Annotated in this window: 208 protein-coding genes and 2 riboswitches (2 of these 210 only partly in view); of the genes, 27 read left to right on the top strand and 181 right to left on the bottom strand. The window is 55.9% G+C overall.

What is annotated here, in order from left to right; all coding sequences use genetic code 11:
- From PTZ19_RS08145 to ftsE, 5 genes are all read right to left on the bottom strand, one after another.
- Window positions 1–396, bottom strand: the start of a protein-coding gene (locus PTZ19_RS08145; RefSeq protein ID WP_276353644.1) for a PDZ domain-containing protein. It extends 1098 nt beyond the left edge of the window; the window shows 396 of its 1494 coding nt (coding positions 1–396); it begins with the start codon at window positions 394–396; its stop codon lies beyond the left edge, outside the window.
- A gap of 143 nt (window positions 397–539) precedes the next feature.
- The gene (locus PTZ19_RS08140) at window positions 540–2012 is read right to left on the bottom strand and encodes a S41 family peptidase (RefSeq protein ID WP_276353643.1); all 1473 of its coding nucleotides are present in this window, start codon (window positions 2010–2012) and stop codon (window positions 540–542) included.
- Window positions 2013–2207: 195 nt separating this feature from the next.
- Window positions 2208–3392, bottom strand: a complete 1185-nt coding sequence (locus tag PTZ19_RS08135) for a murein hydrolase activator EnvC family protein (protein WP_276353642.1) — start codon at window positions 3390–3392, stop codon at window positions 2208–2210.
- A 33-nt stretch (window positions 3393–3425) separates the two neighbouring features.
- Window positions 3426–4343 carry a permease-like cell division protein FtsX gene (ftsX, locus tag PTZ19_RS08130; RefSeq protein ID WP_276353641.1) on the bottom strand — a complete coding sequence of 306 codons (918 nt, stop codon included), beginning with the start codon at window positions 4341–4343 and terminating at the stop codon, window positions 3426–3428.
- Window positions 4333–5019, bottom strand: coding sequence for a cell division ATP-binding protein FtsE (ftsE, locus tag PTZ19_RS08125; protein WP_276353640.1), 687 nt, complete (start codon window positions 5017–5019; stop codon window positions 4333–4335). The genes ftsX and ftsE overlap by 11 nt, the downstream gene beginning before the upstream one ends.
- 246 nt (window positions 5020–5265) lie before the next feature.
- On the opposite strand from ftsE, the gene PTZ19_RS08120 reads away from it, so the two are divergent.
- Window positions 5266–6729 (top strand): VanW family protein, encoded by a 1464-nt coding sequence (locus PTZ19_RS08120; RefSeq protein ID WP_276353639.1) that lies wholly within the window; start codon window positions 5266–5268, stop codon window positions 6727–6729.
- 492 nt (window positions 6730–7221) lie between these two features.
- Here the strand turns inward: PTZ19_RS08120 and PTZ19_RS08115 are convergent, their stop codons facing one another.
- The 11 genes from PTZ19_RS08115 to hpf form a co-directional block, all read right to left on the bottom strand.
- Complete coding sequence (locus tag PTZ19_RS08115) at window positions 7222–7887, bottom strand: PDDEXK family nuclease (protein WP_276353638.1); 666 nt, start codon at window positions 7885–7887, stop codon at window positions 7222–7224.
- 290 nt (window positions 7888–8177) lie between these two features.
- Entirely contained in the window at window positions 8178–9593 is a 1416-nt protein-coding gene (argH, locus tag PTZ19_RS08110; protein WP_276353637.1) for an argininosuccinate lyase, read from the bottom strand.
- Between the two features lie 19 nt (window positions 9594–9612).
- The gene (locus tag PTZ19_RS08105) at window positions 9613–10851 is read right to left on the bottom strand and encodes an argininosuccinate synthase (RefSeq protein WP_276353635.1); all 1239 of its coding nucleotides are present in this window, start codon (window positions 10849–10851) and stop codon (window positions 9613–9615) included.
- Window positions 10852–10896: 45 nt separating this feature from the next.
- Window positions 10897–11856 carry an ornithine carbamoyltransferase gene (gene argF, locus PTZ19_RS08100; RefSeq protein WP_276353634.1) on the bottom strand — a complete coding sequence of 320 codons (960 nt, stop codon included), beginning with the start codon at window positions 11854–11856 and terminating at the stop codon, window positions 10897–10899.
- Between the two features lie 17 nt (window positions 11857–11873).
- Window positions 11874–13061, bottom strand: coding sequence for an acetylornithine transaminase (locus PTZ19_RS08095; protein ID WP_276353633.1), 1188 nt, complete (start codon window positions 13059–13061; stop codon window positions 11874–11876).
- Between the two features lie 74 nt (window positions 13062–13135).
- Window positions 13136–13921 carry an acetylglutamate kinase gene (gene argB / locus PTZ19_RS08090; protein WP_276353632.1) on the bottom strand — a complete coding sequence of 262 codons (786 nt, stop codon included), beginning with the start codon at window positions 13919–13921 and terminating at the stop codon, window positions 13136–13138.
- 14 nt (window positions 13922–13935) lie between these two features.
- Window positions 13936–15171, bottom strand: a complete 1236-nt coding sequence (gene argJ / locus PTZ19_RS08085) for a bifunctional glutamate N-acetyltransferase/amino-acid acetyltransferase ArgJ (protein ID WP_276353631.1) — start codon at window positions 15169–15171, stop codon at window positions 13936–13938.
- A 34-nt stretch (window positions 15172–15205) separates the two neighbouring features.
- The gene (argC, locus tag PTZ19_RS08080; RefSeq protein ID WP_276353630.1) at window positions 15206–16258 is read right to left on the bottom strand and encodes an N-acetyl-gamma-glutamyl-phosphate reductase; all 1053 of its coding nucleotides are present in this window, start codon (window positions 16256–16258) and stop codon (window positions 15206–15208) included.
- A 235-nt stretch (window positions 16259–16493) separates the two neighbouring features.
- A protein-coding gene (prfB, locus tag PTZ19_RS08075; RefSeq protein WP_276353629.1) for a peptide chain release factor 2 occupies window positions 16494–17625 on the bottom strand; the annotation gives its coding sequence in 2 pieces (ribosomal slippage) (window positions 16494–17546 and window positions 17548–17625; 1131 coding nt in all).
- Between the two features lie 93 nt (window positions 17626–17718).
- The gene (gene secA, locus PTZ19_RS08070) at window positions 17719–20235 is read right to left on the bottom strand and encodes a preprotein translocase subunit SecA (RefSeq protein WP_276353628.1); all 2517 of its coding nucleotides are present in this window, start codon (window positions 20233–20235) and stop codon (window positions 17719–17721) included.
- Window positions 20236–20411: 176 nt separating this feature from the next.
- Window positions 20412–20975: a ribosome hibernation-promoting factor, HPF/YfiA family gene (gene hpf / locus PTZ19_RS08065; RefSeq protein WP_276353627.1), complete on the bottom strand. Its 564-nt coding sequence runs from the start codon at window positions 20973–20975 to the stop codon at window positions 20412–20414.
- 155 nt (window positions 20976–21130) lie between these two features.
- Here hpf and PTZ19_RS08060 point away from each other — a divergent pair, with 155 nt between their 5' ends.
- Window positions 21131–23320, top strand: a complete 2190-nt coding sequence (locus tag PTZ19_RS08060; RefSeq protein ID WP_276353626.1) for a glycosyltransferase — start codon at window positions 21131–21133, stop codon at window positions 23318–23320.
- Window positions 23321–23401: 81 nt separating this feature from the next.
- Here the strand turns inward: PTZ19_RS08060 and PTZ19_RS08055 are convergent, their stop codons facing one another.
- From PTZ19_RS08055 to PTZ19_RS07800, 52 genes are all read right to left on the bottom strand, one after another.
- Entirely contained in the window at window positions 23402–23599 is a 198-nt protein-coding gene (locus PTZ19_RS08055; protein ID WP_276353624.1) for a cold shock domain-containing protein, read from the bottom strand.
- A gap of 114 nt (window positions 23600–23713) precedes the next feature.
- A complete protein-coding gene (gene pseC / locus PTZ19_RS08050; protein WP_276353623.1) occupies window positions 23714–24886 on the bottom strand; it encodes a UDP-4-amino-4,6-dideoxy-N-acetyl-beta-L-altrosamine transaminase in 1173 nt (390 codons plus the stop codon).
- A 19-nt stretch (window positions 24887–24905) separates the two neighbouring features.
- Complete coding sequence (locus tag PTZ19_RS08045; protein ID WP_276353622.1) at window positions 24906–25853, bottom strand: dTDP-glucose 4,6-dehydratase; 948 nt, start codon at window positions 25851–25853, stop codon at window positions 24906–24908.
- 51 nt (window positions 25854–25904) lie between these two features.
- Window positions 25905–26957 (bottom strand): pseudaminic acid synthase, encoded by a 1053-nt coding sequence (gene pseI / locus PTZ19_RS08040; RefSeq protein WP_276353621.1) that lies wholly within the window; start codon window positions 26955–26957, stop codon window positions 25905–25907.
- A 12-nt stretch (window positions 26958–26969) separates the two neighbouring features.
- A complete protein-coding gene (locus tag PTZ19_RS08035) occupies window positions 26970–27638 on the bottom strand; it encodes an HAD family hydrolase (RefSeq protein ID WP_276353620.1) in 669 nt (222 codons plus the stop codon).
- On the bottom strand, window positions 27629–29542 hold the full coding sequence (locus tag PTZ19_RS08030) for an NAD-dependent epimerase/dehydratase family protein (RefSeq protein WP_276353619.1): 1914 nt from the start codon (window positions 29540–29542) through the stop codon (window positions 27629–27631). The genes PTZ19_RS08035 and PTZ19_RS08030 overlap by 10 nt, the downstream gene beginning before the upstream one ends.
- Entirely contained in the window at window positions 29529–30101 is a 573-nt protein-coding gene (locus tag PTZ19_RS08025) for a GNAT family N-acetyltransferase (protein WP_276353618.1), read from the bottom strand. Before PTZ19_RS08025 ends, PTZ19_RS08030 begins: the two co-directional genes overlap by 14 nt.
- A 19-nt stretch (window positions 30102–30120) precedes the next feature.
- A complete protein-coding gene (locus PTZ19_RS08020; protein ID WP_276353617.1) occupies window positions 30121–30846 on the bottom strand; it encodes a glycosyltransferase family protein in 726 nt (241 codons plus the stop codon).
- A gap of 27 nt (window positions 30847–30873) precedes the next feature.
- Window positions 30874–32028 carry a UDP-galactopyranose mutase gene (gene glf, locus PTZ19_RS08015; RefSeq protein WP_276353616.1) on the bottom strand — a complete coding sequence of 385 codons (1155 nt, stop codon included), beginning with the start codon at window positions 32026–32028 and terminating at the stop codon, window positions 30874–30876.
- Window positions 32029–32037: 9 nt separating this feature from the next.
- Window positions 32038–32532 (bottom strand): glycosyltransferase family 9 protein, encoded by a 495-nt coding sequence (locus tag PTZ19_RS08010; protein ID WP_276353615.1) that lies wholly within the window; start codon window positions 32530–32532, stop codon window positions 32038–32040.
- A 19-nt stretch (window positions 32533–32551) separates the two neighbouring features.
- Window positions 32552–33451 carry a glycosyltransferase family 2 protein gene (locus tag PTZ19_RS08005; protein WP_276353614.1) on the bottom strand — a complete coding sequence of 300 codons (900 nt, stop codon included), beginning with the start codon at window positions 33449–33451 and terminating at the stop codon, window positions 32552–32554.
- Window positions 33452–33473: 22 nt separating this feature from the next.
- The gene (locus PTZ19_RS08000; protein ID WP_276353613.1) at window positions 33474–34841 is read right to left on the bottom strand and encodes a glycosyltransferase family 2 protein; all 1368 of its coding nucleotides are present in this window, start codon (window positions 34839–34841) and stop codon (window positions 33474–33476) included.
- On the bottom strand, window positions 34838–36487 hold the full coding sequence (locus tag PTZ19_RS07995) for a glycosyltransferase (protein WP_276353612.1): 1650 nt from the start codon (window positions 36485–36487) through the stop codon (window positions 34838–34840). The genes PTZ19_RS08000 and PTZ19_RS07995 overlap by 4 nt, the downstream gene beginning before the upstream one ends.
- Before the next feature lie 200 nt (window positions 36488–36687).
- Window positions 36688–37719 (bottom strand): methyltransferase domain-containing protein, encoded by a 1032-nt coding sequence (locus PTZ19_RS07990; protein ID WP_276353611.1) that lies wholly within the window; start codon window positions 37717–37719, stop codon window positions 36688–36690.
- A gap of 179 nt (window positions 37720–37898) precedes the next feature.
- Window positions 37899–39575 (bottom strand): glycosyltransferase, encoded by a 1677-nt coding sequence (locus PTZ19_RS07985; RefSeq protein ID WP_276353610.1) that lies wholly within the window; start codon window positions 39573–39575, stop codon window positions 37899–37901.
- 7 nt (window positions 39576–39582) lie between these two features.
- Window positions 39583–40860, bottom strand: a complete 1278-nt coding sequence (locus tag PTZ19_RS07980) for a glycosyltransferase (protein WP_276353609.1) — start codon at window positions 40858–40860, stop codon at window positions 39583–39585.
- A 17-nt stretch (window positions 40861–40877) separates the two neighbouring features.
- A complete protein-coding gene (locus PTZ19_RS07975) occupies window positions 40878–41480 on the bottom strand; it encodes an SIS domain-containing protein (RefSeq protein ID WP_276353608.1) in 603 nt (200 codons plus the stop codon).
- Complete coding sequence (locus tag PTZ19_RS07970; RefSeq protein ID WP_276353606.1) at window positions 41477–42010, bottom strand: D-glycero-alpha-D-manno-heptose-1,7-bisphosphate 7-phosphatase; 534 nt, start codon at window positions 42008–42010, stop codon at window positions 41477–41479. Before PTZ19_RS07970 ends, PTZ19_RS07975 begins: the two co-directional genes overlap by 4 nt.
- A gap of 13 nt (window positions 42011–42023) precedes the next feature.
- Window positions 42024–42995, bottom strand: a complete 972-nt coding sequence (locus tag PTZ19_RS07965) for a GHMP family kinase ATP-binding protein (protein WP_276353604.1) — start codon at window positions 42993–42995, stop codon at window positions 42024–42026.
- A 32-nt stretch (window positions 42996–43027) separates the two neighbouring features.
- Complete coding sequence (locus PTZ19_RS07960; protein ID WP_276353602.1) at window positions 43028–44170, bottom strand: class I SAM-dependent methyltransferase; 1143 nt, start codon at window positions 44168–44170, stop codon at window positions 43028–43030.
- Window positions 44167–44874, bottom strand: coding sequence for a nucleotidyltransferase family protein (locus PTZ19_RS07955; RefSeq protein ID WP_276353601.1), 708 nt, complete (start codon window positions 44872–44874; stop codon window positions 44167–44169). The genes PTZ19_RS07960 and PTZ19_RS07955 overlap by 4 nt, the downstream gene beginning before the upstream one ends.
- Window positions 44871–45797 (bottom strand): NAD-dependent epimerase/dehydratase family protein, encoded by a 927-nt coding sequence (locus PTZ19_RS07950; RefSeq protein ID WP_276353600.1) that lies wholly within the window; start codon window positions 45795–45797, stop codon window positions 44871–44873. Before PTZ19_RS07950 ends, PTZ19_RS07955 begins: the two co-directional genes overlap by 4 nt.
- A gap of 53 nt (window positions 45798–45850) precedes the next feature.
- The gene (locus PTZ19_RS07945; protein ID WP_276353599.1) at window positions 45851–47200 is read right to left on the bottom strand and encodes an MBL fold metallo-hydrolase; all 1350 of its coding nucleotides are present in this window, start codon (window positions 47198–47200) and stop codon (window positions 45851–45853) included.
- Window positions 47201–47237: 37 nt separating this feature from the next.
- Complete coding sequence (locus PTZ19_RS07940) at window positions 47238–48242, bottom strand: UDP-N-acetylglucosamine 4,6-dehydratase family protein (RefSeq protein WP_276353598.1); 1005 nt, start codon at window positions 48240–48242, stop codon at window positions 47238–47240.
- Between the two features lie 31 nt (window positions 48243–48273).
- Window positions 48274–50127 (bottom strand): motility associated factor glycosyltransferase family protein, encoded by a 1854-nt coding sequence (locus PTZ19_RS07935; RefSeq protein ID WP_276353597.1) that lies wholly within the window; start codon window positions 50125–50127, stop codon window positions 48274–48276.
- Window positions 50124–50729 (bottom strand): hypothetical protein, encoded by a 606-nt coding sequence (locus tag PTZ19_RS07930; protein ID WP_276353596.1) that lies wholly within the window; start codon window positions 50727–50729, stop codon window positions 50124–50126. Before PTZ19_RS07930 ends, PTZ19_RS07935 begins: the two co-directional genes overlap by 4 nt.
- Window positions 50730–50873: 144 nt before the next feature.
- On the bottom strand, window positions 50874–51689 hold the full coding sequence (locus tag PTZ19_RS07925; RefSeq protein WP_276353595.1) for a flagellin N-terminal helical domain-containing protein: 816 nt from the start codon (window positions 51687–51689) through the stop codon (window positions 50874–50876).
- 125 nt (window positions 51690–51814) lie between these two features.
- A complete protein-coding gene (locus PTZ19_RS07920; RefSeq protein ID WP_276353594.1) occupies window positions 51815–52240 on the bottom strand; it encodes a hypothetical protein in 426 nt (141 codons plus the stop codon).
- The gene (gene fliS / locus PTZ19_RS07915) at window positions 52227–52619 is read right to left on the bottom strand and encodes a flagellar export chaperone FliS (protein WP_422614978.1); all 393 of its coding nucleotides are present in this window, start codon (window positions 52617–52619) and stop codon (window positions 52227–52229) included. The genes PTZ19_RS07920 and fliS overlap by 14 nt, the downstream gene beginning before the upstream one ends.
- A 51-nt stretch (window positions 52620–52670) precedes the next feature.
- The gene (gene fliD, locus PTZ19_RS07910) at window positions 52671–54101 is read right to left on the bottom strand and encodes a flagellar filament capping protein FliD (protein ID WP_276353592.1); all 1431 of its coding nucleotides are present in this window, start codon (window positions 54099–54101) and stop codon (window positions 52671–52673) included.
- A gap of 34 nt (window positions 54102–54135) precedes the next feature.
- Entirely contained in the window at window positions 54136–54522 is a 387-nt protein-coding gene (locus PTZ19_RS07905; RefSeq protein ID WP_276353591.1) for a flagellar protein FlaG, read from the bottom strand.
- Window positions 54523–54529: 7 nt separating this feature from the next.
- A complete protein-coding gene (gene csrA / locus PTZ19_RS07900; protein ID WP_276353590.1) occupies window positions 54530–54790 on the bottom strand; it encodes a carbon storage regulator CsrA in 261 nt (86 codons plus the stop codon).
- Window positions 54790–55230 (bottom strand): flagellar assembly protein FliW, encoded by a 441-nt coding sequence (fliW, locus tag PTZ19_RS07895; RefSeq protein ID WP_276353589.1) that lies wholly within the window; start codon window positions 55228–55230, stop codon window positions 54790–54792. The genes csrA and fliW overlap by 1 nt, the downstream gene beginning before the upstream one ends.
- 18 nt (window positions 55231–55248) lie before the next feature.
- Window positions 55249–55695 (bottom strand): DUF6470 family protein, encoded by a 447-nt coding sequence (locus PTZ19_RS07890; RefSeq protein WP_276353587.1) that lies wholly within the window; start codon window positions 55693–55695, stop codon window positions 55249–55251.
- Between the two features lie 32 nt (window positions 55696–55727).
- On the bottom strand, window positions 55728–56621 hold the full coding sequence (gene flgL / locus PTZ19_RS07885; protein ID WP_276353586.1) for a flagellar hook-associated protein FlgL: 894 nt from the start codon (window positions 56619–56621) through the stop codon (window positions 55728–55730).
- Window positions 56622–56637: 16 nt separating this feature from the next.
- Window positions 56638–58200 (bottom strand): flagellar hook-associated protein FlgK, encoded by a 1563-nt coding sequence (gene flgK / locus PTZ19_RS07880; RefSeq protein ID WP_276353584.1) that lies wholly within the window; start codon window positions 58198–58200, stop codon window positions 56638–56640.
- A 54-nt stretch (window positions 58201–58254) separates the two neighbouring features.
- Window positions 58255–58761, bottom strand: a complete 507-nt coding sequence (locus PTZ19_RS07875; RefSeq protein WP_276353583.1) for a flagellar protein FlgN — start codon at window positions 58759–58761, stop codon at window positions 58255–58257.
- A 21-nt stretch (window positions 58762–58782) separates the two neighbouring features.
- Window positions 58783–59046, bottom strand: coding sequence for a flagellar biosynthesis anti-sigma factor FlgM (gene flgM / locus PTZ19_RS07870; RefSeq protein WP_276353582.1), 264 nt, complete (start codon window positions 59044–59046; stop codon window positions 58783–58785).
- Between the two features lie 85 nt (window positions 59047–59131).
- A complete protein-coding gene (locus PTZ19_RS07865; protein WP_276353580.1) occupies window positions 59132–59542 on the bottom strand; it encodes a TIGR03826 family flagellar region protein in 411 nt (136 codons plus the stop codon).
- Between the two features lie 95 nt (window positions 59543–59637).
- Window positions 59638–60447: a ComF family protein gene (locus tag PTZ19_RS07860; RefSeq protein WP_276353579.1), complete on the bottom strand. Its 810-nt coding sequence runs from the start codon at window positions 60445–60447 to the stop codon at window positions 59638–59640.
- Between the two features lie 19 nt (window positions 60448–60466).
- Window positions 60467–61738, bottom strand: coding sequence for a helicase-related protein (locus tag PTZ19_RS07855; RefSeq protein WP_276353705.1), 1272 nt, complete (start codon window positions 61736–61738; stop codon window positions 60467–60469).
- Window positions 61739–62660: 922 nt separating this feature from the next.
- Window positions 62661–63101 carry a hypothetical protein gene (locus PTZ19_RS07850; RefSeq protein ID WP_276353578.1) on the bottom strand — a complete coding sequence of 147 codons (441 nt, stop codon included), beginning with the start codon at window positions 63099–63101 and terminating at the stop codon, window positions 62661–62663.
- Window positions 63102–63322: 221 nt separating this feature from the next.
- Window positions 63323–65062, bottom strand: coding sequence for a hypothetical protein (locus PTZ19_RS07845; protein ID WP_276353577.1), 1740 nt, complete (start codon window positions 65060–65062; stop codon window positions 63323–63325).
- Between the two features lie 59 nt (window positions 65063–65121).
- A complete protein-coding gene (locus tag PTZ19_RS07840) occupies window positions 65122–66318 on the bottom strand; it encodes an efflux RND transporter periplasmic adaptor subunit (protein ID WP_276353575.1) in 1197 nt (398 codons plus the stop codon).
- Window positions 66319–66381: 63 nt separating this feature from the next.
- A complete protein-coding gene (locus PTZ19_RS07835) occupies window positions 66382–69492 on the bottom strand; it encodes an efflux RND transporter permease subunit (RefSeq protein WP_276353574.1) in 3111 nt (1036 codons plus the stop codon).
- Window positions 69493–69771: 279 nt separating this feature from the next.
- The gene (locus tag PTZ19_RS07830) at window positions 69772–70494 is read right to left on the bottom strand and encodes a response regulator (protein ID WP_276353573.1); all 723 of its coding nucleotides are present in this window, start codon (window positions 70492–70494) and stop codon (window positions 69772–69774) included.
- Window positions 70484–71662, bottom strand: a complete 1179-nt coding sequence (locus PTZ19_RS07825) for a sensor histidine kinase (RefSeq protein WP_276353572.1) — start codon at window positions 71660–71662, stop codon at window positions 70484–70486. The genes PTZ19_RS07830 and PTZ19_RS07825 overlap by 11 nt, the downstream gene beginning before the upstream one ends.
- Window positions 71663–71745: 83 nt before the next feature.
- Entirely contained in the window at window positions 71746–74493 is a 2748-nt protein-coding gene (locus PTZ19_RS07820; RefSeq protein WP_276353571.1) for a stalk domain-containing protein, read from the bottom strand.
- 172 nt (window positions 74494–74665) lie between these two features.
- Window positions 74666–75031: an MmcQ/YjbR family DNA-binding protein gene (locus PTZ19_RS07815; protein ID WP_339329311.1), complete on the bottom strand. Its 366-nt coding sequence runs from the start codon at window positions 75029–75031 to the stop codon at window positions 74666–74668.
- A 19-nt stretch (window positions 75032–75050) separates the two neighbouring features.
- On the bottom strand, window positions 75051–75908 hold the full coding sequence (locus PTZ19_RS07810) for a hypothetical protein (RefSeq protein WP_276353570.1): 858 nt from the start codon (window positions 75906–75908) through the stop codon (window positions 75051–75053).
- 113 nt (window positions 75909–76021) lie between these two features.
- Window positions 76022–77224, bottom strand: coding sequence for a methionine adenosyltransferase (gene metK / locus PTZ19_RS07805; RefSeq protein ID WP_276353569.1), 1203 nt, complete (start codon window positions 77222–77224; stop codon window positions 76022–76024).
- 129 nt (window positions 77225–77353) lie between these two features.
- Window positions 77354–77629 carry an alpha/beta-type small acid-soluble spore protein gene (locus PTZ19_RS07800; RefSeq protein ID WP_276353568.1) on the bottom strand — a complete coding sequence of 92 codons (276 nt, stop codon included), beginning with the start codon at window positions 77627–77629 and terminating at the stop codon, window positions 77354–77356.
- A 300-nt stretch (window positions 77630–77929) separates the two neighbouring features.
- Here PTZ19_RS07800 and PTZ19_RS07795 point away from each other — a divergent pair, with 300 nt between their 5' ends.
- Window positions 77930–79345, top strand: coding sequence for an MBOAT family O-acyltransferase (locus PTZ19_RS07795; protein WP_276353567.1), 1416 nt, complete (start codon window positions 77930–77932; stop codon window positions 79343–79345).
- The gene (locus PTZ19_RS07790) at window positions 79320–80333 is read left to right on the top strand and encodes a hypothetical protein (protein WP_276353565.1); all 1014 of its coding nucleotides are present in this window, start codon (window positions 79320–79322) and stop codon (window positions 80331–80333) included. The genes PTZ19_RS07795 and PTZ19_RS07790 overlap by 26 nt, the downstream gene beginning before the upstream one ends.
- A 66-nt stretch (window positions 80334–80399) precedes the next feature.
- Here the strand turns inward: PTZ19_RS07790 and PTZ19_RS07785 are convergent, their stop codons facing one another.
- The 40 genes from PTZ19_RS07785 to spoIID all read right to left on the bottom strand — a co-directional run bounded on the left by PTZ19_RS07785 (window position 80400) and on the right by spoIID (window position 130845).
- Window positions 80400–80900 (bottom strand): hypothetical protein, encoded by a 501-nt coding sequence (locus PTZ19_RS07785; RefSeq protein ID WP_276353564.1) that lies wholly within the window; start codon window positions 80898–80900, stop codon window positions 80400–80402.
- Between the two features lie 93 nt (window positions 80901–80993).
- Window positions 80994–82379 (bottom strand): sugar phosphate nucleotidyltransferase, encoded by a 1386-nt coding sequence (locus tag PTZ19_RS07780; RefSeq protein WP_276353563.1) that lies wholly within the window; start codon window positions 82377–82379, stop codon window positions 80994–80996.
- An 89-nt stretch (window positions 82380–82468) separates the two neighbouring features.
- Complete coding sequence (locus tag PTZ19_RS07775) at window positions 82469–83548, bottom strand: glycosyltransferase (RefSeq protein WP_276353562.1); 1080 nt, start codon at window positions 83546–83548, stop codon at window positions 82469–82471.
- Complete coding sequence (locus PTZ19_RS07770) at window positions 83538–84467, bottom strand: GDP-L-fucose synthase family protein (protein ID WP_276353703.1); 930 nt, start codon at window positions 84465–84467, stop codon at window positions 83538–83540. Before PTZ19_RS07770 ends, PTZ19_RS07775 begins: the two co-directional genes overlap by 11 nt.
- The gene (locus tag PTZ19_RS07765) at window positions 84463–85632 is read right to left on the bottom strand and encodes a DegT/DnrJ/EryC1/StrS family aminotransferase (RefSeq protein WP_276353560.1); all 1170 of its coding nucleotides are present in this window, start codon (window positions 85630–85632) and stop codon (window positions 84463–84465) included. The genes PTZ19_RS07770 and PTZ19_RS07765 overlap by 5 nt, the downstream gene beginning before the upstream one ends.
- Window positions 85633–85648: 16 nt before the next feature.
- Window positions 85649–86731: a GDP-mannose 4,6-dehydratase gene (gene gmd / locus PTZ19_RS07760; protein ID WP_276353559.1), complete on the bottom strand. Its 1083-nt coding sequence runs from the start codon at window positions 86729–86731 to the stop codon at window positions 85649–85651.
- Between the two features lie 18 nt (window positions 86732–86749).
- On the bottom strand, window positions 86750–87592 hold the full coding sequence (locus PTZ19_RS07755; protein WP_276353558.1) for an alpha-1,2-fucosyltransferase: 843 nt from the start codon (window positions 87590–87592) through the stop codon (window positions 86750–86752).
- A gap of 10 nt (window positions 87593–87602) precedes the next feature.
- Window positions 87603–88634 (bottom strand): glycosyltransferase family 10 domain-containing protein, encoded by a 1032-nt coding sequence (locus tag PTZ19_RS07750; protein ID WP_276353557.1) that lies wholly within the window; start codon window positions 88632–88634, stop codon window positions 87603–87605.
- 26 nt (window positions 88635–88660) lie between these two features.
- Window positions 88661–89323, bottom strand: coding sequence for an FkbM family methyltransferase (locus PTZ19_RS07745; RefSeq protein ID WP_276353556.1), 663 nt, complete (start codon window positions 89321–89323; stop codon window positions 88661–88663).
- Between the two features lie 31 nt (window positions 89324–89354).
- Window positions 89355–90860 carry an oligosaccharide flippase family protein gene (locus tag PTZ19_RS07740; RefSeq protein WP_276353555.1) on the bottom strand — a complete coding sequence of 502 codons (1506 nt, stop codon included), beginning with the start codon at window positions 90858–90860 and terminating at the stop codon, window positions 89355–89357.
- 25 nt (window positions 90861–90885) lie between these two features.
- Entirely contained in the window at window positions 90886–91833 is a 948-nt protein-coding gene (locus tag PTZ19_RS07735; protein ID WP_276353554.1) for a glycosyltransferase, read from the bottom strand.
- A 25-nt stretch (window positions 91834–91858) separates the two neighbouring features.
- A complete protein-coding gene (locus tag PTZ19_RS07730) occupies window positions 91859–92920 on the bottom strand; it encodes an EpsG family protein (protein WP_276353553.1) in 1062 nt (353 codons plus the stop codon).
- A complete protein-coding gene (locus tag PTZ19_RS07725; RefSeq protein ID WP_276353552.1) occupies window positions 92917–93762 on the bottom strand; it encodes a glycosyltransferase family A protein in 846 nt (281 codons plus the stop codon). Before PTZ19_RS07725 ends, PTZ19_RS07730 begins: the two co-directional genes overlap by 4 nt.
- A 15-nt stretch (window positions 93763–93777) precedes the next feature.
- Entirely contained in the window at window positions 93778–94614 is an 837-nt protein-coding gene (locus tag PTZ19_RS07720; RefSeq protein ID WP_276353551.1) for a LicD family protein, read from the bottom strand.
- Between the two features lie 40 nt (window positions 94615–94654).
- On the bottom strand, window positions 94655–95488 hold the full coding sequence (locus PTZ19_RS07715; protein ID WP_276353550.1) for a hypothetical protein: 834 nt from the start codon (window positions 95486–95488) through the stop codon (window positions 94655–94657).
- On the bottom strand, window positions 95475–95927 hold the full coding sequence (locus PTZ19_RS07710; protein WP_276353549.1) for an FAD synthase family protein: 453 nt from the start codon (window positions 95925–95927) through the stop codon (window positions 95475–95477). The genes PTZ19_RS07715 and PTZ19_RS07710 overlap by 14 nt, the downstream gene beginning before the upstream one ends.
- Complete coding sequence (locus tag PTZ19_RS07705; RefSeq protein WP_276353548.1) at window positions 95920–96789, bottom strand: glycosyltransferase; 870 nt, start codon at window positions 96787–96789, stop codon at window positions 95920–95922. Before PTZ19_RS07705 ends, PTZ19_RS07710 begins: the two co-directional genes overlap by 8 nt.
- A gap of 33 nt (window positions 96790–96822) precedes the next feature.
- Window positions 96823–97518 (bottom strand): sugar transferase, encoded by a 696-nt coding sequence (locus PTZ19_RS07700; protein ID WP_276353547.1) that lies wholly within the window; start codon window positions 97516–97518, stop codon window positions 96823–96825.
- Complete coding sequence (locus PTZ19_RS07695; protein WP_422614984.1) at window positions 97515–98600, bottom strand: DegT/DnrJ/EryC1/StrS family aminotransferase; 1086 nt, start codon at window positions 98598–98600, stop codon at window positions 97515–97517. Before PTZ19_RS07695 ends, PTZ19_RS07700 begins: the two co-directional genes overlap by 4 nt.
- A gap of 62 nt (window positions 98601–98662) precedes the next feature.
- Complete coding sequence (locus PTZ19_RS07690) at window positions 98663–101032, bottom strand: O-antigen ligase family protein (protein WP_276353545.1); 2370 nt, start codon at window positions 101030–101032, stop codon at window positions 98663–98665.
- A gap of 14 nt (window positions 101033–101046) precedes the next feature.
- On the bottom strand, window positions 101047–102972 hold the full coding sequence (locus PTZ19_RS07685; RefSeq protein WP_276353544.1) for a polysaccharide biosynthesis protein: 1926 nt from the start codon (window positions 102970–102972) through the stop codon (window positions 101047–101049).
- Window positions 102965–103990, bottom strand: coding sequence for a Wzz/FepE/Etk N-terminal domain-containing protein (locus tag PTZ19_RS07680; RefSeq protein ID WP_276353543.1), 1026 nt, complete (start codon window positions 103988–103990; stop codon window positions 102965–102967). Before PTZ19_RS07680 ends, PTZ19_RS07685 begins: the two co-directional genes overlap by 8 nt.
- Window positions 103991–104175: 185 nt before the next feature.
- Window positions 104176–106314, bottom strand: a complete 2139-nt coding sequence (locus tag PTZ19_RS07675; RefSeq protein ID WP_276353542.1) for a hypothetical protein — start codon at window positions 106312–106314, stop codon at window positions 104176–104178.
- Between the two features lie 167 nt (window positions 106315–106481).
- Window positions 106482–109679 carry an S-layer homology domain-containing protein gene (locus tag PTZ19_RS07670; protein ID WP_276353541.1) on the bottom strand — a complete coding sequence of 1066 codons (3198 nt, stop codon included), beginning with the start codon at window positions 109677–109679 and terminating at the stop codon, window positions 106482–106484.
- Between the two features lie 453 nt (window positions 109680–110132).
- Window positions 110133–113804 (bottom strand): S-layer homology domain-containing protein, encoded by a 3672-nt coding sequence (locus PTZ19_RS07665; protein ID WP_276353540.1) that lies wholly within the window; start codon window positions 113802–113804, stop codon window positions 110133–110135.
- A gap of 233 nt (window positions 113805–114037) precedes the next feature.
- Complete coding sequence (locus PTZ19_RS07660) at window positions 114038–115168, bottom strand: MraY family glycosyltransferase (protein ID WP_276353701.1); 1131 nt, start codon at window positions 115166–115168, stop codon at window positions 114038–114040.
- A 157-nt stretch (window positions 115169–115325) separates the two neighbouring features.
- Window positions 115326–116072, bottom strand: coding sequence for a WecB/TagA/CpsF family glycosyltransferase (locus PTZ19_RS07655; RefSeq protein ID WP_276353699.1), 747 nt, complete (start codon window positions 116070–116072; stop codon window positions 115326–115328).
- A 46-nt stretch (window positions 116073–116118) separates the two neighbouring features.
- Window positions 116119–117324 (bottom strand): polysaccharide pyruvyl transferase CsaB, encoded by a 1206-nt coding sequence (gene csaB, locus PTZ19_RS07650; RefSeq protein WP_276353539.1) that lies wholly within the window; start codon window positions 117322–117324, stop codon window positions 116119–116121.
- Window positions 117324–119303 carry a DUF5693 family protein gene (locus PTZ19_RS07645; protein ID WP_422614983.1) on the bottom strand — a complete coding sequence of 660 codons (1980 nt, stop codon included), beginning with the start codon at window positions 119301–119303 and terminating at the stop codon, window positions 117324–117326. The genes csaB and PTZ19_RS07645 overlap by 1 nt, the downstream gene beginning before the upstream one ends.
- A 1318-nt stretch (window positions 119304–120621) precedes the next feature.
- Complete coding sequence (locus PTZ19_RS07640; protein ID WP_276353537.1) at window positions 120622–122325, bottom strand: phospho-sugar mutase; 1704 nt, start codon at window positions 122323–122325, stop codon at window positions 120622–120624.
- 75 nt (window positions 122326–122400) lie between these two features.
- Window positions 122401–122838 carry a 3-hydroxyacyl-ACP dehydratase FabZ gene (gene fabZ, locus PTZ19_RS07635; RefSeq protein WP_276353536.1) on the bottom strand — a complete coding sequence of 146 codons (438 nt, stop codon included), beginning with the start codon at window positions 122836–122838 and terminating at the stop codon, window positions 122401–122403.
- Window positions 122839–123003: 165 nt separating this feature from the next.
- Complete coding sequence (locus PTZ19_RS07630) at window positions 123004–123555, bottom strand: CDP-alcohol phosphatidyltransferase family protein (protein WP_276353535.1); 552 nt, start codon at window positions 123553–123555, stop codon at window positions 123004–123006.
- Window positions 123556–123634: 79 nt separating this feature from the next.
- Window positions 123635–123865: a DNA-directed RNA polymerase subunit beta gene (locus PTZ19_RS07625; protein ID WP_276353534.1), complete on the bottom strand. Its 231-nt coding sequence runs from the start codon at window positions 123863–123865 to the stop codon at window positions 123635–123637.
- A 142-nt stretch (window positions 123866–124007) separates the two neighbouring features.
- Window positions 124008–124823 carry a flagellar hook-basal body protein gene (locus PTZ19_RS07620; protein ID WP_276353532.1) on the bottom strand — a complete coding sequence of 272 codons (816 nt, stop codon included), beginning with the start codon at window positions 124821–124823 and terminating at the stop codon, window positions 124008–124010.
- Window positions 124824–124873: 50 nt separating this feature from the next.
- Window positions 124874–125740, bottom strand: a complete 867-nt coding sequence (locus tag PTZ19_RS07615) for a flagellar hook-basal body protein (protein ID WP_276353530.1) — start codon at window positions 125738–125740, stop codon at window positions 124874–124876.
- Window positions 125741–125767: 27 nt separating this feature from the next.
- Entirely contained in the window at window positions 125768–126766 is a 999-nt protein-coding gene (gene mreB / locus PTZ19_RS07610; RefSeq protein ID WP_276353528.1) for a rod shape-determining protein MreB, read from the bottom strand.
- Window positions 126767–126896: 130 nt separating this feature from the next.
- Entirely contained in the window at window positions 126897–127184 is a 288-nt protein-coding gene (gene spoIIID / locus PTZ19_RS07605; protein WP_276353526.1) for a sporulation transcriptional regulator SpoIIID, read from the bottom strand.
- A 179-nt stretch (window positions 127185–127363) separates the two neighbouring features.
- Window positions 127364–128503, bottom strand: coding sequence for an HD-GYP domain-containing protein (locus PTZ19_RS07600; RefSeq protein WP_276353524.1), 1140 nt, complete (start codon window positions 128501–128503; stop codon window positions 127364–127366).
- Window positions 128504–128713: 210 nt separating this feature from the next.
- Window positions 128714–129451, bottom strand: a complete 738-nt coding sequence (locus PTZ19_RS07595) for a M23 family metallopeptidase (RefSeq protein ID WP_276353523.1) — start codon at window positions 129449–129451, stop codon at window positions 128714–128716.
- Between the two features lie 77 nt (window positions 129452–129528).
- Entirely contained in the window at window positions 129529–130845 is a 1317-nt protein-coding gene (gene spoIID / locus PTZ19_RS07590) for a stage II sporulation protein D (protein WP_276353521.1), read from the bottom strand.
- 1018 nt (window positions 130846–131863) lie between these two features.
- Between spoIID and PTZ19_RS07585 the strand changes: the two genes are divergently transcribed.
- Window positions 131864–132562, top strand: coding sequence for a helix-turn-helix domain-containing protein (locus PTZ19_RS07585; RefSeq protein ID WP_276353519.1), 699 nt, complete (start codon window positions 131864–131866; stop codon window positions 132560–132562).
- 646 nt (window positions 132563–133208) lie between these two features.
- Here PTZ19_RS07585 and murA read toward each other — a convergent pair.
- Together murA and PTZ19_RS07575 are read right to left on the bottom strand one after the other, a co-directional pair.
- On the bottom strand, window positions 133209–134600 hold the full coding sequence (gene murA / locus PTZ19_RS07580) for a UDP-N-acetylglucosamine 1-carboxyvinyltransferase (protein ID WP_276353518.1): 1392 nt from the start codon (window positions 134598–134600) through the stop codon (window positions 133209–133211).
- A gap of 329 nt (window positions 134601–134929) precedes the next feature.
- Entirely contained in the window at window positions 134930–135184 is a 255-nt protein-coding gene (locus tag PTZ19_RS07575; RefSeq protein WP_276353517.1) for a DUF1146 domain-containing protein, read from the bottom strand.
- Between the two features lie 445 nt (window positions 135185–135629).
- Between PTZ19_RS07575 and PTZ19_RS07570 the strand changes: the two genes are divergently transcribed.
- The gene (locus tag PTZ19_RS07570) at window positions 135630–135884 is read left to right on the top strand and encodes a hypothetical protein (protein ID WP_276353515.1); all 255 of its coding nucleotides are present in this window, start codon (window positions 135630–135632) and stop codon (window positions 135882–135884) included.
- Window positions 135885–136011: 127 nt separating this feature from the next.
- Here PTZ19_RS07570 and PTZ19_RS07565 read toward each other — a convergent pair whose 3' ends face one another.
- The 14 genes from PTZ19_RS07565 to PTZ19_RS07500 form a co-directional block, all read right to left on the bottom strand.
- Window positions 136012–137550 (bottom strand): NADH-quinone oxidoreductase subunit N, encoded by a 1539-nt coding sequence (locus PTZ19_RS07565; RefSeq protein ID WP_276353513.1) that lies wholly within the window; start codon window positions 137548–137550, stop codon window positions 136012–136014.
- 3 nt (window positions 137551–137553) lie between these two features.
- Entirely contained in the window at window positions 137554–139170 is a 1617-nt protein-coding gene (locus tag PTZ19_RS07560; RefSeq protein ID WP_276353511.1) for a complex I subunit 4 family protein, read from the bottom strand.
- Window positions 139171–141036, bottom strand: coding sequence for an NADH-quinone oxidoreductase subunit L (nuoL, locus tag PTZ19_RS07555; protein WP_276353510.1), 1866 nt, complete (start codon window positions 141034–141036; stop codon window positions 139171–139173).
- Window positions 141037–141039: 3 nt separating this feature from the next.
- Window positions 141040–141348, bottom strand: a complete 309-nt coding sequence (gene nuoK, locus PTZ19_RS07550) for an NADH-quinone oxidoreductase subunit NuoK (protein ID WP_276353508.1) — start codon at window positions 141346–141348, stop codon at window positions 141040–141042.
- A complete protein-coding gene (locus tag PTZ19_RS07545; RefSeq protein ID WP_276353507.1) occupies window positions 141345–141866 on the bottom strand; it encodes an NADH-quinone oxidoreductase subunit J in 522 nt (173 codons plus the stop codon). Before PTZ19_RS07545 ends, nuoK begins: the two co-directional genes overlap by 4 nt.
- Window positions 141863–142318 (bottom strand): NADH-quinone oxidoreductase subunit NuoI, encoded by a 456-nt coding sequence (gene nuoI, locus PTZ19_RS07540; RefSeq protein ID WP_276353505.1) that lies wholly within the window; start codon window positions 142316–142318, stop codon window positions 141863–141865. Before nuoI ends, PTZ19_RS07545 begins: the two co-directional genes overlap by 4 nt.
- A gap of 4 nt (window positions 142319–142322) precedes the next feature.
- A complete protein-coding gene (gene nuoH, locus PTZ19_RS07535) occupies window positions 142323–143345 on the bottom strand; it encodes an NADH-quinone oxidoreductase subunit NuoH (protein WP_276353503.1) in 1023 nt (340 codons plus the stop codon).
- Window positions 143345–144445, bottom strand: a complete 1101-nt coding sequence (locus PTZ19_RS07530; protein WP_276353500.1) for an NADH-quinone oxidoreductase subunit D — start codon at window positions 144443–144445, stop codon at window positions 143345–143347. Before PTZ19_RS07530 ends, nuoH begins: the two co-directional genes overlap by 1 nt.
- A gap of 7 nt (window positions 144446–144452) precedes the next feature.
- A complete protein-coding gene (locus PTZ19_RS07525) occupies window positions 144453–145331 on the bottom strand; it encodes an NADH-quinone oxidoreductase subunit C (RefSeq protein WP_276353498.1) in 879 nt (292 codons plus the stop codon).
- Window positions 145328–145846, bottom strand: coding sequence for a NuoB/complex I 20 kDa subunit family protein (locus tag PTZ19_RS07520; protein WP_276353495.1), 519 nt, complete (start codon window positions 145844–145846; stop codon window positions 145328–145330). The genes PTZ19_RS07525 and PTZ19_RS07520 overlap by 4 nt, the downstream gene beginning before the upstream one ends.
- The gene (locus tag PTZ19_RS07515; protein WP_276353494.1) at window positions 145831–146202 is read right to left on the bottom strand and encodes an NADH-quinone oxidoreductase subunit A; all 372 of its coding nucleotides are present in this window, start codon (window positions 146200–146202) and stop codon (window positions 145831–145833) included. Before PTZ19_RS07515 ends, PTZ19_RS07520 begins: the two co-directional genes overlap by 16 nt.
- A 602-nt stretch (window positions 146203–146804) precedes the next feature.
- Window positions 146805–147281 carry a Dps family protein gene (locus PTZ19_RS07510; RefSeq protein WP_276353492.1) on the bottom strand — a complete coding sequence of 159 codons (477 nt, stop codon included), beginning with the start codon at window positions 147279–147281 and terminating at the stop codon, window positions 146805–146807.
- Between the two features lie 85 nt (window positions 147282–147366).
- Entirely contained in the window at window positions 147367–148356 is a 990-nt protein-coding gene (locus PTZ19_RS07505) for a YpdA family putative bacillithiol disulfide reductase (protein WP_276353696.1), read from the bottom strand.
- A gap of 137 nt (window positions 148357–148493) precedes the next feature.
- Window positions 148494–149336 carry a helix-turn-helix transcriptional regulator gene (locus PTZ19_RS07500; protein ID WP_276353491.1) on the bottom strand — a complete coding sequence of 281 codons (843 nt, stop codon included), beginning with the start codon at window positions 149334–149336 and terminating at the stop codon, window positions 148494–148496.
- A 156-nt stretch (window positions 149337–149492) separates the two neighbouring features.
- On the opposite strand from PTZ19_RS07500, the gene fabF reads away from it, so the two are divergent.
- A complete protein-coding gene (gene fabF / locus PTZ19_RS07495) occupies window positions 149493–150731 on the top strand; it encodes a beta-ketoacyl-ACP synthase II (protein ID WP_276353489.1) in 1239 nt (412 codons plus the stop codon).
- Between the two features lie 351 nt (window positions 150732–151082).
- On the opposite strand, the gene PTZ19_RS07490 is transcribed toward fabF, so the two are convergent.
- From PTZ19_RS07490 to upp, 12 genes are all read right to left on the bottom strand, one after another.
- Complete coding sequence (locus PTZ19_RS07490) at window positions 151083–151484, bottom strand: F0F1 ATP synthase subunit epsilon (RefSeq protein ID WP_276353487.1); 402 nt, start codon at window positions 151482–151484, stop codon at window positions 151083–151085.
- Window positions 151485–151511: 27 nt separating this feature from the next.
- Window positions 151512–152930 (bottom strand): F0F1 ATP synthase subunit beta, encoded by a 1419-nt coding sequence (atpD, locus tag PTZ19_RS07485; protein ID WP_276353485.1) that lies wholly within the window; start codon window positions 152928–152930, stop codon window positions 151512–151514.
- 42 nt (window positions 152931–152972) lie between these two features.
- Window positions 152973–153845, bottom strand: a complete 873-nt coding sequence (gene atpG / locus PTZ19_RS07480) for an ATP synthase F1 subunit gamma (protein ID WP_276353483.1) — start codon at window positions 153843–153845, stop codon at window positions 152973–152975.
- A gap of 68 nt (window positions 153846–153913) precedes the next feature.
- Window positions 153914–155428 (bottom strand): F0F1 ATP synthase subunit alpha, encoded by a 1515-nt coding sequence (gene atpA, locus PTZ19_RS07475; RefSeq protein ID WP_276353480.1) that lies wholly within the window; start codon window positions 155426–155428, stop codon window positions 153914–153916.
- A 74-nt stretch (window positions 155429–155502) separates the two neighbouring features.
- The gene (locus PTZ19_RS07470) at window positions 155503–156048 is read right to left on the bottom strand and encodes a F0F1 ATP synthase subunit delta (RefSeq protein WP_276353479.1); all 546 of its coding nucleotides are present in this window, start codon (window positions 156046–156048) and stop codon (window positions 155503–155505) included.
- The gene (gene atpF / locus PTZ19_RS07465; protein WP_276353476.1) at window positions 156045–156530 is read right to left on the bottom strand and encodes a F0F1 ATP synthase subunit B; all 486 of its coding nucleotides are present in this window, start codon (window positions 156528–156530) and stop codon (window positions 156045–156047) included. The genes PTZ19_RS07470 and atpF overlap by 4 nt, the downstream gene beginning before the upstream one ends.
- A 105-nt stretch (window positions 156531–156635) precedes the next feature.
- Window positions 156636–156860: a F0F1 ATP synthase subunit C gene (gene atpE / locus PTZ19_RS07460; protein WP_276353474.1), complete on the bottom strand. Its 225-nt coding sequence runs from the start codon at window positions 156858–156860 to the stop codon at window positions 156636–156638.
- 47 nt (window positions 156861–156907) lie between these two features.
- Window positions 156908–157672: a F0F1 ATP synthase subunit A gene (gene atpB / locus PTZ19_RS07455; RefSeq protein ID WP_276353472.1), complete on the bottom strand. Its 765-nt coding sequence runs from the start codon at window positions 157670–157672 to the stop codon at window positions 156908–156910.
- A gap of 1 nt (window position 157673) precedes the next feature.
- On the bottom strand, window positions 157674–158087 hold the full coding sequence (locus tag PTZ19_RS07450; protein ID WP_276353471.1) for an ATP synthase subunit I: 414 nt from the start codon (window positions 158085–158087) through the stop codon (window positions 157674–157676).
- Window positions 158087–158335, bottom strand: coding sequence for an AtpZ/AtpI family protein (locus PTZ19_RS07445; protein WP_276353470.1), 249 nt, complete (start codon window positions 158333–158335; stop codon window positions 158087–158089). The genes PTZ19_RS07450 and PTZ19_RS07445 overlap by 1 nt, the downstream gene beginning before the upstream one ends.
- Before the next feature lie 290 nt (window positions 158336–158625).
- On the bottom strand, window positions 158626–159765 hold the full coding sequence (gene wecB / locus PTZ19_RS07440) for a non-hydrolyzing UDP-N-acetylglucosamine 2-epimerase (RefSeq protein ID WP_276353468.1): 1140 nt from the start codon (window positions 159763–159765) through the stop codon (window positions 158626–158628).
- 47 nt (window positions 159766–159812) lie between these two features.
- Window positions 159813–160442 carry a uracil phosphoribosyltransferase gene (gene upp, locus PTZ19_RS07435; protein WP_276353466.1) on the bottom strand — a complete coding sequence of 210 codons (630 nt, stop codon included), beginning with the start codon at window positions 160440–160442 and terminating at the stop codon, window positions 159813–159815.
- A gap of 340 nt (window positions 160443–160782) precedes the next feature.
- On the opposite strand from upp, the gene PTZ19_RS07430 reads away from it, so the two are divergent.
- Window positions 160783–161808 (top strand): NADH:flavin oxidoreductase/NADH oxidase, encoded by a 1026-nt coding sequence (locus PTZ19_RS07430; protein ID WP_276353465.1) that lies wholly within the window; start codon window positions 160783–160785, stop codon window positions 161806–161808.
- Window positions 161809–162638: 830 nt separating this feature from the next.
- On the opposite strand, the gene PTZ19_RS07425 is transcribed toward PTZ19_RS07430, so the two are convergent.
- The 9 genes from PTZ19_RS07425 to prfA all read right to left on the bottom strand — a co-directional run bounded on the left by PTZ19_RS07425 (window position 162639) and on the right by prfA (window position 171022).
- Window positions 162639–163886, bottom strand: coding sequence for a serine hydroxymethyltransferase (locus tag PTZ19_RS07425; protein ID WP_276353464.1), 1248 nt, complete (start codon window positions 163884–163886; stop codon window positions 162639–162641).
- A 69-nt stretch (window positions 163887–163955) separates the two neighbouring features.
- A complete protein-coding gene (locus PTZ19_RS07420; RefSeq protein ID WP_276353463.1) occupies window positions 163956–164540 on the bottom strand; it encodes a TIGR01440 family protein in 585 nt (194 codons plus the stop codon).
- 43 nt (window positions 164541–164583) lie between these two features.
- Window positions 164584–165042: a ribose 5-phosphate isomerase B gene (rpiB, locus tag PTZ19_RS07415; protein ID WP_276353461.1), complete on the bottom strand. Its 459-nt coding sequence runs from the start codon at window positions 165040–165042 to the stop codon at window positions 164584–164586.
- Window positions 165043–165212: 170 nt separating this feature from the next.
- Window positions 165213–165295, bottom strand: a riboswitch (ZMP/ZTP riboswitch).
- Between the two features lie 43 nt (window positions 165296–165338).
- Window positions 165339–165932, bottom strand: coding sequence for a low molecular weight protein arginine phosphatase (locus PTZ19_RS07410; RefSeq protein ID WP_276353458.1), 594 nt, complete (start codon window positions 165930–165932; stop codon window positions 165339–165341).
- A 45-nt stretch (window positions 165933–165977) separates the two neighbouring features.
- The gene (locus PTZ19_RS07405; RefSeq protein WP_276353457.1) at window positions 165978–166538 is read right to left on the bottom strand and encodes a manganese efflux pump MntP; all 561 of its coding nucleotides are present in this window, start codon (window positions 166536–166538) and stop codon (window positions 165978–165980) included.
- A gap of 195 nt (window positions 166539–166733) precedes the next feature.
- A complete protein-coding gene (locus PTZ19_RS07400; protein ID WP_276353456.1) occupies window positions 166734–167834 on the bottom strand; it encodes an L-threonylcarbamoyladenylate synthase in 1101 nt (366 codons plus the stop codon).
- A gap of 94 nt (window positions 167835–167928) precedes the next feature.
- Window positions 167929–168723, bottom strand: coding sequence for a stage II sporulation protein R (locus tag PTZ19_RS07395; RefSeq protein ID WP_276353455.1), 795 nt, complete (start codon window positions 168721–168723; stop codon window positions 167929–167931).
- A gap of 203 nt (window positions 168724–168926) precedes the next feature.
- Window positions 168927–169877, bottom strand: a complete 951-nt coding sequence (prmC, locus tag PTZ19_RS07390; RefSeq protein WP_276353454.1) for a peptide chain release factor N(5)-glutamine methyltransferase — start codon at window positions 169875–169877, stop codon at window positions 168927–168929.
- 71 nt (window positions 169878–169948) lie between these two features.
- Entirely contained in the window at window positions 169949–171022 is a 1074-nt protein-coding gene (gene prfA, locus PTZ19_RS07385) for a peptide chain release factor 1 (RefSeq protein ID WP_276353453.1), read from the bottom strand.
- Window positions 171023–171309: 287 nt separating this feature from the next.
- On the opposite strand from prfA, the gene PTZ19_RS07380 reads away from it, so the two are divergent.
- Window positions 171310–172053, top strand: a complete 744-nt coding sequence (locus PTZ19_RS07380) for a hypothetical protein (RefSeq protein WP_276353452.1) — start codon at window positions 171310–171312, stop codon at window positions 172051–172053.
- Between the two features lie 86 nt (window positions 172054–172139).
- On the opposite strand, the gene PTZ19_RS07375 is transcribed toward PTZ19_RS07380, so the two are convergent.
- The 3 genes from PTZ19_RS07375 to PTZ19_RS07365 all read right to left on the bottom strand — a co-directional run bounded on the left by PTZ19_RS07375 (window position 172140) and on the right by PTZ19_RS07365 (window position 175598).
- Window positions 172140–172970: a hypothetical protein gene (locus PTZ19_RS07375; protein ID WP_276353451.1), complete on the bottom strand. Its 831-nt coding sequence runs from the start codon at window positions 172968–172970 to the stop codon at window positions 172140–172142.
- A 510-nt stretch (window positions 172971–173480) separates the two neighbouring features.
- Window positions 173481–174581: a redox-regulated ATPase YchF gene (gene ychF / locus PTZ19_RS07370; protein WP_276353450.1), complete on the bottom strand. Its 1101-nt coding sequence runs from the start codon at window positions 174579–174581 to the stop codon at window positions 173481–173483.
- A 78-nt stretch (window positions 174582–174659) separates the two neighbouring features.
- The gene (locus tag PTZ19_RS07365; RefSeq protein WP_276353449.1) at window positions 174660–175598 is read right to left on the bottom strand and encodes a DUF6612 family protein; all 939 of its coding nucleotides are present in this window, start codon (window positions 175596–175598) and stop codon (window positions 174660–174662) included.
- A gap of 80 nt (window positions 175599–175678) precedes the next feature.
- On the opposite strand from PTZ19_RS07365, the gene PTZ19_RS07360 reads away from it, so the two are divergent.
- On the top strand, window positions 175679–175822 hold the full coding sequence (locus PTZ19_RS07360) for a hypothetical protein (protein ID WP_276353448.1): 144 nt from the start codon (window positions 175679–175681) through the stop codon (window positions 175820–175822).
- A 151-nt stretch (window positions 175823–175973) separates the two neighbouring features.
- On the opposite strand, the gene PTZ19_RS07355 is transcribed toward PTZ19_RS07360, so the two are convergent.
- The 4 genes from PTZ19_RS07355 to PTZ19_RS07340 all read right to left on the bottom strand — a co-directional run bounded on the left by PTZ19_RS07355 (window position 175974) and on the right by PTZ19_RS07340 (window position 179567).
- Complete coding sequence (locus PTZ19_RS07355; protein ID WP_276353447.1) at window positions 175974–177308, bottom strand: molybdopterin-dependent oxidoreductase; 1335 nt, start codon at window positions 177306–177308, stop codon at window positions 175974–175976.
- 22 nt (window positions 177309–177330) lie between these two features.
- On the bottom strand, window positions 177331–178386 hold the full coding sequence (locus tag PTZ19_RS07350) for a HAMP domain-containing sensor histidine kinase (RefSeq protein ID WP_276353446.1): 1056 nt from the start codon (window positions 178384–178386) through the stop codon (window positions 177331–177333).
- Window positions 178383–179099, bottom strand: coding sequence for a response regulator transcription factor (locus PTZ19_RS07345; protein WP_276353444.1), 717 nt, complete (start codon window positions 179097–179099; stop codon window positions 178383–178385). The genes PTZ19_RS07350 and PTZ19_RS07345 overlap by 4 nt, the downstream gene beginning before the upstream one ends.
- A 63-nt stretch (window positions 179100–179162) precedes the next feature.
- A complete protein-coding gene (locus PTZ19_RS07340; RefSeq protein WP_276353443.1) occupies window positions 179163–179567 on the bottom strand; it encodes a hypothetical protein in 405 nt (134 codons plus the stop codon).
- 239 nt (window positions 179568–179806) lie between these two features.
- On the opposite strand from PTZ19_RS07340, the gene PTZ19_RS07335 reads away from it, so the two are divergent.
- Window positions 179807–180514, top strand: a complete 708-nt coding sequence (locus tag PTZ19_RS07335) for a hypothetical protein (protein WP_276353442.1) — start codon at window positions 179807–179809, stop codon at window positions 180512–180514.
- Window positions 180515–180686: 172 nt separating this feature from the next.
- Window positions 180687–181355 carry a potassium channel family protein gene (locus tag PTZ19_RS07330; RefSeq protein WP_276353441.1) on the top strand — a complete coding sequence of 223 codons (669 nt, stop codon included), beginning with the start codon at window positions 180687–180689 and terminating at the stop codon, window positions 181353–181355.
- Between the two features lie 529 nt (window positions 181356–181884).
- Here the strand turns inward: PTZ19_RS07330 and PTZ19_RS07325 are convergent.
- From PTZ19_RS07325 to PTZ19_RS07310, 4 genes are all read right to left on the bottom strand, one after another.
- Window positions 181885–182091, bottom strand: coding sequence for a hypothetical protein (locus PTZ19_RS07325; protein WP_276353440.1), 207 nt, complete (start codon window positions 182089–182091; stop codon window positions 181885–181887).
- Window positions 182092–182133: 42 nt separating this feature from the next.
- Entirely contained in the window at window positions 182134–182937 is an 804-nt protein-coding gene (locus PTZ19_RS07320) for a GAF domain-containing protein (RefSeq protein ID WP_276353439.1), read from the bottom strand.
- A 156-nt stretch (window positions 182938–183093) separates the two neighbouring features.
- Window positions 183094–184290 carry an S-layer homology domain-containing protein gene (locus PTZ19_RS07315; RefSeq protein WP_276353694.1) on the bottom strand — a complete coding sequence of 399 codons (1197 nt, stop codon included), beginning with the start codon at window positions 184288–184290 and terminating at the stop codon, window positions 183094–183096.
- A 503-nt stretch (window positions 184291–184793) separates the two neighbouring features.
- Entirely contained in the window at window positions 184794–191282 is a 6489-nt protein-coding gene (locus tag PTZ19_RS07310) for an Ig-like domain-containing protein (RefSeq protein ID WP_276353692.1), read from the bottom strand.
- A 164-nt stretch (window positions 191283–191446) separates the two neighbouring features.
- Here PTZ19_RS07310 and PTZ19_RS07305 point away from each other — a divergent pair, with 164 nt between their 5' ends.
- Window positions 191447–192562: a response regulator gene (locus PTZ19_RS07305; protein ID WP_276353691.1), complete on the top strand. Its 1116-nt coding sequence runs from the start codon at window positions 191447–191449 to the stop codon at window positions 192560–192562.
- Window positions 192563–192587: 25 nt separating this feature from the next.
- Here PTZ19_RS07305 and PTZ19_RS07300 read toward each other — a convergent pair whose 3' ends face one another.
- The 4 genes from PTZ19_RS07300 to PTZ19_RS07285 form a co-directional block, all read right to left on the bottom strand.
- A complete protein-coding gene (locus PTZ19_RS07300) occupies window positions 192588–195662 on the bottom strand; it encodes a hybrid sensor histidine kinase/response regulator (protein WP_276353438.1) in 3075 nt (1024 codons plus the stop codon).
- 146 nt (window positions 195663–195808) lie between these two features.
- Window positions 195809–196120, bottom strand: coding sequence for a thioredoxin (trxA, locus tag PTZ19_RS07295; RefSeq protein WP_276353437.1), 312 nt, complete (start codon window positions 196118–196120; stop codon window positions 195809–195811).
- Between the two features lie 89 nt (window positions 196121–196209).
- The gene (locus tag PTZ19_RS07290; RefSeq protein ID WP_276353435.1) at window positions 196210–196635 is read right to left on the bottom strand and encodes an RrF2 family transcriptional regulator; all 426 of its coding nucleotides are present in this window, start codon (window positions 196633–196635) and stop codon (window positions 196210–196212) included.
- A gap of 97 nt (window positions 196636–196732) precedes the next feature.
- On the bottom strand, window positions 196733–197560 hold the full coding sequence (locus tag PTZ19_RS07285; protein WP_276353433.1) for an aldo/keto reductase: 828 nt from the start codon (window positions 197558–197560) through the stop codon (window positions 196733–196735).
- Between the two features lie 137 nt (window positions 197561–197697).
- On the opposite strand from PTZ19_RS07285, the gene PTZ19_RS07280 reads away from it, so the two are divergent.
- Entirely contained in the window at window positions 197698–198345 is a 648-nt protein-coding gene (locus PTZ19_RS07280) for a DsbA family oxidoreductase (RefSeq protein ID WP_276353431.1), read from the top strand.
- Between the two features lie 81 nt (window positions 198346–198426).
- On the opposite strand, the gene PTZ19_RS07275 is transcribed toward PTZ19_RS07280, so the two are convergent.
- The 4 genes from PTZ19_RS07275 to PTZ19_RS07260 all read right to left on the bottom strand — a co-directional run bounded on the left by PTZ19_RS07275 (window position 198427) and on the right by PTZ19_RS07260 (window position 200360).
- Window positions 198427–198555, bottom strand: a complete 129-nt coding sequence (locus PTZ19_RS07275) for a hypothetical protein (RefSeq protein ID WP_276353430.1) — start codon at window positions 198553–198555, stop codon at window positions 198427–198429.
- Entirely contained in the window at window positions 198552–198782 is a 231-nt protein-coding gene (locus PTZ19_RS07270; RefSeq protein ID WP_276353429.1) for a sporulation protein Cse60, read from the bottom strand. Before PTZ19_RS07270 ends, PTZ19_RS07275 begins: the two co-directional genes overlap by 4 nt.
- A 13-nt stretch (window positions 198783–198795) precedes the next feature.
- Window positions 198796–199227, bottom strand: coding sequence for a GreA/GreB family elongation factor (locus PTZ19_RS07265; protein WP_276353428.1), 432 nt, complete (start codon window positions 199225–199227; stop codon window positions 198796–198798).
- A gap of 227 nt (window positions 199228–199454) precedes the next feature.
- Window positions 199455–200360 carry a LysR family transcriptional regulator gene (locus PTZ19_RS07260; RefSeq protein ID WP_276353426.1) on the bottom strand — a complete coding sequence of 302 codons (906 nt, stop codon included), beginning with the start codon at window positions 200358–200360 and terminating at the stop codon, window positions 199455–199457.
- Window positions 200361–200515: 155 nt separating this feature from the next.
- Between PTZ19_RS07260 and PTZ19_RS07255 the strand changes: the two genes are divergently transcribed.
- On the top strand, window positions 200516–201571 hold the full coding sequence (locus PTZ19_RS07255) for a YeiH family protein (protein WP_276353424.1): 1056 nt from the start codon (window positions 200516–200518) through the stop codon (window positions 201569–201571).
- A gap of 19 nt (window positions 201572–201590) precedes the next feature.
- Here PTZ19_RS07255 and PTZ19_RS07250 read toward each other — a convergent pair whose 3' ends face one another.
- The 4 genes from PTZ19_RS07250 to PTZ19_RS07235 form a co-directional block, all read right to left on the bottom strand.
- On the bottom strand, window positions 201591–203024 hold the full coding sequence (locus PTZ19_RS07250) for an NAD(P)/FAD-dependent oxidoreductase (protein ID WP_276353422.1): 1434 nt from the start codon (window positions 203022–203024) through the stop codon (window positions 201591–201593).
- 74 nt (window positions 203025–203098) lie between these two features.
- Window positions 203099–203197: riboswitch (purine riboswitch) on the bottom strand.
- Window positions 203198–203341: 144 nt separating this feature from the next.
- A complete protein-coding gene (locus tag PTZ19_RS07245; RefSeq protein ID WP_276353421.1) occupies window positions 203342–204208 on the bottom strand; it encodes a transglutaminase family protein in 867 nt (288 codons plus the stop codon).
- The gene (locus tag PTZ19_RS07240; RefSeq protein ID WP_276353420.1) at window positions 204205–205161 is read right to left on the bottom strand and encodes an alpha-E domain-containing protein; all 957 of its coding nucleotides are present in this window, start codon (window positions 205159–205161) and stop codon (window positions 204205–204207) included. Before PTZ19_RS07240 ends, PTZ19_RS07245 begins: the two co-directional genes overlap by 4 nt.
- 32 nt (window positions 205162–205193) lie before the next feature.
- Window positions 205194–206666: a circularly permuted type 2 ATP-grasp protein gene (locus PTZ19_RS07235; RefSeq protein WP_276353419.1), complete on the bottom strand. Its 1473-nt coding sequence runs from the start codon at window positions 206664–206666 to the stop codon at window positions 205194–205196.
- A 343-nt stretch (window positions 206667–207009) separates the two neighbouring features.
- On the opposite strand from PTZ19_RS07235, the gene PTZ19_RS07230 reads away from it, so the two are divergent.
- The 5 genes from PTZ19_RS07230 to PTZ19_RS07210 all read left to right on the top strand — a co-directional run bounded on the left by PTZ19_RS07230 (window position 207010) and on the right by PTZ19_RS07210 (window position 212053).
- On the top strand, window positions 207010–207900 hold the full coding sequence (locus PTZ19_RS07230) for a cation diffusion facilitator family transporter (protein ID WP_422614977.1): 891 nt from the start codon (window positions 207010–207012) through the stop codon (window positions 207898–207900).
- A 100-nt stretch (window positions 207901–208000) separates the two neighbouring features.
- On the top strand, window positions 208001–208243 hold the full coding sequence (locus PTZ19_RS07225) for a hypothetical protein (protein ID WP_276353417.1): 243 nt from the start codon (window positions 208001–208003) through the stop codon (window positions 208241–208243).
- Between the two features lie 17 nt (window positions 208244–208260).
- On the top strand, window positions 208261–209388 hold the full coding sequence (locus PTZ19_RS07220; protein ID WP_276353416.1) for a GerAB/ArcD/ProY family transporter: 1128 nt from the start codon (window positions 208261–208263) through the stop codon (window positions 209386–209388).
- Complete coding sequence (locus PTZ19_RS07215) at window positions 209385–210905, top strand: spore germination protein (RefSeq protein ID WP_276353415.1); 1521 nt, start codon at window positions 209385–209387, stop codon at window positions 210903–210905. The genes PTZ19_RS07220 and PTZ19_RS07215 overlap by 4 nt, the downstream gene beginning before the upstream one ends.
- Window positions 210902–212053: a Ger(x)C family spore germination protein gene (locus PTZ19_RS07210; RefSeq protein WP_276353414.1), complete on the top strand. Its 1152-nt coding sequence runs from the start codon at window positions 210902–210904 to the stop codon at window positions 212051–212053. Before PTZ19_RS07215 ends, PTZ19_RS07210 begins: the two co-directional genes overlap by 4 nt.
- A 39-nt stretch (window positions 212054–212092) precedes the next feature.
- On the opposite strand, the gene cyoD is transcribed toward PTZ19_RS07210, so the two are convergent.
- The 7 genes from cyoD to PTZ19_RS07175 all read right to left on the bottom strand — a co-directional run bounded on the left by cyoD (window position 212093) and on the right by PTZ19_RS07175 (window position 217869).
- Entirely contained in the window at window positions 212093–212428 is a 336-nt protein-coding gene (gene cyoD / locus PTZ19_RS07205) for a cytochrome o ubiquinol oxidase subunit IV (protein ID WP_276353413.1), read from the bottom strand.
- A 1-nt stretch (window position 212429) separates the two neighbouring features.
- Window positions 212430–213062, bottom strand: a complete 633-nt coding sequence (cyoC, locus tag PTZ19_RS07200; RefSeq protein WP_276353412.1) for a cytochrome o ubiquinol oxidase subunit III — start codon at window positions 213060–213062, stop codon at window positions 212430–212432.
- Window positions 213062–215029, bottom strand: a complete 1968-nt coding sequence (locus PTZ19_RS07195) for a cbb3-type cytochrome c oxidase subunit I (protein WP_276353411.1) — start codon at window positions 215027–215029, stop codon at window positions 213062–213064. Before PTZ19_RS07195 ends, cyoC begins: the two co-directional genes overlap by 1 nt.
- 34 nt (window positions 215030–215063) lie before the next feature.
- Complete coding sequence (cyoA, locus tag PTZ19_RS07190) at window positions 215064–216035, bottom strand: ubiquinol oxidase subunit II (RefSeq protein WP_422614976.1); 972 nt, start codon at window positions 216033–216035, stop codon at window positions 215064–215066.
- Between the two features lie 238 nt (window positions 216036–216273).
- A complete protein-coding gene (ymzB, locus tag PTZ19_RS07185) occupies window positions 216274–216621 on the bottom strand; it encodes a protein YmzB (protein ID WP_276353409.1) in 348 nt (115 codons plus the stop codon).
- Between the two features lie 58 nt (window positions 216622–216679).
- Window positions 216680–216847 carry a hypothetical protein gene (locus tag PTZ19_RS07180; protein ID WP_276353408.1) on the bottom strand — a complete coding sequence of 56 codons (168 nt, stop codon included), beginning with the start codon at window positions 216845–216847 and terminating at the stop codon, window positions 216680–216682.
- Between the two features lie 791 nt (window positions 216848–217638).
- The gene (locus tag PTZ19_RS07175) at window positions 217639–217869 is read right to left on the bottom strand and encodes a hypothetical protein (RefSeq protein WP_276353406.1); all 231 of its coding nucleotides are present in this window, start codon (window positions 217867–217869) and stop codon (window positions 217639–217641) included.
- 228 nt (window positions 217870–218097) lie between these two features.
- Between PTZ19_RS07175 and PTZ19_RS07170 the strand changes: the two genes are divergently transcribed.
- Both PTZ19_RS07170 and PTZ19_RS07165 read left to right on the top strand, forming a co-directional pair.
- Window positions 218098–219018: a DUF4097 family beta strand repeat-containing protein gene (locus PTZ19_RS07170; protein WP_276353404.1), complete on the top strand. Its 921-nt coding sequence runs from the start codon at window positions 218098–218100 to the stop codon at window positions 219016–219018.
- A gap of 102 nt (window positions 219019–219120) precedes the next feature.
- Window positions 219121–219768, top strand: a complete 648-nt coding sequence (locus PTZ19_RS07165; RefSeq protein ID WP_276353403.1) for a hypothetical protein — start codon at window positions 219121–219123, stop codon at window positions 219766–219768.
- A 54-nt stretch (window positions 219769–219822) separates the two neighbouring features.
- Here PTZ19_RS07165 and PTZ19_RS07160 read toward each other — a convergent pair whose 3' ends face one another.
- The gene (locus tag PTZ19_RS07160; protein ID WP_276353402.1) at window positions 219823–220479 is read right to left on the bottom strand and encodes a DJ-1/PfpI family protein; all 657 of its coding nucleotides are present in this window, start codon (window positions 220477–220479) and stop codon (window positions 219823–219825) included.
- Between the two features lie 134 nt (window positions 220480–220613).
- The gene (locus PTZ19_RS07155; RefSeq protein WP_276353400.1) at window positions 220614–221489 is read right to left on the bottom strand and encodes an SDR family oxidoreductase; all 876 of its coding nucleotides are present in this window, start codon (window positions 221487–221489) and stop codon (window positions 220614–220616) included.
- Between the two features lie 138 nt (window positions 221490–221627).
- Between PTZ19_RS07155 and PTZ19_RS07150 the strand changes: the two genes are divergently transcribed.
- A complete protein-coding gene (locus PTZ19_RS07150; RefSeq protein ID WP_276353398.1) occupies window positions 221628–222593 on the top strand; it encodes a helix-turn-helix transcriptional regulator in 966 nt (321 codons plus the stop codon).
- Window positions 222594–222789: 196 nt separating this feature from the next.
- Here the strand turns inward: PTZ19_RS07150 and PTZ19_RS07145 are convergent, their stop codons facing one another.
- Entirely contained in the window at window positions 222790–223452 is a 663-nt protein-coding gene (locus PTZ19_RS07145; RefSeq protein ID WP_276353396.1) for a Dph6-related ATP pyrophosphatase, read from the bottom strand.
- An 83-nt stretch (window positions 223453–223535) separates the two neighbouring features.
- Here PTZ19_RS07145 and PTZ19_RS07140 point away from each other — a divergent pair, with 83 nt between their 5' ends.
- The 3 genes from PTZ19_RS07140 (at window position 223536) to PTZ19_RS07130 (ending at window position 225512) form a co-directional block, all read left to right on the top strand.
- Complete coding sequence (locus PTZ19_RS07140; protein WP_276353394.1) at window positions 223536–223931, top strand: VOC family protein; 396 nt, start codon at window positions 223536–223538, stop codon at window positions 223929–223931.
- A 263-nt stretch (window positions 223932–224194) separates the two neighbouring features.
- Window positions 224195–224533, top strand: a complete 339-nt coding sequence (locus PTZ19_RS07135; protein ID WP_276353393.1) for a L,D-transpeptidase — start codon at window positions 224195–224197, stop codon at window positions 224531–224533.
- Window positions 224534–224582: 49 nt separating this feature from the next.
- Window positions 224583–225512: a ketopantoate reductase family protein gene (locus tag PTZ19_RS07130; RefSeq protein WP_276353392.1), complete on the top strand. Its 930-nt coding sequence runs from the start codon at window positions 224583–224585 to the stop codon at window positions 225510–225512.
- Window positions 225513–226408: 896 nt separating this feature from the next.
- On the opposite strand, the gene PTZ19_RS07125 is transcribed toward PTZ19_RS07130, so the two are convergent.
- On the bottom strand, window positions 226409–227215 hold the full coding sequence (locus tag PTZ19_RS07125) for a TPM domain-containing protein (RefSeq protein ID WP_276353390.1): 807 nt from the start codon (window positions 227213–227215) through the stop codon (window positions 226409–226411).
- Window position 227216: 1 nt separating this feature from the next.
- Window positions 227217–227780: a LemA family protein gene (locus PTZ19_RS07120; protein WP_276353387.1), complete on the bottom strand. Its 564-nt coding sequence runs from the start codon at window positions 227778–227780 to the stop codon at window positions 227217–227219.
- 182 nt (window positions 227781–227962) lie between these two features.
- Between PTZ19_RS07120 and PTZ19_RS07115 the strand changes: the two genes are divergently transcribed.
- On the top strand, window positions 227963–229978 hold the full coding sequence (locus tag PTZ19_RS07115) for a dihydroorotate dehydrogenase (protein WP_276353386.1): 2016 nt from the start codon (window positions 227963–227965) through the stop codon (window positions 229976–229978).
- On the opposite strand, the gene PTZ19_RS07110 is transcribed toward PTZ19_RS07115, so the two are convergent.
- A protein-coding gene (locus PTZ19_RS07110) for a DUF3900 domain-containing protein (protein ID WP_276353385.1) crosses the window boundary here: on the bottom strand, window positions 229906–230686 show its 3' portion. Its footprint extends 428 nt past the window's final position; the window shows 781 of its 1209 coding nt (coding positions 429–1209); its start codon lies off the right edge, out of view; the stop codon is at window positions 229906–229908. The two genes, PTZ19_RS07115 and PTZ19_RS07110, sit on opposite strands and share 73 nt — an antisense overlap.

The raw sequence follows: 230686 nt of genomic DNA, 5'->3' as shown, positions 1-230686 counted from the left end.
CCCGTCCAGGCCGTCGGGGACGGGCACCGCGTTCAGCACCGCTTGCAGAACGCCCAACAAGCCGGCTGCATATGCCAAGCAAATAAACCGAAAACGGAACAGGACAAGCAGCACCATCGCCGCCCATACGCATAGCAGCGTCTCCGGCGTCAAAGCCGATCCGGCGCCGAAGCCGGCGATCGACAGGCCGATCCCGGCCAACATGCCCGCTCCCAAGCGCATTAGCGCGACGGACAGCGAGCCCCGCATCCGGACGTGGAACAGCTTCCGCTGGAGCTTGACCGTTTGGGCCTCGTGCCACCAGACCAGCAATAACGCGATATAGAAGTAGGGCAAGGACAGCATTTGCACCACCGCTTGTCCCGCCTCGCGCAACCCGCTCAGCAACGCTTCCATTCCGCTCTCTTCCTTCCCCGAAAAAAAAGGAGTTGACGCCGGCACCTTCGGATCCGCCGCCATAGGACGCGGGCGTCTCCGCCGTGCCAGTCCAACCTCCTAAAGTATTCGACGGCGGGACCGCGAATTCCTCCCGCCGCTTCTTATTCGCGTTTTCCAATCGATTCCCGCGCTTTCTCCAAGGCCGCTTGCAGCTGCGTGTCGTTTTCCGGCTTCTGCAACTCGGAGTAAAGCGCCTCTTCCAGCCCGTCCGCGGTCTTCTCGTCCAACTGTCCCGTTACGGGAAGCCGCTCGCGGGATTGGAACGTCTTGAGCGCCCGCTCGGTGGCGTCGCTGAAGTAACCGTCCTTGCGGTCGGCCGGAACCCCGACGCCTTCCAGGATCAGCTGCAGGTTTTTCACGTCTTCGCCCGTGTCGTCCCGCTTCAGCACCCGATCCCGCGGCAGCTTGTAGGCCAGCCAATATTCCGGCTGCACGACCGTCATATCCGGCGTTAAGCCTTTGTGGTGGATCCAGGTGCCGTCGGGCAGCAGCCATTTGTACGCCGTGAGCTTCACCAGGCTGCCATCCCCCAGCTCGTCGTTGTTGTTGATCTGCACGGTCCCTTTGCCGAAGGTGGTCTCCCCGACCAGCACCGCGCCCGCGGATTGCTTGAGCGCGCCGGCCAAAATCTCCGCGGAGCTGGCGCTGCTCTTGTTCATCAGGACGAAGATGGGGTACGGTTTTCCTTCCTCGGAACCATTCGAGGTTTCCGCTTTCCTGCGCCCGTCGCGATATTCGTACTGCACGATCGTCTTCCCTTGCGGGATGAGCAGGCTGGCGATTTTCTGAACGGAGTTCGTCATGCCCCCGGGATTGTTCCGCACGTCGACGATGAGCGCTTTTAATCCCTTCGCTTCCATGGCTTTCAGCTCATTCGCCGTTTCCGCCGGCGTGTTCGCCGTGAATTGGGTAATGGTCAGCCTTCCGATGCCTGCGGAATCCAGCTCGGATTTCACCGTCTCCACGGGGATCCGGTCCCTCACCAGCTCCAGCTCCAAAGGCGCTTTGGCGCCGGCCCGCAGCACCTTCAGCTTGGCTTTCGTACCCTTCGGCCCGCGGATTTTGGCCACGGCCTCGCTAAGCGTCAAACCCTGCAGGCTTTCACCGTTCACCATGAGGATCACGTCATGCGGCTGCAAACCCGCCCGTTCCGCCGGCGAACCCCTTAGCGGAGCGTCGACGACGATCAGGTCGTTCTCCTTTTTCAAATCGGCCCCGATGCCCGTGAAGGCGCCTTCCGTCGTGTCCGTGAATTTCGCGGCTTCTTCGCTGGACAGGTAGACCGAGTACGGATCCCCAAGCGCCTCGACCATGCCTTCAAGGGCGCCGTCGATCAGCTGCTTCCGTTCGATCGGGAGCAAGTATTGGCCGCCGATCAAGTCCAGCGTTTTATTCAGCTTATCCAGCTCATCCTGCCGGAGACCGTTGCCCGGTTCATCGCCGTCCACGGACAGCACGGGGACATTCTCGTCCGGCAGCAGCAGACCGGTCTGGACCGCGCCCCACACCGCCGCTCCGGCGGCGACGGCCGTAAGCACCATGAGGGACGCTACGGTTCTACCCCGTAACCACACGACCTTCACTTCCTTCTGACCAAACTCTTCCTAGCGTATGACAGGACGGTCCGGGTTATCCGGGCAAGGGGCCGTCCGCGGCCGCCGCTTCCGGCATCCGTCGCCCCGCTCATGCGAAAACCGCCGCCGGCTCCCGAACCACGCTGGATCGCGTCGTTGCGGGGGAGTCGAACGGCGGTCGTCCTGTCCTCTTCGTTATTTGGATTTCAAGTAAGGAGCCGGATTGACGGGCTCGGAGTTCTTCCGCACCTCGAAGTGCAGGTGGGGTCCGGTCGCTTGGCCGGTGGAGCCGACGAGGGCGATTTTCTGGCCCTTTTTGACGGTATCGCCTTTATTGACGAGAATGCCGCCGTTTTTGATGTGGCCGTACAGCGTCCACAACCCGCCGCCGTGGTCGATGATGATGCAGTTGCCGTAGCCGCTCCACCATTGGGCGACGATGACCACGCCGGCTTCCGCCGCGTAGATCGGCGTGCCCTGCGCGACGGCCATGTCCATCCCGGTGTGCAGCTTCTTCACGCCGGTGATGGGGTGGATCCGGTAGCCGAACGGAGAGCTGAGCCGGTAGCTCGCTTTCAGCGGCATGCCGAGCGCTCCGCCTTTATAGGGATTTTGGATTTTGTTTTTCTCGGCTTGGAGCTTGGACATCTTCTTCGCCAGCTCCATCAATTCCTTCTCGGACTCCTCGCTGATTTCCTCCGAGTCCTCGATCTGCTGGCTCAGCTTGGCGACCATCGCTTCTTTCTGGCTTTCTTTGGTCTCCAAATCCGCCTTCTGGTTGGCCACTTGCTCATACAGCGTTTTAACCTCTTCTAGTTCCTGAGTTACCTGCGCTTGTTTCTGTTCGACCAGCGCCCTCGCGGCCTTCTGGTCTTCCAGCAGTTCCTTCGTCGAAGTGGTGATCGACTGGAACTGATCGAACCGGCTGATGAAATCCGTAAAGTTGGTCGCGCTGAGGAGGACGTCCAGGTAGGAAACGGCCCCGTTCGTATACATCAGGCGGACCCGGTTATCCAGCTTGCCGCTCGTCGACTGTTCCCGCTGAATCGCATCCTCGAGCTCCAGGCCGGTCTGCCGCAGCTTCTCCTCGGTCTGCTCGACCTGGTCCTGGGTTTGGGCCAGCTTCGTGCCGACTTGGTCGATCTGCTTAACAAGCGCGTCGATTTCTTCTTTGGTCGCTTGCTTCTGACTCTTGAAGGATTCGGCGTTCTTCTCCGCCTGTTTCTTGAGCTCGGCCTTTTGGTTCATTTCCTGTTGCAGCTGTTTGATTTGCTTGTTGATTTTGTCCAGCTGGCTCGAAGCCGCGTTGCCGCCCATCGGCTGCACGATCATGGCGGCGCCCAGGGCGACCGCGAGAACCAGGATGATTTTGCGTTTCAACGGGATCCTCCTTCCGACGGTTGCCGAATGATTTTATACCTTCAAATATTTGCGTACCGAAATCGTGCTTCCCCATATGCCCAGGATCGTCCCCAGGATCAACACCGTTCCGGCCACGTACCAGCCGACTTCGTTCACCGAGGCGAGCTGGATCATGTACAAGCCGATGTCCTGTTCCGTGGTCGTGATCAGCTCCGAGTAGCCGAACAGCAGTACCGCCGACGTCACGCCGGAGCCGATGAGCCCGATCAGCGCCCCTTCGATGAAGAACGGCCAGCGGATGAAGCTGTTGGTGGCTCCGACCATTTTCATGATCGAAATTTCCCGCCTTCTGGCCACGATCGTCGTCTTAATGGTCGTGGAGATGAGGAACATCGCCATGACGGCCAGGAGCAGCACGATGAACAAGCCGATATTGCGCACCGCGTTGGTGATCTTGAACAGCTTCTCGACCGTGCCGGCGCCGTATTTGACGGCCATGATCGGCTTGTCCGGGTCGGTGTCGTTGATCGCCTGGATTTGCTTCGCGGCGTAGGAGATCGTCTGGGGCTCGTACACTTCGATGTCGAAAGCGTCCGGCAGCGGGTTCGTTTCGTTGTCGTAGCCTTCGAGCGCGGCTTTCCCTTCTTCACCCATGCTGTCGCGGAGCCGCTTGAGTCCTTCTTCCTTGGAGACGAAGGTTACGCTTTTAAGCTCCTGAATCCGGCGGATCGTTCGGCTGACCTCTTCGATCTTCGGCCGGCCGAGGTCCAGCTTCAGGTACACCCGGATCTGCACCTGGTTGTCGAGCTGATCCGCCAGCTTGTTCACGTTGAATGCCAGAAGCATGAAAACGCCCAAAATAAACAGCGAGATCGCGATGGACCCGATCGAAGCAAAGCTCATCCAGCCGTTGCGCGCCACGTTTTTGCCGCCTTCCCGCAAATGGCGGGCAACGGTGCTAAATCTCATAGCCGTATTCCCCTCTCTGCTGGTCGCGCACGATGCTGCCCTTTTCGATGGCGATGACGCGCTTGCGCATCGTGTTCACGATTTCCTTGTTGTGGGTGGCCATGACGATGGTGGTGCCGCGGAAATTGATTTCTTCGAGCAGCTTCATGATCCCCCAGGACGTCTCGGGATCGAGGTTGCCGGTGGGCTCGTCCGCCACGATGACCGCCGGGCTGTTCACGATCGCGCGGGCGATGGCGACGCGCTGCTGCTCGCCTCCCGAGAGCTGGGCCGGCAGGCTGTTCGCCTTGTGCTTCAGGCCGACGAGTTCAAGCACCTCCATCGTGCGGCGCTTGATGGTGCGCCGGGGCGCTTCGATGACCTCCATGGCGAAGGCCACGTTCTCGTATGCGGTGAGCTTCGGAAGCAGCCGATAATCCTGGAAAATAACGCCGATGTTGCGCCGAACGTACGGGATTTTGCGCTGTTTCAGCTTGCCGATATTGAAACCGTTCACGGAGATTTGCCCTTTGCTGGGCACCTCCTCGCGGTAAATAAGCTTCATGAAGGTCGATTTGCCGGCGCCGGAAGGGCCGACGACGTAGACGAATTCGTTGCGGTCGATGACGACGTTGATGCCTTGCAGGGCGACCGTACCGTCGGGATATGTCTTCCAGATGTCATGCATCTCGATCACTCGAATATCACTTCCTGTTCGGATTTCCGACTTTAGCTACTTCGACATCATGCCGTAAAATCCTTTATTTGTCGACCTTTTTGACGTTTTTTCCGGCATTTTCCGCGCCCCGGAACCGTTGGTGCGAGCAGGATCCGGTAAATGTTTAAAAATTTCTCATTCTCGCGGAAAGCGAATCGGAGGAAGGAAAATATATATAAAAAGAGCTGGCGGGTTGCGCAGCGCACGAGAAACGGAGGGGACGGGATGCGAAAAGGCTGGCTGTTCGGCGCGGCGGTCCTGCTGCTGGTGACGGCGGGCGGAGGCACCGCGGCCGCAGCGTACGCATACGGAGGGGAAGACCGTCTTCCCGCCGGTTTCGCGGTGGGCGGGCTATCGTTGGAAGGCCGGACGGCGTCTGAGGCCCTGGCGCTTGTGCGCGGACGCTTGGCCGTCATGGAAAATGCCGAGGTCGAAGCCGTTAGGCCGGGGACGGCGGCGGACGGGTCGGGAGCGGGACGCGGCGGCGGCAAGCTGCCGGTGCTGACGATGAAGGATTTGGGACTGCAGGTGCAGGCCGATGAGGGAATCCAGGCGTTGGAGGAATTTCGAGACCGCGGCTGGTGGGAGAAACTGAGGGGCCGCGTGTTCGGGATGAAAGGCGGATCGTACGCTTTTACGGCGGCATGGGACGAAGCCGTGCTGGAACGCGAGGTCCGGGAGAAATGGGGCTCGGCTGTTTCCGTGGAACCCAAGGACGCGGCAAGAGCAATCACGGAAGATGACCGGGTGGTCTATACGGCGGAAGCGATGGGAGCGAAAGTGGATGTTCCCGCTCTGATCTCGAAGGTTCGTGAGCTGAAGCCCGGCTCGCTGGCGGACCCCGATGCCGGGAAGCGGCGCAGCTTGAAACTGCCCGTGGCCAAGGTCGTTCCGCGCGTGACCGTCGCTTCCTTGAAGGCGGAAGGCATCGAGCGGAAAATCGCCGAGTTCACGACGTCGTTCGAAACGAGCGGGGCCGGGCGTTCCCACAACGTTACGGCCGCGGCGATGGCGCTGAACGAAACGCTGCTGATGCCGGACGAGGTGTTCGAATACGGGAAAATCGTGCGGAAAGCGGATCGGGAGTACGGTTACCAAGAAGCCCCGGTCATCGTGCAAGGCAAGCTGACGCCGGGCATCGGGGGCGGGATCTGCCAGGTGTCGAGCACGCTGTACAACGCGATCCTGCAGGCAGGACTCGAAGTGGTGGAGCGCCGCAACCATTCGCTCATCGTCCACTACCTGCCGCCGGGGCTCGACGCCACGTTCGCCGACGGTTTCGTCAATTTCCGGTTCCGCAATTCGACCGGCAAGCAGTTGCTGATCCGCACCGTCGTGCACGACAAGCACGTGACGGTAAAGCTGTTCGGGACAATGGACGAGTCGGTATCGTACCGGTTGGAGACGAAAACGCAGCAAGTGGTGCCGCCGAAGGTGAAGTATGTCGGCAACGAATCGGTCGCGCCGGGCGAGGATAAGGTGCTGCAGCAGGGCGAGCCGGGCTATGTCGTGGACACGTACCGCATCAAGCTGGTGAACGGCCGGGAGGTTTCTCGCGAGCGCCTTCCCCGCTCCACCTACCGGGCGCAGGAGGAGCTCATCGCGGTCAACCCCGCCGATCCGCGGCTGAAGCCGCTGGACACGACCCCGCCGCCTTCGGGGCGGGAAGGTCCCGTGGAGCCGATGTGAGATTCGGGCTGATTCCTTCCGAGCTGCCGAGATATCGTGTGGCAGCCTTCATGTAGGCGCGAACCCGCTGAGACGACGTGGAGCTGGGCGCCGATCCGCGGCAGTGTCGGCGTGACACCACGCTGCCAAAATAGGCAGCGATGGGCTCGTGTCGCTCAGCTCGTCGGCTCAGCCCACTTGGTCGGGATGGTCTGAGGAGACAATGTGAACTCCGACCGACTACAAATTAAATGCCAAAATACATCTAATTTCTTATCCGACACCCATCTTCGACGATCTAAAGACCAAAATACAATTATTTTTCCAGAACCCCGTCCAATCTTCCATAAGACCGCTGAATTAATTGTATTTTGGTTGTTATTCCCCCAAATTCACACAATGCAATGCTTTCTTAACTGTATTTCAGCCTTTCGTTCACAAGGTCCTGAGCTGGAAGATTGGTTCGTGCAACATGCCTTGGATGTCAAACGAATTCCGGTTCGAAACGCATCATTAGTCGACGATGCCTCTGACCAGGCGGTAACGAAGCACCCTTTGCGCTCCGTCCGGTTTTACCGGGGCCAGCCAGCCTTGTAAGCACAAAGACTGGAGATACCGGACCGCGGTTCTCGTATTGATTTTCAGATGCCGAGTCACATCCAAAGGCCGGATTTCCCCGGATAACGTGAAGGAAAGCCGGATAATCTCTTGCTCGAACACCTTTGCGCGATCGGCGGGGCCGGCGTTCGACTCGAACCGGCTCAACACCAGTCGCAGCATGTTGGCGCAAAGTTCAGGTCTTTCCTTCACGTCGTCATAGGCGAACGATATCACGGTATAACCCAGCCCGGTAAGAAACGTTTCTCGGTTGCATTCATTGCAATGTCCCTGGCGGTCTTTCTCCCTTACGTGTGAGCCGAAGTCTTTGATCTCGATCAGCAACCGCAGATAGTAACCGAGGATATAAGCGAAATCCGCAAAATAGGGTCTCCCGCGCCAATCCAGCACTTCGTACTCAGGGTGCAGGTTGTTAAAATTTCCTTTCAGCCGCCACCAAACATTTCTTGCAAATAATTGATCACTATGGCCATGCCCGCGCTCCAATCGTCCCCGCCGCTCCCCTTTTCTTTTTTTCAAATGTTCGTAAATCCAGTTCTCGTGTGCTTGTTCGAAATTCATGTTTGTTCCTCCTTATGGATATGGGATTTCTACGGAAACCCGACGCAGAGTACAGTCATGTGTGAAGTTGGCGGGCGGTGCTGCGTTCGGCGTTTTGTTCATTCCGTTATGGCGGGGTCTAGTTGATGTTTGGATGAGTGTCGGATGAGTGTCAAATAAGTGTCGGGTGCGGTGTTGGTGCGGTGTTGGTGCGTGAAGCCACTAAACGCAAAAAACGTCCCGGATCCATCTCATGGGATGGATCGGGACGTTCTTCGTCACCGTTCATCATCGGTTCGCACGCTGCCGATTTACCGGCTTTTCGCCTCGTACTCGGCGACCCAGCCGGCCGTCGCGGCCAGATCGGCCTCGGCCCGCCCGATGGCGGCGGCGACTTGCGCGGTCGCGGTGCCGCCGTAAACGCTGCGGGCGTTCACGACGTTCTCCGGCTGCAGCACTTGATAGATCGTTTCGTCGAACAGCGGCGAGAACTGCTTGAACTCGTCCAGCGTCAGGTCCAGCAGGAACTTGCCGTTCTGGATGCAGTACAGCACCGTTTTCCCGATAACCTCGTGCGCTTGGCGGAACGGAAGGCCCTTCGCGGCGAGGAAATCGGCGATGTCCGTCGCGTTCGAGAAGTCCTGGTCGACGGCGCGGCGCATTTTGTCCGTGCGGACCTTCATCGTCTCGATCATCGGCGCGAACAACCGCAAAGCGCCCTGCAGCGTCTTCACCGTGTCGAACATGCCTTCCTTGTCTTCCTGCATGTCCTTGTTGTAGGCGAGCGGCAGCGACTTGAGCACGGTCAGCAGGCCGACCAGGTTGCCGTACACGCGCCCCGTCTTGCCGCGGACAAGCTCCGGCACGTCGGGATTCTTCTTTTGCGGCATAATGCTCGAGCCGGTGCAGAACGCGTCATCCAGCTCGACGAACTGGAACTCCGTGCTCGACCACAGGATCAACTCTTCGCTCAGCCGCGACAGGTGCGCCATGATCAGCGAGGCGTTCGCCAGGAACTCCACGATGAAGTCGCGGTCGCTGACGGCGTCCAGCGAATTTTCGTACACGCGACCGAAGTTCAGCTGCTTCGCGGTGAACAGGCGGTCGATCGCGAACGTCGTGCCGGCCAGCGCCCCCGCGCCGAGCGGCAGGATATCCACCCGCTTGTAGCTGTCTTGCAGGCGCTCCATGTCGCGTCCGAACATGGACACGTAAGCCATCAGGTGATGCGCGAACAGGATCGGCTGCGCCCGCTGCAGGTGCGTGTACCCCGGCAGGATCGTGTCCATGTTCGCCTTCGCCTGCGCGATCAGCGCTTCCTGCAGCTTCCGCAGCAGCTCGACGAACTCGACGACCCGCTTGCGCAGGTACAAGTGCATGTCGGTCGCCACTTGGTCGTTCCGGCTGCGTCCGGTATGCAGCTTGCCCCCGACGGGCCCGATCTCCTCGATGAGCGCCTTCTCGACGCTCATGTGGATGTCCTCGTCGCCGACGAGGAATTCGTGTTCGCCGCGGCGGATGCGCTGCTGCACCTTGAGCAGCCCGTCCTTGATCTTCTCGACGTCCTCCGCGGGGAGAATGCCGCATTGCCCCAGCATCGTCACGTGCGCCAGGCTGCCCTGGATGTCCTCCTCGGCGAGCTCCTTGTCGAACGTGATCGATGCCGTATATTCCTCTACCAGCTGGTTCGTCTGCTTCGTGAACCGGCCGCCCCACAGCTTGCTCATTTGAACGCCCCTGCCTTCCTTAAACGCCCGATGCGCCGTTTACGCCGGAAGATACCTTAAGACGCAGCGCGTTCAGGCGGATGAAGCCGGTGGCGTCCCCTTGGTCGTAAGCTTGCGTCGGGTCCGCTTCCATCGTGGCGATGTTCGGGTTGTACAAGCTGACCGGGCTTTTGACGCCGGCAGCCATGATGTTGCCCTTGTACAGCTTCAGGCGGACCGTGCCGGTCACGTTCTTCTGGCTCTCGGTCACGAGCGCCTGAATGGCCAGGCGTTCCGGAGCGAACCAGAAGCCGTTGTAAACGAGCGAGCTGTATTTGGAAATGAGCGAGTCGCGCAGGTGCATGACTTCGCGGTCCATCGTGATCGATTCCATTTTGCGGTGGGCGGTGAACAGGATCGTGCCGCCCGGGGTTTCGTACACGCCGCGGCTCTTCATGCCGACGAAACGGTTCTCCACCATGTCGACGCGGCCGATGCCGTGTTTGCCGCCGAGCTCGTTCAGCTTTTCCATGACGGCCAGCGGAGAAAGCTTCTCTCCGTTAATCGCCACGCAGTTGCCGGCTTCGAAATCGAGCTCCACGTATTCGGCTTGATCCGGCGCTTTCTCCGGCGAGACGGACAGCACGTACATGTCCTGCACGTCCTCCGCGCTGGAGTCGAACCACGGATCCTCGAGCATTCCGCTTTCGAAACTGATGTGCAGCAGGTTGCGGTCCATCGAATACGGCTTCGAGGCGGATGCTTGAACCGGGATGCCGTGCTTCTCGGCGTAGGCGATCATTTCGGCGCGGCCAGGGAATGCCTCGCGGAATGCCTCGTTGCGCCACGGCGCGATGACCTTGATGTCCGGCGCGAGCGCGGCGGCGGTCAGCTCGAAACGCACCTGGTCGTTGCCTTTGCCGGTAGCGCCGTGCGCGATGGCGGTCGCGCCTTCCGCGCGGGCGATCTCGACCATCCGCTTGGCGATCAGCGGACGCGCGATGCTGGTGCCGAGCAAATACTGCCCTTCATACAGGGCACCGGCTTGGAACATCGGGAAAATGAAGTCTTTGGCGAATTCGGCGCGCAGGTCGTCGATGTACACTTTGGAGGCGCCGGTCTTTTTCGCTTTCTCTTCCAGCCCGTCGAGTTCTTCCTTCTGCCCGATGTCGGCGGTGAACGTGATGATTTCGGCATCGTAGGTCTCTTTCAGCCACGTCAGGATAACGGACGTGTCGAGACCGCCGGAGTATGCCAGGACGATTTTTTCTTTGGCCATGACGGTGGTTCCCCCTGCTTCCTCAAAAATGGTTGGACATTGGCCCTACATGATGGCGGCCATGATCGCTTTCTGCGCGTGGAGTCGGTTTTCGGCTTCGTCGAAAATGACGGAGTGCGGCCCGTCGATAACCCCTTCCGATACCTCTTCCCCGCGGTGGGCGGGCAGGCAGTGCATGAACAGATAATCGGATTTCGCGTACTTCGCGAGAGCCTCGTTGACCTGATAGTTGGCGAACGCCTTTTCGCGTTGTTTCTGTTCCTCTTCGAATCCCATGCTCGCCCATACGTCCGTATAGACGATGTCCGCATTCTCGATGGCCTCGCGCGGATCGCGGAGAATGTCGATGCGGGAGCCGGTTTCCGAGGCGATTTCCTTCGTCAGCTTGACGATTTCGGGATCCGGATCGTAGCCTTCCGGAGACGCGCTCGCAAAATGCATCCCCAGCTTGCCCGCCCCGATCATGAGCGAGTGCGCCATGTTGTTGCCGTCGCCGATGTAGGCGACCTTCAGGCCTTCCAGCCGGCCCTTCTTCTCCAGCGCCGTCTGGTAATCGGCCATCACCTGGCAGGGATGCGACTGGTCGGAAAGCGCGTTGATGACCGGGATCGTAGAGTTCCGCGCCAGCTCCACCACGTTGCGGTGGCCGAACGTCCGAATGATCATGCCGTCCAGATAGCGGGACATGACTTGGGCGGTGTCGCGGATCGGTTCGCCGCGGCCCATCTGGATGTCGTTCTTGCTCAGGAACAGCGCATGGCCGCCCAATTGGAACATGCCGACCTCAAACGAAACCCGGGTGCGCGTCGACGACTTTTCGAAAATCATGCCGAGGGTTTTGCCTTTCAACGGCTGGTAAACTTCCCCTGCTTTCTGCTTGCGTTTCAATTCGATCGCCAGATCCAGCAAATAGCGGATCTCTTCCGGCGTGTAATCCAGCAATTCGAGGAAATCTCGGCCCTTCAGCTGGGCCGCCAATTCTTCCTTGTTCGCGGCAATCGCCATGGCGAACCCTCCCCTTTTTATGCTTGCTTCGCGGCGGCGCGCTCGGTCAGCACCGCGCCGATCAGGCCCACCGCCTCGTCGATCTCCTCATGGGTAACGAGCAGGTTCGGCAGCAAACGGATGACGTTCGGTCCGGCCGGTACGACGAGCAAGCCGCGGCGATGCAGCTCGGCGATCGCTTCGGCCGCCGGCTCGTCGCAAACGATGCCGACGAGCAGCCCTTTACCGCGGATGCCGACGATGCCCGGCACACCGTTCAAAGCAGCCTGAAGCCGGCTCATGAGGTACTCTGCGGCTTCTGCCGCCTTTTCCGGCACCCGGTCTTTCAGCATCGTTTCGACCGTGGCGATGACGGCCGACATCGCGATCGGCGTGCCGCCGAACGTCGTCGCATGCGAGCCTGGCGTGAAGGCCTCCGCATAAGGCAGTTTCGCCAGCATGGCCCCGACGGGGAAGCCGCTGCCGAGCCCTTTGGCGAGCGTGAACACGTCCGGCTCGACGTCGTAATGCTGGTACGCGAACAGCTTGCCGGTCCGGCCCATGCCGGTCTGCACTTCGTCGAGGATCAGCAGCAGGCCGTGCTTGTCGCACAATTGGCGTACCTGGCGCAGGAATTCCGGATCGACCGGGATGACGCCGCCCTCGGCCTGCACGAGCTCGAGCATGATCGCGGCGGTCCGTTCGTTAATCGCCGCTTCCAGTGCCGGCACGTCGTGCAGCGGGACGTGGACGAAGCCTTCCGGCAGCGGCAGGAAGCCTTCCCTCACCTTGTCCTGGCCGGTCGCCGTCAGCGTCGCGAGCGTGCGGCCGTGGAACGACTGGGTGAACGTGATCACTTCGTAGCGGTATTCCTCGCGCACTTTCTGGTGGTAACGGCGGGCCAGCTTGATGGCGGCCTCGTTGGCGTCCGCGCCGCTGTTGCAGAAGAACACTTTGTCAGCACAGCTGTTGTCGACAAGCAGTCGTGCCGCTTTTTCCTGATTCGGGTTCGAAAACAGGTTGGACATGTGCCACAGCTCATCCAGCTGCTTCACCAGCGCTTGTTTGACCGCTTCCGGCGCATGGCCGAGGTTGGTGACCGCCAGACCGGTCATGAAATCGAGGTATTGCTTGCCTTGGTCGTCCCAGAGGCGGCTGCCCTTCCCTTTCACCAACGTAATGGGGAAACGGGCATAGGTGGGGAACAACGCGCTTTCGCTCATCATCGTTCACGCTCCTTGTTTCCATAGGATCGGCGGAAACGAAGTCCGCCATTGATTTCCGGCGTGCACCAGCCTGCTTACTCCCGAACGATCCGCGTGCCGAGGCCGCCCTCGCGCACCGCCCGGCTGAGCACGCGCTCCGCCGCGCCGTCTACGATCAGCACCTCCCGCACGTTGCCGTGCAGGCAGTTCATGGCGGCCCGCACCTTCGGGATCATGCCGCCGTAAATTTCCCCGCTCGCGATCATCTCTTCGATCTGCGCGAACGTAACCTGCGGAAGCACGACCTTCTCGCCGTCCACCGTCCGCAGGATGCCCGGCACGTCGGTCACGACGATCATCGTGCCTGCGCCCAGATGCGAGGCCACCGCGCCCGCCGCCGTATCCGCGTTGATGTTGTACCGCTGACCGGCAGCGTCGATGCCGATCGGCGCGATGACGGGCATATAGCCGAGCGCCATGACGCCTTCGACGAGCCCTGCGTTCACGCCGGTTACGTCGCCGACCAGCCCGACCTCCGCGTGATTGGCGACCGGCTGGGCTTCGATCAGCCTGCCGTCCGTACCGGACAAGCCGACCGCCTTCGCCCCGTTCTGCTGCAGCCGCCGCACGATCTCCTTGTTGATCCGTCCGGCAAGCACCATTTCCACGACGTCCAGCGTCGCTTCGTCCGTCACCCGCAGCCCGTTCACGAACCGGCTCTCGATGCCCAGTTTGCCGAGCGTCTCGTTGATGGCCGGTCCGCCGCCGTGCACGATGACCGGGCGAACGCCGCTCTCCTGCAGGTCCCGCAAATCCCCGAAAAAAGCGTCGGGAAGCGCCGCAAGCGTGCTCCCCCCGCATTTCATCACGAAAGTTTTCATATCCGGAAGTCCCCTTACGTCCGATAAGCGGCGTTGATCCGCACGTAATCGTAGGTGAGGTCGCAGCCCCAGGCGACCGCGCGCCCTTCGCCCATGTGGAGGTCGACGCGGATGACGACGGTATCGCCTTTCAAATATTCCAGCGCAACATCCTCGTCGAAAGGAATCGGCCGGGACTGCTCCAGCACGAGAATGTCCCCGAGGCGGATGTCGACCGTCGACACGTTCACCGGCTGACCGGCGCGGCCGACGGCGGCGATGATCCGTCCCCAGTTGGCGTCCGCTCCGAACGCCGCCGATTTCACGAGGCTCGAGCCGATGATCGTCTTGGCGATCGCGCGGGCCGCGTCGTCGCTCACCGCTCCCGTTACGAGCGTCTCGATCAGCTTGGTGGCGCCTTCGCCGTCGCGGGCGATCGCCTTCGCCAGCTCGGCGCACACATGGCGGAAACCGTCGGCGAACGCCGGGAAATCCGGGTGCTCGCGCGTCAGCTGTCCGTGGCCCGCCAGCCCGCTCGCCATCGCGACCAGCATGTCGTTCGTGCTCGTGTCGCCGTCGACCGTAATCATGTTGAAGGTCACGTCGGTGACTTCGCGCAGCAGCCCGTGCAGCAATTCCGGACTGATCGCCGCGTCGGTCGTCACGAAGCCGAGCATCGTGGCCATGTTCGGATGGATCATGCCGGAGCCTTTGGCCGCGCCCGCGATCGTGACCGTTCGGCCCTCGACGGTGAGCCGCACGCAGGACGTTTTCTTCACCAGGTCGGTCGTCAGGATCGCCTGGCAGAAATCGTCGCTCCCCGCCTCGTCGCTTCGGAGCCGTCCCGGCAGTTGATCAATGCCCGCGCGCACGCGGTCCATTTTCAGCAGCTCTCCGATGACGCCCGTGGACGCGACCGCGACGTGATGGTGCGGCACGCCTAGTCGGTCGGCCAGCCGGGAGCGCATTTCCAGCGCGTCGAGCTCGCCTTGACGGCCCGTGCAGGCGTTGGCGTTGCCGCTGTTGACGATGACGGCGCGCAATGTCCCCCGCGAGACGGCCAAGCTTTCCTTGGTGACCGCCAGCGGGGCCGCCTGGAACAAATTCGTCGTATACACGGCCGCCGCAGCCGCCTCGGTCTCGCACCAAATGACGCCCAAGTCGTGCCGGTCCGTTTTTTTCAATCCGCAATGCAAGCCGCCGGCCTTAAAGCCTTGGGGCAGCGTGACGCCCCCGTCCGGGACGATATCGTACAAGGATGGTTTGCCCATTTCGGATGTCAGGTCTCCTCAAAATTCGAAATAGTTACGGATAAGCCGGCGTAAAGCGCAACCCCAGCGTCTCGTCCCAGCCCATCATGAGGTTCAGGTTCTGGATCGCCTGGCCGGCCGCGCCTTTGACGAGGTTGTCGGTGACGGAAACGATCGTGATCCGCTTCGTGCGCCGGTCCGCCGAGAACCCGATGTCGCAATAGTTCGAGCCCCATACTTCCTTCGTCGCCGGCCATTGGCCCGCCGGGCGAACCCGAACGAACGGCCGGCCTTCGTAAAACTTGCGGTACAGTTCCGCGAAATCGGCATCCGAGCGTGGCTCCGTCATCGTCGCGTACGTCGTGCACATGATGCCCCGGGTCATCGGGACCATGTGCGGCGTAAACGTGAGGGTCACCGGACGGCCCGCGGCCCGCGACAGCGTCTGCTCGATCTCCGGCGTGTGCTGGTGTTTGTTGATTTTATAAGCTTTGAAGTTCTCGTTGATCTCGGAAAAATGGTTGCCCAGGCTTAAGCCCCGGCCCGCGCCGGACACGCCGGATTTGGCGTCGATGATGATGCTGTCCGGATCGATCCAGCCCGCCTGAACGGCCGGGTAAAGTCCGAGAGACGCGGTCGTGGCGTAGCAGCCCGGATTGGAAATAAAATCGCGGCCTGCGACTTCGTCACCGAACACCTCGCACAAACCATATACGGCCCGGTCGACGTCCGCTTGCGGCGCCGGCTCGTGTTTGTACCATTCCCGGTACGCTTCGCCGTTCTTCAGTCGGAAATCACCGGACAGGTCGATTACTTTCAGTCCGGCGGCCAGGAAATCCGGCGCCAGCTTCATGCTGACTCCGTGCGGCGTCGCGAGGAACACGACATCGGCTTTGGCGCGAATCTGTTCCGGATCGACATCGTCCAGGAGGTCGGTGCGGATTTCGGTCAAATGGGGAAAACCTTCGGCGATCGGAGCCCCGGCTTGCGAGGACGAAATCACCGAGGTGACGGTTACGTTCGGATGCGATTGTAAAAGTCGAATGAGTTCCACGCCGCCGTAGCCGGTCGAGCCGACGATAGCCGCGCGTATAGGGGATTGGTTCATCCCGGATCCCTCCCATGCAAACCTAACTTTGCATAAAAAACGTCTCAAAAGCCTGGCATCACGCTCGCCAAGCCCTTCTCATTGTAACGGATTGCCAAGCGGATGGAAAGCATGAATCCGGTGCGCCGTTCCCACTTGAAGAATATGCATCATTATACATCCCATGTTGTATTTATGCAATGAAAATACAAAAAAAGCTCCTACGCGGGAAGCGTAGGAACTTCTGTGGCGGCGGTTATTGCGTTTGCTGCGCGTCCTGCTGGCGGATCTGGCTGCGCAAGTATCCGTCGATGAACGCGTCGAGGTCGCCGTCCATCACGGCCCCGACGTTGCCGGTCTCCACCTGCGTCCGGTGGTCCTTCACCATGCTGTACGGATGGAAAACGTACGAGCGGATCTGGCTGCCCCAAGCGATATCCCGCTGCTCGCCGCGGATGGCGGCCAGCTCTTCCTGCTGCTTCTGGATCTCCAGCTCGTAGAGCTTGGATTGCAGCATTTTCATGGCGCGGTCGCGGTTCTGGATCTGGGAGCGTTCCGTCTGGCACGCCACGACGATGCCCGTCGGAATATGCGTGAGCCGCACGGCGGAATCCGTCTTGTTGATGTGCTGGCCGCCGGCGCCGCTGGAACGGTACGTGTCGACTTTCAGATCCTCCGGCCGGATTTCGATTTTCACGTCGTCCGGGATTTCCGGCACCACGTCGCAGGAGACGAACGAGGTGTGGCGGCGCCCGGAGGCGTCGAACGGCGAGATCCGCACGAGCCGGTGCACGCCTTTCTCCGCTTTCAGGTAACCGTAGGCGTTGAAGCCTTTGACCATGATCGTCACGCTTTTGATGCCCGCTTCGTCGCCCGGCAGGTAGTCGAGCAGTTCGACCTTGAAGCCGCGTTTCTCCGCCCAGCGGGTGTACATCCGGTACAGCATCGATGCCCAGTCCTGCGACTCGGTGCCGCCGGCGCCGGGGTGCAGCTCGAGAATGGCGTTGGCTTTGTCGTAAGGCTCGCTCAGCAGAAGCTGAAGCTCGAACGAATCGAGTTTGGCCTTGAGCGACGCCACGTTCTCCGCCCATTCCGCCGCCAGCGCGTCGTCGTCTTCCATTTCGAGGATTTCCATCATGTCTTCGAGATCGCGGCATTCGGACTCCAGCTTCTGAAACTGGTCGACCACCGATTTGACCGCGTTCATTTCGGTAATGATGCCCTGCGCTTTCTCGTTATCGTCCCAAAAGTCGGGCGCGCTCATTTTGACTTCGTAGTTCTCGATCTGTTCTTGCTTGAGATCTAAGTCAAAGAGACCCCCTGAGTTGCTGTAGTCGCTTCGCGCTTTCGCGAAGGTCTTGCTTGTACGAAACGTCCAATTCGGACATGGCGTGAACACCTCTCGTTAAATGTTGCGTGATTGCGGATGCGGCGCTGCGAGGACGATTAGGGTCGGGGGGACGATCGTCCCGCCCGGCCGGTTACTCGTTCGCGCCGTGGCAATGCTTGTATTTCTTGCCGCTGCCGCAGGGGCAGGGATCGTTCCGGCCGATTTCCTGCGCGGCTTGGCGCTTCACCGGTTTTTTCGGCGCTTCCTCGGCTTTCGTGTCGACCGCCTGGCCTTCGGCCACCGCCTCGCGCTTCAGGTTGCTTTCGACATGCGCCTTCATGATATACAGCGTCACTTCGTCCTCGATGCGCTCGATCATGCCGAGGAACATGTTGTGGCCCTCGAACTGATACTCGCGAAGCGGATCGTTGCCGCCGTAAGCGCGCAGGTGGATCCCCTGGCGAAGCTGGTCCATCGCGTCGATGTGGTCCATCCATTTGCTGTCGACGGCGCGGAGCACGACGACTTTCTCGAACTCCCGCATCATTTCCGGCGTGATTTGCTCCTCGCGCTCGTCGTACAGCTTCAGGATGCGCTCCATGAGCATTTCGACCATTTCGTCCTTTTCCTTGCCCCACAGATCGTCTTTGTTCAGCCGGTCTTCGGGCAGGAAGTTCGCATGCGCGTAGGATACGATGCCGTCGAAATCCCATTCCTCCGGCACGGCTTCGTCCGGGCAATGGCTCTCGACCGCGCGCGTGACGGTCGAACGGATCATGCCGACCACGATTTCGCGGATATTCTCGGAGAACAGGATTTCGCGGCGGTCTCCGTAAATTTTCTCCCGCTGGAGGTTAATGACGTCGTCGTATTGCAGGACCACGCGCCGGGCGTCGAAGTTGCTGCCCTCGACCCGCTTCTGCGCGGATTCGATGGCGCGCGTGATCAGGCGGCTCTCGATCGGGGAATCCTCGTCGAAGCCGAGACGCTCCATCATGCCCATGATGTTGTCGGCGCCGAAACGGCGCATCAGTTCGTCCTGCATCGACAGGTAGAACTGGGACGAGCCGGGGTCGCCCTGGCGTCCCGCGCGTCCGCGCAGCTGGTTGTCGATCCGGCGGGATTCGTGCCGTTCCGTACCTATGATATGAAGGCCGCCGAGTTCGGGTACGCCTTCCCCGAGGATAATGTCCGTGCCGCGGCCGGCCATGTTGGTCGCGATCGTCACTTGACCGCGCTGCCCGGCTTTCGAAATGATCTCGGCTTCGACGGCGTGGTATTTCGCGTTGAGCACTTGATGGGGGACGCCCTTCTTCTTCAGCATCTCCGAAATGAGCTCGGAATTCTCGATGGAAACCGTGCCGACAAGCACCGGCTGCCCGGTGGAATGCCGTTTGACGATTTCTTCGACGACGGATTTGTACTTGCCGTTCTCCGATTTATAGACGACGTCGGGCATGTCGTTGCGGATCATCGGACGGTTCGTCGGCACCTGCACGACTTCCAGGCCGTAAATCCGCTTGAATTCCTCTTCCTCCGTCTTGGCCGTACCGGTCATGCCGGCCAGCTTGCGGTACATCCGGAAGTAGTTCTGGAACGTGATCGTCGCCAACGTCATGCTTTCCCGCTGAACCTCGAGACCTTCCTTCGCCTCGATCGCCTGGTGAAGCCCGTCGCTGTAACGGCGGCCTGCCATGAGGCGGCCGGTGAACTCGTCGACGATGATGACTTCGTCTTCCTGCACGACGTAGTCCACGTCCCGCTTCATGATATAGCGCGCCCGAAGGGCTTGCTGGACATGGTGGTTCAGCAGCACGTGCTCATGCGAGTACAGGTTGTCGATGTTGAACGCGCGCTCCGTTTTCGAAACCCCTTGCTCCGTCAGCATGATCTGCTTCATTTTGATATCGATCGTGAAGTCTTCCGTCTCGGTGAGACGGCTCACGAAACGGTCGGCCGCGTAATACATCTCGGTCGATTTCTGAGCCTGGCCGCTGATGATCAGCGGCGTGCGCGCCTCGTCGATCAGGATGGAGTCGACTTCGTCGATGATGGCATAATAAAGCGGCCGCTGGACCATCTGCTCCTTGTAGAGCACCATGTTGTCCCGCAGATAGTCGAAGCCGTATTCGTTGTTGGTGCCGTATGTGATATCGCAGGCGTAAGCCTGCTGTTTCTCTTCATGCGAAAGCCCATGCAGATTGCAGCCGACGGTCAGGCCCAGGAACGCGTAGATCTGGCCCATCTCCTGGCTGTCGCGCTGCGCCAGGTAATCGTTGACCGTGACGACGTGCACGCCTTTGCCGGCCAGGGCGTTCAAGTAAACCGGCAGCGTGCCGACCAGCGTCTTGCCTTCGCCGGTGCGCATCTCCGCGATTTTGCCTTGGTGCAGCACCATGCCGCCGATCAGCTGAACGTCGTAATGGCGTTTGTTCAGCACGCGCTTGGACGCCTCGCGCACGACCGCGAACGCCTCCGGCAGCAAATCGTCCAGCTCTTCGCCGTTCTCCAGGCGCGAACGGAACTCCTCCGTCTTGCCGCGAAGCTGCTCATCGCTGAGGGCTTGCACTTCGGGTTCAAGCGCGTTGATCTCCTCGACCGTGCGGGTCAGGCGCTTGATCTCGCGTTCGTTGGCGTCGCCGAACATCTTCTTGACGATTCCGAGCATTGGGAACCCCTCTCTCCTGCATGTGTGGCAGTATCTTTACATTTTATCAGTTTGCGGGGGGGCGGGCAAGGAAGGGGGGCGTGGTAAGACCCTCCTGCGGCCCCATCATATAACTAAGAGCCCCGGCTCTTGAAGTACGCCGGGGCTTCGTCTTCTCTATTCTATGGATATGAATCTCATTCCGCCGTTTCGATCAACCCGTAACGTCCGTCGTTGCGGCGATAGACGACGTTGACTTCCTTTGTGTCCGAGTTGGAAAATACGTAGAAGTTATGGCCGACCATGTTCATTTGCAAGATCGCTTCCTCGACGTCCATCGGCTTCATCGCGAAACGTTTGGTCCTCACCAGTTCCCATTGTTCCTCGTCCTGATGAATTGCGACCGCGGCTCCGTTCTTGCCGGCTCCCGCTTCCTCCTTGAACAGTCTGCCCGTCTCCATCTGGCGGAATTTGCGGTTCAACTTGGTTTTGTGCTTGCGGATTTGCCGCTCCAGTTTGTCCACTACGTCGTCAATGGAAGCGTACATGTCGTCGCTCTTCTCTTCGGCGCGAAGCAGCACGCCCGGAAGAGGGATGGTGACCTCGATGGCATGTTGACCTTTGGTAACCGACAAGGTTACCTGCACATCGGATTCAGGAGTTGCTTCAAAATACCGTTCCAGCCGCCCGAGCTTCTTCGCGACGTAGTCCCGAAGAGCTTCCGTAACTTCCATGCGCTGACCACGAATGTTGTATTTCATAGGCAAACCTCCTTTGTGTACCTCCATGATATCACAGCGAAGGGAGCGGATTCAAAACATTCCGATAATGTTTTTGAATTTTTAGATAATTTTAAAATTCGACAAACCTAGCTATAATCAAATTGCGTTCATTACACGGTCGAGGTGCTGCTTTCATGAGAAAAATATTGGCATGCTTCGTGCAAGGAATCGAATCGGATCCCCGTTTCCAAGGGTTTATTCAATCGCTAGAAGCGCAAGGCTACGAACCCGCCGTGTTCTTCGATACCCTCGCCAACGGGATCCGGCCGGAAGATACCTTGCATCTGCTGGAGTATGCCTTGGCGGATTCGTTAGGCGACGCTTCGCTTGTTTTCGTATCCAATATTCCTCGTTTTTATTGGCTTACCTATCGTCTGTACCATCAGACTTACGACGGGTTCGTCTATTATTCCGATGAGGAATCCGCGCAACGGCATTGGGAAACCGACGACCCGGTTTATTCCGCATTGACGGCATCTCCACCTCAAGTTACCGAAGCGCTGGATAAACCTTCCTACTATGTGCCCATCGATGGTTCGGAGACATTGCCTTTCGACCATATACATACTTGGGTGCGATTCGATCCCCAGCACGCACCGTCCGAATGGAAGCATACCCCGTCTGCGTTCAGGAAAATCTATCATGTTCATCGCGAATTTCATGTTTTCGAACCGGCAGACGGTCCGGCAGCCATCATCGATCTTATGTCCGGCGTTCATCCGGCAACGCCATTCTATGACAGCATTGTATACCGGTACCCGGACAAAATGCCCGAACAAGTCACGAAAGCGTTGCAAGAGATCAACGGATTCCCGCAAAATTTCGCCAACCGGTACGCCAACTACTCGGAGCTCTTCGAACTTTATGCGAAAATGCTGGCGGAAGCCTCGTTTTATGCCAAGAAATTCGCCCGTGCGGCTATGGAAGACATGTTGGAGTTCAGCCGCCCGTCCACGGCTCGTTATTTCTTATTGTCTTTTCTATTAAACGTCTTTCCGGATGTCCGTTATCATCAAAAGCTTCTTGAATCGGCGCTGGAGGATGGCGCGATTTCGCGGAGCGCGAAGTTTTTTCTGCTCTGGCAAAGCAGTAGGATCAGTTTCTTGAACGGCAACGTAACCAGTCGGGATACCGACTACCTTCAACGCAAGCTTTATCGTCAAATCTACCGGGATTTCAGACAGGAATTGCTGCCCGGGGAGAACTTCATCCCCCGGGAGGATAGAAATCCGGACGTGGTATTCGTCATGACGGGCCAGTTCCTGTCATTAAACCACGCTCCGACCAAGACCGCTTTGGACCGCTGCTACCACCTGATCGCTTCCTTGCACAAAAAAGTGGTGCTGATCAACACCAAAGAACTTTTGTCTCTCCGTGAAATCGTGCCCTTCTACAATATTACGGTCGGCAATGTGATCAAAGAGTACGAGCAAAAGTCCTCCGTCTCGTTTAAAAACATTGAAGTCCCGTATTATCAACCCTCAACTGTCATGCCGGATCCGGCCGAGATGGTAGGCCTGCTGGAATCCGTACGGAAAGCGAAGCCTTACTTCATCCTCAGCATCGGCGGAGCGAATCTCACGGCCGATCTGTGCAGCAACTTGGTTCCCGTGATCAATCTCTCGGTTCCTTATAACTCCCTGTCCATCACCGAATCCCCGTTCCATGTGTTGGGGCGCCGAGCAACGGATTCCGACATCCGACTGCTTAAGGACTTCGGGTTCAAACCGGAAAACTTGATCGAGAGCGTATTCACGTTCGATTTCAAGAAACAGGAAAACACCTACACCCGGGAACAATTCGGTTTGCCCGCCGACAAAAAATTGCTTCTCATCGTCGGGTACCGCTTGGATCAAGAAGCGTCCGAAGATTTCCTGAAGGCTTTACTCGAAACGACGGACCGCGGCACCCATCTGGTCTTCCTGGGAGGATTCGATCTAGCGGCATGGAATAGCCGGGTTCCAGGCTTAGCCGAACATTCCGCCAATCTCGGTTTCCAAGAGGACGTTCTGGCGATCCTCGACCTCTGCGACATCTACTGCAACCCTAAGCGCGGAGGCGGAGGAACCTCCGTCGTGGAAGCCATGTTCAAAGGCCTCCCTGCCGTCACTCTGCCGGTCGGCGATGTCTCGACCTCCGTTCCGGACGAATTCCGCGTGGATTCCTTCGATCAGATGAGGGATCGCATTATCCAATACGTTACGGATTCCCAACATTATGATCAGATGTCTAGCCTCGCGCGAGAAACGGCTGAAGCGCTCATGAATACCCGGGAAGAACTAAGACGCATCATCGAAAAGGCAGAGCAAAGTCCGGATTTTTAAAATGCACGAACACGAACAAAAACCTCGGAGGTTCTCCGAGGTTTTGAAGTCATATTCGTTAATTCCTAGTTCGTCCAAGTCTTATACTTTAACAACGTTTGCTGCTTGCGGACCGCGTGCGCCTTGCACGATGTCGAATTCTACGGTTTGGCCTTCGTCGAGGGCTTTATAGCCGTCCATTTGGATCGCGGAAAAGTGAACGAACACGTCGCCGCCTTGTTCCGTTTCGATGAAGCCGTAACCTTTCTCTGCGTTAAACCATTTCACTTTACCTTGCATCCGTTAAACATTCCCTTCACTGTTCAGATACTTTCGGATTAGGCATTTTGGCCCGTCCTAACCCGAATATATCATCAGGGAATGTTTGGTGTCAACGATTTTTTGAAAGCGGTGTCAATGCCCTTTCGCAACGTCTGAGACCGCTTGAATGACGTCTTCCACATCCTCGTCGGTCATCGCCGGGAAAAGCGGAAGCGTGAGCGCCGCCCGATAATAGGCTTCCGCGTTCGGGCATAAGCCGGGGGTGAATCCCAACCGCTTGTAATAGGGCTGGAGATAAACCGGAATGTAATGTACGTTCACGCCGATCATCCGCTCTCTCAGCCGTTCGAAAGCGCGGTCCCTGCCCCCTTCGATCACGTTTCCGTCCCAGAGCAATACATACAAGTGCCAACTGGAGGAAGCATCCGGGTTTTGATGAGGCGTTCGAAGACCGGGAATGGCCGAAAATGCCGCGTTATAGCGCGACACGATCTCCCTGCGCCGTTGGATAAACCGAGGGAGTTTGTGCATCTGCGATGCCCCGAGGGCGGCCTGCAGATCGGTCATGCGGTAGTTGTACCCGAGCGATTGCATCTCGTAATACCAAGGGCCGTCGTTACGCTCCAATCGGTCCGGATTCCTCGTCATGCCGTGGCTGCGGAATTCGACTAGGGCGTCCCGAAAATCTTCCCGGTCGGTCACGATGACGCCGCCTTCCCCCGTCGTGACGTGTTTGACCGGATGGAAGCTGAACATCGTCATGTCCGCCCATGTACCGACCTTGCGTCCGGCATATTCGGCGCCCAGGGAATGGGCAGCGTCCTGGATGAAGACGAGCCCCCGGTCGTTCGCCAGCTTGGAGAATTTGTCGGCTTCCACGGGCTGACCGGAAAAGTCGACCGCGATGATCGCCTTGGTGCGAGAAGTGATTTTCTTAGCCGTCTCGTCGGGGTCTAAGTTATACGTGTCCGGCCGGATGTCGGCGAAGACGGGCGTTCCGCCGCAATACAGCACGCAGTTGCTGCTGGCCAGAAACGTGATCGGCGTCGTGATGACTTCGTCGCCCGGACCGATCCCCGCCGCGTGGCAGGCGCCATGGAGCGCTGCCGTTCCGTTGCTGAAAGCCACGGCGTATTTGGCGCCCACGTAATCGGCCACCGATCGCTCAAACTGCTCGATGGCAGGCCCCTGGGTAATCCAGTCGCTTCTTAATACCTCCACGACAGCTTGAATGTCCGACTCGTCGATGGACTGCCTGCCATAAGGAAGGACGGTCTCTCTGCGTTTGCGGGGATTCTCCAACATCTCTTCCCTCTTCCCTTCCTTAAATCAAGTCGGTCGACCGGATCCATTCCTCCGTCCGGCGGATTCCTTCCTCCAAGGAAACCTCCGGCTTCCATCCGAGCATGCGGTCCGCTTTGGCCGAATTGCACAGCAGCTTCTGGATCTCGCTCTGCGGATGGATGTGCTCGACGTGAACGATGCGGCTCTCGTCGCCGACGATGAGCTTGGCCAAGTCGTTAACGGATATATCCCGGCCAAGGCCGGCATTGACGATCTCCCCGTTGACGGCATCGGAGTACCCGGCTTCCACGACGAATCTCGCGCAATCCTCGACGTACAGCAAATCGCGCGTTTGCGTGCCGTCACCGTAAATGTTGAGCGTTTTGCCGGCCAGCTTGTTTTTCAGGAAGATCGCGACGACGCCGCCCTCTCCCCCCGTCTTCTGGAACGGCCCATATGTATTAAAGGGACGGATGACAACCGTAGGCAGTCCGTATGCGTGATAGTAGGACAGCACCATGTTCTCGGCCCCGATTTTGGCGCCCGCGTAAGGCGAAGCGGGTTTGGTCGGATGGAGCTCCGTAATGCCGGTTTCGTCCGCACACCGGTCATAGACCATGCAGGTGCTCATAAAGACGACCTTGACGTTATATTTGCGGCATTGCTCGAGGACATAAAAGGTACCCACGGTGTCGTTGTTGAACGTAGTGCGGGGATCGTCGATCGAATCCTGCACATTGATCGAAGCGCCCAAGTGGTAACAGATATCGAAGCGGTTCTCCGAAAACAGCCGGGAAAGAAGCGGTTCGTCCAAAATCGAGCCTTGGATAAACGCGGCGAGTCCGCCGTGATCGCGAAACTCCGCGAGGTTCGCTTCGCGGCCGTTGGACAGATCGTCCAGGATCCAGACGCGATGGCCGTCCGCAAGCAGACGTTTGGCCACCCATCGGCCGATAAAACCGGCGCCGCCGGTGAGAAGGATGTTCATGATCGTTTCGTGACCTCCCAAATGAATCGCGATACCCGAAATCCGGATCTTTTATAAAAGCAGCTCCCAAGTCACGGCCGTTCCTTTCGCCACGTCCCGTTTCACCCGCTTGCCCAGCAACAGGTCGTAATATTTCGGAGACAATCCGAATCCGGGGCGAATGGCCCGCAAGTTCGCGGGCGTAAAGCTGTCGCCAGCCTTCATGTCCTCCGCGATGTAGAGGGAGCGCCTATGCTTGAGAGACGCGCCTTCGTTCTGGAGCGGACCGTATTGCACTTCTCCCAGCGCCAACCGGGTGCGCTCGGTCTCTACGACGAGCGAAGCCATTTCCTCCGGTTCCATGGAAAAAACGGAATCTACGCCGCCGTCGCTTCTCCGCAGCGTAAAATGCTTTTCGATTACCGTTGCGCCCAGCGCGACCGAGGCGACGGAAGCCCCGATGCCGAAAGTATGGTCGGATAAACCGACCTCACAGCCGAACAGCTGCCGCATGTGCGGCAGCGTCATAAGGTTCGAGTCTTCGGGCGTCGCCGGATAAGAACTCGTGCATTTGAGCAATACGAGGTCCTCGCATCCCGCCTCGCGGGCCGTACGGACCATTTCGTCCAGTTCCGCCACCGTAGCCATCCCGGTAGAAACGATCAGCGGTTTCCCCGTTGCGGCCGCCTTGCGGATCAACGGCAGATCGACGTTCTCGAAAGACGCGATTTTATAGGCCGGTACGTCCAGCGTCTCCAGGAAATCGACCGCGGTTTCGTCGAACGGGGTGCTGAACCCCAAAATGCCCAACTCCCTGCAGCGGCGGAAGATCGGTTCGTGCCACTCCCAAGGCGTATAAGCCTGCAGGTATAAATCGTATAAGGAGCTGCCTTCCCAGTGGTTGCTGGGGTCGTCGATGAAAAAATCGCCCTCGTGAATGTCGAGCGTCATCGTTTGAGCCGTGTAGGTTTGGATTTTCAGGGCGTCTACGCCGGCGCGGGCGGCCGCCTCGACGATTTCGAGCGCCCTATCCAGCGATTGGTTATGATTGCCGGACATTTCCGCTATGATAAACGGACGCGCGGACCTCCCGATGGTTCGATTCCCGATCCGTATTTCAGGCATGTCGTGCCCTCCCTATTCGAAGATGATGTCTTTCAGTTCCGCTAGATCCCGGATTTGGCGGTCGGCCTCATGGGTTTCCCGCATCCGAAGCTTCGCGTAAGCGCCCCGGAGAATGCGAACGGTCCGGAACCCCAGCGGTTTGATGCCCACGAAATCCTTATTCGGATTGTCGCCGATATAGATGACGTCTTCCGGATTCGCCCTCTCCAATTCGCAAATCTTCAAAAAACAATAGGGGGAAGGCTTCTCGTTGCGGACCCCGAATCTGCGGGTGATGAAGCAGCGGCGGATCCGGGGGTCATCCAGGAGCCCAAGCGCTTGCAGTTTTCTTCGTTGAACCAGCTTATTTCCATCCGTCACGATATAGATGGGAAAAGCCGCAAGCTGCTCCAAACATTTCACCGCATCCGCAGCCAGGGCGATGGCGGGTTCATGGGATCGGTAAACCGCCAAACATTCCTTCGTCAGCTGTACGCTGAGACGGTTATGCAAGGCGAGCATCCGGTCGAACACCCGGCCGCGCCCTTCGGCATCCAAGATCTCGATCATTTCGGCATAACTTTCCTCGGGATGGATGCCAAACCTGCGGTGCAAGTAGGCCGCGACGGCCCGAAACCCGCTGCGCACGAACGTGATCTCTTCATACAAGGTGTCATCCAGGTCGAATACGATTACAGGCATTCGATTCGGTCCTCGGCATAGCGGATCAATCGTTTCTCTTGCAATGATCGCGCAAAAGGATACGGCTCCAACCGGACGCCCTTTGTTTCGAGGAAAAACCAATACAGGCTGTCCAATCCGGCTTCCATGCTGAGCCGGGAAGCTCCCCCAATCCGGCTGTTGCACTCTACCACATGAAAGCGGCCGGCTTCGTCCTCGATCACTTGGAGTACGGCGTGTCCGTAGATCCCGAGCGATTCCGCCATTTCCGCGCAAAGCCGCTCCAACTCGGGAAGGCGGACCGTCGTCGTGACTTGCGATTCGCCGCCGACTACAGTGTCCCTGGTTCTGGTAACGACACCCTTGGTATGGCCGGAAAGATCCCGGTACAGATCGATGCTGTACTCCCGTCCGTGGACGTAAGGTTGGTAGATCGGATGAGACAATCGGGCCGCATGTTCGGAGGCCTCGTCCGGCGTTAACCGAAGGCCGACGCCGGCCGATCCGGCGCCGTAACGCTCTTTGACCACCCAAAGACCCGCGGATTCCGACTCCATAACCTCCGACGCAGGAATCGCGGGAAATCCTGCGGCATTCATTTTCCGATAGAATTCCAACTTGTCCAGACAGCTTTTCACGGTCGGCAGCGGCGACACCATAACGCCGATCCCATGGCTCTCCAACGTCGTCTTATGTTCGGCGAAGAAAGCCAACTCACCGTCACGGGTCGGGATGATCGCCGTAATGCCCCGCTCACGGCAATAATCGAGCAAATCCTCGACGGACAGTTCCGTGATCCGCGGCATTTCCCAAAATTCGTCGACGAAATAACGGCCGATGCAATCAGGATCCAGATCGGCGCCGTACAATTTCGAATCGGGCCCCATTTTATTCAAGCCGCGGCGTACCATCTTCAGCAATGGAATTTTTTTCGAAATGCTGGTCACGAGAACATGGATCGGCTTAACGGATTCATGTTGCTCGTCCCGGTCCATTCGCCCCCGCTCGAAGGCGATCATTTTCGGGATCGCGTCTTCGAGCCGATGCTCGGGCAGCCAATTCGTCCATTCCCTGAACCGGGTCATGTCGGCTTGGGATGCTTCGAAGGGAATCGGCAAATCGGAATCGACCGTTCGAAGATCGGGGAAATGCTGACGCAGCACTTCAATCACTTCTGATACCCTTCGCGACCGCCCGCTTCCCAAATTCACGATTCCGGTCGCCGGGCTTTCGGCCAGCCGGATCAGGCCTTCCGCCACGTCCTCCGCGTAAACGTAGTCGAATATCCCTTCCTTTTTATAGACGGTTAACGTTTCCCCATTCAACAGCATCCGAATCCATCGGGATATGACATCACGGGAATGCTTGCCATAGCTGCGGAAAATCCGGGGGCATACCGTCGTAAACCTTCCCTCGTTGAAATGGTTCAGAAAATCGAGTTCCACTTCATGAACGAGCTTGGCCGCCCCGCACAGATTCCGGGGACTGATCGTGTCCGACTCTTGAAGACTGACCGGTCGGTCCGCCGGCTGATCGAACGTATATTGTTTCTGGTCGTAAATGAGATAACTCGAGGCGAAAACGACTCTTCGCAATGTGGGGCTGTCCTTTAAGCAAGTCATCAAATGATGGCTTAACCGCAAATTATGGCTGAAGTTCTCCTCCCAAAATTCGTACGTCTCCGTCGAACGCTCGAAGGTTGCGGCAAGGTGGAAAAAGTATTCCGGTTCATACCATTCGAGTTCCTCTTTCGTGATCTCGTTCAGGTCCCCTTGCCGATACACGATGCGGTCGTCCCAATCGACAGGTCTCGGCTTCAGATCCCCCACGATCACGTTCGCTCCTGCACGGAGCAGCTTCTCCACCAAGGCCGTCCCGATCACGCCGGCCCCTCCGCTGACGAAAACCTTTTTATTTTCGAGCATCTTCATACTCCTTTAAGTACCCGTGAATCAGGGAGTCTACGAAGCGGCCCTGAATCCGGACATGCTGCCGCATTCTTCCTTCCAGCCGGAATCCTTCGGATTCCAATATCCCGATATGTCCGGGCCGGATATCAAATGTTTCGGTAAACAAACGGTTGAATTGAAGCCCTTGGAACGATAAATCCTTCATCAAACGAAGAAAAGCGGCAAAATCTTCCTTATAGAGGAATTCGTCCGTCGTACGGGACGTTTCCACAAGGAATGAAATTTCCGCTCTTCGGGAATCCCAATCGACGTTGGTCAGCCCGCCATAACCGATGCAACGGTTCCCGGACAAATAGCTGAACAGGATGATCCGGGGCTGCTCCGCCTCGAAGGATGCCGTGACGGTTTCCCGGTAATAACGTTCCTGCCCTTCTTCCGTCAGCTCCCGATTTTGCCGGAGCACGTCCATCTGCTCGTTGCGCCATTGCCGGATCGACTGGATGTCCTGGTGCCGCAGGGGAACGATCGTATAACCTTCATACTTCCAAGATTGCTTCGAAAGACAGCGATACATGAGGATGCCTCCTGACGGGTTACTGGACAGGCTTTTGCTGGATGTGCGCGTTGATCCGAGCGACTTCGGGATGATCCAGCAAATAGGAGACCACTCGCTTGGAGGAGACTTCTATATCCCCAGAGAAGCGGGAGGCGACTCTCTTCAGCATTTGATAGTCCTCGGGGGTGTCTAACGTAATGCGCAAATGCGGATGCCGCATCTCTATCGGAACGGAATAGGTCACGGAGCGAAAGCGTTCCGGAAATTCGTAGGCATAATAGGTAACGTGCTCCCGGTGTCTGGATTCGCGTCCGTTGGCGTACATATACGATAAAGCCGAAAAAGAAACGATTTCGCTCCAAAGTCCCCGAGGCAATTCTCCGTCCGCGATCACGACGTCGCAAGGGCTTCGTTCCATCGTATCAATGATCCCGCTGATGATCTCGTGATCGATAAAAGGGCAATCGCTGGTTACGCGGATCACGTAATCCGGTTCATAGGCTCTGGCGCAATCGTAGTAGCGGGCTAACACGTCGTCCTCGGATCCGCGGTAACAAGTAACCCCGCGATGTCCGCACCAATCCGCGATCGGGTTATCCTGCTCCAGCGTCGAAGTCGCGACGATCACGTCGGCAATCCGAGGATCCTTGCGGCAACGGGAAACGTCGTAGTCAAGCACGACCGTATCTCCCAGCGGAAACAGCACTTTGCCGGGCAGCCTCGTAGAACCCATTCTTGCTTGGATGATCAGGACGATTTTCATTTGATGCCGCCAACTTTCCCAGAAAATCTAGGACAACTGCTCGAACACCTTGAGCGCTTTGGCAACGCAGGCATCCATGTCGTAATACTTGTATTCGGCCAATCTTCCCAGCAGGACCAGTCGTTCGAACGCTTTGGCCTTATCCCGGTACTTCTCGTACAACGATTGATTGTGCGGTTGCGGGATCGGATAGTAAGGAATGTTTTGCCCCGCTTGGTTTTTCTCGTAGGCTTGCGGGAATTCCCTAACGATCGTCGTGTAGGAATGCTTCTGCCCCGTCAAATGTTTGAACTCCGTAATGCGCGTAAAATCGTACTCATTCGGATAGTTGACGGTGCCCGTATTTTGGAAACGTTCTTGATCGAGCGTCTGAAAGTCGAACCGAAGGGAACGGTAGGGCAGCTCTCCGTACTCGTAATCGAACAGCTCGTCGATTTTGCCCGTAAAAATTAATTTGCCTGCATAGGGAGAACCGAACAGCTTGAATTCGTTACGGCTCCAATCCGTCTGGAGCACTTCCCGATAATCGGTATTGAGCAACAGCTTGATGTTGGGGTGATCCAGCATCCGCTCGAACATTGCCGTATAACCTTGTTTCGGGATTCCTTGAAAAGCGTCCTGAAAATACCGGTCGTCTTTGGAGATATAAACCGGCACCCGTCCGGTCACCGTTGGATCCAGATCCTCCGGCTTCATTCCCCACTGCTTGGTCGTATAATGGAGGAAAATTTTCTCGTATACGAAGTCCGCCAGCCATCTCAAGTCTTCATCGTCGGTTTCCCGCAGCTTTAAAATCGGGACCTTGACGTTATATCCAAACGTCAGAACGAGTTTCTGCTCCAGCTTGTCCGCCAATTCGGCGGGAAGGAGAGCCCGAAGCGTATTCAAATTGAACGGGATCGGGACCTGTCGGCCGTCAATGCTTCCCAGGACATGATGATGATAGAGATGCCAGTCCGTGAACTCCGAGAGATAATCCCAAACATATTTGACCCGCGTATGGAAAATATGAGGACCGTACTGGTGGATCATCAGCCCCTTATCATCGTAACGGTCGTAGGCGTTGCCCGCGATATGGCCTCTTTTTTCGACGATCAATACTTTCCGGTTCCGAACGCGAGCCAGCCTTTCCGCCAGCACCGCTCCCGAGAAACCCGCTCCCACGATCACGTAATCGAACATGCGGCAACCTCACTTGTTTTTTGATAGGCGCTTTAATCCGAAGGGCAGAAACAGAACGGCGAAGATTCCGAGCAACAAAGAGAGAATCGAAGAAACCGCTTGAAAGAGCAAGTGCCGTACGCCCATCCAAATAATCCGCGAAGCCGAAACCTCCCATATATCCGATACCATGTTGCACACGAACCGCCGTTTGGACGGAATAGTCAATGAAAACAGCAGCACGTTGAAAAAGCCCGTACCGCTGAGATTGGTCACCGGAATCACGACGGCATCGAACTGCTCGCGCTTCATATCGGCCGCCCTTCGCCGATAATGGAACCCTTCCTTAAAGGGATAGGCGAGCACCCGATGGATCGCTCTGTATTTTTCGGCTTGCCGAACTCCGTGCGCATGCGTCAAAAGCGCGATACGTGCGCCAGGGAAAGCCTCCTGCAATTTCGGCAAATTCTGGTCCAATTGCTGAAAGCTGACCGAACGGATGATCAGGATTTGAGGTTCGCTCACAGTTGTCGTTCCCCTTCGTTTATCGGTAAAAAGTGAAATTCACGTTCCAAGGTACCCGCAATTGCTCGGCGATGGTCCGTTCCACCGGTTTCCTTTTCCCCTTTAATCGCCCTCTGTCGCGGAAAGCCGACCACATGGCCTTCAAGTACACGGTCGTTCTCTGCTCCATCGAATAGTATAAACAGGAGTAGATTAATTGTATCGTGATTCTCAAGGCCATATCGGCCGGGTAATTCTTCCAAGCGGTCCAGAACGCGTTGCGGGTGTAGTAGAAAGGAGCGCGCCAAGATGTCCGGTTCTTGGGAGAATACTTGTGATAAGCCACGACGTCCGGGAAGGACTGGATTTTATATCCGGCATCCCATATCCGAAAAGCGGAGTCCAATTCGTTGTTATAAAGGAAAAATTCTTCCGGGTAACCGCCGATCTGCCGAAGCACGGAAGTTCTGACGCCGGCTCCGGCTCCGTTGAATGACATGAAATAATCGTTCGCTGCAGGCGCGTTAGTAACAGTATCGGTCGTTTCGGCCTCTTTTTTGATATCGTCGTAGCTGTAAAAATTTCTCACGTCAAAGGCAACTACGCCAAGTCTTTCATCCGCTTCGAACTTGTCGACCATTCTCCGGATCGCATTCGGTGCCGGGAACGAGTCGTCGTCGATGATAACGGTATATTCGCCCCTGGCATTCGCGAATCCGATATTGTACGCTTCGATCCCCATGTTTTTATACATGCGGATCAGCCGAACTCCCGGAAATTCCGACTGGATCATCTCTACCGTCCCGTCGGTCGAACCATTATCGACAACGATCGTCTCGATATGGGGATAATGCTGTTCCCGAATTCGGTTCAAACTCTCCCGCACGTCTTCGATTCGATTCCAGCACAACATCACGATAGAGACCAATGGCGCTGACAAGAGAGTTCCTCCAATCCGGTAATCATCCGTTCCGTTCCGACGACAGCGCTTGATGCAATTCCAGCAGTTTGGTCCGCATGACGGGGTAATGAATGTTTTTATACAATTCGTACACGGTATCGTAGCTCTGCAGTTTGATCCGGTCGGCTTTCGAACTTACGATATTCATGTAGGGGTCTATGTACATCACGTCGGCTTCCAAACGGGAACGCTCTTCCACGATATGCTCGCAAGTTTGGCAAACGATTTGCGCGGCATCCGGCTTCCATCCCCGGGCTTCCACGATTTCGACATCCTCGAACTGCCTCTTTAACGATTCGGCATCATGGAATTTCCCAACGAGTTGAACGGATAGATCCGGCCGATACGACTTGATCCTCTCGATAACCGTCCGAACCAGTTCCAGCTTGGGGCTGTCGATGATGGCTGCGCTTTTCGCGTTGCATATGTACGTGCGTATGGGATCCTCTGAGGATTCTTTTTGAAAAATCCGATTGTCCGAAGCTTTGCCCCGAATATGGTGCAAGGCGTCTTCAACGGCCAGCAGGATGCTGCGCGCGCTGCTATGTTGGCCTTTGTAATCGGAAAAGAACAAGCTGCGGAACCATTCTTCGAAAATGGCGCCTACGAAATGGTCCATTCTTTCGGTTTCGCAATACTTGGCGAAAAAATGCAGCCGATTTCGCCAAACGTAGTAGTTGGCGAAGGTATCGGTCCGTACCGCTACTCCGCGTTTGTGCCAAACTTTCGAATCCGCGAACGCGACGACGCGATACCCCTCTCTTTTCACCCGATGGCACAGATCGATATCGTCCCAATAGATGAAATAACGCTCGTCCATTCCCCCGATCCGTTGGAGAATCGAACTTCGAATCATCATCGAGCATGCCGGAACATAGTCGCACTCGACAGACTCGGGGATATCCCCGCGATCCTGGTGTCCTTTGAAATTCAGCTTCATATGGTAGACGTTCCAATCGATCATGGAACCCATCTCCTGGATCGTATCCGGGTGGTCCATGTCATAGATGAGAGATCCGGCGATTCCGATGTCCGGATTTCCAACCAATTCGGTTCGAAGCTTCTCCAGTGCCATCGCGTCGATACGGACATCGTTATCGAGCAGGTGGATATACGTGTATTTCCTTTCGAGCGCGTACCGGATGCCGGTGTTAAATCCGCCTGCCCCGCCTAGGTTCCGTTCATTTTCGATGACGTGCACGTGTGACCCGAATCGTTCCTTCACGGCTTCGGCCGACCCATCGGTGGAAGCATTGTCCACGACGATCAGATCAAAATCGCGATAGGTCGAGGCCAATACGGATTCAATACAGTTTAAAACGTAGTCTTTTTTGTTCCAGTTGCAGATGACGACCGCGGTTTCTTTCATTTTCCCGGCTCCCTTCCGTCCCCGTTCTGCGGCTCATAGCTGTAGAGGCCTATGATCGGCATGAGTAAATTCATTTTCCGCAATTGTTCCAGGATGTCTGCTTCCCAATCGGAGACGATAAAAATGGCTTCAAAATCAATACCTGCACTCGTCTGAAGCAGATCGGGGCTTATAATTCGTACCCCGTCCAAAACCTGACCGTGCTTTTTTGCATCGTTATCGAGAAACGCAGCGGGCCGGAACCCGTTGTATCGGATATGCTCCGCAACCTTTCGGCCAAGAGCGCCAGAACCAAAGATCGCGATCCTCTCAACGCCTATTGAACGAAACAAGCGATAAATGCCAATTAATTGATACGGAATAAAGGGATTTCTTAGATATCCGCGATCATGCGAACCCAATAATCGGATGTGATCAGGATTCACGAGCGGTTTCTTGTCAGATGGCATCAATGATTCGTAAATGCCGTAGATCTCTCTAGCAAGAGAATCTACGGTGCCCAGCTTAGGGATGTTTCTCTTCCATCGTTGTAAGATTGCTGGCTCATTCGTAAGCTGAACGAGTATCTCTTTCAACTCACGGCTGTTTCCTGCTTCGAATAGCGCCCCGAAATCATCTTGAATATATTCGGGTATTCCGCCGATCAATGAACCAATGACCGGAATACCGTGACGCAGGGCTTCTTGAACGACCAAGGGGCTGTTGTCCGGGCATACGGATGGAAGCACCACGACATCCAACGAAGAAAAAATCGCAGTTAAATCTTCGGAATTATAGGCGCCATGAAAAAAAATATTGGAAGCATCGAGAGCTCGCAATGAGGATTGATACAAAGTATCGAGAGTCCCGTAAATATGCAGCTGAGCTTTGGTATCATCCAGATCGCGGAAAGCATCCATGAGAACGTGCACGCCTTTATGCGGAGATACCGCCCCAATATACCCGACTTTCAAGGGCATGCTCGAAATTCGCTGCTCCACGTGAACTTCCGGATCATCCAATGCTGGATAAATCAGGCTGATTTTTTCTTCTGGAATGCCCTCGCGCATCATCAATCTCCGCATATAATCGGAAACTGCAATGATTTTGTCCACTTTTTTCATTAGAACAATATGCATGTATTGATAACGGAACATAGAGTCCCTCAGAATATCTTGCCGATCATTTCCTTCCATACTGAAACAAGCGTGGCAAGCCGAACCTTCATTCGGACCATCACACAGAGTAAGATCCCGCCTCAATAGGAAGGAACGGGGACAAATAAACCAATGGTCATGTAACGTCAGTACGGTCGGAATCCGTCTGTCATGCGCTATACCAATCAGCGACGCGCCAACTTTGGTAAGATCGTGAAAATGAACAAGGTCCGGTTGGACCTCGTCAAGGAACCTGCGGAAATCAGCCTCGGCATTCGGATTTACGCAATCTTCTAGGAGAGTGTGCTCAAGTTCGGAACGATGGGAAAAAGAAAAATGTCTTACCTTTTTTCGATCCGATATCCCCTTGGGCAAGTTACTGTGGCTTCCGACAATCAAATGATCGATTTCGAGCATTGGATCTATTCGGGATAACCCTTGAGACAGCGCATGAACATAGCCCTGCACACCTCCACCGGGGATGGGATATACTTGGGCAACACTTTTCAAGTTTTAGCTCACCATCCCTTCTACCTCTCTACAGCAGAGATATCATGATTATGGCTGCGGTAGACTTTTAACTACAGAATCTCTGATCCATCTCGAAACGATTACGAGGTTTGATCGAAAAATGATGAGGAGTTTTGTTGTAAATATGTTAGTGCTTGTATGGCATTATTTATTTGTAATACAATAGTAAATTAATCAAACTATTTCTTTCTAATTAGTACAGTAATCCACTTGTGGATGTCTAATTCTTTATTCGGCGAATAAGAATTTGGGGGAAGTATTCTCACATCAGCAATATCTTGAAAAAATCGAGTCACATTCGTTTGTGAATCTTTATTCCAAATAATAAATTCGTCACCTTCTTGAGAGAAATTCCATTGGTGCAAACCATCATAAGATTCTATTTCGCCGACGTTAATTATATGTGTCAATAAGATATAACTACTTGGCTTTACAACGTTAATCATTTCATTAATCCCTAGTATAGGGTCATAACAATGATCTAGTGCATTTCTCATAAAAACAAGATCAAATCTGTTTCTTTCAAACAACTGTGTAAGATTTTCAACTTCACAAGTTTGGGTTTGAATCGGAGCATTTACATCAAAATCTTTTAACATTTGTTGATAGAAATTACCTAGAGGGTCAACGGCATTTATTACTAATTCATATTGGTGATGCTTTTTCCCAAGTATAGTTAAAGGCCCAGCACCTACATCTAATATTTCTACTTGAACGCCAGGTTCGACATTGATATATTTGGTTAACTCTTCTTGAAGTAATCGGTCAGGTTGCAACCGACTGTTGTAATCGTCTTGATATTCCCCACCTTTTGCCGCTAAAGAACACGCCCAATGTACTAACTCATGTTCTATACTTGTTATCCATTTATGCATAAATCGGTCTATTGACGTTTCAGTATCAAAATCTTTTTTAGCTTTACTTTTATATTTCATATATTCAACATATGATCTTGCAGCTTCAGTGTCCACTTGTTTGGAGATGCTAAAAAAGATAATTCTTTTGTTGGAGAGCATATTCATCTCATCCAATAATTTATCAATAAATATTTTTTTGAATTCAACGTATACTGTATTTATACCTTCGGGAATCATTTTGATATCAATGGAAAAATCCTCGTCAGGTGTGTGACAAAAAACGCCACCACAAAACCCTTCTTGACCTTTATAACTTTTTAATGCTGTTCTACTGCATAAAGTTACAAATTTCATCTCATCACGCTCCATAAGTTGTCTAAAGTCCGGCAGTCCGATATTTCTCGGAATACCATGCTAATTCGAGGACCCAAATAATCCAATTCAAATTCGGGTCCGAGAAAGTCATTAACAGATCCTTGCATTAGGTGCTGACTGTCGATGCGGCTTCTTTTAAACGAGCCTCCAAAGTCAAGCTATGAGACAATAAGCCCCTTTTGAAAACGCGACATTGACTCTTCGTCAACAGCGATTAAACATTGTGCTTTTGAATACGCGTATTTTTCAATCTCGGCCATATGCTGATATAGATACGAGTTAACCTCACATTGGTGTTGTAAGCGAACCTCTTTTGCCAGATCTCCGTGTTTGGTCAATACCAATGGGATTTTCAACCACCTGCAAATCCGATTAAACGCAGCATAAGCTACTACATCATGAACGTTTATAACATCCGGTCTACTTAGAAAAACATTTTTAAGTAATAGGTAGCCTAAGATCAACTTTCGTACATAAGTATCAATGATTTCTTTATGTATTCCGAGTACGTTGGGCAAAACCCTTAAAATATATTTTCCAAGGTCACATTTGGTATTGAAATGTAAATTTGCTGGTTGTCGTATCTCCACGTTGAATCCATTGTTACTTAACAGTTTGCTTTGTATTTCAACGTATTTATTTAATCCACCGATCCAGTTAAGATCGAACGAAGAACAGAGCCAAATTTTTGAACCTCTATTAATTTTTAAATCAGAATAAACATCAAGATATTTTTTGCCCATTGCTGCTGGTGAATGCTTGTCTTTAAAACAGATATATCCGTTTTCAGCAATTTTCATATACAGTTCCGGATCACGAATGAGCCGCCAAATTGCGCTACATATCTGTTCGGCGGATTGCGAATCAACAAGCAAACCGTTATGCTCATCGAGAATAATATTAGGTATACCTCCGACTCTAGTAGCAACGATAGGCCGTCTGGCAGCAAATACTTCAATTATTGATATTGGCATTGCCTCATTTAAAGATGGCAATACAAAAATATCGCACTCTTGAAGATACTTTCTTATATCTTGCTGCATTCCCTCAAATCGTACGAATTGTGAAATCTCTAGTTTACCAGCGTATTCTTGCAACTTTGGTAATTCCGGTCCTCCCCCAATTAAGATTAGTTCAACATCGGGTGTCTCCTTTACGATTAACGACAATGCCTCCAATAAATAGACATGCCCCTTGATTGGATCAAGTCTTGCAATACAACCGACTCGGATTCGATTGCACTGGCTAGGAACCTTTAAAGAGGGCTCCTTAGAAAATTCAATATCCGTCGTTCCTCCTATTACATGGGTATTGCTCGTTACCCGATAGAGTTTGCCGGCATTCCTTTTCAAACGAAAAAAGTCTCTTATAAACCAAAAATTAATTAAAGCCATCATTGGTAAAAGTGTAACCATTAAAACTAATAGTCGTAATCTTTCCTGAAAAAGGAATTGTGAAACTTTTTTTCGAAGGATTACTCCCAATTCGTTTATTAAAATAACTTCTTCAGCGTGAATTGCTGCTGCAACCTTTAAAAGATTGCGATAGGATTGCCAACCCTTCACCGTGTATGGAAAGACAACAGTATGATAGTTTCGGGAACGCAGTTCTTCTATCGTTGCCGCTGGTATCTTATGTACTTCTAAGAATCCGTTGTATGAAACAATATACCGTTTCCGAAAAGAAAACCTTGGGTAGTCTACATTGCCGAAAAAGTCCACAACGGACATCTTCATCTGTGAAATGTAATCTAACGCTTTCTCGCAAATTGGGGATTGAGCCGTTCGAAAAAATAATACTCGATTCTCATTGAATACATTTTCTAATATCTCCAAAAGCCTCTCACCCTTCTTTTGCTTTTGAGATCACCCATTCTGGACTTGAAGTTTCTCCGGGAGACAACAACATTTTTTTCATAAAGTCGGTTCCCTCAATAAAACCTTCCGATATGAGCTGCTCGGAAATATCATTTCTGAACATGGAACATATAATAATAAAGGGTGATTGTATGGAATGCACAACGTTTGGTCCAACCACCGGTTTTCCATTTACCACGGAATTCCATTTTCGATGATCATTATCAATAAAACCGCTAACCTCAACTCGCTCTTCTTCTATTAAGCGAAACACTTCTAAACCTTCTCCACCTGTTCCCCATAAAAATATAGGTCTAGAAGCGGATATCTCTTTGATTGTTTTCATCACTTGAATATTGGTTGCGATAATCCGCCTAAATGGCATAATTAATTGATTAAAGGTTTCTTTCGGAATGATTCTTAACGCCTCATTACGTTCCATCAGAATGTCTACCCATTCTATTTGTTGCTCGTCCTTCTCGGTAAAAACAGCATCGGGATGATAATAGCATTGATAAATCCCGTTGCAGACCAACCGATGAAGTTTGCTAGTTTCGTTATTTAAGGCAATACCTAGAGTCCTTAATTGTACTTGTCTTGTATAATCTGTAAAATTCGAAACCCTTTCTTGATTGATAATTGTCCCTTGTTCATCGTGCATTCTATAACGCAGGTACGGTTCCCCTAGATTAGCCATCCTAAGATGTTTTGATGACCTTACCCACAGCTCATAATCTTCGGCTTCAATTAATTGATTGGAATATAAGAGGTTGTTCGCTAAAAAAAGTTCTCTCCTAAACATCACGCTAGGATGTGCGAAACAATTATAAAAAAACAGGTGGGAGACTATCTCGTTATGTTCAAGAGGGTATCTAACAATTCCAGTCGTACGGCCTATCACTTCAATCCATGATCCAACTAGCCCAATTTCGGAATTACAATCTAAGAAGTGGACCTGCTTTTCTAAGCGTTCAGGCAAACAAATATCGTCCGCATCCATTCTCGCAACATACATTCCTCTTGCAAGATTTAACCCTTTGTTCAGTGTATAAACAATCCGGCGATTCTGATCGTTTCTCTCATAGCGTATTCTGACATCCTCGTAAGCGAGAACGATATCTCTGGAATGGTCCGTCGATCCATCGTCAATAATAATCAGTTCGAAATCGGTAAACGTTTGGGAAAGAATGCTGTCAATCGCTTCTTTTAAAAACTTCTCTCCGTTAAAAACAGGCATGATGACTGAAACGACAGGATTATCCACGATAAATCCTCCAGAAATTAAACTCTTAACTGAACCTCTTCATCTGATATCCATTTTCCGGTTGTTGCAAATCTTTCTGCAATTCTAAGAATCTTTAAAGAAATTGCGTGACATAATATAGAATGGCAATCTTCAATTACCTGCATGTTATCGCTGTAAGTTACAACCGATACGTCAACAACGCTCTTAGCTAGGCCCCCCTCAAACCCGGAAAGGCATGCAGTTTTCGCTCCAATGGATTTTGCATATTCAAATGCATTTAATACGTTTTTGGAGTTACCACTCCCTGATATTCCTAAGACAAAATCCTTGTCCGTTATAAATGGGATCAATTGCTGGACAAATACATTGGAATATGAGGTGTCATTCGCCCATGCAGTGATAATGGGCATATTATCCGTTAGAGCAAGAATTTTGAATCTTGGCGTTCCCTCTACAATTGTCAATTTACTTACATCGCATGCCAGATGAGAGGCCGTAGCCGCACTCCCTCCATTGCCTATAACGAAGACAGTGTGACCATATTTCCATGTATTAACAAGACCGTAAACCAATTTATCCGTTTGTGTAGTATCAATCGTTTTTAATGCCTTGTATACTTCATCAAAGTAATATTTCAACACGACCCCGCCCTTTTCAGAATATAGTTTGCAGCCTCCATTAAATTTCTGGCTTTATGGTAACATTTACGATTCAACATTTGCTCAGCATCATTGATTAAGATCCCGTACATTCCAGCAGCATTCGCAGCCTGCATATCCGTAATGGAATCACCAATAAAGTAACTATTACTTAGAGACAAGCCATTCTCTTCAGCAGCAGTGAAAAGCATCCCCGGGTTAGGTTTGCGGCATCGGCACCTTGTCTCGATTGTATGTGGACAAAAGTAAACTTTTTTGATTTTGGCTCCATTTTTGGCCAATTCTCGTATCATCAAAGTATGTATGTATTCCAAATCATCCTGCTTTAAAATACCCTTTCCAACACAGGCTTGATTGGTTGCTACATAAATTCCCCACCCTTGATCAGATAGCAACTTAATCGCGTCAATTGAGCCTGGCAACCACTCGAATTCTTTCCAGGTGGTTACATATCCGCCATCGATTTTTTTGTTTATCACACCATCTCGGTCAAGAAATATTGAAGGCATTATTCCGCTCCGTCTATTCAATATTAAATACTATCCTTGACCCGTATTTCTCAAAATTAAACTGCATTTCCTGAAGTGGTATAGTTTCCCGTAACTTCTCCTGAGATTCAATGGGAACATATAATAGGAGAAAGCCTCCTCCACCTGCACCCGCTATTTTACCTCCTACAGCCCCTGCTTCACACGCTCTTTCATAATATTTCTCGACCTCAGAAGTCGTAATTCCGTTGGCTAATTTCTTCTTAAGTTCCCAACCGTTACGCAGATATTCACCTAACCGCTGAATATTTCCCTCATTAAATTCCCGCATTAACATTGCGCATTGATCTCGCATCGCAAGCAGGTGAACCGTGTTCTGAATTGACTTGTCTTTCTGTTCGCTCAATATGGTAGAGGACGATCTTGTAATTCCCGTATAAAAAAGCAACAGGCAATTCTGTAGTTTTTCTTTATCCGCGTCACCCATCCGAATAAGTTGCGTCTCGGTTTTTCCGTTGGTGTGAAACTGAAAGTAGCGGATACCGCCGTAAGCAGCTATGAATTGATCCTGTTTACCAATTGGTTTTCCTAATATATCTATCTCAATATGACACGCCTGCTCTGCGAGTTCATGCACACCTACCGAAAGTCCCTGAAAAGTATAAAAAGCATTCAATAGTCCTACGGTTAAAGAACTCGATGAACCTAACCCGGTTCCTTCCGACGGTATATCAGCCAATGTCACGATTTCTACGCCGTGGGTAATCCCCGTAAGTCTTAAAGCTTCCCTCACCAAATCGTGTTCGATTTCATCAACGGAGTCTACTATCTCGGTTCTTGTATATGCAACCCTTATTTTACGGTCAAATCGTTTTTTGATGATTACATAAATGTATTTATCAATAGCTGTACTGACAACTGCCCCCCCATGCTTCCCGTAAAAAGCCTCAAGGTCTGTACCACCACCGACAAAACTAATGCGCAAAGGTGTCTTGCTTATGATCATAGAAACACTCCTAGATTGAAAAAATTAGCAAACTATTGGCCAGGGATATATCCTCTTAAATAACGTATCTTTTGGTTAAATCTTATTCCTGGCCAGTTAATCGATTCTATATCGCCCCAAAAGGAATTATTGATCCCGTTAGGCGTAACGATCGGGAGCGGCAGCAAGTCATGCTGGTTTAAAATGTGCAGATCTCCATAGTCTCCTCTTAATGGAGGAATTGGTGTTAGTCGTTTTTTTACGATGGCACAAACATTATAGTTATAACGCGCAAAACTTCCGGTTTTTACATCGAATCCATTCAATAACAAGACATAAATCAGTTGTCCCACATTCCACCCTACCGAAACGTGCCCTGAACATACGATTTGTTCCGGAGGAGGTACAAATAAGAATAGGACACCGTCATCTTTTAAAACCCGACGCACTTCTTGCAATGCCAATCCAACGTTCGGGCAATGCTCCAGGATATGGCTCATGATAACGGCATCGAATGACGCTTCTCCAAAAGGCATGCTTTCAACCGAACATTCCACTACGTCGATCCCAAATTCCGTTTTGAAATTATCAACTTCAACTTGATAAGAATCTATATGAATCCCAGTCCCGGTAACCTTTTTTCCTTTGTTTGCAAGCCACTTTGCGAGTTGCCCTCTTCCCATACCTATGTCTAAGAAATTGTTCAAAGAGTTCAATTCAAAATCAGAAATTAAATCGATTACATCCGTTAAACGTTGGTCAAGGACCTCATCCGTCCCTCCCATTTCTGCATGTATGTCTTGAGGTCGGATATAACGACTTTCTTTTTGTATTGCGGGAGTTATTTTCTCTTTCAACTCTTCTTTTTGTGCATGATAATCGTAAATCCGATCGAAGAAAGCTTCTTCGCCAAAAAAATCTGAATTTTCAATTAGACCCATCGATATTAATTGACCGGAAATGTCTGAATAAAATGAACTGCCCACAATAATAATTTTATTCTTAATATTATTTTCAACGATAGAGTCGGGGCTACTAACTATCTGGCCGAAGAACTCTGAACCCCACTTTGCAGAGTTATTATCGATATATCCGGAAATCTTACCATCTAGAAACAAAATAATGCCGGTTATTTTTTTGGCTAAGAAACCGGTCCCAAAGATTACGATTTCTTTACCGCCGAATATCTCATTCATATTTTTCCTCCCTCGTACGGCCATTTCTCTATCGCTTCCTGGTAGGATTGCGTCGTTCCAATATCCATAAAAAAACCGGTATGAATATACCCAAATATCTTACCTATTAATTTAGGCATTAAGTGAAATCCAATATCGGAAGGCACTTCGGATTGTACCCACTCCCAAACCCTGTGGTTAAAAATGTAAACCCCCGCATTAGCTAGGTCACTTTTCGGAAATGCAGGTTTTTCTTCAAATTGTGAGACGATTTGTCGGTCATCTAATTTCACGATTCCGCACCTCGAGGGATCAGAGGCATGAAATAACGCCATCGATCCTACTATCTCGGGATGTTGAAAATGATCCTTCATGAAAGCTGTAAGATTCAGATCGGTCAAGTTATCCGCATAAATAACCAAAAAGTGATCTGACCCTTTTAAAAACTCCCTATTGGCATACAAGGTACCCTGACTTCCCAAAAGTTTCGGCTCATGCACCAATGAAATTTTGATATTCCCCTTATACTCTCTGACAAAGGAAATCACAACTTCGGGCAGGTAATGCAAATTGATCAGCGCATCTGTAACCCCATGATTTTCCAAGTGATTCAACCACCAATTTAGTAACGGTATCCCCTTAATTGGAACCATACACTTGGGTATACGATTTGTAACCGGCCTCAACCGGGTGCCTAATCCTGCAGCCATCAGAACAGCTTTCACTTCATTTGCTCCTTAATCCAATGCATTGTCAGTTCTATCCCCTCTTGAATTGAAATTTTTGGAGACCACTCAAGATCCTCATTCGCTCGATTGGCATCAAGACAAATATTTTGAATCTCGCCGATACGCCGCTCACCGAAAATTGGTTGTCTGTTCTGTTTCAGTATGTATGAAATAATCTTATGTAATTGAAGGACTGATGTTCCGATTCCAGAACCGATATTATAAATTCCAAGTGCTTTTTGAAACATTGCTTTCATATTTGCTTCCACAATATCACTGATGTATACGTAATCTCTCGTTTGTTGCCCATCGCCAAAAATGACAGGCTGTTCGCCCATAAGCATCTTGGATCCAAAGATGGCAATTACGCCTGCTTCACCATGTGGATTTTGTCTAGGACCATAAACGTTGGGATATCGTAATACGGCATACTGTAAATTGTAGTTGAGTGAGTAGAGATATAGGTAATGTTCAACCGTATGCTTAGAGATCCCATATTGGGATAGCGGATTAATAGGGTGATCTTCTCTCACTGGCAAATATAAGGGTTCGCCGTACACTGCCCCTCCAGTTGAAATATAAACAAACTTTTGAATCGTATATTGTACAGATAAGAGTATTAAATTAATGGATCCGAGAATATTAATCTCCGCATCCAACCTTGGTTCTCTTGTAGAAACTCTTACATCCATTTGTGCTGCATGATGATTAACGATGTCTGGGCGAAATTCAGCAAAAACTTCTTTAAGAAAACTAAAATCCCGAATGTCCCCTTTGAAAAACATTGCATCGGAATTTAAATTTTTCATTGAACCCGTAGACAAGTTGTCCACGACTGCCACTTCATGGCCTTCCGTGACTAAACGGTCTACAATATTGGAGGCAATAAACCCAGCTCCGCCAGTTACGAGTATCTTCATAAACAACCTCCTATACAAAAAAATAATTAATAGTGAGTAGCAACTCTATACGTTCAACTCAAATGCAAATAATACAAACAAACGAACAACGCGCGATCATATTCGTCCGGATCCCTTTCATATCGCAAATGAGAGCCGATTTCCGCGTTGTTGATATGAGCCTTCCGTTCCAATATCCTTCGAAGCAACCGTGGATCAATATGTACTTTTAAAAATGGAGATTGTATCTCTTCCAAGCCTACCGTTTCGACTCCTAGTTGATTCAGAGGAATTCGAAACATTTTTTCGCTTTCACCAGCCGAAATATAGACATTCCAGTTATGCAACCACGGTTGAATATCCCTTTTCTTCAGACGATCAATCATTGCCGCTTGTGCGGATCGGAGCATGTCCAATAATTCATTCTCAGATGGCACAGGGTCTTCTTCATACGAAAACCGTTTCAAGCTAAGCACTTCTCGAATGTATTTTTCCTTTTCGACGAGATTAATTGGGGTATATGGTGCAGAAGATATCTCCGCCTCTACGTCGAAACTCTCGCCGGAATTCAGCAAAACCATTCGGCTGAACAATCCCCGGCTTCGCAGCTTGGGCAAGAGGAGGGCATCCAATTCTTCCAACTCCGGAACGCCGCGGTATGCGTTCAGTTCCGCAAGTTTGCCCCCAAGGGTATACTGTCCTGCGAAAGGGAGAAAGTATTTCGGTTTTAGGTGATCCGCGTAATTCACGCATTGTTCTAAAAACTGATTTTTCTTGTTCTCGGCTCTTCGTAAATATTCCGTTTCGTCCTGGTACACATAGCATTGCGGATACGGTCCCGCTCCTGCATATCCGGTGAGCAGCATGTCGACCGTATTATACTTTTGAACAATGTAATCGCACGCGGAAAGGGTGACGGGATATGCGCAGTCGTTGGCGTTGACAACCGTTTTTCCGCCGGCATGGAAGACCGCGAGGGTATCGACAAGCGAAGTCGACCTATGCGTTTGAAGCGTACATCCGAATGATTTGCCGCATATGGAAGGATCGCAGAAATCCGCCCCCAGGATCTCCATTTGGAAATCTTCCGAAAGCCGGAATGTTTCCCCCGCGTTTATCTCCACAACGTGCTCAAAGCCGCATTCCTTTATGATCGACCTAACGAACTTTTCGTTAAAGCTGGCTATCAATACCGGAATATGCTTGGGTAATCGCTTTAACGTTGCCGTGTCCAGATGGTCCGGATGGATGTGCGAAATATAGATGTAATCGACATCCCGAAAATCTTCCGCTTGAAACTTTAACGGAGGATAGTGATACCAGCTGCCATAATAGATTCCATCCGTAAGCCAGGGGTCGCATAGAACCTTCGTGTTATCGTGTTCTACAACCACGCATGCGCTCTTGATGTACCTGACAATCAAATGGACTCCCCCGTTCGCGATAACCGGTATCGATTAGTTATTGAATTAGGTTTTCCGTGAGCAGCCAGTCTCTTAATACTTCTTTGCCAATCGCCTCTTGGTATTCGGAACTCTCATCATAATGACGACCGAATTTGTCCCAATCGGCTTTTTTATTATAGATCGAGCCCAAAATATACATCTCATCGGTCTCAATGGCATCGACTTTTTCCTCGTCGCTCATCAATTCCTCGTAACGTTTCTCGCCAGGGCGAATGCCGATCGTCTCGATTTTGATGGATTCTTGAATTCCGTACCGCTTCTTGGTTTCCTCAATGACGATTTCCGCCAAGTCCGTAATACGAACGATCGGCATTTTCAGAACGAAAACTTCTCCTCCCTGCGCAAGTTCATTTGCCTTCAGGATCAAGTCTATGGCTTGTCCGGGCGTCATCATATATCGGACCATGGATGGATCGGTGATCGTAATCCGCTTTCCACTGCGAATTTGCCGAATGAACAGCGGAATGACCGAACCCCTCGAGCCCATGACGTTCCCGAACCGAACGGAAGATAGGATGGTCCGTGAAGGACCCTTCTGATGTTCAGCCGCGGAAATCAGCCTTTCCCCCATCAGCTTGGTTGCTCCATATGTATTCGTTGGGGAAATCGCCTTGTCCGTGCTGGTAAAAAGCACTTTCTGCACAGTATTCTGTATCGCTGCCTGAATCACGTTCTGAGTCCCTATGACGTTCGTCTGAACGGCTTCGAAAGGATTATACTCGCAGAATGGGACGTGCTTCATCGCAGCCAAATGGAAGACGTAGTCGATATCCTCCATCGCCCTGGAGAGACGTTGCAAATCCCGGACGTCGCCGATCAAGTATCGCATCTGTTTGGCGTTCTCCGCCAAATCCAAGCTCATTTCGTATTGTTTAAATTCATCGCGGGAGTAGACCCGAATGACTTTCGGACGATCTCGAAGCAACCGATTGACGAGGTGTCTCCCGATGGTCCCTGTTGCTCCGGTTACTAGGATTTTTTTATCCGTGTAAAAACCCAAGTTGGCACCTCTCTTTCACCGCAAGTCCGCTCTAGGTATGACTTCCTTCTTTGCCTTCGATCTTGGCGAGCATGCTTTTCGAATGAACTTGCAGCACGGGAAGCAACTTGTCCATTCCCTGCACCAAAGGCTGTACGCAATAGAGCAACAGTTCTTTCTTTTTCGAGAAATCGGTTGTCGCAAACATCTGCGGCCAATGTCGTTCCGCATGGTTCTTCTCCCCGAGCAGGAAGTAAGAGAGCACGCGTTCGAAAAGCTCGCTATCCACGATCTCCTTCCAGTTTCGCTCAAATCTTTCAAGCCACTCTTTGGGTGATCCAGTCGATTGGTCCGCCGCTCGTTTGAGCCGATCGATGCTTTCTTCCATTTCTTCCAGCGCGTTTTGCATGTTTCTTGTACGCTGAATCAACTTGGTTTTCGCCTCAGGCGGATACAGCGACAATCGCTGTTGCATCGCCCTTTTGACGTCGTCCCGCGTGAACCGTCGGTCTTGATTCGACTCCAGCACTTGATCAAGACTTCGAAGCTCGGTCTGTTCGATAACCGCACCGACCGGAGAAGCATTATAGAAGGAGATCCACGGAAATGCTTTGATCAACCGCTCTACGTCTTCTTTCAAGTTCAACATCGAAAGATTGGTGCGGTTCATCCCGCCCGACACATTCGGCGTTTCCAAATCCGCGGCCGAAACGTTCTTCTTCTGCTCATCCATGCTGATATGTCCAACCCCGGACGAGTACGATTTCCCTTGCGGGTAAGAAAAGTCCTGGCCGATAAAGGTGATCTCCGTGCATCCCATATGCGCCGCAAGCTGCACGGCCGTCCCGGTAACCGTCGCAGTCGATAGCAAAACTCCGTTCTCTTGCCGCAATTCCATCAAATAGTGAGACAGCACATCCATCGTAAAATAACCGTGCATCAAATATGGATCATTCTCGTCCTGAACGACCTCATGTTTCACTGTCGTAATATACAAAAGCGGGCAATCCTTCAGGTCGAGATGTTCGAACGCTATTCGATTCGGTTCGCCCGGATCCATCGTCACGACCAAGTGCGGCTGAATGCCTAGATGTTGGAGCCCCGCCGCCGCCGTGCCAGCCGCGATAATCAGCACATGATCTTGAAGCGCGCGAAGCCGCTCTGCTTCAAGTTCGAGTGAAGGTCCCGATCCCGCAATGACGACAGGGACCCCCTGAAAGGCTCCTTTAAGCGGGTAAAACGTTGGAGTCTTTAAATTTTTCGGTAAATTCCGGAACACATTTTCTATCCAAACCTGCTGATGGTGGGCGATCGTACCCACATCGCTTGCGTATGTACGCGCCATTTCGGGCACTAGCGACTCCCATTGCTTTAATTCTTCCAAATCGTTTCTCGTGACATGGGGAGTCGCCGCGATGGCCAGCCTTCCCGTTGCAAACTTGTATATCTCCAATAACAATTCGGTTTTCACGCTTTCCTCGCTGCCAACGGCAAACATGCTGACCTGCTTGCTGCGCAGCAACGGCCGAATATCGACCGTATGAACAGCAGCCAGAAGCATCTCTAAGTCCGGTTCATACAGAAATATCCTTTTGTCCGGATATGCGGAAATCAGCGCGAGCGCATGATAGCCCAATCCAACCCCGAGCAGAAGAACGTCGCCGGCCCCCTCGAGCGTACCGCTTTGCGACTCCGCCCAGCGCCGGCATTCCAATTCCGGATCGTATTTGCTGTACAAAGAACGAACGTTCCCGTCCTCGTCTACGATCCCCAGATTCTGTTGCCCGCTTCGAGATTGCTGGGATACGTACTTTTGCTTGTTCATCTCTCGATTGCGGATCAACCGATAAATCTCCGGATACTGATCACGCAAGAAAAGCAAGTTGTCCGCGACGGAAATCTTCATGCGTTCCCTCCGGCATTCAACGCCGCACGAAGCGGCTGCAGCAATTCGGGCCATTCATATTTCAATTGGTCTCCTGCCGCCGTATACTCTTTCTGCTCAAGCGCTTCGTTCAATTCCGCGACGCGGCGTTTGGCGTCGTCCTCGAAGCGCGTCAAAGCGTCTAATATTGGCGACGGTCGCTCCTGCCGTTCGAGATGATGACGCAGAGCATTAGCCGCCCCCATAAACCAGTGAATTCCATCAACCAACTGGGTGAAATACGACCAATCGTCGCTTGTCATCTGTCCGTAAAACAGTTCGGATATGGAATCAAGCGCGTTCAGTAGCTTCGGCAAATACGCCGTCATGTCGGATTGGATCTCTTGAATCAACCCTTTTTCCTCGACCGATACGATGACGATCTCCTTAATACGCTCGTTTTCTGCTTGCTTCGCAACGAAATCCTCGAAACCTTCCCGGATCACCATTCCGTCCATATGAATCTCTTGCATGATTTGACCTTGATCATAAAGCGCCTTAATGGTCTGATGAATGATCTCGACCAGTTCCTCTGTCGTGCCTTTGTTCCACTCAATGTCACCTGCTGCCGAACGAATCCGCATGGTATTCTACACCCTATTCCGTTATTCGACATTATCAGCTTTCATTCTATCATTTACCTTCCTATAATATCGGCATTTCTGGACATTTTCTAAATAGAAAAAACCCTCCGACGCAAGTCGGAGGGTTCTTCCAATTTAAAACAATTAGCCCAGCAGACGCAGTACGTTCTGCGGTACGGAGTTCGCTTGCGCCAGCATGGCCGTTCCGGCTTGCACCAGAATTTGCGTGCGCGTGAATTCCGTCATTTCTTTCGCCATGTCGGCATTGCGGATCCGGGACTCGGAAGCCGACAGGTTCTCGGCGTTTACGCCGACGTTGTTGATCGTGTGCTCAAGACGGTTCTGAACGGCACCGAATTCTGCGCGGCGTTGGGAAACGACGCTGATTGCGGATTGGATCGCCGCAATCGCGGTTTGAGCAGCGGAAGCGGAGCTTACGCTGATCGAGCCGACGCCAAGAGTCGCTGCTTTCGTGCCGCTGCCGAGCGATACGGAGATCGTCGTGTTCGCTTCGAAGCCGACTTGGAAGGAAACGCTGCTTTGCGAACCGTTCAGCAGGGAAATGCCGTTGAACTTGAGGCTGGAAGCGATGTTGTTGATCTCGTTGACCAACTGGGTAACTTCGAGACCGATTTTGGTGCGGTCTGCGGAAGCCATCGTGCCGTTGGCCGCTTGGTTCGCCAGCACGTTCAGACGCTGCAGCATGGAATGTACTTCCGTCAACGCGCCTTCCGCCGTCTGAATCAGGGAAATGCCGTCTTGCGCATTGCGGATCGCTTGGTTGTATCCGCCGATTTGATAGCGCATTTTTTCGGAGATCGCCAAGCCGGCCGCGTCGTCAGCAGCGCGGTTGATGCGGTAACCGGAAGACAGCTTCTCCATCGTTTTGCTCATCGAGCTGTTGTTGATACCCAAGTTGCGATGAGCATTCAATGCACTTACGTTCGTGTTGATGTACATCAAGATCATCCTCCATGATTGGAAATATCGGCCACGTCCATGCGGCCTACAAATTATTTATCGGCGGGCCTAAAGACTTAGTTTATACTTCGAACCGTCAAAGAGGAAAAATTTTCTCGAAAACTTTATTTCTTCTCGTCGAAATACAGAGAGATTTCATCATCCCTGGCATACCCGCTGTAAGCATGGAATACTTTGCGATGGTTGCGGGTCGAGCCGATTTCCTTCCCCGTGGAAATCATCATCAATTCGATTTTCCGCGCCGCTTCGAAAGTCAGCACTCTGGCGGATTCGGCCGTCGAACGGATATGCTGCTGAAACAAATCCCTAATGCGATCCCCGCCGAGCTCATCTTCGAGCTGCGATTGCAGGCGCTCCAACTCGGCTTGAACGGACATCTTCTCCTCGCTTAACCCATGCAAACGGGTCCACAAATCCTCCGCACCGCTCTCATCCTTGAGCAGCATCAGCTGTGCCATGCTGATCTCCGTCAACCGCTCATATCCTTGACGCCAAGTCTGGATATGAACGGACGTTTCAAACGGCGCCATGGCTGATTTCCTTTCCGATTTGTTCCCACGCTCCGCGAAGCTGCCGGAGAATCGACTCCGATTCATCGAGCAAATCCGCTTTCTTCTGAATGTTGGCCTGCACGAGTTGTTTAATCATATAAAAATACAGCTCTTTTAAATTTTGCGCGATCACGCCGCCCTGTTCTTCGTTCAAGCACGCCAGCAATTCGAAAAGGATGTCCTGGGTCTTCTGAATATAGCGATGCGCTTCCTGTCTTTGATTGCCGTTCAAAGCGATTCTGGCCCGGTTCAGATTGGATAACGCCCCGTCGTACAGCATGAGAATGAGCCGATGCGGAGACGCGGTTTCGTATTTGTTTTTCTGGTAGGCCTGATAACCTGGTTGCTGTAAATTCACGGGCATCCCCATCTCCTTGTCGAACATCTCGTATGCGGATCGGATCTATCCCTACGATACTCCTAACGAGGAGATCTGGCCGGATAACCACGACTGCTGGTTGTGCAGTTGCGAAAGCGCCGTTTCCATGGCGGAAAACTGCGCCTCCAATTGCTTTTGCTTCATCTGAAGACGCTGGTCCATGTTCTCCATCTGATCGGTAATCTCTTTAAGATCCGCGTCATACCCGGTGATTTTGGAGCTCAAATAGCCCGTGTTGGTGCGTGTCCAGTTATACGTGGAGTTATAAAACCGAACGGCGATCCCATCGTCGCTGTTTCCCGAACCGTCAAAAGCGAATAACTGATAAACGGAATCGGGATCCTTGTTGAATGCCGTGACAAACTTGTTTTTGTCGAAGCTGAGCTTGCCCGTCATTTCACTGCCGCTTGTGACCCCTTTATCGATCTCCAAGCCGATATCGAACAGAAACTTGTAAGCGCCCGATCCGCCTACTACATTATTAACCAGGTCGGTTAATTCGGATTGCAGCGAACGGAGCGTGGAATCGCCCTGCATCGTTGCGCCTTTGGCCGTATTCGTCCGCACCGTGGAGACGACATCGTTGTAGGCATCTACGAACGTTTGGATTTTCGCCGCGATTTTATCGGTATCTTTCGCGACCGAAACCGTGGTTGACGCGCCGCCTTCTTTTAGAAGACTAAAGGTCATCCCCGATACGACGTTTTCCAATTCGTTGTCGCCATGCGTAATGTCGATTCCGTTAATTTTTACGATTGCATTTTGGGCAGCCTGAACCGTATTCATGCTGCTGTCCGCCTTCTGAATTCCGATCGCTTGCAACAGGGCGGGCGATCCGTTAATATACGTGTGTTTGTCGGGCGTTCCTGGCATGGTACCGAATTCGATATCCGAGTCTTCGCCAAAATTATTGGATGTCAATACCAACGTCAGCTTGCCGGGTTTCGTCTCGATCACGCTGGCGGATACGCCCGTCTTCGCATTATTGATTTCATTAGCCAAATTGTTGAGAACATCCTTGTTGGTGCTTCCCGACAACGTAATCGGGTGAGCGTCGGCGCTGCCATTCCCGTAAAGGGTTATCGTTCCCGATAAAGAAGAATCCAACGCGGCCGCATCGAATTCCTTTGAGCTGACCACGTGTTTCTTGGCCAATTGGGTGACGGAGACGTTGTAGCTTCCCGTAGGCGCACTATCCGTCGAGGTTACGCTGACAACGGAACTGTCCGCAACTTTCGCGGAAGTGACATTATATGATGTGCTGTACATCAAATCCGAAGCCGCGCTCCTTAAGGTTACCAACTTCGTGTTGATGCTGCGGATCAGACTCTGTTCTTTGGTCAGATCGTCTTTCTTGGTCGATAATTTGTCATAGGGGATGCGCTCGAGTTTCATCAGCGCTTCAATCATCGAACTGGTATCCAAGCCGGATGCCAAGCCGGTAAGACTAATTCCGCTCATATCCGATTTCTCCTCCTCTCTGCATCATCTGCCGTTACAGCTTTTTGTCGATGAACATCCCGATCAGTTCCTTCATGCGAACGGAAAGATCGATCAGAAACTCCGGCGGCAGACTGGCGACGACTTTCTGCGTCTCCGTATCGACGACCTCGACATAAGTCGTCTTTGCCTCGTCGTTGTACTTGAATTTCAACATTTTTCCGTACGAAACCAGAGAATCGTTGATCTTCTTCAGCTGTTCGTCCAGCTTCTTTTTGTCTTCGGGCGTGAGCTCGCCGAAATTCGCCTCCTTTGGACCCGCAACTGGAGCGACCTCAGCCGCCCACTCTCCTTCGGCTCTGGATTCCGACCTCATCGTCTGCATTCTGTTGTTCATTCCGTAGCTCGCGATTTCCGTTCTTTGCGCTCCTCCGACGTTCATTGCGCAATCACTCCTTGTCCGTGTTCGCTTTAGAATGTTTGAAACTTTTGAGCAGATCGAGCATGCCCGCGTTCATTCCCGCTTCGGCTTGACCCGCCTGCAAGTTCTCCTGCATCAAACCGTCATAAAGCTCTTTGCGCAATATCTGGATGTTTCGGGGAGCGGTGAAGCCGAGCTTAACGGTTTCCCCTTCAACGGCGAGCACTTGAACTTCTATCGTATCACCTAGCTTGACGGTTTCCCCGACTTTCCGTTTCAAAACCAACATCAGGAGCCCTCCTCTTTGCCGGCCAACGGAAAGCGAATGGGAAAGTCGCTCTGGTGGATGACGAATTGGCAACCTTTGCACTGCTCCGGCGCAATGAGGATTGGGGCTCTCAAATTGACGTAGAACTGATTCTCGACAATGTTCACGATCAAAAAGGCCACCACGTCCTCGGCTTTGCTTATGCCGAGCAGCTCGATCGTATCGTCGTCAATTTCAAAGCCGTAATCCCGGACCGTTTTCTCCGCGGGGATCAGGATAAAGCTTAGTTGTTCGCGAAGCGCGTGCAAAATATAAAACGGGGTATCCTCCATCTCGATCAGCGCATAGTTCGAGATTTCCTGCCAACCGACGATCCCTTTCTCGAAATGGATGATTTGGTTTTCCGCCACATGCAGTTCTCCATAGCGATCGCTTCGGATCACGGTCTCCTGTTCCGTCAAGGTTCGTCGGATACCTCCTCATCTGGTTCCCGGCAGCGGCCGGGTTTGAACATCGATTTCCGGAGCATGGATTCGCACGTCGATTCGGACCGGGGACTTCGGCGCGACATCGATCACGACATCGCGCTGGCTTTTCCTCATATAATCCTCATACGCTTGCTTACCGAATATTCCGGGGTCCTTGCGGCGGATGTCCGCGGTTTGGTCGCCGTGGCGAACATTCGCCGACAGATCCTGAACGAATCCGGATTGTATGCGTCCTTCAATCTCGCTCTTGAAAGCAGAAGGCTTCTTCAATCCGAGATCGTCCCACACTTGGGACCAATCCGTTTTGATTTCCGCCTCCCGATACCGGATAGTCATTGTAGCGGGAATATGCTTGGCCGACACTTCCGCAGGTGGGGTGACCGTCTGGACAGGACGAACCGGTTCATGAGATGACGCCGTTCCAACCGATATGCCCAACGCCATCCTCCCCCTTCGCCCTTTCCGAAAATTTAACGCATGTAATCGATCAACGAAATTTGACTGATTCTAGCCCCGGTCGAAAGTGCTGCCTGAAGCACGTTTTCCTGAATCTTGAGGTTCATGATGGCATCCGCCATGTCGACGTCCGCCACTTTACCCCGCAGTTCCTTCAGCGTCCCCTGCTCGTCCAGGATCCGGTTCTCCATTAATTCGAACCGGTTCGTGCGGGCTCCGATCTCTGCCCAGGCCTTGGTGATCCTATCGGCTCCGATGTCGAACCGGTCCATGTCGTTCAACAGCTTCTCCTGATCGTTTGCTTCCAGATCCGCGATCGCATCGTCCAGTATTTTGAACGTGTTGTCCGGATCTCCCGCGGCCCCGAAAATTTCCTCGCCCGTCAAACTGACGGGAACGGATACGGAAGGACTTACGTTCAGGTAAAAAACCCCCGTGTCTGTCTTGGCATTGGCGGCGTCAGTCGAAGAAGGATAGGGCCGCTGATCCATCTTTTGTCCATTGAACAAATAGTTCCCGTTGTAGCTGCTGTTGCCGATCAGCACCAGTTGTTCCTTCAGCTGCTTCATTTCCGCCGCGATGGCTTTTCTCGCATCCTCAGGCACGGTGCCGGTAGACGCTTGCTGCGTAATGACCTTCGCCCGTTTCAACACGTCGTTCGCCTGCTGCATCAATTCGTCCATCGTGCTGAGAATCCCGTTGCCCGTGCGGGAGTTCTCCAGGAACTCGTCGCTCCGGCTAAGCTCCGTGTCGTATCTCATCACGTATCCGACCCCGACGGGATCGTCGCTGGGCTTTTGAATCCGCTGCCCGGTCGCCAGCTTATTCTGCCAGTCTTGGATGTTCGTGTTCATGTTCCGAAGGTTTCCCAACAACTGGGTCGTCTTCATCATGCTCGTTACGCGCACGCTAATCCCCCCTTCCTTATCTTCCGACGGTTCCCATTCCGTTGATGATTCGGTCCAGCATCTCGTCTACGACGGTCATGTTGCGGGCCGCCGCGTTGTAGGCGTGTTGGAATTTGATCATGTCGGCCATTTCCTCGTCGAGCGAAACTCCGCTGACGGACTGGCGGCGGATATTGACGGAATCGACGAGCTGCTGTTGGTTGTTCAAATTCCGCTGCGCATTGGCCGAACGATCGCCGAGCTCGCTCGTGACGGCCCGGAAATAATCGTCCGTCGTACCGGAGGATAAGTTGGTCATTCCAGATGGATATGTAAACACGTTGTCTCTTAGCCTTGCCAAAGCGATCGCGATATCGCTGTTTCCTTTAATGGTCTGGTTCGTCGTGCCCACGGTCTCGTATTTTCCGGAAGCCGCGATCAGGTTGGTATCGTTCTGGATGTCCGGATTTACGCGGATATTCATGATGTCGAAGGTGGACGACCCGTCGGAAGTCACGAAAAACGGCACGCCGGTCTGCATCGGATCCGTCAGCGTGTATCCCAGTGCATGAAGGCCGTTGAAGCCGTTCACTTTGATAATGGCCTCGCTGGCGATCCTCGATCCGGCGGGAATGGTCGAGCCGGCCGGGATCAAAGTCCCGTTTTCCAGCGTTACGTCGTTCTCCGCCGTAATCGCCGAGGACGTCACATATCCGTTCGACAACGTGACTTTCGCTTCCCCGGTGACGAGCGTGCTGACCATGGCGTTCATCTGGTTCTGAACGTGGGCGACTTCATCCTTGGACGCCTGATAGCCGTGAAGCTGCCCGGCCGTCGCGTTCTCGGCGGCATCCGCCGTCAATTCCGTCGCGGTGCCGTTGCTCACGACCTGCACCCCCGCGGAAGTCACGGAGTAGCCACCATCCGGTGTTTCCGTCACCTGCACGTCGACGATAGTGGACAGCTTGTCCACCAGAAGATCCCTTTGGTCACGGTAATCGTTCGCGTTGTCCCCGGTCGCTTCAACGTGACGGATGAAATCGTTTAACTGGGCGATGCCTTGGATGAGGACGTTGGCTTCGCCAACCTTAGCCGTGATGTTGTTATCGATATCCGAACCGAGGTCCTGCAGCGTCTTTCCGATATGCTGAAGCGTATCCGTGAAGTTTACCGCCGCGCCGACCACGTTGATTCTCGCGCTTAGCAGCCTCGGATCGCGGTTTAGCACTTCCAATGAATCCCAAAATTTATTCATGACCGAACTCAGGCCCGTTTCCGAAGGTTCGTTAATGATTCCTTCGATCGAACTTAGCGTACTGCTTATAATATCGTAAGAGGCCAGAGATTGGTTTTCCCTGCGGTATTGCAGGTCCAGGTAGCTGTCCCGAATCCGCGTAATCGAGTCGTACTGCACTCCGGTTCCGATTTGCCCCGGGGCCGTGCTCTTCGTCATGCCGGGCGCTTCGATCGGACGGGTGGCGGTCACGTTGACGCGCTGTCTCGAGTAACCTTCCGTAGCCGCGTTGGCGATATTATGCCCGAGCGTCTGCATCGCGACCGACTGGGTCAATATCGCCCGCTTGCTCGTTTCCAAACCCATGAAAGTGGATCTCATCGGAGTGCAGCCTACCTTTCCTGATGTGAAACCTTCGTCTCACGCCTTAGTATCGAATAATCTCTTTCTGTGAGCGGAAGAGGCCGTTTGTTGGGCTGGCGCCTGATAGAGCATGTCGTCTTCCGGTCCCGTGGTCAGCAGGTCGAGCGAAAGGCTGACGAAATCGAGCCCTTGTTTGACCAGCAGTTGATTCGTCTCGTTCAGCGACTGCAGCTTCTTCGCCTCAGCCGCGATCGCATCGCGAAGCTCCATTAACTGCTGCTTGTCCGCCGATTTCATGATCATCTTCAGCGTGTCATCCAGCGTCAATCCCGGATCGGGCTTCAGGCCCAATTCCTGCTGAAGGGCCGCCATCGCTTGCACCCTTTCCTTCTCCATATCGCCCAGGCGTTTCAGCGCTTTCGATTCTCTGGCCACCGTCTGGGTCAGCTCGTTCAGCCGATTATGCACGATGTGCTCTTTTTTCTGCTCCCCGAGTTCGACCAACTCGACATACAGCGAATGGATCTGCCGGAGGTTCTCCGTCAACTGTCCGAATGCCGTCATACCCATCCTCCGATCCGATCATTAACGTACAAAAGGAAGCAGCTTCTCCGCGAGCAACGAATCCGGCACCCGGTACGTTCCCGCGCTCACCTGTTCTTTCAACTGCTCGATTCGCTCCGAACGGTCGGTTTCGTCGCCTTTGCCGGCCTTCAGCAATTCCATGGCTTCCGCGGAGAAAGCCACCTCGTCCTTCCTGCGCTTGCTTTCCGCGCCGGAAGCACGATGTTCAGTGGACTGTGTATAGGTCCGGTAAGCGCCGATCCGCTGCGTATCGTTGATTTTCATCTCTCAATCACCCCGACAAAATAAAAAAGCCGATAATCACTAAAGCTATTATCGGCGGAATGCTATGAAATGTTTAGTTCGCGGATCAGTGGCGGTCGCGAATCTGGAAAGCTTTGCTTGCCTTCGAATCTTGCAGGATGTTCTGGCGGGCGAGGTTGGCTTGCGACTGCAGATTCCTCACGTCCCTCTGCAGCTTGGCCCGGCAGGAGTCGCACATCGTGCCTTCCCGGATCGGCAGCCCGCACACTTCGCACGGAACGGACAGATTCGGCAGGTTGGCCGTCGAGACTCGGCCTTCCCGTATAAACTTGGTGATCTGTTTGACGGAAACTTCCGTCGCTTCCGAGACTTCATGTATATTGGCGCCTTTATGCTCTTTCAGAAAAGCGGCGACCCTCTCGTACTCTTTCTCGATCTCCACGACGCAGCTGTTGCAAACTTCCCGGATTCCCTTGGCGAACAATTTATTACAGCGCGGGCAATACGTTAAATTCATGAGGCTTCCTCCCCTCATTCCTTCCGACACGTTTCGATACAACTATAACCCTATCATACTAAACTCCGGCTGAAAATGCATCTATTTATTTCCATTTACGAACGAGCCCATGCGAGACCGTAGACTTCCACGCGGCGATCCTGGGCGTTCGCGGGTTGGCTTGCAACCGCCAAACGTATCGATCGGGCGCATTCCTGCAGCGTGCTGCCAGTCGTGTACACGTCGTCCACCAGTAAGATGCGGCATGTTTCGTCGGGCTGTGAGGAGGTTAGCATCGAAAAAGCGGCGGGATTCGGCGAAAAGTTGCCTCTCATGTCTTCCAGGCGACCGCGGCGGGATTTGAGGCTTTGTTTTTCGGTATGTCGGTTTCTCTTGAGTAGCGGCCGATACGGCAGGCTGTACCACCCCGCTAGAGTCCTGGCCATCCGCTCGGCCTGGTTGAATCCCCTTTCCGCCAGTCTTTCGGCGGCAAGCGGAACGGCCGTAACGGCAACGAAAGATGCAGCATCGGTACCCGTCCTCAGTTCCGTGAGAATCCGCTCATAGCCGAACGCTGCCATGGCGGCCATGACGGCTTCCAGCTTCTCGCTGCCCCTGTATTTGTACATGGCAAGCCAATCCTTCATCGCCGCGTCGTATCGGACGGCTCCCCGGCTGAAGGAAAGCGCCCGTTCCGCTCTTCTCGGGCAATCCGGGCACGCGATCGAACGCCCGCAAACCCTGCACACCGGTTTACGGATCCAAGGGATGGTTTCGGCGCAGGCGGTGCATAGCTGACGAAGCACGGACGCGGCTTCAGGGTGCCGAACCGGACAGGCAGCGGTTTTACCCCCGGCACTCCGTTTGCCGCAGACCGGGCAAGGACCGTTCGACGGCTCCAGCCATCGGTTCCAGGAAAATCGCACAGACGATCATCCCCTCTTCTTATTGATTTCCTTGAAGCAAATACCCCTTCCGTGCGGCGAAGGCATTCATCTCCCGGATTTGCCGGCAAGCCTCCCGTTGGGACCTGGTCCATACGGGAGAAGCAAAATAGACGCGTCCGTCCGGGTCGTCGGCTGATCTCCCTGCCCGCCCGGCCATCTGCACCAGGGAGGAGGAGTCAAACAACGGCTTGTCTGCATCCAGCACGAACACGTCGCTTTTCGGAACGGTGACTCCCCTCTCCAAGATGGTGGTCGTGACCAGCAAGCGAATCGTCCTGGCGCGGAAGGCTTCTACCTTCCTGCTTCGGTCGGGATCGCGCGATGAGGTGCCCGCAATGTCCCCGGGTTCGAGACCGAGGGTCGAAGCCTGCTGACGCAGGCAATCGACAAGCGGATCCGTCTGACGGACGTAGGGGACGAAGAGAAAGATTTGGGCTTCCCGTGCCGCGGAAAGGCGGATCGCGGACGCTAGGCGGGGAGGGATCCGGCCGCGGCTTCCTGCCCAACGGGATACGGGCGGAATGTTCATCCTGACGGGCACGGGCAATGGTCTTCGATGGTGGCGCACCGCCACCCTCGCATGCGGCAGTTCGCCCCGACGGGCCTCGCGTTGCAGATCATTCGGAGGAGTCGCGCTGAGCAGCACGGTCACGCCGCCGCGTGCCCGGGCCTGGGCGGCGGTATAATGAAGCGTCGGGTCGTTATGGTAAGGGAATGCATCTACCTCGTCGATTACGACTAAATCGAAAGCTTCTCGGTATCGGATCAGCTGATGCGCGGTAGCCAACGTCAAGGTCCCCGTCTCAAATCGGTCCTCGCTGCCCCCGTACAGCACGACCCGGCTGACTTGGGGGAAAGCCTTTGCCAATCGCGGTGCCAGCTCCAGCACGACATCCCGGCGGGGTGAGGCAACCGCGGCGCGGCCACCAGCATCCAGCACGGCCTCCAACAGCGGGAACATCATTTCCGTTTTGCCCGCTCCCGTGACCGCCCACAGGAGGAATGTGTCTGAGTTTTCTTTCTTGGCGCCGTTTGGCAGGAAAGGGTGGAAGGAACGAACCTGCCGGATTACGGATGTCAGCGGTGAACGCGCGTGATCTTCTGGTTCGAATCGGCGTTCCCGCAAAAACGCCAGCGCCGTTCCGGCTGCCTCGGTCTGGGCGGGGCTGAGCCCCCAACGAGAAAGGTCCTGCCTACGCGCAACCGCTAGAGGAACGACTTCAGAGGGCCGGCCGACCACGGCCAGTCCGCATTCCCGGCTACGTCCCATCGTCAGACACGCCTCGCAATAAGCGCAATCCTCACGACCGCAAGAAGCGCAAGGCGTTCGCCGAAGCCCGCCTTCGCCGCTGCCGCAGCGCAGGCATCGGAGCCTAAACTCGGCGCTGGCTCGTCTACGGCCAGAATTTCGCGGCTCCACTTCCGGCACGACTCCTGTTGTCAGTTTCAGCCCGCCGAGCAATAAAGCCAATTGCAACAAGGCGAGCAGTCTCTCCTTGGTCTCGGCAGGCCATGCCGCCTCAACCTCTGCTTGCAGGAACAGGCGTCCCCGCAGCTTTTCCGCGATGTCCCTCGCTTCTCTACCGGCACGGCGGCCCTGCTCCACACTCGCCAGATGGATTCCCTTCTCGATTCCCGGCAGTTCCAGATGAAGCTTTTCGTCCAGCCACCCGCCATCCCCAACCCCTGTTGCAAACCCACTCGTCTGTTCCGAAGCCCGGCGGATCGCGGCGGCTATTGCAGTCCGGGTATCTGCCTTCCCTAACCCCACTCCAACATCACGGTTCAGCGCTTCGCATGCCGTAGCAGCGATCCCGAGCGGCACCGCGTACTTTAACCATGTCAGATCCCTGGGATCATGTAGTTCATCTACCTTCGGCTGATCCCCCCATCCTTCCGACGCCCCACTTCGAAAGCTGCTGTCCGACCAGAACCGTTGATCCAGCTCATGGCAGACCGTAAATAATGCTCGCCATCCAGCCGCAGTACGTACGGCGTAGATCCTCGCTTTCATCCGCGACCCCACTCTCCGCTTCCGCCGAAAATAAAAAGCACACCCGCCTGTCGTCCCTTAGACGACATCGCGAGTGTGCTTCACCCGTCGCTTCCTGATCCTAATAATCTTGTCTGTTTTATTGTATTCCAATTCCGATTTGCCGGCAATCCCTCCCTGTCCCCGATCTCCATCCCGTTCACAACGGCAACCGCGATACATCCTCCCGCTTCTTTAGATCGATCCACACGACCTGCCTGCCGGGATCTCCGCTTGCTGCGTTTGCCGTTTTACAATGCCACTCCGCTCTTTCCCGAGGATCCGAACCGGCAGCCGCATCCGAAGTGCCTTCACTGCGAATCAAGGCGATTCCGTCCTCTTCCCTTGAGAACTTTTCCAAAATGGGACCGGTTTCATCGGTAGAATCCTCAAGCACTACGGTGATGCCGATATCCGTGCCGGTACGCCGGGAATGCCTCCGCAGCGCCCGCAAATACCACTCGATCTGCAGCTGATGATTCCCTGCGACCAACACGTAGTGCCGACTTCCCGAGCCGCCGCTGCGGCCTCCGAGCACTCCATGCGCCACTGCCGCTGCCGCCGCATAAATACCGACGATCCAAAGCAAATCCGGAAACACGGCAGCCACCTCCTGTCCGTACGATCGCGCGCCGCGCGCTCCTTCGCTTGCGTTTGCACAACCAAACCGCGACCTTAGCGGGCTCCCTTGGTTGTGCGTTGCATCGTTGCGTACGCCATTATATGCCGGCCTCGAATCGGGCGTTACGGTATTTGTCGGACTTGCGGTAAAAGATAGAGGCCGGCGGACATTCGATCCGCCGGCCTCTAGGAAACGGTCTTCTAAGATTGATGGAATGTCTTCAGCAACCTCGTTGCTTCGCCATTCGGTGTATCGATGACTTCATAAACGTTGATTGAAAGCGGATATTCTTGCTGCTCCGTACGGATGTTGGAGAATTTTACAATTTGAGTTCCGCTGACCAAACGACCAACACCTGTTAACGGCACCGTTTCGGAACCGATCATTTTACCCTGAGTGTCTACCAATTCGAACTTCAATCTAGAAAATCCGGCGTCCACCACGACATCGTCCGATTGAGTGATCTCTAAATTGAGTTTGAGCTTGTAGGAATAAGAAGTGACCGGAATCGTGTCAGCATAGGCATTCAGCCACCAATATTTCATCTCAACCTTGAACGGATACAGGTCCCACACGTCCGAATCCTTGTCTCCGATCTGCGCTTGAACGCCCACGGCCGCGATCGGCGAAGGGTACGGCGAGTCCGCCGTGCCGCCCTCGAGCAGGCGCAGCGCGAAACGCTGATCATCCTCTTCCGTCTTCGGCACGTTGAACGCGTAGCTCACGACGTGGCTGAGTCCGGGCATCAGGCTCTGCGTCGCGACGTTCTGCCGGACGCCGGCATACGTGTACCCGTCCCCGTCGACGAGCTCCGCCCCGAACGCGGGAAGCGGCGCGGGCTCCTTGCCCGTGTTCCGCAGCTTGAACTTGGCGATAGCCGTCTTGTATCCGTCGCCTTGGTTCTCGTGCATATGGAGCTCGACCAAGGACACTTCGACGTCCTTGTCGACCAATTCGTTCAGAGCATCCAGCGCGATCGGCGAGCCGAACGCATACGCAGACAGCCCGGCAAGCGAAGAACCGCTCTGCGGCAATCCGATGCGGACGTGTCCCACGTGTTCCACGATCGAACCGCCCCCCGCCGTCGCGAAACGCTCGGGCGTCGTGACGACGAAACCGGTCAGGGCGACGCTCGCCGCTGTCGGAATCGCGAACCGGATGTTGCGGCTCTCTCCCGGACTGAGCGACGTCACTTTGTTGTCGGCTTTCTCTCCGGCATACAGCTTCGCGCCGTCGGACCCGCTGACCGCGAAATCGGGCACATACGCTTTCTGTTTCCCTGCGTTCGCGGCTTTCACGGTAACGACCGTAACGATGCCGCCTTGCGCCGTTGTCTGCTTCTGCACGCTGGCCGGCGTATAGGTTACGTCCGTCGAGAATAGATCCAGCTTGAACGGTTGTCCCCACTTGATGGCGCCCGTCGAGGCGCTGTCGGGGGCCGTGCTTTGCCACACCTTGCCGCTCAAATTCATGGACAGCATCGGGGTTTCCTTGCGCGGATACACGTACTCGTCTACGTTCACCCAGGTCAGCTTCGTCAGTTCCAGGCGATCCGTCCGTTCCACGTTCAAGATATAGCCCAGCTCAGCCTTTCCTTTGGCCTGGATCGAACGGGGGTTGGACGCGCTGGGCGTCAGCGTGTACGTGACGCCGTCGGCGGTCGTCACCCTCAGTTCGTAATCCGGCACCCGCGTCACTTTGGCGCCGTCGTTGCGAAGCCAAACGACGACTCCGATGGTCGAGTCGTCCGCGCTTCGCTCGACGAACGCGCTTTTCAGTTCGGCGGACACGCTGCCCGCCAGCTTCATCGGCTTAGCCAAGCCCTGGCCTTGACCCGCCTGAACGGCCGGCGTCGCCGCCAACACCGAGACGCTAGGCGACACCGCCAAGGCTGCGGTCAACAAGACAGCGGCCGCCGTCGATCTCCAATTCGTATGCATATCGTACCTCCGAGTATCGATCTATAATGGCTGGTTCCCAAAACGTTAGCGCCTTAGCTTTACTTCGCGACCTGCACCTTTTCCCCGTCCGCGAGTTGGTTCTGGCCGGATACGATCAGCTTCTCCCCGGCCTTAACGCCGGACAGGATCTCTTGGTTCAACTCGTTAAGCCGGCCCAGTTCGACTTTGCGTTTCTCCGCCTTGTCGCCGTTCAGCACGTACACGAAATTTTCCGAGCCTTCCCGGACGATGCTGAGCGTCGGCACGGCGACGACCTGTTCCTCCGCCTCTTCCGTCAGCCGTACTTGTACCTTCATGCCTGGCTTCAGCGACATGTCCGCATTGCCCACGGACAAGTTCAATTCATACGCGTTCGTCTGCGAGTCGATCACATTGGCGAGATAAGTGATTTTCCCGGTGTACATCTTCTCGCTGCCCGGCACATAGAACCGCAGTTCTTTCTTGCCCCGTACGAGTTCGGCCGATTGCGCCGAGAGCAGGGCCTTGATCTTGATCGGATCGATCTGCTGGATCTGGCCGATGCCGAACCCCGGACTGACCGTCATGCCGGCCTGAACGTTCATCTCGGTCAGGACGCCGTCGATCGGCGCCTTGATTTGATGGTTGGCCAGCGACCGTTCGGACAGTTCGACGGAGAGCTCCGAGGACTTCACTTGCATTTCCAGTCCGGTTACGGACGATTCCTTGAGCAGGTCCAACTCGGTTTTGGCATTGTCATAGGCGTTCTGCGCCTGGTCCAACTCCGTCTTGCCGACCAGCCCCTGATCGTAATCGTTCTTCGTTTTGTTCAAGTTCTTGGTCGCTTGGGAGAGTGCCTGCTCCACTTTCTTGACGTTCAGCTCCCATTGCTTGCGGCCCGAGTCGAGCGACTGCTGCGCGCTCTCGAGGGAAAGCCGCGCTTGTTCCTGTTGAAGCAGCGCATCCGTATCGTCCAGCGACACGAGCACGTCGCCCTTGGCGACCTTGGAGCCGCGCTCCTTCAGCACCTCCCGGACGTCCGCGCTGGCTTTGGAGACGACGTTCACCTGCGCCGACGCCAACACGTCGGCGACTTGTTCCCGCGGCTCGGAAATTTGCACTTTGCCGATATCCGCCACTTTCACCGTCTTCACGGCGGCCGCCGCGGTACTCGTAGGCTCCGCGCCCTGGCCCGCCTGGGCCGAGCAGCCGGCGACAAGCGCGACGCTGACCACCAGGGCCGCCGCGCCCCCCCACGTTCGAGTCTTCTTCTTCATTTCTCCTAGCTCCTTTGCGAAAGATAGGTGAGAGTTTGCCAAACAAACTCCCGATTATCGGATTTATCCTGCGATCGGCTGGGCTTCCGCTTCAACGGCTTCATTCTTCTTCCTGCGGAACAAACGTCCCATCCTCGATTTGAATTTATAGATCGATTCGTAGATGATCGGCACGACGACCAGCGTCAGCAGCGTCGAGGTGATCAGACCGCCGATGACGACGACGGCCAAACCTTTGGAGATCAGGGTGCCTTCCGACATCCCCAGAGCCAGCGGCATAAGCGCGAAAATCGTTGCGCCCGCCGTCATGATGATCGGGCGAAGCCGGTTCACGCCGGCTTCCACGAGCGCATCCCGTACGGAGAGCCCTTCTTCCCGAAGCTGCTGCACCCGGTCGATCAGCACGATCGCGTTGGTTACGACGATCCCGATCAGCATGAGGAACCCGATCAAAGACGTGACGTTGACGGATTCTCCGGTCACCAGCAGGCCAATGAGCCCGCCGATGACGGCCAGCGGCAGCGAGAACAGAATGGCGAACGGCGCGCTGGCGTTGCCGAATGCGAGCACCATGATCAAGTATACGATGAAGATGGATGCCGCCATCGCCGCGAACATCTGGCTGAACCCGCTCTGAATGTCGTCGGACACGCCGGCTACATCGCGGCTTACGCCGCTTGGCAGCTCCAATTGGTCCAGCGCGGCGGATACTTTGGCGCTGACCCCGCCTTTGTCCCGGCTTTCGATCTTCGCGGATACATTCACGACCTGCTGCTGCTTCTCGCGGGCGATCGATACCGGCGATTCGATATGGCGCACGTCCGCGATGTCGGCCAGCCGAATCGTCAGCCCCGCCGGCGTCTGAAGAGGAATATTCTCCAGCGCGGCGAGAGAATCCTTGTCGGCCGGATCCATTTCGATCGTCGTCTTGTACATCACGTTGTCGAACTTGAGGTCGCCGAGGTCTTGCTTGCCGATCCATTCGGCGACCGACCCCAGCACTTGGCCCGTGCTCATGGCGTATTGCCGTGCTTTGACCTGGTCGACGAGCACCTCGACCTCCATCTTCGATTCGCCCAGCGAATCTTTGATGTCGCTCAGTTCGGGGAATTTCTTCATCGCTTCCTGGACGGTGGCTGCGGCTTGCTTCAGCAGCAGCAGATCGTCGCCTCTCAGCGAGTAAGTGAAGTCCACTCCCGAGCCCCCCTCTCCGCCGAACGAAATGAGCGATCCGTTCGCCTTCGATTTCTGGGGCAACAAATACAGGATTTTATCCTGGTATTCCTTTAGCACCGCTTTGGCGTCCGACTCTTCGTTCACCTCGGTGAACAAGGTCGAGCGGTATGGCACGGCATCTTCGGAAAATTCATAGGCCACGAGGGACTCCACGTAGGTGAATTGGGGATTCCCTTTCGCGTCCTTGGCTTCCATGAGCATGGTCTCGATTTCTTTCATCTTGGCGTTCATGGCTTCCTTGGAGGTTTCCTTCGGCATCTCGATCTGATAATACAACTGCTTGTCGGCTTCGCTCGCCGGCAGGAACTCCATCGCGAGATGAGGCACGATCAATACGATGGACAGGATAAAAAGAATTCCGGCGAGCAGCAACGTCTTGATTCGATGGTTGAGGGATGCGGTTAAGATCTTCTTATAACGGGCGGCGAATTTGCCGATGTGGTTCTCGTCGTGCTGCGGGATTTTGCGGCTCCGCATCACGAGCAGTTTCGCCAGCATCGGAATGACGGTCAGCGCGACCAACAGCGACGCCATGAGCGCGCAGACAAGGGTCAGGGCGAACGGCCGGAACACCTCGCCGACCGTGCCGCTGACGAAAGCGATCGGAGCGAACACGCCGACGGTCGTCAACGTGGACGACGTAATGGCTGCCGCGACTTGCTTGGTCGCCAGTACGATGACCGACTCTTTGCGTTCCTGCGCTTTGGCAAGCTGAGTGTAGATGTTCTCGATGACGACGATACTGTCGTCCACGACGCGGCCGACCGCGATCGCCATGCCGCCTAGCGTCATGATGTTAAGCGAAATGCCGAGCGGCGCCATGAAGAGCAGCGTCATCAAAATGGACAGCGGGATGGAAATCAGCACGATCACCGTCATGCGCACGTTGCGCAGGAACAGCAGGATCATGAGGGAGGCGAGCAACGCGCCCATGCCGCCTTCCTTCACCATGCCGTTGACCGATTGCTTGATACCGTCGGCGTCGGCGTAGATGTCGTGGAAAGCGACGCCGGGCATCGTTTTCTCCCAGTCTTTCAGCATCTTCCTCACGGCGCCGCCGAATTCGACCGCGTTGGCGTCGCTCGTCTTGTATAGATGGATCCCGATCGCGGATTTCCCGTCCAACCGGGCGTAAAACGGCGATTCGCTGATCGACTCGACCTTGGCGATCTGCCGGAGTTCGATGGACTCCCCGCGCGGCGTGCCGATGAGCATGCGGTCGAGATTATAGACCGCGTTCATCTCCCCCGTCACCCGAACCATTTCCGTATTGCCGTTAAAATCGACCGATCCGGCCGGGCTGGAGGTCAGGTTCGATTGGATGGCCGCGACGACCTGGGACGGTGACAACCCGAAATTCACGAGCGCTCCAGCGTCCAGACGGATTTTGAGCGTCGCTTCCTGGTTGCCGATCGAATCGATGTGATCGATGCCGTTTACGGAATTGAGCCCGGGCTCGATGACATCCTTATAAAGCTTGTCGAGCTCGGTCTGGTTCATGCCGTCTTTGCCGTACACCGCCGTGTAATAGACCGGCTGCGAGGCAAACCCGAACGTCATGGCGCGCGGTTTCTCCGCGCTGCTCGGCAGCTTGACGTTCGCGATCAAGCTTTCGATGTCCTGCTTGGCTTTCTCCGGGTCCTTACCCTGGTTCAGCTCCACGATGATCGTGGAGAAGTTGTCGCTCGACGTGGAGGTCAGGTTTTTGAGCCCTTTCAGGTTGGCCAAGGATTTCTCCAGCGGCTTGGTGACCTGGTCCAAGACGTCCTGCGGAGGCGCCTTGTACGTGGTACTGACCATGACGACCGGAAACGAAATGTCCGGCATGCTCTCTACTTTCAGCGTCCCCGCCGAGTAGAGGCCCCCGAAGAATAGCAGCACCATCAGGATGAATACGGCCGCCACGTTCTTCATCGAGAAATGCGTGAGCTTGATCATGAAACGTTCCTCTCTCCTCTATGACTTTCCACTCCTAACCACTCGGTTCCCATTCTAATAGAAAAATCATCCAAGGTAAAACCACCCGGCGGCGGAATCCGCCCTGGACCAAAGTCGGGGGAACCGCGAAGGCACTAGCACAATTTAACATTCCAATGTGAACGGAAAATGAACATTATGCCCAGATCAAACAAAAAACGGCTCCTTTGCACGACTGCCGCTAAGCAGAATGCAAAGGAACCGTATCCCTCTCGGATGATTCCGTTATGTATCGGAATATTACAGCGTCACCCAGCCGTATTTGATCGAATTGATGACGGCCTGCGTGCGGTCGTCGACCTCCATCTTCTGGAGGATGCTGCTGACGTGGTTTTTGACCGTTTTCTCGCTAATGAAGAGATTTTCGCCGATCGTCTTGTTGCTCTTGCCCTCCGCCATCAGGCGAAGCACCTCGGCTTCCCTGCGGGTAAGCGGATTGTTGCCGCGCGGCACGAACTTGGTCACGGTCTCGCGGCTCGCCGCGGCGCCCGAAGTGGCGCCGATCTCGTCCAGATAGGTCATCCGGCGCAGCTGGTTGATCAGCTTGCCCGTCACCTTCGGATGGATATAGGCATGTCCCTCGGCGACGGTCCGGATCGCGTTGATGAGCGATTCCGCCTCCATGTCCTTAAGCAGATAGCCCGACGCGCCTTTGCGCAGGGTTTCGAAGACATAGCTCTCGTCATCGTGGATGGACAGGATAATCACTTTGATATCCGGGAAAATGTCCCGAAGGCGCTCGGTCGCCACCACTCCGTTCTCGGTCGGCATGTTGATGTCGAGCAGCACGACGTCGGGTTTGATCCGGTTGCAAAATTCCAGCACCTGGATGCCGTCCCCGCACTCCCCGATCACCTCGAGATCCGACTCCATGTTCAGGATCCGTTTCAGGCCTTCCCGGAACAGCTGGTGATCGTCGGCCAGCAGCACCTTGATTTTGCGATCGGCCGTCTTACTTTCCATGTTCGCCTATCTCCTTTCCCGGCTCCGCGCCTAGGGGAACCAGTATTTTGATTTTGGTCCCTTCTCCTACCGACGATTCGATATCGATCTTGCCTTGCAGCAATTCCACGCGTTCCCTCATCCCGACCAGGCCGAACTGCGAGTGGACCTTCGCTTTCGATTCGACCTGTTCCACCGAGAAGCCGATCCCGTTGTCCGCGATCATGAGCTGTACGGCATCTTCCTGAAAAATCATTTCCAGCGATACGAACGTCGGCTCGGCATGCTTGAGCGCGTTGTTGAACGCCTCCTGGACCAGGCGGAACATGGCCGGCTCCATCGCGGGGGGCAGCCGCTTCTCCTTGCCAGACGTCTCGAACACCGCGCGGATGCGGGTTTTCTCTTCGAAATCCTGCACGAATTTGCGAAGCGTCGGCACCAGCCCGAGGTCGTCGAGCGCCATCGGCCTGAGGTTGAAAATGACTTTGCGGATCTCTTCCAGCCCCAGCCGAACCTGCGTCTTGAGATCGCCGAGCTCGCTGCGGATCATTTGGAGATCATGCGTTTCCAGCATCCGCTCCGCGATTTCCGTACGCAAAATCAAGTTGGCGAGCGACTGGGCGGGCCCGTCGTGGATTTCGCGGGCGATCCGTTTGCGTTCTTCTTCCTGCGCCAGAATGATCTTCAGCCCGATCATCTGGCGGTTCTTGGCGGATTCGAGAATCCGCGTCACTTGGTTCAAGTCGCCCGAGAGGTAGTCGAGCACGACGTTCATCTGCAGCCCGATCGTTTCGGCGCGTTCGATGGAAAGCTCCACGGCTTTGACGCGGCCTTGCAATTCGTCCCGCCTCGACCGCAGGTAGTTTTCCTTCTCGCGGCTGACCATCAGGTCCAGCTGAATCTGGGTGGCTTTCTCGTACGCGGATTTGATATCCGTCTCGGAGTAGCGGACAAAATCCCGGCTCACTTCCGTCAAGCGAATGCGGGCCAGCCGATACTCCCGCTCCAGCTTGTCCACCTTCTCGATCGCCTGGGTCGCCTCGGCGAGCACCTTCTCCAATTCCTTGTGGAGAGTAGTCAGTTCCCGTCTGGCCGCCTCGGCGATTTCGAACACTTGGACCTTGCTGTCTTCCATGACGGAAATGGCGTTCTGGATGACTTTGTCGATCTGCTCCACTCGATAATCCACGCTCTCGACCCCTCTGGCAGCCTCTATTCATCATAACATATTTCTACTATTCGTCGAGCCGCCGAGCGGCGCTGGAAAAAAGATTAGTGAATTGTAATGGTCTTCGTTTTGTTCTCCCAATCGACCTTCTGGCCGAGCTGCTCGGAGACGACGCGGACCGGCACGTACGTGCTGTTGTTCTTCAAAATGGGCGCGGCGAGCACCTTCTGGCGCACCCCGTTCACCGTCACCTCGGAACGGCCGACCCACAGCTCCAGCATCGTGTCCCCGCGAAGCACGGTCACCCGCTTCTCTTTGTTGTCCCAGAAGATTTCCGCCCCCAGCGTCTCGGTCACGAAGCGCAGCGGCAAATAGTTGACATTGTCGATCATGAACGGAGCGGCCGGCAGCTTGGCCGATTTGCCGTTGATCGTCGCGGTCGATTTGCCGACCTTCATCACGATCGTGGGTTTCGCCGCGGCGAAAGGCTTAGGCGGATATTGCAGCTTGAGGTTGTCGAACGCGACCTCGCCCTGCAGCGCCCGCTCGTCCTGATCCTGTTCCAGGTTCACGACGTAAAGCTTGGTGAGCTTGCCCGGCCCTTTGAACCCGGCTCCGGCCAAGTCGACGCGGATCGTCTTCCATCCGGCCCAATCGATCTGGCGCGCCAGGTCGACCAGCACCTGCTTGCCCGCCGAGTCCTTGAACTCGGCCCGCAGGTAGTTCATGCTGGAATCGCCCAGCACGTCCAGCGTCATCGCGCTCGGACTGCCGTCGATCGGTACGCCTCCGCCCGCCTCGTTCAGGTTCGCGTAGGCGAACCGGCTTCCGGTGCCGTTCGTGAAGTCGTAGGTGAGATCCAGCACCTGCGAGTTTTCATGCCCCGGGACGTCGCCCAGCATGCTCACCGTGCCCGCCGTCTCGGCCGGCAAACCGCTGAAGGTGATCGCGTACGACGGTTTTTCGAACGTCTCCAGCGTCTTTTCCGTTCCGGGCGCCAGGATGGCCGCCGTGCCGAAGCCGTCGTACCGCGCGATCGCGAAGCCCGCCTTCGCCCCGTCCTCGACGGTCTCGACCGTCAGCTTCCCGTCTTTCGCGGATGCCGTGAAACCTTTGAATTCCCATTGGATGGAGGAAGCCGGCACCGTGAGCTCCCGGCCGTCCTTGAGCCGGGCTTTGACCGGAACCGAGATGACGGAGCCCGGCGCAAGCAGCGTCGTGCTCGGATCGATCGTCAGCCGTTCGATCTGATCCTGGCCGACGACTTCTACGTCCATCGTATCGGACGCGATGCCCGCTTTGACCGTGAGGGTCGCCTTGCCGGGCTTCTGGGCCGTCAGTTTCCCGTCCTGGAACGTTCCGACCGAATTGTTGATGCTCCATTCGGGGGTAAATCCGGTAGGATCGATCGGGTTGTAGTAGGTGTCGTACCCTTTGATCGCGTACGAGGCTTCCTGTCCGACGAACAGGGTCGCGGGCCCGCTGGCCGTGATGCCCTTGATGTCGCCTTTGGGCGCGTTCGTGTAGACCCCGATGCCGTTCGAGATGAGACGCTGGGTCGTGCCATAGAAGGTGGGATGGGCCAGCGTGACGGACGTTTCCCCGAGCGGCCGCGCCACCATCGTCGTCGACCCGCCGCCGTCCAGGTTCACCGCTTTCCAGACGCCCAGCTTGACCAGCATCTCCTGCAGCGTCTTCAGCGTCACTCCTTGATGGCCGCCGGTCTCCTCGACCGTGATCAAGTACGCCGTGCTGCCGTCTTTGGAATAACCGACGGCCGTCCGGGCTCGGGCGGCGGACCCGCTCACCCCGCTGATGCTGCGGGAGAAGGCGGCGGCTTTGCCTTGATCCAGCAAAATCGTATGCCCGCCGATCAACATCTGGAACGATGCGGGATCGTAGGATTGGCCGGTCGTCAGCGATTTCAGGCTGTATTGGGCGGACACCGGGGTGCCGACGGGCAGGTTGTCGGTGATGAACTTGGCCGCCGTGCCATGGCCTCTTAACACGTAGCCGTTCGCCGGCACGGGGGTGACGATCTCCTTGTCGACGGAAATTTCCTGCACGACCCCGTCCACGACGAGCGCTTCGGTCGGCTTGGTGCCGGTACCCGCCGGGCGTTCGGACGCCGTCCACGCGTTCGTGTAGATATAAAGCGCGTTGACGTGGCTGTTCGCTTTGTCGGGATCGGCGTAAAACAGCGATTTGTTGATGCCCGCGAGCGGGAACGTGAGACCCGTGCCGGTCGTTACGGCGCCTTCGAACGAGAAGTTGTCGATGACCGGCTTGCGATCCTTCGTGACGGCGAACGCGTACATGCCGTCCAATTTGGACGTGCTGACCAGGAGCTGGCCGGATACGATCTCCGCCCCGATCGGCGCGCCGTCCCCGGACGTGTTGAAGACGTCCCCGTTGATGCCGGCGACGGCTTGCGTTTCCTTGGCCATGGCGGAAACGGATTGGCGGGCCGTTACGCTTCCGTTTTTGCCGATCATCGTGTTGAGCGTTACGTAGGGGTTATTCAAGTCGACTTGGATGACGTGCATGATTTCGGTCGATTTGGAGGCGTTCGAAGGAACCCATGAGTAGGTCACGTGTTTGACTCCGGCCGTGACCATCGTTTCGCTGTTTTTCACCAGTTTGTACGTCACGGCCGCGGCGGCATGAGCCGACGGAACCAGAAGCTGGGGAGCTTGCATAGGGATGGAGAACACGAGCATCCCGGCGATAAGCGGAAGGACGACTTTGGGGGCGATTCCGTTGCGGGTGCGTGGGGACGATACGGCATGGGCGGGCGTTGAGGCGCCCGCCTGTTCCGGACGACGGACGTTGCGGTTTCTCGTATGGCGCATTCCTATCTCCTATTTGTCTATAGAATTTAGGAGAGAGCCTGGCCGGCTCTCTATGATCCTAAATTAATAGACTCCCGGAGAACGAAAAAGTTACAGGGGAAATGGGACGGATTGCAGAAGGAATCGAAGATTGGGTCTTCGGACGGAGGGGCAGGGACCATAGGAGGAGTGCTTAAGTAAGGGACAGGCCTTCCTTCTCGCTTCGGGTCAAGCGGGCTGCCGCCAGCCGGTAGGATTGCTCCAGCATGGCGGCGATCTCTCTGTCCGGAACTGTGCCGTCCAGCACCACGGTATTCCAATGCTTCTTGTTCATATGGTAGCCCGGCAGCACGGCGTTCGGATATTGTTGGCGGAGCAGCCATGCCTCTTCCGGATCGGCTTTCAGGTTCACGCTCTCCGACTCGCCGGTGCGACCCAGCAAGGCGAACATTTTGCTGCCGACGAACAGCACGGGCAAGTGCGGGTCGAAGGGATGCTTCAGGGCGACGCCAGGCCATTGCAGGCAGCGTTCGATAATCGCTTGGTGGTCGATCGGCATGCTCGGGAGACCTCCAATGTCAGTATTGCGGTTGGTTGGAGCCGAGGTCGGTGATTTTGTTTTCGGCCAAGTACCATTTGTCCAGAACATTCTTCTTGAGCTTCAACCAGTAACGTTTGAAATTCCAATTTTCCAAGGCCAGAACATTGTATTCGTCATTGGGCAATGCGTCAATGACAAAAACGTTTGGTACGGTATAATAGTCCATCTGCGGATTCAGCGGATCTTTATAGCCTAAAGCCTTGTACATCTCCGGTAACAAATCAATAAAATCCTGAATGACATCAAGCTTATCTTGATTAGTTTCCCCAATAATTAATTTGTCATAAACATAGGAGAAAACAGGTTTCTCCGTCATGGCTTTTGCTAGTTCAGAGTCGGAAACGTACAATTCTTTTGTCCTCGTTTCCAGTGCCAAGTGCAAACCGCTTGTATTGATTTGCAGCTTCTGTATATCACTTACACGGTAGTAAGTTGTTTTGTAATCGGAAGTCACGACGGATAACACCGGCACTTCAATGCCCCGATAGGAGGCTTTGAAGCCTTGGGGCTGGAGCATCGTAATCGAGGAATAATTCGGATTTACGGGGACCGTCGAGTCCTTCGTGACGATCGGATTGACGTAAATCCCTTTGTTCGCCTCGTTCCACCGTACGTCCGCTCCAAGGATGGAACCGACTTTGGCAATCGGAAGATAGCTGGAGTTGTTATATACGAGAACCGGACCGACGTCCGCCTTCTTCCCGTCTACGAAAACCTGGTAGTCCCTGCGCAGAAACGCTTCGACTTTCTCCATGTTCGCGGCCCCGAAAGCTGCACCCGAACCGAATCCTATTGTCAGAAGCGCAATCACCGCCAAGATTTTTCTCGCTTTCACTGGAAGCACCTCCCTCCCCATACTAGCATGTTTTGGAAGATTGGAGAATAAAAAAGCACCGGCTCGAATCGAGTCGATGCTTTAGTCCTATATATCCAGACAGGTAATAGATTTTACTGCTGCGCCTGCTGTCTCAGCGCTTCGACTTTATCCAAGCGCTCCCACGGGAGGTTCAGATCCGTACGCCCGAAATGTCCGTATGCCGCAGTCTGTGCATAGATCGGACGGCGCAGGTCGAGCATCTTGATGATGCCGGCCGGGCGCAGGTCGAAATTGTTCTCGATCAGGCGGACAAGGGTTTCGTCGCTGACTTTGCCGGTACCGTAAGTATCCACGTTAATGGATACCGGACGGGCGACGCCGATGGCGTAAGCAAGTTGAATTTCGCACTTGTCGGCTAAGCCGGCAGCTACGATATTTTTCGCCACGTAACGGGCTGCGTATGCCGCAGAACGGTCGACCTTCGTCGGATCCTTGCCGGAGAATGCACCGCCTCCATGACGGGCATAACCGCCGTACGTGTCGACGATGATCTTGCGGCCGGTCAGGCCGGCGTCGCCTTGTGGTCCGCCGATAACGAAACGGCCGGTCGGGTTGATGAAATATTTGGTGTTCGCATTCAGCCATTCCGAAGGAACGACAGGCTTGATGACATGTTCGCGAATATCGCGGTCGATTTGCTCGGAGCTGACGTCCTCCGAGTGTTGAGTCGAAATCACGATCGTATCGACGCCCACCGGTTTACCGTCCTGATATTCGATCGTAACTTGAGTTTTCCCGTCTGGACGAAGATAATTCAGGGTTCCGTTTTTTCGGACCTCTGCCAAACGACGGGACAGGCGGTGCGCCAGCGCGATTGGAAGCGGCATGTATTCCGGTGTTTCATTCGATGCAAACCCGAACATCAAGCCTTGGTCGCCGGCCCCGATATCCGCGTTCTCTTCGCGGACGTTGGCTCCGTCCCGGCTCTCCAGAGCGGCGTTGACGCCTTGTGCGATGTCAGGCGATTGCTCGTTCAGCGAAGTCAACACTGCGCAGGTGCTGCTGTCGAAGCCGTACTTCGCCCGCGTATAGCCGATATTCTTGATCGTACGGCGGACGATCGCCGGAATATCCACGTAATCCGCCTTGCTGCTGATTTCACCGATGACGAGCACGAGACCGGTAGCTACCGAGACTTCGCACGCCACGCGGGCATAAGGATCTACCTCAAGAAACGCGTCCAATACCGCGTCGGAAATTTGGTCGCAAATTTTATCCGGATGGCCTTCCGTGACCGATTCGGACGTGAAGAGATGCCGTCCCTTGTTCGACAAAGTCTTCAACCTCCATATAAAAAAATGAACCTTTTCCGCTTGGAAAAGGTTGTTAGACAAACCTTCGAATCAAATAATAACGGAAATGTCGAGGGGTGTCAATGGACGAAGAAGCCTAGAACGGCGCGGTTAAACGATGGTATTCTGCGCCGTTTGCTCCGCTTGCTCGACCAACCTTTTCGTGATATATCCGCCGAGCGAGCCGGCTTCGCGCGCCGTCAAATAGCCGAGGTATCCTTGACCGCCCGCCCCTCCGGTGCTGCCCAGTTCTCCGGCCATTTCCGAATCGAATCCAGCGCCGGAGCCGCCGATCGGCACCCCCAGCGTGCTTGCGGCTTCGAATTTGAGCTGTTGGATCGCCGGATCGCACTCCGGCACCAGCTTGCGGTTTCTGCTGCTAGGCATTGCTGAAGCACCTCCTTGGTTGATGACGGGCTTAGTATGTGCTCAGCTGTCCAGACCAAGGCGTATGAGTTATTGGTTACCGGGGAAGAATGTACTAATCTTTATCCAGGAAATTCCGGTTGCCATCCCCTTCGGTGAATTCTATTGCAAAACCGCGGACAAACTAATCCATGCAAAGACCGCTATTTACCATATGCATACGCTCACCATTCCGGACTTCTGCGGTTTGCCAAAATTCGCTATAATACAGGGAGTCGACTTCCCAATGTCGGCGCCATCCCGGCTGACCGAGGTGCCTGCATGTTTTTCTACTCGCCGAACTTCCTGATTTTCTTCTTAGTCCTGCTTCTCCCTTATCTTTGGTTGCGAAAACAGCGTCTCTGGTTGCTGGCGGCCGCCAACGCCATTTTTTACGTTGCCCACCCGGAAGGCTTCTTGGTTTTATTCCTCGCCGCAGCGGTGTTGACTTTCGTTATCGTACACCTCATGACGATTCCAAGGTGGCGCTGGTTATTCTGGGTCGGGATCGTGCTGAACGTCCTCAATCTCGCGTTTTTCAAATATACGTTGTTCGTTCTTGATAACCTGAAGCTGTGGACCGGTTTCCATTTCGCAGCCGCGGATTCCATCGCTGCTTCCATCGTTTTGCCGCTTGGCATTTCGTTTTACACGTTCGAGTTCATTTCCTATTTGATTGACGTCCGCAGAGGACATTCTCAGCCTACCCGCTCGTTCCTGAAGTTCTGGGTGTTCGTCTCGATGTTTCCCCATCTCATTGCCGGCCCGATCATGCGGGGCGATGAGTTGATCCCCCAGTTGGACAAGCTTTCCGACAAGAAAATCACGTGGGATGACATCCGTTACGGCGTGTATTTGTTTATTATCGGCATGATCAAGAAAATCATCATCGCCGACCAGTTGTCCCCAGTCGTAAAGGAGTTTTTCGACAAAGGCTCCCATCTAACGGGCACGGAATCTTGGATGGCGGCGTATACCTTCAGCTTTTATATTTATAATGACTTCTCCGCCTACTCGGACATGGCCATCGGACTGGGAATCATGATGGGCGTCCGGTTTGCGGACAACTTCAAATCCCCTTATCTCAGCAGCAATCCGAGCGAGTTTTGGCGAAGGTGGCACATCACGCTATCCCGCTGGATCCGCGATTATATTTACATAGGCCTTGGCGGCAACCGCAAAGGCCCATTTCGTCTATACCTGAATCTGATGATCGCCATGCTGATCTCCGGACTATGGCACGGTGCCATGTGGACGTTCGTCATCTGGGGAGGCATTCACGGCTTGCTTCAAGTCATCCATCGTCTATCTTTGGGGTTAAACCGTTTTCGATGGATCGCGGCTGTCCGCGAAAGCTTGGTGTACCGTATTTTGGCGATTTTCGTATTTTTCAACGTGGTCAGCTGGACCTGGGTCTTCTTCCACGCCTCCAGCATCGATATGGCACTGGATATGACCTGGAAAATGCTCCATGCCCATGCGGACAACGTCGTCCGGCACCCGACTTTCCCGCTCGTCTTGTTGCTGTTCTTGGTGCACGTCGCCGAGTATTTGCTGCGCAAGCATGAAAGCTCCATTGGCCAAGTTTGGCGGCACGTTCCGTTCCCCTTGCGGAGCTCCGCCTATTTGCTGATTACTTTGACCTTGATCTACTACCTGCAAGGGGGTAACTATGCGTTTATCTACTTCCAATTCTAAAACGAAGCGCCTGCGGTTGAGCTTAGGGTTTCTGGGGTTTCTGGTAATGTTCGCGGCGGTTGAAATCTACGTGTTTCGGGATTTGTCCTTTTACGGCATGGAATACCGTTCGTCAGTAGGACAGTTGGAGGAGTTGGAGTATTCCTTTCAACACTCCCGTCCTGAGGGGATTCGAACCGCGATTTTCGGGGATTCCCAGAGCAAAGATGCCTTGCGTCCCGAATTGCTTGCCCAGACGGCTAAGTTGGATCCCTCCAGCATTTTTAACTTTAGTGTCTCAGGAGCCAAAGCTTATGACATTTACCAGACCTACCTGAAATACGTCGATCGGCTTCCGAATCTTAAGGAAGCCATCATCGTCGTGAACGAACATCAGCTGAATTCCTACAACATCTCGAACGATCCGATTTTCAGATATTATGCGGGATTGCAAGACAGGATTCAGGCGTTAAACAAAGACAATTACGGGGAATTGCTGCTGGGGTGGGTATCGAAAGGGTTCGATATGCGGTCGATTTGGACCAAGATCGTGCAGTCTTGCTTCAAAGGCACGCTGCCTAAGCCGCTGTCATCCGTATGGAAGCCGGGCGGCATTCGGGCGGAAACGATGATGGAACCGAACGGACTGACGCTTGAATACGCTCAGGATACTGCCTCCCGATGGTTCGATCATTACACTTTGCGCGGACTGCAGACGGATTCTTTTGAAGCGCTGCTGCGTGATCTCCGCGAGCGCGGCGTACGGGTGGTTGTGCTTCAGATCCCGCGGTCCAGCTTGTTCGAACAGGCCGTGAAACAGAAGTACGCGGCTCAGCAACGGGATTACTTTGATCAAATCTCTTCGATCGCCCGTGAATTCGGAGTTGAATTTCATGTCATGACCAACGAAGGGCTCACTCTCAAGGACCATTTCCGAGATACCAATCACGTGCAGCCTAAAGGTGCGATTATCGTCAGCAGAGAAGTTGCGTTACAGTGGTTAATGTAAGATGCCGGAGTAAGCAAAGGAGGCCGAGACCCTTAGTCTCGACCTCCTTTGCTTTTCCAAGATAGTTCATTTCAATTCATAACCGCCGCGCACCAGTACGATCAGTTCCTGCTTCGTCTTCGGATCCTGCTTAACCCCTCGTCCATCCTTAGGGAATAAGAGCAAATGATTATTGTTCACCGGTTTCCCGGGAGCGATATCCAGTCCGTCCGTTAAATCCGACAGGCCGTTCGTATCCGAACTCACCGCGATCGCTTTGCCGGTCCGCACGATCAATTCTCCGCCAGCCTTGACGTAGATGGTCTTGTCCGAGGGAACCACCACGATCTCCAGCGCCATGGAATTGCTACCGTTGCCGCTCCCGCTTGCTGAACTGGCCCCCCCGTTCCGCGTGATCTCCGCGATTTTCTGGTCCACATAACTTTTGGTTACGATCGGATCGTCAGACGATCCCGGTGTCTTCTGTGAAGAATCCGCTTGGACTGAGCTATTCAATGCGAACAAACCGACAACGCCTGACAGGACGACCCCCGCAGCAGCCACAAGCCATCTTTTCGATTTCGACAAGCCGCATCTCTCCCAATCTGACAATTTCTATGTTTGTTTGACGCTAAGGGAGAAGGGAAAGTTGCGAAAGGATTTTGGAATAAGATATAGAGTTTAGCAGCCTGTCCTCGGCCTAAATATTTTGCAGTGCTGTTCAACATCATCCCAAGAGGTAAATATTCGTTCTATATCCTCCTCAACAAGCTGTGATCCACTTTGGACTTCAATAATTTCCAAATCAGTAGATGCTTTTATACCGTGTATGGACCCAAGTGGAATTTCCAGCACATCACCCGACTGAACTGAATGGATTTCACCATTAAAAGCAAATAATCCACTGCCTTTAATTATGGTCCATATCTCTTTTCGAGCATTATGTTTTTGATAACTTAAATTTTTCCCTTCCAAGATACAAATTCTTTTGGTTAGTACTTCGTGTTCATCATATTTCGTGTAATCGAGAACTTTATACCATCCCCAGCGACGTTCTTCAAACATTGGACGCTGGCTAAAACCGTTAAGCACATCTTTAAGCCTAGGACTCGAAGCTTTGTCTGTTACAAGTATGCCATCTGGGCTAGCGGCTACCACCGCATCTTTAATACCCACTACGGTTACCGGAATATCTAACTCATTAATTAAGTGAGTATTCGTCGAATCCTCGCTAATAATACCCTTACCAATTTGTTTTATGCCCATTTCTTCCGTGAGGGTATTCCATGTACCAAGATCTTTCCAGTCCCCTGTGTAGGAAAGTACATTTATTTTTTTTGCTTTTTCTACGACCGCATAGTCAAAGCTTGTCTTATCCAATTGATTATATTGTTCTTGCAATTCTTCATAGTGAGTTGGGAAACCCTTGTTTTTTAATAGAGAGATCATAAATTCAAGTCTAAAAGCAAATACTCCGCAATTCCATAAAGCGTCTTGATTGATTAATTCCTGTGCTTCACTTTCCGTTGGCTTCTCTTTAAAATGGCTGACATGCAGACAATCCTGTTGTTGATTTAACGTTGCCTGTGGAACGATATATCCGTACTTTTCCGATGGATAGGTAGGTTTGACGCCCATTAAAACTAGTTCTGCATCCGTTTCTTTTACAATGCTTTCTAGACGCTTAATTTTTTCGAAATATTCAATTCCAACATAGGGATCGACGGGCAGTACCACTATCACATCATCTAGACGAACGCCTTTTATTGAAAAAAGAAAGGTGGAGGCTAACGCAATAGCAGGAAAAGTATCTCGCCGCTCAGGCTCGATAATTAATGGAACATGATCTCCTAATTGACTATGAATAATATCCGCCTGTGACTTACTGGTTGCAATAACCGTTGATTGGTGTAATTGAACTTTTTGCAACTGACCCCAGACTCGTTGAACCATAGACTCCAAAATCTCATTGTTATTTAACACTTTTAGAAACTGTTTAGATCTAGAGTCATTTGATAATGGCCAAAGGCGTTTTCCCGATCCTCCAGACAACAATATCAGTTCCATTTGGCTGTCCTCCACGGTAACAAAACTTAGACCCCAACAAAACAAGAGAAGTAGGATTATTATACCTACTTCTACGCATCAATAGGTGTTTAAGCATATAATGAAAGATACTCCACAACATTGGAAGTATCATTTTTAAATTCCATTAATTTAACGTCGTCAATATAGTCATTAGCTCTTTCCATCAGCTCTAATATATTTAATTCAGCTAATTCTTCTTCTCGAATTGATACGGCCAATTTATTCTTTCGCAAGTTCTCGATTAAATACGTATCCTCGAAAACACCGGGCCTTTCGATTAGCACCAACTTCTTGTGAGCGATCAGAGTTTCCGCGATTGTACCCCAACCTGCTTTTGAGATTACGAGTTCACAAGCACCTATATAGTTCTGTGTGTCGGTAACCCATGACGGTAATTGAATCAACCTTCCATCGGTGGTTATGTTCATACGATTCGTGGTGAAGACGCAATTATCGTAATTCTTGAGCCGTATGTTTAATCTAGCCGATTTTCCGCATGTAATAAATATACTTTGACCAAAACGCTGCTTGTATTCTTCTATTATTTGTGTATCCAATTTTCTTGATATTAGATCTACATCGTGAATAGTCATATTTGCGGTGGGAAATGGCAATGCCAATTGATACTTGATGAATACGTCAACTTTAGAATAGGCGTTTTCGAAAAAGTTGATTATATCCCTACTTATATTTAAATACTTATACTGTTCTACCCAAGTAAAATTTGAAATCCCAATGCATTTAATTTCTAAACTAGATGCTACAAACGGACCGATCGGGGAAATATCGCAAATAATATAACGCGGTCGAAGTCTTAGTAATGATTCAACTTCTTGCTTCACAAGTTCGTCCATTGAATCAATAAATTGACGAGCCTTAACTTCCAGACGAAATATATCGATCTGCAAACTATCTTTTTTATTTGTTAATCCAACATCGCTTTTTAAACTTTTAAATACTATTCGTTGTGAATACTGAGCTAAATAAATTCTTGCATAAGCGATCTGTTGTTCACCAGATGCAATATAAATATTAAAACTAAATCTAGCTAGAAGTTCTTCAATTATCGCCAAACATCTATTTATATGACCAAATCCATGATCAGAAATATAAAATGCAATATTGGCATCCTCAGTACTATTTAACATGAGTTAGGAACCATTCATATGTTTTTTTAATGCCGTCTTCAAGTTCGGTCTTGTATTCCCAACCAGCTTCTTTTAGGCGAGTTACATCCATCAATTTCTGTGGCATGCCATCTGGTTTCGTAATGTCAAATCTGATCTCACCTTCATATCCGACCACTTTCTTCACCAAACCCGAGAGTTCCCTAATAGATACATCTTTACCTGTTCCAACATTAAAGAAGTCATTCCCGGAATAAGACTCGAATAGAAAAACGCACGCGTCAGCCAAGTCTTCGTTGAACATCAGTTCCCTTCGAGCGTTCCCCGTGCCCCAGACCTCAATAAAATCTCGATTTTGCTGTTTTGCTTCGTGGAATTTTCTTATCAACCCAGCTACCACATGAGAATTTTGAGGATCGAAATTATCCCCGTAACCATACAAATTACATGGCATAACACTTATGAAATCCGTGCCATATTGTTGATTATACATCTGGCACAATTTTAAACCTGCAATCTTAGCAATTGCATATCCTTCGTTCGTCGGTTCCAATTTCCCCTCAAGTAAGTAGTCTTCTTTCATAGGCTGAGGTGATAATCTCGGATATACACAGGATGACGCCAAAAAGAGTAACTTTTTAACGTTATATTGATATGAAAAATGTATTACATTGTTTTGTATGGCTAAATTGTCATATAAGAATTCAGCAGGTCGACTAATATTAGCTGCGATCCCACCTACTTTTGCAGCCGATAGAATCACATAATCCGGTTTTTCATGGCGAAAATACCGTTCCACGGCTGCCTGGTCTCTTAAATCCAATACTTTGGAGCTTAATCCAATAATATTTTCGTAACCTCTTCTGCGAAACTCTTTCTCAATAGAAGATCCAACCATCCCATTTCGACCAGCTATATAAATCTTTGAAGATTTTTCAATCATGTAATACTCCTTTTAATACTTCGATTAGAGAATCAATTTCTTTCTTATTACTTTTACTATGATTGCCTACAAAAAAACCATTCTCGTGAATGATATCTGCATTTTCTAGGTCCCCATATATTGAATAATCGAGATATTTTACTGCAATGTTTTTCGTGAAGTTACCGGCCACAATGGGTCTTACTTCAATATGGTTATCTTTCAAGGCCTTCACGACATTTTTACGAAGATTTACGTCACAAGAATCCAAAACCATGCCAAAACCAAACCATGAAGACTGCTCGGTTTCCTTTTGTGGTGTTATATGGTTAACTTCCTTGATTCTTTCCAAAAAGTAATTAGCATTTTGCCTTCTTTGTTCGATGATTGCATCGAACTTTTTTAATTGTTCTTTTCCGATCGCACCCTCCAACTCAATTGGTCGCAGATTGTATCCTGGAATAATAAAGTTAAAGCTTTCATAAAACTCATCTTCGTTTTTCTTATATATTTTACTGTCCGATGGCAGGTTTCTCGTCCACCCATGTGCTCTGATGCTTAATAAATAGTGATATAGTTCTTCATCATCGGTAACAGTAACTCCACCTTCCATGGTACATAAATGGTGAGAGTAGAAGGTGGAATATGTCCCCAAAAGTCCGATCGTACCTAATTGTTTGCCCCTGTACACGCCTCCCAAGGCTTCACAGTTATCTTCGATTAAAAATAAGTTATGTTTCTCGCAGATCTCCAAAATCTTTTCATACTCGCAAGGGTTACCTAACAGATTTACTGCGAATATAGCTCTTGTATTTTTCGTTACTGCATCTTCTATTTTTGAAACATCAATGTTATACGTAGTTCTATCAATGTCAACGAATCTTAATTTTAAGTTATATTGGGCTACAGGAAAATACGTTGTACTCCAAGAAACCGCCGGAACAAGCACTTCATCCCCCGGAGAAAGTTTGCCGGAGTAGACCAAGGCAGCAATCGCAAGCAAATTTGCTGAAGACCCGGAGTTTGACATAACCGCATATTTGCTTCCAACTTTTTGGGCAAATTGTTTTTCATAGTCCGCTACTTCTTGCCCCATACTGTACCGGTTTGACTTTATCACTCGATTTATTGCTTCAATTTCTTCACTAGACCATGTATCGTCAGATAGTTTATACTCGATCACCTATGATCTCCCCTTCTTAATCGAATTCTTTTCGTATTCTAACTTCCCGTTCTACCAGTTTTATATCGCTTCTAACCATGATTTTAACCAAATCCGCAAAACTCGTTTTCGTTGGGTTCCATCCTAATAAAGATTTCGCCTTGGTTGGGTCACCTAAAAGTTGTTCTACTTCTGTAGGCCTAAAATACTTAGGATCTACTTCAATCAATATTTTGCCTGTTTTCTTATCGATACCTCTCTCATTAATTCCAGAACCTTGCCATTCTAATTCGATTCCAGCTTCCCCAAAAGCTAATGTCGTAAATTCTCTGACCGTGTGCATTTCACCTGTTGCGATAACAAAATCTTCGGGAGTTTCATGCTGTAACATCAGCCACATGCATTCTACGTAATCTTTTGCATAGCCCCAATCCCGTCTTGCGTCAAGATTGCCAAGGTACAACTTTTCTTGTGTTCCCTTTTGGATTCTAGCCGCGGCTAATGTTATTTTTCTGGTTACAAATGTTTCACCGCGTCTCTCTGACTCATGATTAAATAAAATACCGTTCACGGCGAACATATTATAAGCCTCTCGATAATTTTTTGTAATCCAATAAGCATATAGCTTTGCTACACCGTAAGGGCTCCTAGGATAAAAAGGGGTGGTCTCCTTTTGCGGAACCTCCAGTACTTTCCCAAACAACTCAGAGGTAGATGCTTGATAAATTTTGGTTCTATTCTCAAACCCCAAGAATCTTACGGCTTCAAGCAAGCGTAAAGTTCCAATTCCGTCTGCATCTGCCGTGTATTCCGGAACTTCGAAGGATACCTTTACATGGGACATTGCAGCCAGGTTATAGATTTCATCAGGTTTAATTTCCCTAATTAATCTGATCAGATTTGTCGAATCGGTCATATCTCCATAGTGCAATATGACTTTACTCTTAATATGCATATCTTTTATTAATTCATCTATATATAAATGCTCGATCCTTCCAGTATTAAACGAAGAACTTCTTCTAATAATTCCGTGAACTTCATAACCTTTCTCTAACAAAAATTCGGCCAAAAACGAACCGTCTTGTCCGGTTATACCTGTAATTAGCGCTACCTTATTCATAATACATCCTCCTAGTATTTATAGACGCAACCATCTATCTGGAACTAAGTCAATTGCGTCGTTTTCGCCGTTCATAAACCTTTTCGGTGCTATGACAATTTTATCAGGGTTAGGATTTAACCATGCTCCCCACCAACTGAATGTACTATTGGCGATTATATGATGTTTACAAAAACTCATAAGCTGCATGTCTCTATAACTTCTTTGTCCATTATTCCAATCTATATATTCAACTTGAGTCGATAAATCAAGATTTTTTCGACACCAGACAATATCATCGGAAAACACGTAAAAGTATGGAGTATTTACATGATTCATTATATATTCTATAGCGCGGGAATAATATTGCTCAGTGCAAATATTAGAGTACAAAGGGTGATTGACGTAATCGCCTCTTCGTACATGAATGCTAACCGAATTCTGCAGTCTTATTAATGGCTCCAACCGAATATTTTCCACCTCGTCAAAAGGGGGGAATTCAAATTCGCGTCGAATTATGCTCTCAATATTCGAAAAGTATTTTTCACTTTGCCAATAGCCCTGGAAGTATGTGTTGTCAACATCGGAGTGCTGAATATCACTATTAAACCTTAGAGTGGTTTCACGATAATACGTTCTTTTAAACCCAAATATTCTTCTTCTAATGGGATTGCCTGCAAGCCTATTTACATCCTTCTTACTGGCATATTCCGCTTCAATATTCCGAAAAATATTATTCAACTCAAACCCATTATGCAACTTATAGTTGTTGAAGGACTGAACATCGATCTTTGCAACGTAATTTCGTTCTTTCAGCGATCTATAAAATGCATACTGAAACATCTGATTTCCCAATCCGCCAAGAACTTTTACAATAATCATCGTAAAACTCCTATTGATCACCTTGTTTTACAAGAATTCTTATAATGTTTTCTGCAAAGGCCCTATCCGTAAACTGGAAGAACGGTTCACTAAGCAAATATGATTGTATATTCGATAAGTACCGATTATATTCCTCTTCGTTGATAGTAGTTAAGTAATAGTGTAATTCTTTATTGTTTGCGAAATTTCTTCGATCAATATAACATCCTTCTGGGATATAATCCGATACATTATCAGCTCCTAAATATACTGGAATGGTCCCAGCAAAAAAGCAATCAAAAATTTTTTCTGTAATGTAACCTTTCACGTTTTTCTGATTCTCATAACAGATGCAGAACTTATACTCAGAAAGTGTTTTTAGTTTATTCGCCGCTTCACCTTTATAGCATTTTTTCTTAATAAATGGAATAAACTGGGCATATTTTAGTATATTCTTTGGACCGTACCAACCACGACCGTAATATTCAAATTCTGAAGGAGCGTTCTTTTCGAAATATTTTATAGCTTGAATTCTTTCCGAGTATAATTCGTTCTCTATTAGAGAACGTTTGTTCCCAGCGATTAAGGTGCAAAACTTTTTTTGTTGGAAGTTTTTTTTGTAGGGGTTGTGAATACGACTAGGTTCCGGAAAGTTAAACTTATAGTATTTCTTTCGATCGACCAACTCATCATTCCATGTAAAAATCCTCTTAAAGTACATATGGGAGTTTACAGCATAATTTTCTGGCTTTACCACTTTGGGTTCCCATAGAAACAAAATCATTTTTTCAAAAAGATTCATAGCTAAACACTGTTGGAAAAATTGATTATCATTCGGCGGCATGTCAAAGAAAAGGATATATTCCGCATCGTCTAAGTTATCAATTTTATCAATAGTCACAAGATTATACCCATATGTCTCCAAATCGCGTTTTAATAGACGAAACGGATTAGATTCGTCATAAACATTTTCTTCCGCAAATAAGTTGTATAAATAGTTACTTTCAAAAATTTTATTGTTTAGATATCGATTGCTCCAGGGATAAAGGGCAATTGTCTTCATTCACTCATAACCCCGCTTCGTTTTAATCATCCCTTTAGTGCCCAGTTTTCCCAGACAAATTCATATTGGTATGTCACGGTATGCGACTTACTTAATATCCTTTGAATTTTTCTCATTCGTTTTTCGGCTTCTGGTACGAAATCATGGAACTGGACTTGAATGTTCCTAATGTTTTTTATATACTCGATTTCTATCAGATGGTCTAACAAATCATACTCTGCGCCTTCTATGTTAATCTTCATTAAATCAATAAAATCGATCTTGTTTTCTTCCAAAAACGATTTCGCTTCAATCAGCCGAATTTGTGAAGTGTTTGGTCCTTCCTTGAATACCGACGAACCATCATTAGATAATCCGATTGTTACTTGAGTTGTTGAATTAGATAACCCGAAAGGAAAAACATTAATATTTTGATTCTTATCAAATCTTTGTTTTATTTTTTCAAAATACTCTAAAACCGGTTCAAACACAAAAACTTTACAATTATATTTTGCATAAATATCACTGGTCCATTGACCTTTATAACCACCCAAATCAAAAACTACTGAATTTTGATGGAGATCATAATTTAAACGGAGAGTCTCATCCCCTTTGTCGTTAAACCATGGACGGACTCTTTTCTGTTGAGGTGTCGGAAAGTATCTCGATTGGACTCTATTAAATACAGTCTTTAACATGGACTTGGACATTTTCTCTGTTACCACCTTTTGATCTATAGAGTCAGCGAACGGTTGCTAGCAGCTTTTTCATTTCATCCATTTTTAATATCTTAGTGAAGAGAATTATAGCGAAGTAGGAGGCAATATATAAAACCAAAAGTGTCAACTTAATGATAGGGCTTCTCACTAGCAGAATCAATGAACAAAAAATAGTGCTCAATAATATACAAGGAATTAGTCGAGCTAAATTAAACCGAAAACGTGTGATTTTAATAGTATAGATGAATCCGATAACTGAACAGATGACTTGCGTTGTTGCATTAGCAATCGCTGCACCTATTGAACCCAACATTGGAATCAAAACAAGATCCTGGATAATATTAATTACACCAGCAACTAACCCTATGTTCACAATGAATTTTTGCTTCTCATACAGGAAGGGGATGCTTCCAGCGACACTTATTCCTTGTAGAATGACAAACCCAGAAAACATGATGAAAAAGCTTATATAAACACTGCTATATTCGTTAGAGTATACGAAGATTATTAATTTCTCTGAAATAGCGGCTGCACATGTTAAAATAAACATCAATAGAATGATAAAGTATTTTGTCAAGTTCACCACAATCGTTTCTAATAACTCGAAATCTTTTCTAGCCACTAATCCAGAAAAGAAATTATTTAAAACGTTCATGATCGGGGTAAATACCATGCCGGACATAGATACTAAGCTATAGGCAATTCCATACATGGCAATTTCCTTTGGAGTCGAGTAGATGCCTAAAAAGAAATATTCAGAACGCGCAAAGACGATTTGTTGCCAAACGACATTCATATACATATATTTGGAATAGTTAAAAATTCTTTTCCCATTTATTGGTCCGTCTATATGTTCATGATCAGCGTTCGATTCTAAAACGGTATTCTTATGCAGCGGAATACTCTTTTTCAAAACAGTCGAATACGTCAACACTTGGTATATGGTTACCAAGAGGGAAGCGATTAATAAATATTCCACCTTGGGAATCAAGAAAACAATTAATAGGTTAATAAGAAATCCAACTACATTTGCTTGAATCGCGACTTTTGAATATAGATCAAACCTTTGCAGAGCTTGCACTGAACTTATGAACAACGACAAGATCGTAGTAGGAACAATGTTAATAGCAGCCAAGAGAAGCAACAAATGAAGATTTTCTGAAGAAGTATTATTAATCAAACCCTGCCATAATGGAATGGTTAGAATCATGGTGCAGCTTACGACCAAAATACTCGTCGACTGGATAAATAAAAGGTTTTTTAAAAATTTTTTACTCTGATCATATTGTTCGTTAAAATAATACATCGGTAAAAACTTTGTTATCGTGCCTGGCAATCCCAAACCGAAGAGGATGGCAATCGTGCTGATTAACCAAGTCAGATAAGTATAAATACCATAAGTGTCCGGCCCTAAAACTCTCGCAAAGATAACGGAGGATAAAAAAGTCAGAATACCTAGTATAATCATTCTTAGATAATTGCTTTTAATATTTCTCAGTATTTCAGAGATTACATTCTTTTTCTCCATAACTTGTACCTCTTCCAAAATCCGCTTATTTCACAAAACTCTCTTGGAATTTATATTTCATCATATCAGTCATTTTACTTCGGAAATACTTACTGAGAAATAAACTGTTTATTAATATGAATATACCTTTTAATTTACTTTTCTGCTTTATTAGAATTGTTGCTCCACTAAACTTTTTTTGTGCAAGGTCAAACTTTTCTTTTTCTACATCTGAAGCCCTGTCTTTCGAACTCTTCATGAGGTTGCGTACGCTTGCTTCATCCAATAACAGCTGTTTTCGATATAATCTCAACAGGCCTCTAGAATTCAGGAATTGTTCCAGGCTGTTACTGCGGGATATACTGCTTTTTCTGATCCTGTAGCGAACCAGAGCTTCACCCATTTTCCCAATCCGGTACCCTTTATATAGACATCTGAGGATAAAATCATAATCCTCGCAGTAATGCACATCTCGGTATCCTTTCAACTCCTCATAAACTTCTCTCTTCCCGAACCATGTGGGATGTTTAGATATGTTACCAATCTCCAGCAATTTCTTTGTTTGGACACTATTATATTCATTCTTATTGGTATCATATTGAATTGTAGACTCTTCATCGATAATCGTGACCGCGGAGAACAGAAAATCGAGCCCATTCTGCTCCAAATATTCCTTTTGCAAAGCCAGCCGGTCCTTAACCGAAACATCGTCTGCATCCATCCGTGCAACATACTCCCCCGAACAATGCTTCAGTGCGAAATTCAGGCTTTTCACTAAACCCATGTTTTCATGGTTAACCAAAACTTGGACTCTGTCGTCGCTTTTCTCGTAATGGAGTAACAACTGCTGAAGTTCATGATTCATGGGGTTATCCAACACAATGATAAACTCAAGATGGCGATACGTTTGATTCAAAATGGATAGGATACTGTCTTGGACCCACTCCGCTTTCTCGTTATATACGCTCATGATAACGGATATAGATACGTTCACTCGTTCTGCCTCCACCAGTAAATGATTAAATTGAGAAAAACTTATACTCCACTCCTCTCGCGACAATTCCTGCCGTAAAGAGCAAGTAGACATAGACGGTGGATAATTTTATAAAGGCATATTCCATTTTTCTTCCAGGTAATTTATATCTTGCTAAAAGGAGAGGAATGACGACGAGTGTGTAAATATTAAAGAACGCCGTGAGTCGAGTAACGAAAAAAGTGTTTTCCCTTAATACAAACATTAAAACTGCATTGAGCCATATCAGATTGGCAAATATATTTTCAAGCCGGTCGCCTTTCCGAAAGAAGAAAAACACTGCAACATTGATACCCAGCAGTAATATTAAACGTGGATCATAGATCGGAAAGGGATAACCGAAAACCGAGGAATGCATGTAACTTGAGAATTTAACGTAAAAATAAGAAAATGGAAGTACTTGCAAGAACTTTAGGATAAGATCATTAATCGAAAAAACCGCCGAAAATAAAGCGAGCATTAAAATCGACCCCAGCCGGAGATAGCGATTGAGATACAAATTCCTTATAAAATAGAAAGGTAGCAGGATCCATGCCGCTGTATGAAAGCATCCGGCTAAAAATACAATTCCGGTATACTTTACAAGGCGATTTTCGAACAGGTACTTCAACCCGATCGTGCTGATTCCGACCGCCACCGCTGTTCTGGCCGCATGCATATCAAACTGGAAATAGAGCGGCAGAAAACATAAGATGGACAGCATCTTGTCCGGAGAATATTTATCGACGAACTTATAAATGCAAGTTAAACTGATAAGATTCATCGCAGCAATAACCACTTGTGGATGGAAACCCGCAAGGTTATTAAGATAAGCGAGTACTCGAAATCCGATTTCCATCGGAAAGGAAAAATTCAGAACTTCCTTTATGGACGTAATCAATTCCGCGTATCTCAGATAGGTAAAATAATCCCCGCTTCCGTTCCCCCTGAGCGCGGCGAATAAAAAAAGCAATACAAATGCTGTAAAATAATTAAACTTAGTCGAGATGATTTTCGGCATGAGCATTACGATAATCAGCAGCGTACCGAATATGAGATAGGGTATCATGAATGCTCTCCCTGATTATTTACCTCTTTAGCCGAACTTTTGCCGTACCATTCTCCGAAGCTTACGCCTTCCCGAAAACATTTAGCACCGGCACACATCATTCGTATCATTGTCTGGAAAGACAGATTCGATAATCGGCGAAGTCTTAGAATATAATAGAAAAACATGGCATACTTCGTCTTAGGCATCGCAGCCTGTGCCCATGCACCCCTGCCAAAAAAGTATTCTTCGTCGTATCCTTTAAACCACGTTGAGTCTTGCATGCTGATCGTTCCGATCACGAGCGGGTGGGCATATATTTTTAGCCCTTTACGTGCGGCCTCAATGAGCCATAAACTATCTTCACCGCTGGGATATTTGCAGCCGCCGCCAAACAGTGTCGTAAACCAAATGTTCCGTTTTTGCACGGAATCCAGCTTGACCGCGATCCTGACGGCACCGTATTTTAATGCATTCCATATTCTTATTCGCTTAATCGTGTGGTTTTTCTTTTGTGTTCTAACCTCACCGGAATCGAGGTTAAAGATCAGCACGTCCGCATCAGGAACCTCTTGGAATGCGGCCAAAATGAGATCTTGATACCCATTGATATATCGAACGTCATCGTCCGCAAATAGGCAAATATCACCTTTGGCGTATAATAGGGCCGCGTTGCGGTTTTTACCGACTCCGCGTTGATCCGTCGTGATCATTCTTGCGATAAATTGACCGAATCGGTATTCATTATAGGAATGCCCGTCATGTTGATTGGCGAAGACCACGTCACTCTGGATGTTCATCTCTTCGATCTTCGAAAAGTCGGTTTGGTGCATCGTTGCGCACAACACTTCAAGACGGCTCATATCGAAATTGCTCCCCTATTTCTCAGGTCCCTTGAAGTACTCCTCATATCCTACATCGGTAGCATAAATTTCCGCATGAACCGCTGCCTTCTGCTGCTCAGCCGAAGGCAGCTTCATATAATCCCCGTACCTCAACTCCAAATACTTTTTCATGTTGGACGGACCCATAAGTACGGTATGCTCGAACACTGCCTCCACCGGATCCGCAAACAGATCGGGACTGAATATCCCCTGCGTGAATCTAGCTTTCGTAATGAAATAATTATAAACGAAGCCTTCCTCTAAACCCTCATATTTATATATCAGTTTATAACAATGGGTGGATAACCATCGGTTAGGCAACAATTTCACCACATTTAACATGAAGCGCTGCATGGACGTCTTCGGTTGCCAATTCCTTTGGGACAAGGCTACGAGCGTCACGTATTTGGAAGCGTAATAGGTAAGCTTCTGAATTGCGCGGTTATTCGGGCATTTGTGAAGGATCATGATGTCTACGTAGATTCCATGATGCATATCAGTTCGATCTTTGTATACTTCCTCGATGAATGTCGTACCATTCATCCGAACTTTCGCGTATTCCAAGTATTCATCGACGATTTTCCATTCTTGCAATACGTACTTGTCGTTCTGGAGGCGATTAAATATCTCCCTGAACTTTCGATAATTCGACGGGGTCATGAAGATGTCGAGATCGTCATCCCATGGGATAAACCCTCCATGTCGCACAGAACCCAACGCAGTTCCACCCATAATATAATAGACGATACCATGTTCTCGACAGACTTCATCAATAAACAACATGATTTCCAATATTTTATTTTGAACGTCTTTAACCGATTGTTGATTCATCATCTCATTCCTTTAATCCGATCTTGTTTATCGGTCATGTCTAAATCTTCTTAGCCAAATAATAGAATCTTGCCAACAGTTTTTTCATAAATGGCAGCTTAAGAACGATCCTGGCAACGGATTTGATACCTCTGAACGAGATCTCCTTTGTCTTCGCTAACACGAAATGGCTGTACCATCTATGTGGATGCGTACTCACGATGACGGCCTCTTGAGCCTGAATCATGCGAAGAATTTCTTCTAAATTTTCAAAGCGCTGATCCAGATGGGAAGTGTCTTCCCTATCGTTGTTCTCCGGGTCGTGAATCCATTTCCACCCGTAGCCCGCATCGGAGATATACATGTAATCCCTGCCTAGCCTGCTCTTGAAATTCACCATGATTTCCGTAATATCATTGAAGGTTTCAGCGACCTGGGTATTCCGAAAAAAATCCCGGTTCGAAAAATACCCTTTTCTCTCCATCACAGGGTTTCCATGTTGGCATACGGTTTCGATCGTAAAACCATGTTCTTCGAACTTGCTTACGTACTTTCGAAATTCTACGGCAGCTTTGTCGATATGTCCCTTATTGCTGTCCATAACATCATGGTGGTAGGATACTTCATGTCCCAAGTCATGTACTTTTTTCAAAATTCGAATATGCTTTCGTTTATTTAATAAATAGGCTTGTACATAATAGGAGCCTCTATGGGAATATTTACTTTCAATTTGGGCCAGCTTTAAAGCTTTAGTAGGATTCGTCTCAATATCGTGCTTCAGGATGAGAAATGGCCGGCCATCTTTACGTTTGAGCGCATCGGTTGCCGTTATGCTATTCCGTCCGATTTGGTCCAATCTCTTGCAAAAGTTTTCCCATTGGCTATAGACGAACATTCTCTTCTTCCCCACTATAAATCTTATTCAAGACTCCTCTGAGTGTCGTGGAAGATACATTCTGTGTATAAGGCAAATATTCCACGCAACCGCCGCGAGCCCGCATGTAGGAATCGACCTTCTCGAAAACTTCGCTGCCCTGCCAATCATCGCCTACGAACATCACGTCAAAGTGGTAATTTTCATAAGCTGCGATTTTATCCCGATTGATCTGAGGGACAACTTGATCGACGTACCGTATGGATTCGACGATTGCTTTTCGTTCCTCATAGGGGATCACAGGTACAGTATTCTTGTATTCCTTCACCAGTTCATCTGTGCTGACGGCCACAATTAAATAATCGCAACGTTCCTTGGCACGCTTAATCAAATTCAAATGACCATAATGAAATAAATCGAAAACGCCAGCGGTATACCCTACTTTATACTTCTTATCCATGCAAAACACTCCCTGAGTTGTGATGGAAAACCTTTTTTCTAGCGAATCTTTTAAACACATAACCTCTTAATTTATTCGGCAGCAAAACCTGCAGAATAAATCGGACACCCAGATTGACCGCAAACGTACGAATACCGATTATCCCTTGATTCAGCATCAATTTCTGAAGAAGCGCTTCGCTTTGGAAGTACTTCCAGCCGCCGCGCCTGTCGTACATTTCCCTGCCGACACGTACTAGGACAAGCGGATCCTCCAAATTCATAAACTCGGCTCCGCCCTGATACATCCGGATCCAGAGATAGTAGTCCTCATTCTGGTACCAATCCCGGTATCCTCCCGCCCTCTGAACTTCCGACAATTTAAACATAACGGTCATCTGATTAAAGGGGCAGCGTTTTTTTAAATATCGCTTTATTTCATCATCATGAAGAGGTACTTCTCTCATGCCTACGATGTTACTTTCATTATCAATGAATTCCAGGATCTGCCCGCCAACTATGCTTATTTGGTCATGTTGTTCGAAGCACCGAATCTGCTTCTCGAACCGATCCGGCAAGCATATATCATCTGCATCCATGAGTGCGACGAGTTCATACGTGCAGTTATCCAAACCAATTCTCCGTGCATTACCATGCCCTACATTGTGGGGCAGCCTAATCACTTTCAGGGAACTTTCCGTTTCGAATCGTTTGATGACATCATCTAATGAATTCGAAATCGGACCGTCCACTACGAGAATAATTTCGTCAGGCTTTCGTGTCTGATTCATCACGCTTTCCAAGGCTTGTTTGAAATGCTCAGGATGATCCTTCTTATAAACGCACATGGATACCGAAAACGGAATGTTCGCAACGCTGCCCATAAATGATACCTCTGCAATCATCGGAAATTTCGATCATTGAAGCAATTGTTTGCTTTGTTCCATCTTGGAAGCATACTCGCCCATGCTAATTTTTTGATGACGCAATAGGTAATCGCCGTAATCTTCAGCCGTATCCATCCCTTTTGCGCTAACTCCTTCTTTCCTCAATACCTTTATGATCGTCAGCCATATAATCTTCAAGTCTCCACGGAATGTAACGTTCTCAATGTACTCAAGGTCTAGAGACAGCTTCTCCTCCCAAGTTACGTCGTTACGGCCGTTGATTTGTGCCCATCCGGTCAAACCCGGAATCACAGAATGCCTCTTCCTCTGTTCGGGTGTCATAAAAACGATGTCCCGAACCAATTGAGGTCGCGGCCCGACGATCGACATGTCGCCTTTCAGGATGTTGTATAACTCAGGTAACTCATCCAAGGAGGTAGAGCGAAGAATCTTCCCGAACCGCGTCAATCGCAGGCTGTCCGGCAAGAGCTGTCCGTTCGAATCTCGCTTGTCCGACATGGTTCTGAATTTATACATGGTGAATATCTTCTCGTGGAGTCCCGGCCTCCTCTGTTTGAACAATACCGGACTTCCTAATTTCACTCTCACTAGTAACGCAACGACGAGGAATACAGGGCTTAAAACAAGCATAGCTGCCAGAGCAAGCGTGATGTCGAGCGGCCTTTTGAAGAGGCTTATATACATGTTTCCCTTGCGGTTCCTCATCCCCGTGAACACAACCTCTTGATTATGGTGATCACCTGACTTAAATCGTCGTCCGTCATTTTCGTATCCGAAGGCAAACATACTCCATTATGATACAGGTCCTCCGCTGCTCCAATGCCTATAAAATCGCACTCCCGGAAATAGGGTTGTAGGTGCATCGGCTTCCATAGCGGCCTGGATTCTATGTTCTCATGCTCTAGTGCCTCCATTATCTCTATTGGTCTTACCTTGCCTTTCAACAGGATGGAACTCAACCAATAATTGGGTTCGTTCCAACTATGATCAGGCATGAACTCAATTCCCTCTATCCCTTCCAATTCGCGCTTATAGCGTTCAAAAATGTATTTCTTTTTCTGCACTCTTTGGTCTAGAATCTTAAGCTGGCCCCTGCCGATTCCGGCCAGCACGTTGCTCATCCGGTAATTGTATCCGAGTTCACTATGCTGATAGTGTCTTGCAGGATCTCGGGACTGCGTAGCCCAGAACCTTACCTTGGCAATTTTCTCTTCATTATGGGAAACAAGCATCCCACCACCAGACGTTGTAATGATTTTGTTTCCATTGAATGAAAAAACGCCATAATCCCCGATCGTCCCGGTGTGTTTCCCTTTGTAGTAAGTTCCCAGGGACTCTGCCGCATCTTCGATTATTGCCACATCCCGCCTTTTGCATTGCTCCACGATCGGATCCATATCCGCCGACAACCCATACAGGTGAACGACGATAACGGCCTTGACATTCGGATATTTATCAAAAGCTTTTTCCAATGCATCAGGACACATGTTCCATGTTTTCTCGTCACTATCGATAAATACCGGAGTTGCATTTTGATAAATAATCGGATTTGCGGTTGCTGAAAATGTAAGCGAGGGGCAGAATACGATATCTCCTTCCCCTACGCCGGCGGCTTTAAGGGCTAAATGGATGGCAGCCGTTCCGGAAGACAATGCCGCTGCCGCTCTTGCCCCGACCTTGTCCGCTAGTTCTTTCTCGAACATGTTTACATTATGTCCGAGTGGTGCAATCCAGTTCGTATCGAAGGCCTCTTGGACGTATTGCATTTCGTATCCTTCGTCACTCATATGCGGTGAGGAAAGATAGATTTTTTTATCCACGTTAAATCATCTACTCTCCATAAAGTTAATTAAGAAATCATTAGGATCGCTTCAATTTTTCCCTTTTCTTCCGGATAAGCCTTGATTAAGGCTTCGTAATATTCCGTATCATTCTTGTTCTGCTTCAACAATGAAGCTAAGTACCATCTTACGACTGCCCGGTTCATCTCATCTTCGAACTTATCGGTCAAGTAGCCTTTCACCATCGTCGCAGCCTGGTCATATTGACCCAGTAAATAATAGATTTGCCCTATACGCAACGCCATTGTAAGCGTCATGTTAAACGTGTAGCCGCTTCTTTGCCCTGGCGACAAAGCATTAAATTCTTCTTGCTTGCCCTGGAACCGATTCAAGAAGGAAAACGCCTGGTTATAATACTCCTTTTTTTGAATATCATCGCCTCTAGTCCTCGCTTTTTCCCCTAAATCGAAGCAGAGTGCGATCGCATTTTCATATAATTGTACATCCCAAGGGAACTGATCCAGCGATGTTTTTATGCTTTCCAAGGCACGGTCGTACTGGCCTCTTTCCACAAGTAATACATACATAGAATTCAAGATTTGGCGGTTATACGGCTCTGCTTTCCCCAGCTTCTGCAGCAATGTTTCAGCCTCATTCGCGAATATCTCTTGTTTGGTTTGCTTAAAAAGGTTAATAAGCAAACTCGTCTTGTAAAGCCTATAATCGGACTGGTAAGGCTGCAGTTTTATTGCGCTATTCAATGGCCTTTGTATATCATTGTAATTATGGGTTGTTACCGCAGCTTCATTTGCCTCTGCAAACAAGTTATTCGCCCTGACCGCAATAACGGCATTAATGAAAATAACAAAAGCCAGGACCGCAACGAAAGACGGGTACGCCTTTTTCAATACCGGAATTATACGTAAAGCCGTTTGAGAAGGGTTGGATTCCGGCAACGCGACCATGGTACCCAGACACATAAAGACGATAGCGGACAAATAAACGAAGGTCATATCAAAATCGATGGTGCTATGCAATAAAATGACCGCAGAGAAAATAGGAAAAACTAGCCGCAGTTCGTTCCAGTCGGATATTGTTGAGCGTAGGAAGCGGTACCAGCAGAAAAGGATAAGAAACACGAAAATAAGAAACCCAAATATCCCAGTATCTACCAAAACCTGAGAGATGATGTTATGCGTCTGATTGCTTGTGTATGGATAACTCTTGTACTTTTCATATAGAGTCGGCCATGCACCACCTCCAGCGCCGAAGACCGGGTAATCCTTCACGATCCGAAAAGAATCCTTATAAAATACAGCTCTGGAAGCAATACTGCCATTTTGCAAACTTATACTTTCGATTCTCTGCTTTAATCCGTTTGGCAGCTTATCGATCAGTAGATTGCTGCTAAGCAACAAGAAAGATCCAATTACCGTAATCGCTACAATTATTGCAGGTATCATTAGATTGGACCTTTGGAAAGCTTTTTGGCTGGAAATCCCCTTATAGAATGGGTTCGCGATAAATCTTTGGATCAGGTATAAAACAATAGCAACGGAAATCGATATCGCGCTCAGGATGACCCAACCTTTAAGCGAAGTCGATAGGGTGTATTTAGTAAGGATTTGAGCTCTTATTTTAGTGAAAGTTGAATATGCAACGAGCGCACCACCCCATACGATCGCCAATTGCAATAAGATGACCAACTGTTTTTTCCATGGTACAAAGAGCATATAAACGAGTATAGCAATTGGCAAAATGATAAGCGCGCCACGGGATAAACTTAAGAGGATGGAGATGGCCGTCGGAGCTATCATCAAGGCAATAGGTATATAAATATACCATTTTTTGGCAGCACCCATTACAATCAAGTTGACGATCATAATCCCGATCATGTATGCGGCAAATGTATTCGGATATTGGAACACGCCTGACATGCGGTTACCAAACGTAGCATCTTTATAATGGACGTTGCCCAGCCAATTCAACCATCCATGGATGACTAGCATATAGCCCGACACTAGTAACCCATATCTTAATACAGCACTGCCCCATTTATTCTTTGCAAAATAAGCTCCGATAAGAAAAAATGCAGCATATAAAATATGGATGCCAATTTCATTAACAGCTAAATGCCTTGAAACTGCATTGAAGGACGGAATGACATAACTGAGCGGAACGAACCAGACAACAAGGTCCCGTAAGTCTCGCCGACCTTCCAACTTCCAATGGGAGTGCAGATAGATTGCGATCATGAACAACGCAAGAGTTGAACATGAAATAGCTATATAAATTGGACGTTCGAACGAATATTGACCTCCATTGAAAAGCGCTCGATAAAAAGGAGCAATAAACAAAAACAAGATCGCAAAAGACAAAACTAGCCAATACACTGCTGATTTATAATCAGGGACATTCTTCGCTACCGCTTTGCCCATAATGAAACCCCTTATTATTTATTCTCCAATGCAGCTACAAGTTCGAGAGAAGCTCTGATTTGTTCACTTACCGTTGTCTGATCGAATGAGGTATTGCTCATTTGCCAGCGATAAGTCGGAACGACTTTTTTCAGCAAAGAGCGGATTTGGTCGGAATCAATTGGTAATTCCTCCCGATGAATTCGATCGAATTCCGTGACGGCCTGTTCAAACTCAAGGTTGGAAATTTCCAATGAACGGCTCACGTAAATTCGATCATGTTTCGTGGTGGCAGCTCCTTCTTCACTCGTTAGGATTTCTTCGAACAGCTTCTCTCCCGGTCTTAATCCGGTATAAACGATTTGAATGTCTTTATCCGGTTCCAGTCCTGAGAGTCGAATTAAATCTTTTGCTAAATCGGCGATTTTCACGGGTTTTCCCATGTCAAGAATGAAGATTTCTCCTCCGGTTGCCAATGAGCCGGCTTGAATGACCAGTTGAACGGCTTCCGGTATGGTCATGAAATATCGAACCATATCCGGGTGCGTAACGGTAACGGGACCGCCATCTTCGATTTGCTTTTTGAAAACCGGAATGACGCTGCCGCGGCTGCCCAAGACATTTCCAAATCTTACCGCTGCGAAAATCGTGTCGCTTTTCCCGTTCAACGTTTGCAGAATCATTTCGGCGATTCGTTTCGTGGCTCCCATTACGCTCGTCGGATTCACCGCTTTATCGGTCGAGATTAGCACAAACCTTTTGGCTCCATAGGCATGCGCGCACTCCGCAACGTTTCGGGTTCCGAACACGTTGTTTTTGATCGCTTCAAAAGGATTATTCTCCATCAGAGGAACATGTTTGTGAGCTGCTGCGTGGAATACGACCTCCGGCCGATAAAGTCCAAATACTTGCTCCATTCGCGGTCTTTCTTGAACATCCGCAATAATGGTGGTTATTTCTAGCGACGGGAATGATTTACGCAATTCTAGTTCGATTTCATAAATACTGTTTTCTCCGTGTCCCAGCAATATTAATCGCATCGGGTTAATCGCGGCAACCTGTCGGCAAATTTCCGATCCAATGGAGCCTCCTGCCCCGGTAACGAGAATAACTCGTCCCCTCAAATACTTGGAAATCTCATCGAACTCGACCTTTACAGGATCCCGTCCAAGTAAATCCTCAACGCTCACATCCCGAATCATATTTATCGTAACTTTTCCATTTATCAAATCATTCATACGAGGAACAATCTTGATTTGACAGCCGGTTTCCTTGCATAGATTTATGATCTCCGCCACATCGGTTCTCGAAGCGGTCGGGATGGCTACGATAATGTCATCTATTTTAAAGCGTTTCACCACACTTGGGATATCGTACCGAGTTCCTACAACAGGAATCCCCATGACTTCATAGCTCTGTTTCCGAACATTGTCGTCGATGAATGCAACCGGATATAACTCAGACCGGACCTGACGCATTTCCTTAACGATCATTACACCGACTTCTCCAGCTCCGACGACCAGTGCTTTCCGATGATAAGGCATCATTCTACCATACCGATCTCTGATCAGACGCCAAACTGCCCTGGATCCCCCAACAGTTAGAAAGCATACGATTAGCGTAAGCGGATAAATGCTGCGCGGCACGACTAAGTGAGGATAGTAATGATGTATAACTAAATGATGCAACAAGAAAAAAGCGCCGGTTCCAACGAAGGCGCCTTTAAGAATCGCGATGAGATCGCCCAAACTCGCATATTGCCAAATTCGCTTATAAATTCTAAATATGAAAAAACTCGTTAGTAGCAATGTCGCCGAGACTGGAAAAACATAGGAAAAGGTTTTAATAAACTGTGATTTTATTGAGAAGTCAAACCTCAGGAGGTATGCAATGTACACTGATAAAATGATTAGTAAAGCATCTACGGCCAGCAACAGCCCCAACCTTATTCGGTTAAACATTCACTCCACTCCTAGGGTTTTCCTTCAAATATTGCCGTAGAAAAACAACCATCAGACTGATTGCGACCCCTACGACTGCCGCAATGATAATATTCATGATCTTATTGGGAGCGATTGGGGTATCTGGTTGAATAGAGGGACTAATAAACAGCGCGTTCGTCCCGTCAAGTATACGAATCGACTTATTAGCATCTAATTTATCATTATTAGATATCTGTTCGATTTCATTGATTCGGCTTTGGTTTTCTTCTATTTTTTTCTTCTGATTCTTCTCGGCGCTCTGTAGGGAGATCAAATCGATCGATGCTTGTGCAATCTTAGACTGCAATTCGGTATAGGTGGGATTAATGCTTTCATTCTCCATCGTAAGACCTGCAGCCTCTTTCGCATTGATACCGCTGCTCTCTTGCGTGATATCTCTTAACAAGTCATTTTGGCCTAAAGATTGTGTTGTACTTTGTTTTTCAGGAGTTTTGCTTATTTGTTTCTGAGCTTCTGTGAGTTGTGCTTTTGTCATTTCAATTTGATCTACCAGATCATCCAGCTTTTTCTGTGCTTCTAAAATCTCCTTTGTTCGATCGGTAATCTCAATACGGATTCCAAGCTCATAGGCAAGCATGTTCGCCATTCTTGAAATTTTTTGAGGGTCTTGTCCCCTTACAATGATTTTCATAATGTTGTTGTTCGGCACGACTTCCAAACGAAACATGCCTCTGATGGAATTAATGCTATATTCTTTGCGATCGAGATTATTTTTTGTAATTAAAGCGTTTAACGTGGAAGAGCTTTTCAAAGACTCCTCGAATGTTTGGATATCAGTCGTCGAATTTTCGTCAGTTGATGATGCAGAAGATTGCATTCTGACGATCGAGTAAGTTTCATATGTAGGTTGTAGTACAAGAAAACTATACAAACCTGATACCAACATGCAGGCTATGGTAAAGATGATAATAATCCATTTTTGTTTCAATAGTATGTCTATGATCTCACGTAGACTGATAATCTGACTTTCTTTCATATTCTGCACCCCAACGTCGATTTATGGCGGAAATTCCGATTAGATTCTCTTTTTTAAGTATACCTTTAGGGGGGGTGTATAACAAGCATAGGATATTGGAAGTTGATTTACAGGATATCTATTTTGTAAAGCAACAGCACTAATCAATCGTTATGATTGATTAGTGCTGTTATAAAGCACTTTCGTTACGGGTTTAAAGTACGATCTACTAACCACGGCAGTTTTTCGGACGCAACTAGAATGCGGTAACCCGATTGAATTTCGTAGTACACGTTAAAGTAGAACTCACCAACGGTTTGCATGTTGGCGACGAAATCATAACTTACCCAAGGTGAAAGTTCGATTTTCCGTGTTCCTACATTCAACGTCGGATCATCGGTTGAACTCCCGCTCGTGGTATTGGATAAAGTTAAAGATCGATTGAATACAATCTCCTCATCTTCATCTTTCAATTCAATGATCACTTTATGATCCTTCGTATCTGCTTTAGTGAGAAGATCTTGCTGCAAAGTATAATCAAAATCAAGGCTTACACTTGAATTTTGAAAATCCATCCTCGTCCTGACTCGGTTTATCGTCAATTGATAAGGATACAGATCGATATTTTTAAGACCTGTTTGAGCTGTCCTTTCGGCAGGCAATTGGAACGAATAAGGGGATACATATCCTGTAACTACGGTGCTGCCCGATTGCGAATTGTCCGATGCTGGCGTTGTTTCAATCACCGCTTTACCTACCACCAGTTTCAATCCATCTAATTTCATATCCTTTGGTATTGAAGCCCACGCATAAATAAGAGCTCCACCGCCAGGGTTTAGTTTTTCTTCGACGTTCTTAAACGTAACCGCATATACCGTTCCGTCTTCCTTTTCGAAGTATCCTGCTAACGGCTGCATATCAGCCATACGCTTTTCTTGGTTTGCAACAGTCATCTGAGCTGCCAGTATATCTCCGCCTGTACCTGAAAATCTCATCAGGTTTCGAACTTTCACCTCTGAACGGTAACCTACATCCTTGATTTGAAATCCCTTATCCCAGTTGACTGTTGTAACGGGTTGGAATTCCCCTGCATTCGTAAAGGCCACCAAATCGGTAACCGTCGAGTTAGTTGAATCTTTTTGCTGCAATACTAATTTAACTTTAGATATATCAAATGTATACGGTACTTTCCCAACAACCTGTAGATCAATCGCAGCACCTGGAGCAAGAGCGATTTGTTTATTATTTATTGTTACAGTTACGCTCTTTTCGATTTTATCGTTAAAAACATATTTACCTGTTAGTGCAGGAATGGATAAAGTATCATTTCCTTTGTTCTGAATGGTTATATTGGAAACGATTAAGTCATTATCCTCTATAGGCAAACGGTTCATCGAATTCAATTTCACATAATAAACACCTTCAGCATTCGAGAAGGAGTAAAACTTCCCTACGTCCGTTGCGACTTCACTGCTTGCTTTTGGGAGATCAAACTCAGCAACCGGAATTTTATCTTTACCTTCATTAATCGGGAGCACTAAAACTAGCGTCCATTTCCCTTCCTGTACGGATAGCGGTATCGAAGTTGACAATTGATATTCTTTATCCGTTAACGGGTCTAACACCGTTCCCTTTAAACCTGCAGCAGTTAAGGGATAAAGAAGATTATTGGCGGTCCGAATATACAGCTGATAATCCGGCAGGGTTATCGTACTTCTCCCCTCGTTTTTGATTCCAATCGTTAACGAAGGCCGGTAGTATTGCTCGCTTTTCCCCATAACGGCTTGCTTGATGATAAATGAAGCTTGATTTTCACCCGTACTAATAACCCTACCCAAATTCGAGGTTGTTACTGGAGAATATCGTTGCGGAACCGATATCTGTCCAAGCACCCTTGAATAATTTTCTACAGAAAAATCCCATTTAATGACTTTAATAACCAAGTCGGTCAACTTAATATTTGCACCGACTTTACTGTAAAATATGAAATCCTGTGTTGTTTTAGCCGGGACGTTGTTTTTCTGATTATCGACCATCTGTACGGACAATTTCGTTCCTGATTTTGTGTAGAGGTTGATCCAGTAATCTAACAGATTTAATTGACTGTTACTATTGTTATTAATGGAAAGCGTAACTGCGATCACATTCGTATTATCAGATGGCACCATCATCAAGTTATTTACGTCAGCGGTGACATCATCTTGGAGCTTCACCTTGCCAAGGGACACCACCTTTTGTAACTCGTAATCGTTACCCGTTCCTTCTGCAAAGGTTAATTGACTTGAGAAAGTCATCATCAAACATAGCGCCAATAACAAACTAAGAAGTCTCCCAGGTTTCCTCACGCGATATTCCTCCTGAATTGGCTTTATATTCTATAGACGAATATTTAGCCTCAGAAGTTTCGCAATACAACACATTTTATAAGTTGACTTGAGAAGTCGCAACTTCGAATAAATCTCCATCTAACGCAAAGAAGACCCCGAAGGGTCTTCTTTGCTATATGGTAAGATTAGATGTCTTTCGCAACTACGAACGTTACGCTCTTACCGTTCGGAGCCAGTGCCGTGATCTCGAACTCATTTACTCCAGGAGCAATGGAGTTAATGAGGCCCGTGATCGGATCGATGCTTACAGCACCGGTACCGCTAGTGGTTTGTACCGTGAAGCGAATGCCCAGTACGGATTGATATTTAGACACAACTGCGTCCTTATATTCAATACCGTATTGGTCTTTAACGATCAGGCTGTTGAAGAGCGAATATGCAAACGTCGTACCGTTATCCAGGTTACCCCAGTCGGTCGAGTTAAACGACTTGCTGGTGTTGTCAGCTTTGATGCTGTCAACAACAATGGTGTCAGCCTTAACCGTTACGTCTTGAGTCAAGTATACCGTGTTGCCTTTGTTGGTGTAAACAACTGCCGTTACCGTTGCAGTACCAGCTTTGTTACCGATGACATAACCATCATCAATCGGAGACGGTGTAGTTACTTTGTCGACTCCAAAATCGATTACAGTCGGGTCGGAGCTGGATACGCTGTACACGTAGTTTTCCGGAAGTTTTACTTCGGTGCCGGAGGCATCCTTAGCAATGACCTTCAGTTTCTTCGCGAATTGGCTAGGCAATACGGGGGTCGGAGTTCTGACGTAATCCGGCGACAAGGAATCGTTAGCCTGATTCGTACCGTTGCCAGTTACCCCGGCATTACCGTTGAACTTGTCTTGAGCGGCAAACAGGCTGCCGATCGTATCGAGCGAATAGGTCAGGTCGGTGTTCGTCTTAATTGCTTCGAAAGAACGGGATACGGTCGAGGAGAAGTCCGAGAAGCCTGCACTGTTCGGATTCTTCTGGATCGTAGCTTTAACTACAACTTTACCTTCTTGGTTAGCCGTGCTGGTGAGATTCCATTTGTCGTTGAACTTATCCAGCTCGTCATACTGGAATACGTATCTGTCCGTTCCAGGCGTCGGATGAGATACTGCAGTTCTCGGCAAGGAGTTCGGTACAGCATTTACGCCGGAACCGGTCTTCACAACATCGACAACCACTTGATATTGCGAAGTTTGGCCGTTGGCGCTAGCAATGTTAGCAACCGACAGATTTCCACGGTCTTTGTTGTATTGGTCCTTCAATTGGAAATCCAGCGTTTCGCCAGCACCGAGGATTGCCTTCGGAGCAATATCGTCGGAAATGGCGATGTGATCCGGAACACGAGCGTCACCGACAACAAGGTTGGTTTGAACGAAGGTGTTCGTCAGCGATTGATTGATCTGACCGGAAACGTAAATCTGGCTGTTAACGCTGTTGTAGATTCCGTTGATCGGAGTGTTAAACGTTACTTTCAGCTTGCCTTTGTCCGAACCGGTTCTCACGATTGCAGCAGACACTGCGTTCGTTGCCGTGAAGTTGAAGCGGGCCGGCGTAATTGCTGCGTTATCGGCGAGATCTTGGGCAGACAGCTTGTCGCCATTGGCGTCATACGCAATTACAGGGATGACAACGTCTTTGTCATTTGCCGCCAGAACTACGGACGACGTGTCGAATTCAATCTTGGTTGCAAGTTTAGCTGCGCCAACCGTAACTTTAGCCGTAGCCGAGGAAGAACCGCCGTAGATGTTCACGGTGTAATCGGCGTTTTTGTCAAGCTTGGCATTCAGCTTAACTTTGAGTACCGGGTTATCGTTATCATCGAACAGGTCGGCTACGTCGAGCGCGCCGCCAACACCCGTCTTAACGACAACAAGGTTTTGTTCATACGGCGTGATTACAGGGTTGATGTTGGAAACGTTGATTTCAGTTACCGTTACCGGCGGCGTTGCAGAAGTGGTGTAAGGGATGAATTGGTTCTTAACGATCGGGTTGCCGTATTGGTCATACAGTTTCAGCGCGATCGTAGCGGTATCCCCAACGTTCGTCAATTTGCTCGTCGTAGCGTTGGAGTAAGTAACGTTGCCCGTTTCGATCTTGCTCAGAAGCGGAACGGTTCCCACTTTGAAGTTCTTCGTAGCCGTGATGCCGCTGTTGTTCATGTAAACAGTAACCGGAATCACGCCATTACCTTGGGTAATACCCGCGGTGCCCGAAACGTTAGCCGTGAAGTAGAAGTTGCCCGACTCGTTCTTCTTCATCGTCACGGTTTGACCGGATACAAGCGCGGTAAAGTTAGAGGCACCCAGCGAGGTAGCTTCGCCGTATTGGTTTTCCGCTCTAACTTCGATCGCAGCGTATTTGCTGTACGGAAGAGTATCCGTCGCACTTACGTATTCGATCTTAGATACGGTTTCGTCTTGAGCCGTGAAGCTTGCCGTTGCAGTTCCAACGGACTCAGCATCCAGACCGCCCAGGGTCACCGTATAGTCGCCGGCCGTGATTCTCGAGTCAAGAGTCAGCGTAGCGGACTTCTTGTCATCGCTCCACTTCGGGGTGGTCGAAACCGTCAGCGAACCTTTCTTCAGCGTCAGCGTAGCTTTAGAGGTGTCAACCTCTCTGTTCAGTTGAACTTCAACCTTGAATACGCCAGCTGCTTTAGCGGAAGCGATGGAAACTTTATCCGGGTTCAGGATTCCGTTAGCGAAGTAAGTAGCGTCAACCAGGGCACCACGGGTAGCGTCAGCCGTGTACGGCGTCGGAACCGCGAAGCCTTTGGCTTCCAGGGCTTTGATGTAGCCAGCGGCCCAGTCAGCAGCGCCGTCAACCTTAGCGTCAGCAACCGGCTCCAGCTTCAGAACTTGGCCCAGCAAGGCAGCAACTTCTTGATTGGTGAGGTTGCCGTTCGGGTTGAACGTGCCATCCGTATTACCGGACATAGCTTTCAGTTCTTTAACGGCTGCGATTTCTTCCGTATACCATTTGCCGAGCTCAACATCGGAGAACGGCTTCTCGGTTACGACTTTCGTGTCCGGATTGCCGATTCCCTCAGCGCCAAGCAACAGGGCAACGATACGAGCGGCTTGCGAACGTTGCAGCTTCTGGTCAAGACCAGCGCTGCCGTCAGCCATGCCGGCGAAGATGCCTTTGGCTTTCAGTTCGTCGAATTTTTGTTGCGTGGTCAGATTCGCATCCGCTGCCGAAGCTACAGACGCGAACGTGCCGAACGCGAGTGCTGCGGACAGAAGAATGGATAAACTTTTCTTCATAACCTTTTTTTCTCCTCCTCGAGAAAACAACTGTTGGTGTTGCTTGGAAGAATGATAGCTCGGTTCTCTCATCGATGTTTCACCCCCTTCCCTGAGATGAGCATTGTCTATAGTGTGTGTCTGCAAGCATGATCTCCCGTTTTAGTAGAAACATGTCGCAGAAACTCGTAAACGAGAGTGACCTGCCGAAAAACACGTAAAACAGGCAGGGTAAAATATGCCACTTTCCCCATTATACATGAGTACGCATATTTTACAAGAGTGCTAGACTAACCCTGGGCTTTCGCCCTGTAACTTCCGATACATGTTGTTAAACGCACACGGCCGGAAAAAGTTGCGGGTAATTTCGATTTTGCAAAAAATTTCGCTCATCCACTATGTAATTCTATGTACGAGCCTTAAAGCTCTTTTAGTATAGCTTGCATCCCCATGCCCCGTCACCATTTAACATTTTCCTTTTTACCCAAGGAAATGAACGACTGCAGGGCGCGGAAGCTCCGAAACCCTGCAGTCTAATAATTATGCTTAGATCCTCTTCAGCTTGACCATGATATTGTACGCGATGACTGCCATATCCGCGCGGTTGAGATTCGATTTCGGGTTGAAGACGAAGGTCGACTTGGTCTGACCTGCTTGTGGCTGAACCTCTTGGCCGCTCATGATCTTCGCCTTAACCACGGCTTGAATGTGCGGGATCGCATAATAGTCGATCGAACCGGCATCCGTGAATTGCTTGGCCAATGACGTCTTGTCTTTGTTCGGATCGCCCAGCTTGTAGTTCATGGCGCGGGCGATGATGACGGCCGCTTGCTCCCGGGTCAAGAAACCTCCCGGGTTGAATGCACGAGGCGCTAGGCCGCTGATGATGCCCGCCCTTGCCGCCGTTTCGATGTACCGGTAATCCCAAAGTGCGCCTGGCACGTTGATGGGCGGCACGTCGGAGAAGGTGAGCAAGTTCGCGCTGGTATCGTAATTAAGAGGCAGATCCAGCATTTTCACGATCATCGTGGCGAATTCGCCGCGCGTGATGTTGTCGTAGACACCGAACAGGTTGCTGGACTTCGGCTGCATGATGCCTTTGGCAAACATCGTATCCAGTTGATTTCGGGCATATGGATGGCCCGTGATGTCATCGAAACCATAACGCACGTTCATGACCGCGTAATATCCGAAGCCGTCCATTGGAGCCGTTATGGTCTTCTTGCCCGTGTTGATCGTTCCCCCGAGATTCTTCCAACTATTGTTGGAGAAATACCAAACGCTCAGGTTTTTGGCCGACTCGTTGCGGATATTGGAGTCGTATTTCAGTGTGATCGTCCCGCGGTTGGTCGGTACCAGCCACTTGGATGAATCTTGTCCGCGGACATAGAACTCTTTGCCTCTCTCATAAGGCTGCATCCCATCCACGGTCTGATAAGTCGTGCCGCCGGCGAGGTAGCCCGCGTCCACCCAGAACAGCTCGGATGCATAGCCGAATTGCGTACGCGTACCCTGTAACAAGTTCGTCGAGATACCGACAGGAGCAATATCGGCAAGCGTACCGTCTTGGGGAACTCCGCTGACGAATTCTCCTACGCGATTATAGCGTTTGATCGTTCTGCCGTCGTTTTTGTCCGCGATGCCTAGCAGCAGCTTTTGGGTGTTAAACAGGTCGACTTGCGGAACGTTGCTCAAGTTTTTCTTTTCCGGATCCCTCAACAGTGTGCCTTTCGGGAACGCAATGCTCAAGTCGCCATTGAACGCCGTCAGTTTGCCTGAAGTGGGCATGGTTGTCTTAAATTGGGCCCCCACCTCGTTCTGGGAGGCGTAATTCACGATGAATTGCCCGTTCGCTTTGGTGGTGCCCGTCGTAATCGTGAATTTAATCGTGTTGTTTCCATTTTTCAGACCGTCTACTGTGCCGCGGAAAATATCGTCCGTGCCTTTTTCCATTTCCTGCTTGCCAATCAGGATGGAGTCGGCTCCCTCTGCCCGGATACTGACTTGGATGAAGTTCTGGTTAATGACCTGCTCATCCGGCAGTTTCGGCGACAGAATCATGAACGGCACCTGGACCCTCGTGACCTGAAGCGTCATCGAACTGGTAGCCGTGCCTTTCGCGACGGTAATCGTTACGCTCTTAAGTCCGCTTGCCGGCAGTGGGATGCTATTCAGCCGGAACCCGGTTCCGCCGCCGGAGACGGCGCCGGTGTTGGTCATTTTGGCGGCATCAGCAGGCGTAAGGCTGGCGCCGGTCGCGCTGGTGTACACAGTCCCGTCGATGCTGACGGAAACGGAATCCGCTTGAAAGACGTTGAACAGCACATCCATCGTTTTTTCATTCGTCGTATAGGAGAGTTCTTCGCCCAATATGAATTTCTTGCCCGTATCAACGGTAGCCCCGACGGGAACCGGAATCAGATTCTGGACACGAGGCAATTTATCGGAGAACAAATACACCGTAACGCTGTTGGAAACCGGAATTCCGTTGGCAGTACCGGAAATCGTAATGGTGTTCGGACCGTCAACCAAGTTCTGTCCGACGCCGTTGGGAATGTTATACGTAAAAGCGCCAGTCGTCGTATTGATGCTGGCGGCAGCCATTGGCAGTGTCGTCCCGTTGACTGTTACCTTAATGGAATTAATGTCGGCGGATGAGCCTAGGTTAAAGTTGACCAATTTCCCCTGAATGGAAGTGAACGCCGTTGAATCTGTGAAAGTTTTTCCATTAAAAATATTGTCTAGTTGAATAAACGGCGTGGGAACGAAAGTCAATGGAATATTCTTTATGACTTCCTCATGGGTCGTGTTATTCAACAGTTTGATATTCAGGACTTGTTCGCCTGCCGGAAGGTTGGTGATTTTAAATACGATTTCACCGGATGCAGTAGAGTAGTAAGTCCTCACGTTTTTGACGTAAGTAAACTGTGGAGATCCAACTGTCACCCCGCCCTGTGTCGTCGTTAACGTAGCGATGTGATTGGCGTTGGCTAAATCGAAGTTCTTGGCTTTGACGGCGATCCATATTGGCGCTTGAAAGAAGACGAGATTATCGGTAAACGCCGAGTTGGACGTGGAAACGACAGTTGTAGAAGGAGACGTCGGTTCCGTTACGTTGTAAAGTTGGCGGACTTCCTGAATGATCGGGCTCGTGCCGCTGCGATATGTGAAGAGTAGCGGGAAATTCACGCTGTCGGACCCATAAGTCCCTTTGACGTACAATTGGTAATCGTCGCTGGTTTGAATATCATAACTTATAGTTGTCGTGAAATTATAAATCGCGTATGAATAGGTTGCGCCCGTAACCGTGACATTCTTGTCAAAAGTCGTGGTAACGAGGGTGTCCGACACATCGTATGATCCGCTATTATTTTTGATTTGCACGTCCAGGTCCAACGTGCTGGAAGGATCGACTTCCACAGCGAGTTTACCGGAGATTTTTCCAATTAAATGCCCGGTAAGGGTGTCGTTAGGCCCTACCGTCGGGTTGCCTTCCAGGCTTGTGGTGGAGATCTTGACGTCGAATGCCGTCGGACGATCATCGTAATATACGACATCCCGTGTAATCGAGTAGGTCATCGTTCCGTTGGATGCAACGAACGAAAGCTTGTTGAGACCCGGCTCCAGTTCGATATTGGAAGCCAGGTAGTCGTCGCCGCCACCCGACAAGGCGCTCTGCCCTTGTACTGTAACGTTGGTAGCATTCGGGGCTTTCAAAAGCAGAGTAATGGTCGGCGTATTCACCAGAGTTGGTTCATCCGATGCGAGGGTCCGGTTATCCGCCAACTTGATGTTGTAAATCGTAGGAACGTTAGGATAGTACACGTAGGCCACGTTGGATACGAAATTGCCGCTGGACTTCCCGAATACCGTGATCTTGTTCAATCCGGCCGCGGGAAGTTTGACGTTGGTGAAACGAAAGCCGTTCGTGCCTTCCAAAATCGGGCTGACGCCGGCGCCATTCAATTCTGCGACAACGCTGCCATCGGACAGGACTGTCTCGATCTTGAAGTACATGGAATCGGTGGCTACGCCGTTATACGTACCCGCGATCTCGATCGTGCCCGAGTTCACCTGCGTCGGGGCATTCTTATCGGTGCTGTAATCGGTGAAATGGAAGTACTCGATCGCCGCATGCGACGGTTGAACCGACAAGACGGAGACGATCATCAATCCGGATAGCAATAAGCTGAGCGTCTTCCTCCACATTCGTTTCATATGCTGCCTCCAAAGCTTTGAAATTTTTGCGTCCGCCGGGATCGTTACCCAAGCGAAATAACGCATGGCAAATGTTACGCGTAGGGTTATATATCGGTAAAAGGGCGTCGAATATTTAGACTTGAAGGGTAGGCTGGAGGTCCCGTTTCCGGGTTTTTCCGGCTTAAGAATATGTAAAAACGGACTGCGCAACGAATTGCACAGCCCGTTCATTGATGAACGATATGATTGCATCACTTCGACCGAGTCTCCGCCTGCGCTTTCATCCGCAGTCTAGCGAGGAAATGCAACACCGGCTTGCGCGATTTGTCGACGATGCCGATGACCTCGGCGCCGATCTGCAGCAGGAAGATCAACACGCAAATGACCACGAACGTCACCCAGTTGCCGTACCCGGTCTTCGACAGCGCGGATTGCAGCACTGCGCAGCCGCCGAAGAACGCGGCGATTCCATAAATGACGAGAACGGTCTTGCGATGGCTGAAGCCGAGCTGCTGCAGGCAGTGATGCAGGTGCCCTTTGTCGGCCTTCATCAGCGGCTTCTTGTTCACCCAACGGCGAACGATCGCGAAGAACGTGTCGGACAGCGGCACGCCGATGATGAGCAGCGGCGTCACGAAGGACAGCACCGTGATCTGCTTGAACCCGAGCATGGACAGCATCGCCAGACTGAACCCGAGGAATAGCGCGCCCGAGTCGCCCATGAAAATTTTCGCCGGGTGGAAGTTGAAGACGAGGAATCCCAAAATGCTGCCGAGCAGCAAAACCGCGAGCAGAACGACCGTGCCGTTGCCCATGATCGCGCCCATGCCCATGATGCTGGCGATCGCGATCGCGGAGACGCCGGCGGCCAGCCCGTCCAGCCCGTCGATCAGGTTGATCGCGTTGGTGACGCCGACGATCCAGAAGATCGTCAGCGGAATGCCGATCCATTCGCCGATCGGCTGCATGGCCGATCCGAACGGGATGTTGACGATGTTGAGCTTAATATCGAAGCCGAAAACGACGACGCACGCCGCTCCGATTTGAATGAGGAATTTGAGTTTGGCGTTCAGGTCGAACCGGTCGTCGAGCGCGCCCATCAGGACGATGATCGTGCCGCCCGTGAGAAGAGCCCCGATCAGGTTCCGGTTGCTTTGCAGCATGTAATTGTCCGGAATGAGCGCCAGCAGCAGCAGGATGACGACGGTGAACGACGCGTAGATCGCGAGGCCGCCCAGCCGCGGCATGATGCGGGTGTGGACTTTCCGGGCGTTCGGGACGTCGACGGCGCCGACGAGGAATGCGAATTTCTTGACCAAAGGCGTGAATAAAAGTGCCAATGCAAGCGCGGCGATGAATCCGGAAATCCCGATTCCGATCATATAACCAGTGGACATGAACGATAACTCCCCTTCTATCTATGCACCGGAAAGAATTATAAACCCGGCGCACGGAAATCAACAAGGCGGTTCTGTCGTCGTTTTTCGGCGTTTTGGTACGTTTTCGCGGTTTTCATGAAATTTTCATGAAGCTAAAGCCTCATTTAAGGACTTTCTCGCCGTCCCTCATCACTTTCAGGGCGAATTGCGGCAATACCAGCATTCTCTTGTACCGTTTCGGTTCTTGCAGCAGCCGGTACAGCCATTCCAGACGCAGTTGCCGAAACAGCTTCGGGGCCCGCTTGAGCTTACCTGCCACGACATCGAAACTGCCGCCCACGCCCATCATGACCGGAACCTGCAGCGCGTCCTGGTACTTCGCGAGCCAAGGCTCCTGCGTCTTCAGCGAACGGGCCACGAACAGCAGGTCGGGCGTTGCCTCCCGGATGGCGGCGACCACGGCGCCGTCTTCCTTCTCATTAAAATATCCGTCGCGGCAACCCACGAACCGCACGCCCGGATATTGCCGCTGCAGGTTATCCCGAGCTTGCTGGATGATTTCGGACGTCGTTCCGAGCAGGTACACCTTCCAGTTGCGCAGATCGCCTTCGCGCAGCAGCTCGTGCATCAAGTCGAAGCCCGCCACGCGCTCCTGCACCGGATCTCCCGCCCGTTTGGCCGCCCAGACCACGCCGGCGCCGTCCGGCACGACGAGGTCGGCCGATTGGAGCACGCGATGGAACGCGGGGTCCTCGAATCCGGCCATCAGCATGATCGGATTTCCGGTGACCACGCGGTGAGGTCGGCGCGACTCCACGGCCTGCACGAGGTATGCCACGGTTTGTTCCATGTTCATTTTCGAAAAGGGAACCCCGTACAACGACACCGTGGGATAGGATCGAACCATCTGCGGACTTACGCTCAAAATGGAAGCCACCTTCCTGTTGCCTATGTTAAATACGCGCGAGCGCCACGATTTGTTGCGCCGGCTTAACGGATTCTAATTTCAGCCGCCGGATGGCCGGACGAACGGAAACTTGCCAAGCCTCCGGATCGTCTAGCACGGCAGCAGCCCGGTCCGCGAAAATTTCGGGGTCGAGCGCCTCCGTCGTTCCGACCGGTTTTTGGCCCAGTTGCGCGAGAAAATGGTCGATTTTCGGATCGTACGAAAGGCCCAGCAGCGGCACCCCGCGATTCGCGGCGTAGATGAGCGAGTGCAGCCGCATGCCGAACAGCAGCCGGCAACGGCCCACCTCGCGCAGCATCGCCTGCGGCTCGTCGTGCGCCGGCGCCAGCTCGCACATCCCCGCGGCCGCCGCCGCGGAGAGCCGTTCCATCACGTACCGGGACGCATCCTCGTCCGGGCCGTGATGGAACGGCAAGAAGCGCAGCCGGACGCTCCGCCGTCCGGCCAGCGCTCCAAGCGCGGCCGCCGCGCGGTCCAGGTCCGCCCGGTCGCCGCGCCAAAACCTCACGGACACGCCCACCACCGGGGGCCCGTCCGCTTCCTCCGCGGCTGCGCCGGCCGCCCGCGCGTCCGCGCCGATTCCCGCGCCCAATCCCGCGGGATCGGCGCCTCCCCCCGGCGCCTTGTCCGCCGCCATACCCGCCGCGCCTGCGGCGCCGAGTGCCTCCCCCGGCAAGGGCAAGCCCATGACCGGGTCCGGCACGACGTCGACGCGCGCCTCCGGCACCCCGAACCGGCGAAGCAAAGCCGCCGATTCCTCGTCGCGCACCGACACGTACGCCGCCTTGCGGAACGCCCGCGCGATCGGCCGATGGAACACCCCGCGCCGCACCGGGCCGATCCCCTGCGCGTACACGAACGTCGGCTTGCCGCACCACCGCGCCATTTCCATGATCCCCAAATAATACGGAATCGACCCGAGCCCCGTTGCGTCCTGCAGCAAGCTTCCGCCTCCGCTGATCAGCCCGTCGCTGCCGCGCAGCGCCGACCACACGCTGCCGAGCTTCATGCGCGGCACGGCTTCCACTCCGTACTGCCGGCTCGTCCAAGCCGGATCGGCCGACAGCACGACCGGTTCGACGGTCACCCCTCGTTCCCGGCCCGCCGCCTCGAGCGCCGTCAGGATGCTTTTCAGCACCGCCTCGTCCCCGCTGTTACGGAACCCGTAGTATCCGGAAAGAACCAAGCGCATTACGAATTAGCCCCCCGAACTTCCCGTACCTCCCGAAGGGAGACCCGCTTCCAGATGCGTTCCCCGATCTGCCAGAGCGCGATCAGCACGAGGCCGATGATCAGCCCGAGCCCCAGGCCGAGCAGTACGCGCGAGATCGACAGGATAAGCGGGGTGTGGATATGCGCGAACGTGTCCACCATCGACAGCTGCGCGATCGTGCCGGCCACGATCAGGAACGCGGCGTAGCGGTATCGCAGCGTCAGGAAAATGCCCGCCAGCATCAGCGGATGCCCGATCAGGAACTCCTTCGTGCGCGGACGCACGCCGAACGTATTTTCCAGGAACGAGCGGAACGTCAGCTCGATGCCCGACACCTGGCCCGCGTTGCCCGTCCGGGTCATGTAGTAGATGCCGGCAGCCCCCAGTACGGCGATGGCCGCCACCCACAGCACCGTGATCGGCGTGTTCAAAATCCGCCGCGCGTTCGCGATTACGCTCCCCCCCGGTCCGTACAGGAACACGTAGATCGCGGCGAGTCCGATCGGCGCCGCATGCAGCAGGCTGACGCCGCGGAATTGCTGCAGCACGAGGTTATACGAAATGTGGTTCAGCAACGCAACAACCAGCGGGATGGCGGCCATCGACAGCACCGCCGTGCGGACGTAGAGCAGCACCGCGCTGCCCAGCCGGCGGCCCGCGCTCAATTCGTCGGAGCGGTTGGCCCGCAGCCGCCGCACGAGCAAAATCACCGCAGCCGTCGGAGCCGCGATCGCCGCGAACAACGCCAGCGCCTGCACCATCAGCGTCGGCTTCAGCACGTACAGCCCCGCTCCGCCGACCAGGCCGAGCGCGAACACGATCGTCAGCCAGGACGGCAGGAACATCCCGACTACCAGCGCGACCAGCGCGATCCCCCCGAGCATCGCCAGCCCGCGCAGCGCGGTTTCCGCCGGCTCATGATGGACCGTGAACGCGTGAGGCGTGCCGATCGTGAAGCCGAATTGCTCCAGCTTGTCCACCGCGCCCTGCGGCACGCCCGCGTCTTCGTTCCCTTGCAGCGCGTCCTCGATCGTCTTGAGCGGACTCGTGACTTTGCCTTTGACCCCGTCCCGCGAAGGAATCGAATTCAGGAACACCAGCCGGATGTTCCGGTCCTTCACCGCGAGCAGGATGCGGTCCGCCAGCGCGTCCGCTTTGATCGTTGCCATTTCCTGATCCGTTACCGAATGGGCCCGGATGACGTCGTAATCGATCAGGTTGGAGAGCTTGGACAGCCCTCGCACCGGCGCTTTCAGATTTTCGAACGAAGCGATCCCGATCCCGTTGTTCTTCAGGATATAGGCGAACTCCTGAATGCCGTCCGGCTTGCCCGGTTCCGGAGACGGTTTGCTCAATCCGGGCACCGCGTCCCCGTCGAACGAGATCCGGTCGATCCCCATCGCCTTGAACGATTTGATCCATTGGTTCAGCAGCTCCGGATCGAACTTCTCGAAACGGTCCGACAGCCGCGGCACCACCCACAACCCGGCGTCCCTCAGCTTCTTGATCTCGATCGGGTTCGGCTCCATCGGACGCAGCGTCGCGTCGTCCTTGCCCATGCCGATCGCCACGCCGTTCCGTCCGTCGAACGACCAATCCGCGACGTCGGCGCCGTGCCGGGCAAACCCGTCTGCGATCAATTGCCGGACCGTGGCTTCATCCTCCGGTTTCAGGAATAACACGTACGTGCGGTTGTCCCCCGGCGTCGGAACTTTGCCCTGCAGCGTGGCAGCCTCGGCGGTGCTGTAGACGGAGATTTCCCCGGACCAGGCGAGCTCTTCCAGAGTGCTCTCGTACACGATCGCGCCGTTCACGCCGGCCTGCTTCAGCTTGTCCAGTTGCTGCGAGACGTAAGCCGGCGGATCCGCCTGGGTCGCTCCGATCTGCAGCAAGTCCTTGTAGTCGATGACGATGGCCGTCTGGTCCGCCGAGCTTTCCGTCTGGGACCTCGCGTACATGACCGGCAATGAAGCGATTACGCCGACCAGCACGACCCACCAGAGCCACCCCGCCATCCTGCGATTCAACCTGTTCCACCACTGGGGCACAACCGTCACTCCTTCATAATGTTTCAAAATGATGCCAAGCTTACGCGGGATTCGACTATTAATGTATTTATTACGTCACCCTTAGGTTGATAAGGCTCATTCGTTCGTGATGGTGCCTGGGGCTGATGTTCGTCTTTTTTCGTCGGGATGATGTCTCGCTTACGCAGCCGGTTCAAGCCCTCGAGCGGTCCGTTTGCGCGTTCCCCAAGGTTCGAGCCGAACCCCCAGCTTTCGCGCCGTCCCCCACAAAATTAGCGGCATTCCTGCCGCTAATGGGGAAGCTCGCGTTACCGCCTCACGAATTTCGCACGTTATATCGCGCACGTTTTCTGTAAACGGCCCGCTCTTTCACCGCAGCCAGCGTGTTTGCGTATCTGAATCGCGATTCCGCCACTCTGGCTCACCAACTTGCAATTTAGCGTATCTGATACGCTATTGCGCTTCATCGGCTCACCAATCCGCAATTTAGCGTATCTCATACGCTATTGCGCCGCTCCGGCTCACCAATCCGTAATTTAGCGTATCTAATACGCTATTGCGCTTCTTCGGCTCACCAATCCGCAATTTAGCGTATCTCATACGCTATTGCGCCGCTCCGGCTCACCAATCCGTAATTTAGCGTATCTAATACGCTATTGCGCTTCTTCGGCTCACCAATCCGCAATTTAGCGTATCTCATACGCTATTGCGCCGCTCCGGCTCACCAATCCGTAATTGAGCGTATCTAATACGCTATTGCGCTTCTTCGGCTCACCACTCCGCAATTTAGCGTATCTCATACGCTATTGCGCCGCTCCGGCTCGTCAAACTGTGATTTAGCGTATTTCATACGCTATACCACTCCAGTTCGCCAACCTGCGGTTTTGCGTATCTCCCTATTGCGCCGCTCCGGCTGGCTAACAGCAATTAACGCATGCAGTGCGTTATCTCGGCGCCCAGGCTCACCAACTCGCCATTTCGTGCACGTGGTGCGCTATTGAGTCACTCAGGCTTAACAACTCGCCATTTCGTGCACGTGGTGAGCTATTGAGTCACTCAAGCTCACCAACTCGCCATTTCGTGCACGTCGTGCGCTATTGAGTCACCCAGGCTCACCAACATGCGGATTAGCGCATGTGGTACGCTATTGGGCCGCCTTAGCTCCTCCAACATGCGATTAGCGCATGTCGTGCACTATTTCGTCGCCCCGAACCATCTGCGTCTGCCGCTCCGCCCCAGCCGCGCCCGCTCAAGCCAGCGCGTCCACGCGGGCCATGACGGCCGCGACCAGCCGCGACAGCGCGGCCTCGGCGGCGGCCAAGTCTCCTCCGCGCACCGCGAAATAAATCTTGATCTTCGGCTCCGTGCCGGAAGGCCGCAGGCAGAACCAGGAGCCGTCCGCGAGCAGGAACTTCAGCACGTTCTCCGGCGGCAAGCCGTCCAGCCCGCCCTCGTAGTCGAGCATGCGCGATACCGCCACCCCCGCCACTTCGGCCGGCGGGTTCCGGCGCCAATCGGACATGATCGCCCCGATTTTCTCGAGCCCATCCTTGCCTTTCAGCGTCCGGGACTCCAGCTTCTCGAGGTACGTGCCGTACTGCCGGTACAGCTCGAGCAGCACGTCGTACAGCGTCTTGCCCTGCGACTTGTAATAGGCGGCCGCTTCGCAGATGAGCAGCGACGCGACGACCGCGTCCTTATCCCGCGCGTAAGTCCCCGTCAGGTAGCCGTAACTCTCCTCGTAACCGAACAGGAACGTATGGGAGCCGGTCGCCTCGAATTTCGTCATCTGCTCCCCGATGTATTTGAAGCCCGTGAGCGTGTTGATCACTTCGCAGCCGTAGGAAGCGGCGATATCCGCGCCCATCTCGCTCGTGACGATCGTTTTGATCACGGCGCCGTTGTCCGGTAGTTTTCCCTGCTTTTCGAGATTCGACAGCAAATAATGGACCATGATCGCGCCGGACTGATTGCCGGTCAGCACGACGTAGCGGCCTTCGTCGTTTTTCACGACCGCGCCCATCCGGTCGCAATCCGGGTCGGTCCCGATGATGATGTCGGCGCCGACGCGGTCGGCCAGCCCGATCGCCAGCGTGAACGCCTCATGCTCCTCCGGATTCGGAGATTTCACAGTCGAAAACCCGCCATCCGGCTGTTCCTGCTCCGGCACCACGTGCACGTTCCCGAATCCCGCTTGCGCCAGCACCTTCCGCACCGGCCAATTGCCCGCGCCGTGAAGCGGCGTGTACACGACTTTCAACGCGTTGCCCGCTCCGGAGCGCAGCATCTCCGGCTGGACGGCCTGCGCGGCCACCACGTCCACGAACGCCTGGTCCGCGTCGTCTCCCAGCCAGACCAGCAAGCCTTGCGCCTCCGCTTCGGCTTGGCTGAGCCGCTTCACGGCGTCGAACGACGCCACGCCGCGGATGCTCTCGATCACCTGCTCCGCCTGATGCGGAACCAGCTGACAGCCGTCTGCGGCATACACCTTGTAGCCGTTGTACTCCGGCGGATTATGGCTCGCCGTGATGACGATGCCGCCGGACGCCCGCAGATGCCGGACCGTGAAAGACAGCTGCGGCGTCGGACGGAGCGAGCGGAACAAATACGTCTTGATTCCGTTCGCCGCCAGCACGCAAGCCGCCTCCAGCGAGAACACGTCCGAGTTGCGCCGCGAATCGTGCGCGATCACGACGGACGGGGACGGCCCCTGCTTCAGCAAATACTCCGCGAAGCCCTGGGTCGCTTTTCCGATGACATAACGGTTCATCCGGTTCGTGCCCGCGCCCATGACGCCGCGCAAGCCCCCGGTTCCGAACTCCAAGTCCCGGAAGAACCGGTCCTCGATTTCCGCCGGATTCCCGGCTATGCCTCTCAGCTCATCCTTCGTCGCCTCGTCGATGCCCGGATCCTGCAACCACGTTTCGTACAGCTCCTGCGGCGTTTTGGACATGCGCTCACCACTCCTTTTTCCACGTCTTTATATCTCTATGTCCCTCCCCGCCGATCGAACAACCCGATTGCCTGCTTACCCCTTGTTCGGATCGGATAAAGCAAACATGAGCTCGCCTTCCGCCACGACGGAATCGCCGACTTTCGCCGTCGCCCGCCCTTTGCCGATCGGCCCCTTCAAACGGGTGACCTCCAGCTCCAGGATCAGCGTATCCCCCGGTTTCACTTGCCCGCGGAAACGGAACTCGTCGATGCCGGCGAAGAAACCGAGTTTGCCCCGGTTTTCTTCCAAAGCCAGCATCGCGACCGAACCGACCTGGGCGAGCGCTTCGACGATCAGCACGCCCGGCATGACCGGATATCCGGGGAAATGTCCGACGAAAAACGGCTCGTTCATCGTCACGTTTTTGAGCCCTACGGCCCGCTTGCCGGGTTCGATTTCCAAAATGCGGTCTACCAGCAGGAACGGGGGGCGGTGCGGAATAATCTCTTGGATTTGCTGAATGTCCATCATAGGGGGATCCTCCATTTCGATAAAGGCGCGCATAGACGCCGCCGGGAAAGTACATACTAGGTTTGTCCCCTTCGGCGACTGCAGACGCCAAGGTTGATATAAGAGAGCTCGCCACCGGTCCGTAAGGTCGCGGCGGCGGGCTCTTTTGTCCCGAGGATGAATGGCTTACGAAGCGCGGTTCAGATTGCGGAATTTCAGGAAATAGACGGCTGTCGTCAGGAACGACATCGCGATGCCGATCCACAGCAGCGCGAGTCCGCCGGGCTGTTCCAGCAGGAGCAGCATGATCGAGCCATAATAGACGATGGTGGTGGCTTTGCCCAGCACGTTCGCCGGAACCGTCTTCAAGCCCCGGAAATGGAAAAACGCGGAGCTGGCGATCATGCCGATTTCCCGGAAGGCCATCACCGCGACGGCTTGCCACGGAATTTCCCCTTTGACGAGCAGCGCCGTGACGATCGCGAGCATCATCAGCTTATCCGCCAGCGGATCCAGCATGATGCCGGTAACGGTAATTTGCCCGCTTCGCCTTGCGATATATCCGTCCAGGATGTCGGTTAACCCCGACAGCAACACCGTAGCCAGCGCCTCAATCGAATATCCGTTCAAATAGAGAACCAAAAAAAGGGGAATAAGAGCGAATCGGCAAAGCGTGATGATATTCGGTATGTTCAACCCGACCGCTCCCCCCCTGATTGCCAGTTTCTCCTTGCTCATTATACCGCCAGGCCCCCCAAATGAAAACTCCCCGGCGCGGCCGGGGAGTCGTTGGCGCCGCGGCGGCCGGTCGAATCCGTCAGCCGTCCGCGAATACCAAGTCATACAAATGCTTCCATGTTTGCACCTCGAACGCTTCCGACACCGGCCTCCCGCCGAGAACGGCGTATCCGGCGGCCAGCCCCAGAATCAGCGCCAGAATGCACAGAATCGGAACAATGAGAATTTTAAACGTCGTCCATACGATTCGTCCGAACGTCCTGCCGAAAGAACGGGAGGCAGACCGCGCCGGACGGGGAGATGCCGTCATGAAGCTTTCGACTCCTTCGCATGCGCCCGGAGGCGATGAGTAGCGTGGACGCACGGCCGCCTCAGCCCCGGTTTCGCCGGATGAGGCTGAAATCCGCGCGGACGGGGCATCCCTCTGCTCACCCGTCTCGCTCTCTATCGTATCATCCCCGGAGGCTGTTCGCCATCCCGAGCATTTGATCCGCCGACGCCAGCGCCCTCGCATTCAGTTGGTAAGAACGTTGAACGTTGATCAGCTCGGTCATTTCATCCGTCAGGCTGACGTTCGATTGTTCCGTGAAGCCTTGGCGCACGGATACGTCCACCGGCTTGACCGGCAGCTGCTGCACGACGGCGTTCGCGTTCGTGCCTGCATCCACGCCGTACAGGTTGTCGCCGATCGAGCGGAGCAGCTCCGGCTTAAGCACCTGGACGAGCTGCAGCTGGCCGAGCGGAATCGGAACGGTGCCCGAGTTGCCTACGGCAAGAAGATTGCCGTCGGCGGAAATCGTCAGATTCCGTCCTTCCGGCACGATGATGTCTCCCCCGTCGCGGTTCAGGATGGCAAGTCCGCCGTCCGTCACCAGTTGCCGTTCTCCGTTCGGCAGCGGGATCATCTGGAACGCGCCGTGGCGCGTGTACGCCGTCGTTCCGTCCGGCATGCGGACTTGGAACAGCGCGTTGCCCTCGATGGCGACGTCGTTCGGGTTGTTCGTCGATTGCAGCGTTCCCTGCGTCATGTCGAGCATCATCGCGGCCAGGCGGACGCCCCAGCCTTGGGTAAAGCCGAGCGGGGTCGCCCGGCCTGGCAGGCGAAAGTCCTCCTCCCGAGGCTGCAGGCTGGTCAGCAGGTCCTCGAACGTCGAGGTTTTGCGTTTATATCCGACCGTGTTGATGTTGGCGATATTATCCGCCAGCATGTCCAGCTTCTGCTGAAGCGCGCTGATCGAGGCCGATGAAGCGATCATCGAGTTGTTCACCCGGCCGTTCCTCCTCTAATCCCAAACTTTCCACGCTTTATGGATGTCCGTTACACTTTGCCGATATCGTTCACGGCTTTTTGCAGGCTACTGTCGTAAAATTGGATGACTTTCTGGTTCGCTTCGTAAACTCTGAGGGCGGACATGATGTCGACCATCGACTGGGCGGAGTCGACGTTGGAGCGTTCCAGATAGCCTTGGCGCACCTGGACGCGGTCTCCCGCCGCCAGCTGCCGGATGCCTGCCGGATCGCCTTCGTATTGGAACCGTCCGTTGCCTTGGCGGACCAATTGGTTCGGATCGTTCACGACCGTGAGCAGCACCTGCGGACTTCCCGGCAAGGGCTGCTGAAGCGCCTTGCTGTACAGCACGCCGTCCGCTCTGACCGTAACGTCCTCCCAAGAACCGTTCATGACGATCGGCTGCCCGCCCACCCCCAGCACCGCCGCGCCGTCCGACGTCAGCAGCGTGCCGTCCGGCGCCGTTTTGAAGCTGCCGTCCCGCGTGTATTCCCGCCCGCCGTCCGCGGATTGGATGGTAAAGAAAGCCTGCGGCTGATAGATGACGTTGCCGTTCGGGTCGACGTATTTCCCGGAGCTGTCGAACGTCGCCCCGTCAACGAAAATGTCCGACACGATCGCCAAATCCTGCGGACGCTGCGTTTCCGACAGGTCCCCTTGGCCGAAGGACAGCCGGTTCTCTTCGGCGAACACGCCGGTATTCAATTTGCCGATGGGTCCGCTGCGGACGTTGTCCCCGCCCATGGCCGAGACGAGCATTTCCGGGAACGCCCTCGTCATGGAATTCATCGCTTTGAAGCCGGGCGTATTCAAGTTGGCGATGTTGTTCGTCACCGTATCGTGGCGGCGCTGCTGGGCGATCATGCCCGAGGCCGCCGTATAAAGTCCCCTTAACACCCGATCTTCCTCCCGCGATTCCGTTTGTCAATTCACTTTGCGCGTCATTTTATCCAAATGATCCAGCATGATGCCGGTTCCTTTCACTACGCAATGCATCGGGTCCTCCGCGATCAGCACCGGGACCTTAAGCTCGTCCGCCAGCAAGGCGTCGAGCCCGTCCAGCAGCGCGCCGCCGCCGGTCAGGATGACGCCCCGGTCGATGATGTCCGCCGACAGCTCCGGGGGCGTGCGCTCGAGCACCGATTTGGCCGAAGCCACGATGGACGATACGGGCTCCCAGAGCGCGTCCCGCACTTCGTCCGAATGGATCGTGACCGTCTGCGGCAGGCCCGATACCATGTCGCGGCCGCGGATGTCCATCTCTTCCCGGCGGCCGTGCGGATAAACCGTGCCGATCTTGATTTTGATGTCTTCGCTGGTGCGTTCCCCGATCAGCAATTTGTACTTGTTCTTTATGTATTTCATGATGGCCGCGTCGAACTTGTCCCCCGCGACTTTAAGAGAAGAGGCGGTCACGACGTCGCCCATGGACAGGACGGCTACATCCGTCGTTCCTCCGCCAATATCGACCACCATATTCCCGCTGGGCTGGAAGATGTCCATGCCCGCGCCGATCGCTGCCGCTTTCGGCTCTTCCTCCATGAAAACTTCCTTGGCGCCGCTGCGTTCCGCGGCTTCCCGGATCGCTTTCTGCTCGACGGACGTGATGTTGCTCGGCGCGCAAATCAGGATGCGGGGACGGCTGTACCAGCTGCGGCCTCCTACCCGTCCGATGAAAGCCTTGAGCATCATGTCCGTGACTTCGAAATCGGCGATGACCCCGTCCCGGAGCGGCCGGATCGCCACGATATTGCCGGGGGTCCGTCCGACCATCCGCCTGGCGTCGTCGCCGACGGCCAGCACCTTCTTCGTGTCGCTCTCGATCGCGACGACCGAAGGTTCGTCCAGGACCACTCCCCTGCCTTTCACGTGAATGGACACGTTCGCCGTGCCGAGGTCGATTCCGATGTCTTTGCTGAACATGAACCTGGCTCCCTCATCTATATGGATTGGATTCGTTTCGACAATGGATGATGGACATAAATCCGTAATGATAGATTATTCGACGGCGTTTTGCAATTTCCTTCTTTTTCTTGTCCGACTTTAGGCGGAATTATGCTTTGCCGGCGGTTAGGACCTCCCGTTTTTTCACCGTCGACTTCTTGTATTTGATCTTGGTGGCTTCCCCTCCCCTCAGGTGCCGGATCGATTTGTGGTATTCCAGGATGTGCTTGACTTGATCAGCCAAATCCGGATTGATTTCCGGCAGCCGCTCGGTGAGGTCTTTATGCACCGTGCTTTTGGAGACGCCGAATTCCTTGGCAATCGTACGGACCGTATTCCGCGTTTCCACGATGCAACGGCCGATTTTGATCGTGCGTTCCTTGATGTAATCGTGCACGCTCCCGCCTCCCTGCTGAAATAGATTGGTACATTATATGAGGGGCGCGGTCACTTATTCTTTGTTCCGGGGGGCATGTGCGTCTTTAGTCGCATGAAAAAAGACGGATGGCCGGGGCCTCCGTCTTTCGGGGTATCGAACCGTATAGAGCGAGGGGAACAAGGTGCCGTCGGGCGGCATCAGGAAGAACGAATCCGTCTCAGGATGGCGAGAGTCGGGTGCTGCTCCAGATCGACCAAGTAAGGAGACGCGATGGCCGAGCCGTCCGCTTCCCGGTAGACTTGTACGACCGGGCGAAGCACGGGGCGATTGACCGTTTCCACGACGCAGGCCGTTTGGCCGCTGCTCAGCACGACGTGGGTGGAGACGGGATAGATCGTCAAATGTCGAAGATACGTCTGGATCAAGGACAAATCGAATTCGTAATTGCCGGCCGCGAACAAATACTCGGTCGCTTCCTCCACCGCGTAAGCCTCGCGATGATAGCGGGAGGACAGCAGGGCGTTGTAGACGTCGGCGATGCCGACGATCTGGGCGAATTCGGATATTTCGCCCCTCTTCAGCCCGTATGGATAACCTTCGCCCCGATACCGCTCATGGTGCTGAAGCGCGACCTTGGCCGATTCCAGCGGCACGCCCGGGATGCGGCTCAGGATCCGGTAACCTTCCGTCGTATGGCCCCGGACCTTGAAACGCTCGGATTCCGTCAGCTCCCGCGTGACTTTCGTCAGATCGTTCGGCAGTCTCGTCATGCCGACGTCCGAGAATAAAGAGCCGAGCGTCAAGGCGTAAAGCTCCTGCGGATCGTAATTGCGCGCGGTTCCGATCACGCCGGCGCACATCGTCACGTGCAGCGATTGCTGGAACAGGAGAGGATCGGTTTGAAACATGACCCCCAATTCTTCGGCGAGCTCCCGGTTCGACACGATGTCTCCGATCATGTCCCGGAGCTGCTTCCGGAATTTGTCCTGAGGGATCGGCAGGGCGATGCGCTCAAGTCCCTTCATCTTCTCGGGAAAGTCCAGCGCGTTCTGCACCGCGGTCTTGCGGGACTCGGCGTCCCCTTTCATGCGGGCGATGTCCGGAAGCACCCACTCGGCTTGGGACATGTCGTACGCATCCGGGGAGGAAGGATCCGTCCATAGGGACCCCGGCGCGAAACGCAAAGAAACCCGGTCAATGCCCAGGCTGCGCAGTCTCGTGATATAAGCGTCCGTCAACACGGTGCCGGCATCCAGCAGGATAACGCCGCTGCGGGAGAATATCGGCTTCGCCAGAACATCCCCGCTCTGGAGCTGCGCGACGGGTACGTCTCTCATGAGGCCATTCGCACCTTTCGGTCCTAGTTGATCCGGGCGGAATAATTCGGCGGATTCGGTCAACCCGTTCCAAATGATATGAAAAATTATGTCACATTCTTCCTGGGGTGTCGATAGAAAAATTTCAAAGAACCGGGCCGCCTGCGCATGAGGCGCGCCGGCGGCCCGGTTCTCCTGCCGTCCCCAAGGAGGCGGCGGCGGAACTTTCGATTACTCGTCCTTGATCAAAGTCGCCGGATTGACGGACTGATCGTTGCTGAGGACCTCGAAATGCACGTGCACTCCTTCAGCCGATTCCAGCGTGCTTTGGCCGGCGGCTCCGATCACGTCGCCTTGCTCGACCTCTTGCCCGACCTGGACCTTCACGTCCTTCAAGCTTTGGTACACCGTTTCGTAACCGCCGGCGTGCTGGATATGCACTTCAAAGCCGTTCGTCGGGGTCTGCTCGGCGACCGTCACTTTGCCGCTGAGGGCGGCCTGCACGTTGAAGTCTTTGCCGTCTTTGCGCGCCAGGTCGATCGCGGTATGCGGGTAGAACGTGTTGTCGTGCTCGATCATGGCTGCTTGCCGTTCTTCTTCCGGAGCCGATGCGTCATAGAAGGAGAGGGTCGTCTTGTACGATTCCAGCTTGTCGACCGGCCACCGGAGCGTTTCGCCCGTAGCCGCCACGGGCGCCGCTTCGGGACTCGCGGTTGCGTCCGTTCCCGCGCCGACGTCCGCGCTGGCTTGTCCGGGAATCGCCTGCTCCGAGTCTTTCCCCTGGCCTCCCGCGTTGAGCCAGAGGATCGTTACGATGATTGCTGCCGCGGCCATGTAAGCTGCCGGGAATACCCAGCGTTTGGAGAGCAGCCTTTTCCAGCCGGAAGATCTGGCAGCGGGCATCGTTCCCGCGGTCGACTTGGTAGATTCGTCGATTTTGCGGGGCGTTTTGTTGCCTTCGTTACTCATGGTTTTCATCACCTCAGTAAGCCATTCTTACCAGGTGACGAGCTTTTATACGTGATCGGATTGCAAGTTTGACATTTTTATAGTTTATCCGCGAGCTTCGAAACTTCCATGAGTTCCGTACCCGTGTAATAGTATTCGACGATTTCCTCCGCCGACCGGCCGGCTTGCGCCATCCCCTGCGCCCCCCACTGGCTCATGCCGACGCCGTGCCCGCTTCCGTGCGTGGTGATCCGGATCTCTCCGTCTTGGACGGTCCAGGTAAACGAGGACGACCGAAGGCCCAATTTGCTGCGGATTTCCGGGCCGGTGAAGGTTTTGGATCCGACGGTCACCGTTTTGACTCTTTTTCCTTGCGTCCATTCCGTCACCTTGATTTTCGGATGGCCGCCGAGCCGCGTCAATACCGGCACGGTGCGGATTCCGAGTTTGGCGTAAAATTGGCCGATCGTCATCTCGACCGTACCCTCCGAGCGCGGCGCGCCGGTCCGGTCCCAAGGACTAACGACCGAGCGGAGATACGGTATCCGGTCCGGGAACACGTCCTCGGAGTTTTCCGTGTATCCGTTGCTCGTTGAGAAATAAAGCGCCTGGATCGGCTCGCCGTGGTACGCGATAATCCAACCGGCGGTGCGGGACGCGGCTTCGTCCGCCTTGCGCCAGGCTTGCTCGTCCTTTTTGCGCAGGTCGTCCATCGCTTGCTGCGAGATGTAGACTTGGTGGGTCTGCGTGTCCGTGACATCGGCGCCTTGGACCGGTACGTTCGAGTCGTCGCGGAGCAGCAGCCGGCGGACGATATACGTCCTCGCCGCGAGCGCCTGCGCCTCCAGCGCGGCCGGTTCGAATTCCGCCGGCATCTCGCCCGCGACGACGCCGCGCACGTAGGTTTCGAGCGGCACGCGTTCGATGCGGCGTTCCTTCGTCAAGTAGACGCCGACGGTGAGGTGCAGGTCGGCCTCGGCCTCTGCTGCCTTCTGCGCCGACGAGCTTTTGCCGATGGAAGATTGCCCTTCGCTAGATAGGCTTGACCGACCGGTTACAGCCGGCTGCTGGCCCTCCCCACCCTCGGTTAGCGCTATAGAGGCTTGTCCGCCGCGGGGTTGTGATCGGTTTTTTTCTGTTGTTGATGATTTTCTGCCGGCCGGACCCTGCTCGCTGTCTGCAACTCGCTGTCCGTCCGCCTCTTTACCTGCTTGTCCGGGAACAGCGTCTCCCAGCTGTCGATTGTCCCTTTCCGCTGAAGGCTTGTCCCCTCGGCCCCACTGGACCTCGGCCACTTGAGCTTGAACATTATCGTTCGGACTTGCATCTCGGTTATGGATCCCCAACCATAGAATCGCCGCAATCGCCATCCCGCTCGCGAAAGCCGCCCATTCCACCCGGCTGCTCGTCTTCATCCCGTACCTCCGCGCTCGTCTTTTCACATCGGCTTGTCCCTGCCGGTCAAAAGAGTTTATGCGGTTGGGGAAATGATTAGAACGCCGCTTCCATTCGTGCGATGAATCTATTGGCTAACTTCGCCGTAAGTTCATTTGACCCCCTGTAACATTAAGCTGTACGTCTGTGGGAGCGATCTCCCCATCCGCCCCCACGATTTTCATCTGCCTGTCCACTTTTCGAATTCTCTTCACCCGTCTTAAATGCTTTCGCTCCTTGCACTCTCTCTTGACCGTTTACTTGAACTCCATTCTTTGATCATTCTCCTGCCGAATTGACTATTTGCTCGTACTCTCGTCCTTAGGACAATCTCCCTTCGTTCACCCTTCCGCCAACTTTTGGGAGTTGCTCGCAATCATCCTTCGACCACCTTTACGCCAGCTTATGGAGTTGCTCGCATTCATCCTTCGACCACCCTTCCGCTAGCTTTTGGGAGTTGCTCGCAATCATCCTTCGACCACCTTTACGCCAGCTTATGGAGTTGCTCGCATTCATCCTTCGACCACCCTTCCGCTAGCTTTTGGGAGTTGCTCGCAATCATCCTTCGTTCACCCTTCAGCCAGCTTGTGGAGTTGCTCGCATTCATCCTCGACCGCCTTTACGCCAGCTTATGAAGTCTTGTTATCATCCTTCGTTCACCCTTCCGCCAACTTTTGGGAGTTGCTCGCAATCATCCTTCGTTCACCCTTCAGCCAGCTTGTGGAGTTGCTCGCATTCATCCTCGACCGCCTTTACGCCAGCTTATGAAGTCTTGTTATCATCCTTCGTTCACCCTTCCGCCAACTTTTGGGAGTTGCTCGCAATCATCCTTCGACTACCTTTAAGCCAGCCAGTACTTCCTTTTACGTCGCCGAATGCTTGCCCTTTTCCGATTATTTTGGTATTGTTTGGGAAAATAAGGTCGTGAAGCACACGCCGTCTGTTTCCGGGTAGACCCGGGCAGGCGGCGTTTTGCTTTGCTTCGAGGAGGGATGGCGCGTGGCGGTTGTGCGGCATGAGGATGCATCGTTCGAAGCTGCATATCAACGTTGGATGGAATACCATATCCGCCGCAGTACGGGGGAACGCAAAAGACGGTTGCAGCAAGGACTGAGTTATTCAAGCAAGCTGTTCGTCCGCAACTTATGGTGGCCGGCTATCGGCAATCTGGATGATTTGCACCCCGAGTACGAGGTTCATGATTTCAAGGATGGCAGCCGGTTCCTGGACTTCGCTATTATCCTGGATGGACTGGTCCTCTGTATCGAAATCGACGATTACGGCACGCATGCCCGCAACCTGACCCGCTGGCAATTCGACGATCACTTGGACCGCCAAAACGATCTCGTTCTCGACGACTGGAAAATACTTCGCTTCTCCGTTGATCGAATCAAAGACAATCCGCGCCACTGCCAACTCAAGATCCAGCAAGCCCTAGGCAAATGGGGCAACGCCAAACCAGTCTTGCCGACCACTGATCCGATCGACCTCGCCATCGTCAAACTGTTGTCCTCCCGAGGCACGTCGATGTCCCCCATCGAGATTTCCAAGCTGCTTGGATGGAACAATTGCACAATTGCTCTTCATTTGCGGAAGTTAAGTAGTGAACAAATCGTCTTCCCTGAAAAAGCAGGTAAAAAGAGAATGACTCGTTATATCCTCAACCCGAATCGAAACTCAATACATAAGCGTATGTGATTCGTTACTGCGGTGATGAAACGGTAGTATTGGTGGAATCGCGTATGTGGTACGTTATTGCGAAGGTTGTACGGTAGGATTGGTGGATTAGCGTATGTGGTACGTTATTGCGACGGTTGTACGGTAAGATCGGTGGATTAGCGTATGTGATACGTTAATCCGGATGCGAATCGGTAAGATCGGCGAAATAGCGTATGTGGTACGTTATTGCGACGGTTGTACGGTAGGATTGGTGGATTAGCGTATGTGGTAGTACGTTATTGCGACAGTTGTACGGTAGGATTGGTGAATTAGCGTATGTGGTACGTTATTGCGACGGTTGTACGGTAAGATCGGCGAAATAGCGTATGTGGTACGTTATTGCGACGGTTGTACGGTTAGATCGGCGGATTAGCGTATGTGATACGTTATTCCGGATGCGAATCGGTAGGATTGGCCATATAGCGTATGTAATACGTTATTGCGGAGGCGAAACGGTACGATTGACGAAATCGTGCGCGTGGTGTGCTGTTGCGACGGTTGGACGGTACGAACGGAGACTCTCGAAACAAAAAAAGATGCCCCGAGATCGAGGCATCTGTCATCGCTAAGTATAATGGCTCTACAGCCGCAGCCGCTGTCGTACCGGTACCGTATACCCGGAACCTTAGGCAAGCGTTGGTTGGATTTTCAGCCGGCCGACCTCCGGAACCGATGCGCGCTCCGGCGCGCGCTCTTCTTGGCGCAGCACGACGGCCGGCGGCATCTGCGCGGCTTCGGCTTCCTGGAGGAGCTCCTCCGGGGACGGGACGCGCATGATGTCGGCGCCGAGCGCAGCCAGCTTGCCGACGATGTTCACGTACCCGCGGTCGATATGGTGCAGGCCGGATACCTCCGACACCCCGTCCGCGGCCAAAGCCGCGCAGATCAGGGCGGCGCCCGCGCGAAGATCGGTCGCGCTTACGCTGGCTCCGCTCAAGCGGGCATTGCCGGAGACGATGGCCGTGCGTCCGTCGACCTTGATTTCCGCGCCCATTTTGGAGAACTCCTCCACGTGCATGAACCGGTTCTCGAACACGGTTTCCGTCACGATGCTCGTTCCTTCCGCTTTCAGCAGAAGCGCCATCATTTGCGCTTGCATGTCGGTCGGAAAACCCGGATAAGGCAGCGTCTTCACGTCGACGGCGCGAAGCGGGTGGCTGGCGCGCACCCGGATTCCGTTCTCGTCGCTCTCGACGGCCACGCCCATTTCCTCCAGCTTCGCCACGACCGGCCCCAGATGGTCCCGGATCGCGCCTTCCACGTAGACATCACCGCCCGTAATGGCGGCCGCAATCATATAAGTACCGGCTTCCACCCGGTCGGGAATGACGTGATGCTCCACGCCGTGCAGGCGTTCTACGCCTTCGATGCGGATCACGCCGGTTCCCGCGCCGCGGACTTTGGCGCCCATCGCGTTCAGGAAATTCGCCAAATCCACGATTTCCGGTTCTCTCGCCGCGTTCTCGATCAGCGTCGTGCCGTTCGCCGTCGCCGCGGCCATCATGATGTTCTCGGTGGCTCCGACGCTGGCGATATCAAGATATATTTTGGCTCCGCGGAGCTTGCCGTTCACGCTCGCCTCGATCGCTCCCTGGCCGAATCCAATCTCCGCGCCCATGGCCTCGAAGCCCTTCAAATGCTGGTCGATCGGCCGCGTTCCGATGGCGCATCCTCCGGGAAGCGAAATTCTCACCTTGCCGAGCCTGGCGAGCAGCGGTCCCATGACGAGGAACGAAGCCCTCATTTTTCGCACCAGTTCGTAAGGCGCTTCCGAGCCCGTCAACGCGCGGGCGTCCAGACGCAAAGCGTCCCCCGTCTGCCGCGATTGAACCCCCAAATGGCCAAGCACTTGCAAAATATTCGCGACATCATCCAGGGCTGGCGCGTCATGAATGACACAAGACCCTTCTTCCGCCAACAAGGAGGCGGCGAGGATCGGAAGCACGGAATTTTTAGCGCCGTGAACACGGACAGACCCCTGTAATGGACGGCCTCCGCGGACGATGATTTTGCTCATGGGTGGTTCCCTCCGCCGTTTATAAATCATGCCGAAGCCGATTTTGCGATGTCAATGCCGGTCCGCCGCCCGCCCGCAAGCGGTACGGGAGGGGGCGAATCCGAATCCGTTGAAAATCCGGCTTCATCGTCCTTCGGAAATGAAAGGAATGTGAAATGTAAATAATCGCACAAATTTCATCTTACCACCGGCCGGCCAACTGGCACAAGCGCCAATTTCTCCCTCGTATTCGCCCGGCGATTCCATAAAATGGGCCGCTCGATCGCTTCAGTGTCCTTTTACCCATTGTTTTCAATCCGCTAAACCATTATGCGGCCCCGGGCACCCGATCATGCCCTGAACAGCCATTTGACATACCCGGCCCAATGCCAGTAATTCAGAACGAATTGGGCGGTCAAATGGCCGAGCACGATCGCGATCAGCATCTGCAGCAAGCGGGCCCTGGGACTAAGCGGGTGACGGAGGATCCGATCGAACCGCACTTCTTGCAGCAGCACCCAAGCCAGCGCGATGCAGCCCAGCGTCACGAAGATGGAAAACAATCCGTCCCAGGCCAGGGAACTGAATCCCCCCGCTGCGTCCATGATTTCAATTCCCCTTTCCGGTAACCTGCCCGCGGACGTTCGATCTTCGTTTTCCGCAAGCCGCTCTTTCTTCAAGGATGGACAGCGTCCGCCGATTTGATCACGGAGTTCGCCCCAGTCGTCCACCTCGCGAATGCTTCAAGGTAATATATTCGGATGCCTCCGGATGCGTCCCGATCCCATCCTTGCATACGGATGCTCCGCTGCTCCGACCTCAAAACATGCACAGACCCATCCTATCCCCCCGGCTTCCCGGCAGGGCTGCCCCCTCCTTTGATCCGCGCCTCCGTGCAAGTCTGAGCACGCAGCGCTTCCCTCGTTCGTTCGTACCGCCGGACGGATCGTCCTGCCGGCCGGTAAGCCCGTCAAATCGGGAAAGCAAGCGGATTCACGGACGGCTCGATGAAATCCCGCTCGTCCGTTCCGCGTATCGGCGTCCCGCGACATGGCGGCGATGGGCAGCGTTTCCCTTGCAAAGCCTGCCGCATCTGCTCCCGCCCCTGGGAGCAATACCGTCTGCCGCTTGAACACGGCGATAACGGGAGAGGCAAACGAACCGCCGTTTTCCGCTCCCGAACCTCGCTTGACATTTCGCCATTACTATATTTCTTCGATTATCGACACGAATTCCCTTCTTAGAAAACAAAAAAAAGGACTTTGGTCGCAAGTCTGCGACAAAAAATACGGCCTGACGACATGACATGCATCGCATTTCCCCGGAAATACCGATCCCGAGTCGACGAACGTCGGTCGCTCCCCAAAACAAGAAGCCACCCCCGCTTCCCGCGGCAGGTGGCCATTCGGCATATTCTTCAAACCGAAAAGTCTTATTGCGCCCAGAAATCGTATTGGATCGAGAACAGGCCGTCAATCCATCCCAAAACCGGCTTCGGCAAAAACCCGAGCGCCAGCGTGGCGGCCACGCAAATCCAAATGGACAGGCCGGCCGGGAACGGAATCCTCAGCCCTCCCTCCAGCGTGCCGCTTCTCATGTACATCTGGCGGATGAACGAGAAGTACACCGCATAGGAGACGACCGTCGTGGCGAGCAGAATGGCCGCCAGCCAATAGATATGGGTCTGCACGGTTCCGAACAGGATAAACAGTTTACCGAGGAATCCGCCCGTTACCGGCAGTCCGGCCAGCGAACAGAGCAGGACGGTCATGCCCGCAGCCGTCCAAGGCGCCCGGTGGTACAGTCCGGCAAATCCCGACAGCGTCTCGTCCCCCGATCCCCGCGCCACGACCGTCAGGACGGCGAACGCCCCGATGTTCATGAAGGCGTAGGCGATCAGGTAATAGACGAATTCCGAGAACAGCGAAGTGTGAACGGGCGTCAAATGCAGCGTGAGCGGAATGATCAAAATCCCCGCGTTCGCCACGCCGGATAACGCCAGCAGCCGTTTGACGTTGCGTTGGCGAAGCGCGCCGGCCGTACCGACGATCATGGCCGCAGCGGACAACACGGACAGTCCCAGGTACAAATCCTTTTGGACTGCCGGGTCCTGCACGAAGTAAGCGCTATTCATGAAGATGCGGTACAGCATGGCGAACGCGGCGCCTTTGGACACGACGGCCAGGAACGAAGTCACCGGCGTCGGAGCTCCTTGGTAAACGTCCGCCGCCCAGGCATGGAACGGCGCCAAGGCAAGCTTCATTGCGAATCCCGCCGTCATGAGGAAGAAGGCCACGTAAATCAACGCCCGATAACTTTCGACCGCATCTCCCAACGCATTGCCGATCATGAAAATGTTGGTCGTGCCGGTAATGCCGTAGAGGAACGACATCCCGTACAGGATGAATGCCGAAGCCGCCCCGCCCGTTACCAAGTACTTGAACGCGGCCTCGCCGGAAATTCCGCTGTTCTTGCGCGCGCCGACCAGCACGTAAGTGGTGATGCTCAGAAGCTCAAGCCCCACGTACAGCGTGATCAGGTCCCCGGAGGAGGACATGACCATGGCGCCCAAGGCGGCGGGCAGCATCAGATAATAAAATTCCCCCTTGATCGGAACGTCCTTGCTTCGGACGGAACCGAGCGACGCTAGCACGATAAAGCCGGAAGCGCCCAGGAAAACCAGCTTGAGCAAGCCGCCGAAATCGTCGATCCGATAGCTCCCGCCCAGCAAGTTATGGAAGCCGGCGGTCGGATCCTCCGTTCCCGCGTTCTTCATGTCGATCAGCAGCCATACGACGAACGCCGCGGCTACGGCCAGTCCGAGCACGGTCAGCCAGCCGATGAAATTGCGATTCCACCGTTTCGGCAGGAACAGATCCAGGCACGCCAGCGCGACGGCGAACAACGAAAGCGTGATTTCCGGGGAGAGGTACCAGGCGTCGCTCCAGGTTAAAGTCTGTACAGCCTCCATACGTCAGCCCCCCGTCCTCTGTGAGATTTGTTCCAGCAGCCCGCCGAAACCGTGCTGCATGACGTCGGTCAATACGGAGGGATACACGCCCAGCAGCACGATCAGCGCCGTAAGGGCAACCATGGGCACGGCTTCGATGAACCGGGCGTCCTTGATGCCGGCGAATGGCTCCTTCAATGGACCGTACGTGATGTTCAGAACGCTGCGCAGCACGTACACCGCGGCGAACAGAATGCCGAACACCCCGATGGCCGTGATCCATTTCATCGAACCGAACAGCCCGAGGAAGGACAGGAATTCGCCGACGAAGCCCGACAGTCCGGGCAAGCCCAGCGAGGCCAGCCCCGCCGTAAGCAGGATGCCGGACAGGAACGGCACCGACTTGGCGAGCCCGCCCAGTTCGTCCAACTGCGTCGTGTTCGTCCGTTCGTACAAGCTGCCGACGATCAGGAACAGCAGCGCGGAAATGAGGCCGTGGGAGACGGATTGGTACAACGCGCCTTCCAAGCCGGCTTCGTTCAGCGAAGCGATGCCGAGCAGCACGATGCCCATGTGGCTGATGCTCGAGTACGCCAGCACCAGCTTGAATTCCTTCTGCACGCAAGCCAGCACGGCGCCGTACAGGATGTTGATCACGCCGAGAATCGCGATCGCCGTGGACCACGATTCGAGCTGCGCCGGGAGCAGGAACGCCCCGAAACGGATCAGCCCGTATACCCCCATTTTCAGAAGCACGCCCGAGTGGATCATGACGATGGAAGGCGGCGCTTCCGTATGGACGCGGAGCATCCAAGTATGGAACGGGAATATCGGGATTTTAACGCCGAAGGCAACGAGCAGCAGCACGAATGCCGTCCATTTCAGCGAATCGGACAAGTACAGTCCGAGGTCGGCCATCTCCGCCGATGCGTTGTTGGCGTAGGATGCCGGATCGGCTAAGTTTTTCAGCAGGACGTCGTAGCTGCCGCTGAAGTCGATTTGGAAGCCGGTGTCTTGTTGAACGGCGGTAAACCCTGCCGTGGCGATCAAAATCAGGAACGCCAGCAGCATGGCCGCGGAACCGAGCCCGTTGTAGACCAGGAATCGCGTCGCCGCTTTCTCCCGGCCGTAATAACCCCAGATTCCGATCAGGAAAAACATCGGGATCAGCGTGAGCTCGAAGAAGATGAAGAACTCGATGAGATCGCGCGCCAGGAAGACGCCGTACATGCCGGTCTCCAGCAGCAGGAACAGGACGTAGAACAGTTTCCAGCGCTTGCGGATATGGACGGAAGCCAGCGCCGCCATAGTCGACACGATCGCCGTCAGCAAGAGCAGCGGCAAGGAGATTCCGTCTACCGACAAGGAATAGTCGAAGTTCAGGTTCATCGATCCGCCGTTCACCATTTCTTTGTTCAGCGGGATCGACAGCCAAGTGTAATGTTCGGCGTACGCCGCGCCTCCAGCGCCGGGCTGGAAAGAAGCGAACAGCCACAGGCTTAGCGCCAGCGGGATCAGAGTGAAGACGACGGCCGCGGTACGCAGCCAATTGCTGCGCTGACCGGGCAGGAGCAGCACGATCAGCAGGCCGACGAGCGGCGAGAGCAGGATCAGCGACAACACCGGAATGTCCTCGATCATCTACCAGAACCTCCTTCCGGCGATCGCGAGCGCGAGAATGACCAGGCCGATCAGCGCCGTCAGAGCGTAGGTCTGGAGCTGGCCGCTTTGCAGCCGGGTATTCAGGCGGCCGATCGCGGAAGCGGACTGGCCGACGACCCGCACCGCTCCGTCGACGACGTAATCGTCGATGACGTTCAGCAGCTTGCCGAGCCCGCCGAGCGGTCTCACGAATACGAGATCGTACAGCTCGTCGACGTAATACTTGCGTTCCAGCAGCCGGACCAGACCGGGCATCCGGGACGAGACGACGTCCCGGCGGACGGAGCCCTTGGCGTAAATGAGCCAGCCGAGATAGATGCCCAGCAACCCGGCGACGATGGATACCACGATCACCAGGACGCTGGCATGCTCCTCCTCCGCGCCGGGGAACAGCCATTCTCCGAACCATTCGCTAAACGGCGTCTGGACGAAACCGGCGATAACCGCCAACACGGCCAGCACCAGGAGAGGGACCGTCATCACGGCCGGCGATTCATGCGCATGGGACGCGCCGCGGGGGCTTCCCGCGAATACGAGGAAGAACAACCTCGCCATATACAACGCCGTGAAGAATGCGGCGATCACGCCGACGATGAAATAGATCGGATTCGCTTCCAGCGCGGCCGCGAGCACCGCGTCCTTGGACCAGAAGCCGGCGAACGGCGGAATGCCCGACAGCGCCAGGGCGCCGATGCCGAACGTCCCGGCCGTGATTTTCATCTTGCGGCCGAGTCCGCCCATTTCGCGGATGTCCTGCGTATGTACCGCGTGGATCACGCTGCCGGCTCCCAGGAACAGCAGGGCTTTGAAGAACGCGTGCGTGAACAGGTGGAACATGGCCCCCGTCTCGGATCCGACACCGAGCGCCAGCATCATGTAGCCCAACTGACTGACCGTAGAGTAGGCCAGAATCCGCTTGATGTCATTCTGGGCCAAGCCGATGGTGGCGGCGAAGATCGCGGTGAACGCTCCGATGACGGCGACCGTGGTCATCGCGGCTTGGGAAGCCTCGAAAATATCGAACGTCCGGGTGACCAGGAACACGCCCGCGGCGACCATCGTCGCGGCATGGATCAGGGCGCTGATCGGCGTCGGGCCTTCCATCGCGTCGGGAAGCCAGACATGCAGCGGGAATTGGCCGGACTTGCCTACCGCCCCGAGGAAGATGAGCAGCGCGATCAGCGTGGTGATGCCCATCGAAATGACCCCGGTCTGCGTGCCGAACACGTTGTGGATTTCCGTGAAATCCAGGGAGTGGTTCGGCATGTACCAGAACAGCAGCAGAATGGCGATCAGGAGGCCGATATCCCCGATCCGGGTGACGATGAACGCCTTCTTGGCCGCCGCCTTGGCCTCCGGTTTCCGGAAGTAGAAGCCGACGAGCAAGAACGAACAGACGCCGACGAGCTCCCAGAAAATGTACATGGTCAGAAGGTTATAAGATAAGACCAAACCGAGCATGGAGCTGGAGAAAAGGGCAACATAAGCGAAGAAGGTCGAGATTCTCTCGTCGTCCTTCATGTAGCCGTGGGAGTACAAATTGACCAGGAAGCTGACGAGCGAGACGACCACCAGCATCAAGACGGTCAGATTCGTCACTTCGTACCCGAGCGACAGCGTAAAGCCGCCTGCGCGGATCCAATCGAAGTGGTTGCTGTACTCGACCGCCGTCCCGGATAAGCGCTGTCCGGCCAGCATCAGGGACAGAACCAGGGACGCCAGCGATGCCAGCGTGCCGATCCAGGCCCCTCCTCGTCCGGCCCCTCGGCCCATCGCCGTCAGAACGGCGAACGCGGCGGCCGGAAATACCGGCACGAGCCAGGCGTATTCAGCAAGGGAGCTCATGCGTTACCTCCTCAACTCGTCGAATTCGTCCACGTTCACGGAGGCCCGGGAGCGATAGACCGCAACCAGTATGGCAACCCCGACCGCCGCTTCCGCCGCGGCGACCGTCATGGTGAAGAGCGAGAAAATTTGGCCGGTAATCGACGGCTGAACGCCGTATTTGGCGAATGCGATCAAGTTCAAGTTGACCGCGTTCAGCATCAATTCGACGGACAGCAGGACGATAATGGCATTGCGCTTCGTAATGACGCCGTACAGCCCGATGCAGAACAGGACGGCGGCCAGCGTCAAATAGGAGGCCAGCATGTTCATTTCGGCTCCTCCTCTCTCTTGGCCAGCGCCACCGCGCCGATGAAGGCCACGGTCAGCAGCACGGAGACGAGTTCGAACGGAATGGCCATCCGCGCGAAGAGCAATTTGCCGATCTCGCGCGTGGTGTCGGCCGGCAGCGATCCCGCCGGGTCGGGGAAATCGGCGTCGCGGATCGCGAAGATCAGGATGGCGAGCAGGCAGAGGCAGCCGATCGCCGCCAGCGTTTCGAGCAGCGGGCGCGCCGCTTCCTGGCCTTCGTCCTGATGCTTGGTCATCATGATCCCGAAGATCATCAGGATCGTGACGGCTCCGACGTAGAGGAGCACTTGCACGAACGCCACGAATTCCGCGTCAAGAACGACGTACAGCCCGGCCAGCGAGACGAAGGTGAACGCCAGGGACAGCGCCATGTGCACGACTTTCGTGAAGTTCAGGGCCATCACCGCTCCGACGATCGCGCAGACGGCGAGCGCGAAGAAAGCGATGAATTCCCCGGTCCAATCGATGTTGAAGCTCATTCGGCTTTGCCGCCTCCTCTCTGAGGCGCGCCGATGTTGTTGTTGTCCTGGCGGATATTCTTCGTGTTGTCGTTCAGCCAGTCTAGGTCCTTAAACAGGTCGTCCCGGCTGTAAGACGCAAGCTCGAAGTTGTTCGTCATGACGATCGCCTCGGTCGGGCACACTTCGGTGCACAGGTCGCACAGGATGCAGATTTCGAAGTTGATGTCGAACGTGTCCAGCACTTTGCCTTTTTTCTCCGGGTCCGGGTTCGGCTTGCCCGTCAGCGTGATGCAGTCCGTCGGGCAAATGCGCGCGCATTGGTTGCAGACGATGCATTTCTCCCGGTCGACGTGCTGAATGCCGCGGAACCGATCCGGCATCTCGATCGGAACGTCCGGATAGGCGTGGGTGACTTTCTTGGCTCCGAGGGTCTTCAGCGTGACGCCGAGCCCTTTCATCATACCCTTCATCTGGTTACCCTCCCATTCCGAACAGTTCGATGCAAGCGGCCGTGATGAAAATGTTGAGGATGGAGAGCGGCAGCAGCACTTTCCAGGCCAGCCCCATCAGCTGGTCGACCCGGAGGCGCGGGAACGTCGCCCGGATCCAGAACAGGCAGAACACGACGAACGCGAACTTGAGGACGAACCAGATCAAGCCCGGAATGAAATCCAGCTGCGGAATCGGCGCATGCCAGCCCCCAAGGAACAGGATCGTCGTCAGGCACGCGATCGCGTACACGTAGACGTACTCCGACAACATGAAGAACGCGAATCGGAAACCGCTATACTCGACGTGGTAACCCGCGACGAGCTCGGATTCGGCCTCCGGGAGGTCGAACGGCGTCCGGTTCAGCTCGGAGATCGCGGCCACGACGAAAACGGCGAAACCTACGATTTGCGGCAGGAAGTTCCAATGCCAGAAATAGCCGGACTGCGCTTCCACGATGTCGCGCAGGTTCAAGCTGCCGGCCAGCATCACGCAGCCGACGACGGAAATGACGAGCGGCACCTCGTAGCTGATCATCTGGGCCGCGGAGCGCATGCCGCCGAGCAGGGCGTATTTGTTGTTCGACGCCCAGCCGCCGATCACGATGGCGATCGTCGTTACGCCGGACAGCGCGATGTAATACAGGAAGCCGACGTTCAGGTCGGCGAACTGGAGATGCTGGCTGTACGGGATGAAGGCCAGCACCGCGAACGAAGGGATAAACGCCAAAGCCGGCGCGAGGATGAACAGCCCGCGGTCCGCTTTGGCCGGAATCGTGTCCTCCTTGAGCAGCAGCTTGGACACGTCCGCAACGGTCTGCAGCAGACCCAGCGGTCCGGTCCGGTTCGGCCCTTTGCGGAACTGCATCCAGCCGATGACCTTGCGCTCGAAGTAGATCGCGTACGTCACGAATAGGATGACCACGGCCAGTACGGCAACGGCCATCAAAACCATGAGTCCCGCGTGCCCCCACGTCAGAGGCTTATCGATGAAACGCAGCGGCTCCATCAGCAGTCGACCTCCCCGAGCACGATATCGATGCCGCCGAGGATGGTGACGAGGTTGGTCATGCTCTCCCCGACCAGAAGCTTCGGCAGAATCTGCAGGTTCACGAAGGACGGCCGGCGGAACTTGAGCCGGTAAGGCTCCGCCTTTCCCTTGGATACGATATGGCAGCCGATCTCGCCGCGCGGCGATTCGATCCGCACGTAGGTTTCGCCGGCCGGCGGCCGGATCACGCGAGGCACTTTGCCCATCGTTTCCCCGTCGCCCGGGAATTGTTCCAGCGCTTGCTCCAGGATGCGGATGCTCTGCTCGATCTCGCCCATGCGGCAGAGATAACGGTCGTAACAATCACCGTTCTTGCCGGTCACCACGTCGAATTCAAAGCGGTCGTACAGGCTGTACGGCTCCGTTTTGCGAAGGTCCCATTCCACGCCCGTCGAGCGCAGGTTGGCGCCGGACAAGCCGTAGGCGATGGCGGTGTCGGCGTCGTACTTCCCGATCCCCTTCAGCCGGGAGAGGAAGATTTCGTTGCCGCTGACGAGATTGTGGTATTCGTCCAGCCGCAGTCTCATGTCCTTCACGAACGTCTTGACTCGATCGATCCAGCCTTCCGGGGCGTCCCATTTCACGCCGCCGACGCGCATGTAGTTATAAGTGAGACGGGCGCCGCACAGCTCATTGAAGAGCTGGAGAATCCGTTCGCGGTCGCTGAAGGCGAACAGGAACGGACTGAGCGCGCCGATATCGAGCAGGTAGGTGCCCCACCAGACGAGATGGCTGGCGATCCGCTGCATTTCCATCACGATCAGACGGAGGAATTCCGCCCGTTCGGGGATTTCGATGCCCATCATTTTCTCGACGGCGTGACAGAGCACGTAGTTGTTCGTCATGGCGGACACGTAGTCCATCCGGTCGGTGTACGGGATGATTTGCGTGAAGTTGAGGTTTTCCGCCAGTTTCTCGGTACCCCGGTGCAGATAACCCATCACCGGGATCGCTTCCGTGATGATCTCGCCGTCCAGCCGGACGATGATCCGGAAAACGCCGTGCGTGCTGGGGTGCTGGGGACCGACGTTCAGCAGCAGTTCTTCGGTACGAATCATGCGTCGCTTACACCTCCGGGTCGAGCGGGACGTAGTCTTTGCGGAGCGGATGGCCGACCCAGTCGTCGGGCATCATGATGCGGGTCATGTTCGGATGGCCCGGAAAATCGATGCCGAGCAAGTCGTAAATTTCGCGCTCGTTCCAGTTGGCCGTTTCCCATACGGGCGTGACGGAAGGCACCGAAGGATTCTCGCGGTCCGTGCGGACTTTCACGCAATACGTCTCGCGGCGCTCCATGTTGAGCGGGTAATACACGACTTCCATGTAAGTCTCGTAGTCCACGCCCGAGACGTTCCGCAGGTAGCGGCAGCCGAGCTCCTCGTGGTCGCGGAACAGAACCGCGGCCGCAGGCCAGCGTTCGTTCTTCACCACGAGCGTCGGGAGGTCGTCGTTCAATTCGTTCAGGCTGGCTTCTTCCACCGCGTCTTCCGCGACCAGTTCCTTCAGCAGTTGAACGGCGCGGTCCAGCCGGGGCTGGTTCGGCGACGGCGGTTTCGGCGGGGCGGCGGGTTCTCCGCCATCGCCCGAGGATGCCGCGGGCGCGGCCGCTTCGGCAGCCTTCGCTTGGGCTGCTCCGGCTTTGGCGGCTTCTCGCGCCTCCAGCGCGGCTTTGCGGCGGGCGGCTTTCTCCTCTTCGGTCTCTTTGCGCCGGGGAGGAGCGGCTTCGCCTCCTTCAGCAGCTGGCTCCGCGGTTGATGCCGCCGGTTCCGCGGCCTGAGCAGGCTCGGACGGGGCAGCCGCTTCCTCAGCGGACGCCGCGGGTGCCGGTTCCGTTTGCGGCTCGGACGGCGCGGTCTCCGGAGCGGCTTCGCTCCGGTTGTCCTCCGGCTGCGCGGTCGGTTCCGTTCCCGCCGTTTCGCCGTCCTTCTTGATTTCCTCGCTCATCCGCCCGTCACCCGCTTCCCGGTTTTGGCCTCATAGCGGATCTTTTCTTGCAGCTTATTGATTCCGTAGATGAGGGCGGCCGGATTAGGCGGGCAGCCCGGGATGTAGACGTCGACCGGCACGATCTGGTCCACGCCTTTCACGACGGAATACGACTTCACGTACGGTCCGCCCGCGGTCGCGCAAGAGCCCATGGCGATAACCCACTTCGGCTCCGGCATCTGGTCGTACAGACGCTTGAGCAGCGGTCCCATTTTCTTGGTGACGGTTCCCGAAACGATCATGACGTCGGCCTGGCGCGGAGACGTCCGGAACATGACCCCGAAGCGGTCGAGGTCATAGTGCGGGGCGCCCGCCGTCATCATTTCGATCGCGCAGCAGGCAAGGCCGAAGGTCAGCGGCCAGAGCGAGTTGCTCCGCGCCCAGCCCTTCAGCTGTTCGATGGTGCCGAAGAATACGTTGCGTTCGATCTCCTGACGCTCTTCCGGCGTCACGTTCGCTAAATCGAGTTCCATTGCAGCACCTTCTTCTTCCAGGCGTAGATCAGGCCGACCAGCAGCAGCCCGACGAAAATCACCATTTCCGTCAACGCAAATAGGCCGAGCTGTCGATAGGCTACGGCCCAAGGGTAGAGGAATACGGTTTCGACATCGAACACGACGAACATCAAGGCGTACAGATAATAACGGACGTTGAAGCGAATGTGGCTGTCCCCTACGGGAACGTTGCCGCTTTCGTAGGTGACCTCCTTCGCAGGAGTCGGCTTGTTGGGACGAAGCTGCTTGCCGAGCCATAGGACAACTACCGGAAAAGCGATGCCCAAGATGAGGAAAACGGTCACGATGACGTACGAATTGATGTACTTCTCCACCTGCTTACCCTCCACGCTCGATCTCGAAAAAAGTACCGTCACGCGCGGCCTGGCGGTCAATTTTCCTTCACAATTATAGCAAATGCTCCCACCCGCGTCCACGAAAAAAGCGGTTTCATGGCTTGTACTGGGATTTAGTGGAAAGCAAGGTGACATAACTTTGAAGAATTATCTATTTCAGGTGAAGCTTGCGTTAACGCACGGTAAATTCATTTGCGCCGCATCAACCTCGAATAGGAGAAACGATTATACCCTCCTTGCTAAGGTGCCAGAATGCGCTTCGCTCACCGGAAAACCGTCGGTTTTTATCGTTAAGGTGCCATCGTGCAATTCAATCGAGCGAAAATGCCGGCTTTCTGCTCGCAGGCTCGATTTCGAGTGCATTTTGGCACCCGGGCCGTCATTTTCCGCGTGTTTTGCCGCTTTCGAGTGCATTTTGGCACCTGAGCTTAGCGCGAAGCGGTGAAGCGAAGCTAGTCCCCTGGCAGCCTCCTTTAACAATGAAACCTCCAAGCATGCGGAAGGACCGGTTCCTCGTCGCGTGTGCCCCGCCTGACAAAGCAAAACCGCCTGCCGGTAAGATCCGGCAGGCGGTCGAGCGATCATTTGCTCAGGGTGGCTTTCAACATCCATATCTGCTTCTCCAGCTCTTCGATCTGGCCGTTAAGGACGTCGGCCGTCGCGCTGTCCCCGTTGCGTTCGGCCGTTTCCGCCGCCGCCTTCAGCCCCTTCGCCATCGTCCCGAAATCCGACGCGGCGCCTTCGAGCATTTTCGTCGCGGACTCCGAAGGATCGCCGCTTTCCCGGATCTCCGCCAATGACATATACTCCTTCAGCGTCGAAGCCGGCCGGAGACCGATCGCCAGCATGCGTTCCGCCAGCTCGTCCAGCTTTTCGGCGGCCCAGTCGTAGAGCTCTTCGAATTTCGCGTGCAAGGACTGGAATTCCGGTCCTTTGACGAACCAGTGGCAATGATGCAGCTTGATGTACGCCACCGCCCAGTTCGACAGCTGCACGTTCAACGGTTTTTCCAAGTTTCGCGCGGCCGGCCCAGCCAAATCGGGTTCTTTCACCGACATGGGATCGTACCTTCCTTTCGTTCGCGGATGGGGTTCTTGACATACTTTGCCCCGAAGCGGCCGCGAACAATCCGAATGGAAAGCGTTAATCCGCCGACCGCGGGAAACGGGCTGCCAAATGCTCCGCGATTTTGCGCCCGTGGAAGCGGCCGCTCTCGATGAAAATTTCGTTGGCGTCCCGGCCGGTCGACACGACCCCCGCCAAGTACAAGCCCGGGACGTTCGTCTCCATCGTCTCCGGATCGTGCTGCGGCGGAATGTCCCCGTCCGGGGCATGGATGCCCATCGCCCGCAGGAATCCCCGGTCCGGCCGGAACCCGGTCAAAGCCAGCACGAAATCGCATCCCACCGTCTCCGTTCCGTTCACGGATTGAACCGTCGCTTCGTCCGGACGGATGGCGGTAATGCGGGACTGCAGGCGCAGATCGATCCGCCCCTTGTTCACCATACCGTCGAACAGCGGACGCACCCAAGGCTTGATGTTGGCCGATACGGATTCGCCGCGATACACGACCGTCACCTTGGCGCCTACCCGTTCCAATTCGAGCGCCGCGTCCACGGCCGAGTTGCTGCCGCCGATGATGATAACCCGCGTTCCGGCATAAGGGTGGGCTTCCCGGAAAAAGTGGCTCACGTGCGGCAAGTCCTCCCCCGGGATGCCGATCCGGTTCGGGTGATCGAAATATCCGGTGGCCACGATCACGGCTTTGGCGATCGTCTCCCTCGCTTCTCCCGTGCGGCGGACGGAACGGACCGCGAACAAGCCGTCCGTCCGGCGTTCCGCCGCCGTTACTTTCTCATATCTCCGAATCCGCAGGTTCCGGCGCTCCGCCACCGTCCGGTAATAGTTGAGCGCTTCGAGCCGCGAAGGCTTGTCATGCGGGGTGACGAACGGGATGCCGGCGATTTCGAGCAAAGCCGGCGTGCTGAAAAATTGCATGTTGGTCGGATAACAGGAGATGGAAAACACGACGTTCTCCTTCTCGACGATCAGCGGGTTGAATCCCCGATCCTGCAGCTCGGCGGCCGCCGACAAGCCGCAAGGCCCCGCGCCTATGATGACGGCGTCTTCGATCTCTTGGTTGCTCACGGTTTCCGCACTCCCTATCCATGCTCTCTTTTTCGTTAAATTTTACTGCAACCCCCGGCGGGAAGCAAAACGAACCTGCCCCGCTTCGCAATCCGGCTTGCCTTCGAATCCACGCCGTCCGCTCACGAACGCCGTTCCATCCCTTTTTTGAGTTTATATTCCGTCGGGGAATCCGGCGCCGGGGTGTAGATGCTGCAGCGCAAATCCGCGCTCCCCTGTACTTGCAGTGAAGTGAGGTGGAACAGCATCTTCCCTGCTTTCGCATGCCGGAACTCGATCAGCACCTCCGGCGCGGACTTCACCTCGCTTTGCTCCCACAGCGGTCCGAAGTCGGGGTGCTCCGCCTTCATCTCGTCCAGGAATTGACCATACCAAGGATCCTCCACGTATTGACCGTAATACGCGCGGAAAATCGCCAGATATCCCCGGATAAAATGCTCCCAGTTCACCGCCAGACGCCGTAGCTCCTTGCGCGCAAACAGCAACCCGATCATGTTTCGCTCCCCGGCGGGAATCGCGTTGAAGTCCAAAAACACGTAAGAGGCCGCCTCGTTCCATCCGACGATATGAAACCGCCTGTCAGTCACCACGGTAGGGCAGTAACGCAGCTCGTCCATGATCTTCCGCAACGGCGGGCTGATATCCGTCCGGTCCTCCGTGAGCCGCGCGGTCCCCAGTCCCGGTTCCAGAGCTAAGGCGTGCAGGTACTTCCGCTCATCGACCGTCAATTGCAGCGCGGCCGAGATGCAATCCAGCACCTGAGCCGACATGCGGATATTCCGGCCTTGTTCCAGCCAGGTATACCAAGTGGTGCTGACGCCGGCCAGCTGGGCTACCTCTTCTCGGCGAAGCCCCGCCGTTCTCCTTCGTCCGCCGACGGCAAATCCGGCGGATTCCGGATCAATTCGGGCCCGCTTGGCCCTCAAAAAGGCGGAGAGTTCCTGAAGTCTCGCTTCCCGATCCATTTAGCCACCCACTCCTTTCCGTTACGATTCTCCGTTTATAAGGGTACTCTCAGTACTATGATAAACTATAACTTGTAATAGGATAAAGAGCGTGCAAAGATGATAGTAGCACTTAGGAGCAGGTATTAAGCAATTGGAAAATGAAAGGGGTCCGCCATGGAAAGAGTCGTCATTACCGGAATGGGAATCGTGTCTCCGCTCGGGAACGACGCGGGGAGTTACTGGGACCGATTGGTTCGGGGAGAATCCGGGATTTCCGTAATCGATACGTTCGACGTGTCCCGGCATAAAACCAAAATCGCCGGGTTGGTAAGAGGGTTCGATGCGGAATCCCGTTTCGGGCGGAAGGACGCCCGCCGCATGGACCGTTTTTGCCAGTTTGCCATGGCGGCCGCGGAGCAGGCTTTGGAGGATTCGGAACTCGCGCTGGAACGAATGGATCGGGCGCGCGTAGGCGTCTACGTCGGCTCCGGCGTCGGCGGCCTGCAGACCTTATTGGACCAGGACGCCTTGCTGCGCGAACGCGGACCGGAAAGGGTCAGCCCGCTGCTGGTGCCGATGATGATCTCGAACATGGCTGCGGCTATGATCAGCATTCGCTACGACTTGCGGGGCCCCACGATGTCTCCGGTGACCGCTTGTTCGATCGGGAATACCGCGATCGGAGAAGCGTTCCGTCTGATCCGTTCCGGAGAGGTGGACGCGATGATCGCCGGGGGCGCGGAAGCGGCCGTCACGGATTTGTCGCTCGCGAGTTTCGGCAACGCGACCGCGCTCTCTACCCGCAACGATGAGCCGGCGAAGGCCAGCCGCCCGTTCGATTCCGGACGGGACGGATTCGTCATGGCCGAAGGCGCGGGCATTCTGGTGCTGGAATCGCTCGGCCATGCCATGCGCAGAGGCGCCCGGATTTACGCGGAGGTCATCGGCTATGGCGCCACTTCGGACGCTTACCACATGGTCGCCACCCATCCGGAAGGAATCGGCGCGTGCGAAGCCATGAGGTTGGCGTTGCGGGATGCCGGCATCGGCCCGGAGGAAGTGGACGTGATCAGCGCCCATGCGACGAGTACCGAGTTGGGCGACAAGTCCGAAACATTGGCGGTCAAGCGATTGTTCCAAGAACGGGCTTATCGGATCCCGATCACTGCGAACAAATCCATGACGGGACACTTGCTGGGGGCCTCCAGCGCGGTCGAAGCGGTCGGGCTGGCGAAAACGCTCCAAACGGGCGTGATCCCTCCGACGATCAATTTGGAGGTGCCGGATCCGGATTGCGACTTGGACTACGTGCCGAACCAAGCCCTGGAAGCCGATATGTCCGTCGGGCTGTCCAACTCCTTCGGCTTCGGCGGACATAACGCGGTGATCGCGATGAGGGCTTGGCGCGAGTAACGAAAAAAGACGGTTCCCCTTGTCGGAGAGCCGTCTTTCCTAACTTTTTAATTCTGAGCGGGTGCCCAGTTCCTTGCCGGCGTATAGCCGTCCGCAACGTGTTGCTCGTCGAAGGGAAGCGCGAAAATCATTTGTCCGTTACGAGTCGATATACGGAAATATCGGATAACGGCGATATCGGCTCAGAAAAAACGTGGCGGATGTACGATAATATCGGATAACTGCGACGTTACTGGGGAATTTAAAGCGAAATGTACGATAAAGTCGGACAACGATGCACCTAAGGAAGAAGGTTGCGTATAAAAGAAAAGCACAGACCCGTTCAGGTCTGTGCTTTTTCGCTTATACAGCTTACTCCCCGCCGGCGGCGCTGATCCGGCTCAGCGCGCGCTGGAGCGCGAGCTCGGCGCGTTTGTGGTCGACGTTCGCCGCTTTGTCGGCGAGGCGGCGTTCCGCCCGTTCCTTGGCTTGGCGCGCGCGGATCAGGTCGATGTCGTTGCCGAGCTCTGCCGCTTCGGCCAGAATCACGACTTTATCCTTGCGCACTTCCATGAAACCGCCGTGGACGGCGACATACTCGTCCTTGCCGCCCTTTTTCGCTTTGATGGGGGCAATCTTCAGCGGCGTCGCGAGCGGAATGTGGTTCGGAAGAATCCCGAGCTCACCGGCCACGCCCTTGACGACGACCATGTCCACGTCTTCCTCGTACACCTTGCGTTCCGGCGTGACGATTTCGAGTCGTAGGGTGCTCATTTCGATTCCTCCCGGGCTCGCAGCGGATTAAACCGCGGCTGCGAGTTTCTTCGCTTTCTCGACGGCGTCTTCGATCGTGCCGACGTTGTGGAAAGCCGGTTCCGGAAGGTCGTCATGCTTGCCTTCGAGGATTTCCTTGAAGCTGCGGATCGTTTCCTTGATCGGCACGTACACGCCCGGAATGCCGTTGAAGGCTTCGGCGACGTGCAACGGCTGCGACAGGAACAGCTGTACGCGGCGGGCACGGAGAACGACCAGCTTGTCTTCCTCGGTCAATTCGTCCATGCCGAGGATCGCGATGATATCGAGAAGCTCTTTATAGCGCTGCAACAGGCGTTTTACGCCCTGCGCCACGTTGTAGTGCTCTTCGCCGAGGATTTCCGGCGCCAGAATGCGGGACGAGGAAGCCAGCGGGTCCACGGCCGGGAAAATACCCATCGCCGCGATGTTCCGCTCCAGGTTCGTCGTGGCGTCCAAGTGGGCGAACGCCGTGGCCGGAGCCGGGTCGGTATAGTCGTCCGCGGGCACGTAAATGGCCTGGATCGACGTGATCGAACCCTTCTTCGTCGAGGTGATGCGCTCTTGCAGCTGGCCCATCTCCGTCGCGAGGGTCGGCTGGTAACCTACCGCGGACGGCATGCGGCCGAGCAGAGCGGACACTTCGGAGCCGGCCTGCGTGAAACGGAAAATGTTGTCGATGAACAGAAGCACGTCGCGGCCTTCTTCGTCGCGGAAGTACTCAGCCATCGTCAGACCCGTCAGCGCGACGCGCAGGCGGGCGCCCGGCGGCTCGTTCATCTGGCCGAATACCATCGCCAGCTTGGAAATAACGCCGGACTCTTTCATTTCATGGTACAGGTCGTTCCCTTCGCGGGTCCGTTCGCCGACGCCGGCGAATACGGAAATACCGCCGTGCTCGGAAGCGATGTTGTGGATGAGCTCCTGCATCAAAACGGTTTTGCCGACGCCGGCGCCGCCGAACAGGCCGATTTTGCCGCCCTTGGTGTACGGCGCGATCAGGTCGACGACCTTGATGCCGGTCTCCAGCATTTCCGTCTGGGTGGACAGGTTCTCGAACGAAGGAGAAGAACGGTGGATCGGGTACGAATTGGACCGGTCCGGCTCTCCCTCGTTATCGATCGGCTCTCCCAACACGTTGAACACGCGGCCCAGCGTCGTCGGGCCGACGGCGATCGTGATCGGCGCGCCGGTGTCGACGGCTTCCATGCCCCGGACGAGTCCGTCCGTGGAAGACATGGCGACGCAGCGGACGAGGTTGTCGCCCAGGTGGGTCGCGACTTCGACCGTCAGGCCGATGTCGCGCTCGCTTTCGTTCTTCGCTTTATAATCAATGCGAACCGCATTCAGGATCTCGGGCAGCTGGCCGTGGTCGAACTCGATGTCGACGACCGGGCCCGTGATCTGGACGATGCGTCCCTTGTTCATGCGTATCCCTCCTACAAACTTTTTCGGCAAAGTACGGATCCGTTACGCCTGCGCGTTCGCGCCGCCGACGATTTCCGCGATTTCCTGCGTGATCGCCGCCTGGCGGGCGCGGTTGAACGTCAGCGTGAGCTCCTGGATCATCTTCGTCGCGTTCTTCGTGGCGTTGCCCATCGCGGTCATCCGGGAACCGTGCTCGCTGGCTTTGTTGTCGAGAAGCGCGCTGTAAATCAGCGTTTCCGCGTACTTCGGCAGCAGCACCTGCAGCACTTCTTCCGCCGACGGTTCGTATTCGTAGTCCGCCTTCGGCCCTTGCGCCTCTTGTCCGAACTCGCTCGCGTCGAGCGGGAGCAGCTTCTTCAGCGTCGGGATCTGCGAGATGGCGTTGCGGAACTCGTTGTAAACCAAAATCAGCTCGTCGTACTTCCCGTCCTCGAATCCTTGGACGGCGGCCGATGCGATCGGCTTCACGTCCGCGAACGTCGGGGTATCCGACATGCCGGTCACTTCGCTTACGATCGGAATGTTCCGTCTGGCCAGGAAATCGCGGCCTTTGCGGCCGATGACGAACACGCCGTATTGTTCCGGCGAGCTGTGCTTCGCCCGGATCTCGACCAGCAGCTTCCGCAGCAGGTTGCTGTTCAAACCGCCGGCGAGCCCGCGGTCGGACGTGATGACCAGATAGGCCGTGCGTTTGACTTCCCGCGTCTGCAGCATCGGATGCTTCACGCTGCCGGAGCCGGAAGCGATGCTGAACACGACCTCGCGGAGCTTGTCGGCATAAGGCCGGGAAGCGACCGCGGCGTTCTGCGCGCGCTTCAGCTTAGCCGCCGACACCATTTCCATCGCCCGGGTGATCTGCTTCATGTTCTGCTTGCTTTTGATCTGACGCTTGATTTCGCGCATGCCTTTAGCCAATCCAAATTCACCACCTTATTGCCGGTCCGCCCCTCAGAGGACGTCCCGGCTCCAGCTTGATCGCGTCTTTAAGCCGTTACGGCGAAACTTTTCTTGAACGCGCCGACCGCTTCCACCAACGCTTTGTCGGTTTCCGGAGTCAGGTCTTTCGTATCGCGGATCGATGCGTAAATTTCCGGACGGTTGGCATCCACGTAGCCCAAGAATTCCTGCTCGAAGCGGCGGACGTCCTGCACCGGAATGTCGTCGGTGTGGCCGCGCGTCACGATGAAGAGCGACACCACTTGGCGCTCGACCGGGAGCGGTTGGTTGACGCCTTGCTTCAGGATTTCCAGGGTACGAATCCCGCGGTTCAGACGGGCCTGCGTCACTTTGTCGAGGTCGGAGCCGAACTGCGCGAACGCGGCAAGCTCGCGGTACTGGGCCAGGTCGAGCTTCAGCGTGCCGGCGACCTTCTTCATCGCCTTGATCTGCGCGGAGCTGCCGACGCGGGATACGGAAATCCCGACGTTAACGGCTGGACGTTGACCGGAGTAGAACAGGTCGGCTTCCAGGAAGATCTGGCCGTCCGTGATGGAGATCACGTTCGTCGGAATGTAAGCCGATACGTCGCCCGCTTGCGTCTCGATGAACGGAAGCGCGGTCAGGGAACCGCCGCCGAGCTCGTCGTTCAGCTTCGCCGCGCGCTCGAGCAGACGGGAGTGGAGATAGAAGACGTCGCCCGGATAAGCCTCGCGGCCCGGAGGACGGCGGAGCAGCAGGGACAGCTCGCGGTATGCGGCCGCTTGCTTCGTCAGGTCGTCGTAGATGACCAGAACGTGCTCGCCTTTGTACATGAAGTACTCGCCCATCGCGCAGCCGGTATACGGTGCGATATAGAGCAGCGGCGCCGGCTCGGAGGCGCTGGCGGAAACGACGATCGTGTAATCGAGCGCGCCCGCTTTGCGGAGCGTTTCGACGACGCCGCGGACGGTGGATTGTTTCTGGCCGATGGCGACGTAGATACATTTCACGCCGTTGCCTTTTTGGTTGACGATCGTGTCGATCGCGATTTGCGTTTTACCCGTTTGGCGGTCGCCGATGATGAGCTCGCGTTGGCCGCGGCCGATCGGGATCATCGAGTCGATCGCCTTGATGCCGGTCTGCATCGGCTCATGGACGGATTTACGGGCCATGACGCCGGGCGCCGGGGATTCGATCGGACGGAAAGCGGTCGTGGCGATCGGGCCGTTGCCGTCGATCGGCTGGCCGAGCGCGTTCACGACGCGGCCCAGCAGGGCTTCGCCGACCGGAACTTCCATGATGCGGCCGGTCCGCTTGACCTGGTCGCCTTCCTTGATGTCGGCGTAAGGACCCATGATGACGACGCCGACGTTGTCTTCTTCCAGGTTGAGCGCCATGCCGACGACGCCGTTCTGGAATTCGAGCAGCTCGCCGGCCATACATTTTTCCAGCCCGTGAACGCGGGCAATCCCGTCACCGATCTGGATGACGGTACCGACGTCAACGACTTGGATATCGGATTGATAGTTCTGGATTTGCTGCTTGATCAGCGTGCTGATCTCTTCAGGCCGGATACTCAACTCGTTTCACCCCTGTTTCCTACGAAACAACCGGCGTTTGCGGCATTCTTCCGCGCCCGGTTGCCGTTGATATGTTACACGGACGTTTGCAATTGTTTGGAAAGCCGATCCAGCTTGCCGCGCAGGCTTCCGTCGTACAAGGTGTCCCCGATGCGCACGGTCAGCCCGCCCAGAAGGGCCGGATCGACTGCGTTTTCCACGCGCACGGTTTTGCCGATCAGCGCCCCGAACCGGGACGCGAGCTTGTTCTGCTCATCTTCGCTCAAAGGTTTCGCCGACGTCACGAGAGCGTCCGTACGCCCCAGCGCGCTGCCGGATACCTTGCGGTACGCTTCCAGCAGGGCGGCCAGTTCGCCTTGGCGCCCCCGCTCGATCAGCAGGCTGATCGTATTGAGCACGATCGGCGAGGCTTGATCGCCGAATGCGGCGCGAATCGCCTTGACCTTGTTCTCCGTGGTAATGCCGGGAGCCGCCAGGAACGCCCGGATTTCGGGATCCCCTTCGGCCGCGGTCACGAGAGCCGCGAGTTGGCTTTCGGTTTCCGCCGAGAGCCCCTGATCCTGCGCGAGCTGGAACAGCGCCTTGGCATAGCGTTTCGCTGCGACCGTTCCGCGGCTCATGACTTGTTCCCTACCTCTTGGAGATATTGTTCGACCAGCTGCTGCTGGGTTTGCTCATCGACTTGCTTCTCGATGATCTTGGACGCGATCAGAACGGACAGGCCGCTGACTTGGGCTCTCAAAGCCGCCACGGCTTTGTTCTTCTCGTTCTCGATATCGCGGAGCGCTTCTTCCTTCAGACGGGAGGCTTCGCCGCGGGCCGCCTCGATGATGGCGTCCGCTTGCTTCGAGCCGGTCGACTTGGCCTGCTCGATAATATCGTAAGCTTCCTTGCGGGCTTGCTGAAGCGCCTGCTTCTGCTCTTCAATGAACTTGTTCGCTTCGTCGCGGTTTTTCTGGGCGTTTTCCATTTGCTCCAGCACCGATTGACGGCGTTTCTCCATGATGCCGAACAGCGGCTTAAATGCAAAGCGCTGAAGGAGCAAGAACAGGATCAAGAACGCGACGAGCTGGATGACGAAATTTTCCCATACGAAATTCACCGATCGTTCACTCCCTTCTCACGACTTCATTTCCGTTACGGCCATTCTGTCAAAAGGAAGGCGCGGAGGCTAAGGCTCTCCCCGCCTGTTTCCTTATCCGTTGCCTTACTCGGCGCTGCCGTAGAAAATGAACGCGAGGACGAGGGAGATGATCGGGAGGGCCTCGACGAGACCGACGCCAATGAACGCCGTCGTTTGGAGCGTGCCGCGCAGCTCAGGCTGGCGGGAGATGCCTTCTACCGTTTTGCTGAAAATCAGACCGTTGCCGATACCGGCGCCGAGCGCGCCCAGACCGAATACAATTGCTGCCGCCAACAAAGCATAAACCATTTGAAAATCCTCCTCGAAATGTGGGTTTGTTTGATCTTAAGTAACGCTTAGTGTTCTTCGTGAATGCTCGCTTGTCCGATGTATACCATCGTCAGCATCGTGAAGACGAACGCCTGGATGGCGCCGACGAAAATACTGAATCCTTGCCATACGAGCAGCGCCGGGATGCCGATCCAACTCATGCCCATGATGACCCCGATCATGACTTCCCCGGCGTAAATGTTGCCGTAAAGCCGGAGGCCGAGCGTCAGCGGTTTCGCCACCGTCTCGATGATGTTGATCGGGAAGAAAAACGGCCACGGCTCGAAATAGTGCTTGAGATAATGCTTGCGGTTCAGACGCACGCCTTGGATGTGGGACAGCACGATGACGGTCAGCGACAAGGCCATCGTCATCGCCGCGTCGGCCGTCGGCGATTTCCACCAGGACCAGGACACGTGCTCCGTGTTTTTCGGCACGGAAAGCTCCATTCCGAGGAACGTGGCCGTGTGCGCGCCGTGAGCCGGCTCGGTCACGATGCCGAACGGCAGCCCAAGCATGTTGCTCACGAAAATGTACATGATGAGCGTAAGTCCGAGACCGAGATAGATTTTGCCGCGTTTGTAGTCGGTCGCCATGCCGATGATGCTTTGCACGAACTCGACGACCCACTCCAGGAAGTTCTGCATTTTGCCGGGTTTTTCGACCGACAGGTTGCGGACGCAGATCCGGGCGAGAATGAACACGATCAGGCTGCTGAGCACGATCATGAACAGTGCCGACAGATCGAGCCTGAATCCGCCAAGATCAAGAGTTGGCGCCAAATGTTCCATGCTAGTTCTTTTCACCCCTTTCATCGTCGGAGTGTCCGCCGGCGCGCCGGCGGCTGGCGATAAATCCCAGTACGAGTGTTGCCAACGGCGCGGTAAATAATCCCGCGACCGTCGCCGGCGCGCTGAAATGCAGCGTCCGCACGGAGATGACCGCAGCCAGCAGCGCGATCGCCGCGCGGGACAGGAAGCCGAAGCCGGAACGGCTGCGATGGCCGCCTGCGGCCATCGCGGCGATCCTCGCGGTCTTCCAGGCCAGATGCCACGTGAACAGCAGGCTTCCGGCCGCGCCGATCAGATAACCGCCGAAAACGGGCTTCCAGTCGGGCCAGACGGCCCAGCCTATGCAGCCCAAAGACAAAAAAAAGAACACGGTACGGACAATCTTGCGCATCAAAGACGGCAAATCGTCATCCATCAATGCTTCCCAGCTCCCGAATATTTCCGGACCAACCCGACAGCCGACCCGATTCCGGCAACCAGTCCCACGATCAGCCCGGCCAAGTACCCGTAACGGGTGCCGTTCCGGTTGTCGTATACGGTTCCCAGCCACCACCCCAGCCCCACGCAGACGGCCAATTCCGCGCCGATCGCCGTGACCAGGCCGGCGGCTCGCCATGGATTGTCGTCGGGAGGCAGATCGGGCTTGCGCGGAGAATCCGCCATGGATACGTCGCCCCTTTGACGCTTTGTGGCAGGAAAGAAAGCGCGGAGAAAGCCCTTTCTTTCTTCCATTCCACGTTTAATTGTATCGTTCGGCTATCGGCTTTGTCAATGAAACGAAATTCAAACATTGTGTGAACGGTCAGGCCCGAAAATCGCGTAAAATCAATGCTTCCCGGGTTTTTCGAACCATACAGTTCGACTGTATGCTGTATGCCCTGAGGCGTACAGTTGAACGGTATGCTGTATACCCCGGGAGGCGGGGACCATGCTCCCCGCGATGCCGCTCCCCGTTAAGTTCGAAACGGCGCCGGCCGATCCGCCTGGCCGAAGCGGTGCAGGATCGCTTGCACGATCCTTTCGGACGCCTGACCGTCCCCATAGGGATTCGCAGCATGGCTCATCCGGTCGTACAAAGCTTTGTCCGTCAGCAGCGCCTTCGCCCGCTCGTACACCCGCCGCTCGTCCGTTCCGACGAGCTCCAGCGTGCCGGCTTCGATGCCTTCCGGCCGCTCGGTCGTATCCCGCAGGACCAGCGTCGGAACGCCGAAAGAGGGCGCTTCTTCCTGCAAGCCGCCCGAATCCGTCAGGATCAAATGGGTATGCGGGTAGAAGTTGTGGAATTCGAACACGTCGAGCGGCTCGATCAGCTTGATGCGCGGGTGCCCGCCGAGGATTTCGTGAGCCGGCTCCCGAACCGCCGGGTTCGGGTGGACGGCGTAGACGACGGCGACGTCCTCGGATTCGTCCGCGATCCGTTTCACGGCGCGGAAAATATTCCGGTGAGGCTCCCCGATCGCTTCGCGCCGGTGGGCGGTCATCAGGATCAGCCGCTTGCCCTTCGCCCAGTCGAGCACGGGGTGGCGGAACCCGGGATCCACGGTGTACCGGAAAACGTCTGTCGCCGTGTTGCCCGTAACGTAGACGCGGTCCGCCGGTTTATTCTCCTTCAGCAGGTTGCCCGCCGACCATTCCGTCGGAGCGAAATGGATGTCGGACAGCACGCCCGCCAGCTGCCGGTTCATTTCCTCGGGATAAGGGGACATTTTGTTCCAGGTGCGCAGCCCCGCCTCCACGTGGCCGACCTGGATCTGCTGCAGGAACGCCGCGTAGCTCGCCAGGAACGTCGTCTGCGTGTCCCCGTGCACGAGCACGATGTCGGGTTTCGCCTCCGCCAGCACGGGCTCGATCCCGCCGATGACGCGGAGCGTCGTTTCGGTCAGCGTCTGCCGGTCCTTCATGACGTTGAGGTCGTAATCCGGCTCGATACGGAAAAATTGCAGCACCTGGTCCAGCATCTGGCGGTGCTGCGCGGTCACGCAGACGATCGTTTCGATTCGTTCGGAATGCTTCTTGAGCTCAAGCACGAGCGGAGCCATCTTCACGGCTTCCGGCCGCGTGCCGAAAACGGTCATGACCTTGATTTTGCTCAAACGCTATTCTCTCCTTCGGTTATGTACGAGGGGAATCCGTACGTACGTCAGTCCGTTCCGTACAGCCGGTCGCCCGCGTCGCCGAGGCCGGGGACGATGTATCCGTGCTCGTTCAGCCTTTCGTCGAGCGCGGCCAGGTAGATGTCCACGTCCGGATGGCGCTCCTGCACCGCCTTAACGCCTTCCGGCGCCGCGATGAGGCACATCAGCTTCGTCGGCCGGCAGCCTTTCCGTTTCAGCATGTCGATGGCCGCGCAGGCGGAACCGCCCGTGGCGAGCATCGGATCGATCACGATCAGCTCGCGCTCGGTCACGTCCGATGGCAGGCTGATGTAATACTCGACGGGCTGCAGCGTCTCATGGTCCCGGTAAAGGCCGATATGGCCGACCTTGGCGGAGGGCAGAATTTGCAGGACGCCGTCCACCATGCCGAGCCCCGCCCGCAGGATCGGGATCAGGCCCATCGTTTTCCCGGCGATGCGGCGGCCCATGGCCCGCGCCACCGGCGTATCGACCGGGATGTCCTCCAGCGGAAGATCGCGGGTCAGCTCATACGCCATGAGCATCGCCACTTCGTCCACCAGTTCCCGGAATTGCTTCGTATTCGTGCTTTTGTCTCGGATAATCGTGACCTTATGCTGAATCAGCGGGTGATCGCAAATCACGAGTCGCCCCATGACTCTCCTCCCTTTCTCTCTCCAATCCGGCGGATGACGGCCGGATGAGTCCGTGTGGCTTGCCTCATTATAACATTGTCCGCGGACCGTTGCGCAACCGGGATCGGGAGCGGGGAAAGGTCGACGAATTGCCGCGCGGCAGGGAGGTTGACCGACGCCCGGGTTTCCGTTCGGGATGCAAATCCGCTAAAATGGAAATCGCAGCCTGTTGCTATGTTCGTGACCGCGAATTGAGCGCCACCCCGCCTTCCGAATCGACGGACCGCATATTCCTTTCGATCAGGAGGCACCATTCTTTCGGGTTTGACCCCCTTACCCCTTACGTTCAGGAGGAGAAAACATGAGTGCATTAGGGCAACCGTTTCAATTGAAAAGCCTGGAGCTGAAAAACCGGATCGTCATGAGTCCGATGTGCCAATATTCCGTGGAGGCCGAGGACGGCATCCCGAACGACTGGCATTTCGTGCATTACGTGTCCCGCGCGGTCGGAGGCACGGGCCTCATCATTCTGGAAATGACCGACGTCGAGCCGGACGGACGTATCTCGAACCGGGACCTCGGCCTTTGGTCGGACGAACACGTTCCGGCTTACAGGAGGCTGGTAGACGCGATCCATCGGAACGGCGCCAAAGCCGGCGTGCAGATCGCCCACGCGGGGCGCAAGGCGCTGGATGCCCCGGTGCCCGTCGGACCGGGCGGCGAGCCGTTCGAACCGAACGCCAAGACGCCGCGCGCGATGTCGACCGACGAAGTCTGGGCGATGGTCGGGAAATTCGCCGACGCCGCCCGCCGGGCGGTCGAAGCCGGCTTCGACACGATCGAGCTCCACGGCGCGCACGGATATTTGATCCATCAGTTCCAATCCCCCGGCATCAACAAACGGGACGACGAGTTCGGCAAGGAATTGTCCAAGTTCGGCGTCGAGATCGTTCGGGCGGTGAAAAAGGTGCTGCCGGCAGACATGCCCCTGATCATGCGGACCTCGGCGATCGAATATATGGAGGGCGGCTACGGACTGGACCACGCGCTGGAAATGTGCCGCGCCTACCGCGACGCCGGCGTCGACATGTTCGACGTATCGAGCGGCGGCGAAGGCGGGAAGCCCGGTCCGAAACGGCCGGGCAACTACCCGGGCTACCAGCTGCCGCTGGCGCGAGCCGTGAAGGAGAAGCTGGGCGTGCCGGTCATGTCGGTCGGCATGCTGGACGACCCGGCGCTGGCCGAGCACGCCGTCGCGAGCGGGGACGCGGATCTGGTCGCCATCGGCCGCAGCTTGCTGCGCAATCCGTACTGGGCGATCGACGCCCTGCGCAAGCTGGACGGCAAGGCCGAGCCGGCAAAGCAGTACACGCGGGCATATCTGTAAGGGTGATTCGGCCGGGGATGGGCCGGAGTTGGTCTGGGGTTGGGCCGGGGTTCGGCCGGGGTTCGGCCGGGGTTCGGCCGGGGTTCGGCCGGGGTTGGTCTGGGGTTGGTCCAGGGTTGGTCCAGGTTTGCGAGGAGAACCCGGGCCCTGCCCGATGCTCCATGCAGTGAATGGTTGCGCGGCATGCACGCTGCGTTTAGTGGGAGTGCGGAGTGCAGGGATTTGGGATGAGTTAAGGAACAATCTTTCTTAACTCATGGCTAGAATCCGGTGCTGGGGCGGAGTTAAGAAATTTTCTTTCGTAACTCCTGGCTGGAACCCGGTGTCGGAGCGGAGTTAAGAAATTTTCTTTCTTAACTCCTGACCAAAACCTGGCAAATGGGCGACGTTAAGAAATTTTCTTTCTTAACTCCGGGCTATAACCCTGTGCTGGGGCGGAGTTAAGAAATTTTCTTTCGTAACTCCTGGCCAAAACCTGGCACATGGGCGGAGTTAAGAAATTTTCTTTCGTAACTCCGGGCTAAAACCCGGTGCTGGGGCGGAGTTAAGGAATTTTCTTTCATAACTCCGGGCCAAAACCTGGCACTTGGGCGGCGTTAACAAATTTTCTTTCTTAACTCCTGGCCAGAACCCAGTGTTGGGGCGGAGTTAAGGAACATTCACACTTTCACCTCAAAGATACGGAAAAAACCTCCCCCTAAATTCCACGATTTCAGGCTGTAGGCCGAAAACGGGAATTCTAGAGGGAGGTTTTTATTTTGCGCTAACATTGATTCCCCCCAAATTTAGGGGAGGTTTTCCCATTCATTGCAACCGTCTCGTCTGACGGATCAATACGCCAGGCCCGGATACAGCGGATACTGCGCCGTCAGCTCGCGGACAAGCTCGCGCGCTTTGGCCAGCGTCGCTTCGTCCTTCGAATTTTTCAAAGTCATGGCGATGACCTTGGCGATCGTCTTCATCGCGTCCGCGCCCATGCCGCGGGACGTGACCGCCGGCGTGCCGATGCGGATGCCGCTCGTGACGAACGGGCTCGTCGGATCGAACGGGATCGCGTTCTTGTTGACCGTGATCGCCACGGAATCCAGCACGTGCTCGGCGTCTTTGCCGGTGATGTTCAGGTTGCGGGTATCGACAAGCATCAGGTGGTTGTCCGTGCCTCCCGAGACGAGGTTCAGCCCTTCCGCCAGCAGCGCTTCCGACAGCACCTTGGCGTTGGCGACGACGCTCTTGGCGTAATCTTTGAACGAAGGCTGCAACGCTTCGCCGAGCGCTACCGCTTTAGCGGCGATGATGTGCATGAGCGGGCCGCCCTGGCTGCCCGGGAACACGGCTTTGTCGATCGCCGCGGCCCACGGCTTCTGGCACAGGATCATGCCGCCGCGGGGACCGCGGAGCGTCTTGTGCGTCGTCGTCGTGACGAAATGCGCGTGCGGCACCGGGCTCGGATGCTCGCCGGCCGCGACCAGCCCCGCGATGTGCGCCATGTCGACGAAGAACAGCGCGCCCACGTCGCGGGCGATCTGGCCCATCGCTTCGAAATCGATGATGCGGGGATACGCGCTCGCGCCGGCCACGATCATGCGCGGGCGGTGCTTGAACGCCGCTTTGCGGACTTCGTCGTAGTCGATGGTGAACGTCTGCTCGTTCACGCCGTAAGCGACGAAGTTGTACAGCAGGCCCGAAGCGTTAACCGGGCTGCCGTGGGTCAAATGGCCGCCGTGCGCCAGGTTCATCCCCAGCACGGTGTCGCCCGGCTGCAGCGCCGCTAAGTACACGGCCATGTTCGCCTGCGCCCCCGAGTGCGGCTGCACGTTGGCGTGGTCGGCGCCGAACAGCTCCTTGGCGCGATTGCGCGCGATGTCCTCGGCGATGTCCACGTATTCGCAGCCGCCGTAGTAGCGTTTGCCCGGATAGCCTTCGGCGTATTTGTTCGTCAGCACCGTGCCCATCGCTTCCAGGACGGCGCGGCTGACGATGTTCTCGGACGCGATCAGCTCGATGTTGTCGCGTTGGCGGCCCAACTCCAGGTTCAATGCTTTGACGATTTCGGGATCTTGCTCATGCAATTGGCTCATGACGGTAACCTCCAGATCGATATTGTGGGACGACTCTATTTCGAAAACGGCAAAACGTTCGTGATTCGTTTATTCGCAAGTTCCGCTCGGGGCGTTCTGCTGCGGGAGCTCGTAAACGGCCCTCGCGCCGCCGATCAGCTTCGGCCGGGTGTACGCCGCATTCACGCGGGCTTCCCCGATCCACCGAATCTGCGGCCGGAACGGAACGGCTACGGGACGCAGGTGCATCCCGATCATCGTCTCCCCGATATCCACGCCGGCATGCGCCTGCACGGCCTCCACGAGGCAAGGATCTTTCAGCTGCCGGTAGGCATAAGCGGCCATCGAGCCGCCGGCTTTCGGTACCGGCACCGCGGAAACGACGGTCCAGCCCTTCGCTTCCGCCAGCGCTCGCTCCGCGACCAAAGCCCGGTTCAGATGCTCGCAGCACTGCCACAGCGTTTCGATGCCGATCCGCCGGCGTACCCTTTCCGCTCCTTCGTAGATCTGAGCCGCCGGCGGTTCCGTGCCTGCCGTGCCGATGCGCCGGCCCAGCACCTCGCTCGTGCTGACGCCGAACACGACCAGACTACCGGCGCGAAGGCTGCCGGCTTCGGCGAGCTCGCTTAAAATCCGCTCCACCTGATCGGCAATCCCAACGGAAGCTTCCTCCATTTCCGCCTAACACCTCCCGGACTCGGATGCGGACAAGAAGCGGTTACGGATGCAGCGCTTGTTTATCTTCCAATTCCATGACCTTGCGGATGCGGTTCTGATGCCGTTCTCCTCCGGAGAAAGGCGTTTCCAGCCACACCTTGACGATCTCCTCGGCCAAGCCGGGTCCGATGACCCGCTCCCCCATGGCCAGCACGTTCGTGTCGTTGTGCTCCCGCGTCGCTTTCGCCGAAAACAGATCGTGCACGAGCGCGCATCGGATGCCGGGGGTCTTGTTGGCCGCGATCGACATGCCGATGCCCGTTCCGCAAATGAGGATGCCGCGCTCCGCTTCGCCTTTCACGACCATGTCGCAAACCGGGATCGCATAGTCGGGATAATCGACGGAATCCGCGCAGTCGCAGCCCACGTCGGACACTTCATGGCCGAGCTTGTGCAGCAGCGGAACGATGACGTCTTTCAAACGATAGCCGGCATGATCGGCTCCGATGGCGATTTTCATGGATGAAACCTCCTTGTAACGGTCACCAGGTATTATACCTGAATTCCCCTTGGCCAAACAGTCCGGACGGACGCCGCCGGGCCGAACCCCGGCCTCCCCATTCCTCCTTTGCCCGACGATTTTCTTGCCGAAAAAGACAAAAAAGAGCACGCGCGCATCGTAAGCGCACTGCTCTTCGCCCAGGCGACCGGCCGTCATTCCGATGCTCCCCCGTGGTTCCACCCACTTCGCGTCGCCAGTCACATCGGAACGTTAAGTTGTACGTTCATCATACCCGAGAGGCGGCCAAAAATCAATCACGTTTCCGCCTTGCCCGCGCCGCCCAGCCGTCCGATCACCCGTTTAAGGGCTTCCCGGATTTCGGCCGCGCTTTGCTCGTAAAGGTCTAACGGTCCGCCGTACGGATCGGCGATGTCGAAATCGGGCAGCCGCTTCTGCAGCTCCTCCAGCCGCGCCCGGTCCGAATCGTCCAGCCGCCCGCCCGTCGCCCGCCGGATTTGCCATTCCGTATACAACCTTTCGGCCTCCAGCAAATCCTGACTCAGCTCGTCGTCCAAATACGCGTATTCCTTCAGCGTGTAGGTTTTGTCGGCGGCATCGGGAAAGTGCTGGATGATGGCCCGCTTGTGGGAGGACGTCATGGCCAAAATCAGATCGGCCCAGGCGACGTGCTCGCCGGTCAGCGCTTTGGACGGGCCGGGGACGGGCAGTTTTTTGCGCCGAAGCACTTCCGCGGCATGAGGCGACACGGGAACGCCGTCCATCGCGCCAACCCCGGCCGAACGGATTTCGATCGAAAGGTTCGACTGCCCGGCCAATTCCCGCAGCATGGCTTCGGCCATCGGGCTGCGGCAGGTGTTGCCCGTACATACGAGAAGAACGGTGCGCATGGAATCCCCCCTTCCGTCGTATATACGTTATCTTATCACGTTCGTTCAAAATAGAAACAGCAATCCGAACGCGAACAGGATCGCCCCGCCGAACGCCTCGCCGTAACCGCCCAGGGACCGGCTCACGCGCCGCCCGAGGAGCAGGCCGAGCACGCTCATCAGCCCGCCGAACAAGCCGAACAGCAGGACCGTGAACATCACGGATCCGGAAAACATGCCGAGCGACACCCCGACCGAAAACGAATCGATGCTGACGCTGAGCGAAAAAACGAGCAACCCCCATAAGGTGCGGTGGTCGAACGATCCGACTTGTTCCCCCCGCAAGGAGCTGTAAACCATATGTCCGCCGAGAAGCAGCAGCAGCGCCCCGGCCGCCGACGTCGCCACTCCGCCCAGCAGCCCGCTCACGTATTGTCCCGTCGCCATGCCGGCCAGCGGCATCAGCACGTGGAACAGCGCGATGACGGACCCCAGCTTGAGCACGTCCAGGAGCCGAACTCCCCTCATCCCGATGCCGATGCCGAGCGAGAATGCGTCCATGCCCAGCGCAACCGCCATCAACAGCACGGCGAGCATATGGCCGGCGGCCGCGGACATTTCCAACATAGCTTCCCCTCCCAGAGAAGCCTTGCGGGGGCTGCACGCCTCCGCAAGGCTTCGTAATCCGCCAACGCTCTTTTCTGAGCATATGCGGACAAGACGGGGAACATGACCCTTCCGCGGGTCAAGCCGTAGGCGAGGGGGAGCCGCGGGTGCGGCTCGGCGGCGGAACTCGGACCGGCTGGCGGACGAGGGGGGCGCTTACGCGGTGATCTCCCGGCCTCCGGCTGCTTTGCGCATGCGGTTCATCAAAGCGGCGCCGATGCCGGCTTCCGGAAAACTCTCCGCGAGGATCGTCGCAAGCCCGAGCCGGTCGCATTCGCGCAAAATCGCATAGAGCCGCCGGGCCGCGACCTCGGGCGAAAACCGCGGGCCGCAGTCGAACACTTCGTCCGCCGCGCCTTCATATCGGCTGACATGCTCCGAACAAGAAAGAATGCCCACTCTGCGGCCTTGCCGGCGGGCCTCCGCCGAACGGAGCCGTACGGCTTCGACGAGCCGTTCCGGTTCGTCCCCGGCGATCAGCAGCATTTCGCCCCGGGGGGCGTAATGCGTGTACTTGACGCCGGGGGAGCGCGGCCGGTCGTCATCTTGCGTTGCGGGGGCAGGGGCGCCCCCGCCGGCCGGAGACGCCGTTCCTTCGACCCGGACGGACGGGCCCGCGGCGGCCTGCAGCCGTTCCGGGGTCACGCCGCCCGGCCGCAAAATATGCACGGTGTTCCCAAGCACCCGTACGACCGTGGATTCCAGTCCGACCCCGGTCGAACCTCCGTCCACCACGCCGTCGATGCGGCCTTCCAGATCCTCCAGGACATGCCCGGCGGTCGTCGGACTCGGGCGGCCGGAGCGGTTCGCGCTGGGAGCGGCGAGGGGGCAGCCGGATTCCGCGATTAAGCGGAGCGCGGTATCGTGGTCGGGCATGCGGATCCCCACCGTGTCCAGCCCTGCCGTCACCAGCGGGGACACGGCTCCCGGCTTTACGGGGAGCACCAGCGTCAGCGGCCCGGGCCAGAACGCCGCGATCAGCCGGCGCTCGATCTCGTTCACCCGCTCGGTCAGCGCGGGCAGCGACTCTTCGGACGCTACGTGCACGATCAGCGGATTGTCCGCCGGGCGGCCTTTCGCCTCGAAGATCCGCCGGACGGCGGCGGTGTTCCGGGCGTCGGCTCCCAAGCCGTATACGGTTTCCGTCGGGAAAGCGACGACGCCGCCTGCGGCGAGCGCCGCGGCGGCTTCCTGAAGGCCGGCTTCTTTATCGGCCGCCGGCCAGTATCGGGTCGAGGTCATGGTTTCGCGTTCCATCCTTGCGTCGGCTCCCGTCGGGAATCGTCTTCCCGGGTCGCCGTATTCTGATCTTCGTGGGACATTATAGCATAATTTTCCGCTTCAGCCGTCCTTATGAGAACAGCGACTTCAGAAACTTGCCGAGCTTGCCCAGCAACTCCCCCAGGAAAAACTTCGGCTGCGGTTTCCTGCTGCCGTCCTCCTTGACGCCGATAACGCGAGACGCTTGTCCGCCGGCTTTCCCGCCGGTTTTCTCGGCGACCGCGCCTTTGGACGCTTGGGCGGAAGTCTTTTCCGCGGCAGCACCCCCGGCTTTGCCGCTCGCCTTCTCCGCGGCCGCCTTCTCCGCCGCAGGTTCTTCCGATGCCGTCGCCGCCGTCAGGCACAGAGGCGGAAACAGCACGCACCACCAGTTCGCGCCCGTCCCTCCCCCTAGGGAGATCCGGAGCGCTTCGTATTCTCCGGCCGTATAGGTATGACCTTCGAACGTTTTATCCGGAAAAGGAACCTTGTTCAATTCCACTTTCGCGCCGTAAGGCACGCTCCATTCGGCCAAAGCGGCGTCGGCAACGGCCTGCACATCGTCCAGATGGGAGGCGATGAAGGCGCGGGCTTCGTCATGGCTGCCGGGCATGGGGCCCCAGGAGACGATCTCTCTCTCCACCCGGTCCCGCACGCTCCGCTTCACTTGCTGGTCGAAGTCGGAGTCGGAGTTCGCGAGGATGCGGATGCGGATGGCATCCGCCGGAATGATATCCCCTTCGTCTTCGAAAGCGGACGCCGTCTTGCCGTTAACGGCCGACAAACCGGCGATCAGGATCAAATAAGCCAGAAACAGCTTGGTCAGTCGAGCGAAAGAAAACCGATAGGAAAGGAAGAAAGGAAAATGATGGCCGAGACGCCGCATAGGGATCTTCTCCTTGTCGCACCCGTCGGCGCGCTATGCGTTCCGGAACGTCTTAGCCATCAGTATGTCCACTCGGCGAATCTATAAACCTAGCAATTTACCTATTCGGTTCGACATGACGGAAACTCGGCCCGTCAATCGCATGCGCCCGCGACGGATTTGCCGCACCGCGCGGTCTCGTCCCGTATCCGGAAACGGCACGCTTATCGAACCGCCAGCACATGCCGGCGGATGCCGGCATAATCCTGGACATACCGGATTTCGGCCCATTCGGCAGCCGCCCGAAGCAGCTCCGCGACGTCCTCCGCTTGGCCCGCGCCGACTTCCCAGGCGACGACCCGGGGGAGCCGAGGCAGCTGCCCCAATTGGCCCGCCATCCGGCGGTAGGGCGCCAGCCCGTCGTCTCCGCCGTCCAGCGCGAGCCGAGGCTCGTAATCCCGGACTTCCCGCTGCAGGCCGGCCAGCTCGTCCGTCCGGATATACGGAGGGTTGGACACGAGGATGTCGATGGGCTCGCCGCCGGCCGCCGCCAAGAACGGCTCCAGCAGGTCTCCCCGCACGAATCGAATCCGTTCGCCCGCGCCCAATCGTTCCGCGTTCCGCCCGGCCAAGGCCAGCGCGTCCGCGGACAAATCGCTGGCCGTCACCCGCCAGGCCGGCCTCTCCGCCGCCAGCGTCACGGCCAAGGCGCCGCTCCCGGTGCCCACGTCCAGCACGTGCGGCACCGCCCCGGACGTTCGGCCAGCCTCCATGCGTTCGGTCCTGCCGCTTGCTCCGGAGGCGTGCGGCCACAGCCGATCACCGGCCGCCAGCACCGCTTCCGCCAGCAGCTCAGTCTCCGGCCGCGGAATGAGCACGGCGGGACTCACCTCGAACTCCCGTCCGAAGAAGCCCTGCGATCCGACGATATACTGCACCGGCTCCCCCGAAGCGCGGCGCCGCAGCATGGTCTCCCAAGCCGCCGCAAGCTCCGCGTCACCCGGCCAAGGCTCGCGCCAGTCGCGCAGCAGCTCCGCTTTGCTCTTGCCCAGCAAATGCAAAAGAAGAAGCTCCGCGTCCGCGGCCGCTTCTTCGATCCCCGCCCGTTCCAAACTCGCCGTTCCTTGATTCCAAGCGTCCCGGAGCGTCGCCGCTCCCGACCCGTTTCGATTCAACGCGGGCGCCTCCTGCCATTTTCCGATTGCCGCGATTCGATCCGCAGCCAAACCCATACGAGCCTTACGCGTTACCCGATGTTCTCGCGCGCCAGCATTTCCGTCTGTTCGGCCAGCGTCAGCGACTGCACGATTTCCTCCATGTCGCCGTTCAGCACGGCGTCCAGCCGATGCAGGGTCAGCCCGATCCGATGGTCGGTGACCCGGCTCTGCGGGAAATTGTACGTGCGGATCCGCTCGCTGCGGTCGCCGGTCCCGACTTTCTCGCGGCGCTCGCCGGCGTATTTGGCTTCTTCTTCCTGCAGTTTCATGTCCATGATCCGGGCGCGCAGCACCTGCAGCGCCTTGGCCTTGTTGTCGTTCTGCGATTTGCCGTCCTGGCACGTCGCGACGATGCCGGTCGGAATGTGCGTCACCCGCACGGCCGATTTGGTCGTATTGACCGACTGGCCGCCGGCGCCGCTGGAGCAGAACGTATCCACGCGGATGTCCTTGTCGAGAATCTCGATGTCGACTTCCTCCGCCTCGGGCATGACGACGACGGTGGACGTGGACGTATGGATCCGCCCGCCGGATTCCGTCTCCGGCACCCGCTGCACGCGGTGCGCCCCGCTCTCGTACTTCAGCTTGCGGTAGGCGTCCGGGCCGCTGACCGAGAAGATCACTTCCTTGAAGCCGCCGAGATCGCTGACGTTCGCTTCCAGCATCTCGATGCGCCAGCCCTGGCTGTCCGCGTATTTGGCGTACATCCGGTACAGGTCGGCCGCGAACAAGTTCGCTTCTTCTCCGCCCGCTGCGCCCCGGATTTCCACGATGACGTTCTTGCCGTCGTTGGGGTCCTTGGGCAGCAGCAGGATGCGGATCCGGTCCTCGAGCTCCGTCTTCCGTTCTTCCAGCTCGCCGATTTCCATTTTGACCATCTCGCGCATTTCGTCGTCCAGCTTCTCTTCGAGCATCGCTTTGGCGCCTGCCAGCTGGTCCAGCACCGATTTATATTCCGTATAGCCCTGGTACGCTTCCTCCAGGCCCGCTTGTTCTTTGGCATACGCGCGCAGCCGAGCGGCATCGTTCACCACGTCGGGGTCGCACAGCAGCTCGCTCAGTTTCTCGTAGCGATCCGCCAACGCTTGCAGACGGTCCAGCACCTCTCCTCAACCTCCGTTAGTTTGCCGATCTCTTAGGAAAGACGCGGCTGTTGCACACTCTATTATAGCACACCGCCGCAAGTCCGGTGCGAGCTGCCGTTTTACCGCGCGCTCCAGTGGAGGCGTCATCGTTCGAGCGCGCCGTCCGGACCGTTCAGCGGCAGCTCGAGGCCGAACGCAAAACGTCCCGACTCGTGGGTGAACGCGTCAGCGCGAAAGAAAATAAAGCTTCAACGCCATCGCCGCAAAATGGTAAGATCTCTTTAAAAAAGAAAGGCGGAACGGACATGGCCTACACGTTCGCGATCGAACCGGAATCGTACGCGGAATTCGAAAACGAGGCGGCGCAGCTCGAGAAATGCAAAGAATGGGGACTGCTCTCCGAGAAAGCGGCGAAAGCGAAAACGTTCCTCTACAAAGGCAACCGCATGTTGTTGACCTGCAGCATCGTCGGATATGTCGATCCGGTCACGGCGGTCATCGCGTTCGAGAACGGGCAGAAGCACTGCATCCATCCCTCCTACCTGAAGGAGATGCAATCGTCCGCCTTCAACCAGCGGTCAGCCGCCGCTTCGGACGAGCCTGCGGAGACGGAAGCTCCGGCCGCCGCGGAGGAGCCGGAGGTCGTGAAGGCGGCGGTCGAGACGGACGCTCCAACGACCGAAGCTCCCTCGGCGAAAGAGCCGCCGAAAGCCAAAGAGAAGAAAGGCCGCGCGCCCAAGCTCGAGCTGCCCGAGGATAAAGTCGGCATGATCGGGACCGTCAAGGAATTCACGACCGTGCCTAACCCCTTCACGGAAACGGAAGACGAGGTCGTCATTTATGAATCCGTCGCGATCGTCGATCCGGCAATCGAGGTCGGGGAAGCCTGGTCCAGCCACAGCGCCACGCTGAAGAAGCTGGAGCTGGCCGTCGGGGACACGATCGAGTTCGAAGCGAAGATCATCGCCAAGAAGCTGTCGAAGCATCCGGTGCCTTACAAAATCAACAATCCGTCGAAAATCCAAAAACGGCAAAACCCCGGCGGCTAGGGCCGGGGTTTCGGCGGGGTTCGCGCGTGCGGACAAGATGGAAAAAGCGGCCCGAAGGCCGCTCGTCTCGCCGTGACTTATACTTTTTATTTTTGCTCCGCCTTCACTTCGTCCAGTACGACGATCGTGTCGATCGGAGACTGCGGCGGGATGCTCTTCGTCACGACCGGGCCGTAGTAGGCGCGGATTTTCATGCCTTTCTTCAGGTCCGACCACTCGAGGGATTGGCCCTGCGCGTTGACGATCGCCGACTCCTTGCCCGCGTTCAGCACCAGGTCCGGCTTATAGGCGGCGCCTTCGCCCGATCCGAAAGATACCCGGACGCCTTCGTCGGTGACGTTGACGTCGCCGACGGCTTCTTCCCGAATGAACCGTTGCGTGCCGACGGTGATTTTGTTCGCGTACGCTTGGGGCGGGAAGCTCAAGGCAACGGCCGGGCCGTACTCGACGGTAATGCGCTGCCCTTCCTTCAAATCGTCAAGCTTCCGCTTTTCGCCGTTTTCGTCCGCGATTTCGGATTTGCCGTCTGCCTTGAACATGATCCAGTTGCCGGCTCCTTGCGACCTGCCGAGGAACTCGATCGTCACGCTGCCGTCCTCGTCCTTCTTGATGCTAGCGATAATGCCGGACGCCAGGGCGAAATCGGCTTCGTCTTCGAGGATGATCTGCTTGCCCCCTTCCCCTTCGCTCCACGTCAGCCGGTATCCGAGCGCATCCGCGGCTTCCCGCGCCGGCAAGTACGCCTTGCCGTCGATGAACACGGGCTGAATGCCGGTCTCGGTTCCGTCTATGGATACGACCACGTCTTTGCGGAGCAACCCGCTCACTTTGGAAGTCAGTCCGGAAGCGTTCGCCGCCGCCGAAGTCGCCAGCAGTCCCGCCGCCGTAACCAAAAGAATCGCCGTCTTCCGTTTCATGCTGCCCTGCACCCTTTCCATTGGCGAAATCCGCCAGTTTTGATCAACCCTACTGACGGCAAGGGGTCTAGAAAGGTTGCGGAGGACGAAAACTTGAGCCCGAATACCTAGGCGCAGACTGCGATGCGCAGCCGAAACGACTGGCTATCACCGATCCTCGTGAACGAGGGATCACCCGTTGCATGCAAGAACGACTTCGTCGTCCGTAAGAAACAAAGGGGGAGGGGCTAAGTGCTAAAATACAACTACCTGTCATATTCTGCCCCTGTATTGGCGTACAAAGAGCCGAAATGCATTTATTTCAGGCCCATCCTCCATTTTTCCGCGAGACGGGCCCGGCTAATTGCATTTTGGCCTTTAGTCATCTCATTTTGCGGGAAAGCAGAAAAAACAACTGCATTTTAGCCCTTAGCCCTTGCCTTTGGAGATCGCGCTTCACCAACGATTCTCCTTCTAAACGAAAAAGCGGCCCGAAGGCCGCTTCAGCGCCCGCGAGCGCGTGAAACCGAATTATACGTTAAAGCGGAAGTGCATGACGTCTCCGTCCGCCACGACGTAGTCTTTGCCCTCGAGGCGAAGCAGCCCTTTTTCCCGGGCGGCGTTCATCGAACCCGAATTTACCAGGTCCTCGTAGGAAACCACCTCCGCGCGGATGAAACCCCGTTCGAAATCCGTATGGATGACGGCGGCCGCCTGCGGGGCTTTCGTGCCTTTGCGGATCGTCCATGCCCGTACCTCCTGCACGCCCGCGGTGAAGTAGGTATACAGGCCGAGCAGCTTGTAGGCGGCGCGGATCAAGCGGTCCAGGCCGGACTCCTGCAGCCCGAGCTCCTCGAGGAACATCGCTTTGTCCTCGCCTTCCAGCTCGGCGATCTCGCTCTCGACCTTGGCGCTGATCGGCACCACTTCGGAGCCTTCGGCAGCCGCGAATTCCCGCACGCGCTGCACGAACTCGTTGCCGTCCGCGTTCGCCGCCTCGCTCTCGCTGACGTTGGCCGCGTACAGCACCGGTTTGATCGTGAGCAAATGGAGATCCCGCACCAGCAGCTTCTCTTCGTCCGTCAGCTCGACGCTGCGGGCCGGCTTCTCGTCCTGCAGCGCCTTCTGGATCCGTTCGAGCGCCTCGAGCTCGACGGCGAATTTCTTGTCGCCGCCCTTCATGTTCTTCCGCGTGCGGTCGATCCGCTTCTCCACGGTGTCCATGTCGGCCAGGATCAGCTCCAGGTTGATGACCTCGATGTCGCGGATCGGATCGACTTTGCCCGAGACGTGGGTGATATTCTCGTCCTGGAAGCAGCGGACGACGTGCACGATGGCGTCGACCTCGCGGATGTTGGCCAGGAACTTGTTGCCCAGCCCTTCGCCGCGGCTCGCGCCCTTCACCAGGCCGGCGATGTCGACGAATTCGAACGCGGTCGGAACGATGCGGTTCGGGTTCACGATATCGGCCAGCTTCTGCAGCCGCTCGTCCGGTACCTCCACGACGCCGACGTTCGGGTCGATCGTGCAAAACGGATAATTGGCGGACTCGGCGCCCGCCTGCGTGATCGCGTTAAACAAAGTCGATTTGCCCACGTTCGGCAAGCCGACGATTCCACACGACAGAGCCATCGGTTGGACCACTCCTCTATAATTCTCAGCACATTATAACGGAAGCGGCCGGGTACGTCCACAAGCGGCGGGAGACCGTCAATCGAACTGGGCCGATCCGGTATCGAGCTCCGACGGATCCAGCTCCGGCGCTTCCTTCGCCGCTTCAGGGACGGTCACGGGAGCCGCGGCGTTGATCTTGGCGTAGCTGCCGCTGAAGGATTGCGTCAGCGTGGAAGGTTTGCCCGCCTCGTATTCCACCGTCATGACGGAATCGATGCGGTAGGAAGTCGGCAGATGGCTGGCAGGATCCAGCTCCACGTCGACGTTCAGGCTGGACAGCTTGATGCTGTCCCGGATTTTCGGATCCATGCCCGAAAGGTCGAGCGTGCTTTCCAGCACGGTATCCAGGAACGCCTTCGCTTCGGATCCGTTGCCCGAAAAAGCGATTTTATCCCCGTCCGCCGCTTCCTCCGACTTGAGGCCGCCGCCCAGCGCAGCGACCGCGGCGAGCGCTTTGCCGGGGTCGACTTGAAAGTCGGAAAGCGTCTTGGCGATCTCTGCCGTCTGCTCCTTCGGGGTTTTGCTCCATTCCTCGAACTCGGGATCGTACATGTAATAGGCGTCAGGAACGAGAATGGCCCGGATGGAATAGGCTTGGCCGTCCGTTACGCTGCTCACCTGCTGGTCCAGCTTCAGCGGGCCCAGCTCCGCGCGGCCTTCCATGTCCACGCTGACGTCGGAATCGTTCGCGGCCGTACCGGTTTTCAATTTCTGGGTCATCCGCAGTTTGAATTCGTAATTTTTCATGGTTTTCGCGGCTTCCCGGGCCTGGGCCAGCAGTTCCCGCGCATCCGCTTGCCCCGGCTGGGCGGATGCCGACGGGGACGCGATCGGAGAGGAAGCCGATGCCGGTGAAGAGACTGGCGAATCCGGCGAGCTGCAGGCAGCCGCCGTCAGAACCGAACCCGCCAATACGGCGGCAACGAGCAGCCGACGGACGGCGGAACTTCTGTCATGCGGATTTTGGAATTTCATCATTTTTACCCCCAACGGATATCAAGGTGAACGTTCACGCACAATAGACTCACGCATTCCCGAACGAGGAGGAGAACCCCGTGGAAAACCTTACGCATAAAGGCAACTACAAAGGCACGACGAACATGAAAGCGGAAAATCAGGACATGGCCTTCGTCAACGACACCATCGAGCGGACGAAGTCCGTCGCCCCGGTGCCCACCAAGCCGAAAAAGTCCGACTGACCGGTCGCATCTTTACCCATTCCCGCGCGAGTTCCTCTAAAGTAACATACCGGTTTCGCCTGGGCAAATCGTTTGGAAACCGCTAAATCGGCATAAATAAGCCGTCTCCGCGCCTCAGGCCGCGGGACGGCTTATTTTCTTGTTATCCGGCTCAGAGCGGGACGCCTTTGCCTTTGATCCACGCGTTGTTGTCGTAACCGCGTTCTTCCCAATAGCCGATATGTTCCTCCGAAATCAGCTCGATCCGGCTCAGCCACTTGACCGATTTGTAAGCGTACATGCGAGGCACGACGAGCCGCACCGGGCCGCCGTAATCCCGCGGGATCGGCTTGCCGTCGTGCAGGACGGCCACCAGGACGTCGTCCATGCGGGCCTGCTCCAAGGAAAGGGCATCCGTGTAGACCCCATCCCCGGAATAGAACTTGACCCAGGTCGCCTCTTTCTTGACGCCGGCCTCGTCCAACAGCTTCGACAGCGGAATGCCTTCCCACGTGTTGCGGTACACCGACCAGCCGGTCACGCAATGGAAGTCGCTGACTTGCACCGTGCGGGGGATTTTCAGAAACTGCTCCCAGTTCCAGACGGCCGGCTTCTCGACAAGACCGTCCAGTCGGAAAGACCACATGTCCGAGGTGAAAGTCGGCAGCCGGGTGACCGAGTACACTTCGAAACGTCCCTCGGCCCCTCCCCCGACGACCCGGACGGAATCCGGAAGCGGCTCCGGGGCCGGAAGCATCCGGTTCGGATCGGAATCCGCCTCGACCTCCCCCATGCCCGATCGCGCGGGAGACGCCCCGGGAACGGAGCCGAGCCAGCGGAAAAACGGAGGAAGCACCGTAACCGCCAGCGCCGCGCCCAGCGAGACTTTCAGAAACTGCCGGCGGTTCAGCCACGGCCCCGGAACGGAAGGACCCGTCTCCTGCGGGACTAGAGACGCCTTTCCTGCCGCCTCCGCGACTGTAGGAGCGCCTCCCGCCGTCTCTCGCGCGAAGGCTGAAGCGCCCCCCGCCGTCTCCTCCCTTCCGGTCCGAACCGCTCGGCGTTCGGGCTGCTTCATCCATTTCAAACGCGTGACCGAATGATAGAGGATATAAGGCAAACCGACGTACGTGAGCAGCTGGTGGATCAGCCTCGCATTGTTCCCCCACCTGGGCGGAAAATGGCGCAGCTGCCACAGTACGATCCCGGACGCGAGCCAACCGATCAGCAAAACAAGGACGAACGCCAAGTTGCCTTTTTGCCGGGTTCGCTGCCGGATCTGCTTGAGGTGGCGTCTCGCGAGCGGAACGTACGATAAAATCAGGACGCCCGACAGAAGGCCAACCGCCGTATGCAGCTGCCGGATCCAAATCCGGATCTCTCCCCACTCGCGCACGAGTCCCCAGGCCAGCAGCAATCCGCTCGCGGACAGCGCCGCCGTTACCCAGGCGTTCCACCGATGCAGCTCGGCGAGCTGTTTTCCGAAGCCCGGTTTTTTCCGATTCATGCCCATCCCCGCCTTTCGGGCTTTAGCGCTGCGCCTGAGGGACCGTAAACCAGAACGCGCTCCCTTTCGGCACGCCGTCCTCCACGCCGATTTCTCCTCCCAGCTTCTCCACGAGGGCTTTCGCGATGGCCAGCCCCAAGCCTCCCCCGCTTCCGTCCCTGCGCCTGCTCGGATCCACCCGGTAAAACCGTTCGAAAATCCGCTCCCGCTCCTGCCGCGGAACCCCTTCCCCTTCGTCGGCGACGACGATTTTCAGCCGTCCCGGACCTTCCGCAGCGGCTTCGATCCGGACGACTCCGCCTTCCGGGGAATGCCGGATCGCGTTGTCGAGCAAATTGCCGAGGATTCTGCGCATCGCCAGTTCCGTGCCGAGCACCGCGGGAGCGGGGTCCGGCAGGGCGACCCGCGCGTCGATCCGTCTGGCTTCCAGCCGGGGAGAGAAGGCGTTCAATGTCTCGACCAGGACGTCCTCCAGCACGAGGGGAACCGGGCGAAGCTCCTCCGCCTCCGCGTCGATTCGGGACAGTTCGAACAAATCCTGGACGAGCGCCCCGAGCCTCGCGGATTCCGTCCGGATCGTGTTCACGTATCGGCGGAAGGTCTCTTCGTCCCGGATCAGCCCGTCCTGCAGCGCCTCCGCATGGGATTGGAGCAGCGCCAGCGGCGTCCTTAAGTCGTGCGCGGCATTCGCGACCAGCTCCCGCCGGGATTCCTCCGACCGGCGCAGGCGCGTGAAGCTTTCGTCCAGCTGCCGGCTCATCGCGTTGAATCCTTCTGCCAGCTGGCGGAATTCGGCGGTCCCCACGATCGGCACCTCGGTGCCGAACGAGCCCGACGCGATTTCGCGGGAAGCTTCCCCGATCCGTTCGACGGACCGCTCGAGCGGGCGGACCAGCGCGTAGTGGACCGCGAAGGACAGCAGCCCGGCCGCCAGCGTCGCGCCCCCCAGCCACAAAAAAGTGGAGCGGTCCAGCAGCATCCGGCTGTAGCTGAGAAACAGAAGACCCAACACGATCCCCAGGCTGACCGCGTTGGCGAGCAGCAGGTACGGCCTCAGCTTGATGCCATATCCCTTCATGACAGCGGCCTTCCTTCGAATTTATAGCCGATTCCCCAAACCGTCTTGATCCAGGCAGGCTCGGAGGGATCCGCCTCGATCTTCTCCCGCAGCCTGCGAATGTGCACGGTGACGGTGGTCGTGTCCCCTTCGAAATCGATATCCCAGACGCGGCTGAGCAGTTGGCTTCGGGAAAACACCTGGCCGGGATGGCGCACGAACCAATGAAGGAGGTCGAACTCCTTGACCGTCAACTCCGTTTCCCGTCCCCAGACGACCGTTTTCCGCTGCGACGGATAGAGAGACAAGCCTTCGAAATGCTTCTCCGTTTCTTCCGCCGGCTGCCGCTGCCCCGCGTTCCGTTCCCCCGACGATCTTCTTAAAATGTTGCGGATTCTCAGCACCAGCTCGCGGGGACTGAACGGCTTGGTCAAGTAATCGTCCGCGCCCAGCGTAAGGCCGAGCAAGCGGTCGCTTTCCTCGCCGCGGGCGGTCAGCATGACGATCGGCACGTCTTCGGCATCGCGGATGGCCGAGCAGACGTCCCAGCCGGATTTGCCGGGCATCATCAAATCCAGCACGACCAGGTCGGGCCGCTGAGCCTCCCACATGGAGAGCGCTTCCAGTCCGTCGCCGGCCGTGATCACCCGATAGCCCTCACGCTCGAGATAGCGTCGGCACACGTCCGTGATGTCCCGTTCGTCATCCGCCACCAGCACCGTTTCCCCCGCCATGCCGCGCCAACCTCCGCCGTCCGCTTTTTCCCAAATTATAGCACACGGTCGCGCCCGCGGCCTTTATTTTCCGTTCATCATCCCGCCGTCTTTCATCCCACTGTCCTTCATGCCATCGTCCTTCATGCCATCGTCCTTCATGCCATCGTCCTTCATGCCATCGTCCTTCATCCCGCTGTCTTTCATCCCGTCGTCCTTCATCCCGTCGTCCTTCATCCCGTCGTTCATCATCCCACTGTCCTTCATGCCATCGTCTTTCATCCCGTCGTCCTTCATCCCGCTCTCTTTCATCCCGTCGTCTTTCATACTGTCGTTCCCTTGCATCATTCCGCTGTCCGGGGCCTTCTCCGTTTGCATGCTCCCGTTGCCGCCGTCCATCTTGCCTCCCGATCCGTCCTTGCCGCAGGCCGTCAGTCCGACCGCCAGTACCGCGACGCTGAGCAGCAGCATCCATTTTCCTCTGATCATGATCTCATCCTCCTGTTTCGATTCCCTCCCAATGTACCGCCCGTTCCTAACCCCCTTCTAACCCGATTCGTAAACTTCTCTTGCGTTTTTCTTACAAAAGAATTACGGGCGAGACGTCTTCAGGCACGAACTTCCAGGATCCCAGAGCCGCGAATTCTTGAAAAACGGCGGTTCCGAGCGGAACATCCGGCGGTTTTTTGCGTCTAATCCAGTACCGAACCGCAAGGAGGTATGCCATGATGCGCAACACCACACGAATGCTGCTTCTCGCCGCGCTTCTGGCGCTCCCGTTGACCGGCTGCGGCCAATCGGCCGGCGTCGGCTCCCCGTCGGGATCGCAAGCGGATGCTCCTACTAACGTCTCGGCCACGGTGCCCGCCGACAACACCGGATCGGAAGCGCCGTCGCCTTCACCCGCCGCCGCTCCCCCAAGCGAAGCCCCCGACCCCGACCAGGCGTTGAAAAAAGCGGCCCGGGACGCCGTGGACATTCTTCGCGACCGCGATTTGGAACGGCTGGCCGAAATCGCCGACCCCGAACGAGGACTCCGTTTTTCGCCTTACGCCCATATCGAAGAAAAGGCGGCCCAACGGTTCGAAGCCGGCAAACTCCCCGATTTCAAAGCGAAGACAACCTACGATTGGGGAACGTATGACGGCAGCGGAGAACCGATTCGGCTTACGTTCCGCGATTATTTCGAGAAATTCGTCTACGACCAGGATTTCTCCAGCGCGCCGGACATCAGCGTGAATGAATTGAAGGGAACGGGTAACGTGCCGTTTAACGGCCAGGAGGTCTATCCCGGCGCCTCCTACGTGGAATTCCATTTTCCGGGCTTCGATTCCAAGAACGAGGGGATGGACTGGGAAAGCCTGATCCTGATCCTCCGGCCGGTCGGCGGGGATTGGAAGCTGTGCGCCGTCGTACACGCCGGTTGGACGGTATAATCGAACCGCTCGAATCGCAAGCGGCAGAGAGAACGGAATCCTCCGTTATCCCTGCCGTTTGTTTTTTTCCGGCCGATCCGGAATCGGGATAATCTCTCCGTCCCGAGCAATATAATAACCGCAGATTCGGTAACGCGACGGAGTCCAAGGCGGACAAAGGAGAGCCCGACGCATGAGAATGGAACAGTTTGCGGTCATCGGATTGGGGAGGTTCGGTTCGAGCCTGGCGAAGGAATTGATCCGCCTGGGCTGCGAGGTGCTGGGGGTCGACAAGGACGAAGAAGCGGTCGATGAGATCGGGCCCGAGTTGACGCATACGGTCGTTGCCGATACCACGGAGGAAGAAGCGCTCCGCTCCATCGGCATCCGCAACGTCGACTGCGCGGTCGTGGCCATCGGGAACGACATCCAGGCCAGCATTCTGACCTCCATCCTGCTCAAGGAACTGGGGATCCCCAAAGTCGTGGCCAAGGCGCTTTCCGTTCCGCACGGCAAGGTGCTGCACAAACTCGGGGTGGATCGCGTCATCTACCCCGAACGGGACATGGGCATTCGGGTGGCCAACCAGCTCGTCTCCCCGAACCTGCTGGATTACATCGAACTGTCCAAGTCCTACACGATCGCGGAGTTGTCGGCGACCCGCAAGCTCGCCTCCCATTCGCTCAAGGAGCTGGATACCCGGGCCCGGTTCGGCTGTTCCATCGTGGCGATCAACAAGAAGAACGACCAGGTCGTCATCGCCCCGTCCGCGGAAGATGTCGTGGAGGAGGGAGACGTCATGGTCGTCATCGGCACCAACGAGCAGATTGAGCATTTCGAAAGCTCCGTCAACGGCACGTAAGAGCGGATTAAGCCTGCGTGGCAGGCTTAACGGGGGCACCAGCCTACGTCCGCGTGGGTTTAAGCCTGCGTGGCAGGCTTAACCGGGGCACTAGCCTACGTCTGCGTGGGTTTAAGCCTGCGTGGCAGGCTTATCGGGATCGGCAGCCTACGTCCGCGTGGGTTTAAGCCTGCGTGGCAGGCTTATCGGGGGCACCAGCCTACGTCCGCGTGGGTTTAAGCCTGCTAGGCAGGCTTAACGGGGGCACTAGCCTCCGTCCGCGTGGGTTTAAGCCTGCGTGGCAGGCTTATCGGGATCGTCAGCCTACGTCCGCGTGGGATTAAGCCTGCGTGGCAGGCTTAACGGGGGCACCTGCCTACGGCCGCGTGGGTGTAAGCCTGCTAGGCAGGCTTAACGGGGGCACTAGCCTACGTCCGCGTAGGTTTTAGCCTGTGTGGCAGGCTTAACGGGATCGCCAACCTCTTTCTGCAGCATAAATAAAAGAACCCGAGAGGAATTTTACACCCCTCGGGTTCCACGGGACTGGTCTTCAGACGACGGAAGCGGCCCTGCGCCGGCGAATCATCATTTCGCTCGCTTGACGAATGGCCCAGTCGTCCGTCGGCTTCAAGCTTTGCTCCTCCATCCGGTCGATCCATTGCAAGAAGCCGTCGTAGGCATACGGCGTCAACATGTTTTGTTCCAATGCGGCCAAGGCAACCGCACGCAAAGTCGGTATCTGTACGAGGCGAACCACGGATCCACGCTCCTTCGGATCCGATTCTACCATATTTTGGGGCTACGCACCACTGGCGCTGGCTTCCCCGTTCAGATTTTCCCCGGCTAGGCGTTGAACGGTGCTCACCTGCTCTTGGAGAATCCCTTCGAACAAAACCCCGTATAGATCGCAAAGCAACTCCACTTCGTGGCTCATCGGCTGGATGCCGTCTACCGTCAGCACGACCCAGGTACTGACCGGCACGCAAATCAGGGAACGGTACGGCGATTTCGAATCATGGTTCGGCTCCCAGTCGTCGTCCTCCGTCACGTCGTCGACGTGAATCAGCTGTCTCTTGCGCAGGCATCTGCCCGCGATGGAACGGTGAATATGCAGCCTTCGGTTGCCGGGATGGGTTTTCGGAAACCCCGAGCTGGCGAATACCAGCAGCAGTTCTTCCTCTTGCTGCACCCATAGGGCGCAGCGGTGGCGTCCGCCCGCGCTGACTTTGATGTCGGAGGACAGCGTGTCCAGGCAGCGCTGGGCCAGCGATTCGATTTCGTTCATCCGGGTCATCAGGTTCATTTGGCTGCGAAGGACGTTAAGCTGGTGCAGCAACGGACTTAAGTTGCCGCAGGCCGTGGCAAGCTGGGACGCCACGTTGTCGTGCTGTTCCGCCCGCCGGATCGCTTCGTGCAGCCGGTCGTGCAGCTGCTCGATGCGCCGGTCGCGGCTCATGATGCTGTGCATGGCCCGGGTGATCCTTGAGGCTCCGAACAACGTCATGCCGAAGAAAATAATGAGTACGGCAAGGAACAGTACCGCGGACAAGCTGTAAAACCAAGCCGGCAGCTTATCCAGGATCCCCCGCAATAAGCCGTCCATGAACTCCCCCCTTTTCGATTGGCAACCGCCTTCAGTTTACCTCAACGATTAGACGCCTTCAATATTTTGGAAGTTGCGGCAGGGACAAGAAAAGAGCCTGCAGGCTTATAGGCGCCTGCAGGCTCTTCGTCGAATGCTGCCGAAGTTCGCCGAGGATTACCACAGCGGTTCGGGAATGATCGTTTCCGCCTTCTCGGAAGCGTCCGGATTGCGGGAATATTCATGCGTCAGCGTGCTTTCCTCTACCTGGCCGAATGCCCAGTGGGTCTTCGGCACGTCGGGGAACGTGGCTTCCACGCCGGTGAGCGGTCCGCGATTCAACAGCCGGTTGATCATCGTGACGGCTTCCGAACGGATCATGTTCGCGTTCGGCTTGAACGTTCCGTCCTCATAACCGGAGATGACATGGTACCGGTACGTTTGCTCGATCGCGCGGGCAGCCCAATGACCCCGGATGTCGCTGAAATGCCATTCCAGCGGCTCTGCGCTTTCCGAGAGCTTCAAATACCGGGCGATGACGGCGCTCAGCTCCGCGCGGGTGATCGCTTGGTTCGGTTTGAAGCGGTTCCCTTCGTACCCGCTGAACAGGCCCGCTTTCGTCACCGCCTCGATATAGCCGGCGGCCCACATGTTTTTCGGGACGTCCGCATAAGCGACGCTGCCGGTTACCGTTCCCCGAAGATCCATGATCCGGGCGAAGATCCCCGCGACTTCGGCCCGGGTGACCGGACGGTTCGGCTTGAACTGGCCGTCCGGATAGCCGACGATGTATCTCTGGTGCTTGCCGAAGCCGAATCGGCCGCTGAACAGCAGCAGATCCAAGCTCGAACGGTCGTCGTCCAACTTCGTCAGCTTGTCCGAAGCCGTGATCTCCGCCTCCGCGCGGACCTTCGTTTCGCGCTGCGTCAGGGCATTGTTCTTCACCTTGACTTGGTACACCCGTTTCCCCTTCGCCCCAGGCGCGAGATCGCCGAGCTCCCATTTCACCGTACTGCCTAGGATCTCGCCGCCTGCGGCTTCCGCCCAGTCGGTATATTCGGGTTTGCCGGCTTTCAACACGGCGCCTTTCACCGGCGCATCGGAGCGGTTGGCGTATTGCACCGTGAACGTGATCACGTCCCCTTCGCCGTAGCTCGCCCGATCCGAGAACAGGCTGACGGCCAAGTCCAACTCGCCGGCGGCCGCGGGACCGGGAATGACCGCGCCTCCTCCGCCGCCGCTGCTGGACGGCGTCCGATGCAGCTGGAGATCATGCCGCACGATCGTCGATCCGACGGAGATCGTCGGGCTGGTGTAGGTTTGATACCCCGGTTTCGATACGACCAAGTAATAGTCCGTCGAGCCGTAGACCATATATGCGTAGTTGCCGAAGGCATCGGTATCCTGCGGGTTATGGTTGTCTTTCGGCGGGAAGCCGTTCAAGATGGGCAGCGATACCAATTCCCCGGGCGTTCTGCCCGCTATCTTATTCGGTTCCGTGTCCGCGTAGTACAGCTCGACATGCGCGCCTTCGATCGCCTCGCCGGTATCGGCATCCGTCACGTTCCCGTAAGGGTCGATCAAGTCGGAGGAAATGTTCAGTTCGCCGTCCTTCCGGACTTGAAGCAGCGGATAATTCCCCGCCTTGTCCGCGTTCACGATGATCTCTTCCGTAGGCGAAAGCTTCAGGACCGCCACCAGGCGATAATCGCCGGCCGGCAGCTCCGGAATGCGGAAGACGCCGGTATCTCCGATCGGGAATTCCAATCGGGTGCCGCTGGGCTTGTACTCGTTGCCCTCGTCGTCCAGCAGGTAACCGTACATTTGCCGGTACAAGCTCGCGGGGAACTGCGCCTCCAATTCGTCGGACGTTTTCATCAGCACGACGCCGCCGGCCGATTGGTTCGCGGGATATACCTCGTGTCCCAGCGCCGAGAGCGTTCCCACCGCAGCCGTCTGCGGGAAGCTGAGCGGTTTCCGGACACCCCCGAGGGTGACCGTTTTTTCGATGATGACGTCGTAAGTCGTGTTGCCTTGCGGGACGGCCACGGTATAGGAACCGTCGGTTTTGGTGACGGCGTGCGCTTCGAAATCGATCTTGAGGTCGCCGTCGAAATCTTGCGGATCGTGACGAACGCGCCCGGTACCGGGGTCGAAACGCCGTTCACCATCTCCGTCACGAAGCCGGTTACGGCTCCCGGATCGAAATGGATGACGATCTGATCGGAGGCGAACAGATCATGAACAGGGTCGTTTACGTCGATCCTCACCGGAAATTGCTGGGCTTCCGCCCCGGTCACGACGTCCGAGCGGAACTGGACGCGGGCTTTGCCGTCCGCGCCCGTTACGGCGCCCGTGCCGCCGACGAACGTCCCTTTGCCGCTCGGCGAGGAAAAGACGACCGGAACGCCCGCGAGCGGATGGCCCTCCAGATCCAGGACTTCCGCGGTCAGCGTCGTCTCGGACAAGCCGTCTCCGAGCAGGGAGTTCGGGTCCGCCGACAACGTCAGCCGGTACGGGGACAGGTAAACGTCTTGGGTCACGGTTCCGCTGGCGTCAGGGATCGCGTATACTTCCGCTTCCGCGTCGGCATACCCTTCATCCGCGACGAGGATTTCGTACAACCGCACGTCGATATCGGAGAAGCCGTACTTGCCGTCCGCGTCCGTCGTCGTCTCGCGGTCTTCCCCAGAGTTGGCCGGATCGCGCAGCTTGACGACGGCGCCCGCGATGACGTCTCGCGTCGCCGCGTCGAAAACGGTCCCCCGAAGCACGGCGGTGCGTTGCACGATGAACGGATTGTTCGCGCCCGTTCCGGACGTTGCCGTATCGTCCGTTTCTTTCAAGACGCCGTCCTGGTAGGCTTCGAAACGGATCGCATAGCGGCCGGTCTCCGAATCTTTCGGCAAAACGGCCGAGCCGACCCATACCTTGTAACCGTCCTCCAGATAGGTCTTCTCGTTCTCCAGCACAAGTTCCGACTGGCCGCTGGTCGCGCCTCCGCCCGCCTCGCTGAAGAAGTGGGCTTTAACGGACGTGATATGGACGGACGTGACCGCCTTCAGCGCCGCCGTGTCTCCGGGCCGGTATGCCGGCTGGCGCCAATTTTCATAGGGCTGGCTGCCGCTCCATCCGTCCAGATGGTCCCCGATAACCGTAATGCGGTCCTCCGCGGCGCTGTCCGTGCCGTTCAGCTTGCCATGGGCCGCGATCTCGATCACCGCCGGCGCGCCGCCGTACGGGGTGTTTTCGGGAACTTGAACTTGCAGCCGCAAGCCGGCCGTCTCCCCGCCGTTCAGCGCCACGGCGACTTGGCCGGCGTCATCGGCATCCCGGTAACCGTCCGCGATGCTCGTCCATACCCAGGCGGATCCCGACTTCGCTCCGCGCGCGATCTCGACTCCATCCTTCAGCAGCGTGACGGGAAAAGGACTGTCGAGCGTCAGCACGTAAATGTCCCGGCCGGCCCCCGTGTTGCGCAACGTATGGTCGAACGCCGTGCTCTGGCCCGCCCTGATCGATCGGGTATCCGAGCCGAGCAGCTGGTGGGCGCCGGATACTTCCACGCCGATCTGATCCGTCGTCAGCGGTCCGTACGTTTTGCCGCCGTCCACCGGCAAAGATTGGTATGCGTTCAGCGTCGCTTGGACTTGGATCGCCGTATGGACCGCCGTCTCGTTCGAAGCGCCGACATGGAACGTCAGTTCCAGCGTTCCCCCGGCCGGAATCGAAAGGGGCTGCCAGTCGAAGCCGTACACGCTGGCCGTAACGGTCGGATCCCCTGGCGCGCCCACGGCGCTCAGCGCGAAGCCGTCCGGAACCGTCAGCGTCAAATGCGGCAAATAGGCGGGACCGGCCCCGTTATTCTTCACCGCCAGCCGGAACGGCACGGTATCCCCGATCGCATCCAGCACCGTCGGTCCTTCCGCCGTCAGCTGGATCGACAAATCCGGCTCGACGACGTCCAGCTGCAAGACGCTCGTTACTGCCGTCAGCGCGCTGCCGCCCGTCGATGCCGTCTCATAGGCCAGCCGCGGCTCGAACTGGGCCGTGTAAGGACCGCTGTGGCTGCCGGTCGTCGAAATCCGGGCGTTCACGAGCACTTCCGCGTCCGCGTTCAAACGGCCAAGCGGATATCCGCCGGCTTCCGCGGAATAAGCCACCGGCGTGCCGTCAACCGTGACGCCATCGATCGTCTGGTTCGTCAACGTTTCCACCGTCAGCACCGAGTCGTACGCGACCCTGCCCTCCGGCAAGTCGATGCTCACGCGGTAGGACACCGGATCGCCGGGACGCACTTGGTTCTGATCGGGCAAATAAGGATTCGATTGAACCGTCGCGGTCAACGCGGCCGGCTTGATGGACAGCGTCTGGCTGGCCGTCTTGTTCGGCGCGTAAGTCTTCGCCAATTGATCCGTCTGGTCGCCTGGCGTCGAGTCGAACTGCGTTAATGTCGCCGTCAGCGTGATCCCGCTTGCTCCCGCTCCGGCACCCGGAGCCGGTTCGACGTCGAATTTCAGCGTTTTCGTGCTGCCGCCCGTCACGTTCAGTCCGGTCCAGACGACCGCTCCGTCCTCGAAAGTACCGCCTTCAGTGATCGTGCCTTCGACTACGTTCAATTCCGCGGGGATCGGCACGTTTACCTCTGCTTTGTAAGCGTCAGGTCCCGTTACCGCGCCCAACTTGAAGCCGACCGTTATGGACGGATGGTCGTCATCGAATTGGGCGGCGGCCAACGCATCCGGGGCGAGGGTCATATCGGGCTGAACGACCTGGATGGAGGTCTCCTTCTCCGCCGAGTCTTTCTTCGATGCGCTGTCCCCGCTCACCGAGAGCCAGTGGGCTTGGGCCGTAGTCTTGTACGATCCGTTCGCCGGACTGCTGCCGTCCGCTTTGGCTCTCAGCTTGACGGTCTTCTCGATCGGTTGCTGTGCGTCGGAAGCGTCGACATCTCCGAGATCAAGGGTAATCGTGCCGGGGCTCGTCACCCACGCCGTACCGTTCCACCAGTCGAATGCGCCGGAACCGCCGATCTTGTCCGTTACGTTGAGCGCATAGGCTTTCGTTCCTTTCGGCACGGTGACCGTCAGCTTGTAGTTGACGACGTCGCCCGGTCGGATCTTGGCAAGGCTCGTCCCGTTGGTCGTCGACTCGATTTGGTTGTCGATTTTCACGAGGGGCACCAAAATTTTTGCCGTCGTCGTCGCCCTGAATTTCTCTTCGCTCGCCGTCGCGTCTCCGTTCAGATCGGTCTGGTCCGGGTCGCTCGTATACGCCGCTTCTGTCGCGTAGTAAGCGCCTGTCTTCCCGACGACCTGATATTCCGAGCCCGAGCCGTTTAATCCGACGAGCTTGATCGTGAACGAATAAGATTTGCTTTCGTCTTTCGCCAAATTCGGCACGATTGGCATCTTCACCGTATAGCCCGAAGTCGCATCGCCGCTCTTGTCGGCAATCGTCGTACCGGCCTTGGCCTCGATCTCGAATCCCGGGGGGATCGTCAAGTTCGGCGTGAAATCGAAGGCGGTGTTCGGGCCCGAGTTCGTGACCGTGAAAGTGAGATCCTGCGAGTCTTCCAGCCCCAGATCGATCGAAGCACGGTCGAATGAAGCGGTCAAATTCGGTTTGCTGACCGTCACGGTCACCGAGCCGGAATTCGCCGTATGGGAGCCTCCTCCCCCGTTCTGGTCGTTCCAAACGAAGGAAGCCTTGCTGCTCGGACTTTCCGTCCATTTTCCGGCATCCAGCTTGTCCACGCGCGTCTTTACGAAGATCGTATAGTCGGGATTCGAACTGTCGAGCTTCACCCCTGCCACGCTGACGCTGTTATCGCCGGCATTGCTCGTATATCCGCTGCTAGGGATGGGCGTGCCGCTGTCCAGGTTCTTATCGAAGTCGGAGAAGACGGCCGTCAACGATTGGTTTTTCGGCAGGAAGTCGGTCAGCACGCCGTCCCAAGCTTCGAAGTGCGCTGCTTTCCCTGCGGGCAGCGCTGCGGTTACTTGGTACACGACCCAATCGCCGACCCGAAGATCGTCTTTTCCGCCGGTCGCGGAATCGAAAAACGATTTGGTCACCTTCAAGGTCTGCGCCTGCATGGTGACGTGATCGGTCTCCTCGCCGTCGGGATAACCGCGCCCCGAAGCGTCCGCCCGTCCCTGATAGGTCCATGACGCCCCTTGCCGGATTTCCCGCTCCGCGCCGATCGGATCGATCACGTCGGCCAAATAGGTCAATTCGACGGATTTATCGGTTGAACCGATGCCAAGCGTCGAGACGGGGGGAAATTCAATGCTCCCGCCAACCAAGGCAATCGGCGTACCATCCTCTTCGCGCGGATTGGCCAACCCGCTTGCAAGCGGTTCGGTCACTGCCACGTTATACGCCGGCGAAGATCCGGTGTTCGTGAGCTTCAGCGTCACCTTGACGATCTGGCCGCCGTCCACCTTCACGGGCGTGTCGGGCGGGCCGTTTTCCGGCGTGTTGTCCACGCTGCGGTCCAGTTCCACGTACGGCTCCACGTAGTTCAGCTTCACGCTGCTCCGCTGGCTCTGGACATGGCCGGCGGAATCCGTGTAGGTCAGAACCACGAGGTTTTCCGCGCCCTTCTCCGCCTTCACGTGGTCCGTGTCGTTGAGGACTTTGACCTTGATCTGAACGGACTGGGTGCCTGCGCTTTCGCCCACGTCGCCCAAATCCCATAAGAGTCGATTTTGGGCTGCGTCGTATTCCGGCACCTCTCCGTTCAACGTATAGTCCGAAGGATCCCCCACGAGCTCCGTGCCCAGGGGCAAATAATCGAACACCATGACGTCGTGTTGCTGAGCGCCTACTTTCGAGGCGTCGTACTCGACGTCGAAGGTTACAATATCGCCTACGGTCGTATCCACATGGGGCACGGAATCGAGCGTATCGCCGTTGAGGCCGACGATCGATTCCCCGATGCCGGGTTCCGTGATCCAGACGACGGTGCCGTCCGTGTCCGTCACTTTGCCGGACGACGAATACCCGGTCACCATCGTCGAATTGACCAATTCGTCGCCCGCGAACACCGGACCGGTCCCGTACTTCCCGCCCGACCAAAACTCGTCGACCTTGACCGTATAAGATCGGGTCACTACAGTATGCGGACCAAGATCGCCAAGCTCCCACGTCAGCTCGGTCATGCCGACCGTTTTCGCCGGATTGCTCGGCGTCCCTTCCGTCCCTTCCTCTCCCGTATAACCGACGAAAGTCTGGCCGTCTCCGATGGTATCGGTCAGAGTAACCCCCGTCACCGCTTCATACTCGTTCGTTTTCACGGTCAAGACGTACTCCAGCTCGCTGCCGTACTCGATTCCGCCTGCCGGTACCTGGGTCGTCTTGGTCACGATGATGTCTTTCGACACCGCTTTGTACTCTACCGAGCCGGTGCCGAAGTCCGCACCGTCGACCTCCGCCCCGTATGTAACCTTCTGGTAGAAATCCGAGCCGTAACCGTCCTTGACAACCGGACCGGCGTTCGCCACGCCGCCCGCCGTCTGCTTCTCCAGATAGGCGGCTTTGAAGGAAATCTCCTTCTTCTCCCCGACAGCCAGCGTTATCGAATTCCAAATATCCTGCCTTTTATCGCCCGCGATACGATGAGGCGTCGATGGAGCAAGAGAATAATCGTACGTCTCCAAGGCGCCGTCCGTCTCGTTGGTCAAATTCGTGATCTTCGTGGGTGACCGATCGTTGTTATCGATCACGAGTTTGTAGCTAAGCGCGCCCCATTCGTCGCCGCTGTCCGGCGCTGCCGAACTGGGACCCGCGCCTTTGACGTTTTTGCCGTCATGTTCGATCGTCACCGTAAACGGAACGATTTGCAGCGTTTCTTCCGCCGGAACGCTCACGAAATTCGGCGGATCCATGACATGCCGGGCATCGCTGCTGGCAACCAATCGGACGGTCACCTTCGGCGTCGCGCCGAAGTCGACGTCCTCACCGGAGGCACGGTAAGTTTTCTTAGATAAGAGCTTCACAGGAAACGTGAACGTCTCGTCCGGAGCGAGATCCTTCATGTCCCGCCAGTACAACGTCTTCGTGCCGTTCGAAGCCGTTTCGGTCTCCGAGGCGGCCGTCCCCGTGGACGGATCCAAATCCAGACCGTCCTCCAGAATCATCTGCACGCCGACATTGAAAGCCATCGAGCCGGTGGTATTGCTCAACTCGATCTCTAAATCGGCCGTTTTCCCGAGCACCGCCTTCCCGGGCGAACCGATCGTTACGCCAAGGTTCCCTCCGAAAGCGTAACCCGCGGCGTGTGCCGACTGCCAAACTCCCGGCGAGAACCATTGGAATATCAACCCGATGGTTAACAGCGCCGCGAGAAACCTCCTACCCATCACGTAAAAACCACCTTCCTGCATTTTTCCACTTCACTAATGTTTGATTAGACCATAAGGCACTGACCAAAAAATGACCAAAAGCCGATATAATGGTATCGGCTTCCTGAAAATCGGCGTCGCGGCCCGACGGAACGTATGCGGAGGGATCAATCGTGAAATGCATGCTGGTAGACGACGAAGCGCTCGCGCTCCGCTATTTGGAGCTCCAATTGAATCGAATCGGCGGACTGGAAATCGTCGGGAAGTTCCAGCTTCCGGAAGAAGCGTTGGAAGCGGCTCCCCGTTTGCAGCCGGATGTCGTCTTTCTGGATATCGACATGCCGGAGCTCGGCGGTCTGGAGGCCGCGGAACGTCTCCAGGAGCTGCATCCGCCCGTGGAAATCGTCTTCGTGACGGCTTACGATAAATTCGCCGTGCAGGCTTTTGAGCTGCAAGCTTTGGATTACGTGCTGAAGCCGCTTCAGACCGATCGGTTGGAGACGACCGTCCGGCGGATTCTGGGGCAGCGCGGGCGCGCGGACCGCCATGCCGCGTCCCCGATCCGGACCGCGGCCGTACGGTGTTTTCAAAGCATGCAAATCGACCCCGGAACGGGCGAACCGCTCCCCTGGCGCACCGCGAAAGCCCAGGAATTGTTCGCTTATTTGGTTTACCGGAGGAACCAACGTGTCCGGAAAGACGCTCTCATGGATTTGCTATGGCCGGAAATGGAAGAGAGCAAGGCGCAGCCCCTGCTCTACACGACGATTTACAGGCTGCGCAAAATGCTGGATAACGCCGGTCTGAGCATCAAAATCCTCAAATCGTCGTCCGGGTATGGCCTGGATTTGGGCGATTGCCCGTTGGACGTGGAACAATGGGAAAAGGCGTTGTCCGAGGCGGACGGGTTGTCCCTGGAGACGGCGGATGGATATGCTCGGCTCTTGGAGGCTTACGCGGGCGATTATTTGGCGGAGCATGATTACGCCTGGGCCGAGCAAGAACGGCAGAGGCTGCAAAACATGTGGTACCATCACGCCACGGCGCTCGGCCGGCTGTGGGAGGACCACGGCCGGCTTTCGGAAGCGCTGGACTGGTATTTGCGGATTCAGCAGAAATACCCTTACGGGGAAGATGTGTATTTCGCCTTGATGAGAGTGTACGGGGAAATGGGGCAAATCCATTTCGTAGAGCAGCAGTACGCCAAGCTGACCTCCATGTTGGACAAAGAGTACGGCGTCTCCCCATCCGAACGGACAGCGGAATGGTACCGGAATTGGCGTGCGGCGACGAACTGACAAGACGCGAATTCGGGGGCGCCGATTACTTTTTCGTGATGCGGAAAGCGACGACGGTGCCCTGTCCGGGCGCGCTCCGGATCCGGAGTCCTTCTCCGTACAGCTGTTTGAGCCGCCGGTCCGTGTTGCGAAGTCCGACCCCCGCGCGGTTGGCCGAAACGTCGCTCAGTAGACGCTCGGCCTCGTGAACGTCCATCCCCGCTCCGTCGTCCTCGACCGCGATATCCGCCCCGTTCCCGTTTTCCGTGATTCGAATGAGAAGCCGGCCGCCGTGGGCCCGCTTCGTAATCCCATGCCGGACCGCGTTCTCGACGATCGGCTGAATGGAGAGCGGCAGGATTTTCCACCTTGTCCCGATCCCCGCATCTGTCTCCCAATCGATTCGCAGCCGGTCTCCGAATCTTTCCTTCTCGATGTGCAAGTAGGCGCGAACGAGCTCCAGCTCGTCCCGAAGCGGGATGAGCTGTCCCGAATTCCGGAAATCGAAGCTGGCGCGCAAGTACCGGCTGAACGCGTCGAGCAGCGCGCGCATTTTGGCCGGATCGACCTCGCTGAGGGCGGCGATCGAATTCAGCGTGTTGTAGAGAAAGTGCGGCTGGATCTGGGCCTGCATCCATGCCGCTTCCATGCGCAGCCGCTCGCTGAACGACTTGCGCATGGCCGTGAGCGCCCATACCCTCGAACGCAGCTCCATTCCATCGGCCGGCTTGGCCACGTAATCGTTGGCGCCGGCGGCGAACCCCGCTTCGATATCCTCCGGCCGGTAACGCGCCGTAAGCAGCAGAATGGGGAGCTCCGTAATCGGGAATCGTTCCCGGACCGAGCGGGCGAGCTCATATCCCGACATCTTAGGCATCATGACGTCCGCGATCAGCAGATCCCATTTCCGGGTACCCAGCAGGGACAACGCTTCTTCTCCGCTGGACGCCTTGACGATGTCGTAACGTTCCGCGCCCAGCACGCTTTCGAGGACGGCCAGGTTCACCGGGTCGTCGTCGACGGCCAGAATCGCGGGCCGGTCTTCGTTCGGCTCCCGTTCGGTTTCCGCAGGATCGCGAACGACCGTTGCAGCCGTTTCCGCCAGTGCGCGAATCTCCGGTTGCGATGACGCGGAATTCGAGAGGGAGACGGTATCCGCGAACGGCAGCGTAAAGGAGAATTCGGAGCCTTGCCCCGGCAACGATTCGACCTGCAGCGTGCCTCCGTGCAATTCCACCAGCTGCTTGCAAATGCTTAACCCCAGCCCGATACCGCCGCCGGACGCCTGAGGGGTGGCGCCGCCTTGTTCATAGGGTTCGAAAACGACGTTGCGCGTCTTCTCGTCCATCCCCGGCCCGGTATCGGAGACGGCGATCAGCGCCATTCCGTCCCGTGCCGACGCCCGTATCGCCACCATGCCCACGTCCGTGAATTTCAGCGCGTTATGCACCAGATTGAACAAAATTTGCGTCAACCGGTTCTCGTCCGCCCGCAAGCGGGGAAAGTCGGGCGGAATGTCGTTGACCAGTCGCACCGGTTTGCCATCCGCCATATAGCGAAGCATGTCCAGGACGCCGGATGCGACCGCCTGCGCCTGAACGTTCCCGACCTGCAGGCGGAGCGTATCCCCCCGCAGCATGCCCAGATCCAGCAAGTCGTTCACCAGAAGGGAAAGCCGCTTGCCCACGGTCACCAAGAGCTCCATCCGGGCCCTGCCTTCGGCCGCGAATTCGCGATCCTCCCAGCGCTCCATGACGCTCTGGGCGATATTCAGCATGCCGTGCAGCGGATTCCGCAGCTCATGGGCGGTATTCGCCAGAAAATCGTCTTTCTGCTTGTCCGCCTGCTGCAGCTTCTCCGCGAGCCGGACGGAATGCTCGGACAGCCGGAAGTAGCTCCGGAACCAATAAGACGCGAAAGCGAAAAACGCGGCGCTCAGATCGATCGGATAATAACCGGCGTCGAACAGTCCCGCGCCTTTGCCGAGCGTGCCCACGATATTGGCCAGCACGCTCGTGATGCCCAGCAGCACGTAAATCGCGTCCGCGTTGCCTCGGGTCAGCGAACGGAAAGACAAGCGGGAGACGATCAGACCGCCAATGAACGGCATGGAGAAAAGAATATACCCGAGCTCCAGCGTGACTTTGGCGGGGGTGACCACGATCAGGACGGCCGAAACGCCGCAAACCGCGTAAAACCAAAAATGCCGGCCGGTTTTGGCGTATTCGTCCAGCAGGCTTGCGATAAACCGGACCATCAGCGCGGCGATCGCGACGTAGGACAGATAAACCAGCTTGACGTTCCAATCGAAATCGAGCGGAATCCATGCCAGCAGAAGCTTGTCGTCGTCGGCCACGGTCATCAAGATCGCGGAAGCGACCAGCGCCAGGAACCAGAGCAGCTCCTTCCGGCGGGTCCCGATCAAAAACAAGACGCCGGCGTAGAGGCCATGGATCGCCAGGACGATGCAGACGGTCCATTGCGCGCCGACGGAGAACAGGCGCTCTTGCTGGATCGCCTCCGCGGAGCCGAAGTGGACGGGTTTCATGATGCCGCCCCTCATGACGCTGTCAAAATTGGCGGCTTGCACGACGACGTCGATGACGCCGTCATCGGCCGGGAAGACGGCCTGCATCGGGAACGTGTAAGGCGTGTAACGGCTGGGGTCCGAATCGACCCGGCCCTTGCCGGCCAATCGTTGTCCGTTCACGAAAAGTTCGGAAGCGGTGCGTACGTAAGGGATTCGAATGCCGTACATCCGCCCGGGCTCCGGCCGGACCAAAATCCGCAGGCGGTAGGAGCCGTAGCCGTAAGCGGAATGGTTCGGGGACCCGAGGGAAGCGTTCCATGTCCCGGGGACATGGACGAAGGTATCGCTTGCCGGTCCAGGGTCTTCATTTCCGCTGCCGGTCATAAGGAACCGTCCGGGATAGAACTCCCATTCGCCGTTCAAGTCCATGGCGCGGCCGGAAAGGACGTCCCGGTCGCGCAAATCCAGTACGCCTTGCGCGGCGGCCGGGTGCTCCGGCCCCGCCCGGAGCTCGGTCCAGACCAGCCGGACGGCGAGCAGCGCCGCGAAGAACAGCGCCGTGATCAGTATCGCTCTTTTTTTCGTCATCATAAGCGTTATGTTTCGACAATGATCGCGAAAATCCTTTCCGGGAGTCCGTCGCCCCGGCCGTCCGGCGCAAACGGCGCCGCAGCGTCAACGCTCGGCACGCGAAAAACCGCCGGTCTTAAGGACCGGCGGTTCAAGCGAAACCCGAATTACATCAGGTTGTTGATTTTGTTCTGCAGCGCGGCTTTGCTTTGCAGGCCGACCAGCTTGTCGACCGGCTGACCGTCCTTGAACAGGATCAGCGTCGGAATGCTCATGACGCCGAACTGGCTGGCCAGTTCCGGCTCTTCGTCGACGTTGACTTTCGCGACCGTGGCTTTGCCTTGAAGCTCTTCGGACAGCTCCTCGACGATCGGAAGCTGCATTTTGCAAGGTCCGCACCAGGGCGCCCAGAAATCGAGAAGCGATACCCCTTGCGATACCGTTTGGTTGAAATTGTCCTTCGTGACGGCGACTGCCATGTCACATCACTCCTTATCCGGAATTTAGGAACTACGAGGAAACCTCTATGATGATCGGGCATCTCTAATATACCCGCTGCATCCGGCTTTCAAGCTTGCTGCTTGGCCTTGATGCCCGACAGCATGGAGCCGATCGTGATCCGCTCGAAGTATGCCTCCAGCTGACGGTCCGCTTCGCAGAACACTCCCGCCATGACCTCGGCCATATTGGAGCTGACGACGCAGTCCTTCTTCGGATCGCCGCTGCACCAGTTGGGGGCCAGAGAACCCGCCGCGAGGGAACGGTATACGTCGGCAAGCGTGATTTCTTCAGGCGCGCGGCACAGCTTGTAACCGCCCCCGGAGCCTTCCCGGGTATCCAGGAAGCCGTTCTTGCGCAGGCAGCTCATCACCTTGCGCACCCGCACCGGGTTCGTGCAGACGTTCTCCGCGATCTCGTCGCTCGTCGCCATGCCCTCGGGAAGATGGGCCAGCAGGACCAGACTATGAACCGCTATGACGAAGTCGCTGTTCAATGGCATCTCCTCCCTGCCGGTACTGTAATATTATCAGTTACAGTTGAGATTGTCAACAGGGCGCGCGCCGGGGCGGAACAAGAAGCATCGGCGGCGATCAGAAATCGATATGGTCGGGATCCGCCCCGAAACGGCGGTCTTCGTTGAGCCCGTCGATCCGGACCATGTCCTCCGGCGACAGCTCGAAATCGAACACGTCGGCGTTCTCGCGGATCCGGGATTCGTTCACGGATTTCGGGATCGTCGCGATCCCATGCTGAAGGTGCCAACGGATCACGATTTGCGCGGGCGTCTTGCCGTAACGGGCGGAAAGTTCCCGCAGCAGGGGCAAGTCCAAGTTGCCTTTCATCAGCGGACGCCAGGATTGCACCTGGATGCCTTCTTTCCTGCAGAACATGAGCAGCTTCTTCCGCGTCAGCAGCGGATGCATTTCGACCTGGTTCACCATCGGCTTGATCCGGCACGACCCCATCAGGTCCTCCAAATGGTGCACGAGGAAATTGCTGACGCCGATCGCTTTGACGCGGCCTTGCTCATACAGATCTTCGAGCGCGCGGTAAGTCTCTTTATATTTCCCCTGAACCGGCCAATGTACCAAATACAAATCGACGTAACCCAAGTCCAGGTTGGCGAAGCTTTGCTCGAACGCCTTCATCGCGTTGTCGTAGCCTTGCTGGTCGTTCCAAACCTTGGTGGTGACGAAAATATCCTCGCGCGTGATCCCGGACGCCCGGATCGCCCGGCCGACCTCCGCTTCGTTTCCGTACAGGGAAGCCGTATCCATCAGCCTGTAACCCGTTCGCAACGCGGCCGCCACGGCGTTCTCCGTCTCGGCTCCTGCCTTGGCCCGCCATACGCCGAGCCCCAGTCTCGGCATCTCCACGCCGTTCAGCAGCTCCGCTTTCGAATCGATCGTCAGCTTCATTGTCCTCTTCCTTCCGGATATGGTTCAACATGACCCTTCCATTCTAGCATGTCCCCTTGCTTCCCGCACGTTGTAACCGGAGCCGATGTCTGCCATACTGAGGTCATCATTCCTTTCAGAAAATCGAGGTGTGCCGGATGAAAATCGACCTGTATTCCGACATGGTGTGCCCTTGGTGCCGCATCGGCAAGAAAAACATGTACGACGCGATCATGGCTTGGGCGAACGAAACGAACGAGACGGTGGACGTGGCTTTTCACGCTTTCCAGCTGGATCCCGGCCTGCCTCCGGAAGGGAAGCCGTTCCGCGATACGATGGAGGCCAAAATGGGCGGCGCCGCGCGGCTCGATCCGATGCTGCAGCGGGTCACCGAAGCGGGCGCCGGCATCGGGCTGACGTTCCGTTTCGATCGCATCGCGCGAATGCCGAACACGCTGCTGGCGCATCGGATCACGGCCATTCTGCCCGAAGAGAGCCGCCAGGCTTGGGTGGATGCGGCGATGGACGCTTATTTCGAGGAAGGACGGGACATCGCGGACCTTGACGTGCTGCTGGGGCTGGCCGAGGGTATCGGCGCGGATGCGGGCGAGCTCCGGAAGCGGCTGGACGCCGGGGACGGGACGGCCGAGACCGACCGCGACTTCGCGGCCGCGCGGGACATGGGCATTACGGGCGTGCCGTTCTTCATCATCAACGGAAAATACGCGTTGTCGGGGGCGTACCCGTCCGCGCAGTTCCTCGCCGCGTTCCGGCAAATCGCGCAGGAAGAAGCCGCGTCCTCCTAACGGGGAGCGGCTTCTTTCCATGTCGGGGCAGGCTTCCGTTCGGCTGCGCGTCGCGGCGGAGGCGGTCCTGCCGCGCATCGTTTACCGTTTCATCATCAGCCAGTAGACCGCATAGCCGGCCGCTCCCGCCAAGATGACGACGGTCGAGGCGTACGACACGATTTTCAGGAATAGTTCGAAGTAGTAGGCCTCGCGTTTTTCCCTTTTCAAGACCGCCCCTCCTCGTTCGCCGAACCGGAGCGCTCCTTTCGCGGCCCGGTTCGGTAAATGATCAAGATGCAGCTTCGCTGCTGCTCCGACCGGGAAAGGTGTTTTTTCACGAACGTCCCGTACCGGATGTCGATGACCTGGTCGTCGCGGAGCGTCGCCAGAAACTCGTTCGCCGAACGCTCCGCCGGCACCGTGTCCGAATCCACGAATTCTTTGACCTGGATCATGGAATCCCTCCGTTCATTCGCTCTGGACGGCATAAGCCGTCTTTCGGACCGTCAGCCGGTATTTGCCTCCCGGGGTGTCGACCTCCGCGCTGCAGCCCGGCCTCGAGAGCAGCAGGCACTGCCCGACGGGGGACAGGAACGAAATCCGGCTTTCGAACGGATCGGCGTCGTTCGGAAGGACGATCGTGAGCTCCTCGTCGATGAGATCCGTATCGTTGCGGATCGTGACGCGGGAGCCGATCCAGACGATCGTATCCGGACCTTCCTCGCCATGGCCGTCCATGAAGCGGCGGACTTCCCGGCAATACCGCCGGAGCAGGTCGTCCATCGTTTGCCGGACGCCCGTGTTCGGCAGCGCATCCAGCAGCTCGGAAGCGTTCTCGTCGAAATAGACGAGCTGCCGCACGAGATTCTCCTTGAAGCGGCCCGTGATGCTATGGCTCATGGCAGTTCCCTCCTCCATGCGCCGATCTGCGCGTCGCCTGGGCAATCGCGGCTTTCGTGATCTTTTTCATCGCTCGTGATCCTCCCATCCATTAAATGTAAAACCCCTTTATGATGAACGAAGACACCCCGCCCCTAGGGCGAGATGCCTTCTATTGGTTCGATCATATCACGTTTGGCAAATGCGTTCAATGATACAAAATATTTCCATAAAAAGTAAGCCGGCGCTTATTCTTGCTCCTTCGGCTTTCCGCCCTGCGCGCTTCGCAATTGGTGAAGAAACGCCTCCAGCGTGCGGGTACGGAGGTCGCCCTGCCGCAGGAGGATCCGAAAGCTTCGCTTGAAGGGCAGCCCCGGCGCCCGCAGCAGCTTGACCGTGCCCAGCTTCAGCTCTTTCGAGACGCTGAGCCTCGAGAGGAAGGCGATGCCGAGGCCCGCTTCCACCGTTTCCTTGATCGATTGGATGCTGCCCATCTCCATCAGCCTGCGAGGCGCGATGCCGGCCGCGGCCAGCCATCGGTCCGCGGCCGCCCGCGTGCCGGAGCCCGGTTCGCGCACGACCCAAGTTTCTTCCGCGAGCATGCCCGGCGCGCGGACGGCCTGCAAGGCGGCCAGCGGATGCGATGCGCCGGCGACGATCACCATTTCATCGTCGGACAGCCACTCTTCATCGAGTCCGCCTCCCGCTTCCTCCCCCTCCACGATGCCGACGTCCAGCTCGCGGCGGCGGACCTTGTCGGCGATGTCGAACGTGTTGCCGATCGTGATCGACGGACGGACGTCGGGATACGCCAGGTTGAACCGTGCGAGCGCCTTCGGCAGCACGTATTCCCCGAACGTATAGCTGGCGCCTACGGCGAGCGGGCCGCCGGTGTGATGGAGCAGGTCCGCGACCATCTCGTTCATGCGGCGGTACAGGCTGCCGATTTCCCGGGCGTGGTGCAGGACGATCTCCCCGGCTCGCGTGAGGGAGACGGATTTGTTGTCCCTTTCCAGCAGCCGGACGCCGTACCGCTCTTCCAAAGCGCGGACGTGCTGGCTCACCGCGGGCTGCGTCATATGCAGCCTTTCGCCGGCTCGGGAGAAGTTGCGCGTCTCCGCGACCGTCGCGAATACTTGCAGGGATTGATCCATAAGCGGAAATCCTCTCTTTTTATTATAAGCCTTTGATTATCTTAACGATTATTATAATTGATTTTTCTTATTGCGGAACCCGCAGTATGCTGAGCATACGGAAGCTCCTTTGCGCGCGCATGCTTCTCGCAACTTGGTGAAAGAGAGCGTGGCTCATGTTACGGACGGATTGGATCGGCGGCGTCATGTTTACGTTGGGATTAGCGTCGGTTGGATGGGGAATGGCTTGGCTGCCCGGTTTGGATCATCTCGGCCCGCTGGCCGACGCGTTATTGGCCGCGGCGCTGTACCGCCGCTTCTTCGGTTTTCCGGACCGGCTGCGGACGGGCATCCGCTTGTCCTCGGGCTCGCTGCTCCGACTCGCGGTCGCGTTGTATGGACTGCGGTTGAACGTGTCGGTTCTGATAGGCGGCGGTTTGATGGCGCTCGCTCAGGGCGCGCTGACGATCGCCTTCGCATGGCTTGTCGTAACCGCGCTTGGCCGGCGGTGGAAAGCCGATGCCCCGCTGACGCTTCTGCTCGCGCTGGGGACCGGCATCTGCGGCGCTGCCGCCGTCGCCGCGGTTTCGCCGATCTTGCGGTCCAAAGAGGAAGATGCCGCCGTCAGCGCGGGTTTGATCGCGTTGACGGGCACCCTCTTCGCCGTCGGGTATACTTTGTTGCAGCCGTGGCTGCCTCTAGATCCTGCCGGGTACGGGATTTGGGCGGGAGCAAGCCTCCATGAAGTCGCCCATGTCGCCATGGCCGCCGCGCCCGCGGGCAGCGAAGCGATGGCGGACGCTTTGCTGTACAAGCTTGCGCGGGTTCTGCTGCTCGTACCCGTATGCCTGATTCTTCTGCGGCTTCGCAACCCGGGAAGGCGGCGCGACGGCTTCGGCGCGGGTGTTCGAGGTGCGGTTGCCGGCGGGGCGGTGAGAGGCGATGACAGCGATCGGTCCCGAATCGCCGTGCCCTGGTTCCTGCTCGGCTTTGTCGCAACGAGCCTTCTGGGCAGCTATGCCTTTCCCGCGGTCGGGATCGATCCCGAGCCGATCGCCCAATGGACCTCGAAAGCAACGACGCTGCTGCTCGGCATGGCAATGGGCGGCCTTGGCCTGCACGTCAACTTGCAAGACCTCCGCTCGCGTGCCGTCCGACCGCTGGGGGCCCTGTTCGTCGGCTCCTTGCTTCTGTCGGCGCTAACGTACGGGATCGTATTGGCGACGCAATGAAGCCATCGCGACGCCGCGCTCACTTCGCCGCGCCGGCGATGGCGCGCGCGATCCAGACGCCGGCGGCCCCGGCCTGGGCGAGGCCGCGGGTCACGCCGGCCCCGTCGCCGCCGCAGTACAGGCCGGCGATCTCGGTCTCCAGCGCGTTGCTCAGCTTCGGACGCGCCGAATAGAACTTCGCCTCCACGCCGTAGAACAACGTGTGCTCCGAGGCGATCCCCGGCGTCACCTTATCGAGCGCCTCCAACATCTCGATCAGGCTCTTCATCGTGTTATAAGGCAGCACGAGCCCCAAATCGCCCGGAACCGCCTCGTGCAGCGTCGGCTCGATGAAGCCTTCCTTGATCCGCCCCTCGGTCGATCTCCGGCCGCGCAGGATATCCCCGTACTTCTGCACGATCACCCCGCCGCCGGACAAATCGTTCGCCCGTTTGCAAATTTCCCGCGCGTACTCGTTCGGTTTGTCGAACGGCTCCGTGAATTTGTGCGAGACGAGCAGCGCGAAGTTCGTATTCGGCGAACCCAGCGCGGGATCCTTGAAGGCGTGTCCGTTGGCCGCCATCACGCCGCTGTGGTTCTCCACCACCACGTGGCCGGACGGATTGCTGCAGAACGTGCGCACCCGCGTGCCCACGGACGTATTGAACACGAACTTTCCTTCGTACAGGTGCTCGTTGATCTCGCGCATGACCACGTCCGACGTTTCGACCCGCACCCCGACGTCCACCTGGTTGTTCGCCATTTTCAGCCGGCGTTTCTTGAGCACCTCGGCGAGCCAAGCGGAACCGTCGCGGCCGGGCGCCACGACGACCCGATCCGCCAGGATCTCTTCCCCGTTTTTCAATAGGATTCCGCGAACCCGGTGCGTTCCGTCCTCCTTGACCGTGATCAAGTCCGCGACTTCGGTTTTAAACCGCATGTCTACGCGCTCGGAGAGATAGTCGCTGATCGATTTCATGATTTCCAGGTTCTGCTCCGTGCCCAAGTGCCGGACTTGCGCCCGCAGCAGCTTCAAGCCTGCCGCGTATCCGCGCCGCTCGATCTGGCGGACGACGTCGGTCGTCGGGTCGGTCACCTGCTCCGTCGCCCCGTGGGCGAGATTGATTTCGTCGACGTAACGGATCAGCCCCAGCACTTGGGAAGGCGGCAAATAATCCGTCAGCCAGCCCCCGAACTCGGTCGTGATATTGAATTTGCCGTCGCTGTAAGCGCCCGCGCCGCCGAAGCCGGCGGTAATCGAACAGGCCGGCAGGCAGCCCGCGAATTCTTTCTTCCCGGCCGGGGGCGGGCACAGCTCGATTTTGTTTTCCAAAATGGGACAATGTCGATGGCGGATGTCATGCCCCTTATCCACCAGCAGCACTTTCAGCCGCGGCGCCGTCCTCGTCAATTCGTAACAGGTGAAAATGCCGGCCGGCCCCGCGCCGACTACGATCACGTCATAGGCGTTCATAGTTGCCGTCTCCTCCTCTGGATGAGTGAACTCGCCCTGCGGCAGACAACAAAAATTCCCGACTGCCGAAGGGTGTGGCGGTGCCACATCCTCGTAGTCAGGAATTGAACGGTTCCCGGTAGAAACCTCCGGCCCTGTGCCGGAGCTATACGAAGGACGATCTCAACGCTGTCGCGTTACATCCAACAGGGTAACGCAAAACTTCGTACGCGTCAAGCTTCATTCGCCCCTATCATTCGGGTTTACACTATGAAATTATTCTCATACATATTAATAAACCTATAATCCAACCTAATCCCGAACATTCGCCCGAACCCTTACCCTGTTTCCGCCAGCCGCACGTCCACCGTAACCGTCAGTTCCTGCTCCCCGGTCCCTCGGTAAATCCCTTTCACCGGCACGATGTCCGTGTAGTCGCGGCCGTGCCCCAGCTTCACGTACCGCCAGTCGATCAGGTTGTCGTTGGTCGGGTCGACGCCCATCCATCCCGCTCCCGGAACGTAAACTTCGACCCACGCATGGGAAGCTTGCTCGAAATCGGCGTCTCGACCTTGCAGGTCCCCCACGAAGTGATAGCCGCTCACATAGCGTGCCGGAACTCCCCTGTATCGGCATACGGCGATCATGAGGTGCGCGAAATCTTGGCACACGCCCGATCCGATCCCGATGAGCTCCTCCGCCGTCGTGCCGACGCCGGTGGAATTCGGCTTGTACTCAAAGTCGCCGTGAATGCGCCGGGCCGCTTCGCGGACGAAGCCGAACACCCCCTCGCCCTCCCCGCCGATCCCCGACGCGTAAGCGGAGACGGTCGGGAAAAACGAAACGTACGAGGAAGCAAGCAAATATTCCGCATAACGGTCGACGAAGTCCGGCGAACGGACGCGTCCCCACGAAGTCACCGGCGCCATGTCAGCGGGCGGGGCCAACTTGCGGTCTCGGGTGACGACGGTGGAGTGCGCCGTGATGACCAGCTCCCGATGCGCATCATTGGCCGTGAAGGAATGGACCCGATTGCCGAAATAGTCTTCGTACGACAGCAGGGAAACGACCGGCTCGACCGTCAGCCGATGCTGATAGCAAGCCTGCCGTTCGTCGGTGCGGGGCGACAGGCGGATCTCATTGACACTGTCCGTCACCGGCGAAGCGTAGCGGTACCTCGTGACGTGCCGGATCTCGAGCTTCATGCGGTAACCTCCCGTCCAGGGAAAAAAAACGTCCGTGCCATCAGATCCTCGAGCTGCCGGCTGCTGGCGCTCAGCTGCCTCAGCATTGGATCCAAATTGTCCAGCGTAACGTCTCCACGGTCGAGGTATCCCAGCTCCGAACGCACTTTGCCGGCCATTCGGAGCATCCGATCGATGCCGCCGGAGCCGGACCTCGCGCCCGGCAGGCGCAGCGCCTGCAGGTGCCGTTCGAACCGCGTCAGCGAATAATGGACCGAGCGCGGGAACGTGTCCTGCAAAATCAAAAACCGCGAGACTTCTTCCAATCCGGCTTCCCCGATGTCCAGCCGGCGGAACGCTTCCGTTCCCCCCACCGATTTCAGCATGGCCATCGTGTACCCGTAGGACGCCGAGCCCGGCTCCGGCAACGCGGCGCGCACGGACTGCAGCAGACGGATGACGTTTTCCGACCGTTCCAGATGCCGTCCGGCCTCCATCATATGCCACAGCTCGTCGCGCGGCGTGATCGAGCGAGCCGTCCCTTGAAAAGCCGCCAACCCGTCTTTCACTTTCTGGAACAGCCGATGCGGCGATTCCTCCACGATCTCGGCCGGCTTCACGTTCCGGAGCCAGAGATAGAAGCCGTTCAGCAGGCTCCACAGCTCGGCCGGAAGCTGCTCGCGGATTTTCTTCAGATTGTCCCGGGCCTGCGCGACGCAGCGAAGCAACGAATTGTTAAGCTCGGAATCGATCGTCAGAAAAAAGAGGACTTCCTTCTCCCGATACTCGCCGAATTTCCGTTCATACAAGGCGGTATCGCCGATCGACTCCACCATCCGTTTCCAGACGCTTTCTTCCCCCGTGTCCCCATCCTCCCTCAGATGGTAAAACACGTCGAGCAGACGGGCGTGATTCTCTGCACGTTCGGTGTACCGCCCGATCCAATACAGCGATTCCGCGATCCGGTCCAGCACCGCAACCCCTCCTTCCGGCCCGCAAAGGCCGATCACCGTTCCGTTCCGTTCAGCACCCAAGTATCCTTGCAGCCCCCGCCCTGCGAAGAATTGACGACCAGCGATCCTTCCTTCATCGCCACCCGCGTGAGGCCTCCGGGCAGCACGTGCACGCCGCGGGCGTCCGACAAGGCGAACACGCGGAGGTCGATGTGGCGGGAGACGAGGAATCCGTTCAGGCTGACCGGCGACGTCGAGAGCTTGATCGTCGGCTGGGCGATGTAATTGTCCGGATTCTCCCGGATTTTGGCCGCGAACCGCTGCCTTTCTTCTTCGGTGGAAGCCGGGCCGATCAGCATGCCGTAACCGCCGGAGAGCGACGTTTCCTTGACGACCATCTCGTCCAGCCGGGCCAGCGCGTATTCCCGCTCCTCCGTCCGGCTCATCAAATAAGTCGGGACGTTGTTTAAAATCGGGGTTTCGTTCAAATAATACCGGATCATGTCCGGCACGAAGGCGTATATCGCCTTGTCGTCCGCCACCCCCGTTCCCGGCGCGTTCGCGATGGCGACGTTGCCGAAGCGGTAAGCGTTCATGAGGCCGGGAACGCCCAGCAGCGAATCGGGCCGGAACGCCAGCGGATCCAGGAAATCGTCGTCGATGCGCCGGTAGATGACGTCGATTTTCTTCAATCCGTTTAAGCGCCGCACGTAAATTTTGTGGTCCCGGCACACCAGATCGCGCCCTTCCACGAGAATCAGACCCATCTGCTGGGCCAGAAAGGCATGCTCGAAATAGGCGGAGTTGTAGCTGCCCGGCGTGAGCAACGCGATAACCGGCTCCCGGACGCCATCCGGCGCCAGGCTGCGCAGCTTTGAGCGGAAAGCGTCGAGCGTCGGGTCGATCCCGCGCACCGAGTGCCGGAAAAGCAGCTCCGGAAAATCGTGGGTCATAATCGAGCGGCTCTTGAACACGTAAGAGAAACCGGACGGCGAGCGTAAATTGTCCTCGAGGACGTAATAACCGCCCTTCTCGTCGCGGATCAAATCGATGCCGGAGGCGGTGATGTAAGTGCCGCCCGGAACGGGCAGCCGCATCATTTCCGTGCGGAAATACCGGTTGCCCGCGACCATGCGCCGGGGAATGAGGCCGTCCTTCAAAATATTCTGCTCCTGATAGACGTCTCTCAGGAAAGCGTTCAGCGCCCTCACCCGCTGCCGCGTTCCCTGCTCGATCGTCTCCCATTCCGCTGCCGGTATGATCCGGGGCACCAGGTCGAACGGAATCGTCCGCTCGAGCCCTTCCGGCTGGTCTCCTTGCGCCAAGGTAAAGGTGATCCCCTCTTCCAGCAGCCGTCCGTTCATCCGCGTCTGCCGGGCGGCGATCTCCTCGGGCGTCAGTCTCGAGAGCAGCTCGTGCACCTTCCCGTAATGGTGCCGGACCCGGTTATCGCCGTCGTACATTTCGTCGTAGTACGGGGAAGGGGTGGAGGGAGCCGCCGTCGTTCGTCCGCTTATTCGTTCCATAGGAAACGACTTCCTCTCCGGAGGGATTTATCTGTAATGATAGGACCGCAAAACTTCAATGTCAATATTCATTACATAGTTGAGTGCGATTATGTTTATTTATTACATTTAAATTACATTTCGTGTATTAAATATGTAACATTGTTCGGTTTCCTGTCGGTTCGTCCTTGTGGTACAATGGAAAAGCATTTTCCGAAAATGCCCGCGGAGAGAGGGCGGTTGCCGCCATGCGAGAACGAAGGACATTATCCCATACGGATGCCTATACAAGCCTTTGACCCTAGGGTCAAAGGCTTGATCGTTTATTTGCACGCGGTAAACTTTGTTTGAAGGGGTCATGATTGTGGCAGAGACGCACAAACAAAGCCTGACGGCGATCTGGATCAGCCTGGTCAGCAACGTTTTGCTCACTTTGATCAAGCTGGCGGCCGGCCTGCTGTTCGCCAGCCCGGTTCTGCTCGCCGACGGCGTGCATAACGCGGGAGACATCATCGCGACCGTCGCCGCGTTGACCTCTTCCATGGTGTCGAAGAAGCCCGCCGACGAAGATCACCCATACGGCCACGGCAAAGCCGAAGTGGTAGCCTCCGCGCTGGTCGCGGTCATCCTCATCCTGGCCGCGTTCTGGATCGGGGCCCAGTCGGTCGGCGCCCTGTTCAAGGAGCCCGAATCGGAAAGCCTGATCGCGCTGGGCGCCGCTTTCCTCTCCTTGGTCTGGAAGCAGGCTTTGTACGTCTATACCGTCCGGATCGGGCGCGACGCCAACAGCAAAAGCGTGCTGGCCACCGCGTACGATCATCTCGCCGACGTGTACGCTTCGCTGGCCGCGGTGCTGGGCATCGGCCTGGCGGTCGTCGGCGACCATTACGGCTGGGAATGGGCGGCCTACGGGGACCCGATCGCCGGGATCGTCGTCTCGCTGCTCGTCCTGCGCCTGGCCGTCGGGATGGGTCGCGAAGCGGTGGATATATTGATGGAGAAGAACGCCTCCACGGAGAAAATGGAGCGGTATCAGGCGTTGATCCAGGAGGTCGGCCACATCAAGCGGATCGACCGGGTCCGCGCCCGCGAGCACGGCCATTACATCACCGTCGACGTGCGCGTGGGGGTGCCGGGGAATTTCTCGATCCAGCAAGGCCATGACATCAGCCGCGAAATCAAGGCGAGGATCATGGAAAGCGACCCCGACGTCGTGGAGGTCCTGGTGCATTTGAACCCTTGGTATGAGGACTGACGTCTACGGAAAATCGGAGTCGATTGCATAAAGCCCCTTCCTTTCGGAACGCTAAAGTCGATGGGCGAATTCCCTCGATTTTCCGAAAGAAGGGGTTTTGTTGCAGGAAAACTTCATCGTCGCGTCGGCGCTCCTTGTCGCCGTGCTTGCGGCGGACGGCCGCAGGCTGAAACGTTTGCCGCGCAAAGAAAAATGGTGTTATGCCGTATTGGGCTTGGCCGGCCTTTACATGGCCCTTCTCTTCGTCTCCCAGGCTCCCTGGCCGAATTTGCCCGATTTGCTGCATGCCGTCTACGGGGGGCCCGCGGAGCGCCTGACCCAATACCTGAAAGCCTCGGGCTAAGCGGCGAAGGCGGAACGATGAAACCGCGCGAGACCGTCACCTCCTCGCAGATGGCTTTTTTGGCGATCGCCTTCTCGATCGGCTCGTCCATCGTATACATCCCCAGTCCGCTCGAGCAGGCGGCCGGGAATGCCGCCTGGCTGTCGCTGGCCGCCTCCTTCGGCTTCGGGCTGCTCGTTCTGTCATGCGTCCTCTATTTGAATCGGACGCATCCCGGCCAAAGCATGGTCGAATGCTGCCGATCGCTGCTCGGACCCGCGCCGGCGGCCGTCGCCGCGGTCTTCCTGATCGCCATGCTGTTCTTCGCCTTGCCCGCCATCGTCGCCGGCATCGGCGACTTCCAGACGAGCATCGTCATGAAAGAAACGCCGGATTACGTATTCAATTCCTTCAGTTTCCTGGCCGTCGTCTTGACCGTCCGGGCTGGCATCCTCGTCATGGCGCGCATGTTCCTGCTGCTCGTGGTCGTCATGTTGCTTTTCTCTTTCACGGTGATCTTGCTCGCGCTCCCGCTGTACCGCCCCGAATATTTGCTCCCCTTGCTGCCCGGGGGGATGAAACCTTTGCTGCACGGGACGTTCATCGCATCCGGATTCCCGTTCGGGGAGATCGCCTTGTTCACGATGCTGATGCCATACGCGGCGAATTCGGAAAGCGCCAAGCTGAACCGCCGGCTGTATGCGGCTTACTCCGCGACGGGCGTTACGCTTCTGCTCTCCGCCGTCTGCTCGACCATGACGTTCGGGCCGGCCGCCGGAGAAGTTCAGTTCGCGTTGTTCCGGATCTCCTACGAAATCCAGATCGGCGAGCTGTTCCAAAGAATGGAGGCCATCATCGGCATCGCGCTCATTCTCGGATCCTATATGAAAGCGTGCCTGTTCCTCTTCATCCTGAACCGCACGGCGGTCGAGCTGCTCCGCCTGCGCGACGACAAGGCCCTGCTGTTCCCGCTGTCGTTCGTCTGCCTGCTGCTTTCGCTTACGATGTTCCGCAACCCGGCCGACTTCAACCATCAGGTTTACGTGATTTGGCCGTTCATCGTCCTCAGCACGGGGTGTACGCTCGTCTTTTTGCTGTCCGCGCTCGCTTGGCTGAGCCGCCGAACGCGATCTTTTCCGAACGGAAGGAGCGAAAACGCGCCATGACCCCACAAGCACCGGAAGCCGATCGCCTTAGCGCGGACATGCACGCCAACAGGCGCCGGATCGAGCACGTGTTCTCCGAATGCTTCGACATCCAAATCCAACCGTGGCATTACGGGCCCGACCTGGGCCACGCCGCCGTTTCCGTCTACTGCCGTTCCATCGTCAACGAGAAGGACGTCCATACCGTCAAACAAACGCTGCAGAGCCTGGTCCCTCACGAGCTCGGACAGGCGGAATCGATCTCGCCGGAGCAAATCGGCCGTTACTTCGGCCAACGCGGCGTCTCCCCTCAGCCGTACCGGCTGATCTCCACGATCGGGGAAGCCCAGAACGACGTGCTGGAAGGATATGTCGTGCTGATCTTCGACGGCTGGGACCAAGCGATCAGCTACCTCGTGGGCAAATTCCCGAAACGGCAAGTAACCGAGCCGGTGAACGAACCGGTCGTGCACGGCCCCCGCGAAGGGACGATCGAGGATCTGGACACGAATCTGGGCATGCTGCGGCAACGCCTTAAAACCCCCCGGTTGAAAATGGAAAGCCTCACCGTCGGCGACAACGTCAGTTCGAAAGTCGTCTACGTCTACTTGGCCCACGCCGTGGACCTGGACATGCTGGCCGAATTCCGCCGAAGGCTGGCCGGAATCGAACGCTGCGACGCGGTCAGCACCTCCTACGTGGAACAATGGATCGAGGACCATACGTGGACCCCGTTCCCGCAACACCGCTACACGGAGCGCACCGACACCGCCGCGGCCGCTTTGCTGGACGGCAAAATCCTCGTGCTGATGGAGAATTCGCCTACCGTGCTGATCTGTCCCGCCCTTTTCGTCGAGTTCTTCGGCACAAGCGAAGACTATTACGTACGGACATCCTTCGCGACCCTGGTCCGTTGGCTGAGAATATTGGCCTACTTCATGGCGGCCTCGCTGCCCAGCCTGTACATCGCGATCTCGACGTTCCATCCCGAACTGTTTCCGACCGTGCTGCTTCTGGCCGTGCTGGACTCGCGGGAAGGCATCCCTTTCCCGGCCTTTTTCGAAGCGATGATCATGGAGATCTCGTTCGAGTTGCTGAGGGAGGCCGGCATCCGGCTGCCGCGGCCCGTCGGCCCCGCGGTCAGCATCGTCGGCGCCCTCGTCATCGGACAAGCCGCGATATCGGCCAAAATCGCTTCCCCGATCATGGTCATCGTCGTCGCGTTGACGGGCATCGCCTCGTTTTCCATCCCGCACTACGACATGGGCATCGCCCTGCGGATCGTCCGCTTCCCGCTCATGGTGTCCGCCGGCATCCTGGGCTTGTTCGGCATGATGATCGCGTACTTGCTCCTCTTCCTGCACCTCACCTGCCTCCATACGCTGGGACGACCGTATTTGTCCGGTTTGGCCCCCTTGAAGCTTCGCGATATGCGCGACATTCTGATCCGGGCGCCATTGCGGACGCTGATGCGTTCGCCGCGGAACCGCCGGCTGAACGGAGGCGGACCCGCGCGGGAAGGGGCAGGGAGCCGATGAATCGGCGCGCGGCCGCCGCTCTGCTCGCCGTCGCCGGCGTTTTGTCCGGCTGCTGGGACCAGAGGGAGCTCAACGAGTTGGCGTTCGTCCAGGCAGCCGCCATCGAGGAAGGAGAAGGCGGCAACATCCGCCTGACCGCGCACGTTTACCATCCCGGGGAAACGTCGGGCTCCGAATCCGGAGGCGGCAGAAACAAGGAACCGATCAACATCGCGACAGAAAACGCAACGGTATTCGGTGCTTCGCGGGATACGAGCGTAGAACTCGGAAGGATTCTGCAGTGGAGCCACATGCGGGTTCTGCTAATCGGGGAGGGATTCGCCCGGACGCACGACATCCGCAATGTCCTGGACTTTTTCTCTCGGGACCACGAGCCGAGGGGTACGATCGCGATCATGGTGACGAAAGGCTCCGCGGGCGATTATTTGCGCCTCCACCCGATGATCGAATCGTCGATGGGGCGGGAGCTGAGCAAGATCGAAAACCAAACGCACCGATACGCGGGCAAATCGACGATGGTGACCTTGACCGGCGTGGAAATCGCGGCACGGGAAGCGGTGAAGACCGTGGCGCTCCCCTACGTCGTGATGCGGGCGGAGAAACCCCGCTCCCCGCAAATCGGCGGTTTGGCTGTCGTCGACTTCGGCACGGGTAAACTCCGGCAAGTCATCCCGCCGGAGCATGCGCCCTTTGTGCTCATGATCAAGAACAGGTACGCGGGAGGCATCCTGAATTTGCCATGCGGCCGTAACGCCGGCGCGGGGAACGACTCGTTCGATGTCGGCAAATCGCGTGCGCGCGTGAAGCCGCGGTTCGTCCGCGGCGGCTTGAAGTTGGACGTCCGGGTCGATCTCGAAGGCAGCATCGGCGAGCTGGTCTGCTCCAAAGTGATTACGGTCTCGCAAACGGATGCCTTTACCCGCAATGTCGAGAGGAAAGTGGAGACCGGCATTCAAGACGCCTTCGAGCTGCTGCAGCGAAATCGGACCGACTGCCTCGATATCGGCAACGGGCTTTCCCGCTTTCACCCCGGCCAATGGAAGAAGTGGCGCTCCGATTGGCCGGATCGGTTCGCGAGAGCTTCCGTATCGGTGCATGTGAACGTTCGGCTGCGGAATACCGGCTTGACGGCCGGCAAGAAGCTTTGACGGGTTTAGCCGATCGTAACGCGAAAAAAAAGCCGCCTGTCAGTGGGCGACTTGGTTGTACATCATGATCCAGATCGAGCCGGCGACGATGGTGATCAGGATAATGATCCCGAAGATGAGCGCCAGCAGGTTATAGCGCGGCTTCTTCTCCTCGCGCAGGTGCATGAAGAACACCAGCTGCACGGCGAACTGGAGGACGGCGCAGGCCATCAGCGCGACATACGCCGCCGTGCCTTCGAGCCAGCCGTTCAGCACGACCCCGAGCGGGATCGCCGTCAGTACCAGGGAGAGAATGAAGCCGATGACGTAAGACTTGAGCGAACCGTGCGATTCTCCGTGTTCGTGCGCGCCGTGGGAAGCGGTATGCTGCGCCATCTCACATCACCCCCAACAAATAGACGATCGTGAAGACGAAAATCCAGACGACGTCGAGAAAGTGCCAGTACAGGCTGATGACGTTCACCTTGCGCCGGGTGACCGGCGTAATGCCGCGGCGGCCGAGCTGGATCATCAGCGCGACCATCCAGACGAGACCGATCGAAACGTGCACCCCGTGCGTGCCGACCAGCGTGAAAAAGCCGGACAGGAACGCGCTCGTGCCGATCGTCGCGCCTTCGTGCACCATTTTCACGAATTCCGATATTTCCAGTCCGATGAACGAAGCCCCTAGCAAAGCCGTAACGGCCAGCCAGCCGATCAGCCCCTTGCGGCTGCCCTGGTTCATCGACAGCACCGCCAGCCCGCCCGTGAACGAGCTGGTGAGCAGGATGAACGTTTCCGCGACGACGCCCGGCATTTCGAACAGCTCGGAAGCCGTCGGGCCGCCGGCCGTGCCGTTCCGCAGCACGATATACGTCGCGAACAACGTAGCGAAAATGATAACGTCGGTCATCAGGAAAATCCAGAAGCCCATCAAACGCAGCGATTCCAGGTCATGATGCCCGTGGCCGGCCTCATGGGCAACGCCCGCCTTGCCCGCCGAACCCGCGTGCGCGTTCACGTGCGCCATTAGACAGCCCCCCTTGCCGCGGCTTCCGTCCGCTCGATTTCGTCGACCGGAATGTAGTAGTCCGTTTTATAGCTGAACGAGTAAACCAACATGCAGACCGCCACGCCGACGAGTCCGGGAATCGCCATCCACAGCCAGTCGAAGACGAAGCCGAAACCCGCGACGAACCAACAGAGCGCCATGATGATCGGAATGCCGGAGTTTTTCGGCATGTGGATCGGTTCGAGCTTCGGCTGCGGCGCCGGCGCCTCTCCCCGCTCGCGGCGGAGCTTCTCTTCCCACCAGGCGTCGCGGCTGTCTACCGTCGGAACGACCGCGAAATTGTAGTGCGGAACGGGAGACGGCAGCGACCATTCCAGCGTGCGTCCGTCCCACGGATCGCCCGTCGCGTCGCGCTCCATGAACTTTATGCTGTGCATGATCTGCCATACCTGGAACAGGAAGGCGATACCCATCAGGAAGCCGCCGACCGTCGACACGAGGTTGAGCTCCCACCAGCCGGTATCCCAGCCGTAGTGGCTGATCCGCCGCGTCATGCCCATCAGGCCGAGCACGTATTGCGGCATGAAGCAGATATAGAAGCCGACGTTCCAGAACCAGAACGCCCATTTGCCGAGTTTCTCGTTCAGCTTAAAGCCGAACACCTTAGGCCACCAATAGGTCAGCGCGGCGAAGTAGGCGAACGCGACGCCGCCGATCAGCACCTGGTGGAAGTGCGCGATCAGGAAGTAGCTGTTGTGGAACTGGAAGTCCGCCGGCGCGACGGACAGCATGACCCCGGTCATGCCGCCGACGACGAAGCAGAGAATGAAGCCCATCACCCACAGCATCGGCGTCGGGAACGAGATCCGGCCGCGGTACATCGTGAACACCCAGTTGAATACCTTCACGCCCGTCGGGATCGCGATGATCATGGTCGTTACGGCGAAGAAGGCGTTGACGTCCGCGCCCGAGCCCATCGTGAAGAAGTGGTGCGCCCAGGTGAAGAACGAGAAGACGGAGATGCACATCAACGCGAACACCATCGACTTGTAGCCGAACAGCCTTTTGCGCGAGAACGTCGACACGATTTCGGACATGATTCCGAAAGCGGGCAGCACGACGATGTAAACTTCGGGGTGTCCCCACATCCAGATCAGGTTGATGTACATCATCGGGTTGCCGCCGGCGTCGAGCGTGAAGAAGTGCGCGCCCAAGTAACGGTCGATGAACAGCAGCGCCAGCGTCACGGTCAGGATCGGGAACGCCATGATGATCGTCAGGCAGCTCGAGAGCACCGACCAGGTGAACATCGGCATTTTCATGAGTTTCATGCCGGGCGCCCGCATTTTCAGGATCGTGACGATGAAGTTGATCCCGGTCATGAGGCTCCCGATCCCGGAAATCTGAATGCCCCAGATGTAGAAGTCCTGTCCGACGCCGGGATTGAACATTTTCTCCGACAGCGGCGGGTAGGCCAGCCAGCCGGCGTTCGGCGAACCGCCGATGACGAAGGAGACGTTGAACAGCATCGCCCCGAAGAAGAACAGCCAGAAGCTCAGCGAGTTCAGGAACGGGAACGCGACGTCGCGCGCCCCGATCTGCAGCGGCACGACGAGGTTGAACAGCCCGAACATGAGCGGCATGGCCATGAACAGGATCATGATGACGCCGTGCGTGGTGAAAATTTCGTTATAGTGCTCCGGCTGCAAAAACTGGTTGTTCGGAACGGCCAGCTGCGTGCGCATCAGCAGCGCGTCCACGCCGCCGCGGAACAGCATGAGCAGCGAGGCGACGACGTACATGATGCCGATCCGTTTATGGTCGACCGTGGTCAGCCATTCGCGCCACAGCCAGGTCCATTTTTTGAAATAGGTGAGGACGAAGACCACCGCGGCCATCGTGGCCACGATCGCCACGTCCGCGCCGTAAATCAGCGGATCGCCGGTCACGAAGAAGGTCGAGGCGAATTCTTTGATCCGATCCATCCGGCGTTCCCTCCTTTATCTCTTTATCGGTTCACTAGTGATGATGCTCCATGCCGGACATTCCGGCCATATCGTCCATGTCATGCTGATTGCCCAGATCCGGATCCGTATCCGTTTCCGCTTGGGCCGCCCCTCCGTGCGAATGGCCCGCACCGTGCGCGTACTTGTTCACGATCCGGTCGAACAGCCCTTCCGGGATCGAGGAATAATCCTGCGTGCCCATCGCGCCGGGCCGGGCCAGTTCGTCGTAGCCCTGATCCGTCAAGGCGGGAGCCGTCGCTTTGATCTGCTCCACCCAATGGTCGAATTCCTTCTCCGTCACGGCTCGCGCGTCGAAGCGCATTTTCGCGAAGTCTTCGCCGCTGAAGTTGGCGCCGGAGCCCATGTAGGTGCCCGGTTCGTCCGCCATTAGGTTCAGCTTCATCGCCATGCCGGACATCGTGTAGATTTGCCCGCCGAGCTGCGGGATCCAGAACGAGTTCATCGGCGCGTCGGACGTGAGTTCGAACCGCACGGGGACGCCGGCCGGAAACTCCACGTAGTTGACGGTCGCGATCCCCTGCTCGGGGTATTGGAACAGCCACTTATAATCGAGCGAGGTTACCTGGATGACCAGCGGCTCCGCTTCCGATTCCAGCGGCCTGGACGGCTCCAGAAGATGCGAGTAACGAACGGTAATGGCGGCCAAAATCGCGATGATGACGATCGGAATCCCCCACCAGACCGTTTCGAGTTTGGAATTGTGCTCCCAGTCCGGCCGATAGTCCGCCTTTCCGCCGTTCCGGCTGCGGTAGCGCCAGGCGAACACGAAAGCCATGACGATCACGGGTACGATGACCACCAGGCACAGAATCGTGGTGATGACGATCAAGTCCAGTTGATGCCGGCCCACGACGCCTTTCGGATTCAAGACGATCATCCGATCCGTGCAGCCGGACATGAGCGCCGCGAACCCAGCCAAGGAAAGGGCGGCCAGCATCCGGCGGAATCCCCGTGCGAGGTTCATAGTTTCAACTCCTTCAGCTTTTCTTTGAGAACAAGATAACAGAATCCGCAAGCAAATAAACCCCCGTTAACAATTGCGTCAACGAACCGACGCAATTTCGCTATACTTTGTTCACCGTTTCGACGAGAGTGTGATTTTGGCAAACAAAAAAAACGTTCCCCGCCCGGCTTCATGCGCCGTACGGGGAACGCTTCGTTCTGATTACGGGAAGGTAAAACACCGTCTTCCGCGGGGACGTTTATTCTGCGGTCAGCGAATATCGCGCCCGATCCGTCGTCATGATCCTCCCGCCTTCGGCCGTTTCGGTCACGGTCAAGCCATCGATCGGAACGACGTAGCTGTCGCCGGGAAGCGGCGCCTGCTTGCCGTTCGCGAGGATGGTGCCGGGGCCGTGCAGCACGAAAGCGGGACCGCCGGTATATCCGTCGATCGAAGGCCTGTCCGGCCGGTACCCGATCTCCAGGAGTTTCATGCGGATTTGGTCCGTATCGCCGTCTTCTTCTTTATGGATTCGAATATACTGGTTTGTCCGATCCTGCAGCCAGTCCTTGACGGTACGCACGGCAGGGTCCATTACCGCTTCCATGGCCACGGCCTCCTGTTCCGATCCATCACCCGGCGCCGTTCCCCCTGCACCCCGCCGCCTACTCCGCGTCCTGCTTGCGGAATTCGCTGCGGCTTGCCGGATTGTTTTCCGTTCCATACACGATTTCCGTCGCGCTCTCGGCATCCAGCTCCGGCGCCGGCAGCTTATTGCCCTCCGTCGTCTGGACTTCCGCCTTCGTTGCCCGATTGCGGGATTTCTTCGCCATGATCGTAGCACCTCCTTGGTCCTGCTGGGGTTAGCATCGGTGACTCTCCGCGGTTTTATGCGGTAAAGGCGACAAAACGCTTATGGCCGTCCAAACATAAGAAAACCGTCAGGGTGAAATTCGTCTCTGACGGTCCTTTGTTTCGTGCTTCTAAAGTCACTCTTCAGCAACTTTCCTACTTACATCCTCAATCCTCTACTCAAATGAACATGACCATTGGGATCCGTTTGTTGGTTGATCCCGCCTTCCTGCCCATGCGGTAACGTTTTTCACCGAATCTCCATCCTTCCCGTCACGGGTTCCGATTCTAACGGACACCGCAGCCGCTATTGGATCAAATCCCCTCATTTTCAAAACGTAACGGACACCACGGCCCTTATCCGTAACCTTTTACGGATATACGTGGGGTTTTTCCCCCAATAAGCGCAACTGTGTCCGTTAAAATGCGATTTGCCGAGGAGCGCCCCTGATAGCGTCCGATGTGTCCGTTAGCCTTACCCCCTCAGCGAATGGGGCAGCCGGCGTCGGTCGCTCTAAGAAAGAAATGGAGCATGACTTCACCCCGAATCGTCAAGTTGGAGACATACCGGTTCATCCACCGCCTTTCGTCAGTTGCTATCCAGTATTTGTTAATTGTGCGGGTTAGGTGTATTTGCCTTGCTCAAAAGTCGGTAAAAAAGTATTTGACATAGTACGCTGATAGGATCGAAAAAAAACAGCCCGGGTTAGGGCTGTTCCTCCGTTGTTCCGTATGAATAGGGCTCGAACCGAAATCCGCCAGTTCCCCAGGGTTACTCCCGGATCGGCTTGCGGTCCGGCTCTTCCTGCATCCGATGCATCAGCGGAACGATCGTTCCGAACAGGAGAATCTGCAGGCCCCCGATCAAGAAACCGATTCCGACCATCAAACCCAGGTTTCCGTCGTTGAACTCCGCCAAGTTGGCCAGGCAAAACACGATGCCGAGCGCGACGACGATCGCGGAAATCCATTTGAGCGAACGGGACATTTGACGTTGGACCACGGTGTTCACCTCTTCAGCTGAAAGCGCTATTTGTGAATATTTTATCACAAAGATGTGACGATTTATAGTCACAATCGTTTTCTTTTATCAAAAATCGTCCGGGAGGTTCTCAGACTTCAGTCCAGGTCAAGCGGGTACGAAAGACGGTTAACGGGACCGGAAAAAGCCGGTAAGATGGAGGAGACCGTTGAAGGAAACGGATATTATCCGTGAGGAAGGGACAAATTCATGAGATTAAGCATGAAAACGTTGGCCGGCGCCGTACTCGTGCTGCTCGGCGTGAGCATCCTGATTTCGAGAAGCTGGGGGGCAACCGCGAGCCCCGAGGCAACCTATGCCAAGACCTGGGTTTTTAACGACCAGGCGCTGAGAGATCTGAACATTTACAGCGATCATAAGGTGAAAGTCACCTACGTGACCGGATCTGGCGAAGAAAATTCCGTATCCGTCCAAGGCAAAGGTTCTTCCCGTCTGGCGAATGCGGTTAAGCAGACCGATATGTCCGGCAGCGGCAAATTAAGGCTGGATTTGCGCGAACCGAGACGCGGTTTCTTCTGGTGGATCGGCAACACTTTCGAGCGGGGGGAAGCGGAGATCGTCGTGAAAATGGCGGACGAAGATCGGCTGGAGCGATTCGGATTGCACGGGGATTCCGGCAGCGTCGCGGTATCCGGCGTCCGCGCGGAGTCCGTGGAGATCGCGGCCGACTCCGGCGGCGTGGACATCCAGGAAATCACGTCCGGCAAGCTGGACGTGAAGGCCGACTCCGGGAGCGTGCAGCTCCGGAACTTGACGGCCGACAAGCTCAGCGTGAAAGCCGACTCCGGCAGCATCAAGGGCAGCGGAATCCATGCCGACACGGCCGTATCCGCCGATTCCGGCTCGATCCGGCTGGAGAACGTGACCGGCCCCATCCGGATCCATGCCGATTCCGGCAGCGTCAAGCTGTATCGGGAAGATACGGCCGATACCGATATCGAGGCGGATTCGGGCAGCATTTACGCCAGCCTGCCGTCCTCGTTCGCGGGGTATTTCGACCTCCGCTCCGATTCCGGTCGCATATCCGCCCCGTCGGTCACGCCGGAAACGAAGGACCGCGTCAAAGCGCACACGGACAGCGGAAGCATCACGATCGAGCTGAAACCGTAAACTCCCCGTTAAATTCGCGGGTTGAAGGCAATAAGAGGTTTTAAGAATAGGCTATAATAGGATATGATATAGTAGGAGCCGTTGATGGAAGGAGGTTCGGTCGTGTACAGTTATCTGGCGATCATCGAAATGGGATTCAGCCTGGTCTTATTCCTGTCGGCATGGCTGGCCGCCCGGCAGGCGTTGCGCCTGCGGCGAAGCGGCACGGCGGAAAGGCTGCACCGCAAGACGCGCAAGCTGCTGTTGCGCACCGGACTCATGACGGTTACGGCCTTCATCGTATTCGGCGCGGTAATCGCCATGGTATCCGCTCTGCCCTCCAGATTCTGGGAGGACCGGCTGACGCTGAACATGCCGCTCATCGGAGCCCCGCTGCTCGCGGTGTGGTTCACGACGGTCCCCATGCTGTGGACCCTCCGGAAGCAAACGGAGCGAACCGGAGGCGTGCTTGACCGCTCCGCGATCCAGCAATTGGGCAGCCGTTTGTTCGTTCTCCCTTACCAGGCCACGGCTCTGGGGGCAGCGACTTCATTCTACATTACCGTAATTTCGCCGATCCCTTACGATAAGTTGAAACTTTCCGCTCCGCTTATGGTATACGTCGTGGTGATGATCGGGCTCTGGCTCCACCATGACCGCCGTTTGACGCCCATCCGCGAATGGCTTCGCAGCCGTCATGAGGAAGACGCGGCCGATCCGGCCAATTTGCAGTTGACCGATCCGGAAAGCGAGCCAAGACCGAGGTATTGAATAGGTAAAACGCTTCGCCAAGGCGAAGCGTTTTTGTTTGGGGTTGCGGAGGCCTCAAACGCTCCGTTCGAGATCGTCCCGATACAGCTCGTAAGCCGCGTGGTACTCCATGATTCTCGCGACCTCGCCGATGAAATCCTCCCCGTAGCCCGCCCGGCGGAGCAGGTGGAAGCCCATTTCCATGCCGGAGGCGATTCCGCCCGCGGTCATGATCCTCCCGGCGTCCAAGACGCGGGCCCGGCTGATTCGGGCGGCGGGGGCGATTTCGGCGAGCCTGTCGATCGGCACCTTGCCTATGCCCGACGCCTCCAGGCGGTCGGGTTCTTTGCGGTTCGTAGCCCCGATGCCGTCCAGCAGCCCCATGCGTCCGTAAACCCAGGAGCCGGTACATACGCCGGTGAGCAAACACGTCTCGGGAAGAGACCCGATAAAACGGTGCAGGCGCGCGTTATGCATTTCCTGGCGGGTGCCGAAGCCCCCCGGGATCGGGAACGCGTCCATGTGCGGGGCGTCCTGGAAGCCGTAATTCGGAAGCACGGTCAATCCCGCCTGCGTCTGTACCGGCCGGAGCGCATCCGCCACCAGGAAAGCATCCAGTTCGGGGTCCAATCTCCGGGCCACCGAGAACACGCCGTAAGGGGCCGCGTAGTCAATGATCTCCGCGTCTTTGAACACGTACACGCCAAGCCGGAATCCGGGTTTTACGCTCATTTCGTTTTCCCGAGCCGAAGCCCGTTCGGCTCCTGCACGGGCTGGTCATGCGCAAAGACCGGGTGCTGAACGCCCCGGCCCGCGCTTTGCGCAGCAAGCTGCGCTCGTATTTCCAACCGAGCCCGGCGGGCTGATCAGAACCCCATCTCCGACGCGTACCGTCCCCAGTGGGGGCTGCTGCCGTCGGCGTCGGTGAAGCCGTAATCGTCCGACAACCCCCAGGAGGTCAAATGGCTTCCCGTTCGATCCATGACGTTCGGGTCCGCGGCCAGCGCCGCCACGCCCCTTCCGACGAAGAACGGCGTTTCCGACATGAGGAAATGCGGGTCTTTCGCGGCCGCGTCCCGCCAATTATCCTCCGTGACCCCGAAATGCTCCAGCATTTCCTCCGAGCGGAGAAAGCCCGGCGTCACCGAAACGGCCGCGATGCCGAACGGTTTCAACTCCTCCGCCATGCCCTCGGCCAGGTGGATGCCCGAAACCTTCGCCAAGCTGTAGTACAGGTTGCCGCGGTAGCGATAGTCGTAGCCGTCCGTGATTTCGACGATCAGTCCGCTCCCTCTGGCCGTCATCAGCGGCACGCCGTAATAGCTGGTGATGAGATGGGTATGGACGGCCCTCCGCTGCATCAGGAGCCCGTCTTCCAGGGACGATTCCCAGAACGGTTGACCCCATGCCGTCAGCTTCTCCCCGCCCCAAATGTCGTTCACGAGAATATCCAGTCTGCCCCCCTGCTCCTCCCGGACGCGTTGGAACAGTCCCGCCACTTCCTCGGGGACCGAATGGTCCACCCTCACGGCAATGCCTTGCCCGCCCCGGGACGAGACTAGCTCAGCCGTGTCCTCGATCGTCTCCGGACGGCCGAGGTCGGACGCGCGTTCCCGCGTGCTTCGGCCGGTGCAATACACGATGGCCCCGAGGGCTCCCAATTCCGCCGCGATCGCACGCCCCGCGCCGCGGGTCGCGCCTGCCACGACCGCCACTTTTCCTTTCAGCGTTGGATGGTTCATCTTGTCGCTCCTCCTTCAATCTTGCGAAAATCGGTTCGCTCCGCCATTGTAAGCTTAGGAATATGACAACTTGTGTCATCTTGATATGTTACAATTCGGATAAATGATGCATGTTGCGAAATGAGGGGTTCGAAACCGATGAAAGCGGAGCGTCTGCTGTTCATCTTGTCGACGATGCAAGCGGAGGGGAAAGTGACGGCGCGCGGGCTCGCCGAACTGCTGGAAGTGTCGGAGCGGACGATCCTGCGGGATCTGGAGGCTTTGGCGGCGGCCGGGATTCCCGTGTATGCCGAAAGGGGATACCAGGGCGGCTGGTCGCTGCCGGAGGGTTATCGCAGCCGGCTGACGGGGCTCACGTCGGAGGAAATTTCGGCGCTGCTGATGCTCGGCTCGTCCGGCGCGGTACGGGACTTGGGACTCTCAGGCAGCGCCCGGGAAGCGCTGCGCAAGCTGATGTCGGCGCTGCCCGCCGCGGTCCGGCACAACGCCGAAATCGCCCGGCAGCGGATCCACGTGGACGGAGCCGGTTGGCGCGAGCCGTACGGCAAAGACGCGGAGGCGGAGCCGTTGGCCGCGGTTCAGCAAGCCGTGTGGGAGGATCGCAAGCTGCGCATCGTGTACCGAGCGCTGGATTCGGAGACCGGCAAGATGAGGGTCGTCTGCCCGCTCGGCTTGGTCGTTAAAGGGAGCTTGTGGTACATGGCCGCGCAGACAGAAGAAGGGGACATGCGCACCTACCGCGTGTCGCGGCTGGCGGCCGTCGAGCCGTTGGACGAAACCTTCGAGCGGCCGCGGGATTTCGACCTGGCGGGTTATTGGGCGGAGTCGACGGCGCGGTTTCAGGCCACGCTCCCGCGGTATCCCGCTTCCGTCCGGATCGCCTCCCCCCACTGGCCTCGTTTTGCCCGGGAGCGGTACGTCAGCGTTCAAGCGGAAACCCGGCTGGAGAACGGGTGGGTACAGGCCGACGTGGCGTTCGATACGCTGGAGTCGGCATGCGGGATCCTGCTCGGCTACGGGCGTTACGCGGAAGCGCTGGCGCCTTCGGAGCTGCGGGAGGCGGTTAAGTCCGAGGCGGACGCCATTCGATCGTTATACGGATGAACGCGAGCCAGGCTGCCCGAACGACGAACGTTCGCGGCAGCCTGGTTCGCGTTTGCGGCGTTTGCTCGATTTCCGGTCGATGCTCCTTTTCGAAAGCGTTCAGCACCGAGGCCAGCAGCCCCGGAAAACGGGCCTCCAAATCCTCCTTCCGGAGCGACGGAAGCTTGCCGTTAAGAAACGGTCGGCGGCGTCACGTTCAAGCCCCCGCGTGCTCCAGCCGTTTGGTCGTCTGCAGCTGCAGCACCTCTCCTTTCACGAAAGGAACGGGGCGCCGGAACAGCGGACCGTCGAACACGTAGGTATGGTATTCTCCGCCTTCGCCCATCGGGCATACGTTCTCGCGGAGGATATCCTCGTAGAAGGTTCGGTCGACCTCCCGCCCCAGCCAGTCCGGGGTCAAAGCGCCGTCCTTCACCCGGATGACGACGGCGCGGTAGCCCGATTGAACGAAGGCAAGCAGCGCGTCGCGCGTATCCTCCGGCTTCATCCACAGCGGATACAAGGGCGCAAGACCGGCGTCTGCCGCCACGCGGGTGCCCCAATCCCGGTGCTCCTGGAGGAATAGATCTCCGAACGCGATCGCGTCTAGCCCGTATCGCTCCTTCAAGTTTTTCAGAGCCGACAAATAGTCATCCGTGTAGGATTCCACCTTGCAGGAGATGATCTCGAGCGGCAAACCCAGCGCATCCGCCTGCTCCCGGATCCGTTCCTCTTTCTCCCCATGGCCGAACGTGCGCCCGGTATCCTCCGGCAGCGTCGTAATCAGGCAGGCGACTTCTTCGCCTGCTTCCGCCAGTCGATGAAGTACCATGCAGCAGTCTTTGCCTCCGCTCCAGGAGAGCGCGATTTTCCGTTTCATTTTCCAGTTTCACCGTCCCAATTGAAGGATTTTCCATGTGCTCGTCGAATCGTTCGGATATCGATGCCAGGGAGGAATATCCGATGTCCGAATCCGTTATCGCCGTCCGCAAAATCACGCAAGTGTCCGTCAAGGTCACCGACGTAAAGCGGGCGGCGTCCTTCTACACGCGTTTGCTCGGCCTGCCCCTGCTGTTCTCCCAAAGCAACATGGCGTTGCTCGATTGCGGGGGAATCCGCCTGCTGCTCGGCGTTCCGGAGAACGCCCAGTTCGATCATCCCAGTTCGACGATTTATTTTCAAGTGGACGATCTGTTCGAAGCCCATCGCAAGCTGGAAGACCAAGGGGTCGAATTCCTGGGCAAGCCGCATAAGGTTGCCGAGTTCGGCGGCTACGCCGTCTGGATGGCGTTCTTCCGCGACCCGGACGGGAACGTACAGGCGTTGACGAGCGAAATCCCGGTCGCCTCGGGATCGTAAGCTTGAGGATGCCAAGTTCAGCCATTCCGCCGTCTCGATGGCGTTCTTCCGCGGCTCGGACGGGAACGCGTTGGCGTTGTCGAGCTAAGTCCCGGGCGACTCGGGAACGTCAGGCAAGGATGCCGGAAACACACCAGCCGCTTTCCCGCTCTTTGAAGGTTCCGTCGGTTTCCCACTGTCCGCAACGGGTCCGCTCTATCCTCCCGCCAACCGATTCACCCCCGTCCGTTCGCGGACATATGGTGTGAGCAGGAGGTGCGCGGATGCCGCAAAAACGGATCATCGTGGATCTGTCGGACCGAAGGCTGTATCTGTTTGACGGGGATAGCCTCGTTCGGAGTTATCCCGTAGGAATCGGGCGAATCGCCACCGCGACCCCGACCGGCAGCTTGCATATCGTCTCCAAGTCGCCGAACCCCGGCGGTCCTTTCGGCGCTTACTGGATGGGCCTTTCCAAGCCCCATTACGGCATTCACGGCACGAACGACCCTTCTTCCATCGGCAAGCGGGTGTCCCACGGCTGCATCCGGATGTACAACCATGACGTCCTGGATCTGGCCGGGAGGGTCTCTATCGGCACGCCGGTCACCATCCGGAATTGACGCACGGCAAGCCGGATGGCAGACTGGTGGTAAGAAGGAGGCTTATCGGATGAAGATATTGGTGGCGGGAGCCGGTGCCGTCGGAGGCTATCTCGCGGCGAGGATGCTGGAGACGGGTGCGGACGTGACGCTGCTGGTTCGGGAGAACCGCAGGAAGCGGCTGGAGGAAACGGGGCTGTGCGTGCGCAGCCCGCTCGGCGACTATACGGGGCGGCCCCGGTTGATCACGGCCGGGGAGGAGGCAGGCCCTTTCGATCTCGTCGTGATCGCCATGAAAGCATACGGACTGGAAGGCGCGCTCCGGGATCTTCGGCCGTATGTCGGAGAGCAGACGGCGCTGCTGCCTTTTCTGAACGGCATCCGGCATATGGAGCAGATCGCCGCGGCTTTCCCCGGACGGCCTCTGCTGGGCGGCGTGGCGAGAATCGAGTCGACGTTGGACGAGTCGGGGCGCGTGCTGCATTTGGGGAGCTACCACAGCTTCTCCTTTGGCCGCTTCGGCGCCATGTCGGACGAGCGTTACGGGGCCTTGCGGACGGAGCTGTCCCGGATCCCGATCTTGCGGGAGCATCCCGACATCGTGCGGGATCTGTGGGAGAAATACCTGTTCATTAGCGTATTCTCCGGCCTGACCACCTTGTTCGACGCGACGGTCGGCGAGATCCGCGATGTCCCGGACGGCAACGGGATCGTCTGGTTCGAGCGGCTGTTCGCAGAAGTGTCGGAAGCGATCGCTCGGGCCGGCGGCAGGCTGGGCGAAGGCGCCGCGGGGAAGATGCTGCAGACGATCGCGGGCATGTCGCCCGGCAGCAGCGCTTCGATGCACCGCGACCTAAAGCAGGGGCTGCCGACGGAGGCGCATCACATCCAGGGGTACCTGCTCGAGCTCGCCCGCCGGCACGGGGTGCAGACGCCATTGCTGGAGACCGTCTATCAAAGGCTGGTCATCTATGAAAACAATCGGCCCAAGTCCCCGTGAGGGACTTGGGCTTATTTGGCTGGCGAGGAAAGCCCGTTGTCGGGCTCGTTCATTGAATGGAGCAAACCGAACTTCTTCTTCTAGCCAGTCTCAATCGCTTATAGCCTCGGGGATCGCGGGGGATACGGGACATTTTACGCTCTTCCTGATTGACGGGGATATCCCCGTCGGTCAGGAAGGTGCCGGAAGCGTTAAGACTGTCTCGCAGGCTTAATCCATCCGGTATCCCGAGGACGCGAGGCGTTAAGCCTGTCTGGCAGGCTTAATCCACCCGGAATCCCGAGGGCGCGAGGTGTTAAGCCCGTCTGGCAGGCTAAATCCACCCGGGATCCCGAGGACGCGAGGCGTTAAGCCCGTCTGGCAGGCTAAATCCACCCGGAATCCCGAGGACGCGTGACGTTAAGCCCGTCTGGAAGGCTAAATCCACCCGGAATCCCGAGGGCGCGAGGCGTTAAGTCGGTCTCACCGACTTAAACTCTCCGGAGTCGCGTGACTGAGGGACGTTAAGTCGGTCTCACCGACTTAAACCCTCCTGAGTCGCGTGACTGAGGGACGTTAAGTCGGTCTCATCGACTTAAACTCTCCGCATTCACGTGACTGAGACACATTAAGCCGGTATCACCGACTTAAACTCTCCGCATTCGCGTGACTGAGAGGCGTTAAGTCGGTCTCACCGACTTAAACCCTCCTGAGTCGCGTGACTGAGGGACGTTAAGTCGGTCTCCTCGACTTAAACTCTCCGCATTCACGTGACTGAGACACATTAAGCCGGTATCACCGACTTAAACTCTCCGCATTCGCGTGACTGAGAGGCGTTAAGTCGGTCTCACCGACTTAAACCCTCCGCGCAGACACGAAGGGACGAGCATATAGCCCGTCCCTCCACATTGCTTCCGCTACCGGCTGGCTCCGCCGCCGCCGGAGGAACCGCCGCCCCCGCGGCCGCCTCCCCAGCCGCCTCTACCGCCTCCGCCGGAGGACGAACCCCGGCTCCGGAGCAGCATGTTGAGAATTCCGTAGGTCACGGCCCCGCCCGTGAATTTGAAATCCAGGAAAATCAGCAAAATGATGACCGCGCCGCCGATGACCTTCGCGGGCCATGGAAGGGAGCTCCAGAAGCCCTCCTCATCGCTTTGCCCGGACTGCAGAGGCGGCAAATTCCCGGAGCCGATCACCGATGACGCGTCGATTCCATATTCGGCGGCCATTTCGATGATCAGCGCGCTTTGCGTCTGGAAGAAGGCGGCGTCGAGCTGTCCGGAGTCCCGATTCGGGACGAAATACTGGTCCAGTATGGCCCCGGCCTTGCCGTCCGGAATTCGGCCCTCCATCCCGTAGCCCACTTCGATGCGAACGTGGTGCTCCTGATTCTCGTACAGCAGCAGTACGCCGTCGTTGCGCTCTTTGCTCCCGAGCCCCATTTGGCGGAACCTCTGGACGGCGTACTCTTCCAGCGTGCTCCCGCCCAGGTCTTCCACCGTGACGACGCCGACCTGGGCCGTGCCCGTCTGGTCATGCAGCCAGACGGCTTGGCCGTACAATTGGTCCCGGGTCTCCGGGGAAAGGATGCCGGCGTCATCCTGCACGTAGACACCGTACCTGGGGTCCGCTTGCGCCGCCCAGGCAATGCCGCCCGTGGCCAAGAGCAGCAGCAAAGCCGCCAGGCCGGCCGCCGCAAGGGACTTCAGCCGTCGGAACGCCATGTCAGAACTTCACCTCGGGGACCTTTTCCGCCCCTTCCGCGGCTTGGAACAGCGACTTCTTCTCGAAGCCGAACATGCCGGCGAATATCGCGGCCGGGAACTTGCGGATTTTCATGTTGTAATCGGTGACCGCGGCATTATAGTCTTTGCGGGCGACCGCGATGCGGTTCTCCGTGCCGGACAGCTCATCCATCAGCCGAGTGAACTGCGCATCGGCCTTCAAATTCGGGTAATTCTCGACCACGACCAGCAGCCGGGACAACGCGCCGTTCAATTCCGCGTCTGCCGCCGCCTTCTCGTCCGCCGTCCCGGCGCCCGCCAGGCGGGACCGCGCGTCGGCGATCGCGGTCAGCACTTCCGTCTCGTGGGCCGCATAGCCCTTCACCGTGCTGACCAGGTTCGGAATCAAGTCCGCCCTTCGCTGCAGGTTCACGTCGATGTCCGCGAATTTGTTGTCCACGGACGTTTCGGCCGAGACGAGCCGGTTATACGAGCCGATGCCGGTGAATACCAGAATCAGCACCACCGCTGCGATCACAACCAAAGTTAGCGTCGAACGTTTCATGGTCCATTCCTCCATCGTCTTTTCGATCCGTTGCATATGTAGCCAAATACGCAACGCTTGCCATGCGGTTTCACCCATCCCCAACCGCGGCCGATCCGGCACTCGTACCCGCCGGCAGCGCTCCTCCAAGTGTACCACTATGCTATACTGGCGGTAAAACCAGGAAAAGGAGCCCCTTGATCATGCCGGATTGGTCGTACCGCACGCTGTTCCGCCCGCTGCTGCAGCGGATGTCGCCGGCCGCCGCGCGTTCCCTCACGCTCGGGGCCATGGGAACGGTCAGCCGACTGCCCGGCGGACGGCTGCTGATCCGAACGCTCGGCCATGTGGAGCCTTCACCCCTGCTGGAATCGAGTATCGGCGGCGTCACGCTGTCCGCCCCGGTCGGATTATCGGGTGAAGTCGATCCGAACGGCGATGCGGAACGGGCGCTCGCGCTGCTGGGCTTCGGCTTTCTCGAAATCGGGCCCGTCGTCCCCGAAACTCCTTCTCCTTCGCGCATGCCGGCCCGGCTCGCCATGAACCGCGAGCGGGAAACGATCCTTTACCCGGACGGTCCCGAGACGGTCAATCTGCATGAAGCAGCCTCCCGGATCGGTAATCAGGCGCACGGCCTTCCCGTGTTCGCCCGCATCGCGCCGGCCGTCGACGTTAGCCCCGATAAAGCCGCAGCGCAGATCGAGCGTTGCATCGCCGAACTGAACGAAGCCGGAGCTGCGGGATTTTCCGTCCAGCTTCCGGTTAACTGGCTGGACAATCGGCCTTCCGAAGAACGCAGCGATTGGATCCGCCTGATCGCGGATGCGGCCAGCGCTTACAGCCCAAGAAAGCCGCTGCTGATGTACCTGCCTGCCGACTACCCGGACGACCGGACGCTCGAGCTGGTCCGGATACTGAGCGCCTTTCCCGCCTGGACCGGCATCGCGATCGGCCTCGGCCGCGACGAAGCCTCCGGCATGCTGGCGGCGGGTCCGGAACCACTCGAAGCCGTCTGCCGCAAAATCCGGCTCGTCCGATCCGCGACGCCCGATCCATTCGTCATCCAGGCCGCGGCGGGCATACACGAACCGATCGACGCGCTTCGCGCCATGGAGGCCGGGGCGGATCACGTCCTCCTGAACAGCGGCTTCGTCTACGCCGGCCCGGGGCTTCCGAAACGGATCCAAGACGCGATCCTTCACGAGAAGGTCAAGCGTACGCCCGAGCCGCAATCGCCTCCATTCTGGAGGAATTGGGGCTGGATGTGCCTGCTCGGGATCGGCATGATCCTCGGAGGAGCGATCGCCTGGCTGATCGCCGTCTCCTCCGTGCTGCTGCCTTACGACGAGAAGTTCCTGGGCATGTCGCGATCGGACCTGCAGCATTTCAATCCTCACCTGCTGCATTTCATGTCGCACGACCGAATTACATTGGCCGGCACGATGATTTCAATCGGGATTCTCTATTATCAATTGGGCAAGCATGGGCTGAGCCGAGGCCTCCATTGGGCGAAAACGGCCGTGTTCGCGTCATGCGGGATCGGATTCCCCAGCTTTTTCCTGTATTTGGGCTACGGCTTCTTCGACCCGCTGCACGCCGCGGCGGCGGCCGTTCTGCTGCCGATGTTCCTGTTGTCCATGCGCGGCAACCCGGACCGACCGGACCGCGAACCGGCCAACTTGCGCGGCGATCGGACCTGGCGGCGGGCCGTCTGGGGTCAGCTTTGCTTCGTCGTGCTCGGGGCCGCCCTGGCCATCGGAGGGCTGACGATCGCCGGCGTCGGCGTCACGAAGGTGTTCGTCCCGACGGACCTCGCTTATCTCGGCGTAACCGCCGCCCAGCTGGACGCGTTCAACCCGCGGCTCATCCCGCTGATCGCGCACGACCGCGCCGGCTTCGGCGGAGCGCTGCTGGCCGATGCCGCCGCGCTGCTCGTGACGGCCCTTTGGGGCATCCGGCAAGGGGCCCGCTGGCTATGGAAGACGCTCCTATACGGCGGCACGCCCGCTTTCGTCGCCGCGCTGAGCGTGCATTTCGAAATCGGGTACCGCGACTTCGTCCATTTGCTGCCCGCCTATTTCGCCGTGTTCCTGTACGTTGTCGGGTTGATTCTGATTTACCCCTATATGATGAGCCGCCCCGAAGCTTACGCCTCCGGCTCCCCGGAATCCGGCTCCGCCGCCCAGGCAGCCGCCGCTTCCGCTTCGGCTTCCCGCTGAGCCTGCAGCTGCTTCATCCGCTCCAGCACGACCGAAATGTCATCCGGCTGAAGCAGCTCCACCGGGGACAAGCCCCGGTCGAAGGTGAACGAGTCGCCTTCGATCAGGACGACATACCGTCCGTTAAAGCTGGCCAGATGGACGGACTTGCCGTAATCGGCCATATGGCCGCGGATGGCGACGCCGTCCAGCTTCATTTTCAGCTCCAGCTCCGGCTGGAAAGCCGTCAGGCGCGCTGCCGCCTCCAGCACCCGCTCGTGCGCCCAAAGCTCCTGCAGCTCCCGCTTCTCCGAAGCGGACCAGAGCTCGAACTGCTTGCGCTCCTGCGCCAATTCCGCGGGCTCCCACTCCGCCGCGCCTTCTTCCGCCAAAGCCGCTGCCGCAGCCGCCTCCGGCTCCGGGGCGGACGCCAGCACCTCGGGCCGCTTGGCCTCGATGTACTCCGCGAACATTTCGGCCACCTGGTCGCTGACGATTTCGGGCTTGGACTTCTCGTACGACACGTACTTGAGGAAATCCTCGAAATACCGGGCATGGGAAGCCTGGTGGATTTTCAGCTCCCACTCTTCCAGCATCCCGGGCTCCGGCATGTGCGGGTACATGATCGACTTGATGTTGCGGCCGTTGATCGCCATCTCCACCTTGGAAATGAGGCTGCGCTCGTCGGACACGCGGACGATTTTGTTCTCGAAGTCGCATTTGAGGATA

Origin of the sequence: Cohnella caldifontis, from assembly GCF_029360585.1 — a bacterium.
GTDB classification, from domain to species: domain Bacteria; phylum Bacillota; class Bacilli; order Paenibacillales; family Paenibacillaceae; genus Cohnella; species Cohnella caldifontis.
This window is presented reverse-complemented; position numbering and strand designations above follow the sequence as displayed.

Coding starts and splice junctions, on each gene's coding strand:
- PTZ19_RS07840 (WP_276353575.1), bottom strand. CDS start 66,318: ATGAAGAAGAAGACTCGAACGTGGGGGGGCGCGGCGGCCCTGGTGGTC.
- PTZ19_RS07755 (WP_276353558.1), bottom strand. CDS start 87,592: ATGATTATTGTAAAAGTTCTTGGCGGATTGGGAAATCAGATGTTTCAG.
- PTZ19_RS07655 (WP_276353699.1), bottom strand. CDS start 116,072: ATGGTTCGATCCTATCCCACGGTGTCGTTGTACGGGGTTCCCTTTTCG.
- PTZ19_RS07685 (WP_276353544.1), bottom strand. CDS start 102,972: ATGTTTAACCGAATAAGGTTGGGGCTGTTGCTGGCCGTAGATGCTTTA.
- fabF (WP_276353489.1), top strand. CDS start 149,493: ATGGAAAGAGTCGTCATTACCGGAATGGGAATCGTGTCTCCGCTCGGG.
- PTZ19_RS08020 (WP_276353617.1), bottom strand. CDS start 30,846: ATGAAAATCGTCCTGATCATCCAAGCAAGAATGGGTTCTACGAGGCTG.
- PTZ19_RS07365 (WP_276353449.1), bottom strand. CDS start 175,598: ATGAAATTCCAAAATCCGCATGACAGAAGTTCCGCCGTCCGTCGGCTG.
- PTZ19_RS07925 (WP_276353595.1), bottom strand. CDS start 51,689: ATGTACATCAACACGAACGTAAGTGCATTGAATGCTCATCGCAACTTG.
- nuoI (WP_276353505.1), bottom strand. CDS start 142,318: ATGAAGGGTATGATGAAAGGGCTCGGCGTCACGCTGAAGACCCTCGGA.
- PTZ19_RS07405 (WP_276353457.1), bottom strand. CDS start 166,538: ATGTTGGAAATGTCCGCGGCCGCCGGCCATATGCTCGCCGTGCTGTTG.
- PTZ19_RS07625 (WP_276353534.1), bottom strand. CDS start 123,865: ATGACGGCATCTCCCCGTCCGGCGCGGTCTGCCTCCCGTTCTTTCGGC.
- PTZ19_RS07520 (WP_276353495.1), bottom strand. CDS start 145,846: ATGGAACTCGATTTAGCGAACGTGACGCCGGAAGAGCGTCAGGAGATC.
- PTZ19_RS07170 (WP_276353404.1), top strand. CDS start 218,098: ATGAGATTAAGCATGAAAACGTTGGCCGGCGCCGTACTCGTGCTGCTC.
- PTZ19_RS07565 (WP_276353513.1), bottom strand. CDS start 137,550: ATGGAGGCTGTACAGACTTTAACCTGGAGCGACGCCTGGTACCTCTCC.
- PTZ19_RS07265 (WP_276353428.1), bottom strand. CDS start 199,227: ATGAGCCATAGCATCACGGGCCGCTTCAAGGAGAATCTCGTGCGGCAG.
- PTZ19_RS07920 (WP_276353594.1), bottom strand. CDS start 52,240: ATGGCGCCGTTTGAAACGTCCGTTCATATCCAGACTTGGCGTCAAGGA.
- PTZ19_RS07780 (WP_276353563.1), bottom strand. CDS start 82,379: ATGGAACTGATATTGTTGTCTGGAGGATCGGGAAAACGCCTTTGGCCA.
- PTZ19_RS08060 (WP_276353626.1), top strand. CDS start 21,131: ATGAGAAAAATATTGGCATGCTTCGTGCAAGGAATCGAATCGGATCCC.
- PTZ19_RS07160 (WP_276353402.1), bottom strand. CDS start 220,479: ATGAGCGTAAAACCCGGATTCCGGCTTGGCGTGTACGTGTTCAAAGAC.
- nuoH (WP_276353503.1), bottom strand. CDS start 143,345: ATGGAGCCGCTGCGTTTCATCGATAAGCCTCTGACGTGGGGGCACGCG.
- PTZ19_RS07255 (WP_276353424.1), top strand. CDS start 200,516: ATGTTACGGACGGATTGGATCGGCGGCGTCATGTTTACGTTGGGATTA.
- PTZ19_RS07285 (WP_276353433.1), bottom strand. CDS start 197,560: ATGAAGCTGACGATCGATTCGAAAGCGGAGCTGCTGAACGGCGTGGAG.
- PTZ19_RS07795 (WP_276353567.1), top strand. CDS start 77,930: ATGTTTTTCTACTCGCCGAACTTCCTGATTTTCTTCTTAGTCCTGCTT.
- argB (WP_276353632.1), bottom strand. CDS start 13,921: ATGAAAACTTTCGTGATGAAATGCGGGGGGAGCACGCTTGCGGCGCTT.
- PTZ19_RS08030 (WP_276353619.1), bottom strand. CDS start 29,542: ATGCTCGAAAATAAAAAGGTTTTCGTCAGCGGAGGGGCCGGCGTGATC.
- PTZ19_RS07330 (WP_276353441.1), top strand. CDS start 180,687: ATGAGAATGGAACAGTTTGCGGTCATCGGATTGGGGAGGTTCGGTTCG.
- PTZ19_RS07280 (WP_276353431.1), top strand. CDS start 197,698: ATGAAAATCGACCTGTATTCCGACATGGTGTGCCCTTGGTGCCGCATC.
- PTZ19_RS07835 (WP_276353574.1), bottom strand. CDS start 69,492: ATGATCAAGCTCACGCATTTCTCGATGAAGAACGTGGCGGCCGTATTC.
- PTZ19_RS07830 (WP_276353573.1), bottom strand. CDS start 70,494: ATGGAAAGTAAGACGGCCGATCGCAAAATCAAGGTGCTGCTGGCCGAC.
- PTZ19_RS07865 (WP_276353580.1), bottom strand. CDS start 59,542: ATGAATTTAACGTATTGCCCGCGCTGTAATAAATTGTTCGCCAAGGGA.
- PTZ19_RS07775 (WP_276353562.1), bottom strand. CDS start 83,548: ATGTTAAATAGTACTGAGGATGCCAATATTGCATTTTATATTTCTGAT.
- PTZ19_RS08105 (WP_276353635.1), bottom strand. CDS start 10,851: ATGGCCAAAGAAAAAATCGTCCTGGCATACTCCGGCGGTCTCGACACG.
- PTZ19_RS07345 (WP_276353444.1), bottom strand. CDS start 179,099: ATGGCGGGGGAAACGGTGCTGGTGGCGGATGACGAACGGGACATCACG.
- PTZ19_RS07970 (WP_276353606.1), bottom strand. CDS start 42,010: ATGCCTTCAATATTTCTTGACCGAGATGGTGTGATAAACAAAAAAATC.
- PTZ19_RS07670 (WP_276353541.1), bottom strand. CDS start 109,679: ATGAGAGAACCGAGCTATCATTCTTCCAAGCAACACCAACAGTTGTTT.
- PTZ19_RS07215 (WP_276353415.1), top strand. CDS start 209,385: ATGACCCCACAAGCACCGGAAGCCGATCGCCTTAGCGCGGACATGCAC.
- PTZ19_RS07960 (WP_276353602.1), bottom strand. CDS start 44,170: ATGAATGAGATATTCGGCGGTAAAGAAATCGTAATCTTTGGGACCGGT.
- PTZ19_RS07600 (WP_276353524.1), bottom strand. CDS start 128,503: ATGAGAGACGTACCCGTCGCGCAGCTCCAGAGCGGGGATGTTCTGGCG.
- PTZ19_RS07350 (WP_276353446.1), bottom strand. CDS start 178,386: ATGAAGGGATATGGCATCAAGCTGAGGCCGTACCTGCTGCTCGCCAAC.
- PTZ19_RS08025 (WP_276353618.1), bottom strand. CDS start 30,101: ATGTATCGCTGTCTTTCGAAGCAATCTTGGAAGTATGAAGGTTATACG.
- cyoD (WP_276353413.1), bottom strand. CDS start 212,428: ATGGCGCAGCATACCGCTTCCCACGGCGCGCACGAACACGGAGAATCG.
- PTZ19_RS07270 (WP_276353429.1), bottom strand. CDS start 198,782: ATGATCCAGGTCAAAGAATTCGTGGATTCGGACACGGTGCCGGCGGAG.
- PTZ19_RS07335 (WP_276353442.1), top strand. CDS start 179,807: ATGCGCAACACCACACGAATGCTGCTTCTCGCCGCGCTTCTGGCGCTC.
- gmd (WP_276353559.1), bottom strand. CDS start 86,731: ATGAATAAGGTAGCGCTAATTACAGGTATAACCGGACAAGACGGTTCG.
- PTZ19_RS07425 (WP_276353464.1), bottom strand. CDS start 163,886: ATGAGCCAATTGCATGAGCAAGATCCCGAAATCGTCAAAGCATTGAAC.
- PTZ19_RS07150 (WP_276353398.1), top strand. CDS start 221,628: ATGAAAGCGGAGCGTCTGCTGTTCATCTTGTCGACGATGCAAGCGGAG.
- PTZ19_RS07470 (WP_276353479.1), bottom strand. CDS start 156,048: ATGAGCCGCGGAACGGTCGCAGCGAAACGCTATGCCAAGGCGCTGTTC.
- PTZ19_RS07305 (WP_276353691.1), top strand. CDS start 191,447: ATGCTGGTAGACGACGAAGCGCTCGCGCTCCGCTATTTGGAGCTCCAA.
- PTZ19_RS07220 (WP_276353416.1), top strand. CDS start 208,261: ATGAAACCGCGCGAGACCGTCACCTCCTCGCAGATGGCTTTTTTGGCG.
- PTZ19_RS08045 (WP_276353622.1), bottom strand. CDS start 25,853: ATGAACATCCTTCTCACCGGCGGCGCCGGTTTTATCGGCCGATGGGTG.
- PTZ19_RS07575 (WP_276353517.1), bottom strand. CDS start 135,184: ATGGACGCAGCGGGGGGATTCAGTTCCCTGGCCTGGGACGGATTGTTT.
- upp (WP_276353466.1), bottom strand. CDS start 160,442: ATGGGGCGACTCGTGATTTGCGATCACCCGCTGATTCAGCATAAGGTC.
- PTZ19_RS07315 (WP_276353694.1), bottom strand. CDS start 184,290: ATGGTCTACGGCTCGACGGACTATTACTTGGTCGTATCGAAACCGGGG.
- PTZ19_RS07560 (WP_276353511.1), bottom strand. CDS start 139,170: ATGATCGAGGACATTCCGGTGTTGTCGCTGATCCTGCTCTCGCCGCTC.
- PTZ19_RS07245 (WP_276353421.1), bottom strand. CDS start 204,208: ATGAAGCTCGAGATCCGGCACGTCACGAGGTACCGCTACGCTTCGCCG.
- PTZ19_RS07875 (WP_276353583.1), bottom strand. CDS start 58,761: ATGACGGCATTCGGACAGTTGACGGAGAACCTCCGGCAGATCCATTCG.
- PTZ19_RS07125 (WP_276353390.1), bottom strand. CDS start 227,215: ATGGCGTTCCGACGGCTGAAGTCCCTTGCGGCGGCCGGCCTGGCGGCT.
- csrA (WP_276353590.1), bottom strand. CDS start 54,790: ATGTTGGTTTTGAAACGGAAAGTCGGGGAAACCGTCAAGCTAGGTGAT.
- argF (WP_276353634.1), bottom strand. CDS start 11,856: ATGGCGATTGCCGCGAACAAGGAAGAATTGGCGGCCCAGCTGAAGGGC.
- PTZ19_RS07120 (WP_276353387.1), bottom strand. CDS start 227,780: ATGAAACGTTCGACGCTAACTTTGGTTGTGATCGCAGCGGTGGTGCTG.
- PTZ19_RS07720 (WP_276353551.1), bottom strand. CDS start 94,614: ATGAATCAACAATCGGTTAAAGACGTTCAAAATAAAATATTGGAAATC.
- PTZ19_RS08055 (WP_276353624.1), bottom strand. CDS start 23,599: ATGCAAGGTAAAGTGAAATGGTTTAACGCAGAGAAAGGTTACGGCTTC.
- glf (WP_276353616.1), bottom strand. CDS start 32,028: ATGTTCGATTACGTGATCGTGGGAGCGGGTTTCTCGGGAGCGGTGCTG.
- PTZ19_RS07935 (WP_276353597.1), bottom strand. CDS start 50,127: ATGAAGATTTCCGTCGCGGACAACTTGCTTTTCTTGCGTGATCAGTAT.
- ychF (WP_276353450.1), bottom strand. CDS start 174,581: ATGGCTCTGTCGTGTGGAATCGTCGGCTTGCCGAACGTGGGCAAATCG.
- atpB (WP_276353472.1), bottom strand. CDS start 157,672: ATGGAACATTTGGCGCCAACTCTTGATCTTGGCGGATTCAGGCTCGAT.
- PTZ19_RS07260 (WP_276353426.1), bottom strand. CDS start 200,360: ATGGATCAATCCCTGCAAGTATTCGCGACGGTCGCGGAGACGCGCAAC.
- PTZ19_RS07510 (WP_276353492.1), bottom strand. CDS start 147,281: ATGTCGGTGAAAGAACCCGATTTGGCTGGGCCGGCCGCGCGAAACTTG.
- PTZ19_RS07500 (WP_276353491.1), bottom strand. CDS start 149,336: ATGGATCGGGAAGCGAGACTTCAGGAACTCTCCGCCTTTTTGAGGGCC.
- PTZ19_RS07705 (WP_276353548.1), bottom strand. CDS start 96,789: ATGGGCAGCGTTGCGAACATTCCGTTTTCGGTATCCATGTGCGTTTAT.
- PTZ19_RS07690 (WP_276353545.1), bottom strand. CDS start 101,032: ATGGGCAAAGCGGTAGCGAAGAATGTCCCTGATTATAAATCAGCAGTG.
- PTZ19_RS08000 (WP_276353613.1), bottom strand. CDS start 34,841: ATGAAAGAAACCGCGGTCGTCATCTGCAACTGGAACAAAAAAGACTAC.
- PTZ19_RS07725 (WP_276353552.1), bottom strand. CDS start 93,762: ATGAGCCGTCTTGAAGTGTTGTGCGCAACGATGCACCAAACCGACTTT.
- PTZ19_RS07730 (WP_276353553.1), bottom strand. CDS start 92,920: ATGATACCCTATCTCATATTCGGTACGCTGCTGATTATCGTAATGCTC.
- nuoL (WP_276353510.1), bottom strand. CDS start 141,036: ATGAGCTCCCTTGCTGAATACGCCTGGCTCGTGCCGGTATTTCCGGCC.
- PTZ19_RS08120 (WP_276353639.1), top strand. CDS start 5,266: ATGCGAAAAGGCTGGCTGTTCGGCGCGGCGGTCCTGCTGCTGGTGACG.
- PTZ19_RS07905 (WP_276353591.1), bottom strand. CDS start 54,522: ATGAACGTCGGAGGAGCGCAAAGAACGGAAATCGCGAGCTACGGAATG.
- PTZ19_RS07450 (WP_276353471.1), bottom strand. CDS start 158,087: ATGGATGACGATTTGCCGTCTTTGATGCGCAAGATTGTCCGTACCGTG.
- PTZ19_RS07320 (WP_276353439.1), bottom strand. CDS start 182,937: ATGGACGGCTTATTGCGGGGGATCCTGGATAAGCTGCCGGCTTGGTTT.
- PTZ19_RS07695 (WP_422614984.1), bottom strand. CDS start 98,600: ATGAGTGACGAAGGATACGAAATGCAATACGTCCAAGAGGCCTTCGAT.
- PTZ19_RS08115 (WP_276353638.1), bottom strand. CDS start 7,887: ATGAATTTCGAACAAGCACACGAGAACTGGATTTACGAACATTTGAAA.
- argH (WP_276353637.1), bottom strand. CDS start 9,593: ATGAGCAAGCTGTGGGGCGGCCGGTTCACGAAGCAGACGAACCAGCTG.
- PTZ19_RS07135 (WP_276353393.1), top strand. CDS start 224,195: ATGCCGCAAAAACGGATCATCGTGGATCTGTCGGACCGAAGGCTGTAT.
- PTZ19_RS07530 (WP_276353500.1), bottom strand. CDS start 144,445: ATGATTCGTACCGAAGAACTGCTGCTGAACGTCGGTCCCCAGCACCCC.
- cyoA (WP_422614976.1), bottom strand. CDS start 216,035: ATGAACCTCGCACGGGGATTCCGCCGGATGCTGGCCGCCCTTTCCTTG.
- cyoC (WP_276353412.1), bottom strand. CDS start 213,062: ATGGCGCACGTGAACGCGCACGCGGGTTCGGCGGGCAAGGCGGGCGTT.
- PTZ19_RS07445 (WP_276353470.1), bottom strand. CDS start 158,335: ATGGCGGATTCTCCGCGCAAGCCCGATCTGCCTCCCGACGACAATCCA.
- pseI (WP_276353621.1), bottom strand. CDS start 26,957: ATGCCTGAAATACGGATCGGGAATCGAACCATCGGGAGGTCCGCGCGT.
- nuoK (WP_276353508.1), bottom strand. CDS start 141,348: ATGAACATGCTGGCCTCCTATTTGACGCTGGCCGCCGTCCTGTTCTGC.
- PTZ19_RS07665 (WP_276353540.1), bottom strand. CDS start 113,804: ATGAAACGAATGTGGAGGAAGACGCTCAGCTTATTGCTATCCGGATTG.
- PTZ19_RS07845 (WP_276353577.1), bottom strand. CDS start 65,062: ATGCATACGAATTGGAGATCGACGGCGGCCGCTGTCTTGTTGACCGCA.
- PTZ19_RS08095 (WP_276353633.1), bottom strand. CDS start 13,061: ATGATGAGCGAAAGCGCGTTGTTCCCCACCTATGCCCGTTTCCCCATT.
- PTZ19_RS07660 (WP_276353701.1), bottom strand. CDS start 115,168: ATGATCGGAATCGGGATTTCCGGATTCATCGCCGCGCTTGCATTGGCA.
- spoIID (WP_276353521.1), bottom strand. CDS start 130,845: ATGAAGACGAGCAGCCGGGTGGAATGGGCGGCTTTCGCGAGCGGGATG.
- PTZ19_RS07700 (WP_276353547.1), bottom strand. CDS start 97,518: ATGAGGAACCGCAAGGGAAACATGTATATAAGCCTCTTCAAAAGGCCG.
- PTZ19_RS07410 (WP_276353458.1), bottom strand. CDS start 165,932: ATGCGCACCGTTCTTCTCGTATGTACGGGCAACACCTGCCGCAGCCCG.
- PTZ19_RS07595 (WP_276353523.1), bottom strand. CDS start 129,451: ATGAGTAACGAAGGCAACAAAACGCCCCGCAAAATCGACGAATCTACC.
- PTZ19_RS07115 (WP_276353386.1), top strand. CDS start 227,963: ATGCCGGATTGGTCGTACCGCACGCTGTTCCGCCCGCTGCTGCAGCGG.
- PTZ19_RS07965 (WP_276353604.1), bottom strand. CDS start 42,995: ATGATCATAAGCAAGACACCTTTGCGCATTAGTTTTGTCGGTGGTGGT.
- PTZ19_RS07395 (WP_276353455.1), bottom strand. CDS start 168,723: ATGCGGCGTCTCGGCCATCATTTTCCTTTCTTCCTTTCCTATCGGTTT.
- PTZ19_RS07195 (WP_276353411.1), bottom strand. CDS start 215,029: ATGGATCGGATCAAAGAATTCGCCTCGACCTTCTTCGTGACCGGCGAT.
- csaB (WP_276353539.1), bottom strand. CDS start 117,324: ATGCGCTTGGTTCTTTCCGGATACTACGGGTTCCGTAACAGCGGGGAC.
- PTZ19_RS07820 (WP_276353571.1), bottom strand. CDS start 74,493: ATGCGCCATACGAGAAACCGCAACGTCCGTCGTCCGGAACAGGCGGGC.
- PTZ19_RS07145 (WP_276353396.1), bottom strand. CDS start 223,452: ATGAAACGGAAAATCGCGCTCTCCTGGAGCGGAGGCAAAGACTGCTGC.
- PTZ19_RS07745 (WP_276353556.1), bottom strand. CDS start 89,323: ATGTCCAAGTCCATGTTAAAGACTGTATTTAATAGAGTCCAATCGAGA.
- PTZ19_RS07380 (WP_276353452.1), top strand. CDS start 171,310: ATGGCCTACACGTTCGCGATCGAACCGGAATCGTACGCGGAATTCGAA.
- PTZ19_RS07545 (WP_276353507.1), bottom strand. CDS start 141,866: ATGAGCTTCAACATCGATTGGACCGGGGAATTCATCGCTTTCTTCGCG.
- PTZ19_RS07990 (WP_276353611.1), bottom strand. CDS start 37,719: ATGAAATTTGTAACTTTATGCAGTAGAACAGCATTAAAAAGTTATAAA.
- PTZ19_RS07750 (WP_276353557.1), bottom strand. CDS start 88,634: ATGAAGACAATTGCCCTTTATCCCTGGAGCAATCGATATCTAAACAAT.
- flgK (WP_276353584.1), bottom strand. CDS start 58,200: ATGGGTTTGGAAACGAGCAAGCGGGCGATATTGACCCAGTCGGTCGCG.
- ftsX (WP_276353641.1), bottom strand. CDS start 4,343: ATGAGATTTAGCACCGTTGCCCGCCATTTGCGGGAAGGCGGCAAAAAC.
- secA (WP_276353628.1), bottom strand. CDS start 20,235: ATGCTCGGAATCGTCAAGAAGATGTTCGGCGACGCCAACGAACGCGAG.
- PTZ19_RS07155 (WP_276353400.1), bottom strand. CDS start 221,489: ATGAACCATCCAACGCTGAAAGGAAAAGTGGCGGTCGTGGCAGGCGCG.
- PTZ19_RS08035 (WP_276353620.1), bottom strand. CDS start 27,638: ATGCCTGTAATCGTATTCGACCTGGATGACACCTTGTATGAAGAGATC.
- argC (WP_276353630.1), bottom strand. CDS start 16,258: ATGAACCAATCCCCTATACGCGCGGCTATCGTCGGCTCGACCGGCTAC.
- PTZ19_RS07140 (WP_276353394.1), top strand. CDS start 223,536: ATGTCCGAATCCGTTATCGCCGTCCGCAAAATCACGCAAGTGTCCGTC.
- PTZ19_RS07210 (WP_276353414.1), top strand. CDS start 210,902: ATGAATCGGCGCGCGGCCGCCGCTCTGCTCGCCGTCGCCGGCGTTTTG.
- PTZ19_RS07800 (WP_276353568.1), bottom strand. CDS start 77,629: ATGCCTAGCAGCAGAAACCGCAAGCTGGTGCCGGAGTGCGATCCGGCG.
- PTZ19_RS07180 (WP_276353408.1), bottom strand. CDS start 216,847: ATGGCGAAGAAATCCCGCAATCGGGCAACGAAGGCGGAAGTCCAGACG.
- PTZ19_RS07375 (WP_276353451.1), bottom strand. CDS start 172,970: ATGAAACGGAAGACGGCGATTCTTTTGGTTACGGCGGCGGGACTGCTG.
- PTZ19_RS07680 (WP_276353543.1), bottom strand. CDS start 103,990: ATGAAAGAAAGTCAGATTATCAGTCTACGTGAGATCATAGACATACTA.
- atpD (WP_276353485.1), bottom strand. CDS start 152,930: ATGAACAAGGGACGCATCGTCCAGATCACGGGCCCGGTCGTCGACATC.
- fliD (WP_276353592.1), bottom strand. CDS start 54,101: ATGAGCGGAATTAGTCTTACCGGCTTGGCATCCGGCTTGGATACCAGT.
- PTZ19_RS07420 (WP_276353463.1), bottom strand. CDS start 164,540: ATGGAGGAAGCTTCCGTTGGGATTGCCGATCAGGTGGAGCGGATTTTA.
- PTZ19_RS07815 (WP_339329311.1), bottom strand. CDS start 75,031: ATGCCGATCGACCACCAAGCGATTATCGAACGCTGCCTGCAATGGCCT.
- murA (WP_276353518.1), bottom strand. CDS start 134,600: ATGAGCAAAATCATCGTCCGCGGAGGCCGTCCATTACAGGGGTCTGTC.
- PTZ19_RS07570 (WP_276353515.1), top strand. CDS start 135,630: ATGGCGGCGATGGGCAGCGTTTCCCTTGCAAAGCCTGCCGCATCTGCT.
- PTZ19_RS07400 (WP_276353456.1), bottom strand. CDS start 167,834: ATGGAACGCGAAACCATGACCTCGACCCGATACTGGCCGGCGGCCGAT.
- PTZ19_RS07430 (WP_276353465.1), top strand. CDS start 160,783: ATGAGTGCATTAGGGCAACCGTTTCAATTGAAAAGCCTGGAGCTGAAA.
- PTZ19_RS07490 (WP_276353487.1), bottom strand. CDS start 151,484: ATGAGCACCCTACGACTCGAAATCGTCACGCCGGAACGCAAGGTGTAC.
- PTZ19_RS07525 (WP_276353498.1), bottom strand. CDS start 145,331: ATGAGCGAGGAAATCAAGAAGGACGGCGAAACGGCGGGAACGGAACCG.
- mreB (WP_276353528.1), bottom strand. CDS start 126,766: ATGTTCAGCAAAGACATCGGAATCGACCTCGGCACGGCGAACGTGTCC.
- PTZ19_RS07740 (WP_276353555.1), bottom strand. CDS start 90,860: ATGGAGAAAAAGAATGTAATCTCTGAAATACTGAGAAATATTAAAAGC.
- PTZ19_RS07930 (WP_276353596.1), bottom strand. CDS start 50,729: ATGCGGATTCGTTCGGCAGCAGGTGACATTGAGTGGAACAAAGGCACG.
- atpE (WP_276353474.1), bottom strand. CDS start 156,860: ATGGTTTATGCTTTGTTGGCGGCAGCAATTGTATTCGGTCTGGGCGCG.
- trxA (WP_276353437.1), bottom strand. CDS start 196,120: ATGGCAGTCGCCGTCACGAAGGACAATTTCAACCAAACGGTATCGCAA.
- rpiB (WP_276353461.1), bottom strand. CDS start 165,042: ATGAAAATCGCCATCGGAGCCGATCATGCCGGCTATCGTTTGAAAGAC.
- PTZ19_RS07300 (WP_276353438.1), bottom strand. CDS start 195,662: ATGATGACGAAAAAAAGAGCGATACTGATCACGGCGCTGTTCTTCGCG.
- PTZ19_RS07645 (WP_422614983.1), bottom strand. CDS start 119,303: ATGTACGCGAGGTCCCAGACGGAAAGCTCGGCGGACCAGACGGCCATC.
- PTZ19_RS07640 (WP_276353537.1), bottom strand. CDS start 122,325: ATGTCCAAAACGCCGCAGGAGCTGTACGAAACGTGGTTGCAGGATCCG.
- hpf (WP_276353627.1), bottom strand. CDS start 20,975: ATGAAATACAACATTCGTGGTCAGCGCATGGAAGTTACGGAAGCTCTT.
- PTZ19_RS07710 (WP_276353549.1), bottom strand. CDS start 95,927: ATGGATAAGAAGTATAAAGTAGGGTATACCGCTGGCGTTTTCGATTTA.
- PTZ19_RS07310 (WP_276353692.1), bottom strand. CDS start 191,282: ATGGGTAGGAGGTTTCTCGCGGCGCTGTTAACCATCGGGTTGATATTC.
- PTZ19_RS07250 (WP_276353422.1), bottom strand. CDS start 203,024: ATGAACGCCTATGACGTGATCGTAGTCGGCGCGGGGCCGGCCGGCATT.
- flgM (WP_276353582.1), bottom strand. CDS start 59,046: ATGAAAATCAACGATACGCAGCGGATCGGCGCTTACCGGACCTATACA.
- PTZ19_RS07355 (WP_276353447.1), bottom strand. CDS start 177,308: ATGAATCGGAAAAAACCGGGCTTCGGAAAACAGCTCGCCGAGCTGCAT.
- ymzB (WP_276353409.1), bottom strand. CDS start 216,621: ATGGAAGCGGTAATGGACCCTGCCGTGCGTACCGTCAAGGACTGGCTG.
- PTZ19_RS07790 (WP_276353565.1), top strand. CDS start 79,320: ATGCGTTTATCTACTTCCAATTCTAAAACGAAGCGCCTGCGGTTGAGC.
- PTZ19_RS07630 (WP_276353535.1), bottom strand. CDS start 123,555: ATGAGCAAGGAGAAACTGGCAATCAGGGGGGGAGCGGTCGGGTTGAAC.
- PTZ19_RS07235 (WP_276353419.1), bottom strand. CDS start 206,666: ATGGAACGAATAAGCGGACGAACGACGGCGGCTCCCTCCACCCCTTCC.
- PTZ19_RS07950 (WP_276353600.1), bottom strand. CDS start 45,797: ATGAAGATACTCGTAACTGGCGGAGCTGGGTTTATTGCCTCCAATATT.
- argJ (WP_276353631.1), bottom strand. CDS start 15,171: ATGGGCAAACCATCCTTGTACGATATCGTCCCGGACGGGGGCGTCACG.
- PTZ19_RS07130 (WP_276353392.1), top strand. CDS start 224,583: ATGAAGATATTGGTGGCGGGAGCCGGTGCCGTCGGAGGCTATCTCGCG.
- PTZ19_RS07715 (WP_276353550.1), bottom strand. CDS start 95,488: ATGTTCGTCTATAGCCAATGGGAAAACTTTTGCAAGAGATTGGACCAA.
- pseC (WP_276353623.1), bottom strand. CDS start 24,886: ATGTTGGAGAATCCCCGCAAACGCAGAGAGACCGTCCTTCCTTATGGC.
- fabZ (WP_276353536.1), bottom strand. CDS start 122,838: ATGATGGACATTCAGCAAATCCAAGAGATTATTCCGCACCGCCCCCCG.
- PTZ19_RS07855 (WP_276353705.1), bottom strand. CDS start 61,738: ATGGGACGTAGCCGGGAATGCGGACTGGCCGTGGTCGGCCGGCCCTCT.
- PTZ19_RS07340 (WP_276353443.1), bottom strand. CDS start 179,567: ATGATCAGAGGAAAATGGATGCTGCTGCTCAGCGTCGCGGTACTGGCG.